The organism is Pseudomonas sp. P20 (assembly GCF_016463925.1).
GTDB classification, from domain to species: domain Bacteria; phylum Pseudomonadota; class Gammaproteobacteria; order Pseudomonadales; family Pseudomonadaceae; genus Pseudomonas; species Pseudomonas aeruginosa.
This window is the reverse complement of the sequence record NZ_JAEMVM010000016.1, coordinates 1-226245: the sequence shown is the minus strand read 5'-3', so window position 1 is coordinate 226245 and position 226245 is coordinate 1. Positions and strand designations below refer to the sequence as shown.

General features: G+C 65.7%; 213 protein-coding genes, 1 tRNA gene, 1 other RNA gene, 1 pseudogene and 1 riboswitch (1 of these 217 only partly in view). Of the genes and pseudogenes, 84 read left to right on the top strand and 132 right to left on the bottom strand.

Annotated features, from left to right (window positions below):
• The 16 genes from JHD77_RS21865 to JHD77_RS21790 form a co-directional block, all read right to left on the bottom strand.
• Positions 1–328, bottom strand: the beginning of a protein-coding gene (locus JHD77_RS21865; protein ID WP_073624752.1) for an Nramp family divalent metal transporter. It extends 980 nt beyond the left edge of the window; 328 of the gene's 1308 nt are visible here — the first part of the coding sequence; its start codon is at positions 326–328; its stop codon lies off the left edge, out of view.
• A gap of 83 nt (positions 329–411) precedes the next feature.
• Complete coding sequence (locus JHD77_RS21860) at positions 412–720, bottom strand: ribbon-helix-helix domain-containing protein (protein ID WP_003093942.1); 309 nt, start codon at positions 718–720, stop codon at positions 412–414.
• 20 nt (positions 721–740) lie between these two features.
• Positions 741–1325, bottom strand: coding sequence for a DJ-1/PfpI family protein (locus tag JHD77_RS21855; RefSeq protein WP_019485779.1), 585 nt, complete (start codon positions 1323–1325; stop codon positions 741–743).
• 103 nt (positions 1326–1428) lie between these two features.
• A complete protein-coding gene (locus JHD77_RS21850) occupies positions 1429–2040 on the bottom strand; it encodes a DUF2846 domain-containing protein (RefSeq protein WP_003101143.1) in 612 nt (203 codons plus the stop codon).
• 93 nt (positions 2041–2133) lie between these two features.
• Positions 2134–3414: an acyltransferase family protein gene (locus tag JHD77_RS21845; RefSeq protein ID WP_031755902.1), complete on the bottom strand. Its 1281-nt coding sequence runs from the start codon at positions 3412–3414 to the stop codon at positions 2134–2136.
• A gap of 99 nt (positions 3415–3513) precedes the next feature.
• Positions 3514–4593, bottom strand: coding sequence for a phospholipase D-like domain-containing protein (locus JHD77_RS21840; RefSeq protein WP_003120863.1), 1080 nt, complete (start codon positions 4591–4593; stop codon positions 3514–3516).
• 74 nt (positions 4594–4667) lie between these two features.
• Positions 4668–5240, bottom strand: coding sequence for a YceI family protein (locus JHD77_RS21835; RefSeq protein WP_003093949.1), 573 nt, complete (start codon positions 5238–5240; stop codon positions 4668–4670).
• A 64-nt stretch (positions 5241–5304) separates the two neighbouring features.
• The gene (locus JHD77_RS21830) at positions 5305–6075 is read right to left on the bottom strand and encodes an IclR family transcriptional regulator (protein ID WP_003093951.1); all 771 of its coding nucleotides are present in this window, start codon (positions 6073–6075) and stop codon (positions 5305–5307) included.
• Between the two features lie 99 nt (positions 6076–6174).
• Positions 6175–7659 (bottom strand): amidase, encoded by a 1485-nt coding sequence (locus tag JHD77_RS21825; protein ID WP_031755903.1) that lies wholly within the window; start codon positions 7657–7659, stop codon positions 6175–6177.
• Entirely contained in the window at positions 7660–8979 is a 1320-nt protein-coding gene (locus tag JHD77_RS21820) for a citrate-proton symporter (protein ID WP_003110047.1), read from the bottom strand.
• Between the two features lie 37 nt (positions 8980–9016).
• Positions 9017–10237, bottom strand: a complete 1221-nt coding sequence (locus JHD77_RS21815; protein WP_023084721.1) for a M20 aminoacylase family protein — start codon at positions 10235–10237, stop codon at positions 9017–9019.
• A 164-nt stretch (positions 10238–10401) separates the two neighbouring features.
• Positions 10402–10992, bottom strand: coding sequence for a YceI family protein (locus tag JHD77_RS21810; protein WP_003120867.1), 591 nt, complete (start codon positions 10990–10992; stop codon positions 10402–10404).
• Between the two features lie 60 nt (positions 10993–11052).
• Positions 11053–11388 carry a hypothetical protein gene (locus JHD77_RS21805; RefSeq protein WP_003093963.1) on the bottom strand — a complete coding sequence of 112 codons (336 nt, stop codon included), beginning with the start codon at positions 11386–11388 and terminating at the stop codon, positions 11053–11055.
• The gene (locus JHD77_RS21800) at positions 11385–12500 is read right to left on the bottom strand and encodes a serine hydrolase domain-containing protein (protein WP_003101127.1); all 1116 of its coding nucleotides are present in this window, start codon (positions 12498–12500) and stop codon (positions 11385–11387) included. Before JHD77_RS21800 ends, JHD77_RS21805 begins: the two co-directional genes overlap by 4 nt.
• Before the next feature lie 67 nt (positions 12501–12567).
• Positions 12568–13353, bottom strand: coding sequence for an MBL fold metallo-hydrolase (locus JHD77_RS21795; protein WP_003093967.1), 786 nt, complete (start codon positions 13351–13353; stop codon positions 12568–12570).
• An 84-nt stretch (positions 13354–13437) separates the two neighbouring features.
• On the bottom strand, positions 13438–14334 hold the full coding sequence (locus JHD77_RS21790; RefSeq protein WP_003093969.1) for an acyl-CoA dehydrogenase family protein: 897 nt from the start codon (positions 14332–14334) through the stop codon (positions 13438–13440).
• Positions 14335–14536: 202 nt separating this feature from the next.
• Between JHD77_RS21790 and olsB the strand changes: the two genes are divergently transcribed.
• Both olsB and olsA read left to right on the top strand, forming a co-directional pair.
• Positions 14537–15292 carry an L-ornithine N(alpha)-acyltransferase gene (olsB, locus tag JHD77_RS21785; protein ID WP_003093970.1) on the top strand — a complete coding sequence of 252 codons (756 nt, stop codon included), beginning with the start codon at positions 14537–14539 and terminating at the stop codon, positions 15290–15292.
• Positions 15292–16068 carry a lyso-ornithine lipid O-acyltransferase gene (gene olsA, locus JHD77_RS21780; RefSeq protein WP_003103796.1) on the top strand — a complete coding sequence of 259 codons (777 nt, stop codon included), beginning with the start codon at positions 15292–15294 and terminating at the stop codon, positions 16066–16068. Before olsB ends, olsA begins: the two co-directional genes overlap by 1 nt.
• On the opposite strand, the gene JHD77_RS21775 is transcribed toward olsA, so the two are convergent.
• Positions 16065–16925, bottom strand: coding sequence for a universal stress protein (locus JHD77_RS21775; RefSeq protein WP_003093974.1), 861 nt, complete (start codon positions 16923–16925; stop codon positions 16065–16067). The two genes, olsA and JHD77_RS21775, sit on opposite strands and share 4 nt — an antisense overlap.
• Before the next feature lie 149 nt (positions 16926–17074).
• Entirely contained in the window at positions 17075–17647 is a 573-nt protein-coding gene (locus JHD77_RS21770; protein WP_191519332.1) for an acyl carrier protein phosphodiesterase, read from the bottom strand.
• A 152-nt stretch (positions 17648–17799) separates the two neighbouring features.
• On the opposite strand from JHD77_RS21770, the gene pyeR reads away from it, so the two are divergent.
• The 3 genes from pyeR to JHD77_RS21755 are packed head-to-tail and all read left to right on the top strand — an operon-like array spanning position 17800 to position 20406.
• A complete protein-coding gene (pyeR, locus tag JHD77_RS21765; RefSeq protein ID WP_003093978.1) occupies positions 17800–18102 on the top strand; it encodes an ArsR family transcriptional repressor PyeR in 303 nt (100 codons plus the stop codon).
• A 48-nt stretch (positions 18103–18150) separates the two neighbouring features.
• Entirely contained in the window at positions 18151–19317 is a 1167-nt protein-coding gene (locus JHD77_RS21760) for an MFS transporter (protein WP_003103801.1), read from the top strand.
• 36 nt (positions 19318–19353) lie between these two features.
• On the top strand, positions 19354–20406 hold the full coding sequence (locus tag JHD77_RS21755; RefSeq protein WP_003103810.1) for an alkene reductase: 1053 nt from the start codon (positions 19354–19356) through the stop codon (positions 20404–20406).
• Between the two features lie 59 nt (positions 20407–20465).
• Here the strand turns inward: JHD77_RS21755 and JHD77_RS21750 are convergent, their stop codons facing one another.
• The 4 genes from JHD77_RS21750 to JHD77_RS21735 form a co-directional block, all read right to left on the bottom strand.
• A complete protein-coding gene (locus tag JHD77_RS21750; protein WP_003103812.1) occupies positions 20466–20708 on the bottom strand; it encodes a FeoC-like transcriptional regulator in 243 nt (80 codons plus the stop codon).
• Positions 20708–23008 (bottom strand): Fe(2+) transporter permease subunit FeoB, encoded by a 2301-nt coding sequence (feoB, locus tag JHD77_RS21745; protein ID WP_003103814.1) that lies wholly within the window; start codon positions 23006–23008, stop codon positions 20708–20710. Before feoB ends, JHD77_RS21750 begins: the two co-directional genes overlap by 1 nt.
• A 17-nt stretch (positions 23009–23025) precedes the next feature.
• Positions 23026–23253 carry a ferrous iron transporter A gene (gene feoA / locus JHD77_RS21740; protein ID WP_003103819.1) on the bottom strand — a complete coding sequence of 76 codons (228 nt, stop codon included), beginning with the start codon at positions 23251–23253 and terminating at the stop codon, positions 23026–23028.
• Positions 23254–23468: 215 nt separating this feature from the next.
• Positions 23469–24305, bottom strand: coding sequence for an ATPase (locus tag JHD77_RS21735; RefSeq protein ID WP_003093989.1), 837 nt, complete (start codon positions 24303–24305; stop codon positions 23469–23471).
• Between the two features lie 290 nt (positions 24306–24595).
• On the opposite strand from JHD77_RS21735, the gene JHD77_RS21730 reads away from it, so the two are divergent.
• Positions 24596–24859, top strand: coding sequence for a hypothetical protein (locus tag JHD77_RS21730; protein WP_003103821.1), 264 nt, complete (start codon positions 24596–24598; stop codon positions 24857–24859).
• Here the strand turns inward: JHD77_RS21730 and JHD77_RS21725 are convergent, their stop codons facing one another.
• Positions 24860–25849 (bottom strand): NAD-dependent epimerase/dehydratase family protein, encoded by a 990-nt coding sequence (locus JHD77_RS21725; protein ID WP_003103823.1) that lies wholly within the window; start codon positions 25847–25849, stop codon positions 24860–24862.
• 184 nt (positions 25850–26033) lie between these two features.
• Here JHD77_RS21725 and JHD77_RS21720 point away from each other — a divergent pair, with 184 nt between their 5' ends.
• The gene (locus JHD77_RS21720; protein ID WP_003093996.1) at positions 26034–27092 is read left to right on the top strand and encodes a saccharopine dehydrogenase family protein; all 1059 of its coding nucleotides are present in this window, start codon (positions 26034–26036) and stop codon (positions 27090–27092) included.
• On the opposite strand, the gene JHD77_RS21715 is transcribed toward JHD77_RS21720, so the two are convergent.
• Complete coding sequence (locus JHD77_RS21715) at positions 27093–27995, bottom strand: LysR family transcriptional regulator ArgP (protein WP_003120877.1); 903 nt, start codon at positions 27993–27995, stop codon at positions 27093–27095.
• A gap of 97 nt (positions 27996–28092) precedes the next feature.
• On the opposite strand from JHD77_RS21715, the gene JHD77_RS21710 reads away from it, so the two are divergent.
• The 4 genes from JHD77_RS21710 (at position 28093) to bifA (ending at position 32270) form a co-directional block, all read left to right on the top strand.
• Positions 28093–28494 (top strand): ACT domain-containing protein, encoded by a 402-nt coding sequence (locus tag JHD77_RS21710; protein WP_003094000.1) that lies wholly within the window; start codon positions 28093–28095, stop codon positions 28492–28494.
• A 1-nt stretch (position 28495) separates the two neighbouring features.
• Positions 28496–29098 carry a LysE/ArgO family amino acid transporter gene (locus JHD77_RS21705; protein WP_003094003.1) on the top strand — a complete coding sequence of 201 codons (603 nt, stop codon included), beginning with the start codon at positions 28496–28498 and terminating at the stop codon, positions 29096–29098.
• 346 nt (positions 29099–29444) lie between these two features.
• Positions 29445–30026, top strand: a complete 582-nt coding sequence (sodB, locus tag JHD77_RS21700; RefSeq protein WP_003094005.1) for a superoxide dismutase [Fe] — start codon at positions 29445–29447, stop codon at positions 30024–30026.
• Positions 30027–30206: 180 nt separating this feature from the next.
• Positions 30207–32270 (top strand): cyclic-di-GMP phosphodiesterase BifA, encoded by a 2064-nt coding sequence (gene bifA, locus JHD77_RS21695; RefSeq protein ID WP_003094007.1) that lies wholly within the window; start codon positions 30207–30209, stop codon positions 32268–32270.
• Here bifA and JHD77_RS21690 read toward each other — a convergent pair whose 3' ends face one another.
• Together JHD77_RS21690 and JHD77_RS21685 are read right to left on the bottom strand one after the other, a co-directional pair.
• A complete protein-coding gene (locus tag JHD77_RS21690) occupies positions 32271–33173 on the bottom strand; it encodes a GIDE domain-containing protein (RefSeq protein ID WP_003120884.1) in 903 nt (300 codons plus the stop codon).
• A 1-nt stretch (position 33174) separates the two neighbouring features.
• The gene (locus JHD77_RS21685) at positions 33175–33747 is read right to left on the bottom strand and encodes a LemA family protein (RefSeq protein WP_003094011.1); all 573 of its coding nucleotides are present in this window, start codon (positions 33745–33747) and stop codon (positions 33175–33177) included.
• 193 nt (positions 33748–33940) lie between these two features.
• Between JHD77_RS21685 and JHD77_RS21680 the strand changes: the two genes are divergently transcribed.
• The 7 genes from JHD77_RS21680 (at position 33941) to pncB (ending at position 44785) form a co-directional block, all read left to right on the top strand.
• A complete protein-coding gene (locus tag JHD77_RS21680; RefSeq protein WP_031755905.1) occupies positions 33941–35281 on the top strand; it encodes an imelysin family protein in 1341 nt (446 codons plus the stop codon).
• Between the two features lie 162 nt (positions 35282–35443).
• Positions 35444–36865, top strand: a complete 1422-nt coding sequence (locus JHD77_RS21675; protein WP_003102642.1) for a di-heme oxidoreductase family protein — start codon at positions 35444–35446, stop codon at positions 36863–36865.
• Between the two features lie 9 nt (positions 36866–36874).
• Positions 36875–37939 (top strand): imelysin family protein, encoded by a 1065-nt coding sequence (locus JHD77_RS21670; RefSeq protein ID WP_003102644.1) that lies wholly within the window; start codon positions 36875–36877, stop codon positions 37937–37939.
• Between the two features lie 10 nt (positions 37940–37949).
• Positions 37950–39044 carry a DUF1513 domain-containing protein gene (locus JHD77_RS21665; protein ID WP_016852101.1) on the top strand — a complete coding sequence of 365 codons (1095 nt, stop codon included), beginning with the start codon at positions 37950–37952 and terminating at the stop codon, positions 39042–39044.
• A gap of 169 nt (positions 39045–39213) precedes the next feature.
• Positions 39214–40344 (top strand): multidrug efflux RND transporter periplasmic adaptor subunit MexV, encoded by a 1131-nt coding sequence (gene mexV, locus JHD77_RS21660; RefSeq protein ID WP_003102651.1) that lies wholly within the window; start codon positions 39214–39216, stop codon positions 40342–40344.
• Between the two features lie 50 nt (positions 40345–40394).
• Entirely contained in the window at positions 40395–43451 is a 3057-nt protein-coding gene (gene mexW / locus JHD77_RS21655) for a multidrug efflux RND transporter permease subunit MexW (protein ID WP_003141256.1), read from the top strand.
• A gap of 137 nt (positions 43452–43588) precedes the next feature.
• Entirely contained in the window at positions 43589–44785 is a 1197-nt protein-coding gene (gene pncB / locus JHD77_RS21650; protein ID WP_003102657.1) for a nicotinate phosphoribosyltransferase, read from the top strand.
• Between the two features lie 124 nt (positions 44786–44909).
• Here pncB and JHD77_RS21645 read toward each other — a convergent pair whose 3' ends face one another.
• The 5 genes from JHD77_RS21645 to JHD77_RS21625 form a co-directional block, all read right to left on the bottom strand.
• Positions 44910–45152: a hypothetical protein gene (locus JHD77_RS21645; protein WP_003102660.1), complete on the bottom strand. Its 243-nt coding sequence runs from the start codon at positions 45150–45152 to the stop codon at positions 44910–44912.
• A complete protein-coding gene (locus JHD77_RS21640; RefSeq protein WP_003094029.1) occupies positions 45149–45853 on the bottom strand; it encodes a lipopolysaccharide kinase InaA family protein in 705 nt (234 codons plus the stop codon). The genes JHD77_RS21645 and JHD77_RS21640 overlap by 4 nt, the downstream gene beginning before the upstream one ends.
• Positions 45854–45855: 2 nt before the next feature.
• Positions 45856–46539, bottom strand: a complete 684-nt coding sequence (locus JHD77_RS21635; protein WP_003094031.1) for a class I SAM-dependent methyltransferase — start codon at positions 46537–46539, stop codon at positions 45856–45858.
• 79 nt (positions 46540–46618) lie between these two features.
• Positions 46619–47899, bottom strand: coding sequence for a sensor histidine kinase (locus JHD77_RS21630; protein WP_003094037.1), 1281 nt, complete (start codon positions 47897–47899; stop codon positions 46619–46621).
• Positions 47889–48572 (bottom strand): response regulator transcription factor, encoded by a 684-nt coding sequence (locus tag JHD77_RS21625; protein WP_003094039.1) that lies wholly within the window; start codon positions 48570–48572, stop codon positions 47889–47891. Before JHD77_RS21625 ends, JHD77_RS21630 begins: the two co-directional genes overlap by 11 nt.
• A gap of 216 nt (positions 48573–48788) precedes the next feature.
• Here JHD77_RS21625 and JHD77_RS21620 point away from each other — a divergent pair, with 216 nt between their 5' ends.
• Positions 48789–49583: a phosphatase PAP2 family protein gene (locus tag JHD77_RS21620; protein WP_031755907.1), complete on the top strand. Its 795-nt coding sequence runs from the start codon at positions 48789–48791 to the stop codon at positions 49581–49583.
• Here the strand turns inward: JHD77_RS21620 and JHD77_RS21615 are convergent.
• Complete coding sequence (locus tag JHD77_RS21615) at positions 49526–49855, bottom strand: DUF190 domain-containing protein (RefSeq protein ID WP_003094048.1); 330 nt, start codon at positions 49853–49855, stop codon at positions 49526–49528. The two genes, JHD77_RS21620 and JHD77_RS21615, sit on opposite strands and share 58 nt — an antisense overlap.
• 19 nt (positions 49856–49874) lie before the next feature.
• Positions 49875–50258: a fluoride efflux transporter CrcB gene (gene crcB / locus JHD77_RS21610; RefSeq protein WP_003094051.1), complete on the bottom strand. Its 384-nt coding sequence runs from the start codon at positions 50256–50258 to the stop codon at positions 49875–49877.
• Between the two features lie 64 nt (positions 50259–50322).
• A riboswitch (Fluoride riboswitch) is annotated at positions 50323–50385 on the bottom strand.
• A gap of 101 nt (positions 50386–50486) precedes the next feature.
• On the opposite strand from crcB, the gene JHD77_RS21605 reads away from it, so the two are divergent.
• Positions 50487–51173, top strand: coding sequence for a ParB-like protein (locus JHD77_RS21605; protein WP_003102671.1), 687 nt, complete (start codon positions 50487–50489; stop codon positions 51171–51173).
• Positions 51174–51228: 55 nt separating this feature from the next.
• Here the strand turns inward: JHD77_RS21605 and groL are convergent, their stop codons facing one another.
• The 4 genes from groL to JHD77_RS21585 all read right to left on the bottom strand — a co-directional run bounded on the left by groL (position 51229) and on the right by JHD77_RS21585 (position 54682).
• A complete protein-coding gene (groL, locus tag JHD77_RS21600) occupies positions 51229–52872 on the bottom strand; it encodes a chaperonin GroEL (protein WP_003094059.1) in 1644 nt (547 codons plus the stop codon).
• Positions 52873–52922: 50 nt separating this feature from the next.
• On the bottom strand, positions 52923–53216 hold the full coding sequence (locus JHD77_RS21595) for a co-chaperone GroES (protein WP_003094064.1): 294 nt from the start codon (positions 53214–53216) through the stop codon (positions 52923–52925).
• Between the two features lie 195 nt (positions 53217–53411).
• Positions 53412–53879 carry an FxsA family protein gene (locus tag JHD77_RS21590; protein WP_003094066.1) on the bottom strand — a complete coding sequence of 156 codons (468 nt, stop codon included), beginning with the start codon at positions 53877–53879 and terminating at the stop codon, positions 53412–53414.
• A 68-nt stretch (positions 53880–53947) separates the two neighbouring features.
• Positions 53948–54682, bottom strand: a complete 735-nt coding sequence (locus JHD77_RS21585; protein ID WP_003112758.1) for a HugZ family pyridoxamine 5'-phosphate oxidase — start codon at positions 54680–54682, stop codon at positions 53948–53950.
• A gap of 108 nt (positions 54683–54790) precedes the next feature.
• Between JHD77_RS21585 and JHD77_RS21580 the strand changes: the two genes are divergently transcribed.
• Entirely contained in the window at positions 54791–55549 is a 759-nt protein-coding gene (locus tag JHD77_RS21580) for an SDR family oxidoreductase (protein WP_003094072.1), read from the top strand.
• A 58-nt stretch (positions 55550–55607) separates the two neighbouring features.
• Here JHD77_RS21580 and JHD77_RS21575 read toward each other — a convergent pair whose 3' ends face one another.
• The gene (locus tag JHD77_RS21575; RefSeq protein WP_003120892.1) at positions 55608–56615 is read right to left on the bottom strand and encodes a DUF481 domain-containing protein; all 1008 of its coding nucleotides are present in this window, start codon (positions 56613–56615) and stop codon (positions 55608–55610) included.
• Positions 56616–56729: 114 nt separating this feature from the next.
• Entirely contained in the window at positions 56730–57731 is a 1002-nt protein-coding gene (locus JHD77_RS21570; protein ID WP_031684946.1) for a DUF481 domain-containing protein, read from the bottom strand.
• On the opposite strand from JHD77_RS21570, the gene JHD77_RS21565 reads away from it, so the two are divergent.
• Both JHD77_RS21565 and ampG read left to right on the top strand, forming a co-directional pair.
• Positions 57730–58113, top strand: coding sequence for an MGMT family protein (locus JHD77_RS21565; RefSeq protein WP_031755909.1), 384 nt, complete (start codon positions 57730–57732; stop codon positions 58111–58113). The genes JHD77_RS21570 and JHD77_RS21565 overlap by 2 nt on opposite strands.
• A 42-nt stretch (positions 58114–58155) precedes the next feature.
• The gene (ampG, locus tag JHD77_RS21560; protein ID WP_003094076.1) at positions 58156–59940 is read left to right on the top strand and encodes an MFS transporter AmpG; all 1785 of its coding nucleotides are present in this window, start codon (positions 58156–58158) and stop codon (positions 59938–59940) included.
• 55 nt (positions 59941–59995) lie between these two features.
• On the opposite strand, the gene JHD77_RS21555 is transcribed toward ampG, so the two are convergent.
• On the bottom strand, positions 59996–60832 hold the full coding sequence (locus JHD77_RS21555) for a mechanosensitive ion channel family protein (protein ID WP_003094078.1): 837 nt from the start codon (positions 60830–60832) through the stop codon (positions 59996–59998).
• 232 nt (positions 60833–61064) lie between these two features.
• A complete protein-coding gene (locus JHD77_RS21550; RefSeq protein WP_003106526.1) occupies positions 61065–61544 on the bottom strand; it encodes a YajQ family cyclic di-GMP-binding protein in 480 nt (159 codons plus the stop codon).
• 103 nt (positions 61545–61647) lie between these two features.
• Between JHD77_RS21550 and JHD77_RS21545 the strand changes: the two genes are divergently transcribed.
• Genes JHD77_RS21545 through JHD77_RS21530 form a run of 4 tightly spaced genes read left to right on the top strand, consistent with a single transcriptional unit; the run spans position 61648 to position 66426 of the window.
• The gene (locus JHD77_RS21545; protein WP_003106524.1) at positions 61648–62748 is read left to right on the top strand and encodes a GGDEF domain-containing response regulator; all 1101 of its coding nucleotides are present in this window, start codon (positions 61648–61650) and stop codon (positions 62746–62748) included.
• Positions 62749–62784: 36 nt separating this feature from the next.
• The gene (locus JHD77_RS21540; RefSeq protein ID WP_023092847.1) at positions 62785–63696 is read left to right on the top strand and encodes a putative 2-dehydropantoate 2-reductase; all 912 of its coding nucleotides are present in this window, start codon (positions 62785–62787) and stop codon (positions 63694–63696) included.
• 50 nt (positions 63697–63746) lie between these two features.
• Positions 63747–65843 (top strand): sensor histidine kinase, encoded by a 2097-nt coding sequence (locus JHD77_RS21535; protein WP_003106517.1) that lies wholly within the window; start codon positions 63747–63749, stop codon positions 65841–65843.
• A 4-nt stretch (positions 65844–65847) separates the two neighbouring features.
• Positions 65848–66426, top strand: coding sequence for a cob(I)yrinic acid a,c-diamide adenosyltransferase (locus JHD77_RS21530; protein ID WP_003094089.1), 579 nt, complete (start codon positions 65848–65850; stop codon positions 66424–66426).
• 70 nt (positions 66427–66496) lie between these two features.
• On the opposite strand, the gene JHD77_RS21525 is transcribed toward JHD77_RS21530, so the two are convergent.
• From JHD77_RS21525 to JHD77_RS21505, 5 genes are all read right to left on the bottom strand, one after another.
• Positions 66497–67444, bottom strand: coding sequence for a Nudix family hydrolase (locus JHD77_RS21525; RefSeq protein ID WP_003112754.1), 948 nt, complete (start codon positions 67442–67444; stop codon positions 66497–66499).
• Between the two features lie 50 nt (positions 67445–67494).
• On the bottom strand, positions 67495–68130 hold the full coding sequence (locus tag JHD77_RS21520) for a glutathione S-transferase family protein (protein WP_003116203.1): 636 nt from the start codon (positions 68128–68130) through the stop codon (positions 67495–67497).
• Positions 68131–68250: 120 nt separating this feature from the next.
• Positions 68251–69468, bottom strand: a complete 1218-nt coding sequence (gene argJ, locus JHD77_RS21515) for a bifunctional glutamate N-acetyltransferase/amino-acid acetyltransferase ArgJ (RefSeq protein WP_003110156.1) — start codon at positions 69466–69468, stop codon at positions 68251–68253.
• A 146-nt stretch (positions 69469–69614) separates the two neighbouring features.
• On the bottom strand, positions 69615–72365 hold the full coding sequence (gene secA, locus JHD77_RS21510; protein WP_003112752.1) for a preprotein translocase subunit SecA: 2751 nt from the start codon (positions 72363–72365) through the stop codon (positions 69615–69617).
• 133 nt (positions 72366–72498) lie between these two features.
• Positions 72499–73422 carry a M23 family metallopeptidase gene (locus JHD77_RS21505; RefSeq protein ID WP_031755911.1) on the bottom strand — a complete coding sequence of 308 codons (924 nt, stop codon included), beginning with the start codon at positions 73420–73422 and terminating at the stop codon, positions 72499–72501.
• Positions 73423–73502: 80 nt separating this feature from the next.
• Here JHD77_RS21505 and JHD77_RS21500 point away from each other — a divergent pair, with 80 nt between their 5' ends.
• Positions 73503–73964, top strand: coding sequence for a DciA family protein (locus tag JHD77_RS21500; protein WP_003148130.1), 462 nt, complete (start codon positions 73503–73505; stop codon positions 73962–73964).
• 60 nt (positions 73965–74024) lie between these two features.
• On the opposite strand, the gene lpxC is transcribed toward JHD77_RS21500, so the two are convergent.
• The 18 genes from lpxC to rsmI form a co-directional block, all read right to left on the bottom strand.
• Positions 74025–74936, bottom strand: coding sequence for a UDP-3-O-acyl-N-acetylglucosamine deacetylase (gene lpxC / locus JHD77_RS21495; protein WP_003094111.1), 912 nt, complete (start codon positions 74934–74936; stop codon positions 74025–74027).
• A 112-nt stretch (positions 74937–75048) separates the two neighbouring features.
• Positions 75049–76233, bottom strand: coding sequence for a cell division protein FtsZ (gene ftsZ, locus JHD77_RS21490; RefSeq protein WP_003103118.1), 1185 nt, complete (start codon positions 76231–76233; stop codon positions 75049–75051).
• Between the two features lie 50 nt (positions 76234–76283).
• Positions 76284–77537, bottom strand: a complete 1254-nt coding sequence (gene ftsA / locus JHD77_RS21485; protein WP_003094115.1) for a cell division protein FtsA — start codon at positions 77535–77537, stop codon at positions 76284–76286.
• A gap of 21 nt (positions 77538–77558) precedes the next feature.
• On the bottom strand, positions 77559–78422 hold the full coding sequence (locus tag JHD77_RS21480; protein ID WP_003094118.1) for a cell division protein FtsQ/DivIB: 864 nt from the start codon (positions 78420–78422) through the stop codon (positions 77559–77561).
• 3 nt (positions 78423–78425) lie between these two features.
• The gene (locus JHD77_RS21475; protein WP_003103113.1) at positions 78426–79385 is read right to left on the bottom strand and encodes a D-alanine--D-alanine ligase; all 960 of its coding nucleotides are present in this window, start codon (positions 79383–79385) and stop codon (positions 78426–78428) included.
• Positions 79382–80824, bottom strand: a complete 1443-nt coding sequence (murC, locus tag JHD77_RS21470; RefSeq protein ID WP_031755913.1) for a UDP-N-acetylmuramate--L-alanine ligase — start codon at positions 80822–80824, stop codon at positions 79382–79384. The genes JHD77_RS21475 and murC overlap by 4 nt, the downstream gene beginning before the upstream one ends.
• Positions 80817–81890 carry an undecaprenyldiphospho-muramoylpentapeptide beta-N-acetylglucosaminyltransferase gene (murG, locus tag JHD77_RS21465; protein WP_003103107.1) on the bottom strand — a complete coding sequence of 358 codons (1074 nt, stop codon included), beginning with the start codon at positions 81888–81890 and terminating at the stop codon, positions 80817–80819. The genes murC and murG overlap by 8 nt, the downstream gene beginning before the upstream one ends.
• Entirely contained in the window at positions 81880–83079 is a 1200-nt protein-coding gene (gene ftsW, locus JHD77_RS21460; protein WP_003094125.1) for a putative lipid II flippase FtsW, read from the bottom strand. Before ftsW ends, murG begins: the two co-directional genes overlap by 11 nt.
• Positions 83079–84425: a UDP-N-acetylmuramoyl-L-alanine--D-glutamate ligase gene (murD, locus tag JHD77_RS21455; protein ID WP_003161468.1), complete on the bottom strand. Its 1347-nt coding sequence runs from the start codon at positions 84423–84425 to the stop codon at positions 83079–83081. Before murD ends, ftsW begins: the two co-directional genes overlap by 1 nt.
• Positions 84426–84438: 13 nt before the next feature.
• The gene (gene mraY, locus JHD77_RS21450) at positions 84439–85521 is read right to left on the bottom strand and encodes a phospho-N-acetylmuramoyl-pentapeptide-transferase (RefSeq protein WP_003094129.1); all 1083 of its coding nucleotides are present in this window, start codon (positions 85519–85521) and stop codon (positions 84439–84441) included.
• A complete protein-coding gene (locus JHD77_RS21445) occupies positions 85521–86897 on the bottom strand; it encodes a UDP-N-acetylmuramoyl-tripeptide--D-alanyl-D-alanine ligase (RefSeq protein WP_031755915.1) in 1377 nt (458 codons plus the stop codon). Before JHD77_RS21445 ends, mraY begins: the two co-directional genes overlap by 1 nt.
• A complete protein-coding gene (locus JHD77_RS21440; protein ID WP_031755917.1) occupies positions 86890–88353 on the bottom strand; it encodes a UDP-N-acetylmuramoyl-L-alanyl-D-glutamate--2,6-diaminopimelate ligase in 1464 nt (487 codons plus the stop codon). The genes JHD77_RS21445 and JHD77_RS21440 overlap by 8 nt, the downstream gene beginning before the upstream one ends.
• The gene (gene ftsI, locus JHD77_RS21435; RefSeq protein ID WP_033963613.1) at positions 88353–90092 is read right to left on the bottom strand and encodes a peptidoglycan D,D-transpeptidase FtsI; all 1740 of its coding nucleotides are present in this window, start codon (positions 90090–90092) and stop codon (positions 88353–88355) included. Before ftsI ends, JHD77_RS21440 begins: the two co-directional genes overlap by 1 nt.
• The gene (gene ftsL, locus JHD77_RS21430) at positions 90089–90382 is read right to left on the bottom strand and encodes a cell division protein FtsL (protein ID WP_003094142.1); all 294 of its coding nucleotides are present in this window, start codon (positions 90380–90382) and stop codon (positions 90089–90091) included. Before ftsL ends, ftsI begins: the two co-directional genes overlap by 4 nt.
• Positions 90379–91320, bottom strand: a complete 942-nt coding sequence (gene rsmH / locus JHD77_RS21425) for a 16S rRNA (cytosine(1402)-N(4))-methyltransferase RsmH (RefSeq protein WP_003110151.1) — start codon at positions 91318–91320, stop codon at positions 90379–90381. Before rsmH ends, ftsL begins: the two co-directional genes overlap by 4 nt.
• 2 nt (positions 91321–91322) lie before the next feature.
• Positions 91323–91778 carry a division/cell wall cluster transcriptional repressor MraZ gene (gene mraZ / locus JHD77_RS21420; protein WP_003103101.1) on the bottom strand — a complete coding sequence of 152 codons (456 nt, stop codon included), beginning with the start codon at positions 91776–91778 and terminating at the stop codon, positions 91323–91325.
• 314 nt (positions 91779–92092) lie between these two features.
• Positions 92093–92442: RNase P RNA component class A (gene rnpB, locus JHD77_RS21415), an RNA gene on the bottom strand.
• 40 nt (positions 92443–92482) lie between these two features.
• Positions 92483–93331, bottom strand: coding sequence for a 16S rRNA (cytidine(1402)-2'-O)-methyltransferase (gene rsmI, locus JHD77_RS21410; RefSeq protein ID WP_003120901.1), 849 nt, complete (start codon positions 93329–93331; stop codon positions 92483–92485).
• A 126-nt stretch (positions 93332–93457) separates the two neighbouring features.
• On the opposite strand from rsmI, the gene JHD77_RS21405 reads away from it, so the two are divergent.
• From JHD77_RS21405 to JHD77_RS21390, 4 genes are read left to right on the top strand one after another with little or no spacing between them, the layout of a single operon-like run.
• Positions 93458–95272 (top strand): penicillin-binding protein activator, encoded by a 1815-nt coding sequence (locus JHD77_RS21405; protein ID WP_031755919.1) that lies wholly within the window; start codon positions 93458–93460, stop codon positions 95270–95272.
• Positions 95269–95646, top strand: a complete 378-nt coding sequence (locus JHD77_RS21400) for a YraN family protein (protein WP_031755920.1) — start codon at positions 95269–95271, stop codon at positions 95644–95646. Before JHD77_RS21405 ends, JHD77_RS21400 begins: the two co-directional genes overlap by 4 nt.
• Before the next feature lie 28 nt (positions 95647–95674).
• Positions 95675–96268 (top strand): phosphoheptose isomerase, encoded by a 594-nt coding sequence (locus tag JHD77_RS21395; RefSeq protein ID WP_003094149.1) that lies wholly within the window; start codon positions 95675–95677, stop codon positions 96266–96268.
• Positions 96265–96843, top strand: coding sequence for a BON domain-containing protein (locus tag JHD77_RS21390; protein ID WP_031755922.1), 579 nt, complete (start codon positions 96265–96267; stop codon positions 96841–96843). The genes JHD77_RS21395 and JHD77_RS21390 overlap by 4 nt, the downstream gene beginning before the upstream one ends.
• A 56-nt stretch (positions 96844–96899) precedes the next feature.
• Here the strand turns inward: JHD77_RS21390 and JHD77_RS21385 are convergent, their stop codons facing one another.
• From JHD77_RS21385 to rplM, 7 genes are all read right to left on the bottom strand, one after another.
• Positions 96900–97307 (bottom strand): ClpXP protease specificity-enhancing factor, encoded by a 408-nt coding sequence (locus JHD77_RS21385; protein WP_003094153.1) that lies wholly within the window; start codon positions 97305–97307, stop codon positions 96900–96902.
• A gap of 11 nt (positions 97308–97318) precedes the next feature.
• Positions 97319–97936: a glutathione S-transferase N-terminal domain-containing protein gene (locus JHD77_RS21380; RefSeq protein WP_003094155.1), complete on the bottom strand. Its 618-nt coding sequence runs from the start codon at positions 97934–97936 to the stop codon at positions 97319–97321.
• A gap of 85 nt (positions 97937–98021) precedes the next feature.
• Positions 98022–98804 carry a cytochrome c1 gene (locus tag JHD77_RS21375; protein ID WP_003455493.1) on the bottom strand — a complete coding sequence of 261 codons (783 nt, stop codon included), beginning with the start codon at positions 98802–98804 and terminating at the stop codon, positions 98022–98024.
• Positions 98804–100015: a cytochrome b gene (locus tag JHD77_RS21370; protein WP_003094159.1), complete on the bottom strand. Its 1212-nt coding sequence runs from the start codon at positions 100013–100015 to the stop codon at positions 98804–98806. The genes JHD77_RS21375 and JHD77_RS21370 overlap by 1 nt, the downstream gene beginning before the upstream one ends.
• Entirely contained in the window at positions 100015–100608 is a 594-nt protein-coding gene (gene petA / locus JHD77_RS21365) for a ubiquinol-cytochrome c reductase iron-sulfur subunit (protein WP_003100631.1), read from the bottom strand. The genes JHD77_RS21370 and petA overlap by 1 nt, the downstream gene beginning before the upstream one ends.
• 249 nt (positions 100609–100857) lie before the next feature.
• Complete coding sequence (gene rpsI, locus JHD77_RS21360) at positions 100858–101250, bottom strand: 30S ribosomal protein S9 (RefSeq protein WP_003098810.1); 393 nt, start codon at positions 101248–101250, stop codon at positions 100858–100860.
• A 14-nt stretch (positions 101251–101264) separates the two neighbouring features.
• Entirely contained in the window at positions 101265–101693 is a 429-nt protein-coding gene (rplM, locus tag JHD77_RS21355; RefSeq protein ID WP_003094164.1) for a 50S ribosomal protein L13, read from the bottom strand.
• A gap of 245 nt (positions 101694–101938) precedes the next feature.
• Here rplM and JHD77_RS21350 point away from each other — a divergent pair, with 245 nt between their 5' ends.
• Positions 101939–102976 carry an NADP(H)-dependent aldo-keto reductase gene (locus JHD77_RS21350; RefSeq protein WP_031755925.1) on the top strand — a complete coding sequence of 346 codons (1038 nt, stop codon included), beginning with the start codon at positions 101939–101941 and terminating at the stop codon, positions 102974–102976.
• 85 nt (positions 102977–103061) lie between these two features.
• Here the strand turns inward: JHD77_RS21350 and JHD77_RS21345 are convergent, their stop codons facing one another.
• Positions 103062–104207 carry an acyl-CoA dehydrogenase family protein gene (locus JHD77_RS21345; protein WP_003134747.1) on the bottom strand — a complete coding sequence of 382 codons (1146 nt, stop codon included), beginning with the start codon at positions 104205–104207 and terminating at the stop codon, positions 103062–103064.
• Between the two features lie 253 nt (positions 104208–104460).
• Between JHD77_RS21345 and JHD77_RS21340 the strand changes: the two genes are divergently transcribed.
• Together JHD77_RS21340 and JHD77_RS21335 are read left to right on the top strand one after the other, a co-directional pair.
• Complete coding sequence (locus tag JHD77_RS21340) at positions 104461–105360, top strand: GlxA family transcriptional regulator (RefSeq protein WP_003120906.1); 900 nt, start codon at positions 104461–104463, stop codon at positions 105358–105360.
• A 158-nt stretch (positions 105361–105518) separates the two neighbouring features.
• Positions 105519–106481 carry a hypothetical protein gene (locus JHD77_RS21335; RefSeq protein WP_003116213.1) on the top strand — a complete coding sequence of 321 codons (963 nt, stop codon included), beginning with the start codon at positions 105519–105521 and terminating at the stop codon, positions 106479–106481.
• 64 nt (positions 106482–106545) lie between these two features.
• Here the strand turns inward: JHD77_RS21335 and zapE (JHD77_RS21330) are convergent, their stop codons facing one another.
• From zapE (JHD77_RS21330) to JHD77_RS21320, 3 genes are all read right to left on the bottom strand, one after another.
• Positions 106546–107640 carry a cell division protein ZapE gene (gene zapE, locus JHD77_RS21330; RefSeq protein WP_003094297.1) on the bottom strand — a complete coding sequence of 365 codons (1095 nt, stop codon included), beginning with the start codon at positions 107638–107640 and terminating at the stop codon, positions 106546–106548.
• 94 nt (positions 107641–107734) lie between these two features.
• Positions 107735–109081 (bottom strand): tryptophan--tRNA ligase, encoded by a 1347-nt coding sequence (locus JHD77_RS21325; RefSeq protein WP_003098821.1) that lies wholly within the window; start codon positions 109079–109081, stop codon positions 107735–107737.
• A gap of 67 nt (positions 109082–109148) precedes the next feature.
• On the bottom strand, positions 109149–109778 hold the full coding sequence (locus JHD77_RS21320) for an alpha/beta hydrolase (RefSeq protein WP_003098823.1): 630 nt from the start codon (positions 109776–109778) through the stop codon (positions 109149–109151).
• Positions 109779–109922: 144 nt separating this feature from the next.
• On the opposite strand from JHD77_RS21320, the gene JHD77_RS21315 reads away from it, so the two are divergent.
• Positions 109923–110369: a YhcB family protein gene (locus JHD77_RS21315; RefSeq protein WP_003094304.1), complete on the top strand. Its 447-nt coding sequence runs from the start codon at positions 109923–109925 to the stop codon at positions 110367–110369.
• Between the two features lie 73 nt (positions 110370–110442).
• Here the strand turns inward: JHD77_RS21315 and cysN are convergent, their stop codons facing one another.
• Both cysN and cysD read right to left on the bottom strand, forming a co-directional pair.
• Positions 110443–112344, bottom strand: a complete 1902-nt coding sequence (gene cysN / locus JHD77_RS21310; protein ID WP_017148523.1) for a sulfate adenylyltransferase subunit CysN — start codon at positions 112342–112344, stop codon at positions 110443–110445.
• A gap of 11 nt (positions 112345–112355) precedes the next feature.
• A complete protein-coding gene (cysD, locus tag JHD77_RS21305; protein WP_003094311.1) occupies positions 112356–113273 on the bottom strand; it encodes a sulfate adenylyltransferase subunit CysD in 918 nt (305 codons plus the stop codon).
• Between the two features lie 343 nt (positions 113274–113616).
• Here cysD and mltB point away from each other — a divergent pair, with 343 nt between their 5' ends.
• Entirely contained in the window at positions 113617–114720 is a 1104-nt protein-coding gene (gene mltB, locus JHD77_RS21300; protein ID WP_003116214.1) for a lytic murein transglycosylase B, read from the top strand.
• On the opposite strand, the gene JHD77_RS21295 is transcribed toward mltB, so the two are convergent.
• On the bottom strand, positions 114707–115465 hold the full coding sequence (locus tag JHD77_RS21295; protein ID WP_003094318.1) for a Nif3-like dinuclear metal center hexameric protein: 759 nt from the start codon (positions 115463–115465) through the stop codon (positions 114707–114709). The two genes, mltB and JHD77_RS21295, sit on opposite strands and share 14 nt — an antisense overlap.
• 116 nt (positions 115466–115581) lie before the next feature.
• Here JHD77_RS21295 and algW point away from each other — a divergent pair, with 116 nt between their 5' ends.
• Entirely contained in the window at positions 115582–116751 is a 1170-nt protein-coding gene (gene algW, locus JHD77_RS21290; protein ID WP_003098831.1) for a Do family serine endopeptidase AlgW, read from the top strand.
• 42 nt (positions 116752–116793) lie between these two features.
• Here the strand turns inward: algW and hisC are convergent, their stop codons facing one another.
• The 10 genes from hisC to JHD77_RS21240 all read right to left on the bottom strand — a co-directional run bounded on the left by hisC (position 116794) and on the right by JHD77_RS21240 (position 124639).
• A complete protein-coding gene (gene hisC, locus JHD77_RS21285; RefSeq protein WP_003098833.1) occupies positions 116794–117849 on the bottom strand; it encodes a histidinol-phosphate transaminase in 1056 nt (351 codons plus the stop codon).
• A gap of 2 nt (positions 117850–117851) precedes the next feature.
• Positions 117852–119174, bottom strand: a complete 1323-nt coding sequence (gene hisD, locus JHD77_RS21280) for a histidinol dehydrogenase (protein ID WP_003094326.1) — start codon at positions 119172–119174, stop codon at positions 117852–117854.
• A gap of 125 nt (positions 119175–119299) precedes the next feature.
• Complete coding sequence (gene hisG, locus JHD77_RS21275) at positions 119300–119935, bottom strand: ATP phosphoribosyltransferase (protein ID WP_003098837.1); 636 nt, start codon at positions 119933–119935, stop codon at positions 119300–119302.
• Between the two features lie 17 nt (positions 119936–119952).
• Complete coding sequence (gene murA / locus JHD77_RS21270; RefSeq protein ID WP_003094332.1) at positions 119953–121218, bottom strand: UDP-N-acetylglucosamine 1-carboxyvinyltransferase; 1266 nt, start codon at positions 121216–121218, stop codon at positions 119953–119955.
• Between the two features lie 20 nt (positions 121219–121238).
• Complete coding sequence (locus tag JHD77_RS21265) at positions 121239–121478, bottom strand: BolA family protein (RefSeq protein WP_003094334.1); 240 nt, start codon at positions 121476–121478, stop codon at positions 121239–121241.
• Between the two features lie 116 nt (positions 121479–121594).
• Positions 121595–121903 carry an STAS domain-containing protein gene (locus tag JHD77_RS21260; RefSeq protein ID WP_003162785.1) on the bottom strand — a complete coding sequence of 103 codons (309 nt, stop codon included), beginning with the start codon at positions 121901–121903 and terminating at the stop codon, positions 121595–121597.
• Complete coding sequence (locus JHD77_RS21255) at positions 121900–122547, bottom strand: MlaC/ttg2D family ABC transporter substrate-binding protein (RefSeq protein ID WP_003094337.1); 648 nt, start codon at positions 122545–122547, stop codon at positions 121900–121902. Before JHD77_RS21255 ends, JHD77_RS21260 begins: the two co-directional genes overlap by 4 nt.
• An 11-nt stretch (positions 122548–122558) precedes the next feature.
• A complete protein-coding gene (gene mlaD / locus JHD77_RS21250; protein WP_003094339.1) occupies positions 122559–123032 on the bottom strand; it encodes an outer membrane lipid asymmetry maintenance protein MlaD in 474 nt (157 codons plus the stop codon).
• Complete coding sequence (gene mlaE, locus JHD77_RS21245) at positions 123033–123830, bottom strand: lipid asymmetry maintenance ABC transporter permease subunit MlaE (RefSeq protein WP_003094341.1); 798 nt, start codon at positions 123828–123830, stop codon at positions 123033–123035.
• Positions 123830–124639: an ATP-binding cassette domain-containing protein gene (locus JHD77_RS21240; protein ID WP_003094343.1), complete on the bottom strand. Its 810-nt coding sequence runs from the start codon at positions 124637–124639 to the stop codon at positions 123830–123832. Before JHD77_RS21240 ends, mlaE begins: the two co-directional genes overlap by 1 nt.
• A 413-nt stretch (positions 124640–125052) precedes the next feature.
• On the opposite strand from JHD77_RS21240, the gene kdsD reads away from it, so the two are divergent.
• The 10 genes from kdsD (at position 125053) to JHD77_RS21190 (ending at position 132139) form a co-directional block, all read left to right on the top strand.
• Positions 125053–126033, top strand: coding sequence for an arabinose-5-phosphate isomerase KdsD (gene kdsD, locus JHD77_RS21235; protein ID WP_003094347.1), 981 nt, complete (start codon positions 125053–125055; stop codon positions 126031–126033).
• Positions 126033–126572 carry a KdsC family phosphatase gene (locus tag JHD77_RS21230; RefSeq protein WP_003112742.1) on the top strand — a complete coding sequence of 180 codons (540 nt, stop codon included), beginning with the start codon at positions 126033–126035 and terminating at the stop codon, positions 126570–126572. Before kdsD ends, JHD77_RS21230 begins: the two co-directional genes overlap by 1 nt.
• Before the next feature lie 8 nt (positions 126573–126580).
• A complete protein-coding gene (gene lptC / locus JHD77_RS21225) occupies positions 126581–127153 on the top strand; it encodes an LPS export ABC transporter periplasmic protein LptC (protein WP_003094353.1) in 573 nt (190 codons plus the stop codon).
• Positions 127140–127667 carry a lipopolysaccharide transport periplasmic protein LptA gene (gene lptA, locus JHD77_RS21220; RefSeq protein WP_003120916.1) on the top strand — a complete coding sequence of 176 codons (528 nt, stop codon included), beginning with the start codon at positions 127140–127142 and terminating at the stop codon, positions 127665–127667. Before lptC ends, lptA begins: the two co-directional genes overlap by 14 nt.
• Positions 127667–128392 (top strand): LPS export ABC transporter ATP-binding protein, encoded by a 726-nt coding sequence (gene lptB, locus JHD77_RS21215; protein ID WP_003094355.1) that lies wholly within the window; start codon positions 127667–127669, stop codon positions 128390–128392. The genes lptA and lptB overlap by 1 nt, the downstream gene beginning before the upstream one ends.
• A gap of 225 nt (positions 128393–128617) precedes the next feature.
• Positions 128618–130111, top strand: coding sequence for an RNA polymerase factor sigma-54 (locus JHD77_RS21210; protein WP_003094357.1), 1494 nt, complete (start codon positions 128618–128620; stop codon positions 130109–130111).
• Positions 130112–130188: 77 nt separating this feature from the next.
• Positions 130189–130497 carry a ribosome hibernation-promoting factor, HPF/YfiA family gene (gene hpf, locus JHD77_RS21205; RefSeq protein WP_003094359.1) on the top strand — a complete coding sequence of 103 codons (309 nt, stop codon included), beginning with the start codon at positions 130189–130191 and terminating at the stop codon, positions 130495–130497.
• Between the two features lie 13 nt (positions 130498–130510).
• Positions 130511–130975, top strand: a complete 465-nt coding sequence (ptsN, locus tag JHD77_RS21200) for a PTS IIA-like nitrogen regulatory protein PtsN (RefSeq protein WP_003098853.1) — start codon at positions 130511–130513, stop codon at positions 130973–130975.
• Position 130976: 1 nt separating this feature from the next.
• A complete protein-coding gene (rapZ, locus tag JHD77_RS21195; protein ID WP_003094361.1) occupies positions 130977–131837 on the top strand; it encodes an RNase adapter RapZ in 861 nt (286 codons plus the stop codon).
• Positions 131838–131866: 29 nt separating this feature from the next.
• Positions 131867–132139, top strand: coding sequence for an HPr family phosphocarrier protein (locus JHD77_RS21190; RefSeq protein ID WP_003094362.1), 273 nt, complete (start codon positions 131867–131869; stop codon positions 132137–132139).
• A 96-nt stretch (positions 132140–132235) separates the two neighbouring features.
• Here the strand turns inward: JHD77_RS21190 and JHD77_RS21185 are convergent, their stop codons facing one another.
• From JHD77_RS21185 to pmbA, 6 genes are all read right to left on the bottom strand, one after another.
• Positions 132236–133168 (bottom strand): ZIP family metal transporter, encoded by a 933-nt coding sequence (locus JHD77_RS21185; protein ID WP_003120918.1) that lies wholly within the window; start codon positions 133166–133168, stop codon positions 132236–132238.
• A gap of 18 nt (positions 133169–133186) precedes the next feature.
• A complete protein-coding gene (locus tag JHD77_RS21180; RefSeq protein ID WP_003098862.1) occupies positions 133187–133798 on the bottom strand; it encodes a superoxide dismutase in 612 nt (203 codons plus the stop codon).
• Between the two features lie 12 nt (positions 133799–133810).
• Positions 133811–134260, bottom strand: a complete 450-nt coding sequence (locus tag JHD77_RS21175) for a hypothetical protein (RefSeq protein ID WP_003094369.1) — start codon at positions 134258–134260, stop codon at positions 133811–133813.
• Positions 134261–134287: 27 nt separating this feature from the next.
• On the bottom strand, positions 134288–135664 hold the full coding sequence (gene fumC / locus JHD77_RS21170; RefSeq protein ID WP_003112741.1) for a class II fumarate hydratase FumC: 1377 nt from the start codon (positions 135662–135664) through the stop codon (positions 134288–134290).
• Entirely contained in the window at positions 135657–136052 is a 396-nt protein-coding gene (locus tag JHD77_RS21165) for a hypothetical protein (RefSeq protein ID WP_003094374.1), read from the bottom strand. The genes fumC and JHD77_RS21165 overlap by 8 nt, the downstream gene beginning before the upstream one ends.
• Positions 136053–136199: 147 nt before the next feature.
• Entirely contained in the window at positions 136200–137549 is a 1350-nt protein-coding gene (gene pmbA / locus JHD77_RS21160; protein ID WP_003110024.1) for a metalloprotease PmbA, read from the bottom strand.
• 98 nt (positions 137550–137647) lie between these two features.
• Here pmbA and yjgA point away from each other — a divergent pair, with 98 nt between their 5' ends.
• Positions 137648–138172 carry a ribosome biogenesis factor YjgA gene (gene yjgA, locus JHD77_RS21155; RefSeq protein ID WP_003094378.1) on the top strand — a complete coding sequence of 175 codons (525 nt, stop codon included), beginning with the start codon at positions 137648–137650 and terminating at the stop codon, positions 138170–138172.
• Positions 138173–138202: 30 nt separating this feature from the next.
• Here yjgA and tldD read toward each other — a convergent pair whose 3' ends face one another.
• The 8 genes from tldD to mreB form a co-directional block, all read right to left on the bottom strand.
• On the bottom strand, positions 138203–139645 hold the full coding sequence (gene tldD, locus JHD77_RS21150) for a metalloprotease TldD (RefSeq protein ID WP_003098866.1): 1443 nt from the start codon (positions 139643–139645) through the stop codon (positions 138203–138205).
• Between the two features lie 2 nt (positions 139646–139647).
• Positions 139648–140496 (bottom strand): carbon-nitrogen hydrolase family protein, encoded by an 849-nt coding sequence (locus JHD77_RS21145; RefSeq protein ID WP_003112739.1) that lies wholly within the window; start codon positions 140494–140496, stop codon positions 139648–139650.
• Between the two features lie 49 nt (positions 140497–140545).
• The gene (locus tag JHD77_RS21140; RefSeq protein WP_023086634.1) at positions 140546–144376 is read right to left on the bottom strand and encodes a YhdP family protein; all 3831 of its coding nucleotides are present in this window, start codon (positions 144374–144376) and stop codon (positions 140546–140548) included.
• Between the two features lie 14 nt (positions 144377–144390).
• Complete coding sequence (gene rng / locus JHD77_RS21135) at positions 144391–145848, bottom strand: ribonuclease G (protein WP_003094386.1); 1458 nt, start codon at positions 145846–145848, stop codon at positions 144391–144393.
• A 33-nt stretch (positions 145849–145881) separates the two neighbouring features.
• Positions 145882–146487, bottom strand: a complete 606-nt coding sequence (locus tag JHD77_RS21130) for a Maf family protein (protein WP_003107169.1) — start codon at positions 146485–146487, stop codon at positions 145882–145884.
• A gap of 88 nt (positions 146488–146575) precedes the next feature.
• Positions 146576–147070: a rod shape-determining protein MreD gene (gene mreD, locus JHD77_RS21125; RefSeq protein ID WP_003094389.1), complete on the bottom strand. Its 495-nt coding sequence runs from the start codon at positions 147068–147070 to the stop codon at positions 146576–146578.
• Positions 147070–148110: a rod shape-determining protein MreC gene (gene mreC, locus JHD77_RS21120; RefSeq protein WP_071533941.1), complete on the bottom strand. Its 1041-nt coding sequence runs from the start codon at positions 148108–148110 to the stop codon at positions 147070–147072. The genes mreD and mreC overlap by 1 nt, the downstream gene beginning before the upstream one ends.
• 31 nt (positions 148111–148141) lie before the next feature.
• Positions 148142–149179, bottom strand: a complete 1038-nt coding sequence (mreB, locus tag JHD77_RS21115; RefSeq protein ID WP_003094393.1) for a rod shape-determining protein MreB — start codon at positions 149177–149179, stop codon at positions 148142–148144.
• 239 nt (positions 149180–149418) lie between these two features.
• On the opposite strand from mreB, the gene gatC reads away from it, so the two are divergent.
• From gatC to JHD77_RS21090, 5 genes are all read left to right on the top strand, one after another.
• Positions 149419–149709, top strand: a complete 291-nt coding sequence (gene gatC, locus JHD77_RS21110) for an Asp-tRNA(Asn)/Glu-tRNA(Gln) amidotransferase subunit GatC (RefSeq protein WP_003106543.1) — start codon at positions 149419–149421, stop codon at positions 149707–149709.
• Between the two features lie 12 nt (positions 149710–149721).
• On the top strand, positions 149722–151176 hold the full coding sequence (gatA, locus tag JHD77_RS21105) for an Asp-tRNA(Asn)/Glu-tRNA(Gln) amidotransferase subunit GatA (RefSeq protein WP_009315920.1): 1455 nt from the start codon (positions 149722–149724) through the stop codon (positions 151174–151176).
• Between the two features lie 91 nt (positions 151177–151267).
• Positions 151268–152728: an Asp-tRNA(Asn)/Glu-tRNA(Gln) amidotransferase subunit GatB gene (gatB, locus tag JHD77_RS21100; protein ID WP_223685172.1), complete on the top strand. Its 1461-nt coding sequence runs from the start codon at positions 151268–151270 to the stop codon at positions 152726–152728.
• Positions 152729–152787: 59 nt separating this feature from the next.
• The gene (locus JHD77_RS21095; RefSeq protein ID WP_003116225.1) at positions 152788–153165 is read left to right on the top strand and encodes a septal ring lytic transglycosylase RlpA family protein; all 378 of its coding nucleotides are present in this window, start codon (positions 152788–152790) and stop codon (positions 153163–153165) included.
• A gap of 31 nt (positions 153166–153196) precedes the next feature.
• Entirely contained in the window at positions 153197–153583 is a 387-nt protein-coding gene (locus tag JHD77_RS21090) for a carboxymuconolactone decarboxylase family protein (RefSeq protein ID WP_003094405.1), read from the top strand.
• A gap of 124 nt (positions 153584–153707) precedes the next feature.
• Here JHD77_RS21090 and JHD77_RS21085 read toward each other — a convergent pair whose 3' ends face one another.
• From JHD77_RS21085 to JHD77_RS21050, 8 genes are all read right to left on the bottom strand, one after another.
• Positions 153708–154499: a YfaP family protein gene (locus JHD77_RS21085; RefSeq protein ID WP_003112868.1), complete on the bottom strand. Its 792-nt coding sequence runs from the start codon at positions 154497–154499 to the stop codon at positions 153708–153710.
• 4 nt (positions 154500–154503) lie between these two features.
• Entirely contained in the window at positions 154504–156153 is a 1650-nt protein-coding gene (locus JHD77_RS21080) for a YfaQ family protein (protein WP_003106536.1), read from the bottom strand.
• Entirely contained in the window at positions 156150–160700 is a 4551-nt protein-coding gene (gene magD / locus JHD77_RS21075) for an alpha-2-macroglobulin MagD (RefSeq protein WP_003112866.1), read from the bottom strand. Before magD ends, JHD77_RS21080 begins: the two co-directional genes overlap by 4 nt.
• A gap of 26 nt (positions 160701–160726) precedes the next feature.
• Positions 160727–161365 (bottom strand): DUF1175 domain-containing protein, encoded by a 639-nt coding sequence (locus tag JHD77_RS21070; protein ID WP_003112865.1) that lies wholly within the window; start codon positions 161363–161365, stop codon positions 160727–160729.
• Positions 161362–163131, bottom strand: a complete 1770-nt coding sequence (locus tag JHD77_RS21065; RefSeq protein WP_031756502.1) for a DUF2138 domain-containing protein — start codon at positions 163129–163131, stop codon at positions 161362–161364. Before JHD77_RS21065 ends, JHD77_RS21070 begins: the two co-directional genes overlap by 4 nt.
• A gap of 38 nt (positions 163132–163169) precedes the next feature.
• Positions 163170–163979, bottom strand: coding sequence for a YfaP family protein (locus JHD77_RS21060; RefSeq protein ID WP_003094417.1), 810 nt, complete (start codon positions 163977–163979; stop codon positions 163170–163172).
• A 162-nt stretch (positions 163980–164141) separates the two neighbouring features.
• A complete protein-coding gene (locus tag JHD77_RS21055) occupies positions 164142–164702 on the bottom strand; it encodes a response regulator transcription factor (RefSeq protein ID WP_003106283.1) in 561 nt (186 codons plus the stop codon).
• Between the two features lie 25 nt (positions 164703–164727).
• Positions 164728–165996 carry an ATP-binding protein gene (locus JHD77_RS21050; protein WP_003094421.1) on the bottom strand — a complete coding sequence of 423 codons (1269 nt, stop codon included), beginning with the start codon at positions 165994–165996 and terminating at the stop codon, positions 164728–164730.
• A gap of 276 nt (positions 165997–166272) precedes the next feature.
• On the opposite strand from JHD77_RS21050, the gene JHD77_RS21045 reads away from it, so the two are divergent.
• From JHD77_RS21045 to JHD77_RS21035, 3 genes are all read left to right on the top strand, one after another.
• A complete protein-coding gene (locus tag JHD77_RS21045) occupies positions 166273–166983 on the top strand; it encodes an SIMPL domain-containing protein (RefSeq protein WP_003094423.1) in 711 nt (236 codons plus the stop codon).
• Between the two features lie 252 nt (positions 166984–167235).
• The gene (locus JHD77_RS21040) at positions 167236–168849 is read left to right on the top strand and encodes an ABC transporter substrate-binding protein (protein ID WP_003112863.1); all 1614 of its coding nucleotides are present in this window, start codon (positions 167236–167238) and stop codon (positions 168847–168849) included.
• Between the two features lie 93 nt (positions 168850–168942).
• Positions 168943–170541, top strand: a complete 1599-nt coding sequence (locus JHD77_RS21035; protein WP_003123313.1) for an ABC transporter substrate-binding protein — start codon at positions 168943–168945, stop codon at positions 170539–170541.
• A gap of 67 nt (positions 170542–170608) precedes the next feature.
• Here the strand turns inward: JHD77_RS21035 and mdpA are convergent, their stop codons facing one another.
• A complete protein-coding gene (mdpA, locus tag JHD77_RS21030; protein ID WP_003107426.1) occupies positions 170609–171826 on the bottom strand; it encodes a metallopeptidase MdpA in 1218 nt (405 codons plus the stop codon).
• A 167-nt stretch (positions 171827–171993) separates the two neighbouring features.
• Here mdpA and psdR point away from each other — a divergent pair, with 167 nt between their 5' ends.
• Positions 171994–172557 carry a transcriptional regulator PsdR gene (psdR, locus tag JHD77_RS21025; protein WP_003094433.1) on the top strand — a complete coding sequence of 188 codons (564 nt, stop codon included), beginning with the start codon at positions 171994–171996 and terminating at the stop codon, positions 172555–172557.
• Between the two features lie 67 nt (positions 172558–172624).
• Here the strand turns inward: psdR and JHD77_RS21020 are convergent, their stop codons facing one another.
• A complete protein-coding gene (locus JHD77_RS21020) occupies positions 172625–172765 on the bottom strand; it encodes a hypothetical protein (protein WP_153549509.1) in 141 nt (46 codons plus the stop codon).
• 57 nt (positions 172766–172822) lie between these two features.
• Here JHD77_RS21020 and JHD77_RS21015 point away from each other — a divergent pair, with 57 nt between their 5' ends.
• The 7 genes from JHD77_RS21015 to JHD77_RS20985 all read left to right on the top strand — a co-directional run bounded on the left by JHD77_RS21015 (position 172823) and on the right by JHD77_RS20985 (position 181747).
• Positions 172823–174424 carry an ABC transporter substrate-binding protein gene (locus JHD77_RS21015; RefSeq protein WP_003158413.1) on the top strand — a complete coding sequence of 534 codons (1602 nt, stop codon included), beginning with the start codon at positions 172823–172825 and terminating at the stop codon, positions 174422–174424.
• Positions 174425–174648: 224 nt separating this feature from the next.
• Positions 174649–176103: an OprD family outer membrane porin gene (locus tag JHD77_RS21010; RefSeq protein WP_003120938.1), complete on the top strand. Its 1455-nt coding sequence runs from the start codon at positions 174649–174651 to the stop codon at positions 176101–176103.
• A 49-nt stretch (positions 176104–176152) separates the two neighbouring features.
• Complete coding sequence (locus tag JHD77_RS21005; RefSeq protein ID WP_031756832.1) at positions 176153–177748, top strand: ABC transporter substrate-binding protein; 1596 nt, start codon at positions 176153–176155, stop codon at positions 177746–177748.
• Positions 177749–177815: 67 nt separating this feature from the next.
• On the top strand, positions 177816–178826 hold the full coding sequence (locus JHD77_RS21000) for an ABC transporter permease subunit (protein WP_003110329.1): 1011 nt from the start codon (positions 177816–177818) through the stop codon (positions 178824–178826).
• A gap of 11 nt (positions 178827–178837) precedes the next feature.
• The gene (locus tag JHD77_RS20995; protein WP_003112858.1) at positions 178838–179749 is read left to right on the top strand and encodes an ABC transporter permease subunit; all 912 of its coding nucleotides are present in this window, start codon (positions 178838–178840) and stop codon (positions 179747–179749) included.
• Between the two features lie 52 nt (positions 179750–179801).
• Complete coding sequence (locus JHD77_RS20990) at positions 179802–180776, top strand: ABC transporter ATP-binding protein (RefSeq protein WP_031756834.1); 975 nt, start codon at positions 179802–179804, stop codon at positions 180774–180776.
• A complete protein-coding gene (locus JHD77_RS20985; protein ID WP_031756837.1) occupies positions 180776–181747 on the top strand; it encodes a peptide ABC transporter ATP-binding protein in 972 nt (323 codons plus the stop codon). Before JHD77_RS20990 ends, JHD77_RS20985 begins: the two co-directional genes overlap by 1 nt.
• Positions 181748–181779: 32 nt before the next feature.
• Here JHD77_RS20985 and JHD77_RS20980 read toward each other — a convergent pair whose 3' ends face one another.
• Complete coding sequence (locus JHD77_RS20980; RefSeq protein ID WP_003105452.1) at positions 181780–182412, bottom strand: LysE family translocator; 633 nt, start codon at positions 182410–182412, stop codon at positions 181780–181782.
• Between the two features lie 141 nt (positions 182413–182553).
• Between JHD77_RS20980 and JHD77_RS20975 the strand changes: the two genes are divergently transcribed.
• Entirely contained in the window at positions 182554–183027 is a 474-nt protein-coding gene (locus tag JHD77_RS20975; protein WP_003094456.1) for an Lrp/AsnC family transcriptional regulator, read from the top strand.
• A 4-nt stretch (positions 183028–183031) separates the two neighbouring features.
• Here JHD77_RS20975 and JHD77_RS20970 read toward each other — a convergent pair whose 3' ends face one another.
• From JHD77_RS20970 to JHD77_RS20960, 3 genes are read right to left on the bottom strand one after another with little or no spacing between them, the layout of a single operon-like run.
• Positions 183032–183961: a biotin-dependent carboxyltransferase family protein gene (locus JHD77_RS20970; protein ID WP_031756839.1), complete on the bottom strand. Its 930-nt coding sequence runs from the start codon at positions 183959–183961 to the stop codon at positions 183032–183034.
• Positions 183958–184635, bottom strand: coding sequence for a 5-oxoprolinase subunit PxpB (gene pxpB, locus JHD77_RS20965; RefSeq protein ID WP_003116237.1), 678 nt, complete (start codon positions 184633–184635; stop codon positions 183958–183960). Before pxpB ends, JHD77_RS20970 begins: the two co-directional genes overlap by 4 nt.
• On the bottom strand, positions 184632–185387 hold the full coding sequence (locus JHD77_RS20960) for a 5-oxoprolinase subunit PxpA (protein WP_003112852.1): 756 nt from the start codon (positions 185385–185387) through the stop codon (positions 184632–184634). The genes pxpB and JHD77_RS20960 overlap by 4 nt, the downstream gene beginning before the upstream one ends.
• Positions 185388–185516: 129 nt before the next feature.
• On the opposite strand from JHD77_RS20960, the gene lpxO reads away from it, so the two are divergent.
• The gene (gene lpxO, locus JHD77_RS20955) at positions 185517–186416 is read left to right on the top strand and encodes a lipid A hydroxylase LpxO (RefSeq protein WP_031756841.1); all 900 of its coding nucleotides are present in this window, start codon (positions 185517–185519) and stop codon (positions 186414–186416) included.
• A 517-nt stretch (positions 186417–186933) separates the two neighbouring features.
• On the opposite strand, the gene JHD77_RS20950 is transcribed toward lpxO, so the two are convergent.
• Both JHD77_RS20950 and piuD read right to left on the bottom strand, forming a co-directional pair.
• Entirely contained in the window at positions 186934–189486 is a 2553-nt protein-coding gene (locus JHD77_RS20950; RefSeq protein ID WP_031756842.1) for a PepSY domain-containing protein, read from the bottom strand.
• A gap of 215 nt (positions 189487–189701) precedes the next feature.
• The gene (gene piuD / locus JHD77_RS20945) at positions 189702–192002 is read right to left on the bottom strand and encodes a TonB-dependent siderophore receptor PiuD (protein WP_003104896.1); all 2301 of its coding nucleotides are present in this window, start codon (positions 192000–192002) and stop codon (positions 189702–189704) included.
• A gap of 217 nt (positions 192003–192219) precedes the next feature.
• On the opposite strand from piuD, the gene JHD77_RS20940 reads away from it, so the two are divergent.
• The 3 genes from JHD77_RS20940 (at position 192220) to JHD77_RS20930 (ending at position 195643) form a co-directional block, all read left to right on the top strand.
• A complete protein-coding gene (locus JHD77_RS20940) occupies positions 192220–192900 on the top strand; it encodes a Fe2+-dependent dioxygenase (RefSeq protein ID WP_003145945.1) in 681 nt (226 codons plus the stop codon).
• Positions 192901–192902: 2 nt separating this feature from the next.
• Positions 192903–193718, top strand: a complete 816-nt coding sequence (locus JHD77_RS20935) for a tetratricopeptide repeat protein (RefSeq protein WP_019681336.1) — start codon at positions 192903–192905, stop codon at positions 193716–193718.
• A gap of 122 nt (positions 193719–193840) precedes the next feature.
• On the top strand, positions 193841–195643 hold the full coding sequence (locus JHD77_RS20930; RefSeq protein ID WP_003104902.1) for a phosphoethanolamine transferase CptA: 1803 nt from the start codon (positions 193841–193843) through the stop codon (positions 195641–195643).
• 54 nt (positions 195644–195697) lie between these two features.
• On the opposite strand, the gene JHD77_RS20925 is transcribed toward JHD77_RS20930, so the two are convergent.
• The 6 genes from JHD77_RS20925 to JHD77_RS20900 all read right to left on the bottom strand — a co-directional run bounded on the left by JHD77_RS20925 (position 195698) and on the right by JHD77_RS20900 (position 203870).
• On the bottom strand, positions 195698–196123 hold the full coding sequence (locus tag JHD77_RS20925) for a VOC family protein (RefSeq protein WP_003094613.1): 426 nt from the start codon (positions 196121–196123) through the stop codon (positions 195698–195700).
• A gap of 115 nt (positions 196124–196238) precedes the next feature.
• Positions 196239–197402, bottom strand: coding sequence for a type III PLP-dependent enzyme (locus JHD77_RS20920; protein ID WP_003094617.1), 1164 nt, complete (start codon positions 197400–197402; stop codon positions 196239–196241).
• A gap of 451 nt (positions 197403–197853) precedes the next feature.
• The gene (locus JHD77_RS20915) at positions 197854–199875 is read right to left on the bottom strand and encodes a methyl-accepting chemotaxis protein (protein WP_023108749.1); all 2022 of its coding nucleotides are present in this window, start codon (positions 199873–199875) and stop codon (positions 197854–197856) included.
• 189 nt (positions 199876–200064) lie between these two features.
• On the bottom strand, positions 200065–200901 hold the full coding sequence (gene ampE / locus JHD77_RS20910; protein WP_003110342.1) for a regulatory signaling modulator protein AmpE: 837 nt from the start codon (positions 200899–200901) through the stop codon (positions 200065–200067).
• Positions 200898–201464: a 1,6-anhydro-N-acetylmuramyl-L-alanine amidase AmpD gene (gene ampD, locus JHD77_RS20905; protein ID WP_003094640.1), complete on the bottom strand. Its 567-nt coding sequence runs from the start codon at positions 201462–201464 to the stop codon at positions 200898–200900. The genes ampE and ampD overlap by 4 nt, the downstream gene beginning before the upstream one ends.
• Positions 201465–201614: 150 nt before the next feature.
• On the bottom strand, positions 201615–203870 hold the full coding sequence (locus tag JHD77_RS20900; protein ID WP_031756845.1) for a DUF1631 domain-containing protein: 2256 nt from the start codon (positions 203868–203870) through the stop codon (positions 201615–201617).
• Between the two features lie 285 nt (positions 203871–204155).
• Here JHD77_RS20900 and nadC point away from each other — a divergent pair, with 285 nt between their 5' ends.
• Entirely contained in the window at positions 204156–205004 is an 849-nt protein-coding gene (gene nadC / locus JHD77_RS20895) for a carboxylating nicotinate-nucleotide diphosphorylase (RefSeq protein WP_003116246.1), read from the top strand.
• A gap of 52 nt (positions 205005–205056) precedes the next feature.
• Here nadC and JHD77_RS20890 read toward each other — a convergent pair.
• From JHD77_RS20890 to JHD77_RS20880, 3 genes are all read right to left on the bottom strand, one after another.
• Positions 205057–205132 (bottom strand) — tRNA-Thr (locus JHD77_RS20890).
• A gap of 52 nt (positions 205133–205184) precedes the next feature.
• Positions 205185–206498 (bottom strand): O-antigen ligase family protein, encoded by a 1314-nt coding sequence (locus JHD77_RS20885; RefSeq protein WP_223697243.1) that lies wholly within the window; start codon positions 206496–206498, stop codon positions 205185–205187.
• Positions 206499–206655: 157 nt separating this feature from the next.
• On the bottom strand, positions 206656–207120 hold the full coding sequence (locus JHD77_RS20880) for a pilin (RefSeq protein ID WP_023129290.1): 465 nt from the start codon (positions 207118–207120) through the stop codon (positions 206656–206658).
• A 230-nt stretch (positions 207121–207350) separates the two neighbouring features.
• Here JHD77_RS20880 and pilB point away from each other — a divergent pair, with 230 nt between their 5' ends.
• Genes pilB through yacG form a run of 5 tightly spaced genes read left to right on the top strand, consistent with a single transcriptional unit; the run spans position 207351 to position 211950 of the window.
• Entirely contained in the window at positions 207351–209051 is a 1701-nt protein-coding gene (gene pilB / locus JHD77_RS20875) for a type IV-A pilus assembly ATPase PilB (RefSeq protein WP_003107297.1), read from the top strand.
• Between the two features lie 3 nt (positions 209052–209054).
• The gene (locus tag JHD77_RS20870) at positions 209055–210272 is read left to right on the top strand and encodes a type II secretion system F family protein (protein ID WP_003161763.1); all 1218 of its coding nucleotides are present in this window, start codon (positions 209055–209057) and stop codon (positions 210270–210272) included.
• Complete coding sequence (gene pilD / locus JHD77_RS20865) at positions 210273–211145, top strand: type IV prepilin peptidase/methyltransferase PilD (RefSeq protein WP_023084740.1); 873 nt, start codon at positions 210273–210275, stop codon at positions 211143–211145.
• Positions 211142–211753, top strand: coding sequence for a dephospho-CoA kinase (coaE, locus tag JHD77_RS20860; RefSeq protein WP_003112838.1), 612 nt, complete (start codon positions 211142–211144; stop codon positions 211751–211753). Before pilD ends, coaE begins: the two co-directional genes overlap by 4 nt.
• A complete protein-coding gene (yacG, locus tag JHD77_RS20855; RefSeq protein ID WP_003094656.1) occupies positions 211750–211950 on the top strand; it encodes a DNA gyrase inhibitor YacG in 201 nt (66 codons plus the stop codon). The genes coaE and yacG overlap by 4 nt, the downstream gene beginning before the upstream one ends.
• A gap of 36 nt (positions 211951–211986) precedes the next feature.
• Here yacG and JHD77_RS20850 read toward each other — a convergent pair whose 3' ends face one another.
• From JHD77_RS20850 to JHD77_RS20835, 4 genes are all read right to left on the bottom strand, one after another.
• A complete protein-coding gene (locus JHD77_RS20850) occupies positions 211987–212196 on the bottom strand; it encodes a hypothetical protein (RefSeq protein WP_003094660.1) in 210 nt (69 codons plus the stop codon).
• A gap of 105 nt (positions 212197–212301) precedes the next feature.
• On the bottom strand, positions 212302–212991 hold the full coding sequence (locus JHD77_RS20845) for an energy-coupling factor ABC transporter permease (protein ID WP_003103868.1): 690 nt from the start codon (positions 212989–212991) through the stop codon (positions 212302–212304).
• Positions 212988–213458: a hypothetical protein gene (locus JHD77_RS20840; protein ID WP_003094664.1), complete on the bottom strand. Its 471-nt coding sequence runs from the start codon at positions 213456–213458 to the stop codon at positions 212988–212990. Before JHD77_RS20840 ends, JHD77_RS20845 begins: the two co-directional genes overlap by 4 nt.
• Positions 213455–213880, bottom strand: a complete 426-nt coding sequence (locus JHD77_RS20835; protein WP_009875877.1) for a GNAT family N-acetyltransferase — start codon at positions 213878–213880, stop codon at positions 213455–213457. The genes JHD77_RS20840 and JHD77_RS20835 overlap by 4 nt, the downstream gene beginning before the upstream one ends.
• A gap of 132 nt (positions 213881–214012) precedes the next feature.
• Here JHD77_RS20835 and JHD77_RS20830 point away from each other — a divergent pair, with 132 nt between their 5' ends.
• The 4 genes from JHD77_RS20830 to JHD77_RS20815 all read left to right on the top strand — a co-directional run bounded on the left by JHD77_RS20830 (position 214013) and on the right by JHD77_RS20815 (position 216655).
• A complete protein-coding gene (locus JHD77_RS20830) occupies positions 214013–214642 on the top strand; it encodes a DUF1780 domain-containing protein (RefSeq protein ID WP_003094668.1) in 630 nt (209 codons plus the stop codon).
• Positions 214639–215088 carry an MOSC domain-containing protein gene (locus JHD77_RS20825; RefSeq protein ID WP_003094670.1) on the top strand — a complete coding sequence of 150 codons (450 nt, stop codon included), beginning with the start codon at positions 214639–214641 and terminating at the stop codon, positions 215086–215088. Before JHD77_RS20830 ends, JHD77_RS20825 begins: the two co-directional genes overlap by 4 nt.
• A 25-nt stretch (positions 215089–215113) precedes the next feature.
• Positions 215114–215284 (top strand): DUF3094 family protein, encoded by a 171-nt coding sequence (locus JHD77_RS20820; protein ID WP_003094672.1) that lies wholly within the window; start codon positions 215114–215116, stop codon positions 215282–215284.
• 63 nt (positions 215285–215347) lie between these two features.
• Positions 215348–216655, top strand: coding sequence for an NAD(P)/FAD-dependent oxidoreductase (locus tag JHD77_RS20815; RefSeq protein WP_003112837.1), 1308 nt, complete (start codon positions 215348–215350; stop codon positions 216653–216655).
• A gap of 39 nt (positions 216656–216694) precedes the next feature.
• On the opposite strand, the gene zapE (JHD77_RS20810) is transcribed toward JHD77_RS20815, so the two are convergent.
• On the bottom strand, positions 216695–217786 hold the full coding sequence (zapE, locus tag JHD77_RS20810) for a cell division protein ZapE (protein WP_003120950.1): 1092 nt from the start codon (positions 217784–217786) through the stop codon (positions 216695–216697).
• A gap of 548 nt (positions 217787–218334) precedes the next feature.
• Here zapE (JHD77_RS20810) and JHD77_RS20805 point away from each other — a divergent pair.
• From JHD77_RS20805 to JHD77_RS20790, 4 genes and pseudogenes are all read left to right on the top strand, one after another.
• Complete coding sequence (locus tag JHD77_RS20805) at positions 218335–219972, top strand: ShlB/FhaC/HecB family hemolysin secretion/activation protein (RefSeq protein WP_003120951.1); 1638 nt, start codon at positions 218335–218337, stop codon at positions 219970–219972.
• A 48-nt stretch (positions 219973–220020) separates the two neighbouring features.
• Positions 220021–224273: pseudogene (gene tpsA4, locus JHD77_RS20800) on the top strand (two-partner secretion system exoprotein TpsA4).
• A 366-nt stretch (positions 224274–224639) separates the two neighbouring features.
• Positions 224640–225500 carry a ParA family protein gene (locus tag JHD77_RS20795; RefSeq protein ID WP_023082029.1) on the top strand — a complete coding sequence of 287 codons (861 nt, stop codon included), beginning with the start codon at positions 224640–224642 and terminating at the stop codon, positions 225498–225500.
• Between the two features lies 1 nt (position 225501).
• Positions 225502–226230 (top strand): hypothetical protein, encoded by a 729-nt coding sequence (locus JHD77_RS20790; protein WP_025298022.1) that lies wholly within the window; start codon positions 225502–225504, stop codon positions 226228–226230.
• Positions 226231–226245: the final 15 nt, after the last annotated feature.

Sequence of the window (226245 nt, the reverse complement as noted above, 5' to 3'; positions counted from 1 at the left end):
ATTGGCCACGCGCTACGCCAGGGCGGTAGCGCTCCCGGGAGAGCTGCGCGAGGTCGCGGCCGGTGGCGATCCCCAGGCGCGAACAGAGGCTTTGCAGGAGCATCCCGGAAAAGCTCGCCAGCACCACCACGAACAGCAGCGCGTAGCCGAAGCGCGAGCCCGCCTCGATGGCGGTGGCCCAGTTGCCGGGGTCCATGTAGCCGACCGAGACCAGCAGGCCGGGGCCGACGAACAGCGCCAGCTTGCGCAGCGGCGAGGCGTCGGCCGGCACCGCCACGCTGTGGCTGACCGCCGAGGGACAGAACGGCGCGGTGGCCGTGGTGGGCAGGGAGTATTTCACGAGGCGACGCCGGATCGGGGAGGAAGTGCGACCAGCCTAAACGTTTCACCCCGGTCGCGTCTTCCCTCCCCTCAGGCCTGGGCGCGCTGGCCGACCAGGCTCAGCTCGGCGACCTTCTCGCGCCGCTGCGCCAGGTAGCGGGTGCAACTGACACGCAGGAAGGAGGCGAAGTTGAGCACCTCGCCGCGATAGTCCATCACTTCCTCGTAGAGCTTGGTGATCAACTGGTTGGTGCTCAGGCCCTCGCCTTCGGCGATTTCCCGGAGGATGTCCCAGAACTGGTTCTCCAGGCGCAGGGTGGTCACCACCCCGCGGATGCGCAAGGAACGCGAGCGCGATTCATAGAGGATCGGGTCGGCTTTCACATAGAGTTCGCACATGCGCGGGGGTCTCCTGGGCCTCAGTGGCTGATACGGGTGCCGAGCACCTCAAGGAAGCGCGCCAGCCACGCCGGATGCGCCGGCCAGGCCGGCGCAGTGACCAGGTGGCCGTCGACGTGGGCCTGGTCCGACGGAATGTCGACGTACTCGCCGCCGGCCAGCCGCACCTCCGGGGCGCAGGCCGGATAGGCGCTGCACGCCCGCCCTTGCAGGACGCCGGCGGCGGCCAGCAGCTGGGCGCCATGGCAGACCGCGGCGATCGGCTTGCGCGCGGCGTCGAAGGCACGCACCAGAGCCAGCACCTGCTCGTTCAGGCGCAGGTATTCGGGCGCGCGGCCGCCGGGGATCAGCAGGGCATCGTAATCCTCGGCGCGGGCCTGGGCAAAGTCGGCATTGAGGGTGAAGTTGTGGCCCGGCTTCTCACTGTAGGTCTGGTCGCCTTCGAAATCGTGGATGGCGGTGCGCACGCTTTGCCCGGCCCGCTTGTCCGGACACACCGCATGCACCTGGTGGCCCACCATCTGCAGGGCCTGGAACGGGACCATGGTTTCGTAGTCTTCGGCATAGTCGCCGACCAGCATCAGGATCTTCTTCGCAGCCATCACGCGCACTCCTTCGGGCAGGGCCCGGTCATACCGGGGATGCACCTAAGGTAGCCAATCCGCAGGGGGACGCGGGTAATAGACGGTTACTACACGCGTGCCGGGTTCAGATGCCGATCTTGTCCAGGGCCCGCCCGACGCCTTCCCAGAACGAGCGCTGCACGCGTTTCCGGTAGCCGCTGGCGGCGAACTGCATGGGTTCCTGGACCTGGTGGGTAGCGCCGATTTCCGCAGCGCCGAGATCGGCCGCCACCAATTGCAGCGGGCCATCGCCCTCACCCGCCGGGTGCTCGCTCTTCGGTGGCGGGTTGAGTTCGTCGTAGCGCAGGTAGTAGACCGAGCCGGCCCTGGCCTCGAGCATGAAGCTGGCGATGCGGGTGAAATCCATCGGACCGTCGGCGAACAGGGTCCAGAAGCTGCCCGCCAGCGGCCGGCGCATTTCCAGCTTGTAGCTGCCGGTCTCGAACTCGAACGCCAGGTAGCCGTTGCTCGGCAGGCTGCCGATCAGTTCGTTGTTGAGGAAGATCCCCGGCGCCTCGAGTTCCTCGTCCGCCCACTGGCTCCGCGGACGGTAGAGGTAGACGGTGGCGTGGCTGGCATCGGCGCTCGGATGGGCGACGAAGGCCGGTCCGTCCACCGCACCGAAGAACGCGCCGGGCGTGCTGCAGCCGACCAGGCTCGCGACGATCGACAGGGCCAGCGACAGGCTGCGCAGCATGCTCCATCCCTCTTCTTATGGTTATCCGCGCAGCATAACCAGCCGGGTCGGGCCTGCCACCCGTCGAAAGTCCGGTTCGCCGGGAGAACGGCCTCAGGCCGGGCGCGGCACCTTGGCCAGCGCCGGCGCCGGCATCAGCCGGCGCACCAGCCACTTGCGCACCGGCACCACGCCGCGCTCCTGGAACAGCACGCAGAACGCCACCAGCAGGACCAGGAACAGCGGGTAGTAGAGCAGCGACGATGGCAGCGCGGCCGCCGCCTCGGTGCAGGCGCGCCAGTCGTCGAGACAACGCCCCGGCACGGCGATAAGGCGCTCGCTACGGGAGAACAGGGTGAACATCGGCACATGCAGGGCGAACAGCGACAGCGAGGCGGCCCCCAGGCGCGGCGACCAGTGGCGGACGAAAGCGCTCTTCGGGTCGGCGGGCAGCGCGCAAAGGCACACCAGCAGCAACTGGGCCGGCAGCAGCAGGCCGTTGTGCAGCAGGAAGTACCAATGCTTGGCGCCCTGGGTGAACAGGTAGTCGGCCACCAGGAAGGCCGCCACCACCAGCGCCACCAGCGCGGCCAGCAGGCCGCGTCCCGGCACCATGCCGCGGTCGCGGTAGCCGCGGAACAACCCGTAGGCCAGGATGCCGCCAAGGAATTCCGGCAGGCGCAGCAACGGATTGCGATGCAGCAGGCCGGTCCAGGGGATCCCGTAGCTCTCGCTGGCCACCACCAGCACCGGCGGGATCAGGTAGACCAGCCAGACCAGCGCCAGCACCTTCCACTTGTACCGGCTGCGCATCAGCCGCGGGGCGACGAAGGGAAACGCCAGGTAGAAGAACATCAGCGTCGACAGCGACCACAACGGCGCGTTGAAGGTCAGGTAATAGGGATTCCAGGCCTGCAGCAGGAGGATCTGCAGGATGCTGTTGACGAACAGTTCGGTGTTGCTCATCCAGTGCAGGAAGAGTTCCGGGTGGGTGCGGCCGAGCACTTCGTTGGTGTCGTAGATGACGAAGCGCGGGGTGGCCTTGTCCAGCTCGGGACCGATTCCCAGGTGGCTGAGGGCCAGCAACACCAGGATCGACAGCAGCAGGGAGAACAGGTGCAGCGGATAGAGATTGGACAGTCGCTTGGTCCAGAAGCTGCGGGCGCTTTCGCGCAACCGGCCGCTGCGCGCGTAGACATGGGCCAGGAGGAAGCCGGAGAGCACGAAGAAGGTGCTGGTGGCGAAGAACCCCAGGCTGGTGAGTTCATCGAGACCGGGAAACTTCTGCTCTTTCGGATAGGTATGCAGGGTGTGGTACACCACCACGTACAGGCCGAGCAGGAAGCGCAACCATTCCAGTCCGATGAAACGTTCCTTGGAGTCGGGCGTTGCCACGCATCTCTCCTTTGTCATTGTAATGGGCGGTCCGGGGTAGACCCGCAAGCTCCCCGGCAAGTTTCACCGGGCCGGCCAGCGGCTACGAACGGCCGCTCCCTAGCGCCGGCGGTCGAGGAAATTCACCACTACCCGGTCAAGCCAACCCCACAGGCGCTGGTGCAGGCGCATCCACAGGGGTCGCGCGCGCCACATCGCCAGGGTCACCTCGCGGCTGTCGGCGAAGTCCGCCAGCAGGCTCGCCGCCGCCTCATTGGTGAAGTCCGGGTCGAGGGCCTCGAGATTGGCGTCGAGGTTGAAGCGTAGATTCCAATGATCGAAGTTGCAGGAGCCGACGCTCACCCAATCGTCGACCATGACCATCTTCAGGTGCAGGAAGCGCGGCTGGTATTCGTGGATGCGCACGCCGGCGCGCAGCAGGCGCGGGTAGTAGCGCTGCCCGGCATAGCGCACCGGGGCGTGGTCGGTGAGCCGCCCGGCCAGCAGCAGGCGCACCTCCACGCCGCGCTGGGCGGCCTTGCGCAGGGCCCGGCGAACCTTCCAGGTCGGCAGGAAGTACGGCGTCGCCAGCCAGATCCGTCGGCGCGAGCCGTTCAGCGCGCGGACCAGCGATTGCAGGATGTCGCGGTGCTGGCGGGCGTCGGCGTAGGCCACCCGGCCCAACCCACGGGCCGCCCCCGGCTGCGGCGGAAGGCGGGTAAGGGTCATGCCCTCGCGGGGCTTCCAGGCTTTCTCTTCGAGACAGGCCAGCCATTGCCGCTCGAACAGCGCCGCCCAGTCCGCCACCACCGGGCCGTCCATCTCGACCATCACCTCGCGCCAGGCGCTGACGTCGCTGACCGGTTCCCAGAATTCGTCGGTGATCCCGGCGCCGCCGACATAACCGAGGCGCCCGTCCACCAGCAGCAGCTTGCGATGGTCGCGGTAGAGATTGCCGCCAGTCAGCTTCCAGCGCAGCGGGTTGTACAGCCGCAGTTCGCCGCCGGCCTCGCGCAGGCGCTGGATCCAGGCGCTGCCCAGGCCGAGGCAGCCGAAGCCGTCGAACAGGCAGCGCACGGCGACGCCCCGGCGGCGGGCATCCAGCAGGGCGACGAGAAACAGTTCGGCGCAATGCCCGTCTTCCACCAGGTACAGCTCCAGCTCGATGCTCCGCTGCGCCGCCTCGATGGCCAGCAGCATGCGCGGGAAGAACCGCACGCCGTCATTGAGCAGGGCGAAGCGGTTGTCGCTGCGCCAGGGAAAGACCGGGCCGCTCACCGCGAAGTGAAGATCAGCACGGCGCCGACCGGCACCGAGAGCCCGATGCTGCCGGCGCCGGCCAGCTTGCGCAGGGTCTCGATGCCGGGGGCGAGGTCGAAGTCGGCGGCGTCCAGCACCAGCGGCGACAGGGTCACCACCTGGAAGCGATGCTCGTCCAGGCGGGTCACCAACAGGTCGCTGGCGTAGCTCTTGCGCTTGCCGTGCAGGCTGACGGTCACCGGCTGGCGCATTTCCAGTTGCACGCCGTCGGCCAGCTCGACGATCGGCGCCAGGTCGAGCTGGGCGGTGATCTCCGCCTCGGCGAAGCGCTTGGTCTCGAACAGATGCTCGCGGATGCGTTCGTCGCGCAGCGGGATGTCGGTGCTCACCGAGTCCAGCTCGACGCGCAGGCGCGCCTGCCCCTTGTCGTCGACCTTGCCGTGCATGACCAGGAAGCGGCCGACTTCCGAAAGGGTAGCGTTCTTGGTGGAGATGAAACTGAGTCGCGACGACTCGTAGTCCAGGTACCAGGCGGCCTGGACCGGCAAGGCCAGGAGGGCCAGGCCGAGGCAGATCAACTTGTGCATGCGGGCTCCCTTTGCGTCCGGCGCCACCTTAAACCGGCCGCCTGGGAGCAGGCAAACTCCCGCGTCAGTCGAGCGCGTGCTGCAACTGACTGACGGTATCGGCCAGGGTTCCCAGGTGCCGGCGGCGCACCCGTTCGACGCAATCCTGGTCGCGCGGCCAGTGCAGCGCCACGCTGCCGAGCAGGCGACCCTGGGCGCGTACCGGCAAGGCCACCGCGCGGATCAGGAACGGCAGGCGCACCGGATACTCCCAGTGTCCCTCGGTACGCTCGCCGTAGCCCTGGCCGTGGGCCTGCTCGCGGGTGCGCAACCAGAGGTCCTCGTCTACCTGGTGCTGGCGCGCCAGGCGGCGCACCTCGCTGTCTGCCAGTTCGCCCAGGCAGGCCTTGCCCATGGCCGAATGGAACAGGCTGGCGTGCTGGCCGACCACCAGCCGGTTGGCCGGGTAGCGCTTGCGCAGGACGCCGGGCACCGAGCTTTCCGCCACCAGCAGGCGGTCGCCGTCGAGAATCGACAAATCGGCGACCAGCCCGGTTCGCTCGCTCAACTCCACCAGCAGCGGCGCGGAACGCTCCACCACCTGGCAACGGAAGCGCTCGGCGGCGTCACCGTAGAGGCGGGTGGAACGCAGCCGGTAGCGCCGGTCGGTCAAGCCGCGGTACAGCCAGCCCTGCTCCAGCAGGGTATGCAGCAGCCGCGACACCGTGGCCTTGGGCAGTTCGGTCAGGTAATGCAGTTCCTCGAGCCCCAGCGCCTGGTGCTGGCCCAGCAGATCGAGGATCGCCAGCGCCCGCTCCACCGAACGCACGGTTCCCGCCTCTTCTCTTTCCGGCATGACGACACCTCCACCGTCGACAGACCGTTATGGCAAAGCAAGATGCAGGCCCAGGTCATGTAGGAAGAATCTGCGAATACGCCAGCATTGCTCCGCGGCCTAGTCGATTCCCCCTGGAGCCTCGAGCATCGCCGGCGGACGGCGGCTGACCCAACGGGTCAGGCCCTCGTGGGCATGGGCCAGTTGCAGCACCGCCAGGTCGGCCTGCGCCGGGCCGATGATCTGCAATCCCATCGGCAGGCCCGCCGCGCCGAAGCCGATCGGTACGCTGATCGCCGGCAAACCGGCCAGGGTCGGGCCGATCACCACCTCCATCCAGCGGTGATAGGTGTCCATCGGCCGCCCGGCGACCTGCCGCGGCCACGCCGTTTCTGCATCGAAAGGAAACACCTGGGCGCTGGGCAGCAAGAGGAAATCGTAACGTTCGAACAGACGCGCCAGCGCCCGATACCAGTCGCTGCGATCCAGCGAGGCGCGATAGACCTCGGCGGCGCCGAGGCCGAGCCCGGACTCCACTTCCCACTGCGCCTCCGGCTTGAGCCGGAGGCGCCGTGCGGGATCGGCGTAAAGCTCGCCAAGCGAGCCCTGCACCAGCCACTGGCGATGGACCAGCCAGGTGCGCCACAGGCGCTCCAGGGGATAGTCCGGCAGGCACGCCTCGACGTCGCAGCCCAGCTCGGCGAAATCGCCCAGCGCGGCTTCGCAAAGCTCCAGCACGCCCTCCTCCATCGGCAGGTAGCCGGCGTAGTCGCCGAGCCAGCCGAGCCGGGCTCTGCGGAAATCGCGCCCGAGGTCGTCGGCGAACCTGCGCGGATCGTCGCGCAACGACAGCGGACAGCGCGGATCGTAGCCGGCCTGGGTGGCCAGCAGCCGGGCCAGGTCCGCCACGCTGCGCCCCATCGGGCCTTCGGTGGCCAGTTGCTGGACGAACAGTTCCGCTTGCGGGCCGTGCGGCACCCGTCCCTGGGACGGGCGGAAGCCGTAGACGTTGTTGTAGGCGGCGGGGTTGCGCAGCGAACCCATCATGTCGCTGCCGTCGGCCACCGGCAGCATGCGCAGCGCCAGCGCCACCGCCGCCCCACCGCTGCTGCCGCCGGCGATCCGCGCCGGATCGTAGGCATTGCGGGTGGTGCCGAACAGCGGGTTGTAGGTCTGCGAGCCGAGCCCGAACTCCGGTACGTTGGTCTTGCCGATGACGATCGCACCGCTGCTCTTCACCCGCTCGACGACGATGGCGTCGTGCTCCGGCACCTGCCCGGCGAACAGCGGCGAACCCAGGGTGGTAGGAATGCCGGAGGTGGCGGCGAGGTCCTTGATCGCCTGCGGCATGCCGTGCATCCAGCCCAGCCATTCGCCGCGCGCCAGTTGCCGGTCGCGCTCGTCGGCCTGGGCGAGCAGGCGGCTTTCCGCCTGCAGCGAGACGATGGCGTTGACCCGCGGGTTGAACCGTTCGATCTGCGCCAGGTAGGCCTGCATGACCTCGCGGCAGGACAGTTCGCGTCGGCGGATCGCCGCGGACAGCGGCAGCGCGTCAAGCGCGACGATTTCCTCGTGGCCGTCGCTTCGATGGCGGGTGGCGCTCATTCACAGACTCCTTGCCGGCTTGCCCAGGGCCGGTTCACGGGGGCGCGGGGCGGGCGTCGCGCCCTCCCGCAGATAGAGGGTGGCGAGCAGCCCGAGGAAGGCCGCGCCGAGCACGTAGAACGCCGGCGCCACTGGCGAGCCGCCGACCTCGGTGAGCCAGGTGACGATGAACGGAGCGAAACCGCCGAACAGCATCACCGCCAGGTTATACGCCACCGCCAGGCCGGTGGAACGCACCCGCACCGGAAACTGCTCGGCCACCGCGGTCGGCGCCGGGCCGAAGAAGCCGCCGATCGCCGTGCACAGCAACAGTTGCATCAGCAGCAGGCGCCCCAGGCTCGGCGCCGCGGCGACCCAGGCGAACAGCGGATAGACCATGAGCATGAAGGCCAGGGTCGCGACCAGCAGCACCGGGCGCCGCCCGACCCGGTCGGAGAGTCCCCCAGCCAACGGGATCACCAGGGTCATCAGCGCCACCGCAGCCATCTGCACCATGAACACCTCGTCCAGCGGCAGGCCCAACTGCTTGTGGGCGAAGGTCGGCATATTCACCAGCACCACGTAGAAGGACACCGTGCCGATCACCGTCAGGCCCATGCTCACCAGCACGCTGCGCCGGTATTCGCGCAGCACGCCGAGCAGCCCCTGGCGCTCGCCGGGCTCCCGGATGGCTTCGAGGAAGGCCTCGGTCTCGCCCATGTAGCGGCGGATCCACAATCCCACCGGACCGATCAGCAGACCGAACAGGAACGGCACCCGCCAGCCCCAGCTCTCCAGGGCCTCGGCGTCCAGGCAATGGGTGACCAGCGCGCCCATCCCCGCACCGGCGAACACCGCCAGGCACTGGCCGAACAATTGCCAGGAACCGTAGAGACCGCGCCGGTGCGGCGGCGCGCTTTCCACCAGGAAAGCCGTGGCGCTGGCGTACTCGCCGCCGGTGGCGAAACCCTGCAGCATTCGCGCGATCACGATCAGCAACGGTGCGCCGACGCCGATCGCCGCGTAGGTCGGGGCGAAGGCGATCATCGCGATGGACAGCGTCATCAGCAGGATGATCAGTTGCATCGCCGCCTTGCGTCCCCTGCGGTCGGCATACAGGCCGAGCAGGACCCCACCGACCGGACGCATGAAGAAACCGACACCGAAGGTGGCCAGGGCCATCAACAGCGAGGTGTACTCGTCGCCGGAAGGGAAGAACAGCCTGGCGATCAGGCTGGAAAGGAAGCCGTAGACGATGAAGTCGTACCACTCCAGGGCGTTGCCGATCACGGCAGCCGCCACCTGGCGGGTACGCGAGGTACCGCTCGGGCAAGCGTGCATGGGAATCTCCTGGTAACCGGGGGAATGCCGGCGCGGCTCAGGCCGCGCCGTTATTGGCGGCAGTCAGTCGAAGGCCGGACGCCGCGGGGGCGGCCAGCCAGGTCTCGGCGAGCGCGCCCCAATAGGCCGCGCCCCGGACCAGGATGTCGTCGTTGAAGTCATAGGCCGGGTTGTGCACCATCGGCCGTCCTCTGCCGTTGCCGATGAACAGGTAGCTGCCGGGGCAGCGCTGTAGCATCCAGGCGAAGTCCTCGCTGCCCATCAGCTTCGGCGTGTCGCCGTCGACCTGCTCCGCGCCGGCCAGCTCGACCCCGACCTGGCGGGCGAACTCGGTTTCCTCGACGCTGTTGACCAGCACTGGATAGGCCGGGTAGTGCTCGATGCTGGCCTGGCACCCATAGCTGGCGGCCTGCAACTCGATGATCTGGCGAACCCGCTGCAGCACCTGCTCGCGCACCTGGCCGTCGAGCGCCCGCAGGCTCAGGCGCAGCACGGCGCGCTGGGGTATGACGTTGGCCGCCTCGCCGGCCTGCAATGCGCCGACCGTGACCACCGCGGCCCTCTGCGGATCGACGTTGCGCGCCACCACGCTCTGCAGGGCCATCACCGCGCTCGACGCGGCGAGCAACGGATCGACGCTCAGGTGCGGCATCGAACCGTGTCCACCGACGCCCTCCAGGGTGACGCTCAGCAGGTCCTGGGAAGCCATCATCGGTCCCGCGCGGAAGCCCAGGTGCCCGGCCTCCAGTCCCGGCATGTTGTGCATGCCGAACAGCGCATCGCAGGGAAAGCGCTCCAGCAGCCCGTCGGCGAGCATCGCCTCGGCGCCGCCCTGGCCTTCCTCGGCGGGCTGGAAGATCAGTACCAGGGTGCCGTCGAAACGCCGCGTCGCCGCCAGGTAGCGTGCCGCGCCGAGCAGCATCGCGGTGTGTCCGTCGTGGCCGCAGGCGTGCATGCGCCCGCCGTGGCAGCTGCTGTAGCCGAGCCCCGTGGCCTCGACGATCGGCAGCGCATCCATGTCCGCCCGCAGGCCGAGCCGCCGCGTACCGTCGCCCTGGCGGAGGACGCCGACCACGCCGGTGCGGCCGATCCCTTCGTGCACTTCGTAGCCCCAGCCGCGCAGGCATTCGGCGACCAGCGCGGCGGTGCGTCGCTCCTCGAAGCCCAGTTCGGGATGGGCGTGGATGTCCTGGCGCAGGCTACGCAGGTCGTCGGCGACCTCCTCGAGCCAGGCCACGATGTGTCGATGTCGAGCCATGCCGTCTCTCCTCTGGCCGGATTGCGCTCCGGTCTTGTTGGCGGGAGGCCCGGACGCAAGGCCGGCCGGGCGTGGTCACAGCTAAGCGCGGCACGCGGCGAAGGACAACGGAAGGCGGTTCCACTGGGTGGAACCCAAGGCCCGCGCCGCCCTCCGCCGGTACGTCAGAACTGTTCCGGCGGCACTTCGCGGAAGTTCAGCACGGCGAACACCGGTACCTCGGGAGTGATCGAGGGAATATTGGCCATCTCCTTCAAGGGCTTGAGCTTCTCTTCCAGGTCGAAGTCGAGCAGCTTCAGCAGCACCGGCTCCAGGGTCGCCACCTGGACCAGCCCTTCGCCCTGGCGGGTGACCAGCACGTCGGCCTTCAGGCGGCGCTGCTGGCCGTGCAGGTCGAGGGTGAAGTCGAGCTTCTCGACCCGCGACTGGCCGACCCGCAGGTCGTCGAAGCCGGCCATGTCCAGGCGGCTCTCCACGGTGGCCTCGGGGAAGCGCGAGGTTTCGAAGAAGTTGTCCTTCATTCGCTCGTCGCGCAGGGCCAGGCCGCTGTCCAGGGTGCCCAGCGGCACCACGATGCGCGCGACGCCCTGCTTGTCGATCTGGCCGCTGAGACGGTCGAAGCGCTGCACCTCGGCCATCTTCGCGCGTTTCACGGAAACGAAGCTGATCCGCGAGTAATCCGGCTCCAGTTGCCATTCCGCCGCCGACAGCAGCGGGCTGAGGAGCAACAACAGGACACACAATACAACAGGCATTCCACCTCCGGCTTCGGGCCGGCGCCGTCCCTCGCCCCGCGCCCCGACATGCGCCGCCGGTCAGTCCGGCAGCCTGTCCGCCTCGGGCATGAGCCGGCATCCCTCGCGCGGGCCCAGCCAGGCGGCCGTCTGCGTACTGCCGAGGCCGCGGGCGGTCACCCGGCGGCGGGCTTCGTCGTCGAAGAAGCCGCTGATCGGCACGTACTGTTGGGTATAGGCCCGGCAATAGTCCGCGGAGTTCCCCATCACGTAGCGGCAGGAGCAGTACTCCTTGGCCGTATAGGCGCCGATGATGGCGGGAAAGGCCGCCAGGTGGATGCGGTTCTGCCAGGCCCACGCGAGGGCGGCGAGCAGCCCCAGGACGAACAGGAAGAGCAAGGGATGGCGACGGATCATGGCCGCGCCTCCCCGGCGAACGCCGCCTGTGCCAGGCGCAGGAATTCGTTGTGGCGGAAACGCCCGTCGCGGTCGTCGGCGTAGCGCACGATCACCAGCTTCTCCTCGGGCAGCACGTAGAGCGCCTGGCCCCAGTGGCCGAGCGCGGCGAAGGCGGTCTCGGCGACGTCCGGCCAGGGCGCCGGCGCGCCTTTCACCGCACGGTTCAACCACCACTGGCCGCCCGGCACCGCCTCGCCCTCCTCTTCCGCGCTCGGCCGGTAGCGGGCGAAGGGTGTCAGGTTGAACTCGACCCATGCCAGCGGCAGCAGTTGCCGCTCGCGCCAGCGCCCGTGGCGCTGCATCAGCAGGCCGACGCGCGCCAGGTCGCGGGCGCTCATGTAGACGTACGACGAGCCGACGAACGTGCCGGCGGCGTCTCGCTCCCATACCGCCGAACGGATGCCCAGCGGCTCGAACAGCGCGCGCCAGGGGTACTCGGCATAGTCCGCGCCGAGCATGCCGTGGAGGGCCGCCGCCAGCACGTTGCTGTCGCCGCTGGAGTAGCGGAAACGCCGGCCCGGCGGCCGGGCCTGCGGGGTTTCGGCGACGAAGCCGGCCATGTCGTCACGCCCACGGGTGTAGAGCATCGCCACCACGGAGGATTTCAATGGCGCGAACTCGTAGTCCTCCTGCCAGTCCAGCCCGGAAGACCAGTTCAGCAGGTGGCGCAACGTCACCTCGGGATGACGGGCGAACGGCGGGTAGTAGCGCGCCACCGGGTCGTCGAGCTGGAAGCGCCCTTCGCCCTCGGCGACGCCAAGCAGCGTGGCGAGCAGGCTCTTGCTCACCGACCAGGTAAGGTGCGGGGTCTCTGCACGGCTCGGGCCGGCGTAGCGCTCATAGACCAGACGACCGTCGCGGATCACCACTACCGCGTCGGTGCGGATGCCTTTACGACGAACATCGTCGCGACGACCGAAGGCATAGCGCTCGAATGCCTCCAGCGCCGGCCCCGCGGGCTGTTGGGCACGGGGCCAGTCGGTGTCGGGCCAGTCTTCGGCCAGGGCAGGGAGGGCGAATACCAGGGCCAGCGCGGCGAGGGCGCGGCGGGACAACGGCAAAGCGGGCATCGGCGGGCCCTCTCGACGGTCGAGGGGCAACCCTAGCATGGCCTCGATGACGCCAGGAAGCGCGGACTCAGCCTGGCATGCGGTAGTCGTCCGGGCCGAGCAGGTCGATGCCGCACTCGAGGTTCTCGATCCAGTAGAGGAAGGCGCTGATCATTTCCTTGCCGACGAAGGGCCGCCCGTGTTGCGGCACGATCATCTCCACATCCATGTCCCGGACCATCCGCGCCCACAGGCGGCAGATCTTGTTCGCCGCCATGTAGCGGCGATGGAATCCGTCCATGTACTGGATATGCGCGGCGAAATCGCTGACCGGCGCCGCGTCGTCCACCAGCGAGGCGCCCATATCGCCCGAGAAAAGGATCTTGCTCACCGGGTCGTAGAGCTGGAAGTTGCCCACCGAATGCAGGAAATGCGCGGGGATCGCCTTCAACGAGCAGTCGCCGAGAGCGATCGCCTGGCCGCGGTCGGGCAACGGCATGACCCGGTCGTAGGTGTTGATGCCATGGCTGACCGCCAGGTAGTTGGCCGTCAGGTGCGGCAGGAAGCGCGCCCACAGCTTGGAGCAGATCACCCGGGCGCGGGTGTGCAGCAGCCACTTGTCGAGGGCGGCGATGATGTCCGGGTCCTGGTGCGAAGCGAAGATGTAGTCCAGCTCCTGCAGCGGAAAGCGTTTCGACAATTCCAGCGAGAGCGGCGTGTAGGTCAGGTCGCCGCCGGGATCGAGCAGCAGGTACTGGCCGTTGTCGACGATCAGGAACTGGTTGGACTGGACCCCTTCGCCGCTGACGAGGTCATCGAAACACAGGCACTGGTGGCTGCCGTTGTCGAACAGCACGATCGGTTCGCGTCGCATGGTCGGTGAAATCTACTCTGTGCAGGCGCCGAGGAGCATTCCTCGCCGGATGCTGCGCAGGGTAAGCGCCTGCGGCGCGGCGCCTCACTGACCTGGGTCAAGCCCGAGGCGGGTCAAGGCCTTCTCCAGGCGAACTTTGCGGGCCCCGTTGGCAATCGCCAGCAAGCCGCGATCGCGTTGCCACAATGCCTCCCAGGTCGAGGCGTTGGCGGCGAAGGCGGCATCCAGTTGCCCCTCCAGCGCCGAGAACTGTTCGAACAGCCCAGCCAGTACCGCCTGGGTGCCGACGCAGGCGACCGGATGCCGCGCGACCTCGGCGCAGCCGCCGAGGATGCCGGCCAGGCGCAGCAGCAGCGGCGAGGGCCAGCCGCATTCATGGCCGACCCCATAGAGCCAGCCGACCAGCGCCGCCAGCACATGGACATCCTCCAGCAGGCGGAACGGCCTGACGTAGTCGTCCCAACCATCGCCGGGCAGGCGCTCGCAATGGGCACCGTCGAGCAACAGGCGGGAATGCGGCACATCCGGCATCAGCGGCAGCGCCGGCAACGCCTCCAGGCGCGCCCCCGGGGCGCCGGCCAGGACCACCGTCATCGACAGTCGCGGCGGCTGCCCCGGCGCCTCGTCGCGGGCGGCCACCAGCCACCAGGAGGCGCTGTCGCCAGCGGTGACGAAATCCTTTTGTCCATGCAGGACCAGCCCCTCCAGGCGGGTCTGCAGGTCCGCCGGGCGCACGCTGCGCTTCTCGGTCACGCACAGCGCGCCGAGACCTTCCGGCGCCGCCGGCCAGAGCGCGCGCAGGGCCGCCTGGTAGCCGGCGAGGAAGGCCAGGCCCGGACTCGCGGCCAATCGTCCGCCGAGCACCGCCCGCTCCAGGGTGCCAAGACCGTCGGCGCGCGCCAGGGCGGCGGCGTGCCAGTCTTCCAGGGAGCCTTCGGTGGGCAGGCGGTCGAGCGGGCCGAGCAAGCGTTGCCAGGACATGGCGGACTCCAGTGTGGAATGTGTCGGAACCGGCATCCTGCCGAGGGTGCCAGCGTTGAACAACGGCGCGTTACATCCGGCGACAATGTCATACAAGCATCACGCCCCTGTCACAGGGGTGACACCGCGCCTTCCTAGCCTGAGCTTGCACAACAAAGCCGAGCGGCCGCAACCCGCGGCGCCGGCCCAAGGAGGCCCAGGCATGACCCAGACCGCCATTACCCGCGAACCCGTCGCCGGACGCCGCCTGAAGGCCGAGCGCCTGAACGGCGCCCGCGCCCTGCGCGAGGCCCAGGCCCTGCGCTACCGCGTATTCAGCGCCGAGTTCGACGCCAAGCTCGAAGGCGCCGAAGACGGCCTCGACCGCGACGACTACGACCGTCACTGCGCGCACATCGGCGTCCGCGACCTCGACAGCGGCGCCCTGGTGGCCACCACCCGGCTGCTCGACCATCGCGCCGCCGAACGCCTCGGGCGCTTCTACAGCGAAGAGGAGTTCCACCTCTCCGGCCTCGACGCCCTGCACGGCCCGGTCCTGGAGATCGGCCGCACCTGCGTCGCTCCCGAATACCGCAACGGCGCCACCATCGCGGTACTCTGGGGCGAACTCGCCGAGGTCCTCAACGAGGGCGGCTACCGCTACCTGATGGGCTGCGCCAGCATTCCCATGCGCGACGGCGGTATGCAGGCCAAGGCGGTGATGCAGCGGCTGCGCGAACGCTACCTGTGCACCGACTACCTGCAGGCCGAGCCGAAGAACCCGCTGCCGCCGCTGGACGTCCCGGAAAACCTCACCGCCGAGCTGCCGCCGCTGCTCAAGGCCTACATGCGCCTGGGCGCCAAGATCTGCGGCGAGCCCTGCTGGGACCCGGATTTCCAGGTCGCCGACGTGTTCATCCTGCTCAAGCGAGACGAACTCTGCCCGCGCTACGCCCGCCACTTCAAGGCAGCGGTCTGATGGCGCGGCTGCGCCTGCTGCTGCGCAGCGCCCGCCTGCTCGGGCTGGTCGCGCTCGGACTGGGCCTGGCCGCTTGGGTCAGCCTGCGCGAGCGGCTGCCCGGCGCCGACGTCACGCCGTTGCGCCAGCGCCTGACCCGCTGGTGGCTGGCGCGCCTCTGCGCGGCCCTGCCCTTCGAGGTCAGGGTCAGCGGCGAAGCGCCCCGGCAACCCATGCTGTGGGTAGCCAACCATGTGTCCTGGACCGATATCCCGCTGCTCGGCGCCCTGGCGCCGCTGACCTTCCTGTCCAAGGCCGAGGTGCGTGCCTGGCCGCTGGCCGGCTGGCTGGCGGAAAAGGCCGGCACCCTGTTCATCCGCCGCGGCTCGGGCGACAGCCGGCTGATCAACCAGCGCTTGGCCGAACAGCTGCACCGCGGACGCAACCTGCTGATCTTCCCGGAAGGCACCACCACCAACGGCGAAAGCCTGCGCACCTTCCACGGTCGCCTGATGGCCAGCGCCCTGGAAGCCGGCGTGGCGGTGCAGCCGGTGGCGATCAGCTACCGCCGCGACGGCGTGCCCGATGCGCAGGCGCCGTTCATCGGCGACGACGACTTGCTCAGCCACCTCGGCCGCCTGCTGCGCGGCGAGCGCGGCAGCGTGCATATCCAACTGCTGGAACCGATCCCCAGCCAGGGCCTGGACCGCGCCGAACTGGCCCGCCAGGCCCAGCAGGCGGTGCGCCTGGCGCTGTTCGGCACTGCCGCCACTACGCAAACCCGGCGCGCCGCCTAGTCGCGCTTGGGCGGCACCGCCAGCACGTCGCACGGCAGGTCGCCGAGGGCCGCCTCGGCCACGCTGCCGATCAGCGCGCGGCGGAAGCCGGTCAGGCCCTGGGTGCCGAGCACCGTCAACTGCGGCGCCTGGCGGCGTACCTCGGTCATGATCACGTTGATCGGCAAGCCTTCGCCGACGCGCAACTGGATGTCCTCGCGGCCCAGCCCCAGGCCGGCGACGTAGTCGCGCAGCTCGACGTTGGCCTTGAGTTCCTCCTGGTCGACGTAATGCTCGACGCGGTCTTCCTTGATCCCCGAATAACGCATCATGCCTTTGGCGAACGGCTCGAAGGCATGCAGCGCGGTGAGGCTGGCGGCGTCGAGGAAGCCGAGCTGGCCGGCCATCTGCACCGCGCGCGTCGAGGTCGGCGAGAAGTCCAGCGCCAGCAGCACCCGGCGGTACTCCTCTTCCGGCGCACCGGCCGCGCGCAGCACCGGGATCTTCGCATTGCGTACCACCCGCTCCAGGGTGGTGCCGATGAACAGGTCGCGCAGCGGCGTGTGCCGGTGCGCGCCCATCACCAGCAGGTCGGCGCCGATCTCCTCGGCCACCGCGTTGATCACCACCACCGGATCGCCGACCCGCACGATCGCCTTGGACTCGACGCCGAGGCGCTCCTTCAGGGCCTGTCCGTTCACTTCCAGCAGGTTGGCGATGGCCAGCCGTTGCGGCGCGATCAGCACCGGCGGCTGGTCGTCGTCGAGCACGTTCAGCACGGTCAGTTCGGCATTCCTCGCCTTGGCCAGCGCCGCGGCGCGCATGACCGCCAGCTCGGAACGCGAGGACAGGTCGGTCGCCACCAGGATTCGTTTCATCTTCCACCTCCATTGGCAGAGCGTTGAACGTCGGCCCCATTGAACGATCGACGCGACCGCTGCCGGTTGATGTGCATCAAGCGGATGCTTCGGACTGAAACAATTGATAGGTGATTCCGCCGGCCGGGCCAATGGCCGCTGCGCCAGGCTCAGCGCTGGCTCAGGGCGAAAGCCTGGAGTTGCGGGTAGAAGGCGCGGAAATCCGCGCTCAGGTCATCGTAGCGCTGGGCCAGTTCTTCCCAGGAACCGTCCAGCAGGTGCGGTCGCGACAGCCTCCGCGACATGCCGCCCAGCACTTCGCGCAAGACCGCGAACTCGCGGTAGCTGCCCAGCCAGTCCTGGGCCGCCATCCGCGGCGCGATGCGCGCCAGGCGCTCCGGCAGCGGCGAGGCGGTGCGCAGAGTGCCGTAGACCCGCTCGACGAACTGCGGCAGCGGTTCGTCGGCGTAGTCGTTCCAGTCGCGCGCCAGGCAGTGGTCGAAGAACACGTCCAGCAGGACGCCGGCGAAACGCCGGCGCTCCAGCGGGAAGCGCCGCTTGGCCGCACGCACCAGTGGATGGCTGTCGGTGAAGGCGTCGATGCGCCGGTGCAACTGGATGGCCCGCTCGATCTCGCCCGGCCATTGTCCCTGCAGGCGGCCCTTGACGAAGTCGCCGTACAGGCTGCCGAGCAGTTGGGCCGGTTGCGGGCCGCCGAGGTGGAGATGCGCGAGGTAGTTCATGCGGGCTAGCTTACCCCAGGGACGGAACCGTCGTTTCGATCATCGTCATCAGCCCTGTCGATAGCGACTATCGTCGCAATCGATCCCCATATCGTCCCACACCGATATATAGTTCGTCCCAACCCGATATGGACGGCCAACGGACCACCGCCATGCCACTGGACATCGACGAAATCATCAAGGCTCTCTCCCACCCGGTGCGACGCGACATGCTGCGCTGGCTGAAGGAACCGGAGAAGTACTTCGTCGAGCAGGACCACCCGTTCGAGATCGGCGTCTGCGCCGGCAAGTTCGACCAGCGTACCGGTCTCTCCCAGTCCACCGTGTCGGTACACCTCGCCACCCTGCAACGCGCCGGTCTGGTGACCAGCCGCCGGGTCGGCCAGTGGAATTTCTTCAAGCGCAACGAGGAGACCATCCAGGCCTTCCTCGACCAACTCGGCGACGAGCTGTAAGCAGCACTCGCTTCCACCCCACCACCTCGCAGTCCAGGAGCTCGACCGATGCCGGCGTCTCTTCTCGTCCTCGCTTTATCCGCCTTTGCCATCGGTACCACCGAATTCGTCATCATGGGCCTGCTGCCGCAGGTCGCCGGCGACCTGCGGGTATCCATTCCCAGCGCCGGCTGGCTGATCAGCGGCTACGCCTTCGCCGTGGCCTTCGGCGCCCCGTTGATGGCCATGGCCACCGCCCGCCTGGAACGCAAGAAAGCCCTGCTCGCGCTGATGGGCATCTTCATCGTCGGCAACCTGCTCTGCGCGGTGGCCGCCAACTACGGCCTGCTGATGCTGGCGCGGATCGTCACCGCGCTCTGCCATGGCGCCTTCTTCGGCATCGGCTCGGTGGTCGCCGCCAGCCTGGTGGCGCCGAACCGCCGCGCTTCCGCCGTGGCCCTGATGTTCACCGGCCTGACCCTGGCCAACGTGCTCGGCGTGCCGCTGGGTACCGCGCTCGGCCAGGAAGCCGGCTGGCGCGCGACCTTCTGGGTGGTGACCCTGATCGGCGTGGTCGCCTTCGTCGGCCTGGCCAGGGTGCTGCCAAACGACCGCGAGGAAGAGAAGGTCGACCTGCGCCAGGAAATGTCCGCGCTGAAGAACCCGTCGCTGTGGCTGGCCCTGGGCACCACCGTGCTGTTCGCCGCCTCGATGTTCGCCCTGTTCACCTACGTCGCGCCGCTGCTCGGCGAAGTCACCGGGGTCAGCCCGCGCGGCGTGACCTGGACCCTGCTGCTGATCGGCGTCGGCCTGACCGTCGGCAACGTGATCGGCGGCCGCCTCGCCGACTGGCGCCTGGGCACCACCATGGCCGCGGTGTTCGCCGCCATGGCGCTGGTCTCGGCGCTGTTCAGCTGGACCAGCCAGGCCCTGCTGCCGGCGGAAATCACCCTGTTCTTCTGGGCCGCCGCCGCCTTCGCCGCGGTGCCCGCACTGCAGGTCAACGTGGTCCGCGTCGGGCATGCCGCGCCGAACCTGGTGGCGACCCTGAACATCGGCGCCTTCAACGTCGGCAACGCGCTCGGCGCCTGGGTCGGCGGCAGCGTCATCGACCACGGCCTGGGCCTGACCCGCGTGCCGCTGGCCGCCGCCGCGCTGGCCGCGCTGGCGCTGCTGGCCACCCTGATCGCCTTTTCCGGAAACGGCCGCGCCCAGGCGCAGCCGGTCCTCGATTGATCCCCTGTCCGTCTATTCCCTAGTGGAGGATGTTCCATGGCTACTCTGTTCGATCCCATCGTGCTCGGCGACCTCGAGCTGCCCAACCGCATCGTCATGGCGCCGCTGACCCGCTGCCGCGCCGATGAAGGCCGCGTGCCCAACGCCCTGATGGCCGAGTACTACGCCCAGCGCGCCGATGCCGGCCTGATCCTCAGCGAGGCCACCGCGGTCACGCCGATGGGCGTGGGCTACCCCGACACCCCCGGCATCTGGTCCGATGACCAGGTCCGTGGCTGGAGCAACGTGACCAAGGCGGTGCACGCCGCCGGCGGGCGCATCTTCCTGCAACTCTGGCACGTCGGGCGGATTTCCGATCCGCTCTACCTGAATGGCGAGCTGCCGGTGGCGCCGAGCGCCATCGCCGCCGAGGGGCACGTCAGCCTGGTGCGCCCGAAGCGTCCCTACGTCACCCCGCGCGCGCTGGACACCGAGGAGATCGCCGACATCGTCGAGGCCTACCGCCAGGGCGCCGAGCGGGCCAAGGCCGCCGGCTTCGACGGCGTGGAGATCCACGGCGCCAACGGCTACCTGCTCGACCAGTTCCTCCAGGACAGCACCAACAAGCGCACCGACCGCTACGGCGGCTCCATCGAGAACCGCGCGCGCCTGCTGCTGGAGGTCACCGACGCGGCGATCTCCGTATGGGGCGCCCAGCGCGTCGGCGTACACCTGGCGCCGCGTGCCGACTCCCACGACATGGGCGATTCCAACCGCCTGGAAACCTTCAGCCATGTCGCCCGTGAGCTGGGCAAGCGCGGCATCGCCTTCATCTGCGCCCGCGAAGCGCAGGCCGACGACAGCATCGGCGTAGCCCTGAAGAAAGCCTTCGGCGGACCCTACATCGCCAACGAGCAGTTCACCCTCGACAGCGCCAACGCCATCCTGGCCAAGGGCGACGCCGATGCGGTGGCCTTCGGCGTCCCCTTCATCGCCAACCCGGACCTGGTCGAACGCCTGCGCCAGGGCGCCGAACTGAACCCGCCGCGCCCGGAAACCTTCTATACCGGCGGTACCGAAGGCTACCTGGACTATCCGACCCTGGCCTGATCGCGCCAGCCAGGAAGAGCCCGCCACGCTTGTCGTGGCGGGCTCTGTGCTTTGCCCGTCTAGCGCAGGCGGAAATACGGCTCCGGCTCCGCGCACGGATCGCGCTGGGCGCAGCCCTTGCAACCGCCGCCGCAACCGCCCGAGCTTTGCGCAGCCACCCGCTCGACCTTGCCGAGCGCGATCAGCCGCTCCAGGATCGCCTCCACCAGCGCCGGCGGCGCGTCCACCTGGCGGCTGAGCTGTTTCAGCCCACGCGCCTGGCCGTCTTCCAGGGCGGCGCGGAGCTGCATGAGTGTCGCCATCAGTGACATCCTCCCTGCCCGCTCGGGGCATCGGCCATTCGGCCTGGCAGTTGCAGTACCTGCTCACGGCCGAACAGACGCAGGCAGGTCATCAGGATCAGGTTGAAGAGCAGCACCACGGCGATGGTCAGGACGCTACGCTCGGGGTGCGCGGCGAAGGTGGCGACCTGGTAGCAGAGGGTCGCCAGCGAGTAGGCGACGTTCAGCCCCCAGAGCACCGAGAAAGCCATCCAGCCCTTGCTGCTTTCCCGGGCGATCGCGCCCATGGCGGTCACGCAGGGCACGTAGAGCAGGACGAAGACCAGATAGCTGTAGGCCGCGATGGGGCTGCCGAACTTGCTCGCCATGGTGCCCATCGAGCCGGTCTCCATGTCGCCGTCGGCCATGCTCGCCTCCACCGGGTTGGCCAGCACGCTGAGGCTGAAGGTATCGACCAGGCCGTCCCAGGTCTCGACCAGGGCCTCGCGCAGTTGCCCGGGCAGGTCGTAGCCTTCGTAGTCGAAGGCCTCGCCCTGGATCTGCTCGGCGGTGTAGAGGGTGTTCAGGGTGCCGACCACCACTTCCTTGGCCATCGCCCCGGTGACCAGGCCGACGGTGGCCTGCCAGTTGTCCGGCTGCACCCCGAGCGGCGCCAGCAGCGGAGTGAGACGCTGGCTGACGCTGGCCAGCGCGGAATGGCCGATGTCGCCCTGCACCGGCTTGCCGTCGAGGGTGATGCTGTTCAGGCCGCCGATCACCAGGCTGACCAGGATGATCACCTTGCCGGCCCGCACCACGAAGCCGCGCAGGCGCGACCAGGTCTGCAGCAGCAGGCTCTTAAGGTGTGGCACATGGTACAGCGGCAGTTCCATGACGAACGGCGAGGCCTCGCCGCGCATCAAGGTGTGCTTGAGCAACAGCCCGGTGAGGATCGCCACGACGATGCCGAGCAGGTACAGGGAGAAGATCACCAGCGCGCCGCCCTGGCCGAAGAAGGCCCCGGCGAATACGGCGAAGATCGCCAGGCGCGCGCCGCAGGACATGAACGGCGCCATCATGATGGTAATCAGCCGCTCGCGCTGCGCGTCCAGGGTCCGCGCGCCCATGATCGACGGTACGTTGCAGCCGAAACCGACGATCAGCGGCACGAACGACTTGCCCGGCAGGCCCAGCGCCTGCATCAGGCGGTCCATGACGAAGGCCGCGCGGGCCATGTAGCCGGAATCCTCGAGCAGCGAGAGGAACAGGTACATCAAGCCGATCTGCGGCACCAGCGGCAACACCGTGTTGACCCCGCCACCGATGCCCTGGGCGAGGAACACCGTGAGCCAATCGGGCAGGCCGAAGCGGATACCCAGCCACTGGATGCCGTCGATGAAGATCGCCGACGAGCCCTTGTCGAAGATCGGCTGTAGCGCCCCGCCGATGTTGATGGCGAAGAAGAACATCAGGTACATCACCAGCAGGAAGATCGGCAGACCCAGCCAGCGATTCAGGACGACCCGGTCGAGCCATTGGGTCAGCCGGTGCGGCTGAGCCTGCTGGTGGTCGCAGACCGCCGCACAGATCTCGCCGATCAGTCGGTAGCGCGCATCGACGATCGCCAGCTCGGGCTCCTCGCCGCAGCCCTGGCGCGCCTGTTCCAGGGTGGCGGGCGGCAAGCCCAGCGCCGGGCCGTTGAAGATGTCGCCTTCCAGCGCCTGTAACGCCAGCCAGCGCGGCTCGATGGCCGAGGCCGCCGGAGCGCGCGTTTCCAGGAGGTAGCCGACCTGCGCCTGGATGGCCGGCGGGTAGTCCACCGCCAGCGCCGCCTGCGGGAGCTGTAGGGAGTCGATGGCCGCCTTCAGTTCGTCGATGCCATCGGCGCGGGTGGATACCAGCGGCACCACCGGGCAACCGAGACGCCGCGCCAGACCGTCGATATCGATGCGGATGCGCTGGCTACGGGCGATGTCGAGCATGTTCAGCGCGACGATGCAGGGGATGCCCATCTCCCGCAGCTGCACCGTGAGGTACAGGTTGCGCTCCAGGTTCGCCGCATCCACCACGTTGACCAGCACGTCGACTTCGCCGCTGGCGATGTAGCGGCAGGCGATCTGCTCGTCCAGCGAGGCCTGGGCGGAAACGCTGGTCAACGAATAGGTGCCGGGCAGGTCGACCAGGCGCACCGCGTGACGGACGGTATGGAACGCACCCTCCTTGCGCTCCACGGTGACGCCGGCCCAGTTGCCGACCCGCTGGCGCGAGCCGGTGAGCTGGTTGAACAGGGTGGTCTTGCCGGAGTTGGGATTGCCGATCAGGCCGAGGGTCAATGCGGTCATGGGGATTCCGGGCGGGGTCAGTCGAGCGGGACGAGGGTCAGCAGGGCGAGGTCCTTGCGCCGCAGCGCCAGGCTGGTCTGGCGGGTCTCGACCTGGATCGGGTCGCCCAGCGGGGCGATGCGCACCACGCGCAGCGCCGCGCCGGGCAGAAGCCCCATGGAGAACAGGCGTTGGCGATAGCCGTTGCTGATGGCGGGGGAATAACCGGTGATGCGGTAGGAACGGGACGGTTGCAGTGCGCTCATGGCGGATTCCAGGCAGAGGAAGGGACCAATGGCCTCCCTGGCCGGTGACCGAGAATCTAAACGACTCTCACTTAAGGCTCGCTTAAGGACGCAGTATCGGAGTGGAGGAGCAGCGGATTCGCTGATCCAGAGCAATGGAAGCGGGGATTTTCGCCGGGCGCGGCGAACTGTCGCCGCCAGCGCCCGGTGCGACGGGCGGCTGGCGGCGCAAGGGGTCAGCGGGTATTGAGCTGCTGCTGCAGGTTCTGCACCTGGGCCTGGAGGGTGTTGATGTTGCGCATCACCTGGGTGCGGAAGGCGTCGAACTCGGCGGTATTGCCGCCCTGGGCCGGGCGGTTGTCGAGCTGGCTGCGCAATACCAGCAGGTCATCCTGGATACCCTTGATCGTCTGGCTCGGGTTGCCCTGCTTCTTCAGCGCCGCGACATCGCCGCCGAGGGCCTTGAGTTGCTCGTTGGTCTTGCCCAGTTCGACCTGCAGGGCTTTCAGCTTCTCCTGTTCGGCGGCCAGTGTCTGCAGCTTGCCGTCCAGTTGCGCGACCAGTTGCGCCGCGCTTTCCTGCTGGGCCTTGAGATCGCTGGCCAGTTGGTCGAGGCGTTTGCCCTGGCCGCCGAACTGGTTGCTCACATCGGCCTGCTGGCGTTCCTGGCTGCCGAGTTTCTCCTGCAGTTGCTTGACCTGCAGGCGCAGCGCCTCGCGTTCGCTGGTGACGCTGGACTCGCTGGCGACCACCTTGCCGCGAATGTCGTCGAGGCGCCCGGCGGCTTCTTCGCTGATCCTTACGAAGCTTTCCTGGGTCGCCACCAACTGCTGTTCCATCAGGCTGATTTGCTGGTGGCTCCACCAACCCACCCCGGCGAGGGCGATCAGCATCGCCCCGAGCAGGGCCCAGAGCGGGCCGGTAGAGGCCGGACGGCGCTCCTTGGTGTCGACGACCCGGCGCTGCTCCGGTTCGTAGACGTGCCGCGGGTGGTGGCCGAATTCATCACGGTCGGCAGCATCGGTGGTCAGGCTGGGCACATCGTCGAGTTCGTCGAAAGCATCGTTACGCATGGTGAAAACCTGTGAAGGGGAACGGCATCCTGCCGGAGGCCTGGAGAAAGGGCCGAATGGCGCATTATATCGGTTCGGCCCCGCCCCTTCAGCGTCTGCTCGAAGCAAATTGCCGGACCGGGGCGCTCCACCGCGAAGCCGTGCGCCCCAAGACGGAGCGAACGTTGTCCGGCACAGACCGCCGCAGGCCGCCAGCGGTTCCCCGCCCCGCACGCCGGCGCTGGTCCGCGGCCCGCATGGCACGTCGCTTGCCTGGGCATTGCCGGGCAGATTCGAGAGCCGGAGGATGCATGGAGTTGAACAAATCCTTGCTGGATTGCATGCGCGCCGTGCGCCGACGCCTACGCGAGGAACAGGCGCTGGATATCCACTTCCAGCAACGCGATGCGATCGCCGCGATGCAGGCGGCCTGCGCCCGCTCCGGCGATGCGACGACGCGGGAGCTGGGACAGCGCCTCGGCAGGCTCAGCGGGGTCGCGCTGCCGCCGGCGGAACCTTCCCTGTTGCCCGCGCAGGCGCCGAGCCGACAATACGCCGGCCCGTTGCGCGGCTGATCAGAGTCCCTGGGCGCGCCACCAGGCGCAGAACTCGTCGAGCGCGGTCCACAGGCTGACCCGCGGGTCGTAGTCGAGGTATTCGCGGGCGCGGTTGATGTCCAGGGTGAAGTTCTTCGCCATCACCGCCATGCCCAGGCGGAACAGCACCGGCTCCGGGCGCCCCGGCAGGATCCGGCAGACGCCTTCGTTGAGCGCCGCCAGGCCATAGCCGACGGCATACGGCAGGTGACCGCCGACCGGCGGCAGGTCGAGCTGGCGCATCACGTAGTTGACCGCATCCCAGAACGGTACCGGCTGCCCGTTGCTGATGTTGTAGACCTTGCCCAGCGCCGGCTCGCCGGCCAGCAGGCAACTGAACAGCGCGTCGTTGAGATTGTGCACGCTGGTGAAGTCGACCCGGTTCAGGCCGTTGCCGAGGATCCGCAGGCGTCCCTTGCGGTGGGCCTGGATCATTCGCGGGAAGATGCTGGTGTCGCCGGCGCCGACCACGAAGCGCGGACGCAGCGCCAACACTTCCAGGCCCAGGTCGCGGGCGCTGAGCACCAGTTGCTCGGCCTGGTACTTGGTCGCCCCGTAATGGTCGGAAAAACGCCGGGGTACGTACTCTTCGTTCAGGTCCAGGTGGTCGCGCCCGTCGAAATAGATCGACGGCGACGACAGATGCACCAGGCGCCGCACCTTTTGCCGCATGCAGGCCTCGACGACGCTCTCGGCAAGCCCGACGTTGGCCGCCAGGAAGCGTTCGCGCGGTCCCCAGACTCCGACCGCGCCGGCACAATGCACCACCGCCTCGACATCCTCGCAGAGGCGCAGGACCAGCGCCGGGTCGGCGAGGTCGCCGGGAACGAACTCGGCGCCCCGCGCCACCAGATGTTCCACCGCGTCCGCACGACGACCGCTGACCCGTACCGACAGGCCCTGCTCCAGGGCGAAGCGAGCGAAACGCCCGCCGATGAAGCCCGTCGCCCCCGTTACCAGAATCCGCATTGCGTTTCTCCCGTTGTTCTTCTTGTGCCGCGACTCTAGCAACCCGGAGCCGCGCCACCACTGGCACAGCATGCCAGAACAACGACCTTGCGGGCCGCCGGCACGACTTGCGTTGGGCGACAGAAGCGGCGCTGCGCGCTACAAGGTCTAACCTGAAAGCCACCTGCACGCTGGGAGACGCACCATGGCCAGTCACTGGATGATCTACGGCGCCAACGGCTACACCGGCCGGCTGGTCGCTGAACAGGCGCAGCGCGAGGGCCTGACGCCGCTCCTCGGCGGACGCAACCCGGCCGCCCTGCACGCGCTCGGCAGCCAGCTCGGGCTGGAGTGCCGGGTCTTCGACCTGGGGGATCCGCAGGCCTGCCGCGAAGCCCTGGACCAGGTGAAGGTGGTGGCCCATTGCGCCGGTCCGTTCTCTGCCACCAGCACGCCGATGATCGCCGCCTGCCGCGCCGCCGGCACCCACTACGTGGATATCACTGGAGAGATCGCGGTGTTCGAGCAGGCCCACGCCGGCGACGCCGAGGCCCGCGAGGCCGGCATCGTGGTCTGCCCGGGCGTCGGCTTCGATGTGATCCCCACCGATTGCCTGGCCGCCTGCCTGAAGGAGGCGCTGCCGGACGCGCAACGGCTGGCGCTGGGCTTCGACACCGGCAGCGGGCTTTCGACGGGAACCGCGAAGACCAGCGTCGAAGGCCTCAAGTTCGGCGGCAAGATCCGCGAGAATGGCCGCCTGCGCGACGTGCCGTTGGGCTACAAGCGCCGCGACATCGATTTCGGCCGCGGCCTGCGGCACGCCGTGACGATTCCCTGGGGCGACGTGGCCACCGCCTACTACAGCACCGGCATCCCGGACATCGAGGTCTACCTGCCGGCGCCGCCGCTGCTGGCCCTGGGCATGCGCCTGATCGATCCGCTGCGTCCGCTGCTCGGTCGGCAACGGGTCCAGGACTGGCTCAAGGGGCAGGTCGACAAACGCATCGCCGGCCCCGACCAGGCGGCCCGCGAGCGCCTGCGCACCTGGGTCTGGGGCGAGGCGCGCAACGCCCGCGGCGAACGCCGCACGGCGCGCCTGGAGACGGCCAACGTGTACGACCTGACCCTGCACGGCGTGCTCCTGGCAGTGCGCCACCTGCTGGACTACCAGGGTCCCGGCGGCTACTTCACGCCATCGCGGTTGCTCGGCGCGCGCTGCGTCGAATCGTTGCCCGGCTCCGGACGAATCACCGTCATCGGCTGATCAGCCTGACACCCGCACCAAGCCGTCGCCGGCGCGGGCGAGCAGGTGCTCGGTGAGCGACGCGAGCAGTTCGCCGCCGTTGCGCCAGTAGTGCCAGTACAACGGTACGTCGATGACCTGGCCGGGCAGCAGCTCGACCAGTTCGCCGCGCGCCAGCTCGCCTTGCACCTGGCGCTCCGGCACCAGGCCCCAGCCGAGACCGCCGGCGGTGAGGCGGACGAAACCTTCCGAGGACGGGCAGAGGTGGTGGATGAAACCGCCCTCGACGCCGAGGTCCTTGAGAAAGCGGTGTTGCAGCAGGTCGTCCGGGCCGAACACGATCGCCGGCACGCCGGCCAGGGCGGCCGCCTCGACCCCGCGGGGAAAGTGCCGGGCAATGAAATCCGGGCTGGCCAGGCCGCGATAACGCATGGCTCCGAGCAGCAGCGAACGCGCGCCGGCCACCGGCCGCGCGCTACCGCAGACGCAGCCCGCCACTTCGCCCGCGCGCATGCGCTTGAGCCCGACCTCCTGGTCCTCCACCACAAGGTCCAGCAGCACCCGCCGCTCGGCGCAGAAATCGCCCACCGCGGCGGCCCACCAGGTCGCCAGGCTATCGGCGTTGAGAGCGATGCGCAGGCGTTCCGGGGCACCGCCTTCATCCAGGTTCGGCACCCAGCGCTGCAGGTCGCCCTCCAGCAGCCGCACCTGCTGCACATGGTTGAGCAGGCGGCGCCCGAGATCGGTGGGATGCGGCGGCGTCTCGCGCACCAGGACCGGCTGGCCGACCCGCGCCTCGAGCAGCTTGATCCGCTGCGATACCGCCGATTGCGACAGCCCCAGCGCCTGTGCGGCGCGCTCGAAACCGCCCTGCTCCACCACCGCGGCCAGCGCGGCGAGCAACTTGTAGTCGAACAAAATCAGTTTTCCTAATGAGAGATCAGCAGGATTCGTTTTCCTTATAAACCGCCCGCGGCCACACTCGCCAGCACTTTTCCGATCCACCCGACGCGGACCGACCATGGCTGGCGAAACCTCGCTGCGCACCCTGCTGCGCACGCTCACTCCCGAACTCAATCCCGGCGACTATGTGTTCTGTACCTGCGCCGATGGCGCGCTGCCGAACGGCGCCGAGCCGCTCGCCAGCTTCCGCGAGCGCGAGGGCCTGACCCTGGTGCTCGAACGCCGGCAGGCCGAACGCCTGGGCCTGCCCTACGAATACGTGGCGGCCTGGATCACCCTGACGGTGCACTCCTCGCTGGCGGCGGTGGGCCTGACCGCCGCCTTCGCCACGGCGCTGGCCGAAGCCGGGATCAGTTGCAACGTGATGGCCGGCTATTTCCACGACCACCTGTTCGTCGCCCGCGACGAGGGCCGGCGCGCCCTCGCCGTGCTCCAGCGGCTGGCGGCGGAGGCACACTGACATGTGGCAGAGCTATCTCAACGGCATCCTGGTGGCTGCCGGCCTGATCATCGCCATCGGCGCGCAGAATGCCTTCGTCCTCGCGCAGAGCCTGCGCCGCGAGCATCACCTCTCGGTGGCCGCGCTCTGCGTATTCTGCGACGCGGTGCTGGTCAGCCTCGGCGTGTTCGGCCTGGCCAAGCTGCTGCTGGAAAACCCGACGCTGCTGGCCATCGCCCGCTGGGGCGGGATCGCCTTCCTGACCTGGTACGGGCTCAAGGCGCTGCTTCGCGCGTTGCGCCCGGACGCTCTCGGCAACGCAGCGGAAACCGGGCCACGCTCGCGCAAGGCGGTGCTTCTGGCGGCACTGGCGGTCACCCTGCTCAACCCCCACGTCTATCTCGATACCGTACTTCTGATCGGTTCGCTCGGCGCCCAGCAGGCCGCGCCGGGCGCCTATGCCCTCGGCGCGGCCAGCGCCTCGCTGATGTGGTTCTTCGCCCTCGCCCTCGGCGCGGCGTGGCTGGCCCCCTGGCTGGCGCGCCCGGCCACCTGGCGCCTGCTCGACCTGATGGTGGCGGCCATGATGCTGGGCATGGCCGCGCAACTGCTGTTCCGGGGATAACGCGGTTTCCGTCTACCCGAGCGAACCCTCGCGCCGCCAGGCAGTCCAGAAAGAATGCGGCGGTGTTCGCCGGCGAGCTTGCAGAAGCCCGTCGCAGCGCGCCGCCGCCGGCCTTTTCCCCTACAGTTGCTGCGTGGATATGCCCCGACACGGGTGCTATGATCCGGAGTTCGCGGCACTGGGAGCCTAGGCTCCGAGTCGCACCCGGCGCCCTTTCCGGAGCGCTCCGCCGAACGTCCCCCCGGGGATCCAGGACGGGCTCCCGGACAGGCATCGGACCGGCCCCGTGAACCGGTCGCGCGCTAGCCGCGCCAGTCCTGACCTGAGGAAGAATAGGAGAGACACCATGGCTTTCGAATTGCCGCCGCTGCCTTACGAAAAGAACGCCCTTGAGCCGCACATTTCCGCAGAAACCCTGGAATACCACCACGACAAGCACCACAACACCTACGTGGTGAACCTGAACAACCTGATCCCGGGCACCGAGTTCGAAGGCAAGAGCCTCGAAGAGATCGTCAAGAGCTCCTCCGGCGGCATCTTCAACAACGCCGCCCAGGTGTGGAACCACACCTTCTACTGGAACTGCCTGAGCCCGAACGGCGGTGGCCAGCCCACCGGCGCCCTGGCCGACGCCATCAACGCCGCCTTCGGCTCCTTCGACAAGTTCAAGGAAGAGTTCACCAAGACTTCCGTCGGCACCTTCGGTTCCGGCTGGGGCTGGCTGGTGAAGAAGGCCGACGGCTCCCTGGCCCTGGCCAGCACCATCGGTGCCGGCAACCCGCTGACCAGCGGCGACACCCCGCTGCTGACCTGCGACGTCTGGGAACACGCCTACTACATCGACTACCGCAACCTGCGTCCGAAGTACGTCGAGGCGTTCTGGAACCTGGTCAACTGGGACTTCGTAGCGAAGAATTTCGCTGCCTGAGTCTGATCAGAACCACGAAAAAGCCCGGCATTCGCCGGGCTTTTTCGTTTTAATCTGCGGTCGAGGAGCCATCGTCTACCCTCAGGAACTGGTAGACCTTCGCTCGTGATAGCCTCTTGAGGTAAACAAGCTCTTCCTACCGGCTTGTCTTTCGCCCTGGCGACGAACAAGGAAGGCCCCTTGAAACTGGACTCCCGACACAGCCTCTCGCTCAAGCTGCTGCGTGTCGTGCTACTGGCGGCGCTAGCCGTTGGCGTAGTGCTCAGTTGCGCGCAGATCGTCTTCGACGCCTACAAGGCCAAGCAGGCGGTGAGCAGCGACGCCCAACGCATCCTCGCGATGGTCCGCGACCCTTCCACCCAGGCGGTCTACAGCCTCGACCGGGAAATGGCGATGCAGGTCCTCGAAGGCCTGTTCCAGCACGAGGCGGTGCGCCAGGCGAGCATCGGCCATCCCGGCGAGCCGATGCTGGCGGAGAAATCCAGGCCGCTGCTGGACCTGCCGACGCGCTGGCTGACCGACCCGATCCTCGGCCAGGAACGCACCTTCAGTATTCGACTGATCGGCCGCCCGCCCTATAGCGAATACTACGGCGACCTGAAGATCACCCTGGACACCGCGCCCTACGGCGAGAACTTCGTCACCACTTCGGAAATCATCTTCATCTCCGGCATTCTCCGCGCCCTGGCCATGGGCCTGGTGCTGTTCCTGGTCTACCACTGGATGCTGACCAAGCCGCTGTCGAAGATCATCGAGCACCTGGTCAGCATCAATCCCGACCGCCCCAGCCAGCACCAGTTGCCGCTGCTCAAGGGGCACGAACGCAACGAGCTGGGGCTCTGGGTGACCACCGCCAACCAGTTGCTCGCCTCGATCGAAAGCAACAGCCACCTGCGTCGCGAGGCCGAGGACAACCTGCTGCGCATTTCCCAGTACGACTTCCTCACCGGCCTGCCGAACCGCCAGTTGCTGCAACAGCAACTCGACCAGATCCTCGACGGCGCCGGCCGCCAGCAGCGCCGGGTGGCAGTGCTGTGCCTGGGCCTCGACGATTTCAAGGGGATCAACGAGCAGTACACCTACCAGCTCGGCGACCAGCTGCTGATCGCCCTCGCCGACCGCCTGCGCGGGCACAGCGCGCGGCTCGGTTCGCTGGCGCGCCTGGGCGGCGACCAGTTCGCCCTGGTCCAGGCCGACATCGAGCAACCCTACGAGGCGGCCGAACTGGCGCAGAGCATCCTCGACGGCCTGGAAGCGCCGTTCGAGATCGACCAGCACGAGGTGCGCCTGCGCGCCACCATCGGTATCACCCTGTTCCCCGAGGACGGCGAGACCACAGAGAAACTGCTGCAGAAGGCCGAGCAGACCATGACCCTGGCCAAGACCCGCTCGCGCAACCGCTACCAGTTCTACATCGCCAGCGTGGACAGCGAAATGCGTCGCCGCCGGGAACTGGAAAAGGACCTGCGCGACGCCCTGCAGCGCCACGAGCTGCACCTCGTCTACCAGCCGCAGGTGGACTACCGCGACCACCGCGTGGTCGGCGTCGAGGCGCTGCTGCGCTGGCAACATCCGTTGCACGGCTTCGTCCCGCCGGACCTGTTCATCCCGCTGGCGGAACAGAACGGCAGCATCTTCAGCATCGGCGAGTGGGTGCTCGACCAGGCCTGCCGGCAGTTGCGCGAATGGCACGACCAGGGCTTCGACGACCTGCGCATGGCGGTCAATCTTTCCACCGTGCAGCTCCACCACAACGCCCTGCCACGGGTGGTCAGCAACCTGCTGCAGGTCTACCGCCTGCCGGCGCGCAGCCTGGAGCTGGAAGTCACCGAGACCGGCCTGATGGAGGACATCTCCACTGCCGCCCAGCACCTCCTCAGCCTGCGCCGCGCCGGCGCGCTGATCGCCATCGACGATTTCGGCACCGGCTATTCCTCGCTGAGCTACCTGAAGAGCCTGCCGCTGGACAAGATCAAGATCGACAAGAGTTTCGTCCAGGACCTGCTGCAGGACGAGGACGACGCGACCATCGTTCGCGCCATCATCCAGCTCGGCAAGAGCCTGGGCATGCAGGTGATCGCCGAGGGCGTGGAAACCGCCGAGCAGGAGGCGTACATCATCGCCGAAGGTTGCAACGAAGGTCAGGGCTACCTGTACAGCAAGCCGCTGCCGGCCAGGGAACTGACCCAGTACCTCAAGCAGGCGCGACGCCTGAGCCAGGCCACCAGCAGCGAACGGCCCTGATCAGAACAGGCGGCTGAACAGCCAGCCCGCCAATAGCGCGCTGCCCAGGCAGAGCAACGCGGCCCCCGCCGCCTGGCGGCGCAGTTGCACGGCGAGATCGTCCTCGCCCTGGCTGGAGAGAATGAAGGGATGCGCCTCCCCCGGCTTGCCGAGCCGGTGGCGGGTCGGCGCGGCGCTGCTTGCCCGATGCCGATCCTCGGCCTCCAGCCGTGCCGCCAGGCGCACCCGGTTCCATTCGCGCTCGTCCAGCTCGCCGTTGCCGTCGCTGTCGAAGCGCGCCAGCAGCCCGTGGAAATCGCCCTTCCATTCACGGATCACCGCACCCTGCGCCCGTTCGGCATCGAGTCCCTGGCGACCGCCACCGCTGCTGCGGAATTCGCCCAGCGCATAGAGCGGCTCGCCGGCATGCAGGCGCTCCTCGGTGTAGCGGTAGAGCCGCTCTCCGCCGACCAGGGTGCCGAAGCTCTCCAGCAGTCGCAGGGTATCGATCGGTGCTTCGCGAAAAGCCTCCCAGCGCTGCTGGGTCAAGGGTCGCACCTCGGCGCCGCGTGGGTCGACCAGGCAGGCATCGGTGGCATCGCGCAAGCCGAATGGCGACTCGCTGGCACCTTTGTCGACGGTGCGCCAGGCCTTCTCGCGGCCACTGCGCTTTTCCTCGACTTCGATGCGGTAGCGCCACCACAGGCACGGCTTGCCGGTCAAGGGAGCCTGCAGCGGGCCTTCCGGGCCCTCCTCGAGCACCCCGTAGAGTTCGACGAAACCCTGCGCCGCCGAACGGATCCGCGAGGTCGGTACGTCGCCGAGCAGACGCGCCCGGGCAAGGCGGTGCACGAACTGCCAGCCGGCCCAGGCGCAGAGCCCCAGGCTGGCGGCGATGAACAGCCAGCGCAGGTCGAAGTCCATCTCAGCCGAACAGGGCCTTGAGATCGACGTCGGCCTTCTCCGCCTCGCTGAACTGCAACAGCTCGGCGGCCTTGAAGCCAGCGACACGAGCGATCAGCAGGTCGGGAAATTGCTCGATGCGCACGTTGTTCAGGTTCACCGCCTCGTTGTACAGCTCGCGGCGATCGGCGATCCCGTTCTCCAGGCCGCTGATGCGCTGGGAAAGGAACTGGAAACTTTCGTTGGCCTTGAGCTGCGGGTAGTTCTCGGCCAGTGCGAAGAGCTGCCCCAGGCCGGCGCGCAGGCCGCTCTCGGCCTTGCCCAGGGCATTCACGTCGGCGCGCTCGCGGGCGCTGGCGACGGCGTTGCGGGCGGCGATGACCCGCTCCAGGGTGGCGCGCTCGTGCTGCATGTATTGCTTGCAGGCCTCGACCAGCTTCGGCAGCTCGTCATGGCGCTGCTTGAGGAGCACGTCGATGTTGGCCCAGGCCTTGCCCACGGCGTGCTTCAGCCGTACCAGGCCGTTGTAGAGCACCACCGCGTAGCCGGCGAGCAGCAGCAGGACAACCCAGAAAGCGATAGCGGTCAGACTCATGGACGGAGCTCCGGACGAAGATACTGGCATTCTAGCTGCGCCCGACATGTCCAGGCACGACGGCGATCACGCTGCGCCCTTTTCAAAAATGCAAATCTTTCGCATTATGTGGCGGTTTTTTAACGCCCTCGCGGGTGTTTCCGACAAGCGCACGCCGCTTCGGCACGCCACCAATAAAGCAAAGGAATCCGCCATGACTCGTATGCCCCTGGCCACCGCCAGTCTGCTGGCCCTCGCCATCTCCCTCGCCGGCTGCGGCGACGACAAGAAAGCCGAAGCGCCCGCAACACCGGCGGCCAGCACGCAGCCCGCCGCGTCCGCCGCCGCCCCGGCCGCCAAGGTCGACGAGGCCGCCGCCAAGGCGGTGATCAAGAACTACGCGGACCTCGCCGAAGCCACCTTCGCCGATGCCCTGAGCACCGCCAAGGACCTGCAGAAAGCCATCGACGCGTTCCTCGCCAAGCCTGACGCGGAGACCCTGAAAGCCGCCAAGGAAGCCTGGTTCGCCGCTCGTACCCCTTACTCCCAGAGCGAAGCCTTCCGCTTCGGCAACGCGATCATCGACGACTGGGAAGGACAGGTTAACGCCTGGCCGCTGGACGAAGGCCTGATCGACTATGTCACCAAGGACTACCAGCACGCCCTGGGCAACCCCGGCGCCACCGCCAACATCGTCGCCAACACCGAGATCCAGGTCGGCGAAGACAAGATCGACGTCAAGGAAATCACCGGCGAGAAACTGGCCAGCCTGAACGAGCTGGGCGGTTCCGAAGCCAACGTCGCCACCGGCTACCACGCCATCGAGTTCCTCCTCTGGGGCCAGGACCTGAACGGCACCGGTCCCGGCGCCGGCAACCGTCCCGCCACCGACTATGCCCAGGGCAAGGACTGCACCGGCGGCCATTGCGACCGTCGTGCCGCCTACCTGAAGGCCGTCACCGACCTGCTGGTCAGCGACCTCGAATACATGGCCGGACAGTGGAAAGCCGGCGTCGCCGACAACTACCGCGCCAAGCTGGAAGCCGAACCGGTGGATACCGGCCTGCGCAAGATGTTCTTCGGCATGGGCAGCCTGTCCCTCGGCGAACTGGCCGGCGAGCGCATGAAGGTCGCGCTGGAGGCCAACTCCACCGAAGACGAGCACGACTGCTTCAGCGACGACACCCACCACACCCTGTTCTTCAACGGCAAGAGCATCCGCAACATCTACCTCGGCGAATACAAGCGCATCGACGGCAGCGTGGTCAAGGGCCCGAGCCTGGCCGACCTGGTCGCCAAGGCCGACGCCGCCGCCAACGACACCCTGAAGGCCGACCTGGCCGACACCGAGGCCAAGCTGCAGGCCATCGTCGACAGCGCCGAGAAGGATGGCGTGCACTTCGACCAGATGATCGCTCCGGACAACAAGGACGGCCAGCAGAAGATCCGCGACGCCATCGCCGCCCTGGTCAAGCAGACCGGCGCCATCGAGCAGGCCGCTGGCAAGCTGGGTATCCAGGACCTGAAGCCGGACAACGCCGACCACGAGTTCTGATTCCTTCCTGTGCCAACAGCGTGCGGCCCATGGCCGCACGCTGCGTTTCAGGGCCTCGAAAGCGGTCTTCGCGGGCCTTTACAAACGCAAATCCCTCTTATTTTGATTAGCCCCAACTGGTAAGCTTGCGGGCTGTTTCCACGCAGTCCGGGATGTTCGCCGATGTCGTTGCCGTCACCTTCCATGCCGCTCGCCTGTCTCCTGACGGCGCTCCTTCTGGGCGGATGCGGCGCCGACGACGAACCGCTGCGCGCCGAGCCCGGCGAACACCTGTCCGGGGGCGCGACCACGGTGCTGCAAAGCGACCGCAACGCCTTCTCCCTGCCCTCCGCCAACCTCGCCCCGAGCCGGCGCCTGGACTTCAGCGTGGGCAACAGTTTCTTCCGCAACCCCTGGGTCATCGCCCCTTCCTCCACCACCGCGCGCGACGGTCTGGGACCGCTGTTCAATACCAACGCCTGCCAGAACTGCCATGTGAAGGACGGCCGCGGCCACCCGCCGGGAGCGGACGCGGTCAGCGCGGTGTCGATGCTGGTACGCCTGTCGATCCCGGCCGGCCCTGCGGACGGCAAGACCCTGTTGCACCAGGGGGTGATTCCCGAGCCGACCTACGGCGGCCAGTTGCAGGACGTCGGCATTCCCGGCGTCGCCCCGGAAGGCAAGGTGCGGGTGGACTACGAGCCGCTGAAGGTGAGGTTCGAGGACGGCACCGAGGTCGAACTGCGCAAGCCGATCCTGCGTATCAGCCAGCTCGGCTATGGGCCGATGCATCCGCAGACGATGTTTTCCGCCCGCGTCGCCCCGCCGATGATCGGGCTCGGCCTGCTCGAGGCGATTCCCGAAGAGGCGATCCTGGCCAATGCCGATCCGGACGACCGAAACGGCGACGGTATCCGCGGGCGCGCCAACCAGGTCTGGGATGCCGCGCGGCAGCGCACCGCGCTCGGCCGCTTCGGCTGGAAGGCCGGCCAGCCGGATATCCCGCAGCAGAACGCGCACGCCTTCGCCAACGACATGGGCCTGACCAGCAGCCTGCTGCCCCACGACGACTGCAGCGCCGCCCAGGTCGAGTGCCGCCGGGCGCCCGACGGCGGCGAGCCGGAAGTCAGCGACAACATCTTCGCCCAGGTGCTGTTCTACAGCCGCAACCTGGCGGTCCCGGCGCGGCGCAAGGTGGACGACCCGCAGGTGCTGGCCGGCAAGCGCCTGTTCGCCCAGGCCAACTGCGTGGCCTGCCACGTTCCCGCCTTCACTACCGGTTCCGACGCCAGCGAGCCGGAGCTGGCCAACCAGCGGATTCGTCCCTATTCCGACCTGTTGCTGCATGACATGGGCGACGGCTTGGCGGACAATCGCCCGGAATTTCTCGCCAGCGGGCGGGACTGGCGAACCCCGCCGCTATGGGGCATCGGCCTGACCGAAACGGTCAACGGCCACACCCAGTTCCTCCACGACGGGCGCGCCCGCAATCTGCTGGAGGCGATCCTCTGGCACGGCGGCGAAGCCGAAGCGGCCAAGCGGCACGTGCTCGGCTTCGACGCCGACCAGCGCAGCGCCCTGCTGGCCTTCCTGAATTCACTCTGAGGAGCCCACATGTTCCGCCCACGACTGCTCTTGACCAGCCTCGCCATCGCCCTCGGCGCCTGCTCGCCGCAAGACCCGCAGGCCGTCACCAGTGCCGCCCTGGCGCAACAGGTGATCCTGCCGACCTACAGCCGCTGGGTGGAGGCCGACCAGGCCCTGGCCAGCAGCGCCCTGGCCTACTGCCAGGGCAAGGAAGACCTGGCCAAGGCCCGCGACGCGTTCCACGCCGCGCAGAAGGCCTGGGCCGAGCTGCAACCGCTGCTGATCGGCCCGCTGGCCGAGGGCAACCGCGCCTGGCAGGTGCAGTTCTGGCCGGACAAGAAGGACCTGGTCGGGCGCCAGGTCGAACAGTTGCTGAAGAACAACCCGCAGGTCGACGCCGCGGCCCTGGCCAAGGCCAGCGTGGTGGTGCAGGGGCTCTCCGCCTACGAATACATCCTCTTCGACAGCAAGATCGACCTCGCCGACGCCGCCACCAAGGCCCGCTATTGCCCGTTGCTGGAAGCCATCGGCACCCACCAGCAGCAACTGGCCCAGGACATCCTGGCGCGCTGGAAGAACGACGGCGGCATGCTCACCCAGATGAGCAAGTTCCCCAACGACCGCTACGCCGACGCCCACGAGGCGATCGCCGAGCTGCTGCGGGTCCAGGTCACCGCCCTGGACATGCTGAAGAAGAAACTCGGTACTCCGCTGGGCCGGCAGAGCAAGGGCATTCCCCAGCCCTACCAGGCCGAGGCCTGGCGCAGCAACGCCTCGCTGGCCAGCCTGGACGCCAGCCTGAGCGGCGCCCAGGCGCTCTGGGAAGGTATCGACGGCAAGGGCCTGAAGACCCTGCTGCCGGCCGAACAGAAGGACCTGGCCGGCAAGATCGACGCCGCCTACGCCGACAGCCACGCGAAGCTGGCGGCGCTGGAACAGAAACCGCTCTCCGAACTGCTCGCCAGCGAAGACGGGCGCAACCAGCTCAACGCCCTCTATGACAGCCTGAACGTGGTCCACCGCCTGCACGAAGGCGATCTGGCCCGCGCCCTCGGCGTGCAACTGGGCTTCAACGCCAACGATGGCGACTGAGGTCGGCACCATGCTGCGACGTCATGTGATCGGCCTGGGCAGCCTGCTGCTCGGCGCCTTGTCCTTCGGCGGCTGGAGCTTCAGCCGCCTGGGTAGCCAACCGCTGGTGCTATCGGCGCGCGACGACGCCGATGGCCAGCATTACGCGGTGGGCTACCGCCTGGACGGCAAGTGCCAGTTCGCCACCCGCGTGGCCCAGCGCTGCCACGACATCGTCCAGCACCCGAGCCTGCCGCTGGCGCTGTTCGTCGCCCGCCGGCCAGGCACCGAAAGCTACCTGATCGACCTGAACGACGGTCGCCTGCTGCAGACCCTGGTCTCGCAGAAAGACCGCCACTTCTACGGCCACGGCGTGTTCCACCAGAGCGGCGAGTGGCTCTACGCCACCGAGAACGACACTACCGATCCCGGTCGCGGCGTGCTCGGCGTCTACCGTTTCGACGGCGAGCGACTGCAGCACAGCGGCGAGATCTCCACCCACGGCCTCGGGCCGCACCAGGTTTCCTGGATGCCCGACGGCGAGACCCTGGTAGTGGCCAATGGCGGCATTCGCACCGAGGCGGAAAGCCGGGTCGAGATGAACCTCGACGCCATGGAGCCCAGCCTGGTGCTGATGCGCCGCGACGGCAACCTGCTGTCCAAGGAAACCCTGGCGCAGCAGATGAACAGCGTCCGCCACCTGGCGATCGGTCGCGACGGCACCATCGTCGCCGGCCAGCAGTTCATGGGCGATGCCCACGAACATGCCGACCTGCTGGCGATCAAGCGCCCCGGCCGTCCCTTCGAAGCCTTCCCGGTGGCCGAGGAGCAGCGCCTGGCGATGGCCCAGTACACCGCCAGCGTGGCGATCCACGACGACCTGCGCCTGGTGGCCCTGACCGCCCCGCGCGGCAACCGTTTCTTCATCTGGGACCTGGACAGCGGTGCCGTACGCCTCGACGCGCCGTTGCCGGACTGCGCCGGCGTGGGCGCGGTGAAGAACGGCTTCGTCGTCACGTCCGGACAGGGCCGTTGCCGCTTCTACGACTGCCAGGGCGAGCGCATCGCCGCGCAACCGCTGGAGCTGCCTGCCGGCCTCTGGGACAACCACCTGCACCTGGCCTGAGAGCACGGCATCAACCTCTCGCCATACCGGTCCGCGAAAGTCGGAAGCGACCTGCAACACGCTTGAAATCTTTCGCCAATCCTGTGCTTTGACAAGCCCTGAAAGCTGCACGTAATGTGTCGGATTCGCCCCGAAACGGGGCGCTCTCGGCATACCAGGGACCAGGATTATGTTGCTCCGCCGCATGTTGATCATGCTCGCCGCGGTGATCGCCGTGGTGGCGATTCTCGCCGGCTACAAGGTCTACTCCATCCGTCAGCAGATCGCCCTTTTCAGCGCACCGAAACCGCCGATCAGCGTGACCGCCAGCCTGGCCGAAAAGCGTCCCTGGCAGAGCCGCCTGCCAGCCATCGGCAGCCTCAAGGCATTCCAGGGCGTGACCCTCACCGCCGAAGTCTCCGGCACGGTACGCGACGTACTGTTCCTTTCCGGCGACCAGGTGAAGCTGGACCAACCGCTGATCCAGTTGGAAAGCGACGTCGAGGAAGCCACCCTGCGCACTGCCGAGGCCGATCTCGGCCTGGCCAGGGCCGAGTACCAGCGCGGCCGCGAACTGATCGGCAGCAAGGCCATCTCGAAAAGCGAATTCGATCGTCTCGCCGCGCAGTGGGCCAAGACCAGCGCCACCGTCGCCGAGCTGAAGGCGGCGCTGGCGAAGAAGCGCGTGCTCGCGCCCTTCGCCGGGACCATCGGCATCCGCCAGGTGGACGTCGGCGACTACGTCTCGCCCGGGACGCCGATCGCCACCTTGCAGGACCTTTCCACCCTGCTCCTGGATTTCCACCTGCCCGAGCAGGACTTCCCCCTGCTCAGCCGCGGCCAGCTGGTGAAGGTCCGGGTCGCCGCCTACCCCGGCCAGGTGTTCGACGCCGAGATCGCCGCCATCAACCCCAAGGTCGACAACGAGACCCGCAACCTGCAGGTCCGCGCTGCCCTGGAGAACCCGGACGGCAAGCTGCTGCCGGGCATGTTCGCCAACCTCGAGGTGATGTTGCCTGGCGAGGAACAACGCGTCGTGGTGCCGGAGACGGCGATCACCTTCACCCTCTACGGCGACTCGATCTACGTCGTCGGGCAGAAGAAGGACGAGCAGGGCCAGGTGTCGAAGGATGACAAGGGCCAGCCGCAACGGGTCGTCGAGCGCCGCTTCGTCAGGATCGGCGAACGCCGCGAAGGCCTGGCGGTGGTGCTCGAAGGCCTGGAGGGCGGCGAGCAGGTAGTGACTTCCGGGCAACTGAAGCTCGACAACGGCGCCGCGGTGGCCATCGTCGCCGAGCGGGACCTCCAGCAAGAGCACTGAGTCGCGCGCCTTCCCACTCCGTGGCGGAAGGCTTGCCAAGGGACTGAAACATGGCTTTTACCGATCCGTTCATCCGTCGTCCGGTCCTGGCGAGCGTGGTCAGCCTGCTGATCGTCCTGCTCGGCATGCAGGCCTTCAGCAAGCTGGTGATCCGCGAGTATCCGCAAATGGAGAACGCGCTGATCACGGTGACCACGCTCTACGCCGGCGCCAACGCGGAAACCATCCAGGGCTACATCACCCAGCCGCTGCAGCAGAGCCTGGCCAGCGCCGAAGGCATCGACTACATGACCTCGGTGAGCCGGCAGAACTATTCGACCATCTCCATCTACGCGCGGATCGGCGCCAATACCGATCGCCTGGTCACCGAGCTGCTGGCCAAGTCCAACGAAGTGAAGAGCCAGCTGCCGCCGGACGCCGAGGACCCGGTGCTGCAGAAGGAGGCCGCGGACGCCTCGGCGCTGATGTACATCAGCTTCTACAGCGAGCAGATGAACAACCCGCAGATCACCGACTACCTGTCGCGGGTGATCCAGCCCAAGCTGGCGACCCTGCCCGGTATCGCCGAGGCGGAGATCCTCGGCAACCAGGTGTTCGCCATGCGCCTGTGGCTGGACCCGGTGAAGATGGCCGCGTTCGGCGTCACCGCCGGCGAGATCAACCAGGCGGTGCAGCAGTACAACTTCCTCGCCGCCGCCGGCGAGGTGAAGGGCCAGTTGGTGGTCACCAGCGTCAATGCTTCCACCGACCTCAAGTCGCCCCAGGCCTTCGCCGCCATCCCGGTGAAGACCGACGGCGACCGCCGGGTGCTGATGGGTGATGTCGCACGGGTCGAACTGGGCGCCGCCAGCTACGACGCGATCAGTTCGTTCAATGGGATTCCCTCGGTCTACATCGGCATCAAGGGCACGCCCAGCGCCAACCCGCTGGACGTGATCAAGGAAGTGCGGGCGAAGATGCCCGAACTGGAAGAGCAATTGCCGCCCAACCTCAAGGTGTCCATCGCCTACGACGCCACGCGCTTCATTCAGGCCTCCATCGATGAAGTGGTGAAGACCCTCGGCGAGGCGGTGCTGATCGTCATCGTGGTGGTGTTCCTGTTCCTCGGCGCGTTCCGTTCGGTACTGATCCCGGTGGTGACCATTCCGCTGTCGATGATCGGCGTATTGTTCTTCATGCAGGCCATGGGCTACTCGATCAACCTGCTGACCCTGCTGGCGATGGTCCTGGCCATCGGCCTGGTGGTGGACGACGCGATCGTGGTGGTGGAAAACATCCACCGCCACATCGAGGAGGGCAAGCCGCCCTTCGAGGCTGCCCTGGAGGGCGCGCGGGAGATCGCCGTACCGGTGGTCAGCATGACCATCACCCTCGCCGCGGTCTACGCGCCGATCGGCTTCCTCACCGGCCTCACCGGCGCCCTGTTCAAGGAGTTCGCCTTCACCCTGGCCGGCGCGGTGATAATTTCCGGGATCGTCGCCCTGACCCTGTCGCCGATGATGTGCTCGCGCCTGTTGCGCCACGAGGAGAATCCCTCGGGCCTGGCGCATCGCCTCGACCTGATCTTCGAGGGCCTGAAGCGACGCTACCAGCGCGCCCTCCACGGCACCCTGGACACCCGTCCGGTGGTTCTGGTGTTCGCCGTGCTGGTACTGGCGCTGATCCCGGTACTGCTGATGTTCACCAAGAAGGAGCTGGCGCCGGAAGAGGACCAGGGCATCGTGTTCCTCATGACCAACTCGCCGCAAACCGCCAACCTCGACTACCTGAATCGCTACACCGCCGAGTTCGAAGGCATCTTCCGCAGCTTCCCGGAGTATTACTCGGCGTTCCAGATCAACGGCTACAACGGCGTCCAGGCCGGCATCGGCGGCATGCTGCTCAAGCCCTGGGACGAACGCGAAAAGAGCCAGATGGAATTGCTCCATGCGGTGCAGGCGAAGCTCAACGAGATTCCCGGCGTGCAGATCTTCGCCTTCAACCTGCCGTCGCTACCGGGCACCGGCGAGGGCCTGCCATTCCAGTTCGTGCTCAACACCGCCAACGACTACGAGTCGCTGCTGCAAGTGGCGCAACGGGTGAAGCAGCGCGCCAGCGAGTCCGGCAAGTTCGCCTTCCTCGATCTCGACCTGGCGTTCGACAAACCCGAGCTGGTGGTCGACATCGACCGCGAGAAGGCCGCGCAGATGGGCGTCTCCATGCAGGACCTGGGGGTGGCGCTGGCCAGCCTGCTCGGCGAGGGCGAGATCAACCGCTTCACCATCGACGGGCGCAGCTACAAGGTCATCGCCCAGGTCGAACGCCCCTATCGCGACAATCCCGGCTGGCTCGGCAGCTACTACGTGAAGAGCCGCAACGGCCAACTGGTCGCCCTCTCGACCCTGATCGAGACCCACGAACGGGCACGGCCACGGCAACTGAACCAGTTCCAGCAGCTCAACTCGGCGATCATCTCCGGCTTCCCCATCGTCAGCATGGGCGAGGCCATCGAGACGGTTCAGCAGATCGCCCGCGAGGAAGCCCCGCGTGGCTTCGCCGTCGACTACGCCGGCGCTTCCCGGCAATACGTGCAGGAAGGCAGCGCATTGCTGGTCACCTTCGGACTGGCCCTGGCGATCATCTTCCTGGTCCTCGCCGCACAGTTCGAAAGCTTCCGCGATCCGCTGGTGATCATGGTCACCGTGCCGCTGTCGATCTGCGGTGCGCTGATACCGCTGTTCCTCGGCGTGTCGAGCCTGAACATCTATACCCAGGTCGGCCTGGTGACACTGATCGGCCTGATCAGCAAACACGGCATCCTGATCGTCGAGTTCGCCAACCAGTTGCGCCACGAACAGGGGCTGGGGCGTCGCGAGGCCATCGAGCAGGCCGCCGCGATCCGCCTGCGGCCAGTACTGATGACCACCGCGGCGATGGTGCTCGGGGTGATCCCGCTGATCCTCGCCACCGGCGCCGGGGCGGTCAGTCGCTTCGACATCGGCATCGTGATCGCGACCGGCATGTCGGTGGGCACCCTCTTCACCCTGTTCGTCCTGCCGTGCATCTACACCCTGGTGGCCAGGCCGGATGCCCCGCCAGGCGTGACGCAAGCGGCAAACGCACACTGATCGGAAACGGCGGACAGCGACAACAGCGCTGTCCGCCGGCGCTGTCGCCCCATCCCACAGCCCTCCGGGCGCGATCCTATGTCCGCCGGCAGCCGCCTCCAGTAGACTGCCCGCTGAAACGCAGTGGTGAGACGAGCATGGCCGAGAGCGCTTTTTCCGAACGTATCGTGCAGAACCTGCTGGATACCGACTTCTACAAGCTGACCATGATGCAGGCGGTGCTGCACAACTATCCCAACGCCGAGGTGGAATGGGAGTTCCGCTGCCGCAACCAGGAAGACCTGCGCCTGTACCTGCCGGCCATCCGCGAACAACTGGAATACCTGGCGGGCCTGGCGATCAGCGACGAGCAACTGGCCTTCCTCGAACGGATTCCCTTCCTCGCGCCGGACTTCATCCGCTTCCTCGGGTTGTTCCGCTTCAACCCGCGCTACGTGCAGACCGGCATCGAGAACGACGAATTCTTCCTGCGCCTGAAAGGTCCCTGGCTGCACGTGATCCTCTTCGAAGTGCCGCTGCTGGCGATGATCAGCGAGGTGCGCAACCGCGCCCGCTACCCGGCCGCCACCGTCGAGCAGGCGCGCGAACGCCTGCAGGAAAAGTTCGATTGGCTGCGCCGGGAGGCCAGCGCCGAGGAACTGGCCGGCTTCAAGATGGCCGACTTCGGTACCCGCCGCCGCTTCTCCTATCGGGTCCACGAGGCGGTGGTGAGCGGTCTGAAGGAGGACTTTCCGGGCTGCTTCGTCGGCACCAGCAACGTCCACCTGGCACGCAAGCTCGACCTCAAGCCCCTCGGCACCATGGCCCACGAATGGCTGATGGCCCACCAGCAGCTCGGTCCGCGCCTGATCGACAGCCAGAGTGCCGCGTTGGACTGCTGGGTCCGCGAATACCGTGGGCTGCTCGGCATCGCGCTGACCGACTGCATCACCACCGATGCCTTCCTGCGCGACTTCGACCTCTATTTCGCCAAGCTCTTCGACGGCCTCCGCCACGACTCGGGCGACCCATTGCTGTGGGCGGAAAAGACCATCGCCCACTACCTCAAGCTGGGCATCGACCCGCTGACCAAGACCCTGGTGTTCTCCGACGGCCTCGACCTGCCGCGGGCCCTGAAGATCTATCGCGCGCTGCAGGGCCGGATCAACGTCAGCTTCGGCATAGGCACGCATTTCACCTGCGACCTGCCGGGCGTCGAGCCGATGAACATCGTGGTGAAGATGAGCGCCTGCAACGGCCATCCGGTGGCGAAGATCTCCGATACGCCCGGCAAGGCGCAATGCCGGGACCCTGACTTCATCCACTACCTCAAGCACGTGTTCCAGGTCGCCTAGGGCAAGCCTGGCGCGCTGCGGCAGGGTGGCGCATGAGGCCTGGTCCTTATTCAGCCCATGCCTCCGACGATCTCATCGCCCATGAAAAAGCCCCGCCAAGGCGGGGCTTTTTCGACAAGGAGACTCAGCGCGACAGGCTGGCTCCCCCCTGGGAAAGACCGAACATCAGCAGCAGGATGTCCTTGTTCGGCTGGACCTCCTGACGCGTCGGCCGCTCGGCCTTGAGCGCCGAAGGCGTCGGGCAGTACTCATGACCGCCGCTCATCTGCACCACGTTCGGCGCGGGTTCGTGCCAGGCGGCAGCCGCGGCTGTAGCCACGGCGAGAGCGCCGACCAGCAACAAACCTCGAGTGATTTCTAATTTCATGTCTGCAACCCTTTGATGGCGCTGCCAAACGCCGTCTGGTAACCATAGATGAAGGCTTGCCACTGCGCGCCAGTCCACGACGAACGGCGCTTCAACTGCTTCAGGTCGTGCTGGGACGCCTTGTTCACCGTAAGGCGGCGGCGGCTCTTCTCCAGGTCGATCAGCGCTACTTCGATGGCCTCACCCTCGACGCGGACGAAGATGTGCTTCGGATAGAGACAACCGTGCTGCCAGTGGGCGAGATTCATCCGGGCAATGGTAGCGCCGATTTGTTGCAGAATTCTTTGGTGCTTCGCTTCGCCCCAGCGGTCCTGGTCACCGCGCGCATAGCACTCGTCGAGGCTGGAGAAACCCTCCAGGGCTTCGGTCACCAGCAGCGCCTGCCATTGCCCGTCGACCTTGCGGCAGCCGGAATAGACCAGGCGCGGCACGCGTATACCGAGCGACTCGAAGGCCCGTAGCGCATCGCGCTCGCGCATGGCGGTGGGATAGCCGAAAGGGCGCTGCCAGTCGCGGTAGACGTGGCCGGTCTGCTGCTTGCGATAGAGCAGCCGTCCATCGCCGGTGTACACCCGCTGCACGCCGCTGGCCCCGCCACGGCGCTCGTTTGGCTCCTCGACCCAGCTGCCGGGTACCTGCAACCACTGGTCGATGGCGGAGTCGCCGGAGATACGTTGCAGGGATGCCAGATCGGGAGCCATCGTTATTCCTTTCGCAAGATATAGACCCGCCACATGTGATACAGCGGGATGAAATCGAGATGCTTCTGGACGACGAAGCCGGCGTCGCGGAACTCGCGCTCGACCGTTTCGGCTGGTAACACGAAGCGGTTCTGGTAGCCGGTCTGTTCCCCGTTCGCTACCCGCCGTGCCTCCATGCGCCTACGCTTCCAGGCCTTGAAATTGCCATCGACCCAGAGGGAAAGGATCACGCTGTCCCGCGTGACCCGGTGAAACTCGCGGAGCAGGACGCGTCGATCGTCCGCCTCGCCGATGTGGTGGAGCAGCCGCATGCAGAAGATATTGTCCACCGAGCTGTCCGGCAGGTCGATGGCGAAAGCGGAAGTCTGCAAGGGCCGTACCCGTTTCACCACACCGTCCGGCTGGCCGGCGCAGGCGACCGCCAGCATGTCCGCGGAATTGTCGGCGCCGATGATCACCCGGTTGTCCTTTTCCGCCAGCAGCGGCCAGAAGCGTCCGGCGCCGCAGGGCAGGTCGAGCACCAGGTTGGGCTGCCCCGCGAGCTTCAGCGCGTGCCGGGCGAGTTGGACGTCGCGCCGGTGGGAAAGTTTCCGGGCGAGGCCGTCCTGATGCTTCTTCAGGTAGGCCTCAGCATGCTCGCGATCATACTTGTGAGAAAAGTCGAGGTCGACAGGCGGATTGTTCATGACGGGAACTCCAGGATTCATGAGACGAACGGTATGAATCCAGCCGTCAAGCTCGGGTCAAGGGGTGGTGAATTTTTCGTCAAGCAACATCGAGTAAAACTTCGAACCGGCAGCCGTGCGGCTCCACCGCGCTGAGGGTTACGCTCCAGCCCTCGGCCGCGCAGATCCGCTTCACCAGCGAGAGCCCGAGGCCAAGGCCTTCGCCGCGCCCGGAGCTGGAACTGCCGCGAACGAAGGGCATGAAAATGCGTTCGCGTTGTTCTTCCGGGACGCCCGCCCCGGTGTCCTCGACGCTGAAACCATGCTCGTCGAGGGTCAGCGTGATGCTCCCGGCATCGGTGTAGTGGGTCGCGTTGCGCAACAGGTTGCCCATCACCGCGCGCAGCAGTGGCGCGTTGAACTGGCCGGCGCAGGCACCTTCGTTGCGGTAGTGCAGGGTCAGTCCTCGCGCTTCGACCTGTTCGCGCCAGACCTGGACCAGGTCGTCGGCGATGCTCTCCAGGCTACCGTGGGGCGCCAGGCTTTCCTCGCCCTTCTGCGCACGCGCCAGCAACAGGAAGGTTTGCACCAGGTCGCGCATCTCCTCGGTGGCCTTGGTCATCCGCTCCAGTTGGCCACGGGCGCGCGGGCCGAGGCTGGGTTCTTCGGCCAGCAGTTCGCATGAGGTGGCGATGACCATCAACGGCGTACGCAACTCATGACTGACGTCGCTGGTGAACAATTGCTCGCGCTTGAGCGCGTCGCGCAGGCGGCCAAGGGTCTCGTCGAAGGAAGCGGCCAGCTCGCCGACCTCGTCGTTGGCGTAGTCCGGCGCCAACGGCGGCGCCAGACCGAGCAACTGTTCGCGATGCCGCACCTGGCGCGCCAGGCGCACCACCGGCTCCATCACCTTGCGCGCGAGCATCCAGCCAAGCAGGCCGGCCAGGGCGATGCTCAGCACGTAGCCGGTCAGCACCGAGGCGTAGAGCACCTGCTCGCGCGCTTCGAAATCGCTCTGGTCCTGCAGCAGGACGAAGCGGCGACCATCGATGTCGCGCACCAGCGCATGGAACGACAAGTCGCCCTCGAACACTTCGTGGAAACCGACATCCAGTTGGTCCAGCGCCGGCGGCATGGCGTAGGAGCCCTGGCCGTCGCTGATGAAGAAGCGCATGCCGGGATCGAGCACCGGGTTGCGTCCCTGGGCCAGGTCGTCGCGCAGGATGCGCTCCAGCTCGCCGCCCAGGTCGCGGGAAATCAGGCGCTCCTCGATGATGTGGACCACGCCGACGATGCCGGCGGAGAACAGTCCCCCCACGGCGACCGTCATCAGCATGAAGGCGATGACGATCCGGCGGGCGAGGCTCTGCTTATACTCCATTCGGCTCCTCCGCCAGGCGGTAGCCGACGCCATGCACCGTATGCAGCAAGGCCACGGAGAATGGCTTGTCGATCACCTGACGGAGTTGATGGACGTGGCTGCGCAGGCTGTCACTGTCCGGGCAGTCGTCGCCCCAGACCGCTTCTTCCAGGGCATCCCGGCGCACCACATGGGGGCTCTTCTGCATCAGCACGGCGAGCAGCTTTAGGCCGATCGGATTGAGCTTGAGCGACTTGCCCGCGCGCTTGACCTCCAGGGTATCCAGGTCATAGCTGAGATCGGCCACGCTCAGCTCGCGGCGGCCGCCACCCTGGGCGCGACGCAGCACCGCCTCGATGCGTGCGGAAAGTTCGGAAAGGGCGAAGGGCTTGACCAGGTAATCGTCGGCTCCGGAACGAAACCCCTGCAGGCGATCGTCCAACTGGTCGCGGGCGGTGAGCATGATCACCGGGGTGTCGCGCCGTGCGTCTTCGCGCAGGCGCCGGCACAGGGCATAGCCGTCGATTCCCGGCAGCATCACGTCGAGCACGATCAGGTCGTAGTGCTCGGTGGCCGCCAGGTGCAGGCCGGACAGCCCGTCCTGCGCGCAATCCACGGTATAGCCCTTGAGCGACAGGTAATCGGCCAGGTTGGCCAGGATGTCGCGGTTGTCTTCGACCACCAGTATTCGCATGTCCCACTCCTTCGCAGGAAGACCGATTGAGCGCCTCTCGCGCATTTACGGATTCTTCACCGGCGATTCACACCGGCTCTACGCTCGCCACCAGAGACTGCATGGCGTCTTCCATGGCCGCCGATCATAGCGGCTTTGCGGATGCGCACGAACCCCGGCGGTGGATTTAACCAGCGTCGAAGTCAAGAGAACGTCAACGCCAGCGTTGGAGATCGCATGACCCAGGCCGCCGTCCATTCCCCTTCCCGTCCATTCAACCCCTGGCTGTTCCTCGCCCTGCCGCTGGGCCTGGCGGCACTGCTGCTGGCCTTCGAGCCGGTGACCCTCGACCTCGCCCTGGCCAACCTGATGTACGACCCGGGCGCCGGCTTCATCGGCCGGCACAGTTGGTTCCTGGAGAACATCCTGCACGACCGGGTCAAGCAACTGGTGATCGCCATCAGCGTCCTCGGCCTGCTGGTCTCCATCGCCGGACTGTTCCACCGGCCATGGCGCGCACTGAGCAGGCCGCTGGCCTATGTGTTCCTCGCCATGAGCCTTGCAGCCAGCATAGTCACTCCGCTCAAGGCGCTCACCGCCGTGCAGTGCCCCTGGAGCCTGGCGCAGTTCGGCGGCGAGGAAACCTATAGTTCGCTGCTCAGCCCACGGCCGCCGACCGAGCACCCCGGACGCTGCTGGCCGGGCGGGCACGCATCGTCCGGATTCGTCCTGTTCGCGCTGTTCTTCGCCCTGCGCGACCGCAAGCCCAGGCTGGCGCGCTACGCCCTGGCCTTCGCCTTCGCCATGGGCTGCCTGCTGTCGCTGTCGCGCATGCTGCAAGGTGCGCACTTCCTCTCGCACAACCTGTGGACGATGCTGTTCGACTGGCTGATCTGCCTCGGCCTGTACCGCCTGATGCTCTACCGACCGGAGAAGCGAGGACAGCGCAACGGCGGCGCCGGCGAAAACCGCGTTCAGGGAGACGGTTCGTCCGCTCCCAGCACGCCGAACTCGATGGGCACCTTCATGTAGAACAGCCGCACGCCGGCCTGGCGGATCGACTCGAACAGCCGTTCTGCCTGCTCGGGATCGACCGCCATGAGGATTTCCTGCGGCTGGTCGGCCAGCTCGAAGAAATGCATCGAATGCAGCCGGCCGCTCTGGCCGAAGCCTTCGCTGGCAGCCAACGCGGTGGCACCGCGCACGCCCAGGCGGCGCGCCTCTTGCAGCAGCCAGTCGCAGATCGGCTGGCCCTGGTGGCAGCGCCCCTGCTGGGTGATGAAGGTCAGTTGATAGCCTTGCATGGTCGGTCCTCCCGCTACGCTATTTGCCCAGCATCCAGTTCATCGAGAACAACCCCAGCAGAGTCATCAGCAACGAGCCGCTGACGTGCGTCGCGATGGCCCCGGCGGCCCAGCCCAGGCGGCCCTCCTGAAGCAGGCTGACGACCTCGGCGGAAAAGGTGGAGAAAGTGGTCAGGCCGCCGCAGAACCCGGTGATGATCAGTAGCCGCCATTCCGGAGCGATGCCCGGCGCCTGGGCGAAATAGGCAATCGCCGCGCCGATGACATAGCCGCCGACCAGGTTGGCCAGCAGCGTGCCGGGGGGAATGCTGGGCAGCAGGCTGTTCAGCTTGAGCCCGAGGAACCAGCGCAGCAACGCCCCCAGGGCGGCGCCGAGGGCGATGGCGAGAATGGATTTCCACATAGTCCTGTCCTTGTAGGAGCGATTCGGACAGGCGGCAGGCGAGCACCTACGCGCCTTTCCAGGTTCATGCGTAGGCATCATCAGCCCCAGGGGCGGTTGAAGGAGGAATGCCATCTCCTGTCGGCAAGATTGGCACAAAGCGAGGCACCTATCAAAGGCCGGAGTACGCCGGATCGCCCGAAGCGTGCCAGTCTAGGGAACCTTTCCCCTTCCTTCGCCGGAGCCCCCATGCGCCCAGTCCTGCTGCTTTGCTGCCTGTTCCTGTCCGCCACCGCCCAGGCCGAGGATTGCTCGCCGCAAACCTCTGTCGGTAGCTGGTGCGAGCTGCCGCTCGCGGCCCTCCACCCGACCCAGCAGAATGTCGGCCTGCTGCAGGTCGAGGATGACCAGGCCAAGCTCGCCGGGAAGAAGCCCAAGGCTCTCGAGCGCTACTTGCGCAAGAAGGAGATTCCGGTGGTGATCGGCCCCGGCGGCCGCTTCTACCTCACCGATCGCCATCACCTGAGTAGCGCGCTCTGGCGCCTGGACCCGAAACAGGGCGTGCCGGTGAAGGTGATCGGCCGGCTACCCCAGGCCAGCGACTTCTGGGAGAAGATGCAGGAAAACCACTGGGTCTGGCTGCACGATGCGCGTGGCGCGGAGATCCCGCCCGAGGCCCTGCCGGACGCTCTCGCCGGGCTTGGCGACGATCCCTACCGCGCCCTGGCCGGCTACGCCGAGGACGAGAACGCCTTCGACAAGGATCGGCAGAGCTATTTCATCGAATTCCACTGGGCGCGCTATTTCGGCGAACGCATGCACTGGCGGCCGATCAGCCGCGCCACTCTGCCCGACGACCTGAAGCAGGCACTGCGCCTGGCCTGCGAACCGGCGGCAAGGGAGCTGCCGGGCTACCGCCAGGACTGCCCGCACTGAGGAATAAAAAAGCCCCGCCGAAGCGGGGCTTTTCCAACCACAGGGGCCGGTCGGCTTACATCATGCCGCCCATGCCGCCCATGCCGCCCATGTCAGGCATGCCGCCCATGGCCGGCTTGTCTTCCACGATCTCGGCAACCATGGCTTCGGTGGTGATCATCAGACCGCCGATGGAGGCCGCAGCCTGCAGAGCGGAACGAGTGACCTTGGCCGGGTCCAGGATGCCCATCTCGATCATGTCGCCGTACACGCCGGTAGCAGCGTTGAAGCCGTAGTTGCCGGAACCCTGCTTGACCTTGTCGACCACTACGCTCGGCTCATCGCCGGCGTTGGCCACGATCTGGCGCAGCGGCGATTCGACGGCGCGACGCAGCAGGGCGATACCGACGTTCTGCTCCTCGTTGTCACCCTTCAGGCCTTCGATGGCTTGCAGGGCACGAACCAGGGCTACGCCGCCGCCGGGAACCACGCCCTCTTCCACCGCTGCACGGGTAGCGTGCAGGGCGTCTTCGACGCGGGCTTTCTTCTCTTTCATCTCGACTTCGGTGGCAGCGCCTACCTTGATCACGGCAACACCGCCGGCCAGCTTGGCCAGGCGCTCTTGCAGCTTCTCGCGGTCGTAGTCGGAAGTGGTTTCCTCGATCTGCTTGCGGATCTGCAGGACGCGGGCTTCGATATCAGCCTGCACACCGGCGCCATCGATGATGGTGGTGTTTTCCTTGTTGATCACGACGCGCTTGGCGTTGCCCAGGTGCTCCAGGGTAGCGCCTTCCAGGCTCAGGCCGACTTCTTCGCTGATCACGGTACCGCCGGTGAGGATGGCGATGTCCTGCAGCATGGCCTTGCGGCGATCGCCGAAGCCCGGAGCCTTGACAGCCGCGACCTTGACGATGCCACGCATGTTGTTCACCACCAGGGTGGCCAGGGCTTCGCCCTCGACGTCCTCGGCGACGATCAGCAGCGGACGGCCGGCCTTGGCGACGGCTTCCAGCACCGGCAGCATTTCGCGGATGTTGGAGATCTTCTTGTCGACCAGCAGCAGCAGCGGGCTATCCAGCTCGGCAGCCATGGTGTCCGGCTTGTTCACGAAGTAGGGGGACAGGTAGCCGCGATCGAACTGCATGCCTTCGACGACGGACAGTTCGTTTTCCAGGCCCGAGCCTTCCTCGACGGTGATCACGCCTTCTTTACCGACTTTTTCCATGGCTTCGGCAATGATCTGGCCGATGGACTCGTCGGAGTTGGCGGAGATGGTGCCTACCTGGGCGATGGCCTTGGTGTCGGCGCAGGGCTTGGCCAGCTCTTTCAGCTGGGCGACGATGGCCACGGTGGCCTTGTCGATGCCACGCTTCAGGTCCATCGGGTTCATGCCGGCGGCAACGGCCTTCAGGCCTTCGTTGACGATGGCCTGGGCCAGGACGGTCGCGGTGGTGGTGCCGTCACCGGCAGCGTCGTTGGCCTTGGAGGCAACGTCTTTCACCAGTTGCGCGCCCATGTTCTCGAACTTGTCTTTCAGCTCGATTTCCTTGGCGACGGAAACGCCGTCCTTGGTGATGGTCGGAGCGCCGAAGGACTTGTCCAGAACCACGTTGCGGCCTTTCGGGCCGAGGGTGGCCTTGACGGCATCGGCCAGCACGTTCACGCCGACCAGCATTTTCTTGCGAGCGGAATCGCCGAACTTAACTTCTTTGGCAGCCATGTTCTCTTTCCTCTAAATCGAATTCGGTGAAAACGGAGTGGTGAGACCGATCAGTCTTCCAGGACGGCGAGGATTTCGGACTCGCCCATCACCAGCAGTTCCTCGCCATCGACCTTGATGGCGTTGCTGCCGGAGTAAGGCCCGAAGACCACCTTGTCGCCCACCTTCACTGCCAGAGCGCGCACTTCGCCGTTGTCCAGTACACGACCGGTACCTACGGCTACCACTTCACCGCGGTTCGGCTTCTCGGCGGCGGAACCCGGCAGCACGATGCCGCCTGCGGTCTTGGTCTCTTCCTCGCTGCGACGGATAACGACGCGATCATGCAGAGGACGAAGCTTCATAGTCGTAACTCTCCCAAACAGTGGTTTCCAACGGCCGGATCGAAGTCCGGCGGGTTTTGTTGAAGCCGGCGTTGCCGGGTTGCGACTCGACGCGCGAGCCGCGTAAGACAGCCTGCCCTTGTGGCAGGGACCTTGCGGTGACCGATACATAAGGTCGCCACAAGCCATTTCAAGGGCATGCAGTGAAATTTTTTTTCAGTTGCGCGAATCGTCGCGGCGCTCGTACTCGCCCTCGATGACGTTCGGCCGCGACGGACCCTGTCCGTAGCGGGCGTTCAGGTCGTCGGCGAAGGCGCGCCGGCGCAGCGCCTGCTGTTCGACGCGGCGGCGCAGGCCGCCGAGCATCAGGCGACGGGTGAAAGGAATCAGGCAGAGGATGCCGAAGATGTCGCTGATGAAACCCGGCAGCATCAGCAGGCCGCCGCCGACGGCGATCAACAGGCCTTCGAGCATTTCCTGCTCCGGCAGTTCGCCACGGGCCAGTCGTTCGCGGGCGCGCCAGGCGGTGGCCACGCCGGCCACGCGCAACAATGCGGCACCGATGAAGGCGCTGGCGACGATCAGGAACAGGGTCCAGCCGACCCCGATGACACTGCCGACCTTGATCAGGACGGCCAGCTCGACCAGCGGGAAGAGCAACAGCAGAAAGAGGAAAGCGCGCATTTCAGAGTCCTTGGCGGGGCCCGTTTGCCCCCGGTACCACCAGTAGTTGGCGCCAGCCGGGGAAGAATTCAACCCTGCTCCGGCTCGACGGTAGGCCAGCGCTCGGCCCTGGCCAATTGCACCAGCGCCTGGCGCACGGCCCCGGGGTTGCCGCAGGCGGCGGGGAACGGCAGCCAGTGCAGGCCCTGGCCGATGCGCAGGTGGAAACCTTCTGTATCAATTCCCGCCAGCTGCGCCGCGGCATGCGCCGGCAGTCCGGCCAGTTCCACATAGTGGGCGATGGCGGCGGCGTGGTCGCTGTTCATGTGCTCGACCATGCCGCGCTCGGCTTCTCCGGCGAACGGATTGGCCAGCGGCACGCGCTCGGCGGCCAGCCAGTGGATCGCGCCGAAACCGCCGATGAAACGCCACTGGACCGGCTGCAGCACCCAGAAGTCGAAATCGTGGACCCGATGGTAGTCGGCGGACTCGGGGAAATAGCGGTAGTAACGCTCGGCCGCCGCGGCGACCTCCTCCTCCGCCAATTGCCGCGCCTCGGCCAGCAGGGTGAGGCGGCCGACAGCCTGGATATCCTCGGCGCCGCGCTCGCCTACCAGCATCGAGCAGCGCGGGTCCGCCTGCAGGTTGTGGGTGTGCTGGGCGATCCGGCTGATCAGGATCAGCGGCCGGCCTTCGGCATCCAGGCAATAGGGAACCACCGAGCCGAAAGGAAAGCCCGGCCATTTCTTCGAGTGGGTGGAAAGGACCGCACGGTATTCCTTGAGCAGCAATTCTCGGGCATTCTTTGCAGCTTCAACGCTCAATTTATGACTCCTTGCATAGAATCCGTCGTAAACGGACGGGCATATCAAAGTACGTTCGCAGGTGCCGGCAAGGTCCGCTTCCAGAAACTGCTCGTGGGGTTCCAAGCAATGCAATTGAAAGACAAGGTCATCATCATCACCGGCGGCTGCCAGGGGCTCGGCCGGGCAATGGGCGAATATCTCGCCGGCAAGGGCGCCAGGCTGGCTCTGGTCGATCTCAACCGCGAACGTCTCGACGAAGCCGTCGCTGCCTGCAAGGCCGCCGGCGGCGACGCTCGCGCCTACGTGTGCAACGTGGCGGACGAGGAACAGGTTACCCACATGGTGGCCCAGGTCGCCAGCGACTTCGGCGCGATCAACGGCCTGGTCAACAACGCCGGCATCCTCCGCGACGGCCTGACCATCAAGGTCAAGGACGGCCAGTTGAGCAAGATGAGCCTGGCCCAATGGCAATCGGTGATCGACGTCAACCTCACCGGTGTGTTCCTCTGCACCCGCGAAGTGGCGGCGAAGATGATCGAGCTGAAGAACGAAGGCGCGATCGTCAACATTTCCTCGATCTCCCGCGCCGGCAACATGGGCCAGGCCAACTACTCGGCAGCCAAGGCCGGGGTGGCCGCGGATACCGTGGTCTGGGCGAAGGAACTGGCGCGCTACGGCATCCGCGTGGCCGGCGTGGCGCCGGGCTTCATCGAGACCGAGATGACCGCCGGGATGAAACCCGAGGCGCTGGAGAAGATGACCGCCGGCATCCCCCTCAAGCGTATGGGCAAGCCGGTGGAGATCGCCCACTCGGTGGCCTACATCTTCGAGAACGACTACTACACCGGCCGCGTTCTCGAACTGGACGGCGGCCTGCGCCTGTAGGCCCCGGCCCCGCAAGGAAAAAGCCCCGCTATCGCGGGGCTTTTTCGTGCAGGCCGGCTTACCAGCCGACCCCGAGGCCGAAGGTATAGCGGCGCTGGTTGACGTTGCCGTCGTTGCCGCTGAACTTGTCCCATTCCGCCTTCATGCTCAGCGAAGCCCAGCTGGTCAGCTTGTAGCGGATCCCCGCCTCGGTCTGCAGCTCGTAGTCCAGGCCGGATTGCAGCGGCTTGCTGACCTCGCCGTTGGTGAACAGCTCGAACTGCTTGGCCAGCAGGTAGCGGTTGTAGTCCCACTTGAAGCTCGACGAATAGAAGTGCTCCTTCTCGCCATCGGCGAACTCGTAGTCGTTGCGGTTGACCAGGGTGGCGATGGAGAACGCGCCCAGCTCGTTGTCCCAGAACTGGTAGCCGGGGCCGGTACCGACGGTACGCTTCTTCGCCAGGTCCTCGATCATGTCGCGCTTGTAGGCGACCTGGCCCTGCCAGAACCAGTGGTCGTCGATGAAGCGGTCCAGCGCGTACTGGCCGGAATAATTGTCGGTGCTGACCTGGCCGTTCTTCTTCTCGCGGTTGTACTCGCCCTGCACGTTGTGGCGCCAGAGTCCGTGGCGGGCGTTGGTCTTGAAATCGATGTCGTAGTCGGACACATCGTTCTCGGCCTGCTTGCGGTCCAGCGAGAAATCGACGTTGCCGTTCCATACCCAGTCCTGGAGGATCGGCTTGGGCGGCATCATCTGCTGGATGCTGGCCAGCTCCACGGTCTTCGGCTCGCCGTTGACCAGGGTCACCTGGCCCGGCCCGGCGGCCTTGATGCCCTTGGAGTGCTCGCCAGTCTCGGCATCCTGCTTGACCAGCAGGTTCTGCTCGCTCTCGAAGGTGGAGATCTTGTCCCACTTGAGCGTGATGTCGCCGCCATAGTCGGTCTTCAGCAGCAGCTTGCCGCCGTCGAACAGGGTGATCTTGCCGGTAAGGCGGTCACCGTTCTTCATCCAGACCGTATCGGCAAGGGCAGAGGTGGAACTTGCAAGGGCAGCGAGGCACAGCAGGATTCTCGACAACATGAGCACAAATCAACTGAGTTGGGTTCGAAGAGGCCGGCATTATCCAAATGCCGGGCGGCAGAGCAAGGACCGGGGCACGGGCGGTAAAGTTCAGCCGGATCGACCGAAAGGTGAGCCGCGTCACCAGCCGACGCCGACCCCGATCAGGTAATGCCGGTCGGACTGGGTGCCCCCCTTGGTGCGCAACTGGTCCAGTTCATAGAGGAACGAAAGACGCGCCCAACTGTTCAGGCGATAGCGCAGGCCGTATTCGCTGTCGAGCAGGTAGTCGATCCGCTCGATGCCGGGAACCAGCACGGTTCCCTTGCTGTACAGCTCCAGCCGGGTGCCGGCGAGCAGCCGCTTGTAGTCCCACTCCAGCGAATAGGAGGTGAAATCCTCGCGCGGCTGATCGCGCCACTCCAGTTGCCAGCGACTGATCTCGGCGACCAGGTCGAAACGCCCGAGTTCGTCGTCCCAGAACTGGTAGCCGGGGCCGGTTCCCAGCGCGCTCTGGCGCTCGAGGTTGTCGATCGCATCGTGCTTCTGCGAATAGCTGCCGCGCCAGAACCAGTGTTCGTCGAAGAAGCGATCGAGGTCGTAGTCCAGCTCCCAGTTGTCCTCGACCTTGCGCCCGTCCTTCTTTTCCCGCTCCACTTCCCCCGCCAGCACGTGGCGCCAGGCACCGTGGCGAAGCCGGGTATCGCCCTTGAGCTTCCATTCGTCCTTGTCGCTGTCGTTGCGCTTGCTATCCAGCTTGACGTCGAGATTGCCCTCCCAGACCAGGTCCTCCACCAGCGGTCGCGGTGGCACCATCTGGCGAATACTGGCCAGCGGGACGGTATGGCTGCCGCCATCGACGATCCGCACCATGCCCTTGCCCGCCGCCTCCAGGGTTCGGCTACGCTGCCCGGATACGCCCTGCTGCTTGATCAGCAGGGGTTTGTCGGAACTGATGGTGTCGATATCCTTCCAATCGATCAGCACCTGGCCGGCATAACGGGTCTTCAGCGCCAGCTTGCCGCCGTCCATCAGCACGATCTCGCCGGACAGGCGGTCGCCGTTGTCCAGCCATACGGTGTCGGCCAGCGCGGGGCCGGCCAGGAGCATCACGACGATTGAACAGAGGGCTCTGAGCGACATGGGCGTTCACAAGGCGGACAGGAAAGGGAAAACCGATGAGCATGCACGGGCCGGCAGCGACCCGGCAAGTGCCCAGGCGCGCCGCGAGGCCCTGTACCTGGTGCTGGCGCAGGTGCCGCCGGGGCAGGTGGTCAGCTACGGGCAACTGGCCGAACTGGCCGGCCTAGGCCGCGCCGCCCGCTGGGTCGGCAGGACGCTCAGCCAATTGCCGGTGGATACCCGCCTGCCCTGGCATCGGGTTCTCGGCGCCGGCGGTCGTATCAGCCTGCCGGCGGACAGTCCCGGCGGTCGCGAACAACGCGCACGCTTGCGCGAGGAAGGCGTTCTCCTGCAAAACGACAGGGTGGACATACGTCGGCATGGCTGGCTTACAGCGAAGTAGAGCGGTTAGAGTGCGCGTTATTTTTTGCGGAACGGTTACCCCATGACTCAGCAATCCTGGCGAGAGGCCCTGGTCGCCTACAAGTCTCCCGCCAGCCTGGCCCTCCTGCTGCTCGGCTTCGCCGCCGGCCTGCCGACCATGCTGGTGTTCAACACCCTGTCGGTGTGGCTGCGCGAAGCCGGCGTGGCGCGGGATACCATCGGTTTCGCCAGTTGGCTGGGGCTGGTGTACGCCTTCAAGTGGGTCTGGTCACCGATGCTCGACCAGTGGCGCCTGCCCTTCGTCGGCCGTCTCGGCCGGCGCCGTTCCTGGCTGGTGTTCTCGCAGGTGCTGATCGCCCTGGGACTGCTCGGCATGGCCCTGTGCAATCCGCAGAGCCACCTGCCCTGGCTGATCGGCCTGGCCCTGCTGGTGGCGTTCGCCTCCGCCACCCAGGACATCGCGATCGACGCCTACCGCCTGGAAATCGCCGAGGATAGCCGCCAGGCCGCCCTCGCTGCCTGCTACATGACCGGCTACCGCGCGGCGATCCTGCTGGCCAGCGCCGGCGCGCTGATTCTCGCCGAATGGTTCGGCTCCACCAGCCTCAACTACAGCCAGTCGGCCTGGGGCCTGACCTATGCGTTGTTCGCCCTGCTGATCCTGCCTGGGCTGGTCACAAGCCTGCTGATCCGCGAGCCGGCGGTGGACGTGCCGATCCACGTCAACCCGTCGCGTTTCGACTTCAACCACCAACTGCTCTCGGTGCTCCTGCTGCTGATCCTGCTGATCTCGCTGCCGGCGATGATCACCGCCCTCCTCGACCGCGCCTGGCCGCGCGCCGGCCTCTACGCGCTGCTCATGGGGATCTGCCTGTCGCCGTGGGGACGCCAGCAGATCCGCCCGGTCCGCGAACTGCTCGCCACCGTGCGCAGGCCGCTGCTGGTGGCGGCGCGCGGCAAGGAAGTGCCGCTGTTCGATTTCGTCCACCAGGCGGTCTCGGTGATGGTGCTGATCATCCTCCTCGTCACCGTCACCGCCATGTGCCGCGCCTACTACTCCGGCGCCTGGCCGCGCGGCACGCTGTTCCTGCTGATCGCCGCGTCCTGCCTGTCGGCACCCGGACGCCTGCTGATGGCCCCGGTGCTGACGCCGATCACCGAGTTCGTCCAGCGCTATCGCTGGCAGGCCCTGCTGCTGCTCGGCCTGATCTCCACCTATCGCCTGTCGGACACGGTGATGGGGGTGATGGCCGGGGTCTTCTACATCGACATGGGCTTCTCCAAGGAAGTCATCGCCAGTGTCAGCAAGGTCTTCGGCGTACTCATGACCCTGATCGGCGCCGCCGCCGGCGGGGTGCTGATCGCCCGCTTCAGCATCCTCTCCATCCTGTTCATCGGCGGTGCCGCTTCGGCTGCCACCAACCTGCTGTTCGCCATGCTCGCCCAGCTCGGCCCGCTGCACGCCGAGGCCCTGCCCAGCCATGACGTGATCAGCCTGGTGATGGCGCTCGAGCCGCACGTGCTGATGCTGGTGATGACCATCACCCTCGACAACTTCAGCGGCGGCCTCGCCGCCTCGGCCTTCGTCGCCTACCTGTCGAGCCTGACCAACCTGAAGTTCTCCGCCACCCAGTACGCCATGCTCAGCTCGACCATGCTCCTGCTGCCGCGCTTCATCGGCGGCTACTCCGGAACCATGGTCGAGAGCCTCGGCTACGAGCACTTCTTCTACGTCACCGCGGTGATGGGCATTCCCACCCTGCTGCTGATCGGCTGGTTGTGGCTGCGCCGCGCGCCGTCCAGCGAGACGCCGGCGCCGGGACACCAGAACGCCGAGCAGCACTGAGGCGAGAATGAAAAAGGCCGGCATTCGCCGGCCTTTTTCGTGGATCGCACGGACCTCAGTCGGCCATCGCGCCCTGCACAACCTTGACCACCCGCTGCGGGAAGGGAATGCCGATACCTTCCTTGCCCAGCGCGTCGCGGGCCTTTTCGTTGAACATGAACATCACGTCCCAGTAGTCGGCGTTCTTCACCCAGACCCGCAGGGACAGGGTAATCGCGCTTTCGCCGAGATTGGAAACCACCGCCACCGGTGCCGGGTCCTTCAGAACCCGCGGATCGTCGGCCATGGCCAGGAGAATGTTCTGCGCATTCTTCAGATCGGCGTCGTAGTCGATGCCGACGTCGAAGATCACCTTGCGCAGCGGCTCGGCGGAGTAGTTGGTCACCGTTCCGTTGGACAGCGCCCCGTTGGGCACGATGATCCGCTTGTTGTCGCCGCTACGCAGCACGGTGTGGAAGATCAGGATCGAATCCACGGTGCCGGCCACGCCCTGTGCCTCGATCCAGTCGCCGACCTTGAACGGGCGGAACAGCAGGATCAGCACGCCGCCGGCGAAGTTAGCCAGGCTGCCCTGCAGGGCCAGGCCGATGGCCAGGCCGGCGGCGCCGATGGCGGCGACGAAGCTGGTGGTCTGGATGCCGATCATGGAAGCCACGCTGACCACCAGCAGGATCTTCAGGACGATGCTCACCAGGCTGCCGACGAAGCCTTGCAGGGTGCGGTCGACGCTGCGCCTGGCGAGCAGGCCGCCGACCCGGCCGGTCAGGGTGTTGATCAGCCACCAGCCGATCGCCAGGGTCAGCAGCGCCAGGGCGACCTTGCCGCTGTACTCCAGCACGATCGGCAGCCAGGACTCGGTCTGCTGCACCAGTCGGTCGTAGTTCAATTCCATGCATTACCTCCATTTCTCGAAAAAACACCCCTCCCTTCCGCAACGGAAACGGGACGGGCTTGCAGATTCCTGCCCGGACGCCGTGGGGCGACGTTTCCGGGCCTGGATACGAATCGGCGCAGCGCGGACGAACCGACGCTGCGCCGACAGGGGCGGACAACGCGGGAGAGGTCGCGGCGGCGCTACTCCCTATTGCGATGCCCGGGATGGCGAGAGGTTCCGAAAAACCTCGTCAATCGCGGAAGTTGGTGAACTGCAACGGCATGCCGAGGGATTCGCCGCGCAGCAGGGCGATGGCCTCCTGCAGATCGTCACGCTTCTTGCCGGTGACGCGCACCTGCTCGCCCTGGATGGCGGCCTGGACCTTGAGCTTGCGCTCCTTGATCAGACCAACGATCTTCTTCGCCAGGTCCTTGTCGATGCCCTCGCGGAAGTTGACGTCCTGCTTGACCACCTTGCCCGACGGGTAGGCATCCTTGATCTCCATGCACTGGCTGTCGACCTTGCGCTTGACCAGGTTGGAACGCAGGATGTCGAGCATCTGCTCGAGCATGAAATCGGCTTCGGCGGTGAGGGTCACCGACTTGTCCTTGGCTTCGAAACTGCATTTGCCTTTCAGGTCGAAACGGCGATCCAGTTCCTTGATGGCGTTGTCCACGGCGTTGGTCAACTCGTGTTTGTCCAGTTCGGACACCACGTCGAACGAAGGCATGTCATCTCTCCAGATGGACGGCGCGACAGGGTTCACAGACGGAACCGCGCCTGGCTTGACGGTAAAAAATGCCCGCCCATTATAACCGAGCCCTCGCGAGCGAATGCCCGCCGGTGTGGCGGAGACCGACGATTTCTTCCCGATGGCGCGCGCGACCGCGGCCGGGACCCGGCCTCCCGCGACGAACCGGGCCCTTGCCGGCAGCGTACCGGCGCCCATCCTCTTCTCGAGTCCGTTCATGCCCAACCCCGATCTCAGCATCCTGGTCGTCGACGACGCCAAGTTTTCCAGCGCCATGATCGGCCGCGCCCTCAGCCAGGCCGGCTACCAGGACATCCGCTTCGCCAGCAGCGCCAGCGAGGCCCTGCAGCAGCTCGAACAACGCCCGGTCAGCGTGCTCCTGGCCGACTGGCTGATGCCGGAGATGGACGGCCTGGAACTGACCGCCCGGGTCCGCCAACTGGACGAAAGCATCAACCACTACACCTACATCGTCCTGCTCACCGGCAAGGAAGGCGAGAACGTCCTCGGCGAGGCCTTCGACCGCGGCGTCGACGACTTCGTCAGCAAGGCCGCGATGAACGAGCAACTGGTGCCGCGCATCTACGCAGCCGACCGCCTGTGCAACACCCTGCAACGGTTGCTGGTGGAAAACCGCCTGCTCACCGAAAACATCGCGCGGATGGAAGAACGCAACCTGGTGGATACCCTCACCGGCCTCGGCAATCCCCGCTACCTGCGACAGAAGCTGGCCGACAGCCTGCGCCAGGTGGAAACCCGCGGTGGAGCGTTGTGCTACCTGCTGGTCGGCATGCCCGAGGCACCGGTCCTGCGCCAGCGGCACGGCGAGGCCTTCCATCGCGAGCTGCTGCTCGGCGTGGCCAGGCGCCTGCAACAGCTGGTCCGGCCGCTGGATGTGCTGGTGCGCCTGGACGAGCAGCATTTCGCCCTGATCACCCTGGTGGAGGACCTGCACGAATGCTCGTCGAGCAGCTTCAAGCGGCTGCACGACGGGCTCAACCTGAAGGCCTTCAAGACCAGCGAAGGCTTCATCAGCCTGAAAGCCGGCATCGCCATGCTCGGCCTCGACAGCGGGGCATTGCCGCTGGGCATCGACGAACTGCTGCAGCGCACCGAGGCCCTGTTGCCCGATGCCTATGCCAGCGGCAGGATCGCAACCTGCCGGCTACCGGCACTGCGCTAGACTTCGCCCTATCGTCAGCCATTCGCAGTAGCCACCATGACCTGGCATATCCTCGGCGCCGGTAGCCTCGGCAGCCTCTGGGCCGCGCGCCTCGGGCGCGCCGGCCTGCCCGTCCGCCTGATCCTGCGCGACCGCCAGCGCCTGCGCCGCTACCAACAGGCCGGCGGACTGAGCCTGGTGGAAGACGGCCAGGCCAGCCTCTACCCGATCGCCGCGGAAACCCCGGACGGCGGGCAACCCATCCAGCGCCTGCTGCTGGCCTGCAAGGCCTACGACGCGGAGGAAGCCGCCTCCAGCGTGGCCCATCGCCTGGCCGGCAACGCCGAACTGCTGTTGCTGCAGAACGGCCTGGGCAGCCAGCAGGCGGTCGCCGCCCGCCTGCCGCGCAGCCGCTGCCTGTTCGCCTCCAGCACCGAAGGCGCGTTCCGCGATGGCGATTTCCGCGTGGTCTTCGCCGGCCGGGGGCACACCTGGCTCGGCGATCCGCGCGACACAAGCGCCCCCGCCTGGCTGACGCAGCTGTCCCAGGCCGGGATCCCGCACAGCTGGAGCGACGACATCCTCGAACGGCTGTGGCGCAAGCTGGCCCTGAACTGCGCGATCAACCCGCTGACCGTCCTCCACGATTGCCGCAACGGCGGCCTGCGGCAGCACCCGGAAGAGATCGCCGCGCTTTGCGACGAACTCGGCCAGTTGCTCCACGCCAGCGGCTACGACGCCGCCGCCAGGAGCCTGCTGGAGGATGTCCGGGCGGTGATCGACGCCACCGCGGCCAACTATTCCTCGATGCATCAGGACGTCACCCGCGGCCGGCGCACGGAAATCGGCTACCTGCTCGGCTACGCCTGCCAGCACGGGCAGCGCCTGGGACTACCGCTGCCGCGCCTGGGAACCTTGCTCGCCCGCCTCCAGGCCCATCTGCGCCAGCGCGGTTTGCCCGACCGCTAAAGCGCGTTACCCTGCCCGCCATTCCTTTTCGCCGCGGACCGCCAGAGCCCATGAACCTGCGCCAGCGCCTCGACAACCTGCCCGTAGGGCAGAAACTGCTCGCCGCCCTGCTGATCCTGCTGGCTACCGTGCTGCTGGTGGCCAACCTGGCGTTCATCAGCGCCGCCTACTGGATTTCCCAGGAGAGCGTCGCCCCCCAGGCGATGCAGACCATCGGCCGGCTGATCGCCAACCCGGCGCTCAGCCAGCCGGCACTCAGTTCGCCGCAGACCGCCGAGGTCCTGCTGCGCCAGCTCAACGATTACCAGCCGTTGCGCGCCGCGGCCCTGTACGACAGCAATGGGCTGATGCTGGCCGACCTGCAACGCGGCGACACCCTCAAGCTGCCGGCCCGCCTGGACCGCCTGGAGCACTGGAGGCGCGGCGAGTACCGCCTCAACGCGCTGATCGAACTGCCCCAGGAAAACGCCCGTCCCGGCTACCTGCTGCTGGTGGCCAGCGGTGAACTGCCGAGCGCGTTCTACACCGGAACCCTCACCGCCAGCCTGGCGATCCTCGGCGTCAGCGTGCTGCTCTGGCTGCTGGTGGCGCAGCAGATACGCCGCCTGATCACCCGGCCGATCCGCGATCTCGAGGAACTGTCGCGGCAGGTCACCCGCGAGGAGAACTACGCCCTCCGCGCCCAGCGCGGCAACGGCGACGAGATCGGCCGCCTGGCCGACGCGTTCAACACCATGCTGACCCGCATCGAGGCCCGCGAGCAGCAGCTCAAGCGCGCCCGCGACGATGCCCAGGAAGCGGTCGAGCAGGCCCAGAGCCTGGCCGAGGAAACCCGCCGCTCGAACCGCAAGCTGGAACTGGAAGTGCAGGTGCGCAGCAAGATCGAGAAGAAGCTCACCGGTTTCCAGCACTACCTCAACAGCATCATCGACTCCATGCCTTCGGCGCTGATCGCGGTGGACGAGCAACTCTACGTCACGCAGTGGAACCAGGAGGCCAGCCAGCTTTCCGGCACCAGCCTGGACGATGCGGTCAACCAGCCGGTGTTCCTCGCCTTTCCCTCGCTCAAGCCGTTCCTTCCGCAGCTCACCCGGGCTGCCGAGAAGCACAGCGTGGAGCGTGTCGAACGGGTCACCTGGGCGCTGATCGACACGCCACGCCACTACGCCCTGACCTTCTACCCGCTGATGGGCGGCACCGGCCGCGGCGCGGTGATCCGCATCGACGACATCACCCAGCGGCTGAGCCTGGAAGAAGTGATGGTGCAATCGGAGAAGATGCTCTCGGTCGGCAGCCTCGCCGCCGGCATGGCCCACGAGATCAACAACCCGCTCGGCGCGATCCTGCACAACGTGCAGAACATCAAGCGGCGCCTGTCCCCGGAGCTGGCGAAGAACGTCGAGCTGGCGGCCGAGGTCGGAGTGCCGCTGGAAGACATCAATCACTACCTCGACGGCCGCGACATCCCGCGCCTGCTGGAAGGCATCCAGCACGCCGGCTCGCGGGCAGCGAAGATCGTCACCCACATGCTCGCCTTCAGCCGCCGCAGCCACCGGCAGATGACCGCTTGCGAACTGCCCGCACTGCTCGAACAGGCGGTGGAAATCGCCGGTAACGACTTCGACCTGGCCGAAGGCTTCGACTTCAAGTCGTTGCAGATCGTCCACGAGTTCGACCCCAACCTCGGCCCGGTGCCGGTGATCGCCAACGAGGTCGAGCAGGTCCTGCTCAACCTGCTGAAGAACGCCGCCCAGGCCATCCACCAGCGCGACGACGAAGAGGAAGGCGAACAGGGTCGGATCGTCCTGCGCACGCGCCTGACGCCGCCCTGGGCGGAAGTCCAGGTGGAAGACAACGGCAGCGGCATGCCCGAACTGGTGCGCAAGCGTATCTTCGAGCCGTTCTTCACCACCAAGGAAGTCGGCCAGGGCACCGGTCTCGGCCTGTCCGTCTCGTATTTCATCATCACCAACAATCACAAGGGCCAGATGGAAGTACGCTCGGAACTGGGCCGCGGCACCTGCTTCAGCATCCGCCTGCCGCTGGAAAGCTCCGAAGCGGTCGCCCCGGCACAAGCCAAGGCCCTGCCGCCCGCTCTGCCGCAACCCGGTAGCAGCCTGCGGCGGGGCGACGAAGAGGAAGGTTGAATCCATGGGCAATCGATTGTCGAAGATCTACACCCGTACCGGCGACCGCGGCGAGACCGGCCTGGCCGGCGGACGCCGGGTGCCCAAGAGCCATCCACGCATCGAGGCGATCGGCGCGGTGGACGAATTGAACAGCCAGTTGGGCCTGCTCCTTGCCGAGCTGCTGGAAGCGCGTGGCGCACATCCAGGCCTGGAGGAGATCGTCCAGGCGCTGGCGCCGGTGCAACACCGCCTGTTCGACCTCGGCGGGGAGCTGGCGATGCCGGAGTATCGGGCCCTGGACGAGACGGAAGTGGCACGCCTGGAAAGCTGCATCGACCGCTGGAACGACGAGCTGGGCCCGCTGAAGAATTTCATCCTCCCCGGCGGTTCCCGCCTGGTCGCCCAGGCCCATGTCTGCCGCAGCCTGGCGCGCAGCGCCGAACGGCGCTGCCAGGCGCTGGACCAGGAGGAAACGCTGGAGGGCGTCGGCCTGCGCTACCTGAACCGGCTCTCCGACCTGCTGTTCGTCGCCGCCCGCGCCATCGCCCGGCGCCAGGGCGTGGCGGAGATTCTCTGGGAAGCAGCGGCAAAACCGGACTGACGGCGAGCGAGGGCTCGGCATCGAGACGAAAAAAAGGAGGCCGAAGCCTCCTTTTTTCTTCATTCCACCGTCAAAGGCCGCCCGGCCAGAACGCACGGATACCCGCCACGCCCTGGGCTCCATGCTCCCAAGCCTGCTCGGCTTGCTGCGGACCGAGGCCACCCAGCAGGTAGACCGGCTGGTTGAAGCCGGCGATCAGTTCGGCGGCCTTGTCCCAACCCAGCGCCGGCTCGCCGGGATGGCTCTCGGTCGGCTGTACCGGCGAAAGGGTGACGAACTCCACTCCCATCGAGGCAGCCAGGGCCAGTTCCTCCGCGTCGTGGCAGGAGGCGGCCAGCAGGCGCCCTTCGGGGAACGGCCGACCGGCGCTGGCGTATTTGCGCAGTTGAGCGGAGGTCAGGTGCCAACCGGCAGCCGGGAAGTCGCCCAGCCACTCCAGCGGGCCTTTCAGCATCAGTTGCGCCTTGCCGGCGCAGAGTCCCTGGATATCGATGGCGAGATCGCGGTATTCGGGACTGAACATGTTCGGCGCGCGCAACTGGATCAGGCGGATGCCCGCCTCCACCGCCTTGCGTACGCCGCTGATCAGCTCGCCCGGCTCCAATCCGTCCGGGGTGATCAGGTAGTGCGCCGGCAGGCGCGCGGCCTGGACGATCGGCGCGTTGGCGGCGGGGAACTCGTAGTCGGCCAGCTCGCGCGGCTCCACCCAGGCCAGCGGTTGGCCCTCGGCGCCGTGGGCTTCGCCGGAAAACCCGTCGACCTCCCAGACATCGAGCAGGACGTGCTTGTCGGCATAGTCGTGCCGGACCTGGATCAGCGGCCGGGCCCGCTCGACACGGATGCCCAGTTCCTCTTCCAGCTCACGGGCCAACGCCGCGCGCACCGGCTCGCCGTCCTCCACCTTGCCCCCGGGAAACTCCCACAGGCCGCCCTGGTGCTTGTCTTCCGGCCGCCGGGCGATCAGCACCCGGCCATCGGAGCCACGAATCACGGCCGCGGCGACATGTACTCGTTTCACGGATCATCTCCTCGCTACTGCCGTCACGCACCGCAAGCGGCGGACGGCCATCAACTACCGGCCTGCTCGCGCAATGCCGCGTCGTACCAGGCGCGGAACGCAGGCCACTGATAAATCGTCTCGACATAGGTCCGGGCGATATCCGGCAACTCCACCGCATAACTGCGGAAACGCGCCGCCACCGGTGCGTAGAACGCATCCGCCAGGCTGGCGTGGCCGAACAGGAACGGACCGTCCTGGCCGAAGCGCCGCCGGCAATCCGCCCAGGCTTCGCAGATACGTTGAATATCCTGTCGTGTCGCCTCGGACAATTCCACCAATGGCTGCTGGCGCCGCAGGTCCATCGGCAGCTCGCCGCGCAACGCGGCGAAACCGCTGTGCATTTCCGCGCAAACCGAACGGGCCAGCGCCCGCGCCGCCTCGCCGCGCGGCCACAGGTGGGCCTCGGGGAAGCGCTCGGCGAGGTACTCGGCGATGGCCAGGGAATCCCAGATGTCGCCATCCTCGCTTTTCAGCAAGGGCACCTTGCCGGTCGGCGAATATTGCAGGATCCGCTCCCGGGTATCGGGCCGCCCCAGCGGGACGAGGATCTCGTCGAACGCCGCCCCGCTCATGCGCAGGGCCAGCCAGCCCCGCAGCGACCAGGACGAGTCATTGCGATTGCCAATCACGATGGTCAGGGCCATGCGCCTCTCCTCTTCGGCCGCCCGACGCGGACGGCCATGCACCAGAGAACTTAAGAGGCGCACGGACCGATGGCAAATTCCCGATTTTCATCCATCGATGAAGGATCGGAATGCCTGGCTTCAGGTGCGGTACTCTGCGTTGATCTTCACGTATTCGTGGGACAGGTCGGTGGTCCAGATGGTCTCGCTGCAGGTGCCGCGTCCCAGTTCGATGCGGATGCCGATCTCGGCCTGGGCCATCACCGCCGCGCCCTGTTCCTCGGTGTAACTGGCCGCCCGGCCGCCACGGCTGGCGATACAGACGTCGCCAAGGAACACGTCGATCTTGCTCACGTCCAGATTGGCCACGCCGGCACGTCCGACCGCGGCGAGAATGCGTCCCCAGTTCGGGTCGGAGGCGAACAGCGCGGTCTTGATCAGCGGCGAGTGGGCCACGGCATAGCCGACATCCAGGCACTCCTGGTGGGTGGCGCCGCCGTTGACCTGAACAGTGACGAACTTGGTCGCGCCCTCGCCGTCGCGAACGATGGCCTGGGCCAGCTCCATGGAAACCTCCAGTACCGCTTGCTTCAACGCGGCGAACAGCGCGCCGCTGGCCTGGGTGACTTCCGGCAGCGCCGCGCGACCGGTGGCGATCAGCATGCAGCAGTCGTTGGTGGAGGTATCGCCGTCGATGGTGATGCGGTTGAAGGACTTGTTGGCGGCGTCGCGCAACAGATCCTGCAACACGCCCTGGGCGACCTTGGCGTCGGTGGCGATATAACCGAGCATGGTCGCCATGTTCGGCTTGATCATCCCGGCGCCCTTGCTGATCCCGGTGACGGTCACGGTCACGCCATCGTGCACGAACTGGCGGCTGGCGCCCTTGGGCAGGGTATCGGTGGTCATGATCCCCGCGGCAGCTTCGGCCCAGCGGTCCTCGGCCAGGTCGGCGAGGGCCGCAGGCAACGCCGCCTCGATCTTGGCCACCGGCAGAGGCTCGCCGATCACCCCGGTGGAATATGGCAGCACCGAAGTCTCGGCGACCCCGGCCAGTTCGGCGAGCTTGGCGCAGGTTTGCGCGGCGGCGGCGAGGCCGGCCTCGCCGGTACCGGCGTTGGCGTTGCCGGTATTGGTCAACAGGTAGCGCACCTCACCGAGGAAACGCTGCTTGGCCAGGGTCACCGGCGCGGCACAGAACGCGTTCAGGGTGAACACCCCGGCCACGCTGGAGCCTTCGGCGCAGCGCATGACCACCACGTCTTTGCGCCCCGGTCGCTTGATGCCGGCGGAAGCGATGCCGAGTTCGAAACCGGGGACCGGGTGCAGGGTGGACAGGGGGCCAAGACCGACAGCCATGGGAACGCGCTCCTTTACCAAACAGTGGACTCGATGCCGTCTGCGACGGCGTGACGGAAAACGCATCGGCGCCGGTCTGGCGCCAATTCGAACAAACGCCGCGAGCGGCAGGACCGGTCGCGGCGTTGGTGAACCAGGCGGGAAGCTTAGTCCAGCTGCCCGTGGCAGTGCTTGTATTTCTTGCCGGAACCGCACGGGCAAGGCTCGTTGCGGCCGATCTTCTGCTCGTTGCGCACAGGCTCGAGCGGCACGACCGGAGCCGGGCCCTCGGGAAGCTCTTCTTCCTCGCCGGCCACGGCCTGCTCCATCGAGGGAGCCTCGGCGTGTTGGAACTGCATGCGCTTGGCCAGTTCCTCCGCCTCGCGACGCAGGCGGGCCTCCTCTTCGGCCGGGTCTTCGCGACGGACCTGGACGTGGGACAGCACGCGGATGGTGTCGCGCTTGATCGAGTCCAGCAGCTCCTGGAACAGGGTGAAGGACTCGCGCTTGTATTCCTGCTTCGGATTCTTCTGCGCGTAGCCACGCAGGTGGATGCCGTGCCGCAGGTGGTCCATGGTCGACAGGTGGTCCTTCCACAGGTCGTCCAGCACCCGCAGCAGCATCTGCTTCTCGAAGGCGCGCAGGGCTTCGGCGCCGGCCAGCTCTTCCTTCTCGTAGTAGGCGGCGACGATCTGCTCGAGGATCTTGCTACGCAGGGTTTCCTCGTACAGCTTGTCGTCTTCGTCCAGCCACTGCTGGATCGGCAGGCGCACGGCGAAGTCGCTGTACAGCGCGGCCTCCAGGCCTTCGATGTCCCACTGCTCGGGCAGCGACTGCGGCGGAATGTGTTGGTTGATGGTGGCGCTGAGGGTTTCCTCGCGGAACTCCTTGATGGTCTCGCCCACGTCCTCTGCCGACAGCAGGGTGTTGCGCATGTGGTAGATCACCTTGCGCTGCTCGTTGGCTACGTCATCGAATTCCAGCAGTTGCTTGCGGATGTCGAAGTTGCGCCCTTCGACCTTGCGCTGGGCCTTCTCGATGGCGTTGGTCACCATGCGGTGCTCGATCGCCTCGCCGGACTGCATGCCCAGCGCCTTCATGAAGTTCTTCACCCGGTCGGAGGCGAAGATCCGCATCAGGTTGTCTTCCAGCGACAGGTAGAAGCGGCTGGAACCCGGGTCGCCCTGACGACCGGCACGGCCGCGCAACTGGTTGTCGATCCGGCGGGACTCGTGGCGCTCGGAGGCGATCACGTGCAGGCCGCCCGCCTCGATCACCTGCTGGTGGCGCTTCTGCCATTCGGCCTTGATCTGGGCGATCTGCTCCTCGGTGGGGTTCTCCAGGGCCGCGACTTCGACTTCCCAGTTGCCGCCGAGGAGGATGTCGGTACCGCGGCCGGCCATGTTGGTGGCGATGGTCACCGAACCGGGCGCGCCAGCCTGGGCGATGATCTCGGCTTCCTTCTCGTGGTACTTGGCGTTGAGCACCTTGTGCTCGATGCCTGCCTCTTGCAACAGCTTGGAAACGTACTCGGAACTCTCGATCGACGCGGTGCCGACCAGGATCGGCCGGCCGAGGGCCTGGCACTGCTTGATGTCGGTGATGATCGCCGCGTACTTCTCTTCCTGGGTCAGGTAGACCAGGTCGTTGAAGTCCTTGCGCGCGATCGGCCGGTGGGTCGGGATCACCACCACGTCGAGACCGTAGATCTGGCGGAACTCGAAGGCCTCGGTATCGGCGGTGCCGGTCATGCCGGCCAGCTTGTTGTACAGGCGGAAATAGTTCTGGAAGGTGGTGGAGGCCAGGGTCTGGCTCTCGGCCTGGATCGGCAGGCCTTCCTTCGCCTCGATGGCCTGGTGCAAGCCCTCGGACAGGCGACGGCCAGGCATGGTGCGGCCGGTGTGCTCGTCGATCAGGAGGATCTGGTCGCCCTGGACGATGTACTCGACGTTGCGGTGGAACAGGGTGTGCGCGCGCAGCGCTGCGTAAACGTGGGTCAGCAGGCTCAGGTTGTGCGCCGAGTAGAGGCTCTCGCCTTCGCCGAGCAGGCCGTTCTGGCTCAGCAGGTCCTCGATGAACTGGTGGCCCTGCTCGTTGAGTTCGACCTGGCGGGTCTTCTCGTCGATGCTGTAGTGGCCTTCCTCGGTCGGCTTGCCCTCGACCTCTTCGACCTGGCGCTTGAGACGCGGGATCAGCTTGTTGATCTTGATGTACAGCTCGGAGCTGTCTTCGGCCTGGCCGGAGATGATCAGCGGGGTACGCGCCTCGTCGATGAGGATCGAGTCCACTTCGTCGACCACGGCGAAGTTCAGCTCGCGCTGGAACTTGTCGTCCAGGCTGAAGGCCATGTTGTCGCGCAGGTAATCGAAGCCGAATTCGTTGTTGGTGCCGTAGGTGATGTCGGCGGCGTAGGCGGCGCGCTTGTCTTCCGGCGGCTGGAAGGGAGTGACCACGCCGACGCTGAGGCCGAGGAACTCGTACAGCGGGCGCATCCAGTTGGCGTCGCGGCGCGCCAGGTAGTCGTTCACCGTGACCACGTGCACGCCCTTGCCGGACAGCGCGTTGAGGTAGACCGGCAGGGTGCCCACCAGGGTCTTGCCCTCGCCGGTACGCATTTCGGCGATCTTGCCGTCGTGCAGGGTCATGCCACCGATCAGCTGGACGTCGAAGTGGCGCATGCCCATCACCCGCTTGCCAGCCTCGCGAACCACGGCGAAGGCTTCGGGCAGCAATTGGTCGAGCGTTTCGCCCTTGGCGTAGCGCTGCTGGAATTCAGCCGTTTTCGCCTTCAACTGCTCGTCGGAGAGCGCCACCATCTGGGGCTCGAGCGCATTGATGGCCTGTACAGCCTTGGCCATGCGCTTTACATCACGCTCGTTCTTGCTTCCAAAGAGTTTCTTCAACAAAGGCGCAAACATATCGACTTGGTCATCCACACGTGGGGAATGGAAGGCTCACCCATCCGGCGGCCCGTGCCGATCAACGGCATGAAAGGGAACATTCTACCCGGAAACGGGTATGAGAAAAGTACAGCAGATCAATGCGCGTCGCTCACTCGGAAACAGACGCGCGTGCGATGAAGCTTTGCGGATTCATTACCCGGCCATCCTTCATCACTTCGAAATGTACGTGGTAGCCGGTGGAGCGTCCGGTGCTGCCGACCTTGGCCAGCACCTGGCCGCGCTTGACCAGGTCACCGACCTCGACCAGGTTCTTCTGGTTATGGGCATACAACGTGGTGTAGCCATCGGCGTGCCCGACCTCGACCACGTTGCCATAGCCGTTCTTGCGCCCGGACCAGGTCACCACCCCCGCCGCCACGGCCACCACGTCGCTGCCGGCCGGCGCGGCGAAGTCGATGCCCTTGTGCATGCTCAGGCGGCCGCTCACCGGATTGACCCGGCGCCCGAACGGCGAGGAGATGTAGCCCTGGCGCACCGGCTGGCCGGCCAGGTAGGTCGACTGGCTGATGTGCTTGTCGGCGAGCAGTTGCTCCAGCACCTCGAGCTGCTGCTCGCGGGTATCCAGGCGTGCCGCCAGTTCGTCCAGCGTCGCCATGAACGACGGCGGGGCATAGGCGCTGCCCTCCAGCGGTTCGTCGACGCCACCCTGGCCGACGCTCAGGGAGAAGTCGAACTCGTCGGGGTCGACGTCGGCCAGCTCGGTGAGACGTTCGCCGAGGGCATCCAGCCGAACCAGGCGCGCCTGCAGTTCGCCGAGATGCACGCTCAGTGCGTCCATCTGCCGCTGCGCGTCCTCGCGGGCGCTGCTGATCTCGGCGCTCTGCGCCTGCAGCGCGGCATCGAATTCGATGCCGGCCACCGGAGCCGGCGCGCGGAACAGCCAGGCGCCCATGAAGCCCCCGGCCAACAGGCTGGCACCGACCACGCAGGCCCCGGCCAGCATCAGCAACCGCGGCTGCAGATGGACGGAGCGAGCGGCCCCATGGTGCCGGCTCAGAAAAATGATGTGCATGACTTATCCTTCATACGGGCCGGCAGTAGCGAAACGCTTTCTGCTACCATTCCGACTCAGTAACCCCCAGGCTTCCCGCCATGTCTTTTCGTCCCTTGCCCGCCCAGGCATCGACCCAGTTGCTGCGCCAGGCCAGGCCGCTGCAGATGCTGTTCGCCGAAGCCCAGCGCATCTGCCGCCTGCAGCAACTGCTGGAAAGCCAGTTGCAACCGGCGGCGCGCCCGTACTGCCATGTGGCTTCGTGGCGCGGCGGTTGCCTGCTGCTGATCGTCACCGATGGCCACTGGGCCACACGCCTGCGCTATCAGCAGCGGCGCCTGCAGCGGCAGCTGCAGGCTTTCGAAGAATTCGCGAACTTAGCGAAAATCCTTTTCAAGGTGCAACCCACCACGTCCACACAACGTGCGGCACGTCGCAGCTTGACCCTGTCTGCCGTCGCGGCGGAAAACCTTCGCGAATCCGCCGAGATCGTCGGCAATCCACGCCTGCGGGAAGCGCTCGAGCGGTTGGCAAGCCGCGCCGAGAAAAGCCGGCAAGAATAAATCCCGAAATAAAAAGAGGCCACCCTGAGGTGGCCTCCAAATATGGAAAGGAGAGTTTTCCTACACTGCCGCCGCCGGGCGCATATAGGAAATAGGCGCGGTACGCGCGTCTTCGAAGGTCACCACTTCCCAAGCATCCTTGTCTGCGATCAACGTACGCAGCAGTTGGTTGTTCAGGGCATGGCCGGACTTGAAGCCACGGAACTCGCCGATAAGACTGTTGCCGAGCAGATACAGGTCGCCGATGGCATCCAGGATCTTGTGCTTGACGAACTCGTCCTCGTAACGCAGGCCGTCTTCGTTGAGCACGCGGTTCTCGTCGACCACGATCGCGTTCTCCACGCTACCGCCGAGTGCCAGGTTCTGCGAACGCAGGTACTCGATGTCGCGCATGAACCCGAAGGTACGGGCGCGGCTGACCTCCTTGACGAAGGAAGTACTGGAGAAATCGACCGAGGCCTGCTGGGTGCGACCACGGAAGACCGGATGATCGAAATCGATCTCGAAGCTGACCTTGAAGCCGTCGAACGGAACGAAGACGGCGCGCTTGTCGCCCTCTTCCACGCTGACTTCGCGCTTGATGCGGATGAACTTCTTGGCAGCTTCCTGCTCTTGCAATCCGGCGGACTGGATCAGGAATACGAACGGACCAGCGCTGCCATCCATGATCGGCACTTCCGAAGCGGACAGCTCGACGTAGGCGTTGTCGATACCCAGGCCGGCCATGGCCGAGAGCAGGTGCTCCACCGTATCCACTTTGACGTCACCCTTGACCAGGGTGGTCGACATGGTGGTTTCGCCGACGTTCTCGGCCCGGGCCGGGATTTCCACGACCGGATCCAGGTCGGTGCGGCAGAACACGATACCGGTGTCCACCGGCGCCGGTTTCAGGGTCAGGTAAACCTTTTCCCCCGAGTGCAGACCGACGCCAGTAGCCCGGATGATGTTCTTCAAGGTGCGTTGTTTGATCATGGCTTTGGCCGCTTAAGCGCTGACTGCGAACTGTTTTCAACAATGGCCGGCGATGATAGCAGAACCGGCCTTTGCTGAACACCAATCACATCTCTACTCCTGATTAATTACTTCAATCGGCCTGACGACGCAGGAACGCCGGGATATCCAGGTAATCCAGGTCATCCTGCGGGTTCAGCTTGGCCGCGGTCGCCGCGCTGCCGTGAGACTGGTTGCGCATCACGGTAGGACGGTCGAGGTCGCGGTAGTTCACCGACTGCTGCTCGCGCTGGGCCGGAGCGGCTGCCTGGGTTGCACTGCCCTGCACGGTGTTGTCGACGACCTTCACCGGCTTCTCCAGGCGCGCGCCCAGGCCGGTGGCGACTACGGTGACGTGCAGTTCATCGCGCATGTCCGCGTCGATCACGGTGCCCACCTTCACAGTGGCGTGCTCGGAAGCGAACTGTTCGATGATGTTGCCGACATCGGAGTACTCGCCCAGGGACAGGTCCGGACCCGCGGTGATGTTCACCAGGATGCCGCGCGCGCCCTGCAGGTTGACGTCTTCCAGCAGCGGGTTGCGGATTGCCGCCTCGGTGGCCTCGCGGGCACGGTTCGGACCGCTGGCGCAGCCGGTACCCATCATCGCCATGCCCATTTCGCTCATGACGGTCTTCACGTCGGCGAAGTCGACGTTGATCATGCCCGGACGCTTGATGATGTCGGAGATACCGCGCACGGCACCGGCCAGCACGTCATCGGCCTTGGCGAAGGCGGCCAGCAGGCTGGCGTCCTTGCCGAGGATGGTCAGCAGCTTCTCGTTCGGGATGGTGATCAGCGAATCGACGCTCTCGGCCAGCGCACGGATGCCCTCGTCGGCGATCTGCATGCGCTTGCGACCTTCGAACGGGAACGGGCGGGTCACCACCGCGACGGTGAGGATGCCCATTTCCTTCGCCACTTCGGCGATGATCGGCGCGGCGCCGGTACCGGTGCCGCCACCCATGCCGGTGGTGATGAAGACCATGTCGGCGCCTTCCAGCACTTCGGAAATGCGCTCGCGATCTTCCAGAGCCGCCTGACGACCGACTTCCGGATTGGCGCCGGCACCCAGCCCCTTGGTGACGCCCGGGCCGAGTTGCAGAACGGTGCGCGCCGCGATGTTCTTCAGCGCTTGTGCGTCGGTGTTGGCGCAGATGAACTCGACGCCCTCGACGTTGTTCTTGGCCATGTGATTGACGGCGTTGCCGCCACCACCACCTACACCGATCACTTTTATGACGGCGGTTTGTGCGATGTTATCGACCAGTTCAAACATTTCCCCTCTCCTTCCTTTCTAGTTTTGTCGCCTACTGTTACCGCGTTGAATCAGAAATTGCCCTGGACCCAGCGTTTGAGCCGCTCCAGGACAGGTGCCTTGGGTTCGTCGCTGCTGTAGCTGCTGCCTGACACAGACATCGACATGCCATCGGACTGCTTCTGCAGTCCGTACATCAGCAGGCCGACGCCCGTCGAATAGATCGGGTTGCGCACCACGTCGGTGAGGCCCTTCACGCTATACGGCACGCCGAGGCGTACCGGCATGTGGAAGATTTCCTCGGCCAGCTCGACCGCGCCTTCCATCTTCGAGGTGCCGCCGGTGAGGACGATCCCTGCCGGGATCAGGTCCTCGTAGCCGCTGCGGCGCAGCTCGGCCTGGACCAGGGTGAACAGCTCGTCGTAACGAGGCTCGACCACTTCGGCCAGGGCCTGGCGCGACAGTTCGCGCGGCGGCCGGTCGCCGACGCTGGGCACCTTGATGGTCTCGCCGGCACCGGCCAGCTTGGCCAGGGCGCAGGCGTAGCGGATCTTGATCTCTTCCGCGTACTGGGTCGGCGTACGCAGGGCCATGGCGATGTCATTGGTGACCTGGTCGCCGGCGATCGGGATCACCGCGGTATGGCGGATCGCGCCTTCGGTGAAGATCGCGATATCGGTGGTGCCGCCGCCGATATCCACCAGGCACACGCCCAGTTCCTTCTCGTCCTCGGTCAGCACCGAATAGGCCGAGGCCAACTGCTCGAGGATGATGTCGTCGACCTCGAGGCCGCAGCGGCGCACGCACTTCTCGATGTTCTGCGAAGCATTCACCGCGCAGGTCACCACGTGCACCTTGGCTTCCAGGCGCACCCCGGACATGCCCAGCGGCTCGCGCACGCCTTCCTGATTATCGATCACGTAATCCTGGGCCAGGGTATGCAGCACCCGCTGGTCCGCCGGGATCGCCACCGCCTGGGCGGCATCCAGTACCCGTTCGATATCCGCCGGGTTCACCTCGCGATCGCGGATCGCCACGATGCCGTGGGAATTGAGGCTGCGGATGTGGTTGCCGGCGATGCCGACGAACGCCGAGTGGATACGGCAACCGGCCATCTGCTGGGCCTCGTCGATGGCGCGCTGGATCGACTGCACGGTGGACTCGATGTTCACCACCACGCCCTTCTTCAGGCCGCGGGACGGATGAGTACCGATGCCAACGACCTCCAGCTGGCCATCGGCCGTCACCTCGCCCACCAGCGCCACCACCTTGGAGGTACCGATGTCGAGGCCGACGATCATCTTGCCGCTCTGCACGCTTGCCATGGTTATTACTGTCTCCTCAACTCACTGCACGGCGCTGGCCGTGGCCACCGTCGCGGGCGTGACCGGCTCGCGCCACGCAACGGCGAGGCCGTTGGGGTAACGCAGGTCGATCCGCGCAATGTTCGAAATCTGATCTTTGAGTGCCTTGTCGTAGATGCTTACGAAGCGGCGAATCTTGTCTACCACGTGGTCGCGCCCGATCTGGATCTCGACGCCCTGGGCCGTGGTCAGCGCCCAACCGCCGCGATCGCTCATTTCCAGGCGGGCGATGGAGAACCCGAGGGGACGCAGCAACTGGCTGAGCAACTGGTATTGCTGCATCACCTGCTGTTGCGCCCGCTGTGGACCATGCAAGCGGGGCAGATGTTCATAATTCGCCAGTTCCTTTGGCGTAAAAGCCTGTCCCTGGTTGTTCAGCAGCGCTTCGTCGCCCCACCGCGCGATCGGCAGTTGCTCGTCCAGGCGGATCACCACCTGGTCCGGCCACACCCGGCGCACCTCGGCGTGGGCGATCCAGGGCATCTGTTCCAGTTGCCCGCGCATGCCCGCCAGGTCGATGGTGAAGAAGCTCGCCGCCAGGTACGGGGAGATCCGCTGCTGCACCGCGCGCTGGCTGATGTAGCTGAGGTCGCCCTCGACACTGACCTTGGCGATCGGCCGGTCGGCGTACGGCAGGATGTACTCGGCGCCGCGATAGGCGCCATAGCCGAGAACGGCCAGCAACAGCGGCCAGGCCAGGTACTTGAGGAAACTGAAGTCGGCTTTCGGCAGGCGCACGCTCAGCGGTTCCTTGGCCACCAGACGGCTGGCGCCGCGCGGCATCGGCTTGCGCGGAGCGCGGCCGAGTCCACCGGGTTGCTGATGACGGAGCAGTACGCCATTCATGGCTTATCCCCTCGCCTCGCGGCTATCGGCCAGGATCGCCAGCACCAGTTGCTGGAAATCCAGGCCGGCGGCCCGCGCGGCCATAGGCACCAGGCTGTGGTCGGTCATGCCCGGTGCGGTGTTGACTTCAAGCAGCCAGAAACGCCCTTCGGCGTCCTGCATCACGTCCGCCCGCCCCCAGCCCTGGATGCCCAGGGCGTCGCAGGCGCGCGCGGTGAGTTCCTTCAGCTCGCGTTCCTTGGCCTCGTCGAGACCGCAGGGCACCTGGTAGCGGGTATCGCTGGCCAGGTACTTGGCGTCGTAGTCGTAGAAGGTGTGCGGCGTGCCCAGGCGGATCGCCGGCAGCACCTGCCCGCGCAAGGTCGCCACGGTGAATTCCGGGCCGCTGATCCACTGCTCGACCAGCACCTGCGAGTCGTAGCGGGCCGCTTCGCGCCACGCCGCGATCAATTCGTCGAGCCCGCCGACCTTGGCCATGCCGATGCTCGAGCCTTCGTGAGCCGGCTTGACGATCAGCGGGAAACCCAGTCGCTGCGCCGCTTCGCGGCAGTCATCCTCGCTGGCCAGCACCGCGTAGTCCGGGGTCGGCAGGCCGAGGCTGAGCCAGACCCGCTTGGTCCGCAGCTTGTCCATCGCCAGCGCCGAGGCCAGCACGCCGCTGCCGGTGTAGGGAATGCCCGCGCACTCGAGCAGGCCCTGCATGCTGCCATCCTCGCCGCCACGACCGTGGAGAATGATGAAGGCACGGTCGATCTTCTCCTCGACCAGGCGTTGCAGCAGGTCTTCGCCGACATCGATGCCGAAGGCATCGACCCCGGCGGCCAGCAGGGATTGCAGGACCATCGCGCCGGACTTCAGCGACACCTCGCGCTCGGCGCTCTTGCCGCCGAACAGCACGGCGACACGGCCGAACGCCTTGGGATCCTGGGTGCCGTTCAGCAGGCTATCGAGGCAAAGGTTCATGCGCCCTTCCCTCCCTTGCCGGCGAACAGCGGGTTCTTGATCAGTTGCGGGGCCAGGCCGCCGACATCGCCAGCGCCCTGGCAAAGCAGGATGTCGCCAGCGCGCAGCAGCGGCTTGACCAGCGGCGCCAGGTCGGCGTCGCGCTCGAAGTAGATCGGGTCAAGCTGGCCGCGCTGGCGGATGCTGTGGCACAGCTGGCGGCTGTCGGCTCCCGGGATCGGCTCTTCGCCGGCCGGATAGACCTCCATCAACAGCAGCACGTTGGCTTCGCCCAGCACCTGCACGAAGTCTTCGTACAGGTCGCGGGTACGGGTATAGCGATGCGGCTGGTAGACCATCACCAGGCGACGCTCCGGCCAACCGCCACGGATCGCCTTGATCACCGCGGCGACTTCGCGCGGATGGTGGCCGTAATCGTCCACCAGCATCACGCTGCCACCCTCGACCTGCAACTCGCCGTAGACCTGGAAGCGCCGGCCTACGCCCTGGAAGCCGGACAGCCCCTGGACGATGGCTTCGTCGGAGATGCCCTCGTCGGTAGCGATGACGATGGTCGCCAGGGAATTCAGCACGTTGTGCAGGCCGGGCATGTTCACCGAGACGTCCAGCGGCTCGCGCTCCGGGCGCAACACGGTGAACCAGGTGCGCATGCCTTCCTGGTGGATGTTGATCGCGCGCACGTCGGCGTCTTCGCTGAGGCCGTAGGTCACGGTCGGGCGGGCGATCTGCGGGAGGATCTCACGCACAACCGGATCATCCACGCACATCACCGCCAGTCCGTAGAACGGCAGGTTGTGGAGGAACTCGACGAAGGTCTTCTTCAGCTTGTTGAAGTCGCCGCCGTAGGTCGCCATGTGGTCGGCGTCGATATTGGTGACCACCGCGACCATCGGTTGCAGGTGCAGGAAGCTGGCGTCGCTCTCGTCGGCCTCGGCCACCAGGTAGCGGCTGGCGCCGAGCTGGGCGTTGGTCCCGGCGGCGTTCAGCCGGCCGCCGATGACGAAGGTCGGGTCCAGGCCGCCGGCGGCGAACACCGAGGCGATCAGGCTGGTAGTGGTGGTCTTGCCGTGGGTGCCGGCTACCGCGATGCCGTGCCGGTAGCGCATCAGCTCGGCGAGCATCTCCGCACGCGGCACCACCGGAATCCGCCGTTCCAGGGCCGATGCCACTTCCGGGTTGGCCCGGTTGATGGCACTGGACACCACCAGCACGTCGGCGCCGTCGGCGTTTTCCGCCTGGTGGCCGATGAAGATCTGCGCGCCGAACTTCTCCAGGCGCTCGGTCACCGCCGAGGCCTTGAGGTCCGAGCCGGATACCTCGTAGCCGAGGTTCAGCAGCACTTCGGCGATCCCGCACATACCGGCGCCGCCGATGCCGACGAAATGGATGCGGCGGATACGGCGCATGGTCCGGGTGACGCCATTCGGTTCTTTAACCACGGGCCACCTCCAGGCAGGCATCGACCACCGTCCGGGTAGCCTCGGGTTTCGCCAGGCTGCGTGCCTGGTCTGCCATGGAGCGCAGGGTTTCGGGATGCATCAGGACCTCGGACAGCTGCGCGGCCAGTTCGGCCGCGCCGGTAGACTTTTGCGGCAGCAGGCGGCCGGCGCCGCTGCGTACCAGGAATTCGGCATTGCGGGTCTGGTGATCGTCGATCGCGTGAGGCAACGGCACCAGGAAGGCGGGCAATCCCGCCGCCGTCAGCTCGCTGACGGTCAGCGCGCCGGCGCGACAGATCACCAGGTCGGCCCAGGCATAGGCCGCGGCCATGTCGCTGATGAAGGGCGCGACGTCCGCTTCGACCGCCACTGTGCGATAACGCTCGGCGGTAATCTCGGCATGCTGACGACCGGCCTGATGGCGGATTGCCGGACGGATTTCCAGCGGCACCTGCGCCAGGGCCTCTGGCAACAGCTTGTTCAGCGGTTCCGCGCCAAGGCTGCCGCCGAGCACCAGCAGATTGACCCGACGGCCGGTCAGCGGCGCGCGGGCGTGCGCGTCGAGGAATAGCTCGCCGCGCACCGGATTGCCGGTGGTCAGACGCTTGTCACTGGCCGGGAAGGTATCCGGGAATGCCTCGCAGACGCGCCTGGCGATCGGCGCCAGGCTGCGGTTGGCGGTGCCGGCCACGGCGTTCTGCTCGTGGATCACCAGCGGCACGCCGTTGAGGCGCGCAGCCAGGCCGCCCGGGCCGGTGACATAGCCACCCAGGCCGAGCACGCAGACCGGCCTCAGCTGGCGGATCACCCGCAGCGCCTGGAACAGCGACTTGAGCAGTTCCAGCGGCGCCTTGACCAGCGACTTCAGGCCCTTGCCGCGCAGCCCGCTGACCTGGATCAGGTGCAACGGCAGGCCGGCCTTGGGTACCAGGTCATTCTCGATGCCGCGCGGCGTCCCCAGCCAGTGCACGGCATAGCCGCGCGCCTGGAACTCCCGCGCACAGGCGAGTGCCGGGAACACGTGTCCGCCGGTGCCACCCGCCATGATCAGGACATTACCTTTCATCGGCAAAGTCCTCTTCGTTGAACTCATATTCCTCGCTACCCAGGTGGGTTCGCCGTTCCCATTCGATGCGCAGCAACATCCCCAGACAGGCACAGCAGATCACCAGCGAACTGCCGCCGTAGCTGAGGAACGGCAGGGTCAGGCCCTTGGTCGGCAGCAGGCCGACGTTCACCCCGATGTTGATCAGGAACTGGCCGATCCAGAGGAAGGCCAGGCCGTAGGCCACGTAGGCGGAGAAGAACTGCTTGGCCTGCTCGGCCCAGATGCCGATGTACAGCGCGCGCAGGCTGACGAACACGAACAGGGCGACGGTCGCCAGGGCGCCGACGATGCCCAGCTCCTCTGCAAGCACGGCGAAGACGAAATCGGTGTGCGCCTCCGGCAGGTAGAACTGCTTCTGGATGCTGTTGCCCAGTCCCATGCCCAACCAGCCGCCGCGGCCGAAGGCGATCAGCGCCTGGCTCAACTGATAGCCGGCGCCGAACTGGTCGGCCCAGGGGTCGGTGAAGTTGGTCAGGCGTGCCATCCGGTAGGGCTGGGTCTGGATCAGCAGGACCACCGCGCCGACCGCCAGCAGCACCATCAGGCCGAAGCGGAACAGCCCCACCCCGCCGAGGAACAGCATGGCCGCGGCAGCGCCCATCATTACCACGGTGGCGCCGAAGTCCGGCTCGCGCAGCAGCAGGCCGGCCATCGGCAGCAACACCACGAAGGGCTTGAAGAAGCCCATCCAGCTTTCCCGGACCTCCTGCTGGCGGCGGATCAGGTAGCCGGCCATGAAGATCACCACGCAGACCTTGGCGATCTCCGAAGGCTGGATGTTGAACAGGCCGAAGCCGATCCAGCGCATCGAGCCGTTCACCTCGCGGCCGATACCGGGGGTGATCACCAGCACCAGCAGGCCGAAGGCGACCAGCAACAGCTTCCAGCCCCAACGCTGCCAGGTGGCCATCGGGACCATCATGGTCAGGCCGCAGGAAATCAGGCCGATCACCAGGTAGATCAGGTGACGGACGGAGAAGTACAGCGGGTTGCCCGACTGCGCCGCCGCCACCTCGGAAGAGGCGGAAGTCACCATCACCAGGCCGAGGCCGAGCAGCGCCAGGCAACCCGCCAGCAGCGGGAAGTCCAGGTCGATGCCGTGCCGGCTCAACAGCGGCGACGGGAAGGGGCGCAACACCGACAGCATCACGCTAGCTCCTCTACGGCTTTGGCGAACAGGCGTCCGCGTTCTTCGAAGTTCTTGAACATGTCCAGGCTCGCGCAGGCCGGCGACAACAGCACCGCATCGCCTTCGCGGGCCAGCTCGGCGGCCTGCCGGACTGCTTCGTCCAGCGTTGCGACGCGCACCAGCGGTACCGCGTTGCCCAGTGCCTGGGCAATCAGCTCGGCGTCACGGCCAAGCAGTACCACCGCCCGGCAGAAGCGCGCGACCGGCTCGCGCAGGTCATGGAAATCGGCGCCCTTGCCGTCTCCGCCGGCGAGCAGCACCAGCTTGCCGTCGATGTCGGCACCCAGCCCCTCGATCGCCGCCAGGGCGGCGCCGACGTTGGTGGCCTTGGAATCGTCGTAGTAGCTCACGCCCTGCCGCTCGCGTACCCACTGGCAGCGATGAGCCAGGCCGGAAAACGCCTTCAGCGCGCCGAGCATGGCGTCGAACGGCAGGCCGACCGCATGGCCCAGCGCCAGCGCGGCGAGCGCGTTGGAATAGTTGTGGGCGCCACGGATCTTCAGTTCGCCAACCGGCAGCAGCTTGTCGAACTGGAACGCCAGCCACTTCTGGCCGTCTTCCTCGATCAGGCCGAAAGCCTTGAAGTCCGGCTTGTTCAGGCCGAACGACCAGCACGGCACGGTATCGGCGATCAGCGGTCGGGTCAGGGCATCGGCGCGATTCACCACGACCTGGCGGGCACCGCGGAAGATCCGGTGCTTGGCCAGGTGGTAGTCAGCCATGCCGTCGTAGCGATCCATATGGTCTTCGCTGACGTTCAGCACGGTCGCCACCTCGGCGTTGAGGCGATCGCAGGTTTCCAGCTGGAAGCTCGACAGCTCCAACACGTACAGCTCGATGTCGTCGGCCAGCAGGTCGAGCGCCGGGGTGCCGAGGTTGCCGCCGACGGCGACACGCTTGTCCGCGGCCACCGCCATTTCGCCCACCAGGGTGGTCACGGTGCTCTTCGCGTTGGAACCGGTGATGGCGACGATCGGGGCCTTCGCCTCGCGGGCGAAGAGATCGATGTCACCGGAGATGCGCACGCCTTTCGCGGCGGCCTGTACCAGCGCGGGGGTGCGCAGCGACAAGCCGGGGCTGACGTAGAGTTCGCGGGCGGAGCAGAGGAACTCGGCGTCGAGTTCGCCGCAACGCACTTCCACCTGCGGATACTGGGCACGCAGGGTGGCCAGCTCCGGCGGGTTCTCTCGGGTATCGACCACGGCGAAAGGCAAGCCGCGGCGCGCCAGGTAGCGCACCAGGGACATGCCGCTCTTGCCGAGGCCGACAACGATGCGGAAGTGGTCGGAGGCGATCAGGCTCATGCTCTCTTCGTCCTCAACGCAGCTTCAAGGTGGCGAGGCCGATCAGCACCAGGATCACGGTGATGATCCAGAAGCGCACGATCACGCGCGGCTCCGGCCAGCCTTTCAGTTCGAAATGGTGATGGATCGGCGCCATGCGGAAGACGCGGCGTCCGGTCAGCTTGAAGGAAGCGACCTGGATCATCACCGAGAGGGTTTCCATGACGAACACCCCACCCATGATGAACAGCACGATTTCCTGGCGCACGATCACCGCGATGGTGCCCAGCGCGGCGCCCAGCGCCAACGCGCCGACGTCGCCCATGAAGACCTGCGCCGGATAGGTGTTGAACCAGAGGAAGCCGAGGCCGGCGCCGACCAGCGCGGCGCAGAACACGATCAGCTCGCCGGCGCCCGGTACGTTGGGAATCAGCAGGTACTCGGCGAACTTCACGTTGCCCGACAGGTAGCAGAAGATGCCCAGCGCGCCGGCAACCATTACCGTCGGCATGATCGCCAGGCCGTCGAGACCGTCGGTGAGGTTCACCGCATTGCTCGAACCGACGATGACGAAGTAGGTCAGGACCACGAAGAAGATGCCCAACTGGATCTCGACGCTCTTCAGCATCGGCACGATCAGGGTGGTCTCGATCGGGGTTTCGGCAGTCATATAGAGGAACACGGCGGCGCCGATGCCGAACACCGACTGCCAGAAGTACTTCCAGCGGCTCGGCAGGCCGCGGGAGTTCTTCTCGATCACCTTGCGGTAGTCGTCCACCCAGCCGATGGCACCGAACAGCAGGGTAACGACCAGCACCACCCACACGTAGCGGTTGGAAAGATCCGCCCACAGCAGCGTGCTGATGGCGATGGCGGTAAGGATCAGGGCGCCGCCCATGGTCGGGGTGCCCTTCTTCGACAGGTGCGACTGCGGACCGTCGTTGCGCACGGCCTGGCCGATCTGGCGGATCTGCAAGGTACGGATCATCCAAGGCCCCAGCCACAGCGACAGCGACAGCGCGGTGAGCACGCTGAGAATGCCGCGCAGGGTCAGGTACTGGAAGACGCCGAAGCCCTTGTAGAACTGTTGCAGGTATTCGGCCAGCAGCAGGAGCATTAGTGACTCTCCTCGGAGGAACCGCACAGCGCCGCGACGACTTTGTCCATCGCCGCACTGCGGGAACCCTTGATCAAAATGGTGGTTGTCGGTTGTTCGGTGGCCAGCGCCCCGATCAGGCTGGCCTGGTCGGCGAAGTGCCGGCCCGTGGCGCCGAACGCCTGTACGGCGTGGGACATCAGCGGTCCGACCGCATAGAGCGCGGACACCTTGCCAGCGGCGTAGGCGCCCACCTCGCGGTGGGCCTGCTCGGCCCAGGAACCGAGTTCGCCCATGTCTCCGAGGACCAGGACGGTGCGCCCGGAAAAGCCGCTCAGTATATCAATCGCCGCCAGCATTGACGCGGGGTTGGCGTTGTAGCTGTCGTCTATCACACGCAGCCCGCTGGCGGTCAGTTGCGCTACCGCGCGGCCCTTGACCGGTTGCAGCGCCTGCAGCCCGGCGACGATCCCACCCAGCGGCACGCCCAGCGCATGGGCGGCAGCGGCGGCAGCCAGGGCATTGGCGACATTGTGCCGCCCCAGCAGGTTGAGCTGGACCTGCGCTTCACCCGCTACGCCCTGCAACCTGAACCCCATGCAGCCGCGCGCATCGCGCTGCAGATCGGCGGCGCGGAAATCGGCCTGGGGCCGGTCGAGGGAGAAAGTCAGCAACGGACGGCCGCTGGCGCGGGCCTTCCAGGTGTCGAAGGCCTTGTCGTCCAGGTTCAGCACGGCGGTGCCGTCGGCGGCCAGCCCTTCGAGTATCTCGCCCTTCGCCTCGACGATCTTCTCCGGTCCGCCGAACTCGCCGACATGGGCGGTGCCGGCATTGGTGATGATCGCCACGTGGGGGCGGGTCAGCTCGACCGTGTAGGCGATCTCGCCGATGCGCGAGGCGCCCAGCTCGATCACTGCGCTACGGTGCTGCGGCGCCAGTTGCAGCAGGGTCAGCGGTACGCCGAGGTCGTTGTTCAGATTGCCACGGGTAGCCAGCACCGACTCGGCATCGCCGGCCTGGGTACGCAGGATGCTGGCGAGCATCTCCTTGACCGTGGTCTTGCCGCTGGAGCCCGTCATGGCCGCCAGCGGGCCGGTGAACTTGCGCCGGTTCAGCGCGCCCAGTCGCCCCAGGGCCGCACGGGTATCGCGCACCAGCAATTGCGGCAGGGGCGCGTCGGCGACTTCGCGCTCCACCAGCGCAGCCACCGCGCCCTTGGCGGCAACCTCGGCGAGATAGTCGTGGCCGTCGAAACGCGGCCCACTCAGGGCAATGAACAGTTGGCCGGGCCCGATGGCGCGACTGTCGGTGGAAACCGCCGAAAAGACGGCGTCCTCGCCGATCAGGCGGGCGTCCAGCGCGACCGTCAACTGGCTGAGGCGAAGAGGCTCAAGCATGCGGCACCTCCCAGGCGGCCAGGGCGCGCTCGGCCTGCTCGATGTCGGAGAACGGATGGCGTACGCCGTCGATCTCCTGATAATCCTCGTGACCCTTGCCGGCCAGGAGCACCACGTCATCCACCGCAGCGGAAGCGATCAGATGGGCGATCGCCTCACCGCGCGACGGCAGGAAGGTAACCTTGTCAGCGGCAGCGAAGCCTTTGCGGATATCGGCGATGATCGCCGCACTGGCCTCGGTGCGCGGGTTGTCGTCGGTGACCAGCACCCCATCCGCCAGGCGTTCGGCAATCGCAGCCATCAGCGGACGCTTGCCGGCATCGCGATCGCCACCGCAGCCGAACAGGCACAGCAGGCGCGCGGCCGCGTGCGGACGCAGGGCCTCCAGGACTTTTTCCAGGGCGTCGGGAGTATGCGCGTAGTCCACCACCACCAGCGGCTTGTCGCCGCCTCCCAGGCGCTGCATGCGGCCGACCGGCCCCTGCAGTTGCGGCAAGGTGCGGAGGATATCGCCCAGGGGATAACCCAGGCCAAGCAACGCACCGACCGCCGCCAGCAGGTTGCTCAGGTTGAAGCGGCCGAGCAACGGGCTGCGCAGCAGGCCCTCGCCGTGCGGAGTAACCAGCGCCGCCTCGATGCCGGCGTCGCCGAAGCGCGCTTCGCGGCAATAGAGGAACGCCGAGCTGTCGGTGAGGCTGTAGGTGATCAGCTCCGAGTCCTGCTCCTCGCCGGCCAGTCGACGGCCGAAATCGTCGTCCAGGTTGATCACCCGGCAGCACAGGCCCGGCCAGGCGAACAGCTTGGCCTTGGCGGCGGCATAGGCTTCCATCGAACCGTGATAGTCGAGGTGGTCGCGGGACAGATTGGTGAACACCGCGATATCGAAACCGAGCGCCGCCACGCGGCCCTGGTCGAGGCCGTGGGAAGACACTTCCATCGCTACCGCGCGGGCGCCGGCCTGCTTCAGCGTGGCCAGCGTGGCCTGCACCGCGAGCGGGTCCGGCGTGGTGTGCCGGCCGCTCTCCAGGGCGCCGTAGAAACCGGTGCCGAGGGTGCCGACGATGCCGCAGCGCTCGCCGAGCAGATCCAGGGCCTGGGCCACCAGTTGGCTGACGCTGGTCTTGCCGTTGGTGCCGGTGACGCCGATCAGGTCCAGCCCGCGGCTCGGCTCGCCGTAGAAACGCCCGGCGACCGCCGACAGTTGCGCGACCAGCCCCTTCACCGCGATCAGCGGCGCATCGCTGGGCGGCAGCTCTCCGGCGCCTTCCGCCTCGTAAGCCACGGCAGCCGCGCCCTTGGCCAGGGCATCGACGATGTGCGCACGACCATCCTGGCGCCCGCCCGGCACCGCCAGGAACAGGTCGCCCGGACGAACGCCGCGGCTATCCAGGGTCAGCTCGCGGATCAGCAGATCGCGCTCGGCCTGGGGAAACAGTTGGTTCAGGCTCATAGGCATCAGCCACGCCCTCCTTTTGCGGGCGCAGCATTGACCTGCTGCTGTTCGGTGGCCGTCGGCAGGTTATCCGGCGGCACGTTCATCAGGCGCAGCGCGCCAGCCATGACCTTGCTGAACACCGGCGCCGACACCAGGCCGCCGAGGTAGCCCGCCTTGCTCGGCTCGTCGATCACCACGACCATCGCGATGCGCGGATCGGTGGCCGGGGCGAAACCGGCGAACAGCGAGCGATAGGCGTTTTCCCGGTAGCCCTTGGTGCCGACCGAGACCTTGCGCGCGGTCCCGCTCTTGCCGGCGGCGTGGTAACCCGGCACCTGGGCGCGGAACACCCCGCCCTGGGCCTCGACCACTTGTTGCAGCATGCCCTGCACGGTGGAAGCCACTTCAGGCGAGATCACCTGCACGCCATCCGGCACGCGGTCGACTCGGGTCATGCTCAGCGGCACGCTCTTGCCGTCGTTGGCCAGGGCCGCATAGGCATGCGCCAACTGGATCGCGGTTACCGAGAGACCGTAGCCGTAGGCTAGGGTCGCGGTTTCCGCCTTCGGCCACTTGCGGTGGTTGGGCAGGTTGCCGACGCGCTCGCCGGGGAAGCCCAACCCCGTGTCCTGCCCGAGGCCGACCTGTTGCATGACCGAGTAGATGGATTCGGCGCCGATGTCGAAGGCGATCTTGCTGATGCCGACGTTGCTCGACTTGATCAGGATGCCGGTGAGATCGAGTTGCCGCGAATTGCGCGATACGTCGCGAATGGTGTAGCGGCCGATCTGCAGGGTGCCCGGGTAGACGTCGACGATATCGCTGGGTTTCCAGCGCCCGCTGGCCAGCGCCGCGCTCATCGAGAACGGCTTGACCGTCGAGCCCGGCTCGAACACGTCGATCATCGCCCGGTTGCGCATGGCCGCCGGCTGCAGGTTACGACGATTGTTCGGGTTGTAGGTGGGCTGGTTGGTCATGGCCAGGATCTCCCCGGTCTTCACGTCCATGATCACCAGGCTGCCGGCCTTGGCGCCGTTCTCCAGCAGAGCGTTGCGCAGTTCGCGATGAGCCAGGTACTGCAGGCGCAGGTCGATGGACAGCGCAAGGGTCTTGCCCGGTTTGGCATTCTTGGTGACCTGCACATCCTTGATCACGCGGCCACGGCGATCCTTGAGCACCTGGCGCTTGCCCGGCACGCCGGCCAGCCATTCGTCGAAAGCCAGCTCGATACCTTCGCGACCGCGGTCGTCGACATCGGTGAAGCCGACCGCATGAGCTACCACTTCGCCAGCCGGGTAGAAACGCCGAAACTCCTCGATGGAGTACACGCCCGGCACCTTCAGGGCGATCACGCCTTCGCCCTGTTCCGGGGTCAGCCCACGGACCAGGTAGATGAACTCGCGCTCGGCGTTCTGCTCGATGCGGTCGGCGAACAGCTTGGTATCCTGCCCGAGCGCCGCCGCCAGTTGCGGCCAGCGTTCCTTGGCGGTCATCAGCTCCTTGGGGTTGGCCCACAGGGTGGTGACCGGGGTGCTCACCGCCAGCGGTTCGCCGTTGCGGTCAGTGATCAGGCCCCGGTGCGCAGGGATGGCGATATGCCGCACGCTACGCGCGTCGCCCTGGCCCTTGAGGAAGTCATGGTCGATCACGTGCAGGTCGACGATTCGCCAGACGATGGCGCCGACCATCGCCAGCAGCAGGCCGACGATCACGCAGAACCGCCATGGGTAGAGGGCGCCCTGGAAATAGTTCAGTTTCATGGCGCCACCATCCTGACCTCGGCCGGGTCGGGAACGCGCATGCGCAACTGTTCCACCGCCAGGCTTTCGATGCGGCTATGGGCGGTCCAGGTGCTCTGCTCGAGAATCAACCGGCCCCACTCGGCCTGCGCCTTGTCGCGCACGCTCAGCTCGGAATACAGCGAGTTGAGCAGTTGCCGGTTCCAGTAGGTGCTGTAGGCCACGGCAATCGCCGAGAGCAGCAGACCTATATAAAGCAGCAACATGAGGAAGCTGCCGGTAGGCAGGCGCTTGACGAAGAGACGGCTCATCTCAGCTTCTCCGCCACGCGCATGACCGCGCTGCGCGAGCGCGGGTTGGCCTTGAGTTCTTCTTCCGAAGCGTACTGCGGCTTGCCCAGCAGCTTCAGGCGCGGCTCGAAGACCTTGGAACGGATCGGCAGGTCGCGCGGCAGGTTGTCCGCCTCGCCCTTGGCGTGCTTGCGCATGAACAGCTTGACGATGCGGTCTTCCAGGGAATGGAAACTGATCACCACCAGCCGGCCGCCGACGGCCAGCGATTCGAGCGCGGCGTCAAGGCCACGCTCGAGATCGCCCAGCTCATTGTTCACATGGATGCGCAGGCCCTGGAATGCGCGGGTCGCCGGATTCTTGCCCTTCTCCCAGGCGGGGTTGGCAACCGTGATCACTTCGGCGAGATCGGCAGTCCGTTCGAACGGCCGCTCCTGACGGCGCTGCACGATGGCGCGGGCCATCCGCTTGGCGAAGCGCTCTTCGCCATATTCCTTGAAGACCCGGGCGATTTCCTCTTCGGTGGCGTTGGCGATGAACTCCGCTGCGCTGATGCCCTGGCCGGGATTCATGCGCATGTCCAGCGGACCATCGTTGAGGAAGCTGAAGCCGCGCTCGGGATCGTCGAGTTGCGGCGACGACACGCCAAGGTCGAGCAGGACGCCATCGACCCGCCCTTCGAGACCGCGTGCGCGCACCTCATCGCCCAGTTCGGCGAACGAGCGCTGCACAATGACGAAGCGGCCGTCTTCGGCCGCCAATGCTTTTCCTGTCTGGATGGCCTGGGGATCTTTGTCGAATCCGAGCAGGCGTCCCCCGGCGCCCAGTTTCTCGAGCAAGGCTCGACTATGGCCCCCTCTTCCGAAGGTACCGTCCAGATAGCAGCCGTCCTCCCGCGGGGCCAGTGCGGAAACGGCCTCCTCGAGCAGAACGGTGATATGGCGGTAGGTGGCATTCATAGTCAAAGGATCAGGTCGCGTAGTTCGTCCGGCAGCCCACCGGGTTGTTTGATTGCCGCCAGGTCGGCTTCAGCCATGGCGTTCCAGGCATCCTCATCCCACAACTGAAACTTGTTCAGTTGCCCCACCAGCATCGCCCGCTTGTCCAGCTTGGCGTACTCGCGCAGGCGCGGCGGAATCAGGAAACGCCCGTTTCCGTCCAGTTCCAGATCGACGGCATTACCGATCAGCAGCCGCTGCAGGCGCCGCGTTTCTTCTCGCAAAGAAGGCAGCTCGCGCAGCTTGGCTTCGATCAGTTCCCATTCGGGCAAGGGGTAAACGGTGAGGCAGGGGTCGACTGCGTCGATAGTGACGATGAGCTGGCCGGCACAACGCGAAACGAGCTCGTCACGATACCGACTCGGCATCGCGAGGCGCCCTTTGGCGTCAAGACTTATGGCATTAGCTCCGCGAAACACGTCAGCGCTTCCCCTGTGGTTGGCTTTCCATGCCAATTGATCCCACTTTTACCCACTTCATACCACTTCTGCACACTATAGAAATCCACACTCCCCACCGTCAAGGCGCGTCAGAAGTGAAAAATCCTTACAGGACGGAGATTTAGCGTGCTTTTGGAAGGTTGCGGAGCGCTTTTAGAAGTAAAAGAGATGACAAAACACAATAAGTCCAAAGTCTTAGCCTTCGAACTTAAAGTGATTTATCAAGAGTTGCGGCTTTTCGCTTTTGCGACGGACGGATAAAACCGGGAAAAAGCGAAGAGAGTGGGAAGAAGTGGGAGAGTCGATCTATAAGCCGGGTTCTGTCGAGGACAGCCATTCCTCTGGGACGCACATCACTGTACGCCTCAAGCGACCTACCCGAATCCAACGCGGGCCGCGCCAATGGATTCCTATTTGGTCTTGCTCCGAGTGGGGTTTACCTAGCCACGCACTGTTGCCAGCCGTGCGGTGCGCTCTTACCGCACCTTTTCACCCTTACCGGCGCTGTTGCGCTTAGGCGGTTATTTTCTGTGGCACTTTCCGTAGGCTCGCGCCTCCCAGGCGTTACCTGGCACTCTGCCCTATGGAGCCCGGACTTTCCTCCACCGCGCTATTGCGCGACAGCGACTGTCCAATCGACTCTCCGCCGACAAGGTTAGCGGGAGCAGACGCGAAGAACAAGCTCAACTCTTCCCTTGGCGTTGCAAAGCCTGTTGATACAAAAGGTTTTTTCGCACCCCGGTAATTTCCGCCGCCAGCGCCGCGGCTTTCTTCAACGGCAGCTCGGCAAGCAGCAGGTCGAGCACCCTGAGCGCCTCCGCACCGATCGACTCCTCGCCTTCCGGCGCCTGCCACCCCGCCACCAGCACAACGCACTCGCCGCGCTGCTGGTTGCTGTCCGACGCGACCCAATCGTGCAGTTCGGCCAACGGCAGGCTGCGAATGGTCTCGAAGGTCTTGCTCAGCTCCCGCGCCAGCACCGCACGGCGCTCCCCGCCGAACACGTCGCGCATGTCCGCCAGGCTTTCCAGCAGACGATGGGGCGCCTCGTAGAAAATCAGCGTGCGCGGCTCTTCCTGTACCGCCTGGAGGCGGCTGCGTCGTCCCGCAGCCTTGGCGGGCAGGAAACCTTCGAAGATGAACCGGTCCGACGGCAATCCCGCCGCCGACAGCGCCGCGATCAGCGCGCAGGAGCCCGGCACCGGGACCACCCGGATACCCAGCGCCTGTGCCTGGCGCACCAGGTGGAAGCCGGGATCGGAAATCAGCGGGGTACCGGCGTCCGAGATCAGCGCGACGTCCTCCCCACCCTGCAGCCGGGAGATGAAGCGCCCGCCCTCCTCGCGCTCGTTGTGCTCGTGGCAGGCCGCCAATGGCGTCTCGATGCCGAAGTGCTGGAACAGCCGGATCGAATGGCGGGTATCCTCCGCAGCCACCAGGGCCACCTCCCGCAGCACCCGCAGGGCGCGCGGGCTGATGTCGTCGAGATTGCCGATCGGGGTCGCCACTACGAACAGAGTGCCTGCTGACACGAAAATACCTCGAGAGCTATCTGAAAAGGCGGCATTGTATCGCGATTCAGGGTGCCGCCATCGCACCCGAGGCGGGCCTCCGGTACAATCGGCGACTCTTCGTGAATGCGCCATGAGAAGCCCTATATGATCGCTTGCCTGCGTCCGCTTTCTGCTCTGATCCTGGCCGGTCTGCTGACCGCCTGCGCGACCTCGTCCAATTCCGGACTGGGCGAACTTCCCCGTACGCCGAATGCCAGCATCGAGCAGTTGTTGCAACAGGCCAGCCAGAGCAAGCCCGAGGAAGCGGCGCTGCTGCGCCTCTCGGCAGCGGACCTTGCCTACCAGCAGAAGGACCTCGCCAGGTCCACCGCCATCCTGGGACAGATTCCGCTGGAAAGCCTGAAGCCGGCCCAGCAGGTCTTCGCCAGCACCCTGAACGCCGAACTGGCCCTCGCCCGCAGCAAGCCCAAGGCCGCCCTGCAGGCATTGCAACATCCGAGCATGCAGCATCTCAGCGAACTGCCGGTGACCCAGCAGGTTCGTACCCAGCGCGCCAAGGCCCAGGCCCTCGCCGCCGACGGCCAGGTCCTTGCCGCAGCCAAGGAGCGCATCTACTTCGCACCGCTGCTCGAGGGCCCGGCGGTGATCGAGAACCAGGAAAAGATCTGGACCCTGGTCAGCAGCCTGCCGGTCGACCAGTTGCAACCGAGCGCCAACGAAGGCGACCTCAGCGGCTGGCTGACCCTGGCACGCATCACCAAGACCTCGCCGACCCTGCAGCAACAGCAGGCCAGCATCGAGAGCTGGCAACAGCAGAACCCCGAGCACCCGGCGGCCAAGCACTTGCCGGCGGCGCTGGAGAAACTCAAGACGCTGTCCCAGCAGCCGCTGACCCGCATCGCCCTCCTGCTACCCCAGCAGGGGCAGTTGGCCAACGTCGCCCGGGCCCTGCAGGACGGCTTCCTCGCCGCCCACTTCCAGGCCCAGCAGGCCGGCCAGAATCCTCCTTCGATTAAGCTCTACGACAGTACCCAGGTGCGCTCGCTAGATGACTTCTACCGCCAGGCCCAGGCCGATGGCGTCGAACTGGTCGTCGGTCCACTGGAGAAGCCGCTGGTCAAGCAACTCGCCAGCCGCGAGCAACTGCCGATCACCACCCTCGCACTCAACTACAGCGACAATAGCCAGGAAGGCCCGGCGCAGCTGTTCCAGTTCGGCCTCGCCGCCGAGGACGAAGCGCGCGCGGTGGCCAGCCGGGCCTGGGGCGACGGCATGCGCCGGGCCGTGGCGCTGGTGCCGCGCGGCGAATGGGGCGACCGCGTGCTGGCCGCCTTCAGCCAGAGCTGGCAGTCCGCGGGCGGCAGCCTGATCGCCGCCGAGCATGTCGACCAGCCGGTACAACTGGCGCAACAGATCGCCGACCTGCTGCAACTGCGCCAGAGCGAAGGCCGCGCCCAGCGCCTGCAGGGCGCCCTCGGCAGCCAGATCGCCACCCAGCCGTCGCGCCGCCAGGACATCGACTTCGTGTTCCTCGCCGCCACCCCGCAGCAGGCCCGCCAGATCAAGCCGACCCTGGCCTTCCAGTACGCCGGCGACCTTCCGGTCTACGCCACTTCGCACCTCTACACCGGGACCAACAACCCGACCCAGGACCAGGATCTCAACGGCATCCGCTTCTGCGAGACCCCGTGGCTGCTCAACCCCAGCGACCCGACCCGCCAGCAGGTCGCCGCCCAATGGCCCCAGGCCAACGGCAGCATGGGCCGCCTCTACGCCATGGGCGTCGACGCCTACCGCCTCGCTCCGCGTCTGCCTGAACTGAAGGCCGTGCCGAGCCTGCAGATCGACGGCCTGACCGGTACCCTGAGCCTGAATCCGACCCAACGTATCGAACGCCAGTTGCAATGGGCCGAGTTCCGCAATGGCCAGGTCCAGCCGCTGAGGACCAGCAGCTTTTGACCGATAGGGAAAGCTCCCGGGACAAGGGGCGCCAGGCCGAGGAACTGGCCTGCGCCCATCTACGGCGACAGGGCCTTGCCACACTTGACAAGAATTGGACCTGTCGCCGCGGAGAGCTCGATCTGGTCATGCTCGACGGCGATACAGTAGTATTCGTCGAAGTCCGCTCCCGCCGGCATCGCGCCTGGGGCGGAGCCCTGGAGAGCATCGACGCGCGCAAGCGGCAGCGCCTGATTCTCTCCGCCGAACTTTTTCTGCAACAGGAGGCGCGCTGGGCCAAACGCCCCTGTCGCTTCGATGTGGTCACCGTCGATACCAGCGACGGACAATCACCACCGCGACTGGACTGGATTCAGAACGCATTCGACGCCTGATCAGCCGCCCCACCGAAGGTCATTACCGATGGACATGCAACACCGTATCCGCCAGCTCTTCCAGGCCAGCATCGAGACCAAGCAGCAGGCGCTGGAAGTACTGCCTCCCTATATCGAGCAAGCCAGCCTGGTGATGGTCAATGCGCTGCTCAACGAGGGCAAGATCCTCTCCTGCGGCAATGGCGGCTCGGCCGGCGATGCCCAGCACTTCTCCTCCGAACTGCTCAACCGCTTCGAGCGCGAACGTCCGAGCCTGCCGGCCGTGGCCCTGACCACCGACAGCTCGACCATCACCTCGATCGCCAACGACTACAGCTACAACGAAGTCTTCTCCAAGCAGATCCGCGCCCTGGGCCAGCCGGGCGACGTCCTGCTGGCGATTTCCACCAGCGGCAATTCGGCCAACGTGATCCAGGCCATCCAGGCGGCCCACGACCGCGAGATGCTGGTGGTCGCCCTGACCGGCCGCGACGGTGGCGGCATGGCTTCGCTGCTGCTGCCGGAAGACGTGGAGATCCGCGTTCCTTCCAAGATCACCGCACGCATCCAGGAAGTCCACCTGCTGGCCATCCACTGCCTCTGCGACCTGATCGACCGCCAACTGTTCGGGAGTGAAGAATGAGCCGTACCGCCTTCGTCGCCGCCACCCTGGCCCTGTGCCTGGCCCTGGGAGGCTGCAGCAGTTTCCTCAGCGCCACCCGGGACAAACCGATCGACGACGATCGCGGGACCCGAACCATCGGCAGCAAGATCGACGACTCGCTGATCGAGACCAAGGCCGCGGTGAACATCGCCAAGGCCGATCCGGCCCTGGACAAGGACTCTCACATCGTCGTGGTCAGCTACAACGGCATCGTTCTGATCGCCGGCCAGACCCCGCGCGCCGACCTCAAGAGCAAGGCCGAACAGGCCGCGCGCACGGTGCAGAAGGTCAAGAACGTGCATAACGAACTGCAGGTGACCTCGCCCTCCTCCCTGCTCGCCCGCAACAACGACGCCTGGATCACCACCAAGCTGAAGACCCAGATGCTCAGCGATCCCAACGTGCCCTCGTCGCGGATCAAGGTGGTCACCGAGAACGGCATCGTCTACATGATGGGCCTGGTCAACCAGCAGGAAGCCGCCCAGGCTGTCCGCGTCGCCCAGGGCGTCGACGGGGTGCAGAAGATCGTCAAGCTGTTCGAATACATAAACTGAAGAACAGCGAACGAAAAAAAGGCGATCCTTCGATCGCCTTTTTCATTGCTCGCCGTTTACTTGACCACCTTCAGGGATGGCCTGCCACTGGGACGCGGCGGCTCATCGGACGGTCCGCCATCGTCATCGCCCGGCTCGTCGTCCACCGGACCCGGCTGCTCCAGATCGAAGACCATGCCCTGTCCGTTTTCCCGGGCGTAGATGGCCATTACCGCCAGCGCTGGAATGTACAGGCTCTGCGCCACGCCGCCGAAACGCCCCTCGAAGCTGACCGCCTCGTTGTCCATGTGCAGATGCCGCACGGCAGAGGGCGAGACATTGAGCACGATCTGCCCATCGCTGGCATAACCCGGAGGCACCTTTACCCCGGCGAACTCTGCGTTCACCAGGATATGTGGCGTGCAATCGTTGTCGACGATCCATTCATAGAGCGCGCGGACCAGATAGGGACGGCTGGAATTCATCTTCATGTTCCTTAACGCATATCTCGTTCAACGGAAGACAGGCTGGCCCGGAAGCTTTCCCGGGCGAATCCGCGCTCCATGTAGTCGAGCAACGGCTTGGCCTGCCGCGGCAACTCGATGCCCAGCAACGGCAGACGCCAGAGGATCGGCAACAGGCAGCAATCCACCAGGCTGAAATCCTCGCTGAGGAAATATGCCTTGTCGGCGAACAGCGGGGAAACCCCGGTCAGGCTCTCGCGCAACTCCTTGCGCGCCTGGACCCGCTCGGCCTCCTTGCTGCGCGCATCCAGGATCCGGTCCACCAGGGAACACCAGTCCCGCTGGATACGATGGATCAACAGGCGGCTGTTGGCACGCTTCACCGGATAATCGGGCAGCAGCGGCGGATGCGGATAGCGTTCATCGAGGTATTCCATGACCACCGTCGGCTCGTACAGCGCCAGGTCGCGATCGACCAGGGTCGGTACGCTGCCGTAGGGGTTGACCTCCGCCAGCATCGGCGGACAGCGGCCCGCCTCGATATCGATCACCTCTACCGCCACGTTCTTCTCGGCCAGGACCAGGCGGATGCGATGGCAGTAATGATCGGCAGGGTCGGAATAGCAGGTCAGCTTGTTGATTGAAGCCATGGAGCCCTCCTCGCAGGTCGACTTGTGGGAGGTGAAAAGACGCGCGCGCCCCGTAGGGCGCGCGCTTCGAAGACCAACGTGCGGGTTAGTGCACGTCCTTCCAGTACTCGCGCTTGAGGAGATAGGCGAATACGAAGAAGAAGGCCAGGTAGAGCAGGACGTAGGTACCGATACGCTCGGAGGCCAGCTTGTTCGGGTTGGCCGAATAGGCCAGGAAGGTCACCAGGTTCTTGACCTTCTCGTCGAACTGGGCTTCGTTCAGCTCGCCGGTCTTCGGCACCACGGTCAACTGGTCACAAGCTTCGTGGGTCAGCGGGGTACCGGTCAACGGATCGAACTGCTTCTTGCCATCCTCGACCACCTGTACCTGCTTGCAGCCGATCACCTGGCGTCCCTGCAGGGGCGCCAGGACGTTCGGCATGCCGACGTTGGGGAAGATCACGTTGTTCACGCCCCACGGACGCTTGGGATCCTCGTAGAACGAGCGCAGGTAGCTGTACAGCCAGTCGGTGCCGCGTACGCGGGCAACCAGGGTCAGGTCCGGCGGAGCGGCGCCGAACCAGGTCTTGGCGTCGGCCGGCTTCATGCCGATGTCCATGTGGTCGCCGATCTTGGCGCCGGTGAACACCAGCTTCTCCATCATCAGATCGGTAGGAATGCCCAGGTCGGTGGCGACACGCTCGTAACGCTGGAACTTGGCGCTATGGCAGCCCATGCAGTAGTTGGCGAAGGTACGCGCGCCATCCTGCATGGCCGCCTTGTCGGTCAGGTCGATGTCGACATGATCCAGTTGCGGCCCATGGCCGCCAGCGGCGAAACCCAGGACTGGCAGTACCGCCAGAATCAGTGCAGCGAATTGCTTTTTCATCAGCCAGTCACCCTTTCCGGAACCGGTTTGGTCTTCTCCATCCGGGTGTAGAACGGCATCAGGATGAAGAAGGCGAAATACAGGACGGTGCAAACGCGCGACAGGGTAGTACCCAACGGGCTCGGAGCCTGGGCGCCGTAGTAGCCGAGGATCACGAAGGACACCGCGAAGATCACCAGCCACAGCTTGCTCAGCCAGCCCTTGTAGCGGATCGAGCGAACCGGGCTGCGATCCAGCCACGGCAGGACGAACAGCACGGCGATCGCCGCACCCATCGCCACCACACCCATCAGCTTGTCCGGAACCGCGCGGAGGATCGCGTAGAACGGGGTGAAGTACCAGACCGGAGCGATGTGCTCGGGGGTCTTGAACTGGTTGGCCATCTCGAAGTTGGGCTTCTCGAGGAAGTAGCCGCCCATTTCCGGGAAGAAGAAGATCACGGTGCAGAAGATGAACAGGAACACCACCACACCGACGATATCCTTCACGGTGTAGTACGGATGGAACGCGATGCCGTCCAGCGGTACGCCGTTCTCGTCCTTCTTCTTCTTGATGTCAACGCCGTCCGGGTTGTTCGAACCGACTTCGTGCAGCGCCAGGATGTGCAGCACGACCAGGCCGAGCAGGACGATCGGCAGGGCGATCACATGCAGGGCGAAGAAGCGGTTCAGGGTGATGCCGGAGATCAGGAAGTCACCGCGGATCCACTGGGCCAGGTCTTCGCCGACCACCGGAATCGCGCCGAACAGGGAAATGATCACCTGGGCGCCCCAGTAGGACATCTGACCCCAAGGCAGCAGGTAGCCCATGAAAGCCTCGGCCATCAGCGCCAGGTAGATCAGCATGCCGAAGATCCACACCAGCTCGCGCGGCTTCTGATAGGAGCCGTAGAGCAGGCCGCGGAACATGTGCAGGTAGACCACGATGAAGAACGCCGATGCACCGGTGGAGTGCATGTAGCGAATGATCCAGCCGTAGTCGACATCGCGCATGATGTATTCGACGGAAGCGAACGCCTCTTCGGCCGACGGCGTGAAGCTCATGGTCAGCCAGATGCCGGTGAGGATCTGGTTGACCAGCACCAGCAGCGCCAGGGAACCGAAGAAATACCAGAAGTTGAAGTTCTTCGGTGCGTAGTACTTGCTCAGATGGTCTTCCCACATCTTGGTCGCGGGAAAACGCGCATCGACCCAAGCCATGAACTTGTTCATCAGGCTTTCTCCTGGTCCACGCCGATGGTGATGACGTCGTCAGCATCGAACGTATAAGGCGGAATCGGCAGGTTCAGCGGCGCTGGCTGGCCTTTGTAGACACGACCGGCGAGGTCGTAGTGGGAGCCGTGGCAAGGGCAGAAGTAGCCGCCCTTCCAGTCCGGACCGAGGTCGGCGGGGGCGACTTCGGGACGGAAGGTCGGCGAGCAGCCCAGGTGGGTGCAGATGCCGACGATCACCGCCAGTTCCGGCTTGATCGAGCGAAGCTTGGGATCGACGTACTCCGGCTGCTCCGAGGCCTTGGAGTCCGGGTCGGCCAGTTGTCCTTCGAGGCTCGGCAGGGCGTCCAGCATCTCCTTCGTGCGGTGCACGATGAATACAGGCTTGCCGCGCCATTCAGCGATGATCTGCTGACCTGGATCGATCTTGCCCACGTTCACCTGCACCGGCGCGCCAGCAGCCTTGGCTTTGGCACTGGGGAACCATGACCCTACGAACGGGACCGCAGCACCCACCGCTCCCGCCGCGCCAACCACAGAGGTGGCCGCGACGAGGAAGCGACGCCGGCCTGCATTCACGCCGTCATTACTCATTCAGTCGTCTCCCATCAGCTTCAGACCTGTTCTAATCAGGCCTTTAAGTAAAAATTCGAGCCGCGCAAAAAATTCGCCAAATGGTAAAGAAAACCCCCTTTGATGACAAGGTAATAGCCTGACACAAAACGCCCGAAACCCTTGTAGGGCGCGCCCTTCGGCCATGCGACACCTTGCCGCAGAGTTAAAGCGTAGACATAAAAAAACGCCCAGCTCCGAAGAGGTGGGCGTTTTTCAGCAAGCGTCGAATTAACGCTTGGAGTACTGCGGACGCTTACGCGCTTTACGCAGACCGACTTTCTTACGCTCGACTTCACGGGCATCGCGAGTCACGTAGCCGGCCTTGCGCAGCGAGCTACGCAGGGTTTCGTCGTACTCGATCAGGGCACGGGTGATGCCGTGACGGATCGCACCGGCCTGACCGCTTACGCCACCGCCAACGACGGTAACGAAGATGTCGAACTTCTCGACGGTCTCGGTCAGCTCGAGCGGCTGACGCACGACCATGCGAGCGGTTTCACGACCGAAGAACTGATCGAGACCACGGTTGTTGATGGAAATCTTGCCAGTACCCGGACGCAGGAAGACGCGAGCGGTAGCGGTCTTACGACGGCCAGTGCCGTAATTTTGAGTCGCCGACATAATGAGCTATCCCGTTAAATCTTCAGTTCTTGGGGCTGCTGAGCGGTGTGCGGGTGGCTGGCACCCTTGTACACCTTCAGCTTGCGATACATATCGCGACCCAGAGGGTTCTTCGGCAGCATGCCTTTTACAGCGGTCTCGATGACGCGCTCAGGGGCCTTGGCGATCAGCTTCTCGAAGTTGATCGACTTGATGCCGCCCGGGAAGCCGGAGTGGTGGTAGTACATCTTGTCGGTGGTCTTGGCACCGGTCACACGCACCTGCTCGGCGTTGATGACGACGATGTAGTCGCCGGTGTCAACGTGCGGAGTGTACTCAGGCTTGTGCTTGCCACGCAGGCGGCGGGCAATTTCGGTCGCCAGACGACCCAGGGTCTGGCCGGCAGCGTCGACGACGAACCAGTCGCGCTGTACAGTTTCCGGTTTCGCGGTATAGGTTTTCATTCGTTATAGCCTCAGGGGCCGCCTGAAAATAAGACGGCGAATCTTACTGGACAGTGGTTGCCTTGACAAGTCAAGGACAGCCGAAAACAGACACGAATTGGGGCTCGGGTCGGTGTGCGTCCGTAACGACTAGATACATCGATCGGCAGGCTTAGCATCCCCCACCGATGAAAGGCTGCGGAATTATGCAGATTTCGCCAGAATTTACAACCGCATTAACCACTTAATTTCACGAGGACACCCGCATGGAGTATCGCCCGCTCGGCCGCACCGATCTGAAAGTCAGCGCCCTCTGCCTCGGCACCATGACCTGGGGCGAGCAGAACAGCGAGCAGGACGCCTTCGCCCAGATCGCCAGGGCCAAGGCCGCCGGGATCAATTTCATGGATACCGCCGAAATGTATCCGGTGCCGCCCCGCGCCGAGACCTACGCCAGCACCGAGCGCATCATCGGCAACTGGTTCCGCCGCAGCGGCGACCGCGCCGACTGGATCCTCGCCAGCAAGATCGCCGGCCCCGGCAACGGCATCAGCCATGTGCGCGACGGCAACCTCAAGTTCAACCGCCAGCACATCGTCGCCGCCCTCGATGCCAGCCTGGAGCGCCTGCAGACAGACTGGCTGGACCTCTACCAGTTGCACTGGCCGGAGCGGCGGACCAACTTCTTCGGCCAGCTCGGCTACCAGCACCAGGAAGAGAGCTTCACACCGCTGGAGGAAACCCTGGAAGTGCTCGACGAGCAGGTGCGCGCCGGCAAGATCCGCCACATCGGCCTGTCCAACGAGACACCCTGGGGCACCATGACCTTCCTCAGGCTCGCCGAGGAGCGCGGCTGGCCGCGCGCGGTATCGATCCAGAACCCCTACAACCTGCTCAACCGCAGCTTCGAGGTGGGCCTGGCGGAAATCGCCATCCGCGAGCAGTGCGGCCTGCTGGCCTACTCGCCGATGGCCTTCGGCATGCTTTCCGGCAAGTACGCGGACGGCGCCCGCCCGGCCAACGCGCGCATCAGTCTCTACAGCCGCTTCACCCGCTACACCAACCCGCAGGCGGAAGCGGCCTGCGCGCGCTACGTGGCGCTGGCCCGCGAACATGGACTGGAACCGGCGCAGATGGCACTGGCCTACGTCACTTCGCGGCCGTTCGTGACCAGCAACATCATCGGCGCGACCTCGCTGGAACAGCTGGAAGCCAATCTCAGTAGCGTCGACCTCAGGCTGGACGAGGAGGTGCTCGCCGGTATCGATGCGATCCACCGGGAGCAACCGAACCCGGCTCCCTGAGGCTCCAGGGGCCTGGCGGTGCCGGCGGGTTCGGCGGACAACCGCGCGATGCGGTCGTTCGCCCCTCCCGGTGGCCAGGAGCGCCTCACAGGGCCCGCGCGATGATCTCCTTCATGATCTCGTTGGTACCGGCGTAGATCCGCTGTACCCGGGCATCGGCCCAGGCCCGCGCCACCGGATATTCCCACATGAAGCCGTAGCCGCCGTGCAACTGCACGCATTCGTCGAGCACCTTGCATTGCAGGTCCGTCGTCCAGTACTTGCACATGGCGGCGGTGGGTACGTCCAGCTTGCCCTGGAGATGCAGCTCCATGCAGCGATCGACGAAGACCCGGCCGACCTGGATCTCGGTAGCCATCTCGGCAAGCTTGAAGCGGGTATTCTGGAAGTCCGCCACCGACTTGCCGAACGCCTTGCGCTCGCGAGTGTAGTCGAGCGTCCATTGCAGGGCCGCCTCGGCCGACGCCAGCGCGCCGATACCGACGGTCAGGCGCTCCTGCGGCAGCTCCTGCATCAGGTAGATGAATCCCTGGCCGTCCTTGCCGAGCAGGTTCTCTCGGGGAATCCGCACATCCTGGAAGAACAGCTCGGAGGTGTCCTGGGCCTTCATCCCGACCTTCTCCAGGCGCTTGCCCTTGCTGAAGCCCGGCGTACCCGCCTCGACCACGAACAGGCTTATGCCCTTGGCGCCAGCCTTCGGATCGGTCTTCGCCACCACGATCACCAGGTCGGCGAGGAAGCCGTTGGTGATGAAGGTCTTCGAGCCATTGATGACGTACTCGTCGCCATCCAGTACCGCAGTGGTCTTCACCCCTTGCAGGTCGGAACCGGCCCCCGGCTCGGTCATGGCGATGGCCGCGACCATCTCGCCGGATACCAGCTTCGGCAGGTACTTGCGCTTCAGCGCCTCACTGCCGTAGTGGAGGATGTAGGGTGCAGCGATGTCCGAATGCAGGGAGAAACCGATCCCGGTCAGGCCGGCCCGACCGATCTCTTCGATGACCACGGCGCTGTAGAGGAAGTCCGCGCCCATCCCGCCATACTCTTCCGGCAGGTGCGAACAGAGCATTCCGGCCTCGCCGGCCTTGTTCCAGAGCGCGCGGTCGACATGCCCATCCTTTTCCCATTGGTGATGGAAAGGCACGGCTTCCTGTTCGAGGAACTTGCGCACGCTGTCGCGAAACAGTTCGTGGTCGGAGCTGAACAGGGTTCTCGGTATCATCGTGGTCACCTGGAAACGGTCTGGGATCGGGTTGGCTGCACGCGGCAGGTCTTCGACTGTAGGGAAATGCCCTGACCGACGCACTGGACAGTTGCGCCAAAAAATAAGACGATCCAGCCGCCTTTTGACCGCTTTCCCTTACTCACAACAACGATAAAAATCCATGCGCGCTCAATCCGCTCCGGTGCTGAAACATGTCGGCATCGTCGCCATCGACGGCGTCTTCGCCTCGACCCTGATGCAGGCCAAGGACTTCTTCCACATGGCCAGCCTGCGCCACGGCAAGCAGCAGGGCCTCGGTCTCCAGCCGGCCTTCCGCACCCGCATCCTCAGCCCCGACGGCCAGCCGGTACGCAGCTTCAGCGGCGACAGCATCGCCGTCGACGGTCCCCTCGCCGCCTGCGATATCGTGGTCCTGCCCGCCTTCTGGGGCGATTTCGACGCGCTCGAACGGCGCTATCCGCAAATCGTTCCCTGGTTGCGCCGCAGCCATGCCGAGGGAACCGCCCTCTGCGGTGAGGCGACCGGGGTCTTCTGGCTGGCCCAGGCAGGTCTGCTGGATGGCAAGGAAGCGACCACCTACTGGCGCTTCTATCGAGAATTCGCCGAACGCTTCCCGAACGTGCTGCTCAATCAGGAGAAGCACCTGACCGATGCCGACGACCTGTTCTGCGCCAGCGGCGTCACCTCCGCCTGCGACCTCTACATCTATCTGATCGAGCGTTTCTGCGGCGGATCGGTGGCCCAGGCGGTGGCCCGGGATACCCTCTACGAAGTACAGCGCAGCTACACCCCAGGGCGCATCGGCTTCGGCGGACAGAAGCTGCACCATGACCCGACGATCCTGCAGATCCAGCAATGGCTGGAAGACCACTTCGCCGACAAGTTCCGTTTCGAGGACGTCGCCCGCGACCACGGCATGAGCATCCGCAACTTCATGCGGCGCTTCCAGGCCGCTACCGGCGACAAGCCGCTGCACTATCTGCAGCGACTGCGGATCGAGACCGCCAAGGGCATGCTCTCGAGCACGCGCAAGAGCATCAAGACGATCAGCTACGAGGTCGGCTACGACGACGCCAGCTTCTTCGCCCGCCTGTTCCGCCAGCACACCGAACTCTCTCCCCACCATTACCGTCGCCAGTTCATGCAGAAGGAAAGCTGAGCCGGACATCGCCGAGCCTGCCCGAACGGCATCGGCGCCGGCGCTTTTCCTACAGAACCTAGGATAGGTAGCCAGGTCGGCCTTCGCGGGTTCTCATGAATCCGCAGGCCCGCCGCAGACGCGGGCGTTCCGAACAACGACAAGAACGGACCTTTGCCATGCGCCTTTATCTGCTCGCCTTCCTGGCCCTCTTCGGTATGAATGCTATGGCCGCCGACAACTGGAAAGCCTTCCCCTACGACCAGAGCGCCTATGACTATCCAGGCGACAAGTTGAAGGAAGCCTGGCCGCGCCTGACCCGCGGCTTCGGCGACTATCCCTATCCGGACGCCGACTGGGTGGTGAACATGGCGACCGCCCATCCGGATGCCCTGGAAAAGACCGTGAAGGCCGGCACCGGCTTTACCGGCAAGCCGGAAGAGGCCGCGCAATATGCGGCGCGCCTGCAGGATGTCTGGCGCCTGCTGTTCCGCGGCGACTACGCCAAGGCCAAGGAGCAGGGACTGGCCCTGGGAGTCGGCGGCCAGGTACCGGCGATGTTCGCCCAGGTGCTCTACGCCATGTTCCTGGCTCCCGACCAGGCGGAGAAACAGCGCCTGCTCGAAGAAGTCATCGACTACACCGAACAGGCCGGCCCGCTGGTCAAGGCCGATATCGTCGCCCAGTTCGGCAGCGTCTACGCCAAGGCGCGCCTGGCCGAGGAGCTATCGGTACCGGTAGTGCTCAAGCGCGGCTATACCAGCGAAATACCCAAGGAACTGGACGCTCTCCTGGCCAGGCAACCCAACCAGCCGTTCGCCCTGGCGCTCTACGGCGGCTACGAGGCGGGAGTGATCCGCAAGGTCGGCAAGCTGGTCGGCAAGATGACCTACGGGGTCAGCGCCGACAAGATGGAGCAGTACTTCGCCCGCTCCTTCCGCCAGGCCAACGACCTGCCGATCGGCCACTACGAGTACGCCAACGCGCTGACCTACGTATACGGCGACAACGAGCGGGAGAAGGCCATCGCCCAACTGAAGCAGGCCGTGGCGATCAAGCCGATCAACGCCATGGAAGCCCTCGAAGTGGCCCATGCGAAGAAGCTCCTCGCCGGCTTCGAGCAGAACACCGCGCAGCGCTGAAACGCCGCGCGCCCATGAAAAAAGGGGTGGCCATCGGCAACCCCTTTCTCGTTTCCGCCCCGGATCAGGGCCGGTGCGGACGCGTCAGGTATTCGTGGGACTGCATTTCCAGCAGACGACTGAGGGTGCGCTGGAATTCGAACTCCAGCCGGCCGCCGCTGTAGAGATCCTTTAGCTCGACCTCGGCGGAGATGATCAGCTTGACGCTGCGGTCGTAGAACTCATCCACCAGGTTGATGAAACGCCGCGCCATGTCGTCCTTGGTGACGCCCATCTGCTCGACGTTGGAGATCAGCACGGCGTGGAAAATCTTCGCCAGTTCGATGTAGTCGTTCTGGCTGCGCGGGCCGTCGCACAGCTCACGGAATTCGAACCAGGCCACGTCGTCGCAGGTCAGGCGCGCGCGGATCTCGCGGTTCTCGATCATCAGCGCCTCGTCGCGCTGGGCCTTGGCACAGTCCGGGGTCAGGGCCTTGAAGCTGCGCGCCATCTCCTCCTCGACCTGTTCGCTGAGCGGCCAGTGGAACAGCTCGGCCTGCTCCAGCGCGCGCAGGCGATAGTCGACGCCGCTATCGACGTTGACGATCTCGGTATGCTCCTTGAGCAGGGCGATCGCCGGCAGGAAACGGGCGCGTTGCAGGCCATCCTTGTACAGGCCGTCCGGCACGATGTTGGAGGTCGCCACCAAGCTCACGCCGTTCTTGAACAGCTCTTCCAGCAGGGTGGCGAGGATCATCGCATCGGTGATGTCGGAGACGAAGAACTCGTCGAAGCAGATCACCCGCGCCTCGTCGGCGAAGCGCTTGCCGATGATGGTCAGCGGGTTCTTCTCGCCCTTGAGGGTCTTCAGTTCTTCGTGCACCCGCTTCATGAAGCGGTGGAAGTGCGTGCGCACCTTCTGCTCGAACGGCAGCGACTCGAAGAAAGTGTCCACCAGGTAGGTCTTGCCACGGCCGACGCCGCCCCAGAAATACAGGCCCTTCACCGGCCCGCCGGACTTCCTGCCGAGCAGCTTGCCGAACAGGCCGGGCTTGGCGTGGTCGGCGGCGACCAGGTCATCGTAGAGGCGTTGCAGATGCTTCACGGCATTCGCCTGTGCGGCATCGTGGAAGAAATCGGGGCGTTGGAGATCGGCCTGGTAGCGCTCGAGGGGCGTCATGATCGGTAGCAATGCAACGAAAACGGGGCCGTCACTTTAGCGACGACCCCGTCTCTTGGCAATCGGCCATCCGTCGAGGATGTACCGGGGCTGCCTACTCCTGCGGTGCCAGCGCTTCGCGGGTGCGCTCGATGGCGGCGTCACGGGCGGCGGCGTCGGCGAAGGCCGGGCTCTGCGCCACCGCCTCGCCATCCAGCCACAGGCCAAAGGCATTGCCCTCGGCCCGCAGGTCGGCAGTCTCGCCAGCCAGCAGGCGCTTGCTCACCGCACCGGCGGCCTTGCCGTCGGCGAAGGCGCGGGACAGCAGTAGCTGTTCGCCGGCGGCGTCCAGCAGGCGGAAGCGGAAGCTGCCGTCGTCGTCGCGGAAGCTGACCAGGCGCGCAGCCTTGGCGGCCTTCTTCTTGCCGCTCTCGGCACTTTTCAGCGGCTCGCGCAGGGAGCGCAGGCCGACTGCCTCGCGCAACTCGGCGATGAATGGGGTGGCGATGCGGCGCGCCTTGGCGGCACCTGCGAGGAGAATGTCCTCGATATCGTCCGGCTTGGCGATCAGCGCCTGGTAACGCTCGCGAGCCTCGCCCAGTTCGTTGTCGAGCAACTGGAACAGGCGCTGCTTGGCTTCGCCCCAGGCCAGGCCGTCGAGCAGTTCCTGGCGGAACGCGGCGACCTGTTCGGCGCTGGCGAAGGCCGAGTAAAGAAGGAACAGGTGCGAACTGTCCGGGTCTTTCGGCTCGCCCGGCGCGCGCGAGTCGGTGACGATGCGTGCGATGGCGTCCTTGAGCTGCCTGGACGGGCTGAACAGCGGGATGGTGTTGTCGTAGCTCTTGGACATCTTGCGCCCGTCCAGGCCCGGCAGGGTGGCGACGTTTTCCTCGATCACCGCTTCGGGCAGGACGAAGAACTCGCGGCCGTTGCCGAACAGGTGGTTGAAACGCTGGCCGATGTCGCGGGCCATCTCCACGTGCTGCACCTGGTCGCGGCCGACCGGGATCTTGTGCGCGTTGAACATCAGGATGTCCGCGGCCATCAGCACCGGATAGCTGTAGAGGCCCATGGTCACGCCGGCGTCCGGGTCTTCGCCAGCCTCGACATTGCGGTCCACCGCGGCCTTGTAGGCATGCGCGCGGTTGAGCAGCCCCTTGGCACTGACGCAGGTGAGCAACCAGGTCAGCTCGGGAATCTCGGGGATGTCCGACTGCCGGTAGAAGGTCGCACGCTCGACGTCCAGGCCGCCGGCCAGCCAGGTCGCGGCGATTTCCAGGCGCGAGCGCTGGATACGAGCGGGATCGTCGCACTTGATCAAGGCGTGGTAGTCCGCCAGGAAGTAGAACGAATCCACGTCGCTCCGACGGCTGGCGAGGATCGCCGGGCGGATGGCGCCGGCGTAGTTGCCCAGGTGCGGAGTGCCGGTAGGAGTGATGCCGGTCAGGATACGAGTAGTCATGCGATACCAGATGTCAGGCAAAGAAAAGAATGGCGCGCCGGATGGTAGCAGGGCCGGCGCGACGACGTCAGTCCTGCAGGCGTGGCAGCAACAGGTCCTTCAGATCGATCAGCTTGCCATGGAAGAAATGTCCGCTTTCTGCCACCCGCAACAGCTCGTGCGGTCGTGCCAGGGACTCGCTCCAGGCATATACCGCGGCCGGCGTGACCACGTCGTCGTCCTCCGGCTGCACCACGGTCAGCGGGCAACGCGCAGGCAGGCTGACCGCGAAGCGTTCCACCGGCGGCGCGATCATGAACAGCCGCGCCAGCCCGACGCCCTGCGCTTCCAGGCGCCCCGCCAGATTGCCGGCGACGCAGGAGCCGAAGGAAAAGCCCATCAGTGTCAGCGGCAGCCCCGGATGGCGTGCCAGCAACCAGCGCGCGGCGGCCTCGGCGTCGTCGATCTCGCCGATCCCCTCGCCATAGCTGCCAGCGCTCTGGCCAACGCCACGGAAGTTGAAACGCAGGGTCGCCAGGCCGGCATCGCGGGCGCTGCGTTGCAGAGTGGCGACCACCTTGTTCTGCATGGTGCCGGCGAACAGCGGGTGCGGATGGCAGACCAGGGCGATGCCGCGGGCATCGGGCAGATCGAGGTGCAGGGCTTCCAGCGGCCCGCAGGGGCCATCGATGGATACAGGGATTTCGCGGGTAGACAAACAGGAACTCCGTGACCCCGGCTCGGGTCGACTCGTCTAGCAGATTACTCCAAGCGACACAGGCACTTACTCGCGTGCCGTGGTATACAGCTCGGACTCAAGCCGTTAACGTAAAGCAAAGCCGTCTATAGAGGAAGGATTCGCGTGGAACAGTCGCTCACCGCCTGGCTGCTGCCGGCCCTCGCCCTGGTCGCCGGGGTCGCCATCGGTTTTCTGATCGCCCGCCTGCTGCCCAACGCCGCGCCGAACAAGGTGCAACGCCAGATGGACGACCTGCAGGACCGCTTCGACAGCTATCAGCGCGAAGTCGTGACCCATTTCAACACCACCGCCAGCCTCGTGAAGAAGCTGACCCAGAGCTACCAGGACGTGCAGGAGCACCTCTCCGACGGCGCCCAGCGCCTGGCCCTGGACGAACAGACCCGCCAGCGCCTGCTGGCTGCGCTGCATGCCGACGAGGCCTATCCGGCCGAGCGCCGCGAGCGCCTGACTCCGCCGGCCTCCGGCGAAGTGCCGAAGGACTATGCGCCGAAAAGCCCGGACAGCCCCGGCACCCTCGACGCCACCTACGGCCTGAAAGGCAAGTACTGACGCGCTGCGCGAACCTGCCGACGCCCATGAAAAAGCCCCGCATCTGCGGGGCTTTTTCATGGCTGCGAGACGATCAGATCGCCTGGCGCTCGCGCAACAGGTCGAGCACCTGCTTCACGCCGTCCTCGACGCTCAGCGCCTGGGTATCGATCACCAGGTCGGCATCCAGCGGCACGTCGTAGGGGAAGGACTCGCCGGGGATATTGTCCTCGCCCGCCGCATACAGCCCCTGTGGATCGCGTTCGCGGCAAACCTGCGGCGACGCCTGCACATAGACGGTGATCAGGCGCTCGGCGCCGATCAGCGCCCTGGCCTGCTCGCGCCCTTCCGCGCTCGGCGCGACGAAGGCGCAGAGGCTGATCAACCCGGCCTCGTTGAACTGCTTGGCAACATGGGCGGTGCGCAGCCAGTTCTCGGTGCGTCCGGCGCGGTCCTGCGGCAACCCCTTGTTCAGGTCGTGGCGCAGGTTCTGCCCGTCCAGCACGTAGACCGCGCGGCCCATATCGAACAGCTTGCGCTCCACGGCGTAGGCCAGGGTGCTCTTGCCGGCGCCGGAGAGGCCGCTGAACAGTACGGTCGCCGGCTGCTGGCCGAAGCGGCCGGCACGCTCCTCGCGCGTCACATGGGCATTCGAACCGTGATGAGCGCTGCTGCCATGGGCCGCCGGCGGAGCGGAGATGATCATGCCGGCGCCAACGGTGCCGTTGGTCAGGCGATCGATGACGATGAAGGCGCCGGTGGTGCGGTTCTGCTCATAGCCATCGAGCGCGATGGGCGCGTCCAGGCTGACCTTGACCCTGGCGATCTCGTTCAGCTTCAGCTCGCTGCCCGGGGTCCGCTCCAGGGTGTTCACGTCCACCTTGTGGACGATGCTCGGAATCGAACCCGGCACATAGCTGGTAGCGCGCTTGATATCGTACTTCTTGCCCGGAAGCATCGGCTCCTCGGCCATCCACACCAGCATGGCATCGAAGCCGTCGGTGACCAGCGGGCGATTGTCGGCATGCACCAGCATGTCGCCGCGGGAAACGTCGATCTCGTCTTCCAGGGTCAGGGTGACGGCCTGGCCGGGACCGGCCTGCTCCAGTTCGCCCTCGAAGGTGACGATGGATTTCACCTTGCTGCCCTTGCCCGACGGCAATGCCACCACTTCGTCGCCCTTGCGCACCACGCCGCTGGCCAGGGTGCCGGCGAAACCGCGGAAGTTCAGGTTCGGCCGGTTCACGTACTGCACCGGGAAGCGCATGTCATCGAGGTTGCGGTCGGCGGCGATCTCGACGGTTTCGAGGATTTCCATCAGCGACTGGCCGGCGTACCAGGGCGAACGCTCGGACTTGTTGACCACGTTGTCGCCCTTGAGCGCCGACATCGGCACGAAGTACAGCGAACTGGTCTTCAGACCGATCTTCTCGGCAAAGGCCAGGTAGTCGGCCTTGATCTGTTCGAAGACACCCTGGTCGAAGCCCTTCAGGTCCATCTTGTTGATGGCGACCACGATATGCCGGATACCCAGCAGGGACGCGATGAAACTGTGCCGGCGGGTCTGGGTCTGCACACCGTAGCGGGCATCGATCAGGATGATCGCCAGGTCGCAGGTCGAGGCACCGGTAGCCATGTTGCGGGTGTACTGCTCATGGCCGGGCGTGTCGGCGATGATGAACTTGCGCTTGGCGGTGCTGAAGTAGCGGTACGCCACATCGATAGTGATGCCCTGCTCGCGCTCGGCCTGCAGGCCATCGACCAGCAGCGCCAGGTCGACGTCGTCGCCCGTGGTGCCGACTTTCTTCGAGTCGCGGGTGATGGCCTCGAGGTGATCCTCGTAGATCATCTTGGAGTCGTGCAGCAGGCGCCCGATCAGGGTGCTCTTGCCGTCATCGACGTTGCCGCAGGTAAGGAAGCGCAGCAGTTCCTTGCGTTCGTGCTGCCCCAGGTAGGCGAGGATGTCCTCGCTGATCAGATCGGATTGATGAGACATGCTGCGTATCCTCAGAAATAGCCCTGACGTTTCTTTTCTTCCATCGAACCGGCCTGGTCATGGTCGATGACCCGACCCTGGCGTTCGGAAGTACGCGTCAGGAGCATTTCCTGGATGATTTCCGGCAGCGTGGTGGCGCTGGACTCGACCGCGCCGGTGAGCGGGTAGCAGCCGAGGGTACGGAAGCGCACCATGCGCTTCTCGATGCGGGCTTTCTCTTCGTCAGAGAGATGCTCGAGGATGCGCTCGTCGTCGATCATGATCAGCGTGCCGTTCTTCTCGATAACCTCGCGCTCGGCGGCGAAGTACAGCGGGACGATCGGAATGCCTTCCAGGTAGATGTATTGCCAGATGTCCAGCTCGGTCCAGTTGGACAGCGGGAAGACGCGGATCGACTCGCCCTTCTTCACCTTGCCGTTGTAGATGTTCCACAACTCGGGACGCTGGTTCTTCGGGTCCCAGCGGTGCTTGCTGTCGCGGAACGAATAGACCCGTTCCTTGGCCCGCGACTTCTCCTCGTCGCGGCGCGCGCCGCCGAAGGCAGCGTCGAAACCGTACTTGTCCAGGGCCTGCTTGAGTCCCTCGGTCTTCATCACGTCGGTGTGCTTGGCGCTGCCGTGGGTGAACGGGTTGATGCCCTGGGCGACGCCGTCCGGGTTGACGTGGGTGATCAGGTCCAAGCCCATTTCCTCGACCATCCGATCGCGGAACCTGTACATCTCCTGGAATTTCCAGCGGGTGTCCACGTGCATCACCGGGAAGGGCAGCTTGCCGGGGAAGAAGGCCTTGCGGGCCAAGTGCAGCATGACCGCGGAATCCTTGCCGATCGAGTACAGCATCACCGGGTTATCGAACTCGGCGGCCACCTCGCGGATGATGTGGATGCTTTCCGCCTCCAGCTGTTTCAGGTGCGTCAGTTTGTCGACCATGGCTACTCACGGAATTGCTTATGGACGGCCGTCGGGCCGTAGACGAACGCGCACTCTATCACAGCGCAAGGCTCTAAAAGATTCGCCATTTATACCGAAAAAATATACCCATATAGCCATCAGCGCTCAGCCTCGCAGCCGGCGAAAACACTGGCGTCGAGAGGTTTTCCAGGGGCGTTTCGCAGACCGGGCGGACAAAGCTGAGACGGCATCGTCCCGGACCGGACAAAGCCGTCGCCGCGACAGCGAGCAGACGGTCCGCCCCCTTTCGGCGGCTCGACTTGTACGCCGGCGGCACTGCGCTAGCATAGCGGGCATCGTCATTCCGCCAAGAAGCCCCCAGATGCGCCGTACCGCCCTCGCCCTGCCCCTGTTCCTTCTGGTCTCAGCATGCAGCAGCGAACCGACGCCACCACCGAAACCCGCCGCCAAACCCCAGGCTCGCACCGTCATTTCACCCCGCCCCGTACGCCAGTCGGTGCAACCGATACTGCCGCTGCGCGGCGATTACGCGAACAATCCGGCGGCACAGCGCTTCATCGACAGGATGGTCAGCCAGCACGGCTTCAACCGCCAGCAACTGCACGACCTGTTCGCCCAGACCCAGCGCCTGGACTGGGTGATCCGCCTGATGGACCGGCAAGCCCCGACCTATACCCCACCCAGCGGACCGAACGGCGCCTGGCTGCGCTACCGGAAGAAGTTCGTCACGCCAGGCAACGTACAGAACGGCGTGCTGTTCTGGGACCAATACGAAACCGACCTGCAACGGGCATCGCGCGTCTACGGCGTGCCGCCGGAGATCATCGTCGGCATCATCGGCGTGGAAACCCGCTGGGGGCGTGTGATGGGCAAGACGCGGATCATCGATGCGCTGTCCACCCTGTCCTTCTCCTACCCTCGCCGCGCGGAATTCTTCAGCGGCGAACTGGAGCAATTCCTCCTCCAGGCGCGCAAGGAAGGCACCGACCCGCTGGCCCTGCGCGGTTCCTATGCCGGCGCCATGGGCTACGGCCAGTTCATGCCGTCTTCATTCACCAAGTACGCGGTGGACTTCGATGGCGATGGGCATATCGACCTGTGGAATCCGCGTGACGCCATCGGCAGCGTCGCCAACTATTTCAAGCAGCACGGCTGGGTCAGCGGCGATCGCGTGGCGGTTCCCGCCAGTGGCCGGGCTCCCTCGCTGGAAGATGGCTTCAAGACGCTGTACCCGCTGGACGTGCTCGCTTCCGCCGGATTACGCCCGCAGGGTCCGCTCGGCGGCCACCGGCAAGCCAGCCTGCTGCGCCTAGACATGGGCAGGAACTACCAGTACTGGTACGGCCTGCCGAACTTCTACGTGATCACCCGCTACAACCACAGCACCCACTACGCGATGGCCGTCTGGGAACTGGGCAAGGAAGTCGACCGGGTGCGTCACCGCTCCGTCGTCAGGCAGGATTAGGACAGTCGATGAACAAGTGCTCGATGGCGAAGCGCTTGCCCAGGTAGTCGCCCAGCGCCTGTACCCCGTAGCGCTCGGTGGCATGGTGTCCGGCGGCGATGAAGCTGATGCCGTTCTCCCGCGCGCTGTGCACGGTCTGCTCGGAAACCTCGCCGGTCAGGTAGGCATCGACGCCAGCGGCGATCGCCTGGTCGATATAGCCCTGGGCGCCGCCGGTGCACCAGGCGATGCGCCGGATCGGCTGACCGGCATCGACCAGCAGCGGCTCACGCCCCAGCGCATCGCGCACATGCCGAGCGAAATCGGCAGGCTGCATCGGCTCGGCAAGCGAACCGAGGAGGACGATGGAACGCGGGTTGCCCGGCTCCAACGGCCCTTCCACTTCGAAGCCGAGCTGCCGGGCGAGCTGCACGTTGTTGCCCACCTCCGGATGCAGATCCAGCGGCAGGTGGTAAGCGAGCAGACTGATATCGTTGTTCAGCAGGGTCTTCAGGCGCCGTTGCTTCATGCCGACCACGCAGGGGTTCTCACCCTTCCAGAAGTAACCGTGATGCACCAGCACCACGTCGGCGTCGGCCTCCACGGCGGCATCCAGCAGCGCCTGGCTGGCAGTGACCCCGCTGACGATCCGCCGCACCTGCGGCCGGCCTTCGACCTGCAGGCCGTTCGGGCAGTAGTCCTGGATGCGCGCGGCATCCAGATAACGGTCGGCCTCTTCGACCAGGGTGCTCAGGGCGATAGCCATGCAAATTCCTCTTCATTCAGGCAGGGCGCGCCGCTCCTCTAATGGACGGCTTCCCCCTATAATGGGCGCCACCTTATCGGCCGCTTTTCGGCCTCGCAACCCCAAGGATTTTCCCGATGCCCAAGGCCCTGCGTTTCCTCGGCTGGCCCGTGCTGGTCGGCGTGCTGCTGGCCCTGCTGATCATCCAGCACAACCCCGAGCTGGTCGGCCTGCCACGCCAGGAGGTGCACGTCGAGCAGGCGCCTCTGCTCAGCCGCCTGCAGGAAGGCCCGGTGTCCTATGCCAACGCGGTGAGTCGAGCGGCTCCGGCAGTGGCCAACCTGTACACCACCAAGATGGTCAGCAAGCCCTCCCACCCCCTGTTCGACGACCCGATGTTCCGCCGCTTCTTCGGCGACAACCTGCCGCAACAGAAGCGCATGGAGTCGAGCCTCGGCTCGGCGGTGATCATGAGCGCGGAAGGCTACCTGCTGACCAACAACCACGTGACCGCTGGCGCCGACCAGATCATCGTGGCCTTGCGCGACGGCCGCGAAACCATCGCCCAGTTGGTCGGCAGCGACCCGGAAACCGACCTGGCCGTGCTGAAGATCGACCTTAAGAACCTGCCGGCGATGACCCTCGGCCGCTCCGACGGCATTCGCACCGGCGACGTCTGCCTCGCCATCGGCAACCCGTTCGGCGTCGGCCAGACCGTGACCATGGGCATCATCAGCGCCACCGGACGCAACCAGCTCGGCCTGAACACCTACGAAGACTTCATCCAGACCGACGCGGCGATCAACCCCGGCAACTCCGGCGGCGCGCTGGTGGACGCTGCCGGCAACCTGATCGGCATCAACACGGCGATCTTCTCCAAGTCCGGCGGCTCCCAGGGTATCGGCTTCGCCATCCCGACCAAGCTGGCCCTGGAGGTCATGCAGTCGATCATCGAGCACGGCCAGGTGATCCGCGGCTGGCTCGGCGTCGAGGTCAAGGCGCTGACCCCGGAACTGGCGGAGTCGCTGGGCCTCGGCGAAACCGCCGGGATCGTCGTCGCCGGCGTCTATCGCGACGGTCCGGCGGCACGCGGCGGCCTGCTGCCGGGCGATGTGATCCTGACCATCGACAAGCAGGAAGCCAGCGACGGCCGCCGCTCGATGAACCAGGTGGCGCGCACCCGTCCGGGACAGAAGATCAGCATCGTGGTGCTGCGCAACGGACAGAAGGTCAACCTGACCGCCGAGGTCGGCCTGCGTCCGCCGCCGGCACCGGCTCCACAGCAGAAACAGGACGGCGGCGAGTGATCCCCGCCATTGAAAACGGCGCCCTCGGGCGCCGTTTTCGTATCACTTGAGGAAGTGCAGGGCGTCCAGTAGCGCCTGGTTCTGCTCCGGACTGCCGATGGTGATACGCAGGAACTGGTCGATCCGCGCCTGCTTGAAATGGCGGACGATCACTCCCTGCTCGCGCAGGGTCGAGGCAATCTGCCCGGCATCGTGCCGCGGATGACGGGCGAAGACGAAGTTGGCGGCCGACGGTAGTACCTCGAAGCCCAGCGCCTGCAAAGAGGCGCTCAACGCCTCGCGGCTATCGATCACTGCCTGGCAGGTCCGACGGAAATAGGCGTCGTCCTCGAAAGCCGCCGCCGCGCCGGCGATCGCCAGGCGATCCAGCGGGTAGGAATTGAAGCTGTTCTTGATCCGCTCCAGCGCCTCGACCAGATCGGCATGGCCGACCGCCAGGCCGACCCGCAGGCCGGCCAGGGAGCGCGACTTGGACAGCGTCTGGGTGACCAGCAGGTTCGGGTAGCGATCGACCAGGGCGATGGCGCTCTCGCCGCCGAAGTCGACATAGGCCTCGTCGACTACCACCACCGAATCCGGCGACGCCTTCAGCATCGCTTCGATGGCGTCCAGCGGCAGCAGGCAGCCGGTCGGCGCGTTCGGATTGGGGAAGATGATTCCGCCGTTGGGCCGCGCGTAGTCTTCGACGCGGATGCGGAACCTTTCATCCAGCGCGATCTTCTCGTGCGCGATCCCGTACAGGCCGCAATAGACCGGATAGAAGCTGTAGGTCACGTCCGGAAACAGCAGCGGCAGGTCGTGTTGGAAGAGGCCATGGAAAATGTGCGCGAGCACCTCGTCGGAGCCGTTGCCGACGAACACCTGGTTGGCCTGTACGCCGTAGTGCGCGGCGACCGCCTGCTTCAACCGCTCGCCGTTGGGATCGGGATACAGGCGCAGGTCGTCGTTGAGTTCCGCCTGCATCGCGGCGAGCGCCTGTGGCGACGGACCGTAGGGATTCTCGTTGGTGTTCAGCTTGACCAGCCGCGACAGCTTCGGCTGCTCGCCCGGCACATAAGGCACCAGGTCCTTGACGAAGGGACTCCAGAATTTGCTCATGCTCAGGCCTCCTTCTCGTCGAGGATGCGGTATTCGGCACTACGCGCGTGGGCGGTCAACGACTCGCCGCGAGCCAGCACCGAGGCGGTACGACCGAGGACCGAAGCGCCCTCGGCCGAGCAGTTGATGATCGACGAACGCTTCTGGAAGTCATATACCCCCAGCGGCGAAGAGAAACGCGCGGTACCGGAGGTCGGCAGCACGTGGTTCGGGCCGGCGCAATAGTCGCCCAGGGCCTCGGCAGTGTAGCGGCCCATGAAGATCGCGCCGGCATGGCGGATCTCCGGCAGCCAGCTTTCCGGATCGGCCACCGACAGCTCCAGGTGTTCCGGGGCGATGCGGTTGGCGACCGCACAGGCCTGGGCCTGGTCGGCGACCTGGATCAGCGCGCCGCGCCCCTCCAGGGAGGTGCGGATGATCTCGGCGCGCTCCATGGTCGGCAGCAGGCGAGCGATGCTGTCCGCGACGCGGTCCAGGAACGCCGCGTCCGGACTGACCAGGATCGACTGGGCGTCTTCGTCGTGTTCGGCCTGGGAGAACAGGTCCATGGCGATCCAGTCGGGATCGGTCTGGCCGTCGCAGACCACGAGGATTTCCGAGGGACCGGCGATCATGTCGATGCCGACCTGGCCGAACACGTGACGCTTGGCGGTGGCCACGTAGATGTTGCCGGGGCCGACGATCTTGTCCACCCGCGGCACGCTTTCGGTGCCGTAGGCCAACGCGGCCACGGCCTGTGCCCCGCCGATGGTGAAGACACGGTCGACGCCGGCGATGCAGGCGGCGGCGAGGACGATCTCGTTGATCTCGCCGCGCGGGGTCGGTACGACCATGACCACTTCGGACACCCCGGCGACCTTGGCCGGGATCGCATTCATCAGCACCGAGGACGGGTAGGACGCCTTGCCGCCCGGCACATAGAGCCCGGCGCGGTCCAGCGGGGTGACCTGCTGGCCGAGCACCGTGCCGTCGGCCTCGGTGTAGCGCCAGGAACCCTGCTTCTGCTTCTCGTGGTAGCTGCGCACGCGCTCGGCGGCGACTTCCAGGGCTTCGCGCTGGGCTACGGTGATACGGGTGAGAGCCAGCTCCAGGCGCTCGCGCGGCAGGATCAGGTCGGCCATCGAGGCGGCCTGGAGACCGTCGAAGCGCTGGGTGAACTCGACCACGGCGGCGTCGCCACGGCTGCGTACGGCGGCGATTATGTCGAGGACGCGCTGGTTGACCGAATCGTCGGAGACACTTTCCCAGCTCAGCAGATGATCCAGATGACGCCCGAAGTCCGGATCAGCGGCATTGAGTCGACGGATAGCGAAGGGAGCGGTCATAGCGAGCCTCTTTTATGGATGGCGTTGTCTCGGGCGCCGCTAGACTACCAAGCCCACCGTGCGGGCACCCGAGAAAATTTGGCTATGACACGGATAGGCAGGTGCGGCGCGGAGCCGCACGGGTATCAGTGACGGTGTCGCGCCTCGACGGCGTCGCGCAGGGTATCGATCAGCGACTGGATGCGACCGTGCTGCATCTTCATCGAGGCCTTGTTCACCACCAGGCGCGAGCTGATCGTGGCGATCAGTTCCTGGGGCTCCAGGCCGTTGGCGCGCAGGGTATTGCCGGTATCCACGACGTCGATGATCTTGTCGGCGAGACCGACCAGCGGCGCCAGCTCCATCGAGCCGTACAGCTTGATCACGTCGACCTGGCGGCCCTGCTCGGCGTAGTAGCGCTTGGCGACATTGACGAACTTGGTGGCCACCCGCAGGCGTCCCTTGGGTTCAGGCGCGCCAATGGCGCCGGCGGTCATCAGCTTGCAGTTGGCGATACGCAGGTCCAGCGGTTCGTAGAGTCCCTGGCCGCCGTACTCCATCAGCACGTCCTTGCCGGCCACGCCGAGATCGGCGGCGCCATGCTCGACATAGGTCGGCACGTCGGTGGCGCGCACGATGAGCAGGCGCACATCGGACAGGGACGTCGGGATGATCAGCTTGCGGCTCTTGTCCGGGTTCTCCGACGGCACGATGCCCGCCGCTGCGAGCAGCGGCAGGGTATCGTCGAGAATCCGGCCCTTGGACAAGGCGATGGTCAGCATTTGCGCGACAGCCTCCGCTAGCCCGGTACGCGGCGGATCTTGGCGCCGAGCAGCTGGAGTTTCTCTTCGATGCACTCGTAGCCACGGTCGATGTGGTAGATGCGATCGATCAGGGTGTCGCCTTCGGCCACCAGGCCGGCGATCACTAGGCTCGCGGATGCGCGCAGGTCGGTCGCCATGACCGGAGCGCCCTTGAGCTTGGGTACGCCGGTGACGATGGCGGTGTTGCCTTCGACGAGGATTTGCGCGCCCATGCGGTTCATTTCGTAAACATGCATGAAGCGGTTCTCGAAGACCGTCTCGATGACCGCGCCGGTGCCTTCGGCAACCGCGTTCATGGAGATGAACTGGGCCTGCATGTCGGTGGGGAACGCCGGGTACGGCGCGGTACGCACGTTGACCGCCTTCGGCCGGTTGCCCTTCATGTCCAGCTCGATCCAGTTGCTGCCGGTGCTGATGTGGGCACCGGCCTCTTCCAGCTTCTGCAGGACCGCCTCGAGGATGGTCGGGTCGGTATCCTTCAGCTTCACCCGGCCACCGGTCGCGGCCGCGGCCACCAGGTAGGTGCCGGTCTCGATACGGTCGGGCAGTACGTCGTAGCGAGCACCGCCGAGGCGCTTCACGCCTTCGATGACGATGGTATCGGAGCCAGCGCCCTGGACGTTGGCGCCCATGGCGTTCAGGCAGTTGGCCAGGTCGACCACCTCCGGCTCGCGAGCGGCGTTCTGCAGCACGGTACGGCCGTTGGCCAGCGCGGCAGCCATCATCAGGTTCTCGGTGCCGGTCACGCTGACGGTATCGAAGAAGAAGTGACCGCCACGCAGGCCGCCGGCCGGCGCCTTGGCCTTGATGTAGCCGCCTTCGACCTCGATCTGCGCGCCCATGGCCTCGAGACCGCGGATATGCAGGTCGACCGGACGCGAACCGATCGCGCAACCGCCCGGCAGGGCCACTTCGGCCTCGCCGAAGCGCGCCAGCATCGGGCCCAGCACCAGGATCGAGGCACGCATGGTCTTCACCAGTTCGTACGGCGCGACCAGGGTCTTGATGCTGCTGGCATCGACTTCGACGTTGAGCTTCTCGTCGATGATCGGCTGCACGCCCATGCGGCCGAACAGTTCGATCATGGTGGTAATGTCGTGCAGGTGCGGCAGGTTGCAGACGGTGACCGGAGTATCGGCCAGCAGGGTCGCGGCCAGGATCGGCAGCGCCGAGTTCTTCGCGCCGGAAATGCGGATTTCGCCATCGAGGCGGTTACCGCCGGTAATAATCAGTTTATCCATTGCAATGATCCCCCGTGGGCTCAGGAACGCTCGGCCCAGGCGGCGCGGCTGAAGAATTTCATGGTGACGGCATGGATGCTGCCATCGGCGATCCAGGCGTTCAAATGGGCGTAGACCTGCTGCTGACGCTTGACCGGGCTCTGGCCGGCCAGTTCGTCGCTGATCAGATTCAGTTGGAAATTGCACCCTTCGCCCTCGACTTCCACCTGGGTGCCGGGGAGTTTTTCCTGGAGAAGGCTCTTAACGTCTTCGGCCTGCATGCTCAACCTCAATCGGGCGCCCTACGCGCACGGTCGGCCATCATACAAAAAAGCCCTCCGCCTGCGAACCCCAGGAAGGGACGCGCAGACGGAGGGCCGCTCGTTCCGCCGGCCGGTCATTCCTGCAAAGGCAGGATCTCCAGAAGGCTGCTGACCTTGGCAATCTCCCGCATGTCTTCCGGCAACGCCCTGACGCTCAGGACCTTGCCGGCCTTGCGTGCGTCGCGCATGAAGGCCAGCAACAGGGAAATGCCCACGCTGCTGGAGCGCTCCACCGCCGAGCAGTCGACGACCAGTTCCGCCGCCTGGCTGGCGCGGATCAGCCGACCGCCCTGCTCGCGCAACGCCGGCCCGCTGCTGTAGTCGAGCACGCCGGCGAGCTGCAGTTCGCCGGCCGCTCCTTCGCGCAGGCTGGCCTGGCTCATTTCGCCCCGGCCTCTTCCGCTTTCGCGGTTTCCTTGGCCTTGGCGACCACCTCGCCCCAGCCGGCGATGGTCTTCTCGAGGTCGTTGCGGTTCTTCTGCATGGTGTCGGCGAACTGGTCGCGGAACAGCTTGCCGATGTTGATGCCGTTGATGATCACGTTGCGGACCTTCCAGCCACCGGCCAGGTTGGTCATGGTGTAGGAGACCGGATAGACCGTGCCCTTGCTGTCACGGATCTCCATGTTGACGCTGGCGCGATCGTCGCTCGGCTTGGCCGAACTAGGCAGCACGCGGATGTCCTGGTTGTCGTATTCGAGCAGCGCGTTGCCGTAGAACTGCATCAGGCTGTTCTTGAACACTTCCTCGAAGCGCTTGATCTGCTCGGGTGAGGCCTGGCGCGAGTACTTGACGGTCATCACACTCTTGGCGATGCCTTCGGCATCGACCACCGGCCCAAGGATACGGTCGAGAGTGGCGTAGAGCTTTTGCGGATCGGCCTTGTAGGCGGCCTTGTTGGCCTTGATGTCGGAAAGCAGTTCGTCGACCGTGCCCTGCACCACCTGTTGCGGGGTCGGCGCCGCCATGGAAAGCAGCGGGAAAGCCGCCAGGAACACCAGCAGGCCGCGACGCAGAAGAGTCAGCATGGAAGAAAACCTCACTTTTTGGCTTCGTCTTTGTTAACCGAGTTCAGCAGGAACTTGCCGATCAGGTCTTCCAGCACCAGCGCCGACTGGGTGTCGTGGATGGTGCTGCCGTCCTTCAGAACGTCCTCGTCGCCGCCGACGCTGATGCCGATGTATTTCTCGCCCAGCAGGCCGGCGGTCAGGATCGACGCCGTGGAATCGACCGGCAGGTTGTTCACGTTCTGGTTGATCTCCATGGTCACGCGACCAGTGTAGCTGTCGCGATCCAGGTCGACCGCCGTCACCTTGCCGATCGTCACGCCGGCCAGGGTGACCTTGCCGCGCACGGTAACACCGGCGATGTTGTCGAAGTAGGCGTAGACCTTGTAGGTATCGCCGGCGTTGCCCACGCTCAGGCCGCTGACCCGCAGGGCCAGCAGCAACAGGGCCAGCAGGCCGGCCAGGAGGAACAGGCCGACACCGATTTCCAGGGTGCGGGTTTGCATTCAGAAATCTCCAAACATCAAAGCAGTCAGAATGAAGTCGAGCCCCAGCACCGCCAGGGAGGCATAGACCACGGTCCGGGTCGTCGCCCGGCTGATTCCTTCCGAGGTCGGCTCGCAGTCGTAGCCTTGGTAGACCGCGATCCAGGTCACCACGAAGGCGAATACGATACTTTTGATCACGCCGTTGAGCACATCCTCGGTGAACTGCACGCTGTTCTGCATGTTCGCCCAGAACGACCCCTCGTATACGCCCAGCCAGTCGACCGCGACCATCGCCCCACCCCAGATGCCGACCACGCTGAAGATCGCGGCGAGCAGCGGCATGGAGATGAAACCGGCCCACAGGCGCGGCGCGACGATGTACTTGAGCGGGTCGACACCGATCATTTCCAGGCTGGAAAGCTGTTCGGTGGCCTTCATGTTGCCGATTTCCGCGGTAAGCGCAGAGCCGGCACGGCCGGCGAACAGCAGGCCGGTCACCACCGGCCCCAGTTCGCGCAGCAGGGTCAGGGCCACCATCTGCCCGACCGCCTGCTCGGAACCATAGGAAATCAGGATGTTGTAGCCCTGCAGGGCCAGCACCATGCCAATGAACAGGCCCGAGACGACGATGATCGCCAGCGACAGCACGCCTACCGAGTAGAGTTGCTTCACCAGCAGGTGCAAACCGGTGCCTGGCGTGCGCCGGCCGAGCAGGGCGTGGCCGAGGAACAGGGTCGAGCGGCCGAGCGCGGCGACCACGTCCAGGCCGGCGCGGCCGAACAGGCGGATACGTTCGAGGGGAGAGACTCTACGCATCAGCGCTCTCCCAGCAGGTCGGCCCGGTAGTCGCGGGCCGGATAATGGAACGGAACGGGACCATCCGGGATTCCCTTGACGAACTGGCGGATACGAGGATCGTCGGTTTCCTTGAGGACGTCCGGCGTCCCGTGGCCAAGTACCCGGCCGTCGCCGACGATATAGATGTAGTCGGCGATGCTGGCGGTCTCGGCCAGGTCATGGGAAACCACGATGCTGGTGATGCCGAGGGCATCGTTGAGCAGGCGGATCAGGCGCACCAAGACGCCCATGGCGATCGGATCCTGCCCCACGAACGGCTCGTCGTAGAGCAGGATCTGCGGGTCCAGGGCGATCGCCCGGGCCAGGGCGACGCGGCGCTTCATGCCGCCGGAAAGCTCGTCCGGCATCAGTTCCACGGCGCCGCGCAGGCCGACGGCCTGAAGCTTCATCAGGACGATGTCGCGGATCATCTCTTCCGGCAGCTGGGTATGCACGCGCAGCGGAAACGCGACGTTCTCGAAGACGTCGAGATCGGTGAACAGCGCCCCGCTCTGGAACAGCACACCGAACTGCTTGCGCATGTCGAACAGGTCGCCGCGCGAAAGCTGCGGCAGGTTCTGCCCGTTGACCCAGACCTCCCCCTTCGAAGGACGCAACTGGGAGGCGATCAGCCGCAGCAACGTGGTCTTGCCGCAACCGGACGGGCCCATGATGCCGGTCACCTTTCCGCGCGGGATACGCACATCGATGTTGTCGAAAATCGCCCGCGATCCGCGCTTGAAGGTCAGGCCCTTCAACTCGACCGCGTAGGCACTATCGGTGCTCATCAGGACTCCTTGCGATGCGACCCGTCCATGCTGGACGCCTTGCCCCGTTGCAAAGGCACGCATCCCGGAGGGGTCGAATGGGCGCGGACTATAGCACTGCGGCGGGTTCTGGCCCAAGGCCTGGCACCGTGCCGTTCAGCTTGGATTCAGCTTGTTCGGAGCGTTCTCTCAGCCCTTTAGGACATATCGCACACTTCAGGTTCACTACGGACAGAAAAAAATCGCGTCGACGTCGAATATATCGACATTTATGCAGTCATAGCGCGGAGTGCAGATAACGGCGGCGTAACAGAGCATTGCAGTCCATACAACATTGCGCCGCGGGGGATGCGGACCGACTTCACAGCATGGCTGGTGTAAGCGGGGCACGCTTTCCCGTTATAATCCCGCCTTTAATCCAGGCGCCACATTCGTTGAACATGAGCCAGAACCTCGATTTCATCCATTCCGCCCAGCGCACCATCGGCCTCGAGCGCGACGCGGTAGACAGCCTGCTGGCGCGGATTGGCGACGATTTCGTCAAGGCCTGCGAACTGCTGCTGGCCGGCAAGGGCCGGGTCGTCGTCGTCGGCATGGGCAAGTCCGGTCACATCGGCAAGAAGATCGCCGCTACCCTGGCCAGCACCGGCACCCCCTCCTTCTTCGTGCATCCGGCCGAGGCCAGCCATGGCGACATGGGCATGATCACCAAGGACGACGTGGTCCTCGCCCTGTCCAACTCCGGCTCGACTGCCGAAATCGTCACCCTGTTGCCTCTGATCAAGCGCCTGGGCATCACCCTGATCAGCATGACCGGTAACCCCGAGTCGCCCCTGGCCAAGGCTGCGGAAGTGAACCTGGACGCCAGTGTCGGCCAGGAAGCCTGCCCACTGAACCTGGCCCCGACCTCCTCCACCACCGTAACCCTGGTCCTCGGCGACGCCCTGGCGATCGCCCTGCTCGAAGCCCGCGGCTTTACCGCGGAAGACTTCGCCTTCTCGCACCCGGGCGGTGCGCTGGGCCGCCGACTGCTGCTGAAGGTGGAAGACGTCATGCACGTTGGCGAAGGGCTGCCGCAGGTGCTGCTCGGCACCTCGCTGACCGGCGCGCTGATGGAAATGACCCGCAAGGGCCTGGGCATGACCGTAGTGCTCGACGAACATGGCAAGCTTGCCGGCATTTTCACCGATGGCGACCTGCGTCGCGCCCTGGATCGGGGCATCGACGTCCGCCAGGTCACCATCGACCAGGTGATGACCGTCCACGGCAAGACCGTCCGCGCCGAGATCCTCGCCGCGGAAGCCCTGAAGATCATGGAAGACAACAAGATCGGCGCACTGGTGGTGGTCGACGCGGACGACCGTCCGGTCGGCGCCCTGAACATGCACGACCTGTTGCGCGCAGGAGTGATGTAATGAGCGATACCCATTCGGCCGCGGAACTCCCGGTCCGGGCCAGCCGGATACGCCTGGCGATTTTCGACGTCGACGGCGTGCTGACCGACGGCAAGCTGTATTTCCTCGTCGACGGCAGCGAGTTCAAGACCTTCAACACCCTGGACGGACATGGCATCAAGATGCTCATCGCCTCCGGCGTGCGCACCGCCATCATCACCGGCCGCGACACTCCGGTGGTCGAACGGCGCGCGCGCAACCTGGGCATCCAGCATCTCTATCAGGGCCGGGAAGACAAGCTCGCCGTCCTCGACGAACTTCTCGGCGAACTCGGACTAGGCTATGAGCAAGTCGCCTACCTTGGCGACGACCTGCCCGATCTGCCGGTGATCCGCCGCGTCGGCCTGGGCATGGCGGTAGCCAGTGCCGACCCGTTCGTGCGCCAGCATGCCCATGGCGTCACCGCGGCCCGCGGCGGCGAAGGCGCCGCCCGCGAGTTCTGCGAACTGATCATGCGCGCCCAGGGTACGCTCGAAGCCGCCCAGAGCGCCTATCTGTAGAGCCGACCATGCCGAAGACACTACGCCAGAAACTGCTGCTCGCCCTGATCGCCCTGTTGCTGATCGTCGCGGGCTACTACTGGAACGTCGGGCTCGAGCTGTTCAACGAACAGCCGACCCGTCCCGGCCAGGACAATACCATCGACTACTATGCCGAGAATGCCCATAGCCTCCAGTACCAGGAGGACGGCAGCCTCGACTACGAGATGACCGCGGTGAAGCTGGAGCACCAGAAAGCCACGGACATCACTTTCGTCACCACCCCCGACCTGCTGCTCTTCCGTGGCAACGTGCAACCCTGGCACATCCAGAGCGCCCGCGCCGAAGTCGGACCGAAAGGCAAGGAGGTCGAACTCATCGACGACGTGCGCGTCGCACGTACCGATGCCAAGGGCCAACCAAGCATCCTGACCACCACTCGGCTGACCGTATTCCCCGACAAGAATTATGCACAGACCGAGCAAGCCGTTAAAATCGACGCGGCCAATGGAGTGACGACGGCTGTTGGAATGAAAGCGTATCTGAAAGACAGCCGGATGCACCTGCTGTCCAACGTAAGAGGTCAGCATGAGGTTCGTTAATACCCTCCCCCTTATTTTCGGTCTGACTGCCGCCCTCGGCAGCTCCATGGCCTTGGCCCTGCCTTCGGACCGCGAACAACCGATCCGCGTCCAGGCCGACAGCGCCGAACTGGACGACAAGCAGGGCGTCGCGGTCTACCGCGGCGACGTCGTGGTGACCCAGGGCAGCACCAAGCTGACCGGCAACACCGTGACCCTGAAGCAGGACAAGAACGGCGACATCGAGGTCGTGACCTCAGTCGGCAAGCCTGCCTACTACGAGCAGAAACCCGCTCCGGACAAGGACGTGACCAAGGCCTATGGCCTGACCATCCAGTACTTCGTCACGCAGAACCGGGTCGTGCTGATCGACCAGGCCAAGGTGATCCAGGAAGGCAACACCTTCGAAGGCGAGAAGATCGTCTACGACACCCAGCGCCAGATCGTCAACGCGGGTCGTGCCACCGGCTCCCAGGTGACCAGCCCGCGCCCGCGCATCGACATGGTCATCCAGCCGAAGAAAAAGGCCCAGTAATGGCAACGCTCAAAGCCCAGCACCTGGCCAAAAGCTATAAAGGCCGGCAAGTCGTCCGCGACGTCAGCATGTCCATCGATAGCGGGCAGATCGTCGGCCTGCTCGGTCCGAACGGTGCCGGCAAGACCACCTGCTTCTACATGATCGTCGGCCTGGTCCAGGCCGACCAGGGCGTGGTCCGCATCGACGAGCAGAACGTCACCCACCTGCCGATGCACGGGCGCGCCCGGGCCGGCATCGGCTACCTGCCGCAGGAAGCCTCGATCTTCCGCAAGCTGTCGGTATCCGACAACATCATGGCGATCCTCGAGACCCGCAGCGACCTCGATCGCAACGGTCGCAAGGAAGCCCTGGAAGGCCTGCTGCAGGAATTCCACATCCACCACATCCGCGACAACCTCGGCATGAGCCTGTCCGGCGGCGAACGACGCCGGGTGGAAATCGCCCGCGCCCTGGCCAGCGCGCCGAAATTCATCCTCCTCGACGAGCCCTTCGCCGGCGTGGACCCGATCTCGGTCGGCGACATCAAGCAGATCATCCATCACCTCAAGGCGAAGGGTATCGGCATCCTCATCACCGACCACAACGTCCGCGAGACCCTGGACATCTGTGAAACGGCGTATATCGTCAATGATGGGCAGTTGATCGCGGAAGGGGATGCCGAGAGCATCCTCGCCAACGACCTGGTCAAGGAAGTCTACCTGGGGCACGAGTTCCGCCTCTGAAGAAATCTCCTAGCGCGCCCTCCGGCCTCGCCGGAGCGGTTCCGCTCGCCCGCGGTTTCGCAACCACGAGTGCCGCCTGGAGCGGATGATTTATTCAGAGCAACCCTAGGCAAAGTACGAAAATTCAGGCATATAATTTGCTTCCTGGCGGTGCCGCCACCTCGGCACCCGTAGTAGTGGATGGTGCCATCCGGTACCAGCGAATAAGGTACTAAGCCCTCAGCCATGAAACCATCGCTAGTCCTCAAGATGGGCCAGCAGCTGACGATGACGCCGCAGCTGCAACAGGCCATACGCCTCCTCCAGCTATCCACCCTGGACCTCCAGCAGGAAATCCAGGAAGCGCTGGAATCCAATCCCATGCTCGAACGCCAGGAAGACGGCGACGATTTCGACAACAGCGACCCTCTCGCCGATGGCGCCGAACAGGCGGCCAGCGCGCCCCAGGAGAGCCCTCTCCAGGAAAGCGCCACGCCCAGCGTCGAAAGCCTCGACGACGACCAGTGGAGCGAACGCATACCCAGCGAGTTGCCGGTGGATACCGCCTGGGAAGACATCTACCAGACCAGCGCCAGCAGCCTGCCCAGCAACGACGATGACGAGTGGGACTTCACCGCGCGCACCAGCAGCGGCGAGAGCCTGCACAGCCACCTGCTCTGGCAGGTCAACCTGGCACCGATGTCGGACACCGATCGGATGATCGCGGTGACCATCATCGATAGCATCAACAACGATGGCTACCTCGAAGAGTCCCTCGAAGAAATCCTCGCCGCCATCGATCCGGAACTGGACGTCGAGCTCGACGAAGTGGAAGTCGTGCTGCGCCGCATCCAGCAACTGGAACCCGCCGGCATCGGCGCCCGCAACCTGCGCGAGTGCCTGCTGCTGCAACTGCGCCAGTTGCCGTCCACCACGCCCTGGCTGAACGAAGCGCTGCGCCTGGTATCCGACTACCTCGACCTGCTCGGCGGCCGCGACTACAGCCAATTGATGCGGCGCATGAAGCTCAAGGAAGACGAACTGCGCCAGGTCATCGAGCTGATCCAGTGCCTGCATCCCCGGCCCGGTTCGCAGATCGAATCGAGCGAAGCCGAATACATCGTCCCCGACGTCATCGTGCGCAAGGACAACGAGCGCTGGCTGGTCGAGCTGAACCAGGAGGCGATGCCACGCCTGCGCGTCAACGCCACCTACGCCGGCATGGTCCGCCGCGCCGACAGCAGCGCCGACAATACCTTCATGCGCAACCAGTTGCAGGAAGCCCGCTGGTTCATCAAGAGCCTGCAGAGCCGCAACGAAACGCTGATGAAGGTCGCCACCCAGATCGTCGAGCACCAGCGCGGTTTCCTCGACTACGGCGAAGAAGCCATGAAGCCGCTGGTCCTGCACGACATCGCCGAAGCGGTGGGCATGCACGAATCGACCATTTCGCGGGTCACCACGCAGAAATACATGCATACGCCGCGCGGCATTTTCGAGCTGAAATATTTCTTTTCAAGTCACGTCAGTACCGCCGAAGGCGGGGAATGCTCGTCCACCGCGATCCGCGCGATCATCAAGAAACTGGTGGCCGCGGAAAATGCGAAAAAGCCATTGAGCGACAGCAAGATCGCTGGTTTACTGGAGGCACAGGGCATTCAAGTGGCTCGCCGCACCGTCGCCAAATACCGCGAATCCCTGGGCATAGCCCCTTCGAGCGAGCGCAAGCGACTGGTGTGACGTTGATCCACGCCAAGGTGTTCCGGAGGCAGGTTGCTAACCTGCCACTTACACACGGGCAACAAGGAGAACGCGGTATGCAAGTCAACATCAGTGGCCATCAACTGGATGTGACCGACGCCCTGCGCGACTATGTCGGCGAGAAACTGAGCCGTCTGGAGCGCCATTTCGACAAGATCACCAATGTTCAGGTGATCATGGAGGTCGAGAAACTGAAGCAGAAGATCGAAGCCACCCTGCGCATCGCCGGTGGCGAGATCGTAGCCAATGCGGAACATGAGGACATGTACGCGGCCATCGACCTGCTGATCGACAAACTCGACCGTCAACTGATCAAACACAAAGAGAAGTATCTCGAACGGCAGCAAGGCGTAGGCGCCCGCTGATCTCCCCTCCCCTATGATCCGACTTGAGCAAATCCTGACCCCCGGCCGTTCCCTCGTGAACGTGCCGGGCGGCAGCAAGAAACGCGTACTCGAACAAATCGCCAACCTGGTAGCCAGGGAGCTGCCGGAGTTCGACGCCCAGACCATCTTCGAAAACCTGGTGGCCCGGGAAAAACTCGGTTCCACCGGCTTCGGCAATGGCATCGCCATTCCGCACTGCCGCCTGTCTGGCTGCCAGAGCCCCATCAGCGCCGTGCTGCACCTGGATGCTCCCGTGGACTTCGACGCGCTGGACGGCGCGCCGGTCGACCTGCTCTTCGTCCTGCTGGTACCGGAGGCCGCGACCGAAGAACATCTCGAACTGCTCCGGCAGATCGCCGCCATGCTCGACCGTGCCGACGTACGCGACCGCCTGCGCAGCGCTCCCACCGCCGAAGCGCTTTATCAGATCGTGGTAGACGTACAGAACGGGCAATGACATGCGCCTGATCATCGTCAGTGGCCGCTCGGGCTCGGGCAAGAGCACCGCCCTGAACGTCCTCGAAGACAACGGCTTCTATTGCATCGACAACCTTCCCGCCAGCCTGCTTCCCGACCTGGCGCAGCGCGCCCTGTTGCACACGGAGCTACTGCAGCCACAGGTGGCGGTGTCGATCGACGCCCGCAACCTGCCCAGCCAGTTGCAGCGCTTCCCCGAACTGTTGCAGGAAGTGCGGGACAACCACATCAACTGCGATGTGCTGTATCTCGACGCCGACGACGAGACGCTGCTCAAACGATTCTCGGAAACCCGCCGGCGCCACCCGCTGACCACCGACACCCGTTCGCTGGCGGAGGCGATTGGCGACGAGAGCCAATTGCTCGGACCGATCGCCGACCTCGCCGACCTGAAGCTGGACACCACCAGCCTCAACCTCTATCAGCTGCGCGACACCATCAAACTGCGCCTGTTGAACAAGCCGGAGCCCGGCACCGCGTTCCTCGTCGAATCCTTTGGCTTCAAGCGCGGCATGCCAGTCGACGCCGACCTGGTGTTCGATGTGCGCTGCCTGCCGAACCCCTACTGGAAGCCCGAGTTGCGCGATCATTCGGGGCTGGAGCCGGAAGTCCGCGAGTATCTGGCCGCCCAGCCGGACGTCGAGGAAATGTACCAGGACATCGTCGGCTACCTGAACAAATGGCTGCCGCGCTTCGCCGCCAGTAACCGCTCATATGTAACAGTTGCGATAGGCTGTACCGGCGGGCACCATCGTTCGGTCTACCTCGCCGAGCGGATTGGCGCTGCACTCAGGGATTCCCTGAAGAACGTGCAGATTCGCCACCGCGATCTCAGCAGCTAGCCCATAACAAGAAGGACAGACTCCCCAAGATGCCCGCCCTCGAGATCACCATCATCAACAAGCTCGGTCTGCACGCCCGCGCGGCCGCCAAGTTCGTCGGCGTCGCGGGGCGCTACCCTTGCCAGGTCCGGGTCGGCCGCAATCCTGAAAGCTGCGTCGACGGCAAGAGCATCATGGCCGTGATGATGCTGGCTGCCGGCAAGGGCACCAACCTGCACCTGCATACCGAAGGCGAACAGGAAGACGAGGCGTTGAACGCGCTGGTCGAACTGATCAACAACAGGTTCGACGAGGGCGAGTAGGCTCTTCCCAGCGACAGCGAAAAAGCCGCCAACTGGCGGCTTTTCCTTTCCGGCGATTGCGGCCGGCGTCAATTCAGCGCGCGTCGGATGAATCCCCTAGCCCAGCGCGGTATCCAGCACCATCATCAGGCAGAAACCGAACACCAGGCCCAGCGTAGCCTCGGCGGCATGTCCCTGGCGGTGGGACTCGGGAATGATCTCGTGGGTGACCACGAAGAGCATCGCTCCCGCCGCGGCGGCCAGCCCCCAGGGCAGGAGCAGCGCGGAGAGGCCGACCAGCCAGGCGCAGAGCACCGCGAACAGCGGCTCGACCAGGCCCGACGCGGCACCGACCAGCATCGCCTTGAAACGCGACATACCGACTCCGGCCAGCACCAGCGCCACCACCAGACCTTCCGGCACATCCTGCAGAGCGATGCCCAGGGCGAGGCCGTTGGCCTCGTCCAGGCCGGCACCGGCCGACACGCCAACCGCCATGCCTTCGGGGATGTTGTGCAGGACGATGGCCGTGACGAACAGCAGGATGCGCGGGGGAATGCCACCGGACAGTGGCGCGCCCTCGCAACCGGGATGGACGTCCGGCATCAGCCGGCCGAGGATGAACAGCCCCATCACGCCGACCGCCAGGCCGAAGCTGACCAGGAACCCCGCGCCGAACTTCGAGTAGCCGAGGTCGCCGGCCGCGGATAGCGCCGGCATGATCAGCGAGAAGGCCGTCGCCGAGAGCATCACGCCGGCACCGAAGCCCAGCAGCGCATCCGACAGGCGCGCCGGCATGGTCTTCACCACCAGCACCGGCATCGCCCCGAGAGCGGTACCGAAGGCACAGAGCAGGCCGCCTTTCAATGCCAGCACGATGGGCGCCGGCAGGTTGAGTTCGGCCAGCAACAGCGCGTGGCGGCCGAGCAGGTAGCCGCCGCCGATGAAGATCAGCAGGCCCAGCAGGTTGCGCAGCGTCCGCCCGTTACCTTCGGCGATGCCATGGAGCAACGCCTTCATCGCCGCACCGCCAGGCTGCCGGCCAGCCATCTCGCATCACGGGTAACACTAGGCCAGGGCTTGCGCATAGCGACGCGCGACCTCCCGCCAGTCGATCACGTTGTAGAAAGCGCCGATGTATTCCGGGCGGCGGTTCTGGTACTTCAGGTAATAGGCATGCTCCCATACGTCCAGGCCGAGGATCGGCGTATTGCCGTTCATCAGCGGGCTGTCCTGGTTGCCGCTGCTCTCCACCAGCAAGCTGCCCTGGGGAGTCACGCTGAGCCAGGCCCAGCCGCTGCCGAAGCGGGTCAGCGCAGCCTTGGTGAACGCATCCTTGAACGCCTCGAAGCCCCCGAGCTGCTCATCGATGGCCCGCCCCAGGTCGCCATCGGGACGGCCACCGCCCTGGGGCGACATCACGGTCCAGAACAGCGAGTGGTTGGCATGCCCACCGCCATTGTTGACAACCGGGGTGCGCAGCTTCTCCGGCAGACCAGCCAGTTGCCGCAGCAGACTTTCCACCGGCTGCTCGGCATAGGGCGTGCCTTCCAGCGCGGCGTTCAGGTTGTTCACATAGGTCTGGTGGTGCTTGCTGTGGTGGATCTCCATGGTCAGCGCATCGATGTGCGGTTCCAGGGCATCGTAGGCGTAAGGCAAGGGCGGCAAGGCGTGGGGCATGGAAACTCTCCGTCAGTGATAGCGAAGTGAGGGGGGCGGAGCGAGGAACTCGGGTCGGACCTCCGCGTTCGGCGGTCCCTTGAGCAGGCGCTCGGTGCGCGGATAGGCACCGTGTTCGCCGATGAACGACAGCAGTTCGACATAGGTGCGCCGGCTGTGATGCTGGGCCGCCTGGCGCAGGGCCAGCGGCAGCTTCTGGTCGGCGCTGACCCGCAACAGGCGCTCGTGGCAGGCGCACAGGTATTCTGCGGTCTCCTCCGGTTGCTCCAGTTGCAGGTGCAAGTCGGCCAGGTTGTGATGGGAAATGACGAACGCCATCACCGCCTCGTCGGCGTCGCCCCAGCGTTCCAGCAGCACCTGGGCCAGGGCCAGGGCATGGAGGTAGTGCTCACGCGCATCGATCAATGCGCCGGTGACGAAACAGCGGTTGCCCTGTTCGATCGTTCGTTGCCAATGACGCATGGCGGTACCTCCAGTGGTGGGGCGGCCTCAGAGGCCGCCAGCCGTGAGTTTTTCCGGATCCAGCAACACCTCCAGGCGCGCACGGTCCAGATCGGTGTTTTCCAGCGCCACATCGATGATCGGCCGTCCCTCGCGATAGGCCTGCTTGGCGATTTCCGCAGCCTTCTGGTAGCCGATGATCGGGTTCAGCGCAGTGACCAGGATCGGGTTGCGCGCCAACGCCTCGCTGAGCTTGCCCTGGTTGACCTTGAAGCTGGCGATGGCCTTGTCCGCCAGCAGCCGGCTGACGTTGGCCAGCAACTGGATGCTGTGCAACAGGTTGTCGGCCACCAGCGGCAGCATCACGTTCAGTTCGAAGTTGCCCGATTGGCCGGCGACGGCAATGGCGGCGTCATTGCCGATCACCTGGGCGGCGACCATCGCGGTGGCCTCCGGGATCACCGGGTTGACCTTGCCGGGCATGATCGAGGAGCCTGGTTGCAGCGCTTCCAGCTCGATCTCGCCGAGCCCGGCAAGCGGCCCGGAGTTCATCCAGCGCAGGTCGTTGGCCAGCTTCATCAGGGTCACGGCCAGGGTCTTCAACTGGCCGGACGCAGCGACCGCCGTGTCCTGCGAACCGATCAGGGCGAAGAAGTCGTCGCCGGGGCGGAACGCCAGCCCGGTCAGGTCGTTCAGCTCCTGGCTGAAACGTTCGGCGAACCGCGGATGGGCGTTGATCCCGGTGCCCACCGCGGTGCCGCCCTGTGCCAACTGCTGCAAGGCAGGAAGTACGCTCTCGATGTGCACGCCGGCCTGTCGCACCTGCTGCGCCCAGCCACCGAGCACCTGGCTCATGCGTACCGGCATCGCATCCATCAGGTGGGTGCGGCCGGTCTTCACATAGGCATGCACTTCGCCGGCCTTGCTCTGGATAGTCTGCTCCAGGTGGCGCAGCGCCGGCAGCAGGCGTTCGCTGATCTCGAGGGCGGCACTGATGTGGATGGTCGAGGGAATGATGTCGTTGCTGCTCTGCCCGCAGTTCACATGGTCGTTCGGATTGACCTTGCCGCCCAGGCGACGACTGGCCAGGGTCGCCACCACTTCGTTGGCGTTCATGTTGGAACTGGTGCCGGAGCCGGTCTGGAACACATCCACCGGGAAATGCTGCATGAAGTCCTCCTGCAGCAGTTGCAGGCAGGTGTCGGCGATCGCCTCGCCCATCGGTGCATCCAATTGCTGCAGGGAGACGTTCGCCCGCGCCGCCGCGGCCTTGGCCAGCAGCAGGGCGCGGACGAAGGCCTGGGGCATGCGCTGGCCGCTGACCGGGAAGTTGTTCACCGCGCGCTGGGTCTGGGCGCCATAGAGGGCGGTCGCCGGGACCGCCAGTTCGCCCATGCTGTCGCGTTCGATGCGGGTGTCAGTCATCTTGGTTTCCTTGTTGCGGGTGATCGAAGCTCATCGACGGCGCCAGGTCCTGCCTGGCCATTCGTACGGAGAGCTGGCGCAGCCGGCGTCGCTGGCTGCCGTTGGTGGTCAGTCGCTGAAGTTCGCAGAGGGGCCGGTAGGCGTAGTCGAGGCAGAGGCTGCGCCAGTGCCAGGGCAATATCGGATCGCGACCGGTATCGAGCAGGAGGTTGTAGGCTTTCTCGAACAGCGGCCAGGCGGCCACACCTTCCCAACCGGCGAGATAGCGCGCCTCGCCGAGGTACTGGTCGAGCAGGCGCGGTTCGTCGGGATCGAGCGCGCAGCGGATCTGCGTGCCCAGCCAGTACCAGTGATCCAATGCTTGCGGGTCGTGCGCCTCGAAGGACATGGCAACCTCACCAGACGATAATGAGATTGATTATTGTTTTCTTCTTGGTAAAAGACAAGCATGGTCCCCATAGAGGCGGACAATCGAACAGGCGGAAACGAAAACGCCAGCGACGAGCGCTGGCGTTCTACAGAGGGAAACCCGGCCTCAGCGCCCGGCTACCATCATCGACTCGACCAGTACAGAACCGGTATGCAGGTTGCCGCGCCGTTCGATGTCCTTGCCGACCGCGACGATACGGCGGAACAGGTCGCGCAGGTTGGCGGCGATGGTGACTTCCTGGACCGGGAACTGGATCTCGCCGTTCTCGACCCAGTAGCCGGCGGCGCCGCGGGAATAATCGCCGGTCACCAGGTTGACGCCCTGCCCCATCAACTCGGTGACCAGCAGGCCACGCCCCATCCGGCGTATGAGAGCGGCCTGGTCCTCGTCGCCATGGCTGACGAACAGGTTATGCACGCCGCCGGCGTTGGCCGTGCTCGGCAGGCCGAGCTTGCGCCCGGAATAGGTGCCCAGGACATAGGACACCAGCTCGCCGTTCTCGACGAATGGCTTGGCGTAGGTGGCCAGGCCGTCGCTATCGAAGCTGGCGCTGCCGAGCGCGCCGACCAGGTGCGGCCGCTCGTCGATGCTCAGCCACTCGGGAAACAGGCGCTGGCCCAGCGCGCCTTCGAGGAAGGATGACTTGCGATACAGGCTGCCGCCTGAGATCGCCCCGAGGAAATGGCCGAACAGGCCAACAGCGATTTCCGGAGCGAACAGCACCGGCACTTCGGCGGTCTGCACCGGCCGCGCGCCCAGTCGGCTGGCGGCGCGCTCGGCGGCGCGCCGGCCGATCGACTCGGCGCTGGCCAAGGCCTCGCCACGGCGGTTGACGTCATACCAATAGTCACGCTGCATCTGTCCTTCGCCCTCGGCGATCATCACGCAGCTGAGGCTGTGCCGGGTGCTGGCGTAACCACCGATGAAACCGTGGCTGTTACCGTATACCCGGCAGCCCTGGTGGGTATTCAGGGTGGTGCCGTCGGCCTTGGTCACCCGCTTGTCGGCGGCGAACGCCGCTGCCTCGCAAGCCAGGGCACGTTCCACGGCCTGCTCGGGACTCAGGCTCCATGGATGATAGAGGTCCAGCTCGGGCAACTCGCGGGCCATCAACGCGGCATCGGCGAGACCGGCGCATTCGTCCTCGGAGGTATGGCGGGCGATCGCCAGCGCCGCCGCCACCGTCTCGCGGATGGCCGCCTCGCCGGTCGCCGAGGTGCTCGCCGAACCCTTGCGCTGGCCTGCGTAGAGGGTGATGCCGAAACCTTGGTCACGGTTGAACTCGACGGTTTCCACCTCGCCCTGGCGCACGCTGGTGGACAGGCCCTGCTCCAGCGACACCGCCACTTCGCAGGCACTGGCGCCCTGGCGGCGGGCCTCGGCGATGATCTGCTCGACCTGCTCGCGAAGGTCCGGAAGCACGGAGGGACCGACTGCCGCGGCATGTAGACTCATCTGTTGACTCTCCTGTTGACGTGGCCGCCCACGCGGCCGGGCCGGACAAGCGGCCCCTGACTCGTTATCATGGCGGCGTTTTCCACTGGACCACCACCATGGCTGAATTTCACGACGACGACTCGCAATTCGAAGAGAAGAGCAAGTCGCAGATCAAACGCGAGCTGCATGCCCTGCAGGACCTCGGCGAGCGCCTGACCACCCTGCAACCGCAGTTGCTGGAGCGCCTGCCGCTCACCGACCCGCTACGCAAGGCGCTGCTCGAGGCGCCGAAGCACAAGGCGCACATCGCCCGCAAACGGCATATCCAGTACATCGGCAAACTGATGCGCGACCAGGACGTGGACGCCATCGTCGCCCTCATCGACCAGGTGGACTCCTCCACCCGCCAGTACAACGAACGTTTCCATGCCCTCGAACGTTGGCGCGACCAGTTGATCGCCGGCGGCGACGCAGCGCTGGACGCCTTCGTCGGGGAGTTCCCCGAGTGCGATCGCCAGCACCTGCGCGGCCTGGTCCGCCACGCCCAGCACGAGGCCGCGCACAACAAACCGCCGGCCGCCGCACGCAAAGTGTTCAAGTACATCCGCGAACTGGACGAAACCAAGCGCGGCCTGCGCTAGGTTTCGCCGCGCCGGCGCCCGGGCCATGCCTCAGGCGCCGGTGCCGCCGACGGTGATCGCATCGATCTTCAGGGTCGGCTGGCCGACGCCGACCGGCACCGACTGACCGTCCTTCCCGCAGGTTCCCACGCCACTGTCCAGGGCCAGGTCGTTGCCGACCATGGACACCCGGCTCATCGCTTCCGGACCGTTGCCGATCAGGGTGGCGCCTTTCACCGGGGTGGTGATCCTGCCGTTCTCGATCAGGTAGGCCTCGCTGGTGGAGAACACGAACTTGCCGCTGGTGATATCGACCTGGCCACCGCCGAGGTTGGCGCAGTAGATACCCTTCTCCACCGAGGCGATGATTTCCTGCGGATCGCTCTCGCCGGCCAGCATGTAGGTGTTGGTCATGCGTGGCATCGGCAGGTGCGCGTAGGACTCGCGGCGGCCGTTACCGGTGCGCGCCACGCCCATCAGTCGGGCGTTGAGCTTGTCCTGCATGTAGCCCTTGAGCACGCCGTTCTCGATCAGCACGTTGCAGTTGCTCGGCGTGCCTTCGTCATCCACGCTCAGCGAGCCGCGACGCCCGGCCAGGGTGCCGTCGTCGACGATGGTGCACAGGCTCGAGGCGACCTTTTCGCCGACCCGGCCGCTGTAGGCGGAGCTGCCCTTGCGGTTGAAGTCGCCCTCCAGGCCGTGGCCGACCGCTTCGTGGAGCAGGACCCCGGACCAACCCGCGCCCATCACCACCGGCAGGGTGCCGGCCGGCGCGGGAATCGCCTCGAGGTTGACCAGCGCCTGGCGCAGGGCCTCGCGGGCGTAGCCCATGGCACGATCCTCCTGGAGGAAATAGCGATAGTCGGTGCGACCGCCGCCGCCGTGGCCGCCGCGTTCGCGTCGGCCGTTCTGTTCGACGATCACGCTGACGTTGAAACGCACCAGCGGACGAATGTCGGCGGCCAGAGAACCGTCGCTGGCCGCTACCAGGATCTGCTCCCAGACGCCGGCCATGCTCACCGTGACCTGCTGGATGCGGGGATCGAGCGCACGGGTAGCGGCGTCGATCTGCTTCAGCAACTCGACCTTCTCGGCACGGCTGAGCACGTCCAGCGGGTTCTCGCCGGCGTACAGGCGAGCCGGCACCACGGCCTTGAACGCCTGCACGCTGCCGTTCTGTCCCGCACGGGAAATCGAACGGGCCGCCACCGCGGCCTGTTTCAACGCCTCGGCGGTGATCGCATTGCTATAGGCGAAGCCGGTCTTCTCGCCCGACTGCGCGCGTACCCCGACACCCTGGTCGAGATTGAAGCTGCCTTCCTTGACGATGCCGTCCTCGAGCATCCACGACTCGGAGACCTGACTCTGGAAATACAGGTCGGCGGCATCGATGCCCGGGCCGTTCAGTTCATGAAGAATGCCGGGCAGGCTGTCCAGTTCCAGACCACCGGGGGCCAGCAATTGCTGGCTGACGGATGACAACAACTCGCTCATATTCACTCCGTACGCGCCGGCCGCGGTTCGGCCGGCGGGAAAAATCGTCTGTGCGCCACCACCGGCATGCGCCGGCGGATATCCGCCTGTTCTGCGGCGTCGCGCACCGCCAGCAGCACCGCTTCGCCCTGCGGCCGCTCGGCCAGGACCCGGCCCCAGGGATCGACGATGGCCGAATGGCCGAACGTCTCCCGGCCCCGTGGGTGAACGCCACCCTGTCCGGCCGCCAGCAGGTAGCACTGGGTCTCGATGGCACGGGCGCGGACCAGTACCTGCCAGTGCGCCGCGCCGGTCACCGCGGTGAACGCCGACGGCGCCGTGATCAGTTCCGCGCCGGCCTCGCGCAGGGCGGTATAGAGCTCCGGAAAACGCAGGTCGTAGCAGACCGTCAGGCCGAGGCGGCCGACCGGCGTATCCGCCACCACGATCTTCTGACCGAAAGCATAGTCGTCGGATTCACGATAGCGGCCCCGCGCATCGGCTACATCCACATCGAACAGGTGCAGCTTGTCGTAGCGGGCGACCCGCTCTCCGTGCTCGTCGATCAGCAGCGAACAGGCATTCGCCTTCGCCTCGGGTTGCCCATCCGGCGGCAGCGGCAACGTTCCGGCGACTATCCACAACCTGAGGTCGCGAGCGGCGGAATTCAACCACGGCAGGATAGGCCCGTTCCCCCGCGCCTCGGCGCGCCCCAGTTCGGCCAGGTCGCGCCGGCCCATGGCGGCGAAGTTTTCCGGTAGCACGGCGAGCCGCGCCCCGCCCTCGGCGGCCTGTTCCAGCAGGCGACGGGCGGCAGCCAGGTTGGCCGTCACGTCGTCCTGGCTGACCATCTGGATCACGGCAATGGACATGGTTTCCTCCTTGCGGACGAAAGCGCCGCGTCGCGGCACCGGGCGCCGCTCAGCGGGGCTTCTCGAATGGCTTGTCGAAGCTGATCTTCGGATCCTGCCAGGGGCCCTTGACGCTGTATTGCACGCTGGCGAAGCGCGAGACCCGGTCGCCGAGCAGCTTGTCGACGACGAAGACCGCGCCGCCGACCGCCGGACCGCCAACTATCAGTGCCGCCAGGGTCAGGTTGTTGGTCAATGGCAAGGTCACCAGCAGCTTGGCGTCGATCCGATCGTGAGCCAGGTCCAGGGTACCGTTCAACTCCAGGTTGCTCGACGGTCCTTCCAGCTTCAGCGGCTCGCGGGTGACGTAGACGCCGTCGGTGGCGGAGAGAACCCCCTTCACCCGGTCATAGCTCAGTCCCTTGCCGAGGATGTCCGAGAAATCCAGGCGCAGCCGGCGGTTGATCGCGTTGAAATTGAGCAGGCCAAACACTCGCAGCGCCTGGGCGCTGCCTTCGACCTCGACGAACTGCCCCTTGCGCAGCGATGCATCCATGCTGCCGCTGAAGCGCTTCAGGGCCATGTAGGCCGGCGATCCCGGCCACTGGCCGTTGATATCCATGCGGAAACGTTCGCTGGTGGCACTCGGCGCGAAATTCCAGGCCTTGAGCACATCCGCCAGGTTCTTGCCCTCGATCCGGCCCTGATAGGTGCTGCGGGTATTGCCCGGACTGCCGTCCCAACGCAGGCTGCCGTTGACGTGCAGGCCACGCAGGTCGAGGTCCAGGTCGTTGAACGCCACGCCGTTGCTGCCCGGCCGTACCTTCAGGCTCCAGGCGCCCAGCGGCTGGCCGCCGAGGGCGACCTGGCCGATCTTCACGTCTACCGCCGGCAGGCTGCGCGGATCGACGGCGGCCAGCGGGTCCGAGTCCTCCACCTTGTTCTCGTCGGGAAGGGTCGACTTCGGCAGGTTCAGGCGGTCCAGATCGACCACGATCGGCGCGCCCCTGGCATCCGGCAGGACCAGGCGCCCCGATGCGAGGTCGCTGACCAGCACCAGTTGCCAGGCCCGCTCCTGGCGGGCCAGGTCGACGGTCAGGTTCTTCAGCTCCTGGCCGAAGCCCTTGAAGCTGTCGATGCGCAGGTCGGCGCCGCGCAGCAGGCCCGCAGCGCTACTGGCGGCCTGGTCGCCGTTGCCGTAGCGCTTCAGGGTGGCCTGCCAGGCGTCCCAGTCCAGTTCCGCCAGACGCCCGCGCACCCGCAGCCCCTGTGCCGAGGGCAGCAACGCCGGGTCACCGCCCAGGCGCAGGGCGCCGCGTCCGTTCAGCGGCTTGTCCGCCGGGGCCGCATAGGCCAGGCTGGCGAGGCCGTCGTAACGCGCCCAGTAACGTCGTTCGGCGCCATCCAGGGTCATCCGCCATTGGGTCGGCCGCGCCTGGGCGGCCGTCTTGCCGAACGGCGCCGGCAGGTCGACGACGGCGCCCTTGAGATCCGAATCGATCTGCAATTGGCTGTCCTTGCCATCCAGCAGCAGGTTGAGCTGGAACGGCAGGCGTCCCGAGACCGGCAACGGACGCTGGCCAGCGCCGAGCCAGTCGCTCAGCGACTTGACCGCCACCTGGCCGTTGAGCAGCAAGCGCGTGCGCGCATCGCCGCGCCCCTCGGCGACGATCCGCCCGCGTACCTCGCTGCCCAGCACCCGGGCCTGCACCGCCGGGGCGCTCAGGCCCTTGGCCAGGTCGAAACGGAAGTCGCCCTTCACTTCGCTCATATCCAGCTTCGGACTGGGCATCTTCAGGGTCGCGCCCACGGTGGAGAAATCCACGACCACCCCGGTCTTGCCGGCCTCGTCGTGGTCCAGCGGAATATCCAGCTTCAGGTGGCCCTGCAAGGGCCCATCGCCCTCCCAGCCGGCGAAGATCTTGCGGGTCGGGATCGGCGCTTCCTGGAGCAGCTTGATGCCGTCCTTCAGGTTACTGTCGACGGCCCCATCCACATACAGGTGCGGCGTCTGTCCCGGACGGCCGAGGGGAATGTCGACCTTGACGTCGCTGACCCGGGAATTCAACAGATTCCCGCTGGAGGCCAGCACGCGGACTCCGGAATCCTCGACGAACACCTCGCCGACCGTTTTGCTCAGGACGGGCCAGCCGGGCTGGTAGGCCAGCTCGCCGTCGCGGACCTTGAAGTAGAGGTTCATGACGTGGGCTTCGGCCGCCGCGCCGCGGTTCAGCGAGCCCTGCCACTGGAAGTAGCCCTGCTCGACATGGCCACTGCGGATCGCCGTCTTCAGCCAGTTCGCCAGGCTTTTGTTCATTCCCGGCAACTGGGTCGGCAGGTACTTGGCGGTGAAGCGCGCGTCGCCGTCGCTGAGGCCGACCTGCAGGTCCATGTAGTCTTCAGCGCCGGGATCGCGCATCAGGCGGATCAGCATGTCGCCGGCCAGGCGGCCCTCCTCGCCCTCGACCCGCATCAGGTGGCTGCCGAGGGTGAAGGCGCGGTCGTCCAGGCTCCAGAACATCCGCGTGCGAGCCTCGCGGTAGCGCCACGGCTCGGGAAACACCTTGGCCAGGTGCAGCATGAAATCCTGCGCCGATGCGTCGAGCTGGCCTCCAGCCAGGGTGCCGGTCAAGGTGCCGCTGACATTTTCCACTGCCGGAACCTCATGGAACGCCGAGATACCGACCTTTTCCAGGTTGGTCGCGTAGCTGACCCGCTCGGGCACCTCCCGCTGCGGCCAGAAATCGGCGTTCAGGTTGTGCAGGATGCCCTTCGGCTTCAGGCCCGCCACCCACTCCGCCGCCGCGTCCGGCAGCGGCGCCAGCGCTTCTATCGCCGGCACCAGGGGCGTCAGGTCGACGCGGTCGGCCTGCAGCTTCCAGTGTGGCTCGTTGTTCTGCTGGTCGCGACGCAACAGCAACTCCACCTCGCCCCAGCGCTGCTCGCCGAAATTCGCCGCCAGGTCGCCGACCCGAACCTTCCAGCCCTGCGCTTCGCGATCGAAGAACAGGTTCATGCCCAGGTCGTTGATTTCCACCGGCTTGCGCGCGGCATACGACGCCTTCAACTGCGGCGCCAGCAGCCGTGCCACCAGCCGTTGCGCCTTGCCGTCGCGCCAGTCGAACCAGAAGTCGCCGCCGGCCTTGGCCCGGACGATCGTCCATTCCTGGGTCAGACCGGCCGGCAACCATTGCGCCCAGTCGCTCTGCGGCAGGCTGAGATAGAACCTGGCGCTGCTGCGCGGCCAGTCCTCACTGTCGATCCGCCCTTCGGCGTGCAGCGCCAGGGGTTGGCCATCCGGCAGTTGCAGGCGGGCATCGAGACTCTGCCCACCAACCGATGAACTGCGCAGGGTCGCGCCGACCGCGCTGAGCGACAACGCTGCGCTTCCCCGCGGCGCCACCTCCAGTTGACTGTCCAGCAGCGAGATGCGTTGGGTCTGCAGCAGGAATTGCAGGAGTTTCCGGGGATCGCTGGGCTTGTCACTGTGCGGCAGGCCATCCAGGCTCCACTGGCCATCCTCGCCTTCGCGCAGGGTCAGCTTGAGTCCCTCCAGCTCCAGGCTGCCGATCCGCACCTGGCGCGCCAGCAGGCTGCCGAGCAGGTCCGGCGCCAGCCGCACCCGCGCCAGGCGCAGACTCTGTTCGCCGTCGCCGACCTGAATGTCGCGCGCTACCACCAGAGGCTCGAAGCCGCGCCAGGAGCCCGTCAGTTCGGCAATCCGCACCGGTATGCCGAGTTGCTTGCCAGCTTCGTCCTCCAGCTGCTGGCGGTATTCGGCCACCAGCGGCACCAGTTGCCGGCCAAGGCTGACGTACAGCGCCAGCAGCACCAGTACCAGGGCGCACAGACCCAGGACGATCCGTAGCAGTCGCGTTCCGAGGCTTCCCACATCCGCCATTTCAGCCATACGCCTCAGAGCAGGACCACGTCATATTGCTCCTGCGAGTACATCGCCTCGACCTGGAACTTGATGGTGCGGCCGATGAACGCCTCGAGATCGGCGACGTTACCCGACTCCTCGTCGAGCAGCCGGTCCACCACCTTCTGGTTGGCCAGCACCAGGTAGGAGTCGGCCTGGTAGGCACGTGCCTCGCGGAGAATCTCGCGGAAAATCTCGTAGCAGGTGGTTTCCGCAGTCTTCAGCATGCCGCGTCCCTGGCAGCAGGGGCACGGCTCGCAGAGGATCTGCACCAGGCTTTCGCGGGTGCGCTTGCGGGTCATCTGCACCAGGCCCAACTCGGTGATGCCGATGATGTTGGTCTTCGCGTGGTCGCGCTCCAGTTGCTTCTCCAGGGTGCGCAGGACCTGCCGGCGATGCTCCTCGTCCTCCATGTCGATGAAGTCGATGATGATGATCCCGCCCAGGTTGCGCAGGCGCAGTTGGCGGGCGATCGCGGTGGCCGCCTCGAGGTTGGTCTTGAAGATGGTTTCCTCGAGGTTGCGATGGCCGACGAAGGCGCCGGTGTTCACGTCGATGGTGGTCATCGCCTCGGTCGGATCGACGATCAGGTAGCCGCCGGACTTCAGCAGTACCTTGCGCTCCAGGGCTTTCTGGATTTCGTCCTCGACGCCGTAGAGATCGAAGATCGGTCGCTCGCCCGGGTAGTGTTCGAGGCGATCGGAAATCTCCGGCATCAATTCTTCGACGAAGGAAGTGATCTTCTGGAAGTTCTCTCGCGAGTCGATGCGGATCTTCTCGATCCGCGGGTTCACCAGGTCGCGCAGTGTACGGATCGCCAGGGACAGGTCTTCGTAGATCACCGAAGGCGCGCCGACGGTCTGGATCTGCGCGGCGATCTGGTCCCATAGCCGGCGAAGGTAGCGGATGTCGGCGAGAATCTCGTCCTCGCCCGCGCCTTCCGCGGCGGTGCGCAGGATGAAGCCGCCCTGCCCCTCGATGCCTTCCGCCGCCACGCAGTCGGCCACCACCTTCTTCAGGCGCTCGCGCTCGACTTCGTCCTCGATCCGCAGGGATATCCCGACATGGCTGGTGCGCGGCATGTACACCAGATAGCGCGAAGGAATCGACAGGTGGGTGGTCAGCCGTGCGCCCTTGGTGCCGATCGGATCCTTGGTCACCTGCACCACCAGCGCCTGCCCCTCATGGACCAGGGCACTGATGCTTTCCACGGCACTGCCTTCGCGATTGGATATCTCGGCGGCATGGATGAACGCCGCACGTTCCAGGCCGATGTCGACGAACGCCGCCTGCATCCCCGGCAGTACCCGTACCACCCGCCCCTTGTAGATATTGCCGACGATGCCGCGCCGCTGGGTGCGTTCGACATGCACTTCCTGCAGGACGCCGTTTTCCACCACCGCCACGCGCGACTCCATCGGCGTGATATTGATCAGGATCTCTTCGCTCATGCGTCCACTGTCCTTATTTCGGCGCGTTAGGCGTTACGGCGGGTTGCCACCCACGGGCTGCCAGCAAGGGATGCCGAATTCCCTCAACAGTTCCGCAGTTTCACACAAAGGCAGCCCGACCACCGCACTGTAACTGCCTTCGATGCGGCTGACGAATATCGCTCCGAGGCCCTGGATCGCATATCCGCCCGCCTTGTCCGCCGGCTCGCCGCTCTGCCAGTAGCGCAGCGCTTCTTCCGGGGCGACCTGGCGGAAGCGCACCCGGCACTCCACTACCCGCGCCTCGACGCCGCCAGCGGCGGCCAGGGCCACGGCGGTGAGAACCTGGTGTTCGCGCCCGGACAGCGCAGCCAGCATGGCCAGCCCCTCGGCCTGGTCCACGGGCTTGCCGAGAATTCGCCCGTCGATCACCACCGAGGTATCCGCGCCCAGGACATAACCGTCCTCGCCGCGCCCTTCCAGCATAGCCAGCCCGGCGGCCGCCTTGCCGCGCGCCAGGCGCTCGACGTAGGCGGCGGGCGCTTCGTTCGGCAAGGGGGACTCGTCGATAGCGGTGACGAGCACGGACAGCGGAACGCCGATCTGGGTCAGCAGTTCACGGCGACGGGGCGAGGCGGAGGCGAGATACAGCGACGGCATGGAGGCTCCCGGGAAACGCGTCGGGCGATGCGCCGATCACCCGTTTCGAAGAATGACGTATCCGCCGCAGCATAGCTGCGAAGCGGACCTACCTCACGTTGAGACGCAGACGGACGAACTGCAGCAGGGCGTACACCCAGGGCCAGAGCAGCGCGCTGACCAGGGCCGGAAGCAGGAAGGTCAGGGTCGGCGGGCGATTGCCGGTCAGGGCGTTGAGCCAGAGCTGGAGCAGCTGCGCCAGGCCGTAGACCACCACCAGCACCAGGCACTGCTGCCAGGCCGGGAACATGCGCAGGCGCTGGTGCAGGGACAGCACGAGGAAGGTGATCAGGCCGAGGATCAGCGCGTTCTGCCCGAGCAGGTTGCCGTAGAGCACATCCTGGGCCAGGCCGAGCAGCCAGGCGGTGACCATCCCGACGCGCTCGGGCAGCAGCAACACCCAGTAGGTCAGCAGCATCGCCAGCCACAGCGGGCGGCCGATCTCGGTGAAGGTAGGCATCGGCGCTACGGCCAGCACCAGCCCGACCAGCAGGCTCAGCCAGATCACCCAGACATTGTTCGAACCCTGGGTCGCGCGAGCCATCAGCGGCGCCCCCCGTTGGCCGCCGGAGCGGCAGGCTGCGTGGGAGCTGGCGCGGGCGCGGCGGCGGGCTGCTGCGCAGCGCCCTGGGCTGCCGGGGTGGCCGGCGACGGCGCGGCGGCCGGTTGCGCGGCAGGCTGGGGCGCCTGGGCGCCGGCGGCGGCTTTCTTGTCCGCCTCTTCCTGGGCCTCGGCGGCGTCGTTGGCGCGCTGTTCCGGGGTGCGGCTGTCGCTGAACACCAGCAGCACGTAGCGGCTACGGTTCATCTTCGCGGTCGGCACCGCGCGCACCACGGCGAACGGCTGGCCGGAATCGTGGATCACTTCCTTGACCGTGGCCACCGGATAGCCGGCGGGGAAGCGTTGCCCCAGGCCGGAGCTGACCAGTAGGTCGCCTTCCTTGATGTCGGCGGTGTCGGCGACGTAGCGCAATTCCAGGCGCTCGGGATTGCCGGTGCCGACGGCGATGGCGCGCAGGCCGTTGCGATTGACCTGCACCGGGATACTGTGGGTGGTGTCGGTGAGCAGCAGGACCCGCGCGGTATAGGGCATCACCTCGACCACCTGGCCCATCAGGCCGCTGGCATCGAGCACCGGCTGGCCGACGAAGACGCCGTCGTTCTCGCCCTTGTCGATCATGATGCGTTGGGTGAAGGGGTTCGGATCGACGCCGATCAGCTCGCTGACCAGTACCTTGTCGTCGACCAGCGCGGCGGAATTGAGCAGCTCGCGCAGGCGCACGTTCTGCTCGGTGAGCGCGGCGAGTTTCTGCACCCGGCGCTGCATCAGCAGGGACTCGGCCTTGAGGCGTTCGTTCTCGGCGATCAGCTCGCTACGGCTGCTGAACTGGTCGCGCACGCCTTCCCAGGCGCGCACCGGCATTTCCGCCAGGCCGTAGAAAGGCGTGAGCACCATCCCCAGCTTGCTACGGACGGGCTCCAGATAGTCGAACCGGGCGTCCACCACCATCAGGCTGACCGACAGCACGGCCAGCACCAACAGGCGAACGCCCAGCGACGGGCCTTTGGAGAATAGCGGTTTGATGATCCGCTCCTAGGCGACGATGCTCGCCACCTTACTCGGTGGAGAGCAGGTCCATGGAGTGGCGGTCCATCATCTCCAGCGCACGGCCACCGCCGCGAGCCACGCAGGTCAGCGGCTCCTCGGCGACGATCACCGGCAGGCCGGTTTCCTGTGCCAGCAGCTTGTCCAGGTCGCGCAGCAGCGCGCCACCGCCGGTCAACACCAGGCCGCGCTCGGCGATATCCGAGGCCAGCTCCGGCGGCGATTGCTCGAGGGCGCTCTTGACCGCCTGGACGATGGTCGCCAGGGACTCCTGCAGGGCCTCGAGGACCTCGTTGGAGTTCAGGGTGAAGCTGCGCGGTACGCCTTCGGCCAGGTTGCGGCCGCGGACGTCGACTTCGCGAACGTCGCCGCCCGGGAAGGCGGTGCCGATCTCCTGCTTGATGCGCTCGGCGGTGGATTCGCCGATCAGGCTGCCGTAGTTGCGGCGCACGTAGGTGACGATGGCTTCGTCGAAGCGGTCGCCGCCGACGCGGACGGATTCGGCGTAGACAACACCGTTGAGGGAAATCAGGGCGATCTCGGTAGTGCCGCCGCCGATGTCTACGACCATCGAGCCGCGGGCCTCCTCGACCGGCAGGCCGGCGCCGATGGCGGCAGCCATCGGCTCTTCGATCAGGAACACCTCGCGGGCGCCGGCGCCCAGGGCGGATTCGCGGATGGCCCGGCGCTCAACCTGGGTGGACTTGCACGGCACGCAGATCAGCACGCGTGGGCTGGGCTGCAGGAAGCTGTTCTCGTGGACCTTGTTGATGAAGTACTGCAGCATCTTCTCGCAGACGCTGAAATCCGCGATCACGCCGTCTTTCATCGGACGGATGGCGGCGATGTTGCCCGGGGTACGGCCGAGCATGCGCTTGGCCTCGGTGCCCACGGCGACGACGCTCTTCTGGCTGCCATGGCTGCGAATGGCGACCACGGACGGTTCGTTCAGGACGATGCCGCGCTCGCGCACATAAATAAGGGTATTGGCAGTACCCAGGTCGATCGACAGATCGCTGGAAAACATGCCACGCAATTTTTTGAACATGGGAAAGAAACCCTAGGCGAAGCGTGGGTGAAAAATACGCGGGTAAAAAAGTGCGGCAAACTCTAACAACGACGGGGATTTTGGGCAAGGCGGGCAATATGCTAAATTGCAGGCTTTTCCCGGCCCCACAAGGCCCGTCCAGGCGGAATTAGACCGCCGACCGCGGCATCCGTTCCCTGCCTTATATAACGCATGGCGCCCCGCCGCCCTTCCAAGGCCGCTTTTGCTGGAGACTCCCGATGGCGCTTGAACGCTCCGACGTGGAAAAAATCGCCCATCTCGCCCGCCTGGGCCTGAGCGAGGCCGATCTTCCGCGCACCACCGAGACCCTGAACAACATCCTCGGCCTGATCGACCAGATGCAGGCGGTCGACACCAGCGGCGTCGAACCGCTCGCCCATCCGCTGGAAGCCACCCAGCGCCTGCGCCCGGACGCGGTCACCGAGACCGATCACCGCGACGCCTACCAGACCATCGCCCCCGCCGTGGAAGAAGGTCTGTACCTGGTTCCGAAAGTCATCGAGTCATAAGGACGCGGACACATGCTGCATCAATTGACCCTCGCCGAGATCGCCCGCGCCCTCGCCGACAAGCAATTTTCCGCCGAAGAGCTGACCCGCACCCTGCTCGGTCGCATCCGGCAGCTGGATCCCCAGCTCAACAGTTTCATCAGCATCACCGACGACCTGGCCATCGCCCAGGCCAAGGCAGCCGACGAACGGCGCGCCAACGGCGAGAACGGCGCCCTGCTCGGCGCGCCGATCGCCCACAAGGACCTGTTCTGCACCCAGGGCGTACGCACCAGCTGCGGTTCGAAGATGCTCGACAACTTCGTCTCGCCCTACGACGCCACCGTGGTCGAGAAGCTCACCGCCGCCGGCGCCGTTACCCTCGGCAAGCTGAACATGGATGAATTCGCCATGGGCTCGTCGAACCAGTCCAGCCACTACGGCGCGGTGAACAACCCCTGGAGCCTCGACCGCGTGCCGGGCGGCTCCTCCGGCGGTTCCGCCGCGGCAGTCGCCGCGCGCCTGCTGCCGGCCGCCACCGGCACCGATACCGGCGGCTCGATCCGCCAACCGGCGGCGCTGACCAACCTCACCGGGATCAAGCCAACCTACGGCCGGGTTTCCCGCTGGGGCATGATCGCCTACGCCTCCAGCCTCGACCAGGGCGGCCCGCTGGCGCGCACCGCCGAGGACTGCGCGCTGATGCTGGGGGTGATGGCCGGATTCGATCCGAAGGACTCGACCAGCGTCGAACAGCCGGTGGACGACTACCTGGCCGCCCTGCAGAAGCCGCTGAGCGGCCTGCGCATCGGCCTGCCGCGGGAATACTTCGGCGCCGGCCTCGACAGCCGCATCGCCGACGCGGTGCTGGCCGTGGTCGAGGAGCTGAAGACGCTCGGCGCCACGGTGAAGGACATTTCCCTGCCGAACATGCAGCACGCCATCCCGGCCTACTACGTAATCGCGCCGGCCGAGGCGTCCTCCAACCTGTCGCGCTTCGACGGCGTGCGCTATGGCTATCGTTGCGACGCCCCGCAGAACCTGGAAGACCTGTACAAGCGCTCGCGCGCGGAAGGCTTCGGCAGCGAAGTGAAGAACCGCATCATGGTCGGCACCTACGCACTCTCGGCCGGCTACTACGATGCCTATTACCTGCAGGCTCAGAAGATTCGCCGGCTGATCAAGAACGACTTCGTCAGCGCCTTTGCCGAAGTGGACGTGATCCTCGGCCCGACCACGCCGAACCCGGCCTGGAAGATCGGCGAGAAAAACGACGACCCGGTTTCCCAGTACCTGGAAGACATCTACACCATCACCGCCAACCTCGCCGGCCTGCCGGGGCTGTCCATGCCCGCCGGCTTCGTCGACGGCCTGCCGGTGGGTGTCCAGTTGCTCGCGCCCTACTTCCAGGAAGGCCGCCTGCTCAACGTCGCGCACCAGTACCAGCAGGTCAGCGACTGGCACACCCGCACCCCGGCCGGCTTCTAAGCCATGGCAACGCCACGCAGTCCCCTCCCCTCTCCCGGCGCGGAGAGGGCGACCCGCAGGGTCGGCAGCGGGACTGCGCAGGCACAGAAGGATTGAGGAACACCACATGCAATGGGAAACCGTGATCGGGCTGGAAATCCACGCACAGCTCGCCACCCAATCGAAGATCTTCTCCGGCAGCTCGACCGCCTTCGGCGCCGCGCCGAATACCCAAGCCAGCCTGGTCGACCTGGCCATGCCGGGCACCCTGCCGGTGCTCAACGAGGAGGCCGTACGCATGGCCTGCCTGTTCGGCCTGGCGATCGACGCACGGATCGACCGGCAGAACGTGTTCGCCCGCAAGAACTACTTCTACCCCGACCTGCCGAAGGGCTACCAGACCAGCCAGATGGACCATCCCATCGTCGGCAAGGGCCATCTCGACATCACCCTGGAAGACGGCACCAGCAAGCGCATCGGCATCACCCGCGCGCACCTGGAGGAGGACGCCGGCAAGAGCCTGCACGAAGACTTCCAGGGCATGAGCGGCATCGACCTGAACCGCGCCGGCACGCCGTTGCTGGAGATCGTTTCCGAGCCGGACATCCGCAGCGCCAAGGAAGCCGTGGCCTACGTCAAGGCGATCCACGCCCTGGTGCGCTACCTGGGCATCTGCGACGGCAACATGGCCGAGGGCTCGCTGCGCTGCGACTGCAACGTCTCGGTACGACCGAAGGGCCAGGCCGAATTCGGCACCCGCGCCGAGATCAAGAACGTCAACTCCTTCCGCTTCATCGAGAAGGCGATCAACCATGAGATCCAGCGCCAGATCGAGCTGATCGAGGACGGCGGCAAGGTAGTCCAGGAAACCCGCCTGTACGACCCGAACAAGGACGAGACCCGCTCCATGCGCGGCAAGGAAGAAGCCAACGACTACCGTTACTTCCCCTGTCCCGACCTGCTGCCGGTGGTCATCGAGCCCGAGTACCTGGCGAAGCTGCGCGAGCAACTGCCGGAACTGCCGGTGCAGAAGCGCGAACGCTTCGAGAGCCAGTACGGCCTGTCCGCCTACGATGCCAGCGTGCTGTCCGCCAGCCGCGAGATGGCCGACTACTTCGAGAAGGTCCAGGGCATCTGCGGCGACGCCAAGCTGGCGGCCAACTGGGTGATGGTCGAGCTGGGCAGCCTGCTCAACAAGGACGGCCTGGAGATCGAGCAGTCTCCGGTGTCCGCCGAGCAACTGGGCGGCATGATCCTGCGCATCAAGGACAACACCATCTCCGGCAAGATCGCCAAGATGGTCTTCGAAGCCATGGCCAACGGCGAGGGTTCCGCCGACCAGATCATCGAGGCCAAGGGCCTGAAGCAGGTCACCGACAGTGGCGCCATCGAGAAGATGCTCGACGAGGTGCTGGCGGCCAACGCCGAGCAGGTCGAGCAGTACCGCGCTGCCGACGAGGCCAAGCGCGGCAAGATGTTCGGCTTCTTCGTCGGCCAGGCGATGAAGGCCTCGAAAGGCAAGGCCAACCCGCAGCAGGTGAACGAGTTGCTGAAGAAAAAGCTCGAAGCGTGAGTCAAAGCCAGACGCCGGGTTCGCCCGGCGTCTTCTTGTCCGCCAGGAGCCTGTTGTCCATGCCCACCCCATCCGCCGCCGCGCGCCTCGCCCTCGCCGTCCTGCCCCTGTTCCTCGCCGGCTGCTCCAGCCTCGCCGGCAGCGGTTCCGCGGATACCGGCGAAGCCTCCTACTATGGCAGCCGCCACGCAGGCCTGCGTACCGCCAGCGGCGAGCGCTACAACCCCAACGCAATGACCGCTGCCCACCGCACGTTGCCGTTCGGTACCCGCGTGCGGGTAACCAACCTCGACAACCGCCGCAGCGTGGTGGTGCGGATCAACGATCGCGGGCCGTTCCGCCGCGGACGGATCATCGATGTATCGCGCAAGGCCGCCGAAGGCCTGGGTATGATCCGCAGCGGCGTGGCGCCGGTTCGGATAGAGTCGCTGGATTGAGCCACCTTCTACCCACGACAGGAACCTTCCGATGAGCGAACAAGGCAAGACCGGCCTGGAGATCCGACGTGAAGTCATGGGCGACGCCTTCGTCGAGCGCGCCATGGGCAACGCCACCGCCTTCACCCAGCCATTGCAGGACTTCGTCAACGAGCATGCCTGGGGCTCGGTCTGGGCCCGCGAGGCGCTGCCGCGCAAGACCCGCAGCCTGATCACCCTGGCCGCCCTGACCGCCCTGAAGTGCCCGCAGGAACTCAAGGGGCACGTGCGCGGTGCGCTGAACAACGGCTGCACGGTGGAGGAAATCCGCGAGGCACTGCTGCACTGCGCGGTCTATGCCGGGGTGCCGGCGGCGATCGATGCGTTCCGTGCGGCGCAGGAAGCGATCGATACCTGGCAGGGCGAACAGCCCGCCTGAGCCCAGGAGCCATTCGCAGCGGCATGAGCGCCGCCGTCAGGCCACGGGTTGATAACACCGATGCCTGAGCGACGGCGAATAACGCCAGGGGCGTTATTCGCCCTATGGGACCGAGCGCAGGCGCCTACGGATAACTGAAGCGCTTCACCAGCGTCAGCTCGCCAGGCTTGCGCATCGGCACCAGGAAGGTTTCCTGTTTCTCGTTCGGCGTGCCCTCTTCGGTGACCAGGGTGATGCGCGCCGTGGTCAGGTCCTGGGCGGCCTGTTCGGCGCCATCCTCGCTGCTGCCGTAGCCACCGCCGAAGTAGTTGACGTAGACCAGGTAGGGCCCCTTCTGCGGCGTCGGCGTGGCGATGATTTCCGGGCCGTAGCCGGTGGTGACGTCGACATCCAGGGTCGCGCCGTTGGCCAGCGAACGATTGCCATACCAGACATGGTCGCCGTCCGGGGTCACCAGGTGCAGGTCGAGGTCGGTGTTGTCGCTGTCCCAGGACAGCAGCACGCGCAGCTTGGCCGGCACTTCCCCGCCGCCGCCACCGTGATAGAACTGGACCCGTCGCGACTGCCCGGCGGCGTTGCGCACCTCGACGCTGTTGCTGCCGGACGGGAAGGCGAACGGGCGGTCGAAGCTGCCATCGGCGTCCACCTTCAGTGGCATGCTCACACCGTTCACCACCAGCGTCGCCGGGCGGTCCTTGGGCTGGCTCTCGATCGCGCCGCGAATGCGCGCGGTGGTCGCCTGGTCGGCGGCGACGTTGACCGAGGACGCCGGGTAGTTCACCACCTGCCGGTAATTGGCGGCGGAACCGTCGCCGGCACGCCAGCCGGAGACCGGCGTATCCAGTTTCACGGGGTTGTCCGCCCAGGCGACGAGGGGAAGGCAACTGAGCAGGGCGGCAAGGGACATTCGGTTCATGGAGTCATTCCAGTAGCAGGCGCCGGGCCAGGCTTTCGACATAGTTTTCGTCCTGGCCGCTGGGATGGGCGCGGAAGGCCAGGTGCAGGTATTCGTGGGTGAGGTCCAAGCGTTCCTGTAGGGAATACAGGCCGCGGACGAAGATGCGTTCGCGCTCGCGATCGACATAGGGCCGCCCGGAAGCCAGGCGGCACACGGAAAAACTCGGAATCTCCTCGTAGCCGGGCTCTCGGTCGAGGCGCTCGCGCCACTGCCGGCGCTGCTTGCGCAGCCAGTCTTCGGCAGCCGGCAACGGCTGGCAGGCGGCCACCGGGTTGTCCCAGCGGCTCAGGCTGCTGCGCGGGAAAGCCTGGGCGAGGATGCTGTCGTAGCCCAGTCCCTGCCCGGCTTGCTCCACCGCGTGCTTCCAGGACAGGCGCGCCGGACCAGGCTGGTCGGAGTGATAGTTGACGGTCGCCCCGGCCAGCACCAGGTCGGCGCTCCAGGCAGCGATCCGCCGCGTCGGCGCGCTGGCCGGGCGCGGCGCTACGCGCTGGCGCTGGCTGCTGTCATCGATGGCCAGGCATTCGCCGCGCGGCGCGGCGTTTTGCAATAGATAGGTGCGAATGGTCACCGCCAGCGCGCGAGCGGCTTCCTTCGGCTGCGCCGAGGCTTCGCGCTCCAGCACCCGCGCCACGTACTCTTCGCGCGAAACCCGCGCGACCAGGCGCGGCACGCCATCCACCCGTTGCAGGAAGAGGTCGCCGGCGCTGGCGATGTCCAGTCGATTGCCGTTGGCGAAGAGCACTTGCTGCGGACCATGCAGCAGGCCTTCGGCGGCCGGGTGGCCGGAGGGATCGCTGACCGAGCGCAGCGGATAGCGGCTGAACAGGTTCACTTCCACGCAACGGCCCGGATCGGCCGGCCACGGACTCGGCAGGAAGCGCCCGAGCACCTCGGCGTAGCGGTCCAGGATCATCTTGCTGGTTCCCGGGCCGCCGAGCCAGAGCGGCGTTCCATCGACCAGCCAGCCAGCGAAACCGCCCTGGCGCGCCTGCGGGTCATGGTCGTCGAGCCAGCTCCAGGTCTTCACCCGCAGGCGGCCGCCAAGGCTGGCCACGGCATGGCCGTCGCCGGCCTGCAACGCCACATCGAGCAGTACCCGCCGCGCCTCGCCCTGGGCCGGCAGTTGCTGCAACTGCTCCAGAAGCTCCTTAACCGGCACCCGCGTCTGCGGTTGCAGCCGTTCCAGATCGAGCAACCAGGCCGGTGCCTGGCGCGCCTGCCAGTAGCCGCGCCAGGCCTCCGGCCGCAAGGCGAGGCGCTGCGGCTCGAAATACAGCCCGCAGGAGCGCACCAGGGCGCGGTCACGACCGATCGTCTGGCCATTCTCGCAGCAGTAGACCTCCTCGCGGCTGCGCCCCTGGCAGGTATAGGGCGGCTCGGCCTGGCCGGTGTCGCTCAGCCAGGCGAAGACGAACAGTTTCCACAGGCTGCCCAGCGGAGCCTGCAAATCGGCCGGCAACGGCCGGCGCTCGAGTACCCGCTGGCGATCCAGGCTCACCAGTTCGTAGCCCTGGGTCGTGCGCCAGGCCAGCTGGACCGGCGCCTCCGCTGCGCGAAGCAGCAACGGCACGGCGCACAGCAGGACCAGCCAGGCGCGCAACGCAATCACTCGACCTTGACCTTGGCCAGCGCCGGCTTGGCTTCCAGGGCCTGCTGTTCCGGCGCGTAGAGACGCAGGTAGCGGGCCGGTGGCAGGTTGAAGCTGCCTTTCTGGGAGAAACGCACCAGGTGACGGAAACGCTGCTCGCCACTCAGGCTGTCCACCGGCACCCCGTAGAACAACTCGCCCGGTTCGTTGCGCGCGCGCTCCAGGGTGGTCGCTTCGTCGCCGGCCAGGCCGCTGATCTTGATGCCCCAGGTGGTGCGCTCGACATCCGCGCCGGGCGGCAGCGGCAGTTCCAGCATGCCGTAGCGTAGAGCGGTGTCTTCCGGAACGTTCAGGGTCACTTCGTCGAGATACAGTTCGTCGCTGGAAAGCGGCTTGTCGCCAACCTCCTCGACCTTGAACTCGAACGCCCCCTCACCGGGCACCAGGCGCAGCAGACGACGGCTGATCTGCACCGGCAGTTGCCCGCTCGGCGCCTGGGCGCTGCGGTAGCTGAGCGCAACCGGCAACGGCCGGGCCGGCGCCTCGTCCAGGTCGACCCAGCTCGGAATGCCGCGGCCGCGCCATTGCCAGTAGGTTTCGCCGCTGGCGCCGCGCTGCGCCTGCCAGTCCTTCGGCGGCTGCGGCAGCTTGCCCTGCGGCGCCTGGGCCAGGGCGCCCTGCAGCCAGGTCAGGGCCAGGGCGCGTTCCAGGGTCGATTGCGCCGGCGCCAGGCGTTGCAGCAGAGCGCTGGCCTGCTGGCCATCCACGGCCGAGCGAGAGGCCAGCAAGGCATCGGTGAACGGCAAGCCGGCCTCACGCAGGCGCTGCGTCGCCGTCTCGGCCTGGGCGGCCAGCGGCGCGGGCACCGCGACCCGCAGTTGCCGTGCAAGGTCCACCGCCAGCACTCGCGCCGCGGCCAGGCCGACGGCCGAGTCCGGGTCGCCCAGCACCAGGCCGTCGTCGGCCTCCAGCGGCTCCGCGCGCGCCTGCCCTTCGCCGGCGTTGGCCAGATCGTTGAGCAGGCCGCCGAGCAGGGTGTTCACCGGCAACTGCATGTCGCGGGCGAAAGCCAGGATCAGCGCACGCTGCAGCAGCGGGGTCTGCGTCGCCTGCTTGGCGTAGGGCTCGAGGATGCGCTGCCAGTGTTCGGCCGGCAGTTGGATCTCCAGTGCGCGGCTGGCGTACCAGTCGGCGTAGTAGGCGTAGGCGGTGAGGAAAGCGTCGCCATCGACGTCGCCACCCCACCAGGCGAACCAGGCGTCCGGGCCGGCCATCTGCACCAGGCGCAGGCGACTGTTCTGCATGATCAGGCGCAGGCGGTCGCGAATCCGCGGCTCGCCGCCGGCCAGCGCCGGATAGGCGATGCTCAGCGGCAGCAGTTGGCTGGCGGTCTGCTCGACGCCGCCGTAGGGATACTCCAGCAGATCATCGAGATTGCCCAGGTAGGCAGCGGCCGGGCCATCGGCCAGGCGCAGGCGTACGTCGCGCGCGTCCGCCGGCAGTTGCAGCGGGTTGCTCGCCGCCGCCAGGCTGAGGTTCTGCATCTGCTCCACCTGCCAGCCGTCGGCCAGCAGGTTGAAGCGCACCGCCAGGCGGTCGCGGACCTGCCCGTCCTGGCGCAACTCGGCGCTCCAGTCGCCATCGCTGAGCGGCTGTTGCGCCAGCGGAATGTAGTTGACTCCCTTGGCCAGCTCCAGGGTCTGGCTGCGCTGGCTGCCAGGCGGCCCGCTGAGCAGCTCGGCCTTGACCGGCTGTTCGCCCTGGTTGAAGACGAACAGGCCGAGGTCGGGCTGGTCACCCTGGCGGAAGCGAGTCGGCCCGCTCCACTTCAGGTACAGCGGCTTCTCCGAGCGAAGGAACTGCTTCTTCTGGCCGACCTGGCCGTTGTCGTCGATGGCCCGCGCGGTGATCCGCCAGCGGGTCAGCGAGTCGGGCATGCGGAAGCTGAAGCTGGCCTTGCCCTGGGCGTCGGTGACCAGCTCCGGCTGCCAGGCGGCGGTGTCGACGTCCTCGCGGCGCGGCCGCTCCAGTACCTTGACGCCGCGCTCGCTGCGGTTCGCCCGTCCGGGTGCGCTGGTGCTGCCGGGCAACGCCACGTCGTAGCTGATGAAGGCCAGGCTGGCGCTGGTGCGCACGTTGTTGCGCCGCGGATGGTAGAAGAACTGGTCGATGCCGGGGGCGATCTCCGCCTGCAGGGCATAGACCATCTCATCCACCACGCTGACGGTCAGGTGGCTGGAAACCGGTTTGCCGGCGAAGCGCGTGGCCAGGGTCACGGTCACCGTCTCGCCCGGTTCGTAGCGCTCCTTGTCGGTGGCGATGTCGATCTCTACCTGGGGCATGCCGACCTTGATCCCGGCGTTCTGGAAGCTGTAGTCGCCGCCCTTGGTGTAGAGCACCGAGAAGGTCAGGTTCGGCGAGAACTCCTCGCGCACCGGGATCCACACGCGGTACTGGGTCGGATTGAGCTTTTCCAGGCGCAGCCAGTCGGCGCCCTTGGACAGCAGGGCGGTGGCCTCGACCTTGTCGCGCTCCAGGGACAACAGCGCATCCTCCACCGGCTCGGGGAAGGTGATCAGTGCGGAGGCTTCCTCGCCGGTGCGGTACTCGGGCTTGTCGAACACCACCTCGACGGTGCCCGGCACCGACTTCACGCCCTCGCCGCTCACCGAGTGGCCGGTGGCGCCAAGGAGCTGGCCCTTGTCGTCGCGCAGCTCCACGGAATAGGTACCGGGGCGCTCGAAGGTCAGCGCGAAGCGGCCGTCGGCGACCGGACCGCTATCGGTGGCGCGGTCCTCCAGGCGGATCCACTGGTAGCTGCTCGGCTTGAGCGGGGTCGGCTGTTCGCTGGCATAGCTGAACTCGACCTTCTCGCCGGCGGCGCTGAAGCGCTGCGGCGCGCTCAGGCGGTAGCGCGCGGCGCCGCGCTCGATGAGGATCTCCTTGCTGGTCTTGACCCGGTAGGCGGCGCCGTCGCTGGCGAAGATGGTCAGCATGTAGCGACTGGGTTTCTCGGCCGGCGGCAATTCGATGGCGGCGCGGCCCTTGCCGTCGGTGGTCAGTTCGGTGCTGCTCAGTTCCACCGGGAACTGGCCGAGATACTGCAGTTCGTTGTCCACCATCGACAACTGCTGGGCGCGCAGGCTCAGTTGCAGGCGCGCGTTGGCCACCGGCTTGCCGTCCGGATAGAGCAGGACGATCTCGCCCTTCACCGGCTCGGCGGTCTTGAAGTCCGGCTTGGCCAGGTCGAGGGCGACTTCGAAGTGCGGCTTGATGTATTCGGCGACGCGGAAGGCGCTGCTGTAGGTCTGCCCGCGGTAGTCGAAGCGCAACTCGTAGCCGCCGGCGACGGCGTTCTCCGGCAGTTGGAAGCGGCCATTGGCGCCGCTCTTCGCGTCGAAGCGGAGGTCCAGGCTTTGCAATACCGTGCCGCTGGCGTCGATCACGCTCAGGCGCACCGGCGCGCTGGCGGCGGCCTGGGATTGCCGGGCGTCCTTGAACTCGCGGCCGACCATCTTCAACGAGACCCAGTCGCCTGGCCGGTACAGCGGGCGGTCGGTGAAGGCGTAGATCTTGGTGTCGTAGATCTCGCTGTCGTAATAGAAGTTCTCGGAGACGAAGACCCCGCCCTCGCGGTCCTCGCCGATCACGTAGGAGCGCTCCGGACTGGCGTGCTTGAGCCGCAGCAGGCCGTCGGCGTCGGTATTGCCGCTGCTCATCACGCCCAGGCCGTCGGTCCACAGCACCTTGGTGTCGGGCACCGGGGTGCCTTCGTGCTTGCGTGCGGTCCAGACCAGCAGCTCGTCGCCGGCGACCTTGCTCACCGCCACGCTGTTGGAGACGAACACCACGGTGGTGGCGCGGTACTTGCCGACCAGCGCCTCGACCAGGTACAGGCCCGGCTTCAGCTTGCCCAGCGGGATGTAGACATTGCCCGGCACGACGTTGATGAACTCGCTGGAGGAACCGGCCAGCTTGACGTCCTGCGGCGGCTCGATGGGCTTGGCGTCCCACAGCGGATAGCGGAACTGGCTGACCAGCGGCAGGCCGGGAATCGGCGCGTATTGCGGCTGCGCGTCGTAGGGCGTCGGCGCGGTCATGGCGTTGCCCATCTTCAGCTCGGGCACCGCCTCGGTGACCTGTTGCCGCGACTCGTAGGAGAAGGCGCGCTGCATCACCCGGCGCGACTTGCGATACCAGTTGTCCCAGAGATAGGCCAGGGTGTTCGACAGGCCTTCGCCCTTGAACTGTCCCTCGGCCAGGACCCGGTGCAGGTTCTTCTGCCGCTTGAGGAACTCCAGCGGCTGTTCGATCCGGTACAGGCGCACGTCGACCCCGCCATAGGGCTCCATGCGGTAGCGCCGGTAGTCGCGGCCGGGCGCTTCGAGACGGACCCGCGCTTCCTCGTCGGTGGCGAAGCTGCTGTCGGCGAGCAGGAAGAAGGATTCGCCGGCCATCGGCGTGTAGCCGCTCGGCTCCACCGTGTCTTCCGCCTGGACGGCGGCGAACGGCAGCAGGACCAGGGCGGCGACCGCCAGGCTACGGCTGAAACGGCGCAGGTTGCTCATTGCGGTGGTCTTCACTGGGACGCGATTCATTGAGAGAGGAAAGCCAGCCGATAGATGCCGATAAAGTTGGGATTGGATTCGTCGGGGATCCATCGGGTGTCCTTCCATGTCATGAGTTGTTGCAGGCTGACCGAGCGCATGCCGTTATCGGTCGGGGTGCTGCTGCCGGTGTGATAGGCGATGGAGCGGCCCATCCAGATCATCAGGTGCTGGTCGTCGCCCTGGTCGTAGAACATCAGGTCGCCGGGGCGCGCCTGGTTGAGGTCGCGGCCGACCAGCCGACTGTTGAACTGCACCAGCTTGATCGCATTCACGTAGGGCCCGACCTGGCCGCCACCCTGCTGCCAGTTCTGCGCCAGGCGCCGTTGCTCGGGACTGAGCGCCAGCTCCGGGGGCAGGTAGCGGTTGGACAGGCCGTTGGCGCGCAGCCACTTGCCATCGTGGACTTTCAGCGCCTCGTTGGCGGCGAAGCGCACCAGGCCGGCGCAGTCCTGCTGGTGCCAGCGCGGACTCGGCCCTTGGCGCAACTGTTCCTGGGCGATGCGCACGAACCAGGCGCGGAATACCTGCGATTGCTGCGGGTCGAGCGTTACCGCGGGCTCGCCGCGGGCAACGCCGCTGGCCAGCAGGAGCAGCGCCAGGCCGAAGGCAGTCAGGCGTCTCACAGCGACCGCCATTCCAGCGGCAGCCATTGCCACGGTGCGTTGGCCTGGCTTCCGGCAGGCAGCCCGAGGGCGTAGCTGCCCTTGCCGGCGAGGGTTTTCAGGCGCGGCATCAGGTAGGTGTCGGCGGCATTGCGGAATACCGGCTCCATGTCCTGCGGCAGGCTGTCGAGGGTTTCCCGTTGCAGCAGTTCGGAGAGCGGCTGCGGCGCCAGGTAGGCCGGTACCAGCGCATCCTTCGGCAACACCTCGGCGAGCGGCGGATAGCGTTTGTCGAGGGTGTCCAGGGCCTTGCCGAGCAACTGGTCGTCGAGGGAGAACAGCAGGGTCTGGCCATGGCGCGCCATGCCGATGCGGAAGAACGCGCGGCCGCTGATGCTGTCCGGGTTGTCCGCCTGGCTGGCCGGATAGGCGCCGAAGTTCGAGCTGACCTGGCGGGTCCAGCGGCGGGTCTGGCCATCCACCCGGTCTTCCACCGGGAAGCTGCCACCCTCGACCTTGGCTTCCTTCGCGCCGATCACGCGACCGAACAGCTTGCCCAGCTCGTCGTCGAGTTCGGCACTGGCCGGCGCGCTCAACTGGCCCACCAGCAGCGGCGAATGCAGCCGCGAACTGGCGTACCAGCAGAGACCGGCAGCGCCGCTGAGATGCTCGGAGAAGGCCTGGGCCATCTTCTGCTCGGCCCCCAGGCGCTCCAGCATCACCCCGTACAGGCCAGGGGTGACCGGCAGCGCCACGCAGGCGCTGGCGCCCATCGGCATGGCCTGCCAGACCGGGGCGAAGTCCAGCGGCGGCTGGCGTTCCACCTCGTTCAGCGCCAGGTAGCTGCTCCAGCCCTGCTCGCCCTTCTCGAAGCGCACCCCGGCGAAGCTCGGGATGAAGCGCTGGTAGCCCATGGCCAGGACGCTGGCATTGAGGGTGATGCGCTGGCGCAGCTCGCCGCGGCCCGGCAGGCCGAAGCGCTCGGGGAACAGTTCGTCGCCGTCGAGCAGTGCCTCCAGGTCTTCGCTGGCCGGAGCGTTCAGCGGGCTGTCGTCGCTTTCGCCACCATCGTCGAAGAGCATCCGTGGGTTCGACAGCAACAACAGCCGGTCGCCCTTGGACAGGAACAGCATCGCCTTGTCGTTGCCGTAGCGCAGGCGATAGACCGAGGTTCCCGCCAGCTCGCCGACCTTGCGCAACTGCTGGTCGTCGGCGGCGATATGGGCCAGCGGCTCGAGCACCCGCGCCAGGCCGCCGCGCTTGAGCACCACCACGAAGTCGCGCAGGCGGCCGTCGGCGCCGCGCCAGAGGGCGACCTGGGCCGGTTGGTCGAGCAGTTCCTCGACCAGGCTGTCCTTCAGGGTCAGGTCGTGCTCGTAGATGATCCGCCGCAACGTACCGGTCAGGCCGAGGCGGTCGCCATTGTTCTCGTAATAGAAGACGAAGTCCTCGGTCAGGGTATCGCGCAGCAACGGCACCCCGAGGATTTCCTTCGGCAGGCGGCTCAGCGACACGCTCTCGATCAGCGCGTCGGGCTTGCGCAGGTCACGGTAGGCACGTGGCGCGTCGGCGTCCGCGGGTGCCTGGGCGCCGATCGGCTGGCCGAGGTCCTCTTCGGCCGGGCGCCCTCCGCCGAGCCGCTCCAGCCAGCCCATCTGCCAGGCCAGCACACCGCCGGCGGCCAGCGCGGCGACGATCCCCAGCACCGGCCACAGGGCGCTTCGGGTGCGCGCAGCGGCGGGCGCAGGGGTTCCGTTGGCAGGGCTGGGGGTGTTGTTCTCGCTCATGGTTCGCTAATCCCGTGTCATCCGTACGAGGGGATGCTTCAGTAGGTAAAGGTCTTGACCAGCACCAGGTCACCGATGGTGCGCAGGGGCACGACGAAGGTCTCGTGCTTCTCGTCGACGCTGTTTTCGTTGAACACCAGGTTGACCTGCGCGGTGATCACGTCCTGTACGTTGCTGCCGGCCTGGAAGTTGTAGCCCTGGTTGTTGAGGTTGCCCCAGTAGTTCACGTAGATCAGGTAGGTGCCGTGCAGCGGCGCGCCCATGGTGAACATCTCCGGGCCGGGCCCGTCGACGCCGTCCGGATCGAGGCCGCCGCTGTTGCTCAGGCGCGGATGCGCCCAGTAGGCGTGCTGGCCATCGGGGGTGACGATATGCAGGTCGAGCTCGGCCTTCGGATCGTCCCAACCCAGCACCACGCGCACGCGCGGCGGCAGTTGGGAGCGATTGGCCTCGTAGAACTGTACGCGCTTGAGGATCTTGCCGTCGGCGCTGCCGACCTGGACGCCGTTGGAGCCGTGGCCGAACGCATAGGGGCGGACGAAGCGCCCGGCGCCGTCGGTATAGAGAGGGAGAGGATTGCCGTTGACCACCAGGCGCTGGGCGCGCTCGGTGCCGACCAGTTCGCGCAGGTGTCCTTCGATCAGGCTGCGGCCGCGCTGGCCGCCGCGATCGATGGGCGGAGTCGGATAGGCAACACGCGGGGCATCGGGCTGCTCGAGCAGGCCGGAATAGCGCCAGCCTGCCGTCGGACCATCCAGGTCCACCGAAGGCTCGGCTAGTGCAGGCAGCCCGAAGGCCAGTCCGAACAGCACCGACAGGCAGCCGGCACTCGAACCGAAGATACGCATGATCAATCCCTGGTCGTGCGATTCATGAAAGTTGCATCTTAACGATTGCGCTGTCCGCTGGATATCCCCGGCGACCGGCGGAATGTGCGAAATCCACCGCGATTCGACGGAAAGCGGAAAGTATAGGGGGCGCCATGCGGCGCCCCCGTTGTCATTTACGCTTCAGCGCCGTACCGGCCGCTTCTGCAGCTTGCGCTGCAAGGTCCGTCGATGCATGCCCAGGGCGCGGGCGGTGGCGGAGATGTTGCCCTCGTGCTCGGCGAGCACGCGCTGGATGTGCTCCCATTGCAGGCGATCCACCGACATCGGGTTTTCCGGCACCAGGGTGTCCAGGTCGGCGTGCTCGGAGAGCAGCGCGGCCAACACGTCATCGGCATCCGCCGGCTTGCACAGGTAGTTGCAGGCGCCGCGCTTGATCGCCTCCACCGCGGTGGCGATGCTGGAATAGCCGGTGAGGATCACCACCCGCATGTCCGCGTGCAGCTCCAGCAGCTTCGGCAGCAGCACCAGGCCGGAGTCGCCTTCCATCTTCAGGTCGAGCACGGCATAGTCCGGCGTGTCCTGCTGGGCCAGCGCCAGGCCTTCCTCGGCGGAGCCGGCGGTGCTGACCCGCAGGCCGCGACGGCTCATGGCCCGCGCCAGGACCCGGGTAAAGGTGGGATCGTCGTCCACCAGCAGGAGATGGGGTTGTTCTTCCCCTTCGAAGAGCAGCTCTTCAGACATAGGCAGGGCCTCTCAGACGGATCACTCAAGCCATTCCGTAGCTGCGCGGCAAGCGCAGTTCGGTCAGAGTGCCGCCATCTTCGTGGTTATACAACTTCACCGTTCCACCAGCGCGGGTCACGCTGGCCTGACTGAGAAACAGGCCGAGGCCGAAGCCCTTGCCCTTGGTGGTGAAGAACGGTTTGCCGATCTGTTCGGCGATCGCCAGGGGCACCCCGACGCCGTGGTCGCGGATACTCAGGCAGATACTGCTGCTGTCCCAGTCCAGGCGGATGTCGAGGTCGTCGGGACAGGCGTCCGCCGCATTGTTCAGCAGGTTCAGCAGAGCCTGGCTGAGGTCGGTCGGCGGGGTCAGGCGCGGCGCGGAGCCGAGGCCCAGGCACTGGTAGCGGTAGGAAGCCTCCGGACGCATCAGGTGCCAGCGGCGCAGCACCGATTCCAGCCATTCCGCGGCGCTTTGCTCCTCGATCGCCTGACGACGGTCGGCCTCGGCCGCCCGTACCAGTTGCTGGAGGGTGTGCTTGCACTGCTTGACCTGTTCCTGGAGCAATGCCAGGTCTTCCTGCAGGGTCGGGTCCTGCGGGCGCTCCTGGCGCAGCTCGTTGAGCAGCACGCTCATGGTCGCCAGCGGCGTACCCAGTTCGTGCGCGGCACCGGCCGCCTGGGTGGCCACCGCGAGCAACTGCTGGTCGCGCATGCTTTCCTCGCGCCGCTCGGCCTGCATGTGCGCCTGCCAGCGCAGCGCCTCGGACATCTTCACCACGAAGAAGGTGATGAAGGCCGCCGACAGGGCGAAGTTCAGCCACATGCCGAACAGGTGCAGGTTGATCAGCATCGCCTCGTGCTGAACAGCCTGCAGGTGCAGCGGGTGGTACCAGATCAGCAGCAGGGTGTAGCCGGTCAGGGCCAGGCCGGAGAGCACCATGGAGTAGATCCAGGGCAGGGTCGCAGCGGCGATGGTCAGCGGTACCAGGTAATAGGAGACGAAGGGGTTGGTCGAGCCGCCCGAGTAATACAGCAAGGTGCTGTGGATGATCAGGTCGCAGGCCAGTTGTACCGCGTACTCCTGGTCGGTCACCGGCCACGGCGCGCGCAGGCGCAGCGCGGTGAACAGAATCAGGCAGGCGGACAGGCCAAGGGTCAGGCCGAGCGCCAGCCACGGCAGCGGCAACAGGTCGGAGAGCCAGGCGAAACCCACCGAGCCGGCCTGCGCGGCCAGCACGAGAATACGGATGAGGAGCAGACGGCCAAGGTTCTGGCGACTGGCGGAGAGCAGGAAAACCGGTGCGCGCATGTTTTCTTCCGGAATAAGCGCGAGTATAGCCAAGACGCTGTCGGCAACTCTGCGGCAAAGTGACTCAGAAACCTCGCAGGTCGCCATCCTGCCCTGTTTCGCCGAGCGCTGTCAGGGCTCAGATCAGTAAATTTCACGTTTTTTCCGAAATCGCCTAACCCGTTCCGGGAAAAGCCTTCGTCTCATGGTCCAAGACTGGCGTATAGGCGTGTTTGCCACGCCTGCCGGAACGATGCTCTACAGTGTGAATTCAGCCTTAGTACAAGGAGTTGCCCAATGTCTGCGATTTCCCGCCTGGCCGCCGCCGTCACCCTCTGCGCCGCCAGCCTCTCGGCCGTCGCCGAGGAAGCGCCGCGCTACAACCAGGTCTCGCTGCACGCCGAAGTCAGCCAGCAGGTGGCCCACGACCTGATGCAGGTCACCCTCTACAGCGAAAACCAGGGCAGCGATCCGGCCAAGCTCGCCGCCGAGACCACCAGCGTCCTCAACGCCGCCGTCGCCGACGCGCGCAAGGTCAAGGGCGTGACCATCAGCCTGGGCAGTCGCAACAGCTATCCGGTCTACGACGACAAGGGCCAGAAGATCACCGGCTGGCGCGAGCGCGCCGAGCTGCGCCTGGAAAGCTCCGACTTCGCCGCCCTCGGCCAGCTTTCCGCCGACCTGCTGGGCAAGCTGAAGATGGGCGGCATGGACTTCAGCATCGCCGATGCGACCCGCAAGAAGAACGAGGACCAATTGATGAAAGGCGCCGTGGACGCGTTCAAGGAGCGCGCCCAGTTGCTCACCGAGGCGCTCGGCGGCAAGGGCTACAAGCTGGTCAGCCTGAGCGTGAACAGCGCCGGCGCACCGCGCCCGTACCCGGTGATGCGGATGGCGGCGATGAAGGCCGACGCCAGCTTCGGTGGCGCCCAGGCACCGGAGATCGAGGCCGGGACCAGCCAGGTCACGGTCAACGCCGACGGTGTGATCGAGGTGCAGATGCCCTGATCCGGTCGGCGCGCACCACAAGAGGCAGCCTCCGGGCTGCCTCTTGCGTTTCCACTGTCTCTCGCGCAGCAAACGCGGCCTGCGTCGCGTTTGCGCAAATTCGAAAATGCGACATTCCCTTTCAAACGGATAACAACATCTACACTGAACCGACCTCGACGCTTGCGGCCGGCACATGCCCTGCATAGCTTCGCGCAAGACAGCTCACGAGGCTGTCCCTCGCAGACAATCAAAATAACCAGAGGTCACTCCATGCGTAGAAACGCCGTCATCCGCTCCGCGATCATTCCCTCGCTGCTCGGCGCAGCGCTGGTCGCCGCCGTTCCCCAGGCCTTCGCCAGCAACCTGATCTTCTGCTCGGAAGGCAGCCCGGCCGGCTTCGATCCCGCCCAGTACACCACCGGTACCGATTTCGACGCCGCGGCGGAAACCGTCTTCAACCGCCTGACCCAGTTCGAGCGCGGCGGCACCAAGGTCCTTCCCGGCCTCGCGGAAAGCTGGGACGTCAGCGACGACGGCAAGACCTATACCTTCCACCTGCGCAAGGGCGTGAAGTTCCACAGTACCGACTACTTCAAGCCGACCCGCGAATTCAATGCCGACGACGTGCTGTTCACCTTCGAACGCATGCTCGACAAGGATCATCCGTTCCGCAAGGCCTACCCCACCGAGTTTCCCTACTTCACCGACATGGGCCTGGACAAGAACATCGCCAGGGTCGAGAAGCTCGACGAGCATACGGTGAAGTTCACCCTCAACGAGGTCGACGCGGCCTTCATCCAGAACCTGGCGATGCCCTTCCCATCGATCCAGTCCGCCGAATACGCCGCGCAACTGCTCAAGCAGGGCAAGGCCAGCGACATCAACCAGAAGCCGATCGGCACCGGCCCGTTCGTGTTCAGCCGCTACCAGAAGGATGCGCAGATCCGCTTCAAGGGCAACAAGGACTACTGGAAGCCGGACGAGGTGAAGGTCGACAACCTGATCTTCGCCATCAACACCGACGCCTCGGTGCGCGCGCAGAAGCTCAAGGCCGGCGAGTGCCAGATCACCCTCAACCCGCGCCCCGCCGACCTCGACGCGCTGAAGAAGGACCCGAACCTGAACCTGCCGTCGCAGGCCGGCTTCAACCTCGGCTACATCGCCTACAACGTCACCCACAAGCCGTTCGACAAGCTGGAAGTACGCCAGGCGCTGGACATGGCGGTGAACAAGAAGGCCATCATCGACGCCGTCTACCAGGGCGCCGGCCAGTTGGCGAGCAACGGCATGCCACCGACCCAGTGGTCCTACGACGAGACCATCAAGGACGCGCCCTACGATCCGGCCAAGGCCAGGGAGCTGCTGAAGAAGGCCGGCGTCGCCGAAGGCACCGAGATCACCCTGTGGGCCATGCCGGTACAACGCCCCTACAACCCCAACGCCAAGCTGATGGCGGAAATGCTGCAGAACGATTGGGCGAAGATCGGTATCAAGGCGAAGATCGTCACCTACGAATGGGGCGAATACATCAAGCGCGCCAAGGGCGGCGAGCATGACGCCATGCTGATCGGCTGGAGCGGCGACAACGGCGACCCGGACAACTGGCTCGGCACCCTCTACGGCTGCGACGCGGTGGACGGCAACAACTTCTCCAAATGGTGCGACGCCGGCTACGACAAGCTGGTCAAGGATGCCAAGCGCACCACCGACCAGGGCAAGCGCACCGAGCTGTACAAGCAGGCCCAGCACATCCTCAAGGAACAGGTGCCGATCACCCCGATCGCCCACTCCACCGTGTACCAGCCGATGCGCAAGACGGTACACGACTTCAGGATCAGCCCCTTCGGCCTGAACTCGTTCTACGAGGTCAGCGTCGGCAAGTAGCTTCGCCTGCCAGCCGCGCCGCCCCGCCACGAGCGAGGCGGCGCCTCTCCCCGGGGCGGCCGACCCGGCCGTCCCGCTCCAGAGGAGTCATCCATGCGACCACGCTCTGCCCTGCGCTACAGCCTGCTGCTGCTCGCCTTCGCCGCCAGCGCCGCCATCCAGGCCCAGCCGAAGACCCTGGCGGTGTGCACCGAAGCGGCGCCGGAAGGGTTCGATCCGGCCCGCTATACCTCCGGCTACACCTTCGACGCCTCAGCCCATCCGCTGTACAACGCGCTGGCCGCGTTCGCTCCGGGCAGCGCCACGGTGATCCCGGCCCTGGCGGAAAGCTGGGACGTCTCCGCTGACGGCCTCGTCTACACCTTCCGCCTGCGCCAGGGCGTGAAATTCCACAGCACCGACTACTTCAAGCCAACCCGCGAATTCGACGCCGACGACGTGCTGTTCAGCTTCCAGCGCATGCTCGATCCGCAGCACCCCGCCCACGACCTTTCGCCCAGCGGCTACCCCTACGCCGACGCCATGCAACTGCGCGACATCATCGAGCGCATCGAGAAGATCGACGAACATCAGGTGCGCTTCGTCCTCAAGCACCCGGAGGCGCCGTTCCTCGCCGACCTGGCCATGCCGTTCGGCTCGATCCTCTCCGCCGAATATGCCGGCCAGTTGATCGCCAGGGGCAAGGGCGACGAACTCAACAGCAAGCCGATCGGCACCGGCCCGTTCGTCTTCACCCGCTACCGCAAGGATGCCCAGGTGCGCTACGCAGCCAACCCCGACTACTGGAAGGGCAAGCCGGCCATCGACCACCTGGTGCTGGCGATCACCCTCGACCCCAACGTGCGCGTGCAGCGCCTGCGCCGCAACGAATGCCAGATCGCCCTGACGCCCAAGCCCGAAGACGTCGCCGCGTTACGCCAGGACCCGCAACTGACGGTGCTGGAAGAAGCGGCGATGATCACCTCCCACGCCGCGATCAACACCCGGCACGAACCGTTCGACGACCCGCGCGTGCGCCGGGCGATCGCCATGGGCTTCAATAAGCCGTCCTACCTGAAGATCGTCTTCGGCGATCAGGCCCGTCCGGCCATCGGCCCCTACCCGCCGATGCTGCTCGGCTACGACGACAGCATCCGCGACTGGCCCTACGACCCCGAACGGGCCAAGGCCCTGCTGAAGGAAGCCGGCGTCACCCCGGACACACCCCTGAACCTCTACATCAGCACCGGCAGCGGCCCCGGCGGCAACCCGGCGCGAGTGGCGCAACTGATCCAGTCCGACCTGGCCGCCATCGGCATCCGGGTGAACATCCGCCAGTTCGAGTGGGGCGAGATGGTCAAGCGCACCAAGGCCGGCGAACACGACATGATGCTCTACAGCTGGATCGGCGATAACGGCGACCCGGACAACTTCCTCACCCACAACCTCGGCTGCGCCTCGGTGGAGTCCGGGGAAAATCGCGCGCGCTGGTGCGACAAGGGCTTCGACGAAGCCATCCGCAAGGCGCGCATGAGCAACGACGAGAGCCAACGGGTAGCGCTGTACAAGGAAGCGCAGCGGATCTTCCACGAGCAGATGCCCTGGTTGCCGCTGGCGCATCCTTTGATGTTCGACGCGCAACGCAAGAACGTCAGCGGCTACCGCATGAGCCCGATGTCGGCGCGGGACTTTTCGCGGGTGAAGCTGGACTGATCGCTGCGCCGCACGCGGGAAGCCCTGGTCCTTGCCTTCCCGCGTGCGGCGTTATCGTTCGGCCGGATCAGCCGCCGAGGCCGAAGGGATCGTCGATGGACGGGCTCGGTTGGGTGAACCAGCGCGGTCCTTCCTTCGTCATGTAGAAGTGATCCTCCAGGCGAATGCCGAACTCGCCGGGCACGCAGATCATCGGTTCGTTGCTGAAGCACATGCCGACATCCAGCGGCGTGCGATCGCCACGCACCAGGTATGGGCCTTCGTGGACGTCCATGCCGATGCCATGCCCGGTGCGGTGCGGCAGGCCAGGCAGGCGGTAGTCCGGCCCCAGGCCGTTGGCCTCCAGCGAACGCCGCGCGGCGGCGTCCACCGCCTCGCAGGGCTGGCCCAGACGCGCGGCCTCGAAGGCCGCCAGTTGGGCGTCGCGCTCCATCCCCCAGAATTCGCGCTGGCGTGCGCTAGGCGTGCCGAACACATAGCTGCGGGTGATATCCGACTGGTAGCCGTGCACCTGGCAGCCGGTATCGATCAGCACCATGTCGCCATCCTTCAGCACCTGCGCATGCTTCACCCCATGCGGGAAGGCACTGGCGGCACCGAACAGGACGATGCAGAAGGTCGAACCGGGCGCGCCCACCTTGCGGTGCGCCTGGTGGATGAACTCGGCGACTTCGGTGGTGCTGATGCCTTCGCGGAGAATGCTCGCCGCGGCCTTCTGCACTTCCAGGGTCATGTCCTTGGCCCGCTGCATCAGCGCCAGCTCCTCGGCCGACTTGCGCATCCGTCCCTGGTCGATCAGCGGCGCGGCGCTGACGAAGTTCCTGCCCGGCGCCTGTTGGCGCAAGCGCTCGAACATGCCGAACGGCAGGCTCGGACACAGTGCGACCGTGCTGCGCTCGCCCACGCCGAGCGCCTCCAGGCGATCGAGCAGCAGGCGATAGGGATCCTGGTGTTCCTCCCAGGTGTGGATGGCGCCATCGACCACCTGGAAGTCGCGCACCGTACCTTCCTCGAAGGCCGGCGCAAGGTATTCGAGGGCGCCCTCGGCGGGCAGTAGAGCACCCACCAGGCGTTCACTGGGGTGCCATTGCACGCCGCTGAAGTAACGCAGGTTGCTGCCTGCATGCAGGTACGCCGCGGCGATGCCATGCTCGCCCATCCACGCCTGGGCCGCGGCGATTCGCGCACGGTAAGACGCCAGGCCGATCGGCTGCGCGCCGTCCATCATGTTCCGCAGACGCTCCAGCGCCTGCGCAGGGGTACTCCCGCCAACACCCACGGTCATTTGTTGTTCTCCTCGTCTGGACCGGGCTGAAATTTAAGTCGAGCTTAAATTCAGGTCAAAACAAATTTTCAGTCACACTTAAAAATAGGGGTTCGGGTAGTTCATCTGTCAGACTTTATTGACGCCCCGCGCTGGGTATACTGCGCCTTTCAACAAGAGTCTCCCCAATGACCGTAGACCGCATCGGCGAACGCCTTCGTCGCTATCGCCGCGCCGCCAAGAAGACCCTGCACCAAGTCGCCAGCGAATCCGGTCTCACCGCGAGCTTCCTCTCCCAGGCGGAGCGCAACCTCACCGGTGTATCGATCTCTTCCCTGGCCAACATCGCCAAGTCGCTGAATATCCCGCTCAATGCCCTGTTCGACCAACCGGCACAACCCCAGCCCGACTCCCACGAAGGCGAGCGGGTACGCTACACCATCGAGGGCCAGCCGCTGGCCTACGAACGCCTGTCCAGCTCCTTCCCCGGCAACCTGATCAATGCGGTCAAGATGAACATGCCGGTGGGCTACCAGTCGGAGCTGATCTCCCATGAGGGCGCCGAGTTCTCCTACGTCCTGTCCGGGCAGATCGTCTACACCATCGAGGGGCGCCAGTACCCCCTCGGCGCCGGCGACTCGGTGCACTTCGACGCGACCAAGACCCATTGCCTGGCCAACGTCGGCAGCGATGTGGCGGAAGTCCTGACCATCACCACCATGGGCCTGTTCGACGACCATCCGACGCCCTGAGCCAGTCCGTAGCGCACCTTCCCATCCTGTCAGGCAAACGTTTTCGCAAGAGAAATGTTAGTCGTGCTTAATTTTCGTTGACCACAATTTCAGCATGACTTAATTTCGGCATCAGCGAATCGTCGACCAACAACAAACGGACGATCGCTGTCGCCGCACAGGGTCCATGGCTGTCACCCGCCATCCATGGAAAGGCGAGAGTTGCCATGGCCCATAAGGCCGATCCTCAGACGATGCCCTTAGAAAAAGAAAAAATGAGGTTTGCATGCGTAAGATCCTTCCCCTTCGGGCCTGGCTGGCAGCCGGTCTGATCCTCGGCTCCCCGTTCTCCCACGCCGCCAGCAACCTGGTGTTCTGCTCGGAGGGCAGCCCGGCCGGCTTCGATCCCGCCCAGTACACCACCGGCACCGACTACGACGCGACCTCGGTCACCCTGTTCAACCGCCTCGTCCAGTTCGAGCGCGGCGGCACCCGGGCGATCCCGGCCCTGGCGGAAAGCTGGGACATCGGCGACGACGGCAAGACCTACACCTTCCACCTGCGCAAGGGTGTGAAGTTCCACAGCACCGACTACTTCAAGCCGACCCGCGAATTCAACGCCGACGATGTGCTGTTCACCTTCCAGCGCATGCTCGACAAGAATCATCCGTTCCGCAAGGCCTACCCCACCGAGTTTCCCTACTTCACCGACATGGGCCTGGACAAGAACATCGCCAGGGTCGAGAAGCTCGACGAGCACAGGGTGAAGTTCACCCTCAACGAGGTCGACGCCGCCTTCATCCAGAACCTGGCGATGGACGTCGCCTCGATCCAGTCCGCCGAGTACGCCGGGCAGTTGCTCGAGGCCGGCAAGCCACAGCAGATCAACCAGAAGCCGATCGGCACCGGGCCTTTCATCCTGAGCCGCTACCAGAAGGATGCGCAGATCCGCTTCAAGGGCAACAAGGACTACTGGAAACCCGAAGACGTGAAGATCGACAACCTGATCTTCTCGATCAACACCGACGCCGCGGTGCGCGCGCAGAAGCTCAAGGCCGGCGAGTGCCAGATCACCCTCAACCCACGCCCCGCCGATCTCAAGGCCCTGCAGGAAGCGGCGAACCTGAAGGTGCCCTCGCAGCCAGGCTTCAACCTCGGCTACATCGCCTACAACGTCACCCACAAGCCGTTCGACCAGCTCGAAGTACGCCAGGCGCTGGACATGGCGGTGAACAAGCAGGCCATCATCGACGCCGTCTACCAGGGTGCCGGGCAACTGGCGGTGAACGGCATGCCGCCGACCCAGTGGTCCTATGATGAAACCATCAAGGACGCCCCGTTCGATCCGGCCAAGGCCCGGGAACTGCTGAAGAAGGCCGGCGTCACCGAGGGCACCGAGATCACCCTGTGGGCGATGCCGGTGCAGCGTCCCTACAACCCCAACGCCAAGCTGATGGCGGAGATGATCCAGGCCGACTGGGCGAAGATCGGCATCAAGGCCAGGATCGTCAGCTACGAATGGGGCGAGTACATCAAGCGCGCCCATGCCGGCGAGCATGACGCCATGCTGTTCGGCTGGACCGGCGACAACGGCGATCCGGACAACTGGCTGGCGACCCTCTACGGCTGCGACTCGATCAACGGCAACAACGTATCGAAATGGTGCGACGCGGCCTACGACAAGCTGGTCAAGGCTGCCAAGCGGGTCTCCGACCAGGACAAGCGCAGCGAGCTGTACAAGCAGGCCCAGCACATCCTCAAGGAGCAGGTGCCGATCACCCCGATCGCCCACTCCACCGTGTACCAGCCGATGAACAAGTCGGTGCATGACTTCAAGATCAGCCCCTTCTCGCGGAACGCCTTCTATGGCGTAGCCAACCAGCCCTGATGCCGACGCCACCCCGGTCGTGAAACGACCGGGGTGCAGAAGAACGGCACGACCCGTACTTCATTTCTTTGCTTTTCCTGCCCGTGTTCCAGAACGGCGCTGCGCGCGTTCCGCCAGGAGCGCTCGCCTCGCCGTATTCGACCGCCGCGCCCAGGCGCGGGCGAAACCGGCGCAAACCTGGTGGGTAAAACAGGTGCCATGACAACAATAAAGGGAGCAATCAGGTGATGAGATACCAACGAGTGACCGGCGCGACGCTGGGATTGGCCTTGATGGCATCGGCCGCGCCAGGCTGGGCAGCGGACGAGCAGGCAACCCCGCCGACCCCGGACAATCCCAGCTACGCCGCCCAGGTGCAGAGCATCCCCAGCGTGGAGAAACCGATCAAGGGCCAGGCCGGCGCCAGCGGGCTGTTCGAGGGGCAGAGCCTGACCCTGACCACCCGCAACTTCTACTCGCGGGAAAACATGAAGGACAGCTTCACCTTCCGCATTCCCAAGGCCGGCGGCGGCTCCCAGCGCATCCACCAGCGCAACGCCTGGGTCCAGGGCACGGTGCTCAAGTACAGCTCGGGCTACACCCAGGGCAGCATCGGCTTCGGCTTCGACGTCGCAGCCTTCAACGAGATCGCCCTGGAGCGCGGCAAGGGCCGCATCGGCGGCGGCGGCAACCGGACCCTGGCGAACAGCGATGGCGAGGCGATCGGCGAGTGGTCCAAGCTGGGCGTCGCCAACATCCGCCTGCGCGCCTCGAATACCGAATTCAAGGCCGGTCGCTTCCTGGTCAACACTCCAGTGTTCAGCTATATCGACAACCGTGCCCTGCCCTCCAGCTTCACCGGCTTCGCCGTGACCAGCGAGGAGCTGGACAACCTCAGCCTGCAGGCCGGCAGCTTCCGCAAGGTCAGCCCGCGGACCGGTTCCGGCGACGAGGACATGACCACCGAGTACGGCACCCGCCAGGTCAAGGGCGACCGCCTGAACTACCTGGGCGGCAACTACAAGCCGCTCGACGGGCTGGAAATCTCCCTCTATGGCTCGCATTTCCAGGACGTCTGGAACCAGTACTACCTGGGCGTGACCCACGACATCGGCGACCTCGAGAACGGCATCGCCCTGCGCACCGCCTTCAACGGCTACCACACCGGCGACACCGGCGCGCGCGAGGCCGGCTACATCGACAACGACACCTGGAGCCTGGCCTTCACCCTCGGCCATCGCGCCCACGCCCTGACCCTGGCCTACCAGCAGGTCGACGGCAACGAATACTTCGACTACGTGCACGAGACCTCGGCGATCTTCCTGGCCAACTCGATGCTGGCCGACTACAACAGCCCCAACGAGAAGTCCGCGCAGATCCGCTACGAGACCGACTGGAGCTACTACGGGGTCCCCGGCCTGAGCACCGGCGTGTGGTACGTGAAGGGCTGGGACATCGACGGCACCCACTACGACGGCGATCGCAACGGTGCCTACGGCAACTACGCCGAGGTGCGCGCCCAGGACGGCGAGAAGCACCACGAGCTGGGCCTGATGGCGGCCTACAAGGTGCAGAACGGGCCGATCAAGGACAGCACCTTCAAGCTCACCTACATGATGCACAAGGCCAGCCAGAACCAGGTCGACGGCAGCGTCAACGAACTGCGCCTGGTCAGCACCTTCCCCTTCAACCTGCTGTAAACCTGCGACAACCGGCGGCCCCGGCGACGGGGCCCACGAGGAGGACCCCATGCTCCATCCGTTGCTCCGACACCTGCCCCTGGCCCTGGCGCTATGCGCCGCCGGCGCGGCCCAGGCGAAGAACCTGGTGGTCTGCACCGAGGCCAGCCCGGAAGGCTTCGACATCGTCCAGTACACCGGCGCGGTGACCGCCGACGCCTCCGCGGAAACCGTGTTCAACCGCCTGCTCGCCTTCCGCCCCGGCACCACCGAGGTGATCCCGGGGCTGGCCGAGCGCTGGGACGTCAGCGCCGACGGACTGAGCTATACCTTCCACCTGCGCCCCGGCGTGAAATTCCATACCACCGACTACTTCAAGCCGACCCGGAGCCTGAATGCCGATGATGTGCTGTGGACCTTCCAGCGCGCCCTCGATCCGAAGCATCCCTGGCATGCCTCGGCGCTGCGCGGCTACGCCTACTTCGACGCGATGGGCATGGGCGAGCTGATCAAGTCGGTGGAAAAGGTCGACGAGCTCACCGTGCGCTTCGTCCTCAACCGTCCCGAAGCGCCGTTCCTGCGCGATATGGCGATGCCCTTCGCGTCCATCTATTCCGCCGAGTACGGCGACCAGTTGCTCGCCGCCGGCAAGCAGGGCCAGCTGAACAACCAGCCGATCGGCACCGGGCCGTTCGTCTTCAAGCGCTACGCCAAGGACGCCCAGGTCCGCTATACGGCGAACCCGGACTACTACGCCGGCAAGCCGCCGATCGACAACCTGGTGTTCGCCATTACCCTCGATCCCAACGTGCGCATGCAGAAGGTCCGTGCCGGCGAGTGCCAGGTCTCGCTGTACCCGAAACCGGAGGACGTGCCGCGCCTGAAGCAGGACCCGAACCTGGCGGTGGACGAGATCGATGCCCTGCTGACCACCTACATTGCCATCAACACCCAGCACAAGCCGCTCGACGACCCGCGCGTGCGCCAGGCGATCAACCTCGCGGTGGACAAGAAGGCCATGCTCGACGCGGTGTTCGGCCCCGGCGCGGCCACCCCTGCGGTCGGTCCCTACCCGCCGACCCTGCTCGGCTACAACCACTCGATCCAGGACTGGCCGCACGACCCCGAACGTGCAAAGGCGCTGCTCAAGGAGGCCGGCGCGGAAAACCTGAAGATCACCCTGTTCATTCGCAACGGCACCTCGCCTACCATCCCCAATCCGGCTCTGGCGGCACAGATGCTGCAAGCGGACCTGGCCAAGGCCGGCATCCAGATGACCATCCGTTCGCTGGAGTGGGGCGAGCTGCTCAAGCGTTCGAAGGCTGGCGAGCACGACCTGTCGCTGCTCGGCTGGGCCGGCGACAACGGCGACCCGGACAATTTCCTCAGCCCGAACCTGAGCTGCGCCGCCGCCGAGTCGGGGGAAAACCAGGCGCGCTGGTGCGACAAGGACTTCGAGGCGCTGATGCGCAAGGCCCGCGAGCTGAGCGATCCGGCCGAGCGGGCGAAACTGTACGAGCAGGCCCAGGTGGTATTCCACGAACAGGCACCGTGGATTCCGCTGGCCTACCCGAAACTGTTCAACGTCCGGCGGAACACCGTCCAGGGCTATGTGATCAATCCGCTGAGCAACAACAACTTCGCCACCACCTCGGTGAAGCCGTAGAAGAACAAGGGCCACAGCCCCGTCGATGGCGGGGCGCATGGCTCGCGATGAGGAGTTACCCGCCACCATGCTTAGTTTCATTGCTCGACGACTGGGGCTGCTGATCCCCACCTTCTTCGGCGTGACCCTGCTCACCTTCGCGCTGATCCGCCTGATTCCCGGCGACCCGGTGGAAGTGATGATGGGCGAGCGCCGCGTCGACCCGCAGATGCACGCCGAGGCCCTGCACCGCCTGGGCCTGGACAAGCCGCTGTACCAGCAGTACCTGGACTATGTCGGCAACCTCGCCCAGGGCAACCTTGGAAAATCCATACGCACACATGAGCCTGTCTGGAATGAGTTTCTCACGCTATTTTCAGCCACCCTGGAACTTTCATTCGCAGCAATGCTTTTTGCCGGCACACTCGGCCTCCTAGCAGGAGTGGTAGCCGCACTCAAGCGAGGTTCGATTTTTGACCACGGAGTAATGACAATATCTCTAGCGGGCTACTCAATGCCGATTTTTTGGTGGGGCCTGCTCTTGATCATGCTCTTTTCCGTTTCATTAGGCTGGACTCCTGTTTCTGACCGTATCGGCGTGCTGTATGAGGTGGAGCCGAAGACCGGCTTCATGCTCATCGACACCCTGCTCTCCGACGAGGAAGGCGCGTTCCTCGACGCCGTGCGCCACCTGATCCTGCCGGCCATCGTGCTGGGCACCATCCCGCTGGCGGTGATCGCCCGCATGACACGCTCGGCGATGCTCGAGGTCCTGCGCGAGGACTACGTGCGCACCGCCCGCGCCAAGGGCTTGTCGCCGGCCCGGGTGGTCTTCGTGCACGCCCTGCGCAACGCGCTGATCCCGGTGCTGACGGTGTTAGGCCTGCAGGTCGGCACCCTGCTCGCCGGCGCGGTGCTGACCGAGACCATCTTCTCCTGGCCGGGCATCGGCAAGTGGCTGATCGACGCCATCAGCGCTCGCGACTACCCGGTGGTGCAGAACGGCATCCTGCTGGTCGCCACCCTGGTCATCCTGGTCAATTTCGTCGTGGACATCCTCTACGGCCTGGCCAACCCACGCATTCGCCACCAACGCTGAGGAGCGAGCCGATGAACGCCATGCACAACGCTCCCGCCAGCGACCCGAGCCTGGTCTACCCGTCCCCGCTGAAGGAATTCTGGCAAGCCTTTACCCGGAACAAAGGTGCCGTCGGCGGCCTGCTGTTCATGCTGCTGATCGTGTTCTGCGCGCTGTTCGCCCCCTGGGTCGCGCCCTACGATCCGAGCGAACAATTCCGCGACTTCCTGCTGACCCCGCCGTCCTGGCTGGAGGGCGGCCAGGCGCGTTTCCTGCTCGGCACCGACGAACTGGGCCGCGACCTGCTCTCGCGGCTGATCCACGGCGCCCGCCTGTCGCTGCTGATCGGCCTGTCCTCGGTGGTGATCTCGCTGGTCCCCGGCATCCTCCTCGGCCTGCTCGCCGGCTTCTCGCCGAACCGTGCCGGGCCGCTGATCATGCGCCTGATGGACATCATGCTGGCGCTGCCGTCGCTGCTGCTGGCGGTGGCCATCGTGGCGATCCTCGGCCCGGGCCTGATCAACACCGTGATCGCCATCGCCATCGTCTCGCTGCCGGCCTACGTACGCCTGACCCGCGCCGCGGTGATGACCGAGCTAAACCGCGACTACGTCACCGCCTCGCGCCTGGCCGGCGCCGGCACCCTGCGACTGATGTTCGTCTGCGTGCTGCCGAACTGCATGGCGCCGCTGATCGTCCAGGCCACCCTGAGCTTCTCTTCGGCGATCCTCGACGCCGCCGCCCTCGGCTTCCTCGGCCTCGGCGTGCAACCGCCGACCCCCGAGTGGGGCACCATGCTCGCCTCCGCCCGCGACTACATCGAGCGCGCCTGGTGGGTGGTCAGCCTGCCCGGCCTGACCATCCTGCTCAGCGTACTGGCGATCAACCTGATGGGCGATGGCCTGCGCGACGCCCTCGATCCGAAACTGAAGAACGCGGCATGAGGAGCACAACCATGAACAGCGCATCCGTATCCGCGCCACAGGAGACCGCCGCATGAGCCTCCTCGATATCAAGAACCTCAGCGTACGCTTCGGCGACACCACCGCCGTGCCCGTGGTCGACGGCCTCGACCTGAGCGTCGACAAGGGCGAGGTGCTGGCCATCGTCGGCGAGTCCGGCTCCGGCAAGTCGGTGACCATGATGGCCCTGATGGGCCTGATCGACGCCCCCGGCTGGGTATCCGCCGATCACCTGCGCTTCGACGGCCACGACATGCTCACCCTCAAGGGCCGCCAGCGCCGGCGCATCGTCGGCAAGGACATGGCGATGGTCTTCCAGGACCCGATGACCGCCCTCAACCCCAGCTACACCGTCGGCTACCAGATCGAGGAGGTTCTCCGCCTGCATCTCGGCCTGCGCGGCAAGGCCCTGCGCCAGCGCGCCCTGGAACTGCTCGAAAGGGTCGAGATCCCGGCCGCCGCCAGCCGTCTCGACGTCTACCCGCACCAGCTCTCCGGCGGCATGAGCCAGCGCGTGGCGATCGCCATGGCCATCGCTGCCGAGCCCAAGCTGTTGATCGCCGACGAGCCGACCACCGCCCTCGACGTGACCATCCAGGCGCAGATCATGGAGCTGCTGCTGAACCTGCAGCGCGACCAGGACATGGCGCTGATCCTGATCACCCACGATCTCGCCGTGGTCGCCGAGACCGCCCAGCGCGTCTGCGTGATGTACGCCGGCGAAGCGGTGGAGATCGGCGGCGTGCCGGCGCTGTTCGACCGCCCGACCCATCCCTACACCGAGGCGCTGATCAAGGCGATCCCCGAGCACTGTGCCGGCGAAGCCCGCCTGGCCACCCTACCCGGCATCGTTCCGGGGCGCTACGACCGCCCGCGCGGTTGCCTGCTGTCGCCACGCTGCCCCTATGCCCAGGAGCATTGCCGCCAGGAGCGGCCGGCCCTGGAGGCGCACGAGCGCGGCGCGGTGCGCTGCTTCTATCCGTTGAACCTGCTGAACGAGGTGGCCTGATGGAAACCGTTCTGACCGCCCGTGATCTGACCCGTCACTACGAAGTCTCCCGCGGCCTGTTCAAGGGCCATGCCCAGGTGCGCGCGCTGAACGGCGTATCGTTCGAACTGGAAGCCGGCAAGACCCTCGCCGTGGTCGGCGAGTCCGGCTGCGGCAAGTCGACCCTGGCGCGCGCCCTGACCCTGATCGAGGAACCCACCTCCGGCTCGCTGAAAATCGCCGGGCAGGAGGTCAAGGGCGCCAGCAAGGACCAGCGCCGGCAGTTGCGCCGCGACGTGCAGATGGTCTTCCAGAACCCCTACGCCTCGCTCAATCCGCGACAGAAGATCGGCGACCAGTTGGCCGAGCCGCTGCTGATCAACACCGCGCTGTCGCGCGAGGAACGCCGCGAAAAGGTCCAGCAGATGATTCGCCAGGTCGGCCTGCGGCCGGAGCACTACCAGCGCTACCCGCACATGTTCTCCGGCGGCCAGCGCCAGCGCATCGCCCTGGCCCGGGCGATGATGCTGCAACCCAAGGTGCTGGTGGCGGACGAGCCGACCTCGGCCCTCGACGTGTCGATCCAGGCCCAGGTACTGAACCTGTTCATGGACCTGCAGCAGCAGTTCCGCACCGCCTACGTGTTCATCTCGCACAACCTGGCGGTGGTCCGCCACGTCGCCGACGACGTCCTGGTGATGTACCTCGGCCGACCGGCGGAGATGGGGCCGGCGGACAAGCTCTACGAGAACCCGCTGCATCCCTATACCCGCGCGCTGCTCTCGGCGACCCCGGCGATCCACCCGGACCCGACGAAGCCGAAGATCCGCATCCAGGGCGAACTGCCGAACCCGCTGAACCCGCCGGAGGGTTGCGCCTTCCATAAGCGCTGCCCCTACGCCACCGAGCGCTGCCGCAGCGAGGTGCCTGAGCTGCGCCTGCTCGACCAGCGCCAGGTGGCCTGCCACCACGCCGAGCAATTCCTCGGCTGAGCGCCACGGGGCGCTCGCCGCCCCGCAGCCCTTCAGAGCTGGCGCAGCAGCGCCAGCCTTACCCCGAACCCTATCAACAACCCACCGAAGCCCCACTGCTGCAGGCGCTGTGCCCGCGGCCGGGACGCCAGCCAGCGGCCCAGGCGGCCACCGGCCAGCGCATAGGCGCAGTCGAAGGCCAGGCCAACCAGAACCAGGACCGTACCGAGCGCGGCGAACTGGACGGCCAGCGAACCGGCTTCGGGGCTGACGAACTGCGGCAGCAGCACCGAACAGAACAGCAGGGCCTTGGGGTTCAGCAGGTTGGTCAGGAGTCCGCGCAGCAAGGCCCGGCGGTCGGCGTGAGGGACCACCGGCGCGGAACCCGCGTCGCTGGTCGGCAAGGCCAGTCCGCCACCGCGCAGCATCTGCAGGCCAAGCCAGGCGAGGTAGGCGGCGCCAAGCAAGCGCACCAGGTCGAAGGTCCAGGGAGCGGTACGGAACAGCAGCGCCAGTCCAGTCGCGGCCATCAGCACATGGCAGGCCCGAGCCAGCGCCAGGCCGAGGGCGGTGACCAGCGCCGCGCGACGGCCCTGGCGGGCGCCGGTCTGGAACAGCAGGAGCATGTCTGGTCCGGGCACCAGGTAAACCACCGCCAGGGCAATCAGGAAAGCGCTCGTGTCCATCGTATCGGCTCCAGGAAGGTGACCCGGATAACGATTCTATGCCCGCAAGGCAGGGCAGGTGCTTGCGTTTTCCACCAGCCTATCCATTCTATTTGGCAGTAAATTCCACTCTCTGGAGACTATCCATCCGGATATGCCAAGATGAAACTCGACGCCTATGACCACCGCATCCTCGCCGCCCTCCAGCGCGACGGCCGCCTGAGCAACGTCCAGTTGGCCGAGGAGATCGGCCTCTCCCCGTCCCCCTGCCTGCGCCGCGTGCGCCTGCTGGAAGAGGCCGGGGTGATTCGCGGCTACCAGGCCAGCATCGACCGCGACGAGGTCGGCCTCGGCCTCACGGTGTTCGTCGGGATCAAGGTGGAACGCCACCGCCAGGAGCAGGCCGAGGCCTTCCACCGTGCGGTGGTCGACCTGCCGGAGGTGATCTCGGTGCACCTCGTCTCCGGCGAGTCGGACTTCCTCCTGCAAGTGGTGGTCCCCGACCTGCGCGCCTACGAACGCCTGCTCAGCGAGACTCTGCTGCGCCTGCCCGGGGTCAGCGACATTCGCAGCAACTTCGCGATCAAGACGGTCAAGGCGCCCTCGCCGCTGCCGCTCGGCCACCTGGCCGGCTGAGCGCTCAGCCGCGGAAGAAGCGGTAGAAGCGCAGCAGATCGGCCTGCTGCGTCGCCAGGTCGCTCTCGACGAAGGTTACCTCGCTATGCGCGGGGCTTTGCGCCAGGCGCGAGAGGTCCAGTGGATGGACGAAGCCCAGCAGCGGATAGCCGCCCATGCTCTGGCGGTCGGCCATCAGCACGATGGGTTGGCCATCGGGCGGAACCTGGATAGCGCCCTCCACCACGCCCTGCGACCAGGCGCGCGGCGCCCCGCGCAGTGGCTCGCCGGCCAGGCGGACACCCATGCGATCGGACCGCGGGCTGATTCGCCAGGCGCTGGCGAAGAAGGCTTGCCGGCTGGCTGCGTCGAAGGCCGCCGCATCGCCGCCGAGCAGCACGCGCAAGGGCCGCTGCTGCCGGTAGTCCGGCTGGAAACGCCAGGGCACGCTGGCATCCCACGGACACGCCGCTCCCGCTTCGGCACACGGCAGGCAATCGCCCTCCGCCAGGATCCGGCCATCGCCCTGTAAACCGCCGAGCCCGTCGCGAACCTGGCAGGCGACGCTGCCCAGTACCGGCCTCGCCCGGAAACCGCCGGCGCAGGCCAGGTAGGCACGCTGCCCGGCCTCGGCGAAGTCCAGTTCGATGCGTTGCCCGCGGCGGACCCGGAAGCGACTCCAGGGCAGGCATTCGCGACCGTCCACCGTCAGCGCCAGGCGCGCTCCGGTCAACGCCAGCCAGGTCGCCTCCACCCTGCACTCCAGCACCAAGCCGCCGAAAGCGATTTCCAGCAATGGCGTCCCCCAGGGATTACCGAGCAGACGATTGGCCCAGGCTGCCGCCTGGCGGTCCAGAGGGCCGCCCGGGGATACGCCGAGGTGCTGCCAGCCGCGCCGGCCGTCGTCCTGCAGCAGGCTCTGCGGACCCGCCTTGACGACCCGCAAACCATTCATTCGCGCCCGCCCAGGTCGAGGAAAGCCTCGCGCCCGATGGCGACGAAGCGCACCCGGTCGCCCAGCGCCAGTGGGCACGGAGGAGTGGCGGCCGGATCGAAGGGACGCCACGGACTGCGTCCCAGCAGGTGCCAGCCGCCGGGCGAGGCCTGCGGATAGATCGCCGTCTGCGCCTCGGCAATGGCCAGGCTGCCGGCCGGTACGCGCGCCCGCGGGGTGGCCCGCCGCGGCAGGACCAGGCGCGGATCGAGGCCGCCGAGGTAGGCGAATCCCGGAGCGAAACCGATCGCGCCGACCCGGTATTCGGCCGCGCTGTGCAGTTCGATCACCCCTTCGCCAGTCAATCCGCAGGCAACCGCTACCGTCGCGAGGTCCTCGCCGGCGTACCAGACGGGAATCTCGTGCAGGCGCCCGGCATCCTCGGCGGGGCGCCAGGCATGCCACTCCGCCAGCAGCGGACCCAGGCGTTCTTCCAGTACCTGCGGAGCGATGCGGTAGGGGTCGTAATGCAGCATCAGGGTGGTCCAGCCCGGCACCAGATCCCTGACGCCTTCGCCGAGCCCCTCGCGCAGACGTCTGGCCAGCTCGGCCAGGCGCACAGACAGGTCCACTTCGGGCTCTTCGGCGAGCGTCAGCAGCAGGGCTTCGGCACCAGCGGGTTCGATGCGGATCACAGGCTGTCCAGGGCCGCGCGCAGGCGCCGGAGGACCGCCAGCGACTGCGGGTTGTCGCCATGCACGCAAAGACTGTCGGCGGTCAGGCGCAGCGGGTTGCCGTCGTAGTCGGGGAAGGCTTCGCCGCGGGCGATGGCCAGGGCCTGTTCGATGATCCGCTGCGGATCGTGATGCACCGCGCCGCCAAGCCGCCGCGGCGCCAGCCGACCGTCCGGCAGGTAGGCGCGATCGGCGAAGGCCTCGAACAGCAGCGGCACGTCGGCCTCGTCGGCCAGTTCCAGCTCGCGGCCGTTGTCGGCCAGGGCCAGCACCATCAGCGGCAGGCCCTTGCGATAGGCGGCGCAGGCGTCGAGCACGGCGCGCAGCAGCTCATCGTCGCCGACCAGGTCGTTGTACAGCGCGCCATGCGGCTTGACGTAGGCCACCTGGGTACCGAGGGAACGGCAGAAAGCGTCCAGCGCGCCGATCTGGTACAGCACCATGGCATGCACCTCTTCGGCAGAGCAGGCCAGCGAGCGCCGGCCGAAGCCGCTCAGGTCGGGATAGGCAGGGTGCGCGCCGATGCTCACGCCATGGCGTACCGCCAGCTCCACCGCGCGCCGCATGGTGAGCGGGTCGCCAGCGTGGAAGCCGCAAGCCAGGTTGGCCTGGTCAACCAGCGGCATGCTGTGGACATCGTCGCCCATGCGCCAGGCGCCAAAGCTTTCGCCCATGTCGCAGTTGAGCAGGATACGCCGGCCGGTGTCGTTCATTGTGCGCTCCTTTCGAGGCCAGGATTACGGAAAAATGAGCGCAGTGCTGGCGAATTAGCGTCAGGTAGCATACTCAGGCACTGAGAACAGGAGTAAATTCTCCTCTTTTGCACCGACGACCTTGCATTCATGAAAGTTCTCATCCTGGCGGCCTATGCGCTGAGCATCCTCTATGTCCATTTCCGCGGCCGGGTACGCCACAAGCTGTCGCGCCAATTGAGCGACCACTCCAGCTTCCTCGCTCCGATCAACTGCCTGATGTACCTGTTCTCGAAGGTACCGAACCGCCCTTACCTGGCACCGCAGACCTTCCCCGAACTGCAGGTTCTGGTCGACAACTGGCAAGCCATCCGCAGCGAGGCGCTGCACCTGCACGACGCCGGCAACATCAAGCGTTCCGAACAGTACGACGATATCGGTTTCAACTCGTTCTTCAAGAGCGGCTGGAAGCGCTTCTACCTGAAATGGTACGACGAGGCCCATCCCTCCGCCGGACAACTCTGCCCGCAGACCACCGCCCTGTTGCGGCAGATTCCCTCGGTCAAGGCGGCGATGTTCGCCGAACTGCCGCCGGGCTCGAAGCTGGTGCGACACCGCGATCCCTACGCCGGCTCGCTGCGCTTCCACCTGGGACTGTTCACCCCCAACGATCCGGCCTGCTTCATCGAGGTGGACGGCGAGCGCTACCACTGGCGCGACGGCGAGGCGGTGGTGTTCGATGAAACCTTCATCCACTACGCGGAAAACGCCACCGAACACAACCGCATCATTCTCTTCTGCGACATCGAGCGGCCGCTGACCCAGGGCTGGGCCACCGCCTTCAACCGCTGGTTCAGCCGCAACGTGATGGCTGCCGCGGCCGCCCCGAACAACGCAGGCGACCGGACCGGCGGACTCAATCGGATCTTCGACAGCCTCTACAAGATCCGCCTGCAGGGCAAACGTTTGAAGAAGCGCAACCGCAAGCTCTACTACCTGCAGAAATGGAGCTTCTTCGCCCTGGTACTGGCTTTCATCCTGTGGATCTGAGGCCCGGCGACGCAAGGCCCCGATAGCTCCGTGGGGCGCATGACGGCGTCATCCGCCGACACCCAGCCGAAATGGCGGATAACCGCTCTGCGGTTATTCGCCCTACGCCACGGACAACGCGAAGTCCCGATAGCTCCGTAGGGCGCATGACGCCAACGGCGTCATCCGCCGATACCCCGCCGAAATGGCGGATAACCGCTCTGCGGTTATTCGCCCTACGCCACGGACAGCGCGAAGTCCCGATAGCTCCGTAGGGCGCATGACGCCAACGGCGTCATCCGCCGACACCCCGCCGAAATGGCGGATAACCGCTCTGCGGTTATTCGCCCTACGCCACGGGCGGCGCGACGTCCCGATAGCCCGTAGGGCGCATGACGCCAACGGCGTCATCCGCCGATATCTCGCCGAAATGGCGGATAACCGCTCTGCGGTTATTCGCCCTACACCCCGCAAAGCCCGGCAGTCCCAGTAGCTGGCAACGAAAAGGCTCCCTTGGGAGCCTTTTTCATTCATCCGTTCAGTACACGTCGCGTCGGTAACGTCCTTCGTCGGCCAGGCGTTGCAAGGCCTCCTCACCGAGCACTTCGCGCAGTACCCGGTCGACACCGCCGGCCATGCCCTGCAGGCTGCCGCAGACGTACAAGGCCGCGCCCTCGTCGATCCAGCGCCGCAGTTCATCCGCCGCTTCATGCAGGCGGTCCTGGACATAGATCTTCCCCGCCTGGTCGCGGGAGAAGGCCAGGTCCAGGCGTTGCAGCTCGCCCCTGGCCAGGGCCTGCTCCAGCTCCGCACGACAGTAGTAGTCGTGGGCGAAATTGCGTTCGCCGAACAGCAGCCAGTTGCGCTTGCGCCCGGCGGCAATGCTGGCGCGCAACAGGCTGCGCAGGCCGGCGAGCCCGGTACCGTTGCCGATGAGGATCAGCGGCACGTCATCCTCCGGCAGGTGGAAGCCCGCGTTGCGGCGCAGGCGCAGGGTCAGCGCGGCGCCGAGCGGCAGGTACTCGGTGAGCCAGCCGGAGCAGATGCCCAGGCTGCCGTCGGCATGCTGCTCCTGGCGTACGATCAGTTGCAGGTCGCCATCGCTCTGCAGCGACGCGATGGAGTACTGGCGCACGGAAAGCGGAATCAGCGCATCCAGCAGCGCCTGCGGGTGCAAGCCGACCAGGTGTTCGAAAGAGTCCGGCAGCAAGCGCCCAGCCAGGGCCTGCTCCAGGCTCTGCTCGATGCCCTCGACCGCCACCCGCGCCTGGCCGTCCAGGTTATGCCGCTGCAGCCATTCGCGGATGCGCGCGGGCGCCTGGTGCGGGACGATCTCCAGCAGATCGCCGGCGCGCCATTGGATGGCGCTGTCGGTCGGCGCACGCAGGTCCAGCAGCCAGGTCGACTCGCCCTGGCTGCCAGGATTCAGGCACTCCCGCCGCGCCAGCGACCAGACCTCGAAGGCCGGCGCTTCCCAGGCCGCCGGGGCGGCACCGCCGGTCACCTCGGCCAGGCTTTCCTGCCATTGGCGCAGGGCCGCGGCGTCGCCATCATCGACCTCCACCGGGGCGAACAGGCTCCGCGCGCCCTGCCCCTGCAACCAGCCCTGCATGCGCCGGGCGAAGCCGCAGAACTGCTCGTACTGGCGATCTCCCAAGGCCAGCAGGGCGTAGCTCAGGCCATCGAGGCTGGCGGCCTGGCCAAGCACCTTGCGTTCGAAGCCGCGGGCGCTGTCCGGCGCCTCACCGTCGCCGAAGGTGCTGACCACGAACAGCGCCTTGCGCGCCTCGGCGAGTTGCCCGGCATCCAGGCGCGCCAGCGATTCGACCCGCACCGGCAACCCGGCCGCCTGCAACTGGCCGGCGCTCTGCCAGGCCAGTTGCTCGGCAAAACCGCTCTGGCTGGCGTAGCCGATCAACCAGGGCTCGCCGCTGGCGCCGGCGCTGCCGCCCAGGTCGGCGCGGCTCGCCCGTACCGCGCGTTTCTTGCGCCGGCGGTCGAGGTAGAGCAGCCAGCCGGTGATGAAGAACAGCGGCATCGCCAGGCTGGCGAGCATCATCAGGATGCGTCCGGCCATGCCGAAATAGCTGCCTACGTGCAATGCATAGACGCTGGCCAGCAACTGGCTGCCGAAAGAACGGTCGCTATAGCGCTGGTCGCTTTTCACCTGGCCGTTGGCCGGGTCCAGGATCAAGGTGTTGAAGGCACGCTCGTGCGGCGCGTCGGTCAGGCGATAGAACACTGTCGCCGGCTGGCCGCCCGCCGGCGGCAGGCGCAGGTTGTAGGCCTGCAAGCGGTCGCCGCCGGCCTGGCGGATGCTGTTCCATACCGCCGCGTAGTCGACCACCAGCGGAGCCGCATCGGCCGGGCGCTCGCCACGTCCGCCCGGCTTGCCGCGCTGCGCCTGCTGGCCGGCGGGCGCGTCGTCGAGCAGTTTGAACAGGCCGTTGCGGTACCACTCGTAGGACCAGTACAGGCCGGTCAGCGCAGCCAGCAGGTAGAGCGCCAGGCACCAGGTGCCGGCCACGGCATGCAGGTCCCAGTTGAAACTGCGCCCCTTGCGCGACCAGTCGAGGGTCAGCCAGGCGCGCCAGTCGAAAACCTTGCGCGGCCAGCGCAGGTAGAGACCGGACAGGCAGAAGAAGATCAGGATCAGGGTGCAGGCGGCGGTGACCTGCTTGCCGTACTCGCCCATGGCGAGGAACCGGTGCAGTTGCATCATCAGGTTGAAGAAACCCTCGCCGCGTGGCTCGCCGACGAAAGCCCCGGTGTAGGGATCGATCCAGCGCGACTCGCCGCGGCGCTGTCCCGGCGGCGGGGTATAGAAGATCCGCCCGGCCTTGTCGCTGTCCATCTCGACCCAGACGAAGGCCACTTTCCGCCCCGGCTCGGCACCTTCGATACGGCGCACCAGTTCGTCCAGCGGCAGCACACCCTCGGGGCGCTTCTGCACCACCAGCACGTCAGGGTTGAGCGCGCGCATCAGCTCGTCCTGGAACGACAGGGTCGCTCCGGTGACGCCCATCAGCGCCAGCACCAGGCCGGCGCTGATACCGAAGAACCAATGCAACTGGAACCAGACTTTCTTCACAGGATCACCTTCACGGCCGCCGCGCGGCAACAACGGGACTACGCCGACGCCAAGCGCCGGCCAGACGACACGAGGACGTCGGCGGGCAATTCTATTTGATAATCAGTTGCGATAAAGCCGAATTAACGTTCTTTACGCTCTATTTACCCACCTGGATGCGGGAAAGCCCCATCCCGCAGGGGGAATGGGGCTTTCGTGGGGAGCGAGAGCGGCTGTCAGAAGTGGAAGTTGGTGCTGAACAGTATCGTCCTTCCAGCGGCCTGGGACGCATAGTGCGCCGCATAGGCTTTGTCGAAGTACTTCTTGTCGAACACATTCTGCACGTTCAACTGGAAATCGACGTTCTTGCTCAGTTTGTAGCTGGCCATTGCGTCATAGCGCCAGTAATCGGGGACATAGACGGTATTGCCAACGTCGCCATAGACCTTGTCGACATAGAAAGCCCCGCCGCCGATGGTGGTCTTCGGGAAGATGTCATAGGTGGTCCAGAGACTGAAGCTGTTCTTCGGCGTATTTGGCATCTCGTTGCCGTTGTTGGAAGCCGCCGATGCGTTCACATTGCCGTTACGCCCAGCCTTACCGGCATCGACCAACTCGCTGTCCAGGTAGCTGTAGCCCGCGAACACCTTCCACTTCTCGGTCAGCTTGCCGCTGGCGCTCAACTCCACGCCGTCGACGCGGGATTGTCCGGCGTTGTCGTAGGTCTGGTTGGCGACCAGGATGCGGGTATTGTCCTTGTCGGTGCGGAAGATCGCGGCACTCAGCTCCAGCCGCTCGTTGAAGAAAGCCCACTTGGTACCAAGCTCGTAGTTCGTGGTTTCTTCCGGCTCAAGGTTGTTGCTGATGGCGAACCCGTCGACAGCATTCGAGGTATCCCCATTATCGAGCATGCTACCCGGCGGCGTAGCCGAAGTGGCGTAGGACGCATAGATGCTGCCGTTGGGTACAGGCTTCCACACCAAGCCTGCCTGCCAGTTCCAGAAGCTCGACTTGTCGCTGAGTTTGGTAGCGGGTCTTACACCGTGGTTCTTCGCCGTAGTTTCGAAACTATCGAAGCGCGCGCCAATATTGACCTGCCACTGCTCGTTCAGGTCGATGGTGTCGAACGCATATATTGCCTTGGTGGTGCCGACCGTATTCAGCGGCGCATATTTCCGGGTAATACTGCCATTCCATGGATCGTGCGGATTGGGATTTTCCAGACTAGTGCAGTTATAGCCGCTAGGCGCCCCGATCAGCGATGGATTGCACTTGTTGCTGCCCAGGCCGGTATTGGTATCGACGGTATACCCATCGCGCTTGCTGTCTTCTCGGCTGAACTCCAGGCCGGTGCTGAAGCTGTTCTTGAAGCCACCCAGGTAGAACTCTCCAAACAGGTCAGTCTGGTTGACTGCTGTGGTGGTGGTACTTACCCGATTGTTCTGGCGGCGCCAGACCGAGCCATTGTTGATGTTGCCCTGGCTGTCATCCGGTTGTGTCCACAGATAGTCCTGATGACTGTTGCCGTAACGCGAGGTATTGCGAATAGTGAGGCTGTCAGTCAGATCATGCTCAACGGTGATGGTACTGGTATCGATGCGGCTCTTCTGGAAATCGCGCCCCGTCAGCCCATAGAAATTGCCTCGATCGACATTCACCGGTTTGTCCGGATTGTGCTTGCTGCGATCGCTACTCTTGGCATAGGGAATGCCCGAATCCGGGGTATCGTCACTTTCCAGGTGATAATGGCTGACGGTCACTCGGGTCGGCGAGCCAAGACCGAAGGTGAGCGACGGCGCTACGCCCCAGCGACTGACATCGACTTCATCGCGGCCCGCGACATTGGCATCGTGCTTGAGAAGATTCAGCCGGAATGCCGCATTGCCATCGAGGAATTCCTGGTTGAGGTCCAGGGTGTAGCGGCGAGTCTGGTCAGAACCATAGGTGAAGCCTCCATCGATGAAGTTCCCAGCCTTGGCCTGCTTGCTGACGAGATTGAGGCTGCCGCCGGCCGAGCCCCGTCCTCCGAATGCCGAGTTAGGGCCCTTGCTGACCTCGATCTGCTCAAGGTTGAAGATCTCGCGGGTCTGTGCACCAGTATCGCGTACACCATCGACGTAAGTATCGCTTTGCGCATCGAAGCCGCGAATGAATGGCCGGTCACCGGTGGGATTGCCGCCCTCGCCCGCGCCAAAGGTAATACCTGGAACGGTACGCAGTGCATCCTGGAGAGACACGGCGGCGGTATCCTTGATCACCTGCTTTGGTACTACCGTGACGGAGCGCGGCGTATCCAAGAGCGGCGCGGTGTACTTCTTCGACGCCGAGCGGTCGACGTTGTAGGTGGTTTCGTCCTGCTGCTCGCCGACGATGGTGGCCGCATCCAGCGACAGTACGCGGTCCTTATCGGTCTTTTTCTGCCCGGCCTCGTCGGCGTGGGCTGCCTGCGGTGCGGCGATGGCGGTGATGGCGACACCGATGGCCGAAGCCAGCAGACGTTGCGAAGAAACGGCGGTATCCGTGGACTGACGCGACATTCGAAACCCCTCCCCGGGAGCTGTGAAGGTCGCGGAATTTATTGCAGATCAGAATTGTTATCAATTATTACGGATTCGCATTCGACAGGAATTTACATTCTTTACAATTTTCTCATTACATTTTTTCCCATCTCGCTCGTCTACAACCTCTGGCGGTTTTACACGTCCAATGCAAATCAATATCATTGGCAATCATTTCGCCTTCATGGACAGCGCCATGTTGCTGCATATTCCCGCCATCTTCACCGCCGAGGAAGTCTCCCGGATCCGCGCAGCCCTGGAGCAGGCGGAATGGGCCGACGGCAAGGCGACCGCCGGCTACCAATCGGCCAAGGCCAAGCACAACCTGCAACTGCCGCAGGACCACCCGCTGGCCCGGGAGATCGGCGAAGCCATGCTGCAGCGCCTGTGGAACCATCCCCTGTTCATGTCCGCCGCCCTGCCGCTCAAGGTCTTCCCGCCGCTGTTCAACTGCTATACCGGCGGGGGCTCGTTCGACTTCCACATCGACAACGCCGTGCGCGACATCCATGGCGGCCGCGAGCGGGTCCGTACCGACCTGTCCTCGACCCTCTTCTTCAGCGACCCGGAGGACTATGACGGCGGCGAACTGGTGATCCAGGACACCTACGGCCTGCAACAGGTGAAGCTGCCCGCCGGCGATCTGGTGCTCTACCCCGGCACCAGCCTGCACAAGGTCAATCCGGTCACCCGCGGCGCGCGCTACGCCTCGTTCTTCTGGACCCAGAGCCTGGTCCGCGAAGACAGCCAGCGCACCCTGCTATTCGAAATGGACCAGTCGATCCAGCGACTCACCCGCGACGTGCCCGACCATCCCTCGCTGATCCGCCTCACCGGTACCTACCACAATCTCCTGCGGCGCTGGTCGGAACTCTGAACATGCGCCACCTGCTGCTTCGTCACGACGCGCTGGACGCCGAAGGTTTCGCCGCACAACTGGCCGGTACCCCGGGCGAGGTTGCCCAGGCCATCCTCGGCGCTGCGCGCGAGGGCCTGACGGAAGCCCAGGCCCTGCTCGGACAGATCCTTCTGGACGGCCAAGGCATCCAGCGCGACCCGACCCTGGCGCGGACCTGGTTCACGATCGCCGCCGAACGCGGCCACGCAATGGCGCGCAATATGCTCGCTCGCTGTCTTGAACATGGCTGGGGCGGCCCGGCGGATCCAGCCGCGGCAGCCGTCCACTATCGGATCGCCGCCCAGGCCGGCCTTGACTGGGCCCGCTACAACCTGGCCAATCTCCACGCCACCGGCCGCGGCGTGCCTCAGGACCAGCCGCGCGCCTATGCGCTGTATCGGCAAGCGGCCGAGCAGGGCCACGCGAAATCGATGAACCTGGTGGGGCGCTACCACGAAGAAGGCCTGGTGGTCGCTCGCGACCTGGCGCAAGCTGCGCACTGGTATCGACGTTCCGCCGAGGGCGGCGATTTTCGCGGCCAGTTCAGCCACGCCGCGATGCTCAGCGCCTCGGGCCGCCATGCCGAAGCCGAAACCTGGCTCCGGCGTGCCCTCGAAGGCGGCAACCTGAACTTCCTGCGCAGTGCCCGCCATGGCCTGGAGCAGTCGGCCCACCCGCCATTCCGCAGCCTGGCGCTGGCCTACTACCGACGCGCGGCGCAGTTGGGCGACGACACCGATCGAGAGGCTCTGGAACAGGCGCTCGAACGTCATGGGCACGCGCAACTGCCCGTCTGACGAACAACGCCCAACCCTTTGTTCACACCCACATAACACTTTTTTGACAAGCCTTTCCCTACCCTCGCCGCTTCATCGAGGCGAGCGACGATCGCGCCTCCGGTCCATCGTACGAGGCTATCGTGTCCCCCACTCCACCAAGCGTTACGCGCAATCGCATCGACTGGGCCGGCCTGGGCTGGCTGTTCCTGTTCTTCTGGTTCTTCTCCGGTATCACCCAACTGCTCCTGCTGACCTCCGGCAACAGCGGTTTCTCCGGTTTCCGCAACGCCATGGTGCTGAGCACCATCTGGCTTGCGCCGGTGTTGCTGTTCCCGCGCTGGACCAAGCCGCTGGCCGCCGTCATCGGGCTGGTGCTGTGGGCCGCCTCGCTGGTCGGCCTGAGCTATTTCGGCATCTATCACCAGGAATTCTCGCAAAGCGTGATCTTCGTGATGTTCGAGTCGAACACCGCCGAGGCCAGCGAATATTTCAGCCAGTACTTCAACCCCTGGATGACCCTCGGCCTGGTGCTCTACAGCCTGGTCGCCATCCTCCTCTGGCGCCGCCTGCGCCCAGTCTACCTGCCGCGCTTCAGCGCCCTGCCGGTGGCGGTGCTGCTGATCGTCGCGACCATCGGTTATCCGTTCTACAAGCAACTGGTCAGCCAGGGCCGGCCCTTCGACGAAGCCCTGGACAAGGTCCAGGCGCGCATGGAACCGGCGGTGCCCTGGCAATTGCTGATCGGCTACCAGCAATACCGCCAGCAACTGGGCAGCATGCAGGCGCTGTTGCAAAAGAACGCGGCCCTACCGCCGCTGAAGAACCTCGTCGATGCCAATGGCGATACGCCGCGCACGCTGGTCCTGGTGATCGGCGAATCCACGTCGCGCAAGCACATGAGCCTCTACGGCTATCCACGCGAAACGACCCCGCAGTTGGACGCACTGAAGGCCGCGAACCGGAACCTCACGGTATTCAACAACGTGGTGGCGTCGCGGCCATACACCATCGAGGTGCTGCAGCAGGTGCTGACGTTCGCTGACCAGGAGCATCCCGACCGCTTCCTCACCGATCCGTCGCTGATGAACCTGATGAAGCAGGCCGGCTACAAGACCTTCTGGATCACCAACCAGCAGACCATGACCAAGCGCAACACCATGCTGACGACCTTCGCCCAGCAGACCGATGCGCAGTTCTACCTGAACAACCAGCGCAGCCAGAACGCCAGCCAGCTGGACGGCGCGGTGCTGGCGCCCTTCGCCAAGGTGCTGGACGACCCGGCGCCGAAGAAATTCATCGTGGTCCATCTGCTCGGCACCCACATGAACTACAAGTACCGCTATCCCGCCGATTACGCTCGCTTCGTCGACCGCCAGGGCGCCCCGGCGGCCCTCAGCGACGACCAGGTGGAGGTCTACAACAGCTACGACAACGCCGTGCTGTACAACGACTACGTGGTCTCCAGCCTGATCAAGGGCTTCGCCAACAGCGATCCGAACGGCTTCCTGGTCTACCTCTCGGACCATGGCGAGGAAGTCTTCGACGAAGCCCCGCACGACCGTCTCGGCCGCAACGAAGGCGACCCGACCCGCGGCATGTACACCGTGCCCTTCCTGGTCTGGACTTCGCCCAGCTGGCAGCAGACCCATCCGCGCGACCTGCAGGCCCTGGTCGACCGACGCTACAGCAGCGAAGACCTGATCCATACCTGGTCCGACCTCGCCGGCCTCAACTATGACCTCTTCGATCCGACCAAGAGCCTGGTGAGCAACGACTTCCAGCATGAAGTCCGCTGGATCGGCAACCCCTATGCCCACAATGGCTTGCGCGACTTCGACAAGCTACCGCTGGACAAGGCCGACGCCGGGCAGCAGGTAGCCCAGGCCGGACGACCCGCGCCAACGACACCGCGCGCACCGTCCCGCCAGCCGAACGAAGGCTGACCGCCGCCAAAGAAAACGCCCCGCCGAGCGGGGCGTTTTTCCATCCGTAGCGCCTCAGGGCAAGACCAGGTTGCCCTGCTCGTCGAACGGCCAGAACGGGTTGTAGGCAATTTCCCAAAGGTGTCCATCCGGGTCGGCGACATATCCGGAGTAGCCACCCCAGAACACTTCCTGCGGCATCTTGGTCGCCTGCCCGCCGGCCGCCGTAGCTGCGGAGAACAGACGGTCCACCTCGTCCCGCGAGGCGCAGTTGCAGGCCAGGGTGATAGCCGCGAAGCCGGTCGGACGATCTTCCACCTGCGCATCCTCGGCGAGGGCGCTGCGTCCGTAGAGGCCGAGGACCAGGTTGCGGCCCTTGAGAAATACCACCTGCTCGTTGCCGTCCGAAGAGGGCTGCCAGCCCAGCGCCTGGTAGTAGAGAGAGGAGCGGGCCAGATCGGCGACCCCGAGGGTCACCAGGGAAACACCATTGCCTGTCATGTCGGCGTCCTTGTCATGGGTTGTCGAACAAGGCTGACACGAGCGCCGCGAGGCTTCCAGAGCGACATGAAAAAGCCCCGCCGAGGCGGGGCTCTTCGTAGCAGAGGCGACTGCGCTAGAGGTAGAACGCCTTCAGCGGCGGGAAGCCGTTGAACTCCACCGCACTGTAGCTGGTGGTGTAGGCGCCGGTAGACAGCCAGTAAAGGCGGTCGCCGCTCGCCAGGTTCAGCGGCAGGCCATACTTGTAGTGCTCGTACATGATGTCGGCGCTGTCGCAGGTCGGGCCGGCGATCACCACCTCTTCCATCTCGCCCTGCTTCTCGGTCCAGATCGGGAACTTGATCGACTCGTCCATGGTTTCGATCAGTCCGGAGAACTTGCCGACGTCGGCATAGACCCAGCGCTCCACGGCGGTCCGCGACTTGCGGGCGACCAGCACCACTTCGCTGACCAGGATGCCGGCATTGGCGATCAGCGAACGGCCCGGCTCGAGGATGATTTCCGGCAGGTCGTCGCCGAAGTCCTCCTTGAGGAAGCGGATGATCTCCTCCGCATAGGTTTCCAGGTCGTTGGTCTTGGTGATGTAGTTGGCCGGGAAGCCGCCGCCCATGTTGATCATCTTCAGGACGATGCCGTCTTCTTCCTTCAGGCGCTCGAAGATCACCTTGACCTTGGCGATCGCCGCGTCCCACACCGAGATGTCGCGCTGCTGCGAACCGACGTGGAAGGAAATGCCGTAGGGCTCCAGGCCCAGCTGGCGGGCCAGGATCAGCAGGTCCATGGCCATGTCGGTCTGGCAGCCGAACTTGCGCGACAACGGCCAGTCTGCGGTAGTCGAGCCCTCGGTGAGAATACGCACGTAGACCTTGGCGCCGGGAGCGGCCTTGGCGATGTTGCGCAGGTCGGCTTCGGAGTCGGTGGCGAACAGGCGCACGCCCTTCTCGTAGAAGTAGCGGATGTCCTTGGATTTCTTGATGGTGTTGCCGTAGCTGATGCGCTCCGGACCGACGCCGGTCTTCATCACCTTGTCCAGTTCGTAGATCGAGGCGATATCGAAGTTCGAACCCTTGTCGCGCAGCAGCTCGGTGATTTCGGTAGCGGGATTGGCCTTCACCGCGTAGTAGATCCTGGCGAAGGGGAAGCAGTCGGTCAGTTGGTCGTAGGCATCGGCGATGGTCTGCTTGTCGATGACCACGAAGGGGGTTTCCTGCTTGTCGGCGAAGGCCTTCATGCGCTGGAAGGTTTCAGGGGCGAAATAATCCTCGACCTTGATGGACATGGTTGGGACTCCCAATGGCAAAACACATGGATTCGTAGGGGTGAAGCTGAACGTCTAATCCGTTTCCCCACTTTGGTTCGCCTACTTCCCAAGGCATGTCGCCGAGTATCACCTGCCTGCCGGCAGCCACCGCCTGTTCATCCTGGTAGGTCGCGCGCGTGTCCCGCGCGACGACCTGGCCGCTTGAGCAGCGGACGTCGCCTTGCCACAAGGCGATCTCTCGTCGTCAGTACTTGAGCCGGATGGATCGTTTCCAGCATGGACGTTCGGGCGCGAACTTTAGGACCAAGGGGACGCGAGATCAATAAAAAAATGCCGCGATTTCGCCTCCGCCTGTCGCACCGCCGGATTGACCTGCTCAGCCTTTACCCCATGTGCATGACAGTGGGATGTCCCCGTCCGCCCAGCGTTCAATCGGATGGACGAAAAACGTCCCGCGCAGGCCTTGCGCCTACACCCGGAACGCGCCGATCAGGCGTTTCAGCTGGGTCACCTGGGCGCCCAGTTCGCGGCTGGCCCGTTCGGTCTGGCTGGCGCCTTCCGCGGTGCGCTCGCCGGCCTGGTTGATCTCGACGATGTTCTGGTCGATATCGTGGGCCACGGCGGTCTGTTGCTCGGCGGCGGCGGCGATCTGCTGGTTCTGGTCGACGATCATGCCCACCGCGCCGAGGATATTCTCCAGTGCCTGCTGCACCTGCGCCGACTCGTTGACCGTGCCATCGGCGGTATGGTGGCTGCTGCCCATCGCCTTCACCGCCGCATCGACGCCGCCCTGCAGGCGCAGGATCATCTGTTCGATCTCGGCGGTGGATTGCTGGGTGCGCTTGGCCAGCGTGCGCACCTCGTCGGCCACCACCGCGAAACCGCGCCCCTGCTCCCCGGCACGAGCGGCCTCGATCGCCGCATTGAGCGCCAGCAGGTTGGTCTGTTCGGCGATGCCCTTGATCACATCCAGCACCTGGCTGATCGAGGCGCTGTCACTGGCCAGGCGATTGATCGCCGCCACCGACTGGTCGATCTCGCCGGCCAGGCGCTGGATGCTACCCACCTGCGACTCGACCAGGCTGCGCCCGCTGAGGGTTTCCTGGTTCACGCTGTTCGCGCTGCTCACCGCCATCGCCGCGCTGCGTGCCACTTCCTGGGCGGTAGCGGCCATCTGGTTCATCGCCGTGGCCACCTGCTCGATCTGGCTGCGTTGCCCGGCTACCGCCTGGTTGCTTTCGGCCGACACCGACTCGACGCGCAGGGTCTGCCGCTCGACCTCGCCGACGGTCTGGCTGACCCGCTCGATCAGGTCGTGGATCTTCGCCACCGATTCGTTGAACGATTGTCCCAGCTCGCCCAGCTCGTCACGGCTGCGGGCCTGGAAGCTGACCGTCATGTCGCCGCCGGCGACGCGCTCCATCATTCGCCCGAGATCCTTCAGGGTGGCGCGGGTGGAAACGTAGAAACCGCCGTAGAGGTATAGGATCGCGGCGAAAACCACGGCCAGCGCGGCGACTAGCAACAGCATCTGCGTGCGCACCTGTTGCAGGCGCTTTTGCAACTGGGTATCGAGATAGCCGAGAACGGCGTCGTCGAGCTGGTAGGTCTTGTCCATCGCCGCGCTGACCTGATCGTAGAACTGCGTCCACGGGGTATCCAGCGTCTCGGCCACGATCACCCGGTCCTCGAACAACTGCCCCAGTCTCTTCAGGGTCTCGCGACTGGCCTGGGCGGCCTCCGCGAGCGCCGGTGGGCTGCCGGCCAGGGACTCCTGCAGCTTCAGGCCGTACTCGCCATGCAGTTTCTCGAACTCCAGCAGCAGTTCGTCGAGCCGCGCGCTGGAGGACGAATTGAGGAAACCCTGGCCCAGGGAGTAGGCGCCGATGGCGCGCCCCTTGCTGATGGCCGCCGTCACCTCCGGCGTTATCGAACCGACCAGCTCGCTGAGCTGGCGCACCTGGCGCTGGCTGTCCTGGCTGAGCCCGGCCTGGGCGATGAGCAACTTGATGAATACCTGTGCGCTACCGAGCAGCTTCTCCGCCCGTGCGCCCTTGCCCTGCAGGGACCCTTCGGCCTCCACGGCCTGCAAGCCGTTGAGCAACCGGTCGCGCTGGGCCTCGAATTCGGCTACCGCCGCACCATCCTCGCTGAGCGGCGCCAGCGCCTCGAGCCGCCCGCGCAGCCCCTTCTGGACGTCCGCGATGCGCGCTTCCAGATCGCCGGCCTTGCCGGACTGGCCGATGACCGCATTGATCTGCAACAGATCGTTGAGGGACTCCAGGCCACGCCGGATCTGAAGTCCGCTACCCAGCAGCGTCAAGCTCTGCAGTTCGATCCGGGTGTCGCTGAACTGGCGATAGGCATCGCGCACCAGATAGAAGCTGGTGATCAGCAGCGGCAGGAAGAACAGCACGCTGATCAGGCCGAACTTCATGCCGAAGCTGAGCCGGTTCATCAGCGCGATGGCGGGATAGAGTACGGTCTTCACCCAGACGTCTCCTGATTGTTCTTATCGTTCTGAGAGATGCCGCCGCGTGGCGACATTGACGCACGGAGTCCGCTCGGTAATGGCCTTTCGAAATCATGCGGACACGTTCACCTGTGTACCCGATATCGGCCTGGTGTTCTGTAACTTAAGGTTAACGGGGAATCGCAGGCGGATTCCCCGTCGCTGCGCTCAGAGGAACAGCGCGCAGAAGGCGAACACGGCGTACCAGAGCACGGCCGCACGCACCAGCAATTGCCAGAGCGCATCCAGGCTGGCGACGCCGGCGGCACCCAGTTCGACCGCTTCGACATCGCTGGCGACCCGTCCGGCCTTGCCCAGCAGCGCGGCCGCCGAGATGTCCCAGGCCAGCAGCCAGTGCAGCAGCACGCGGATAACCGCGAGGAAGTTGCCGACCAGGGCGAAGCTCAGCACCAGCGCACGCACCGGCAACCAGTCGAAGATATGCCGGACGCGCGCCGCCTGTTCGCGCAACGCCGGCTGGCGGGCGTGCTCCAGCGCCAGTGCCAGCAGGCGATAGGCCAGGGCCGCCACCGGGCCGAGCAAGGCATACCAGAAGATCACCGCGAAGAAGCTCTGGTAGCCCTGCCAGAGCAGATGGCCGTGCACCCGGCCGATCAGGTCGCTCTCGCTGCCGCCCAGGATCCCCAGATCGCGTTCGGCGACATGGAAGGCAGCCTGGGCCTCCTCGCGCCGCCAGGCGTCGCGGAACGGCCCGAGGTCGGCCATGACGTCGCCGCGGCCGAGACTGTAGACCACCACCAGAAGATGCAGCGGAAGGCTCAACCAGCCATAGGCCAGCGGCTGCAGCAATGTCAGCAGCAGGGCCAGCGGCAGCAACGGCAGGACCACCGCGAGCAGCAACCCCAGCCAGGAGCGGCGGGACACCGAGGGCAGATCCTCGACCAGGCCCAGCCAGGCGAGCCAGGCGCCATCGCGCTGGATACGCCGGCGCCAGCCGGAGAACTTCTCCAGCGCAAGGGCCAGCAGCAACACCAGGAACGTCATGTTTCCTCCTTGGAATCGGTCAATCCGGCGCGGTAGCGCGACCAGTCGAAAGCCTCGCCGGGATCGGTCTTGCGCTCCGGGGCGATATCGCAGTGGCCCTGGATGCGTTCCGGGGTGATCGCCGGGAAGGCCGCGCGCAACAGCCGCGTCAGCCCGGCCAGGGCAGTGTACTGCGCGTCCGTGTACGGTTCCGTGTCGGTCCCCTCCAGTTCGATGCCAAGGGAGAAGTCGTTGCACGCCTCGCGACCGTCGAAGCAGGAAACCCCGGCATGCCAGGCGCGGTCGTGGCAGGAGACGAACTGGGTGATGGCGCCGTCGCGTTCGATGAGGAAATGCGCGGAAACCGTCAGGTGGCGGATCTCCTCGAAATAGGGATGTTCGTTCGGGTCCAGGCGATTCTGGAAGAACGCCTGGACCTTGCCGGTGCCGAACTGTCCCGGCGGCAGGCTGATATTGTGGATGACCAGCAGCGACACCGCGTCCCCTTGCGGACGCAGGTTGAAATTCGGTGAAGGGCAGTGGCGGACGCCACGGACCCAGCCGGTAACGGAATCGAAATGCATACGGGCTCCTGAACGAGCCCCCACTCTAATCCAGCGGTGCCGGAATGACGATCAGGCGGGCTCTGGATCGGCCGCTTCGACATGCGTCGAGGAAAGGTATTACCCGCAAGAACGAAAAGACCCGGCATCCGCCGGGTCCTCGAGAAGCGGCTAGGCGCCCTTGAGGCGCCGCAGGTTGCCGATCACCGACTCCAGGGCCCGGTCGAACAGCAAGGCATCGTCCAGCAGGCGTACCGCCTGCCGGCGAAACTCCACCGCCAGGCCCATGCGGGTCTTTTCCAGGACCTTCATCCCGGTGCGATTGACGAAGATGTAGCGACCGGTGGGCCGGATCACTGCCGCCAGCTTGCAGCGCAGCTTGTGCTCGGCGTCCTCCTGGATCTCCACCCAACTGCCGACACGCAGCGCATCGACCCGCAGCAGTGCCTCGTCGTTGTCCGGCAGGCGCACTTCGCTCTCGACAGGCGCCGGGGCGGCGTCCGGCGAGGTCAGGACGATTTCCTCGACCACCCGCAGCATGACCGGCACCCGGGGCTTTTCCGCGGCCGTGCCCGGGGTCGCTTCGTCGAGCAGGGGGCTGTCCGCGACCGCCGCCTCGCCGCGCTTGTCGCGCTGCAGGCCCTGGACATGCAGGGTTTCCAGCTGGCTGAAGAATTCACCGGTGGAAAACGGATCGAAGGCTGCGCTGGCCAATCCCTCGCGCAGCGCCTTGAGCAGGCCTGGCACGCGCTCCAGCAACTGTTGGCGGGACAGCGGATCATCATGCGGGCCGACGCTCCAGATCAGCTCGTCCATGGTATCCAGGGCCTCCCGCCACTCGGCCGAAGCCTTGCCATGCTTAAGGCAGATCAGCAGCATCACCTTGCTCCAGGCATCCCGCAGCAGGCGCACCACCACCTCCGGCAGGACCTTGCCGAGCAGTCGCTGGTTCAGCACCTGCTCCACGTCCTGCCGAGCCAGTTCGGCCTTGGCGCGGCCTTCCTCGGCGTCGCGGGTGCGCTGCTCGAGGAGCTCGCTGCGGCGGCGCTCGTCGCCGGTGAAGGCAATGAAGTCCTCCAGCAACTCGGCGAAGATCGCCGGGTCGTCGACGAAGTCGTTCAACAGCCGCATCACGACCTGTTCGATCTTCTGGTACAGGCTGTCGCGCCGGGCATCATTGTGTTCGGCCCAGCCCAGCGACGCGGATGCGATCTCGTTGAGCAGGCGACGCGCCGGATGGCTACCGCGGCTGAAGAAGGTCTTGTCGAGCAGGGCCACCTTGAGCATCGGGATCTGCATCCGACCGATCAGGGCCTTCAGCGAATCAGGCAGGGTGCGGTCGTCGAGAATGAATTCGAACAGCATCGACACCAGGTTGATGACGTCATCGTCCACCTGGCCGACCACCCGAGAACGGCCGCTCTTGTGGCTGACCCGCTGGAGCAGTTGATCGACCCCGTCGCGGACGTCGAACTCCGCGGCGCCAGGGCCCGGCAAGTGCTGTTGCAGGTGGGAAAGCAGGCGCATCAGGTCGTTGCTGGAAATCGGCGCGGCATTCTCAGGCGTTTCGCGACGGTAGAAGGAAGGATTGTCGCGGACCTGCGCCAGCAGTTCCTGCAGCGCGCCGAAGACTTCCTGCTGGCCGCCGTCGAGCAGCGCAGCCTGTGCCTGCAGGGTCCCGGCATCGCGTACCGCTTCGGGACGGACAGCGGGCTGACGCCGCGGCAGCGCGGATTTGAGTTCCGGCAGCACGCCCGCAGCGACCAGGATCTGGTTGGCCTCGGCGTACAACTGGTCGCAATGGGCCAGGACGTACTTCTCGAACAGCTTGAGAATGATCAGCTTGACCTTGATCTCGACGCCGAGCCCCTGGCAGGCATCGAGGAAAGCCGCGGTCAGCGGACGCGGAGCGAGGGGATTGCTCTTCTCGTCGACCTTCCGCCCGACCAGGGTGTTCAGGCGGGTGCTCAGGTGGGCCAGCGCGGTGGCATCGCGGCTCATCACCCGCGCCACCATCGCGTCCACCGCGACGGACTCCTCCAGTTCCTCGTTCTGTACCAGGCTGAGGCTGTCGAAGGACACGGTATCCAGGGTCGGCACGGATTTGCCGGACTGTACCTGGTTGAGCGCCGAGAACTCCTCGAAGACCTTCTGCAGGTAGACCCGCTCGATACTCTTGCGCTTGAGGCGCAGGTCGCGCATGGCTTCGAAGAAAGCGTTCTGTTCGAGGTTGCTGGTGGCTCGGTCGGCCATTTCGAAGAGGGTGTCGTCGGCGTTGTCGAACAACGCCTGCAACGCCTGTTTCAGCTGCAACGCCGCCTTGTCGCGCACCTGCACGAGGATGACCGGCAGGCGCCCCGCTCCGGCGTTCGGCGACGGCTCGGAAGCGACCCTGGTCAGGTGCACCACATTGGCATCGTTCTGCATCGGGACTCTCCTGCCACCCTCGCGGCCGCGCATGGAATGGCAAAAATCGGGCACAGAGGATCGATTGGCGTCGTCCGTAACGTCAATTTCCAGGCGTCAAAAACAAGTATCTACATTCATTATAGAGATACTTTCAAATCTAGATAGAGGGTTTTCCTATAGACATGACTCTCTTCACACAAGCGAAGGCCGATGAATGGCGGCCGTCCCGACCGGCGCCCAGGCAGGCACAGACGCCGTCCGCTGCGCTCCGTATAATCGCCCGATCTCGTACAGGAGCCCGCCATGCCTAACCTCACCCTTGCCGACCTCCAAGGCGAAATCCAGGCCAACGTCCGCACCGCCCTGGCGGAAGACGTCGGCGGCGGCGACCTTACCGCTCAGTTGATCGATCCACAGCGCGAGGCCGAGGCCCGGGTGATTACCCGCGAGCACGCCACGATCGCGGGCCGCGCCTGGGTCGACGAGGTCTTCCGCCAGGTCGATCCCCGAGTGCTGGTGACCTGGCAGGTGGAGGACGGCCAGCGAGTCGAGCCGAACCAGATGCTGTTCCAGCTAAAAGGTCCGGCCCGCGCCCTGCTCACCGGCGAGCGCAGCGCGCTGAACTTCCTCCAGCTGCTTTCCGGTACCGCCACCCGCAGCCAGCACTACGCCGACCTGGTCGCCGGCACCGCGGTGAAGCTCCTCGACACGCGCAAGACCCTGCCCGGCCTGCGCCTGGCGCAGAAGTACGCGGTCACCTGCGGCGGTTGCCACAACCATCGCATCGGCCTCTACGATGCCTTCCTGATCAAGGAAAACCACATCGCCGCCTGCGGCGGTATCGATCGGGCAATCGCCGAAGCCCGGCGCATAGCACCCGGCAAGCCGGTGGAAGTGGAAGTGGAGAACCTCGATGAACTGCGCCAGGCGCTGGAGGCCGGCGCCGATATCGTCATGCTCGACGAACTCAGCCTGGACGACATGCGCACCGCCGTCGCCCTCACCGCCGGCCGTGCCAAGCTGGAAGCTTCCGGCGGAATCAACGAGAGCACCCTGCGCAACATCGCCGAGACCGGCGTCGACTACATCTCCATCGGCACCTTGACCAAGGATGTCAGGGCCGTCGACCTGTCCATGCGCCTCACCCTCTGAACGAATCGCAGGCAATAAAAAGCCCCGCCGAAGCGGGGCTTTTTTATGCGACTGGTGCCGGATAGAGGAATCGAACCCCCGACCTTCTCATTACGAATGAGCTGCTCTACCGACTGAGCTAATCCGGCGGCGCGGGGAAGGTATCACTCGGCACAGCCGGATTTCAACCGATATTCCCCCTCACATGGGAATCCAACCCTGAATCCAGAAACGTGGCGCCTCACCGCCGCCGTGGATTTCCAGGTAGCGCTCCTCGGCCGCGGTCAGCCCCGGCACCTCGAGCAGCAGCACGCGCCCCAGCACGACAATGACAACGACAGCCAGGCCCCGACAGAGCCAGCGCTGTGCGGGGGACGGCGCGACCGGCTTCGACCAGCGTGCCATGGCGATGCCTACCAGCAAGGCCAATACGGTCTGGGTGAAGGGCATGACGAACACGCCGTCCACCTGGGCCAGGACCAGGACCGAAACGAGGGCCAGCCACAGTCCGGCATCCATCGGATCGCCCTGTTCACGCAGGTAACGCGCGCCGCGAAGCAGACCAAGGATCATCAGCCCAACCACCAGAAGGCCAGCGACCCCACCCCATTCGGCGAACCATTGCAGCAGCATCTGGTGCGGGTGGGCACCGACGCTATTCGGCACCGCCGAAAAATGCATGGGCCCGACCCCAAGCAAAGGATGGGCTACGAACATGCCCCAGGCATCTCGCCACAACACGTCGCGCAGAGACAGACCACTGCGCATACCGGACATGAGGGTCATGTCGATACCGAGCCAGGTCGGCAAGGCAACCATTAGCAGGAAATAGAGCGCCAGTCCGACGAATACCGCGGACAACTGGACGATCAAGAATCGGCGCCCCACGGGGCCGATCCAGCAAAGCGCGAGATGCGCGACGGCGAAACCCAACCAGAGCCCGCGCCCAGCCAAGGCGAAGGAGATGCACCACTGGATGGCCAGCAGCAGCATGACAAGCCAGGACAGCCTGAACCGCCCGGTCTCTCGCAGGTACAACCCCAGCGCAGCCATCAGCGGCAGCAGCATGGCCTGGAACTGCCCCATGGTCCGGACGTTGGAAAAGCCGCTGAGCAAAACCCTGGGATTCAACTCACGGAGTCCGCTGACGAAGGCCGCGAGATAGGAAAGCAGGAACTGGTAGCAGAAGAACCCTCCCAACACGACCAGCCCCCAGATAGCGGCACGGCGAACCCACTCGGGACTGACGGAAATATTGAAGGAGAACAGCATCAGGCCGGAGAATACCGACCACTCCTTGAGCGCCCAGGAAGAATTATCAGAAAGAAAGGAGGAAAAAACACCCAGCCCGAGAGTCAACAATAGAGCGGCAAAAACCTTTCGCCTAATAAGCGAAGAAGGAAAATACAAGAAAAAAAACAGTGACGAGCCACTCAGCAACAGCAACTGGAATATGCGTTGCTGGTCGTGCCAGTTCGGAGAAACCCCATAATGAATTACAGTCGATAGCAGCATAGCCGCTATCAGGGATAGCAGTGCAAGCCCTACGAAAGAAGGCAAAGCAGTCCCGTCTTGCCAGATCACTCTTGTTCGATTCATCGCGAGTCCATAATGAAAAAACCCCGCAATGCGGGGTTTTTTCTTTTACCACTAGACCAGACCGAAAAGCCTATTAGGATTTCGGGCAATTGGCCGGAGCGTAGTTGGCTTTCCAGTTGGTCGGCGAACCAGTGATGCCGCAGGTCCATACTCCTTTATCATCACGCTTGACAGTGATGACAGCGCCAGCAATACCTTTACCAGAAGAGCGGCCCAAGGTACCAGAAATCTCCGGAGTTGCGGTATCAGCTTTGTCAATCTTGATCTGCCCCTTACCGTCACCGGTAAGCAGAGTAGAACTGGTAAAGCCAAGATCATACTCATCGTTTTTGGGAGAATCGTTGGAAACGAGCTTCTTGCCTTCCAGAATCGCCGACTCCGCAGCGGTCTTCAGCGCGCTGATTTCACTCACGGCACGGGTCACCTGGGTACGGGCGGTGTAGTCCTGGTATTGCGGGATGGCAATGGCGGCCAGGATGCCGATGATCGCGACCACGATCATCAGTTCGATCAGAGTAAAACCCTTCTGAGCTTTCATGAATATCTCCATGTGGTATGTATAGGCCAAACGCCTTCCCCCTCCAAAGCAGGTTGCATGCCAACCTTTCAAACTCCCTCCTTTCGCAACTCTTGCGGGGACTTCGAAAGTGTTCCGCTCTCCCCTGCCGGCAATATGTGACACTTTTTGGCATCTCGGAATCGTCGGTTTGGCAGCCTTTGGCATCTGCGTTATAAGTCTCGCTCCAAGCCTTCTTCAGATGTTCCCCAATGAACGATTCCACGCCTCTCAGCGGCCTTGCCAAGCAACTGGTCCTGAACGAACTCCTCGACGAAAAGACCGCCCGCCAGGCCCAGGTGCAGGCCGCGCGCAACAAGCAGTCGCTGGTCAGCCACCTGGTCCAGGCCAAGCTGGTGCAGAGCCGGGCGCTGGTCGAGGTGGCCGCCGAGCAGTTCGGCATCGCCTATTGCGACCTGAACAGCCTGGATCGGGAAAGCATTCCGAAGGATGTCATCAGCGAGCGCCTGGTCCGCCAGCACCGCGTGTTGCCGCTGTGGAAACGCGGCAACAAACTGTTCATCGGTCTCTCCGACCCGACCAACCATCAGGCGGTCACCGATATCCAGTTCAGCACCGGCCTCACCACCGAAGCCCTGCTGGTAGAGGACGACAAGCTCGGCGTAGCCATCGAGAAGCTTTACGAGGGCGCCATGGACGCCCTCGGCGACCTCGGCGATATCGATCTCGACGGGGTCGATGTCGGCAAGGCGGAAAGCGCCAGCCAGGACGACGGCGGCGACGATGCCGAAGACGCCCCCGTGGTGCGCTTCGTCAACAAGATGCTGCTCGACGCCATCCGCGGCGGCTCTTCCGACCTGCACTTCGAGCCCTACGAAAAGACCTATCGGGTGCGCTTCCGTACCGACGGCATGCTCCACGAAGTGGCCAAGCCGCCGATCCAGTTGGCCAGTCGTATCTCTGCTCGTCTCAAGGTAATGGCCGGCCTGGATATCTCCGAACGACGCAAACCGCAGGACGGACGGATCAAGATGCGCGTATCGAAGAACAAGTCCATCGACTTCCGCGTCAACACCCTGCCGACCCTGTGGGGCGAGAAGATCGTGATGCGGATCCTCGACTCCTCCAGCGCGCAGATGGGCATCGACGCACTGGGCTACGAAGAGGACCAGAAGGAACTCTACCTGGCCGCGCTCAAGCAGCCACAGGGCATGATCCTGGTCACCGGCCCCACCGGCTCGGGCAAGACGGTTTCGCTGTACACCGGTCTGAACATCCTCAATACCACCGACATCAACATCTCCACTGCCGAAGACCCGGTGGAGATCAACCTGGAAGGCATCAACCAGGTCAACGTCAACCCGCGCCAGGGCATGGACTTCTCCCAGGCGCTGCGCGCCTTCCTGCGCCAGGACCCGGACGTGATCATGGTCGGCGAGATCCGCGATCTGGAGACTGCCGAGATCGCCATCAAGGCGGCGCAGACCGGGCATATGGTGATGTCCACCCTGCACACCAACAGCGCCGCCGAGACCCTCACCCGCCTGCTGAACATGGGTGTGCCGGCGTTCAACCTGGCGACCTCGGTGAACCTGATCATCGCCCAGCGCCTTGCGCGAAAACTCTGTTCGCACTGCAAGAAAGAACACGACGTGCCGAAGGAAACCCTGCTTCACGAAGGTTTCCCGGAAGAGCTGATCGGCACCTTCAAGCTGTATTCGCCTGTAGGCTGCGAAAACTGCAAAGGCGGTTACAAAGGTCGCGTCGGTATTTATGAAGTGGTTAAAAACACCCCCGCCCTGCAGCGGATTATCATGGAAGAAGGCAACTCCATCGAGATCGCCGAGCAAGCCCGCAAAGAAGGCTTCAACGATCTGCGCACCTCAGGCCTGCTGAAAGCCATGCAGGGAATCACCAGCCTGGAGGAAGTCAACCGCGTGACCAAGGATTAATCCATGGCGGACAAAGCGTTAAAGACCAGTGTCTTCGTATGGGAAGGCACTGACAAGAAAGGCACCAAGGTCAAGGGCGAGCTGTCCAGCCAGAACCCGACCCTGGTCAAGGCGCAACTGCGCAAGCAGGGCATCACGCCGGTCAAGGTCCGCAAGAAAGGCATCTCCCTGCTGGGGGCGGGGAAGAAGATCAAGCCTATGGACATCGCCCTGTTCACCCGCCAGATGTCCACCATGATGGCCGCCGGCGTGCCGCTGCTGCAGTCGTTCGACATCATCAGCGAAGGCTTCGACAATCCGAACATGCGCAAGCTGGTGGAGGAGATCAAGCAGGAAGTCGCCGGCGGCAACAGCCTGGCCAACTCGCTGCGCAAGAAGCCGCAGTACTTCGACTCGCTCTACTGCAACCTGGTGGACGCCGGCGAACAATCCGGCGCCCTGGAAACCCTGCTCGACCGGGTCGCCACCTACAAGGAAAAGACCGAGGCGCTGAAGGCCAAGATCAAGAAGGCCATGACCTACCCGATCGCGGTGATCGTCGTCGCCATCATCGTTTCGGCGATCCTACTGATCAAGGTGGTGCCGCAGTTCCAGTCGGTGTTCGAGGGCTTCGGCGCCGAACTGCCGGCCTTCACCCAAATGGTCATCAATATCTCCAACGTGCTCCAGGAATGGTGGCTCCTGGTACTGCTGATGATGGGCGGCGCCGGCTTCCTGCTGAACCACGCCTACAAGCGTTCGGAGAAGTTCCGCGACGCCACCGACCGCACGGTACTGAAGCTGCCTATCGTCGGCGCCATCCTCTACAAATCCGCCGTGGCACGCTACGCGCGGACGCTGTCGACCACCTTCGCCGCCGGCGTGCCATTGGTGGAAGCCCTCGACTCGGTTTCCGGCGCCACCGGCAACGTGGTGTTCAGGGACGCGGTGGGCAAGATCAAGCAGGACGTGTCCACCGGCATGCAGCTGAACTTCTCCATGCGCACCACCAACATCTTCCCCAGCATGGCCATCCAGATGACCGCCATCGGCGAGGAGTCGGGCGCGCTGGACGACATGCTGGCCAAGGTCGCTGGCTTCTACGAGCAGGAAGTGGATAATGCCGTGGACAACCTGACCGCCCTGATGGAACCGATGATCATGGCGGTCCTCGGGGTCCTGGTCGGTGGCCTGATCATCGCCATGTACCTGCCGATCTTCCAGCTGGGCAACGTCGTCTAAATGACCCTCCTCGACTACCTGGCCAGCCATCCGCTGGCCTTTGTCTTGTGCGCCATCCTCCTTGGCCTGCTGGTCGGCAGCTTCCTCAACGTCGTCGTGCATCGCCTGCCGAAGATGATGGAGCGCAACTGGAAGGCCGAGGCCCGCGAAGCGCTCGGGCTGGAGCCGGAACCCAAGCAGGCGACCTACAACCTGGTGCTGCCGAATTCGGCGTGCCCGCGCTGCGGCCACGAGATCCGCCCCTGGGAAAACATCCCGCTGGTCAGCTACCTGGCGCTGGGCGGCAAGTGCTCGTCCTGCAAGGCCGCCATCGGCAAACGCTACCCCCTGGTGGAACTGGCCACCGCCCTGCTTTCCGGCTACGTCGCCTGGCATTTCGGCTTCACCTGGCAGGCGGGCGCGATGCTCCTGCTGACCTGGGGCCTGCTGGCGATGAGCCTGATCGATGCCGATCACCAACTGCTGCCGGACGTGCTGGTGCTGCCGCTGCTCTGGCTGGGCCTGATCGCCAACCATTTCGGCCTCTTCGCCAGCCTCGACGATGCGCTGTTCGGCGCGGTGTTCGGCTACCTGAGCCTGTGGTCGGTGTTCTGGCTGTTCAAGCTGGTGACCGGCAAGGAGGGCATGGGCTACGGCGACTTCAAGCTGCTGGCCATGCTCGGTGCCTGGGGCGGCTGGCAGATCCTGCCGCTGACCATCCTGCTGTCGTCGCTGGTCGGGGCGATCCTCGGGGTGATCATGCTGCGCCTGCGCAACGCCGAAAGCGGCACGCCGATCCCTTTCGGTCCCTATCTGGCGATTGCCGGGTGGATTGCTTTGCTCTGGGGTGATCAAATAACCCGGACCTATCTGCAATTCGCCGGATTCAAATGACCCAACCCTGGATACTAGGCCTCACGGGCGGTATCGGCAGCGGCAAGAGCGCAGCCGCCGAGCATTTCATTTCCCTCGGCGTCCACCTGGTGGACGCCGACCATGCCGCCCGCTGGGTGGTGGAGCCGGGGCGTCCGGCCCTGGCGAAGATCGTCGAACGCTTCGGCGACGGCATCCTCCTGCCCGATGGCCAGCTCGACCGCGCCGCCTTGCGCGAGCGGATCTTCCAGGCGCCGGAGGAACGGCGCTGGCTGGAGCAATTGCTGCACCCGCTGATCGGCGCGGAGATCGTCCAGTACCTGGCCAGGGCCGAATCGCCCTATGCCATCCTGGTCTCGCCGCTGCTGGTGGAGTCCGGCCAGCGCCAGATGACCCACCGCGTGCTGGTGGTGGATACCCCGGAACATCTGCAACTACAGCGCACCATGCTTCGCGACAAGGTCTCCGAGGAGCAGGTGCGCTCGATCCTCCAGGCCCAGGCCCGGCGCGACGAGCGCTTGAAGCACGCCGACGACGTGCTGGTCAACGACGGCGACCTGTCCCACCTGCAGCGTGAAGTCGAACGACTGCACGCCTTCTACCTGACCTTGCGAGGAGGCCGAGCATGAGCCAGCCCCTGACCGTGGAGTGCCCGACCTGCGGCGCGCCCGTCGAATGGAAAAGCGACAACAAGTACCGCCCCTTCTGCTCCGACCGCTGCAAGCTGATCGATCTCGGCGCCTGGGCCGCCGAGGAACATGCGATCCCCGGCGACACCCTGGAAGACGACATCTTCTCCGCCGACCTGCCGCCTCGCGAGCATTGAACGCAACGGGCCAGCCAATCCGGCTGGCCCGTTCCTTCAGGGGCGCATGAAAGCGTAGTCGCGCTGGTCGTCGAGATTCTCCGCAAGAAACTGCAGTTCGCTGGCCAGGTCGCCAGCATCGCGCTCCGCCCGGTTCAGTTCGACGATTGCGCTGAGCAACGCGCGCAGGCGCATTGCCCGGTCCGCCTCGTCGCTCTTCGACAGCAACTCTCGCAGGCCCTCTCGGGCCCATTCATGGACACCCATGTTCCGCTCCTCACCTGGGAAAACGGCAGGATCGCGGCCGGCTTCGTCCGAAACACTGACGCAAGTCAGCCGCTGCCCGCCATGAACCTGGCGAATGACTGGTCATCAGGGCTTGCGCTCTTCGTCCTTCCAGGGCGCCTGCAGGTAGCGCGTGCGATTGAAGGTTTCCAGCCACTCCGGGTAGTAGACCACCAGGCCGGTGATCACCGTGCCGTTGATGAAGGCCTCGGGGAACATGATCAGCCACAGGTAACCGGCGAAGTCCTCCAGCCAGGGCGGCATCGGGAAAAGGCCGTCGATCCAGACCACGCCAAGGCCGAGCAGCAGGACCACCACCGCGGTGAGGGCCGCCGGGAAGAAACCGCAGCAGAAGATGTAGACGAACAGGTTGCGCGGCTGGCGCTTTTCCACGAACAACGCCGCCAGCTCCGCGATCAGCGCGGGGATCGCCACCAGCAGCACGCCGTTGACGCCGATCGCCAGCCAATCCTGGCGGCCGAGCAGGCACAAGCCCAGTTGCGCCACCAACCCCACCACGATCGCCAGCGGCCAGTCGAGCAGCAAGGTGACGGCGGTCATGCCGATGAAATGGAAGGACAGCCCCGATTCGAAGTCCCGGCGCACCAGCCAGAGCAGGAACAGCCCGAGCATGGTACCGAACACCAGGTGCTGGCGGCGGGTATCGCTGACCAGCTCGACCCAGGGCGCGCGCCAGGCAGCGAGCAGCAGCACCGGCGCATAGATGGCCCAGCCCAGTTCCAGGCTTTCCGCCGACAGCAACTCGGCAGCGATCACGGCTGCAGTTGTTCCAGGGCGATGCGCAGGGCCACCGGCGAATCCAACTGGCGGGTTTCCAACACGCGGCGCTGCTCCAGCCTGACCCAGAGGACCTTGCCCTCGTCCGAGGCATAGCGAGAAGCGATGGCCGCGTCGCGATCGAGCAGCACCGGATAACTGTAGTCACGCATGGCCGGCACCGCGAAAAGCCGGGAAATCAGCGCCGGCATGCGGCTGATGTCCGCCAGGAACAGCGCGTGGCGCGCCTCCAGGTAGCCCTTTGGGCGTTCCGCCAGCGCCGCCTTGACCAGCTTCGAGCCGTCCATGTCCCGCGCCACCAGCAGGACCCGGGTGGAGTCGTCCAGCGAGTGCGCCTTTTCGAACTGGTCCTGCAACGTCCAGGGCTCCAGGGTGGAGCCCTTCTCCACGGCCAGCGCCAGGCCGGGCAGCAGCATGCCCAGCAGAACCCAATGCAATCGTTTCACGCGTGTCCCTCCCGAGTGGAAAATACCTGGATGTCCTTGCGCCGCTCCCAGCCCGACTGGGCTCGCCAGAATGCCTGTGCCTCCTCGGCGGCATCCAGGACGAAGACATGGGATTTGCCGATCCCCTCCCTCGCCAGGCGTGCCAACACCTCGTCGAGCATCCGCCGCGCCAGCCCCAGCCCTCGATAACCGGGATCGACCACCAGGTGCTGGAGGTAACCACGGCGACCGTCATGCCCGGCCATCAGGCAGGCGATCACCTCCCCTTCGGTTTCGACCAGCAGGCTCAGCCCGGGGTTGCGTTGAAGGTAGGCGAGGAAGAAGGGATAGGCGTCCTCCGCACGGAGGCGGATACCTGGCGTTCGCGACCATAGCGCGAAGAGTGCCGGGTGATCGGCGGCGATGACGCTGCGAAGTTGCATCGGAACGGCTCCGGCCCAAGGGAAACGGCAGTGTACACCGAGCCTCGCCGCTGGCGCGCTCCGGGACGGATTGTCGCGGCCGGAGCGCCTGTGGGCTGGAAAGCGGGCCCGCCGGCAGACTAAGCTGAGCCCATGAACGAAGCGGATTATCTGCGCCTGCTCACCCGTCAGGCCGAACAAGCCAACGACTTCCTCTCCAACGCACGTAAATGGGACCGCGAGCGCTGGGTCTGCCAGCGCTTCCTCGAGGCCCTCAACGTGCCCTATCGCCAGGAGGATTTCGCCGCCCCCGGGGAACAGCCGCCGGACGTCCTGTTCAAGGGTGCCGGCTTCGAGGTGTTCTTCGTCCTCGATGAAGGTCGCCGGCTGAACGAGGAGTGGCGCGAGGAACTGACCCGTCGCCGCCAGGCCGTCAGCCTGCGCCAACTGATCCGCCGCGAAGAGCGGCCACAACGGATCGCCGCCGCCGAGCTGCAGGCACGGCTGGCGCCAACCCTGCGCAAGAAGGCGCACAACTATAGCGAGCGCGGCATCGACCACGGCGAACTGGACCTGCTGGCCTTCGTCAACCTGAAGCGCGCGGTGCCCGATTTCAATACGCCCTTCCCGCCGCCCACCGAATACCTGCGCCAAGGCTGGCGCTCGCTGTCGATGGTCGGTCCGACCTTTGCCCGGGTGCTCTTCGCTCACTCCGGCGCCCCCGAATTCCTGCGCGCCAACCTCGGCCGCAGCATCCTGTTCGACGCCGGGGTAGGCCTGTGAGCGAAGGGCGGGTGAAGTGGATCGGCGTGCGCTCCGGCAGCCGCGCGCCGATCCAGGAACTGGAGGCGGTGGAGGCACGGCGCGGCCTGGGACTGACGGGCGACCACCCGCACCCGCCGCGCCAGGTCACCCTGGTGCAATGGGAACATATCGAGGCCCTCGGTACCCTGCTGGGCAGGCCGCTGTTGCCCAACGAGATGCGCCGCAACATCGCCGTCGCCGGCATCAACCTGCTCAGCCTGAAGGACCGTCGCTTCCGCCTCGGCGGCGCGCTGCTGGAAACCACTGGCTGGTACCAACCCTGCGGACGCCTGGAAAAGCACATCGACCACCGCACGCTGAAAAGCGTGCGCGAACAGGGCGGCATCACCGCGCGGGTGATCGGCAGCGGAGTGATCCGCCTCGACGATCCGCTGGTGATCGAGCCCCCTGTCTGTCTAGAATGACCGACATCGAAAACGGAGGCCTGCCATGTCCAGCCGACTGAGCCCCGAAGACCAGCAGAAGGTCGAGCAGTACCTCGCCTCGCCGCTGCACCAGGTCGAGCGTGCGCCGTTCCGCCCGTGGTTCCTGATGTTCGTCCTGCTCGCCGTGGTCATCGGCCTGGGCCTGCTCAGCCGCCTCCTCAGCTACCTGGCCTGAGTCGTCCGGTCGAGCCACGCTCCCGACGACCGCCTCACGGAATTCCCACTATGAGATATCCACATGTCCCATCGCATCGTGATCGTCGGCGGCGGCGCCGGCGGGCTGGAGCTCGCCACCCGTCTCGGCCGCACCCTGGGTAAACGCGGCAAGGCCCAGGTCACCCTGGTCGACGCCAACCTCACCCACATCTGGAAACCCCTGCTGCACGAAGTCGCCGCCGGCTCGCTCAACTCCTCCGAGGACGAGCTGAACTACGTCGCCCAGGCGAAGTGGAACCACTTCGAATTCCAGCTCGGCCGCATGCAGGGCCTGGATCGCGCCGGCAAGCGGGTCCGCCTGGCCGCACTGGTGGACGAGAATGGCGTTGAACTGGTTCCCGAGCGCGACATCGCCTACGACACCCTGGTGATCGCCGTCGGCAGCACCACCAACGACTTCGGCACCGAGGGCGCTGCGGAACACTGCATTTTCCTCGATACCCGCGCCCAGGCCGAACGCTTCCATCGCCAGCTGCTCGGCCAGTACCTGCGTGCGCATACCGGGCACGACGCGAACAACAACGCAGTGAGTATCGCCATCATCGGCGCCGGCGCCACCGGCGTCGAACTGGCTGCGGAACTGCACCACGCTGCGCAGATGCTGGCCGCCTACGGGCTCGACCGGATCCGCCCGGAAGACCTGCACATCAGCCTGGTCGAAGCCGGCCCACGGGTGCTGCCGGCGCTGCCCGAGCGTATCAGCCAGCCAGTGCACCAGACCCTGAGCAAGCTCGGCGTACGGGTGATGACCGGCTCCGCGGTGAGCAAGGTAGATGCGGACGGCCTCTGGACCGGCGACGGCGAGTTCGTCCCGGCGACGCTCAAGGTCTGGGCGGCAGGCATCCGGGCTCCGGCCTTCCTCAAGGAACTCGACGGCCTGGAAAGCAACCGTATCAACCAACTGGTGGTCCGCCCGACCCTGCAGACCACCCGCGACGACGACATCTTCGCCTTCGGCGACTGCGCCGCCTGTCCCCAGCCGGCGCAACCGGGAGAGCAACCGCGCAACGTGCCGCCGCGCGCCCAGGCCGCGCACCAGCAGGCCTCGCTGCTGGTGAAATCGCTACGTGCCCGTCTCGAAGGCAAGCCGCTGGGCGAATATCACTACCGCGACTACGGTTCGCTGATCTCGCTGTCGCGCTTCAGCGCGGTCGGCAACCTGATGGGCAATCTGATGGGTAGCGTCATGCTCGAAGGCTGGCTGGCGCGGATGTTCTACGTATCGCTATACCGCATGCACCAGATGGCGTTGTACGGTCCGCTGCGCACCGCGATGCTGATGCTTAGCGGCCGCCTGCGCAGCACCGAGCCACGCCTCAAGCTGCACTGAGCCATTACGCCCCGTTTGCCGTCGGCGCGGGGCGTTCCTTCAACAGCGAAGCTGGCGCAACTGCGCCAGCCGACTGGCGGTACGCTGCATGTCCGCAGGCAGGTCGCTGCCCTCGACCAGGTCCGGCAGCGCCTTTTCGGCACTCAGGAAAAAACGCCGGTCATTGTCGTAAAGGACGTCGACGAGATTGATGAAGCGCTGCTGGGCGGCGACCGAACAGCGCGCCATCGGCGGTACGCCCTCCAGCACCCAGGTAGAGAAGCGTTCGCCGAGGGCAAGGTAGTCCATCACCGCGGTTGGCGCCTCGCAAAGGTCGGCGAAGGCGAACCACACCAGGTCGCCGCACACCGCGCGCGCCTGCAACGTTCTCGCGCCGCTTTGCAGGGTCACGCGTTGCGAGGGCTCGGGCGCGGACAAGCCCAGCTCGTCCAGGCAAGCGCATGAGGCTGGCCAGCAATACCCGCCGCTGGCATAACCGGAAGCGATCTCCTGCCGCGGCGAAATCGTCCGGTAGTCCCGGGCGCCGGCTACTTCCAGCACTTCCATGCGCGTCTCGATCAACCGGATCGCCGGCAGGAAGCGTTCGTGGTAGAGCGGATTGGGCAGCAGTTGCCGCGGCGCGTAGTTGGAGGTGCAGACCAGGGTGATCTTCCTGCGGAACAGCTCCCTGAACAGGCGTGTTATCAGCATCGCGTCGCCAATGTCGTGGACATGGAATTCGTCGAAGCAAAGCAGCCGGCAGTCTCCTAGCAGTTCGTCGAGCGCACCGCCCAGGGCATCGGGCCGCCCCTGGCGGCGGAACATGCCGTCATGAAGCCGGCGAAAGAACGCATGGAAATGCGTCCGGCGCAGGCCCTGCAAATCGGCGCTGCGAAAGAAGCCATCCATCAGCCAGCTCTTGCCGCGCCCGACCGGCCCCCACAGGTAGAGGCTGCGCGGCGCTTGCCGGAATAGCGACGGACCTCGACGCAAGCGCTCCGCCAATCGATCGAGATGAAGAATGGCATTGCCCTGGGCTGCGTCCAGCACATAGCCGCGCCGTTGCGCCTCTTGGTGGAAATAGCGGGCTACGGGCGTTTTGGGCTTGGTGCCGGTCATGGGTGAACGCCGCGAAAAAGAACCGAAAGACACACGCCGTTGATGCTCAGCCTGAGAGGGACCGTAAACCGAGACGGAATTCTAGCGCTGCGTCCTGCCCATGCTCCAGCCGCCAGATCGAACGGCGGGCGATAGTCGGACAGGCCCTTTGATCATGACCGCCACGGTCGCGATACGGAATCGCGCTCAGCCGCTACTTCCGCCCCACTGTTTCCGCCGCTTCCGCAGCCGAGCCCGTTATCACCGGAGTTTTTTCCTACAGCAGTCCTCCCAGTCCCCTACGAAAACCAAGAAGTTCTACCGGCCAACGCCAGAAAACTACGATTGTCGCCGTTTCAGCCTCGCCCCAGGCTATCGCCCACTCGATTCTCCGCCTTGAAACCGATCGTTCTGCGACATGCCTGCGGATATCGGTTTCTTTTCCCTGCAAGAACCGCGCTCCGGGCCGATTGACCATGCATCCAGCTTTTCCGCGTAACCAGGCTAGCCTTTCTTTCCCGCCGCCCTCCCCAAAGCCTTCCGGCAGTTCCACTTCGATCGTTCCATCCCTCAGGGCCGGACCGCTGCTCCGTACGGGCCTCATGGGAATGGCCATGCTGTCGTCCGGCCTTGCCAGTGCCGCCCCGGATGCGGGGCAGGCGCTGCGTGACGTGGAAAGCCGACGCCTGAACCTGCCCGCGCCGGTGGAACTGGACGCCGAGCGCCCCAGCCCCGAGGACGGCGTATCACGGGCTGCCGAAGAGGGCGGCCCGACGGTGCTGGTCAAGCGCTTCCAACTCAGCGGCAACAGGCAGTTCGACGATCGACGCCTGCTGGCGCTCCTGCACGACCTGCCGGGCCAGGAACTCAATCTGAGCCAATTGCACGCCGCCGCCGCCCGCATCGGCGATTTCTATCGGGAAAAGGGATATGTGCTGGCGCGCGCCTTCCTCCCGGCACAGGAAATCCAGGATGGAACGGTACGCATCGAAGTGCTCGAGGGGCGCTACGGCAGGATCGAACTGCACAACACGTCCCGAACGCTGGACCGCGTTCTACTCCGCCCCTTGAGCGCACTCGAACGAGATACCGCGGTCCAGGGCTCCGAGCTGGAGCGTGCGCTTCTGCTCCTGAGCGACATTCCCGGCCTCCAGGCCAAAGGCACCCTGCTGCCGGGCCAGGCGCAGGGAACCACGGACTTGCGCGTCGAGGCCCGCCCCGGCCCGCTGGTCGGCGGCAGGCTGGAGGCAGACAACTATGGCGGCCGCTACATGGGGGAATATCGCCTGGGAACCACCCTCGACTTCAACAGCCCGCTGCGACTGGGCGACCAGGCGAGACTGAGCCTGCTGGGCAGCGATCGGCACCAACGCTACTACCGTGCAGCCTATCAACTGCCCCTTGGTTCCCGAGGCACGCGCATCGGACTGGCCCACGCCGAGACGACCTATCGACTGGTACGCGACTTCTCGCGCCTGGACGCCCATGGCCGGGCCATTACCGACAGTCTGTTCGTCAGCCAGCCCCTGCTGCGTAGCCGCAGCTTAAGCCTGTCCACCCAGTTGCAATATGAAAACAAGCGACTTCGCGATGACCAGGAGCGTACCGGGAGGCATAGCCGCAAGGAGATCCGCCTGTGGACCGCCAGCATCAGCGGAAACGCCCAGGACCGCTTGTTCGGCGGTGGACAGAGCGGCTTCTCGCTGGCCTATGCCCACGGCCAGCTCGCCATCGACTCCGGCGAAGAGCGGCTGCTGGACCGCTACACCATCGGTACCGCCGGCAGCTTCGACAAGATCATGCTCAACGCCGTACGCCTGCAGCACCTGGGCGACCGCCTGCAGTTGTTCGCCCAACTCAACGCCCAGTGGAGCGGCGGCAACCTCGACAGCGCGGAACAGTTCGACATGGGCGGCCCCTACGGCGTTCGGGCGTTCCCCCTGGGCAGCTACAAGGGCTACGGCGACGAAGGCTGGCAAGCCAGTGCGGAGCTGCGCTACAGCCTGGCTCCGGGCTGGCAGCTGAGTTCGTTCGTCGACCAGGGCGCGGTGAAATTCCTCAAGCACCCCAACACCACGGAAGGCAATCGCAACCGCATGGCCGCCGTCGGCAGCGGCGCAACCTGGTACGGAACGGATCACCAGGTCAGCCTGACCGCCGCCTGGCCCCTGAGCCAGGAAAACAACATCGAGCCCGAGCGCACTCCCCGGCTGTGGTTGCAAGCGACCCGCTACTTCTGAGCAAGCTCCCGCCCGCCATGCCGGCGGGCCCCACTGAAAGGAAAAGCCATGAACAAGAGCTATACGCTGGTCTGGAACCAGGCCACAGGCTGTTGGAACGTCGCAAGCGAAGGTACCCGTCGGCGCAGCAAGAGCGGACGCGGCAAGGCGCTCGTAGTCGCCGGAGCGTCACTGCTCGGCCTGTTCTGCCAGGCCCCCGCCTTCGCCCTGCCCAGCGGCGCCACGGTCGTTTCAGGCGATGCCGGATTCCAGACATCCACCGATGGCCGGCATATGGTCATCGACCAGCAGAGCCACAAGCTGATCACCAATTGGAACGAGTTCAGCGTCCGTGCCGATGAGCGGGTCAGCTTCCACCAGCCGGGCCAGGACGCCGTCGCCCTGAACCGGGTGATCGGCCGCAACGGCAGCGATATCCAGGGGCGGATAGATGCCAACGGCAAGGTCTTCCTGGTCAATCCCAACGGCGTGGTCTTCGGCAAGTCCGCCCAGGTCAATGTAGGCGGCCTGGTGGCTTCCACCCTGGACCTGGCCGACAGGGACTTCCTCGCCGGCAACTACCAGTTCTCCGGCGACTCCGGCGCAACCGTAAGCAATGCCGGCAGCCTGCAAGCCAGCGAAGGCGGCAGCATCGCCCTGCTGGGCGCCCGGGTCAGCAACGACGGCGTGATCCAGGCGCAACTCGGCGACGTGGCCCTGGGCGCAGGCCAGGGCATCAACCTCAATTTCGACGGCGACGGCCTGCTCAACCTGCAGGTGGACAAGGGCTCGGTCGACGCTCTCGCACACAACGGCGGCCTCATCCGCGCCGATGGCGGCCAGGTGCTGATGAGCGCCCGCAGCGCCGACAGCCTGCTCAAGACCGTCGTCAACAACCAGGGCACTCTCGAGGCCAGGACGCTACGCAGCGCGGAAGGACGCATCGTCCTCGACGGCGGCGAACAGGGGACCGTGCGGGTGGCCGGCAAGCAGGACGCCAGCGCCATCGGCGGAGGCAATGGCGGCCTGGTGCTGAACCAGGGCGCGAACGTCGAGATACAGCGAACCGCGCAGGTGGACACCCATGCCGACCAGGGCGCAACCGGCACCTGGAGGATTCTCTCGCACGAGGTCAGCGTAGCCGCTGTCGGCCAGGCAAACGCTGCCGGTGATGGTTCCGGCCAGGTCCATGTAGCGCAGGGCCCAGCCGGGGCCAATGCGTCCGATAGCAACGGCGTGACCATCGTTCAGCAGCAGCCGGCCGTCGACCTCGCCGCCGGCGCCAACGGTACCTCCGCAGTGCAGAGCCAGAGCGGCGCCAACATCGGCTCGGGCGCCAGTGGCATCAGCGTCGTGCAAAGCCAGAACAGCCCCAATATCGGCTCGGGCGCCAATGGCATCAGCGTCGTGCAAAGCCAGAATGGCGCCAATATCGGCGCCGGCGCGAGTGGCATCAGCGTCGTGCAGAGCCAGAACAGCCCCAATATCGGCTCGGGCGTCAATGGCGTGACTGTCGTGCAGAGCCAGAACGGTGCCAATATCGGTTCTGGCGCAAGTGGCATCACCGTTGTGCAAAGCCAGAATGGCGCAAATATCGGTTCAGGCGCGAGTGGCATCAGCGTCGTGCAGAGCCAGAGCGGCCCCAGCATCGGCTCGAGCGTCAATGGCGTCACAATCGTGCAGAGCCAGAGCGGTGCCAACATCGGCCCCGGCGTCAGCGGAATCGATGTCGTCCAGACCCAGACTCTCCCCAACCTGAGCCCAGGCGCCAATGGCTCCAGCATCGTCCAGGTCCAGACGCTACCCGATATCGCCGCCGACGCCGGCAATGTGCATGTCGTGCAGGTCCAGACCGGCGGTAACAAGGTCTTCGGCAACTACGCCACCAACGTCAGGTCACGTACCGTTCAGGCCCGGAGTAGCGAGAATGTCGGTTCCGGCCTGGCGAATCCAAGCAGCGCGGGAAAAGGCCCGACGTTGCATGCCGATACCCTGGCCCGCAACCTTTCCACAAGCAACGTCGAAGTGGTCGCCACCCGGGGCAACGCGCATGTCGGCGCGCCGCTGTCCTGGGACAGCGGCAACGGCCTGACGCTAACCGCCGAGCGCGGGGACCTCAGGATCAATGGCGCGCTGACGGCCCAGGGAGAAAACGCCAGCCTTACTCTCAATGCCGGGCAGCGCCCTCTCCGTATCGACGACAGCCTCTCTCTCACTGGCCAGGGAGCCCGGGTCGAATTCAATTCGGACAAGGGTTATGCCCTGGCCGAAGGCACCCGGATCACCCTGTCCGGCAAGAACGCAGGATTCCGCGCCAATGGGCGGGACTACAGCGTGATCCAGGACCTGCAGCAGTTGCGCGGCATCGATAGGAACCTGGGCGGCAGCTATGCCCTCGGCAATCGAATCGCAGGCGGCCATTCCAGCTTCCTGTCGATAGGCAACGCCAGCGCCTTCGGCGGTACCTTCGACGGCCTGGGCAACACCATCGATAATCTCGCCGTCTACGGCACCGGCGCCTACTCCGGCCTGTTCAGCGTCAACCGGGGCACCCTTCGCAACCTGAACCTGGAACGCATTTCCGCCGATGGAGCACAGGCCACCCACTACAACGTCCAGGTCGGTAGCCTGGCCGCCGTCAACCTCGGTCGCATCGACAATGTGAACGCCAGCGACATCCGTATCGCCGCGGCCTCGCAGCTGAACAGCCTCGGCGGGCTGGTCGCGCTGAACCTGGGCAGCATCGACAACGCCAGCGCCAGCGGCACGCTGGTCGGCAACCGCCACACCTATGCTCTGGGCGGACTCGCAGCCGAAAACATCAGCACAGCCAGGGGCGTGGCCAGCATCTCCAACAGCCGGGCCGATTTTGCCATCTCCGGCCAGTTGAAGGACCATGCCAGCCACTACGGCGCGGGGGCCTGGTAGGCAGGAACCGCGGCGGCCTCATCCGCAGCAGCGGCAGTCAGGGAACGCTGTCGCTGAGCGGTCACGGGATGAACCTGGGAGGACTGGTCGGATACAGCTCCGCCGGCGGACTGGCGGACGTTTCCGCCTCCGTCGACGTCTCAGGCAACGGACAGCGCGGCCTGTACGGTGGGCTCATCGGCCTCAACGTAAACAGTGGTATTGCCCACGCCACGGCCAGCGGCAAGGTCCGGGGCACAGACGCGGAAGCACTGGGCGGGCTGATCGGCCGGAACCTGAACGCGGCCATCAACAACGCCAGCGCCCATGGCGATGTCAGCCTGCAAGCCGGTCGCTACCTGGGAGGCCTGATCGGCCACAACCAGGCAGGCAACCTGGCCAACGTCAGTGCCAGCGGCAACCTGAGTGGTGGGTCGCTGCTCCAGGCCGGCGGCCTGATCGGTCTCAACGCCAATGCCTCGCTGGTCAATGCCTCCGCCAAGGGCAGTGTCGCTACCCGCGGAGCAGAAGCGGTTGGCGGTCTGCTCGGAGAAAACCTGTACGGCTCCGTCATCAACGGTTCCGCCAGTGGCGAAGTCACCGACGGCAGCGGCAAAACCCTGGGTGGCCTGATAGGGTCCAACCTCGGCGGCAATCATTCCAACCTGAAGGCCTCCGGGTGGGTAAACGCAGGGGCGAACAGTGACGTGGGAGGGCTGATCGGCCACAACCGGGGCGGCAACCACAGCACCCTGGCGGCATCCGGCAATGTCACCGGGGGCAAGGGCAGTCGCGTCGGCGGACTCGTCGGCTATAACGATGCCGCCTCGCTGACGAACGTCTCGGCTTCGGGCAACGTCAGCGCCAGTGGTTCCAGGGCCATCGGCGGGTTGATCGGCAGTGACCTGCGAGGTTCGCTGATGCTCGCCAGCAGTCATGGAATCGTGAACGACAAGACCGGCCACAACCTGGGAGGGTTGGTCGGCCGCGGTGAAAACACCTCGATCCGCTCCGCCAAGGCCAGCGGTGCGGTGAGCGGAGGCGCCGGGATCAGGGCCGGCGGACTGGTCGGCTCCCTGGAGGGCTGGCAGGCTCTCATCCTGGGGGCCTCGGCCGGCGGCGATGTGACGGCGGGCTACGATAGCTATATTGGCGGGCTGGTGGGCTTCAGCACCGCCACCATCAGCGGCGCTTCCGCTTCCGGCAAGGTCGGAGGCTCGGGTCTGCTGGGCGGCCTGGTCGCCTGGAACCAGGGGAATGTCATGGGTTCTTCGGCCAGCGGCAGGCTGGAGCCACAAATCCCCAACCAGATCCATGGCGGACTGATCGGCATCAATTTTGGCTGGCAGTCCTGGAACTCGGTATACGGGGCTGCGGCGACCGTTCCAATGATAGGTCGCCACTACAACCTGTGAATCGATTCTCCCGGTACCCGTACCGGGAGGCTTCCTGTTCGATGGAGCGGCCGGGCCTCAGGGCCCGCCGCCTCCAGACGCTCGATGAATGCCATGCGGGAAGGCCAGGCGTCGGAGAAACAGGGCTGGAAGAGCGGCCCCTCCTCCTTCCCACAGGCCAGCATTCGGAAAATAAGGGTACAGAAACGAAAAAGCCCACCTTCGCAGGTGGGCTTTTTCGTCTTGAATATGGTGGGTCGTGTAGGATTCGAACCTACGACCAATTGGTTAAAAGATAATTGGTTGCAGGCCTAGAACCCTCATCAGGAAGAAGCCAGAACTACTACCGCCGCAGCCTCTAATGACCCCACATTAGAGGCTGAGAACATGATAGCGACTTCGGTCATTTCCACGAAGGGTGGTGCAGGCAAGACTACCACCACCGCCAACCTCGGTGCATTTTGCGCCGATGCAGGCATACGAACCCTCCTCATCGATCTGGACCCCGTCCAGCCCTCCTTATCCTCGTACTACGAGCTTCCGGAAGTTGCCCAGGGCGGCATCTACGACCTGCTCGCCGCCAACATAACGGACCCGGCGAGGATCATCTCCAGGACGATTATCCCCAATCTGGACGTCGTGATTTCCAACGACCAGAACAATCAGCTCAACAATCTACTGCTCCAGGCGCCCGATGGGCGGCTACGCCTGGCGAACCTGATGCCCGCTCTGAAAGAAGGCTACGACCTGGTGCTGATCGACACCCAGGGTGCGCGTTCAGCTTTGCTCGAAATGGTTGTGCTTGCATCGGACCTGGTTGTTTCCCCCCTCCAACCCAACATGCTTACCGCCCGTGAGTTCAACCGCGGCACCATGCAAATGCTCGACGGCCTACGCCCCTATGAGCGTCTCGGCATGCGGATCCCCAATGTTCAGATCGTCATCAACTGCCTGGACCAGACCAATGACTCCCGGGCAATTCACGAGAATGTGCGTGCCATCTTCGATGAGCATCAGGACATTTCTGTGCTCGAAACGACTGTCCCGGATGCCGTCGTGTTTCGCAACGCAGCATCGCGCGGGCTACCAGCGCACCGCCTCGAAACGCGGCAACCCTCCAATCGCACATCGGCGCCCGCGCTGGAAATCATCCGCAACCTGGCCATCGAGGTCTTTCCCGAGTGGACTGATCGCTTCCTGGCGCTGACGCCGGAGGCGGTTGCAGCACTGGTCAAGGGAGGGCGCTGACATGGCGAAGACTCCTATCACCCAAGCCCGCGACGTCGACGCGGAACTTGTGCTGCAACTGAACAAGTTCGGCAGCGCCGCCGACCTTCGGAGCCAGCAGGCCAAATTGACCGGCGCTGCGCGAGAAATACGCAAGCTGACTGGTGGCGGTACCGACTTGTTCGGGAAGCTGGGTTGCTACTTGAGCTTCGAACAAAAGCAGCTCCTACAAGACGCTGCGCGCTTGCTCGACTCGGTGAACAAGCAGGTCGAGCATGCGAAGGAAAAGCGTGATCGCGACGAGAAACAAGCCAAGAAACGGCGTGAGCTGCGTGGGCGCCTGGCCAAGCAACTGGTCGCCTCGAACTACCCGCTTCCGGGAAATACGCTCGAAGAGCGGCTGGAGATCCTGCAGATCGCGTTGATCTACAACCGTGCCAAGGTGTTCGATCTCCAGTACTCCACGCACCAACTCCACTCAAAACTCAAACGCTGGTTGGAGCGTCCCAAGCAGCTCATCGGGTGGCGCAGTGAAGCCGAGTATTTCGCTAGTAAGGTGGGGAGCCTGCGATGTGACTTCATTAGCCATCTGACTAACGAAATCGCGTACGACGATGGCAGTGAAGTCGAGGAGCGCCTGCGCGTAATCAAGCAGAAGGTCGCTGACTGCACCGCTCTGACCAGCGAGGAGCAGGAAACCCTTCGGCTCTGGAAAGACGCTCTGCAATCGGCTCCGGAGGGCCTCATATGAACCTCCAGAACCGCA

What these genes read in the sequence shown, in the direction of transcription:
- groL (WP_003094059.1), bottom strand. Translation starts at nt 52,872, where the DNA reads ATGGCTGCCAAAGAAGTTAAGTTCGGCGATTCCGCTCGCAAGAAAATG.
- hisC (WP_003098833.1), bottom strand. Translation starts at nt 117,849, where the DNA reads ATGAGCAAATTCTGGAGTCCCTTCGTCAAGGACCTGGTGCCTTATGTG.
- mdpA (WP_003107426.1), bottom strand. Translation starts at nt 171,826, where the DNA reads ATGACCGTGGGTGTTGGCGGGAGTACCCCTGCGCAGGCGCTGGAGCGT.
- JHD77_RS21775 (WP_003093974.1), bottom strand. Translation starts at nt 16,925, where the DNA reads ATGAAACGAATCCTGGTGGCGACCGACCTGTCCTCGCGTTCCGAGCTG.
- pyeR (WP_003093978.1), top strand. Translation starts at nt 17,800, where the DNA reads ATGCCACTGGACATCGACGAAATCATCAAGGCTCTCTCCCACCCGGTG.
- JHD77_RS21405 (WP_031755919.1), top strand. Translation starts at nt 93,458, where the DNA reads ATGATCGCTTGCCTGCGTCCGCTTTCTGCTCTGATCCTGGCCGGTCTG.
- JHD77_RS21295 (WP_003094318.1), bottom strand. Translation starts at nt 115,465, where the DNA reads ATGGCTATCGCCCTGAGCACCCTGGTCGAAGAGGCCGACCGTTATCTG.
- rplM (WP_003094164.1), bottom strand. Translation starts at nt 101,693, where the DNA reads ATGAAAACCTATACCGCGAAACCGGAAACTGTACAGCGCGACTGGTTC.
- JHD77_RS20940 (WP_003145945.1), top strand. Translation starts at nt 192,220, where the DNA reads ATGTTGCTGCATATTCCCGCCATCTTCACCGCCGAGGAAGTCTCCCGG.
- mlaE (WP_003094341.1), bottom strand. Translation starts at nt 123,830, where the DNA reads ATGCGTAGAGTCTCTCCCCTCGAACGTATCCGCCTGTTCGGCCGCGCC.
- JHD77_RS21670 (WP_003102644.1), top strand. Translation starts at nt 36,875, where the DNA reads ATGTTCCGCCCACGACTGCTCTTGACCAGCCTCGCCATCGCCCTCGGC.
- JHD77_RS21040 (WP_003112863.1), top strand. Translation starts at nt 167,236, where the DNA reads ATGCGTAGAAACGCCGTCATCCGCTCCGCGATCATTCCCTCGCTGCTC.
- JHD77_RS21095 (WP_003116225.1), top strand. Translation starts at nt 152,788, where the DNA reads ATGCCCACCCCATCCGCCGCCGCGCGCCTCGCCCTCGCCGTCCTGCCC.
- JHD77_RS21000 (WP_003110329.1), top strand. Translation starts at nt 177,816, where the DNA reads ATGCTTAGTTTCATTGCTCGACGACTGGGGCTGCTGATCCCCACCTTC.
- JHD77_RS20870 (WP_003161763.1), top strand. Translation starts at nt 209,055, where the DNA reads ATGGCGGACAAAGCGTTAAAGACCAGTGTCTTCGTATGGGAAGGCACT.
- JHD77_RS21445 (WP_031755915.1), bottom strand. Translation starts at nt 86,897, where the DNA reads ATGCTTGAGCCTCTTCGCCTCAGCCAGTTGACGGTCGCGCTGGACGCC.
- sodB (WP_003094005.1), top strand. Translation starts at nt 29,445, where the DNA reads ATGGCTTTCGAATTGCCGCCGCTGCCTTACGAAAAGAACGCCCTTGAG.
- JHD77_RS21665 (WP_016852101.1), top strand. Translation starts at nt 37,950, where the DNA reads ATGCTGCGACGTCATGTGATCGGCCTGGGCAGCCTGCTGCTCGGCGCC.
- JHD77_RS21145 (WP_003112739.1), bottom strand. Translation starts at nt 140,496, where the DNA reads ATGTCCATTGCCGTGATCCAGATGGTCAGCCAGGACGACGTGACGGCC.
- JHD77_RS21175 (WP_003094369.1), bottom strand. Translation starts at nt 134,260, where the DNA reads ATGCGTCATTGGCAACGAACGATCGAACAGGGCAACCGCTGTTTCGTC.
- ftsZ (WP_003103118.1), bottom strand. Translation starts at nt 76,233, where the DNA reads ATGTTTGAACTGGTCGATAACATCGCACAAACCGCCGTCATAAAAGTG.
- ampE (WP_003110342.1), bottom strand. Translation starts at nt 200,901, where the DNA reads ATGACGTTCCTGGTGTTGCTGCTGGCCCTTGCGCTGGAGAAGTTCTCC.
- hisG (WP_003098837.1), bottom strand. Translation starts at nt 119,935, where the DNA reads ATGCTGACCATCGCCTTGTCCAAGGGCCGGATTCTCGACGATACCCTG.
- JHD77_RS20850 (WP_003094660.1), bottom strand. Translation starts at nt 212,196, where the DNA reads ATGGGTGTCCATGAATGGGCCCGAGAGGGCCTGCGAGAGTTGCTGTCG.
- mexV (WP_003102651.1), top strand. Translation starts at nt 39,214, where the DNA reads ATGTTGCTCCGCCGCATGTTGATCATGCTCGCCGCGGTGATCGCCGTG.
- JHD77_RS21760 (WP_003103801.1), top strand. Translation starts at nt 18,151, where the DNA reads ATGCCGGCGTCTCTTCTCGTCCTCGCTTTATCCGCCTTTGCCATCGGT.
- JHD77_RS21565 (WP_031755909.1), top strand. Translation starts at nt 57,730, where the DNA reads ATGGGCGTTCACAAGGCGGACAGGAAAGGGAAAACCGATGAGCATGCA.
- JHD77_RS21015 (WP_003158413.1), top strand. Translation starts at nt 172,823, where the DNA reads ATGCGTAAGATCCTTCCCCTTCGGGCCTGGCTGGCAGCCGGTCTGATC.
- JHD77_RS21720 (WP_003093996.1), top strand. Translation starts at nt 26,034, where the DNA reads ATGGCCAGTCACTGGATGATCTACGGCGCCAACGGCTACACCGGCCGG.
- JHD77_RS21725 (WP_003103823.1), bottom strand. Translation starts at nt 25,849, where the DNA reads ATGCGGATTCTGGTAACGGGGGCGACGGGCTTCATCGGCGGGCGTTTC.
- JHD77_RS20880 (WP_023129290.1), bottom strand. Translation starts at nt 207,120, where the DNA reads ATGAAAGCTCAGAAGGGTTTTACTCTGATCGAACTGATGATCGTGGTC.
- argJ (WP_003110156.1), bottom strand. Translation starts at nt 69,468, where the DNA reads ATGGCTGTCGGTCTTGGCCCCCTGTCCACCCTGCACCCGGTCCCCGGT.
- JHD77_RS21550 (WP_003106526.1), bottom strand. Translation starts at nt 61,544, where the DNA reads ATGCCTTCGTTCGACGTGGTGTCCGAACTGGACAAACACGAGTTGACC.
- hpf (WP_003094359.1), top strand. Translation starts at nt 130,189, where the DNA reads ATGCAAGTCAACATCAGTGGCCATCAACTGGATGTGACCGACGCCCTG.
- JHD77_RS21165 (WP_003094374.1), bottom strand. Translation starts at nt 136,052, where the DNA reads ATGTCCTTCGAGGCGCACGACCCGCAAGCATTGGATCACTGGTACTGG.
- mreD (WP_003094389.1), bottom strand. Translation starts at nt 147,070, where the DNA reads ATGGCTCGCGCGACCCAGGGTTCGAACAATGTCTGGGTGATCTGGCTG.
- JHD77_RS21790 (WP_003093969.1), bottom strand. Translation starts at nt 14,334, where the DNA reads ATGTCCTGGCAACGCTTGCTCGGCCCGCTCGACCGCCTGCCCACCGAA.
- crcB (WP_003094051.1), bottom strand. Translation starts at nt 50,258, where the DNA reads ATGTGGAAATCCATTCTCGCCATCGCCCTCGGCGCCGCCCTGGGGGCG.
- JHD77_RS21805 (WP_003093963.1), bottom strand. Translation starts at nt 11,388, where the DNA reads ATGATCCGTCGCCATCCCTTGCTCTTCCTGTTCGTCCTGGGGCTGCTC.
- JHD77_RS20820 (WP_003094672.1), top strand. Translation starts at nt 215,114, where the DNA reads ATGTCCAGCCGACTGAGCCCCGAAGACCAGCAGAAGGTCGAGCAGTAC.
- rpsI (WP_003098810.1), bottom strand. Translation starts at nt 101,250, where the DNA reads ATGTCGGCGACTCAAAATTACGGCACTGGCCGTCGTAAGACCGCTACC.
- JHD77_RS21710 (WP_003094000.1), top strand. Translation starts at nt 28,093, where the DNA reads ATGGCTGGCGAAACCTCGCTGCGCACCCTGCTGCGCACGCTCACTCCC.
- JHD77_RS21850 (WP_003101143.1), bottom strand. Translation starts at nt 2,040, where the DNA reads ATGCTGCGCAGCCTGTCGCTGGCCCTGTCGATCGTCGCGAGCCTGGTC.
- JHD77_RS20795 (WP_023082029.1), top strand. Translation starts at nt 224,640, where the DNA reads ATGATAGCGACTTCGGTCATTTCCACGAAGGGTGGTGCAGGCAAGACT.
- ftsW (WP_003094125.1), bottom strand. Translation starts at nt 83,079, where the DNA reads ATGCTGTCGGTGTTGCGCCCCTTCCCGTCGCCGCTGTTGAGCCGGCAC.
- JHD77_RS21190 (WP_003094362.1), top strand. Translation starts at nt 131,867, where the DNA reads ATGCCCGCCCTCGAGATCACCATCATCAACAAGCTCGGTCTGCACGCC.
- JHD77_RS20975 (WP_003094456.1), top strand. Translation starts at nt 182,554, where the DNA reads ATGAAACTCGACGCCTATGACCACCGCATCCTCGCCGCCCTCCAGCGC.
- nadC (WP_003116246.1), top strand. Translation starts at nt 204,156, where the DNA reads ATGCCTAACCTCACCCTTGCCGACCTCCAAGGCGAAATCCAGGCCAAC.
- JHD77_RS21815 (WP_023084721.1), bottom strand. Translation starts at nt 10,237, where the DNA reads ATGGCTCGACATCGACACATCGTGGCCTGGCTCGAGGAGGTCGCCGAC.
- JHD77_RS21640 (WP_003094029.1), bottom strand. Translation starts at nt 45,853, where the DNA reads ATGGCTCCCGATCTGGCATCCCTGCAACGTATCTCCGGCGACTCCGCC.
- lptA (WP_003120916.1), top strand. Translation starts at nt 127,140, where the DNA reads ATGAGGTTCGTTAATACCCTCCCCCTTATTTTCGGTCTGACTGCCGCC.
- JHD77_RS21520 (WP_003116203.1), bottom strand. Translation starts at nt 68,130, where the DNA reads ATGGCCCTGACCATCGTGATTGGCAATCGCAATGACTCGTCCTGGTCG.
- pilD (WP_023084740.1), top strand. Translation starts at nt 210,273, where the DNA reads ATGACCCTCCTCGACTACCTGGCCAGCCATCCGCTGGCCTTTGTCTTG.
- feoA (WP_003103819.1), bottom strand. Translation starts at nt 23,253, where the DNA reads ATGAGCGCACTGCAACCGTCCCGTTCCTACCGCATCACCGGTTATTCC.
- JHD77_RS21005 (WP_031756832.1), top strand. Translation starts at nt 176,153, where the DNA reads ATGCTCCATCCGTTGCTCCGACACCTGCCCCTGGCCCTGGCGCTATGC.
- gatA (WP_009315920.1), top strand. Translation starts at nt 149,722, where the DNA reads ATGCTGCATCAATTGACCCTCGCCGAGATCGCCCGCGCCCTCGCCGAC.
- JHD77_RS21050 (WP_003094421.1), bottom strand. Translation starts at nt 165,996, where the DNA reads ATGCGCGCACCGGTTTTCCTGCTCTCCGCCAGTCGCCAGAACCTTGGC.
- JHD77_RS21185 (WP_003120918.1), bottom strand. Translation starts at nt 133,168, where the DNA reads ATGGCTGGCCGGCAGCCTGGCGGTGCGGCGATGAAGGCGTTGCTCCAT.
- ptsN (WP_003098853.1), top strand. Translation starts at nt 130,511, where the DNA reads ATGATCCGACTTGAGCAAATCCTGACCCCCGGCCGTTCCCTCGTGAAC.
- JHD77_RS21630 (WP_003094037.1), bottom strand. Translation starts at nt 47,899, where the DNA reads ATGGAGTATAAGCAGAGCCTCGCCCGCCGGATCGTCATCGCCTTCATG.
- JHD77_RS21335 (WP_003116213.1), top strand. Translation starts at nt 105,519, where the DNA reads ATGCGCCTTTATCTGCTCGCCTTCCTGGCCCTCTTCGGTATGAATGCT.
- piuD (WP_003104896.1), bottom strand. Translation starts at nt 192,002, where the DNA reads ATGTCGCGTCAGTCCACGGATACCGCCGTTTCTTCGCAACGTCTGCTG.
- JHD77_RS21635 (WP_003094031.1), bottom strand. Translation starts at nt 46,539, where the DNA reads ATGAACAATCCGCCTGTCGACCTCGACTTTTCTCACAAGTATGATCGC.
- lptC (WP_003094353.1), top strand. Translation starts at nt 126,581, where the DNA reads ATGCCGAAGACACTACGCCAGAAACTGCTGCTCGCCCTGATCGCCCTG.
- JHD77_RS20830 (WP_003094668.1), top strand. Translation starts at nt 214,013, where the DNA reads ATGAACGAAGCGGATTATCTGCGCCTGCTCACCCGTCAGGCCGAACAA.
- JHD77_RS21020 (WP_153549509.1), bottom strand. Translation starts at nt 172,765, where the DNA reads ATGGCAACTCTCGCCTTTCCATGGATGGCGGGTGACAGCCATGGACCC.
- JHD77_RS21395 (WP_003094149.1), top strand. Translation starts at nt 95,675, where the DNA reads ATGGACATGCAACACCGTATCCGCCAGCTCTTCCAGGCCAGCATCGAG.
- JHD77_RS21325 (WP_003098821.1), bottom strand. Translation starts at nt 109,081, where the DNA reads ATGACTACTCGTATCCTGACCGGCATCACTCCTACCGGCACTCCGCAC.
- mraY (WP_003094129.1), bottom strand. Translation starts at nt 85,521, where the DNA reads ATGCTCCTGCTGCTGGCCGAATACCTGCAACAGTTCTACAAGGGCTTC.
- JHD77_RS21735 (WP_003093989.1), bottom strand. Translation starts at nt 24,305, where the DNA reads ATGCGTAACGATGCTTTCGACGAACTCGACGATGTGCCCAGCCTGACC.
- lptB (WP_003094355.1), top strand. Translation starts at nt 127,667, where the DNA reads ATGGCAACGCTCAAAGCCCAGCACCTGGCCAAAAGCTATAAAGGCCGG.
- olsA (WP_003103796.1), top strand. Translation starts at nt 15,292, where the DNA reads ATGGCGCGGCTGCGCCTGCTGCTGCGCAGCGCCCGCCTGCTCGGGCTG.
- JHD77_RS21800 (WP_003101127.1), bottom strand. Translation starts at nt 12,500, where the DNA reads ATGCCCGCTTTGCCGTTGTCCCGCCGCGCCCTCGCCGCGCTGGCCCTG.
- JHD77_RS21680 (WP_031755905.1), top strand. Translation starts at nt 33,941, where the DNA reads ATGACTCGTATGCCCCTGGCCACCGCCAGTCTGCTGGCCCTCGCCATC.
- JHD77_RS21065 (WP_031756502.1), bottom strand. Translation starts at nt 163,131, where the DNA reads ATGAGCGAGAACAACACCCCCAGCCCTGCCAACGGAACCCCTGCGCCC.
- mltB (WP_003116214.1), top strand. Translation starts at nt 113,617, where the DNA reads ATGCGCCGTACCGCCCTCGCCCTGCCCCTGTTCCTTCTGGTCTCAGCA.
- psdR (WP_003094433.1), top strand. Translation starts at nt 171,994, where the DNA reads ATGACCGTAGACCGCATCGGCGAACGCCTTCGTCGCTATCGCCGCGCC.
- rsmH (WP_003110151.1), bottom strand. Translation starts at nt 91,320, where the DNA reads ATGAATGCCACCTACCGCCATATCACCGTTCTGCTCGAGGAGGCCGTT.
- JHD77_RS21570 (WP_031684946.1), bottom strand. Translation starts at nt 57,731, where the DNA reads ATGTCGCTCAGAGCCCTCTGTTCAATCGTCGTGATGCTCCTGGCCGGC.
- murD (WP_003161468.1), bottom strand. Translation starts at nt 84,425, where the DNA reads ATGAGCCTGATCGCCTCCGACCACTTCCGCATCGTTGTCGGCCTCGGC.
- JHD77_RS21615 (WP_003094048.1), bottom strand. Translation starts at nt 49,855, where the DNA reads ATGCAAGGCTATCAACTGACCTTCATCACCCAGCAGGGGCGCTGCCAC.
- JHD77_RS21705 (WP_003094003.1), top strand. Translation starts at nt 28,496, where the DNA reads ATGTGGCAGAGCTATCTCAACGGCATCCTGGTGGCTGCCGGCCTGATC.
- JHD77_RS21530 (WP_003094089.1), top strand. Translation starts at nt 65,848, where the DNA reads ATGGGCAATCGATTGTCGAAGATCTACACCCGTACCGGCGACCGCGGC.
- cysD (WP_003094311.1), bottom strand. Translation starts at nt 113,273, where the DNA reads ATGGTCGACAAACTGACGCACCTGAAACAGCTGGAGGCGGAAAGCATC.
- JHD77_RS20835 (WP_009875877.1), bottom strand. Translation starts at nt 213,880, where the DNA reads ATGCAACTTCGCAGCGTCATCGCCGCCGATCACCCGGCACTCTTCGCG.
- JHD77_RS21265 (WP_003094334.1), bottom strand. Translation starts at nt 121,478, where the DNA reads ATGCAGGCCGAAGACGTTAAGAGCCTTCTCCAGGAAAAACTCCCCGGC.
- yacG (WP_003094656.1), top strand. Translation starts at nt 211,750, where the DNA reads ATGAGCCAGCCCCTGACCGTGGAGTGCCCGACCTGCGGCGCGCCCGTC.
- rng (WP_003094386.1), bottom strand. Translation starts at nt 145,848, where the DNA reads ATGAGCGAAGAGATCCTGATCAATATCACGCCGATGGAGTCGCGCGTG.
- JHD77_RS21820 (WP_003110047.1), bottom strand. Translation starts at nt 8,979, where the DNA reads ATGCACGCTTGCCCGAGCGGTACCTCGCGTACCCGCCAGGTGGCGGCT.
- JHD77_RS21240 (WP_003094343.1), bottom strand. Translation starts at nt 124,639, where the DNA reads ATGAGCACCGATAGTGCCTACGCGGTCGAGTTGAAGGGCCTGACCTTC.
- JHD77_RS21140 (WP_023086634.1), bottom strand. Translation starts at nt 144,376, where the DNA reads ATGGCGGATGTGGGAAGCCTCGGAACGCGACTGCTACGGATCGTCCTG.
- pncB (WP_003102657.1), top strand. Translation starts at nt 43,589, where the DNA reads ATGGCCGAGAGCGCTTTTTCCGAACGTATCGTGCAGAACCTGCTGGAT.
- pmbA (WP_003110024.1), bottom strand. Translation starts at nt 137,549, where the DNA reads ATGAGTCTACATGCCGCGGCAGTCGGTCCCTCCGTGCTTCCGGACCTT.
- JHD77_RS21505 (WP_031755911.1), bottom strand. Translation starts at nt 73,422, where the DNA reads ATGCACATCATTTTTCTGAGCCGGCACCATGGGGCCGCTCGCTCCGTC.
- JHD77_RS21500 (WP_003148130.1), top strand. Translation starts at nt 73,503, where the DNA reads ATGTCTTTTCGTCCCTTGCCCGCCCAGGCATCGACCCAGTTGCTGCGC.
- ampD (WP_003094640.1), bottom strand. Translation starts at nt 201,464, where the DNA reads ATGCATTTCGATTCCGTTACCGGCTGGGTCCGTGGCGTCCGCCACTGC.
- JHD77_RS20815 (WP_003112837.1), top strand. Translation starts at nt 215,348, where the DNA reads ATGTCCCATCGCATCGTGATCGTCGGCGGCGGCGCCGGCGGGCTGGAG.
- JHD77_RS21675 (WP_003102642.1), top strand. Translation starts at nt 35,444, where the DNA reads ATGTCGTTGCCGTCACCTTCCATGCCGCTCGCCTGTCTCCTGACGGCG.
- JHD77_RS21440 (WP_031755917.1), bottom strand. Translation starts at nt 88,353, where the DNA reads ATGCCTATGAGCCTGAACCAACTGTTTCCCCAGGCCGAGCGCGATCTG.
- JHD77_RS20885 (WP_223697243.1), bottom strand. Translation starts at nt 206,498, where the DNA reads ATGCTGCTATCGACTGTAATTCATTATGGGGTTTCTCCGAACTGGCAC.
- JHD77_RS21085 (WP_003112868.1), bottom strand. Translation starts at nt 154,499, where the DNA reads ATGAACCGAATGTCCCTTGCCGCCCTGCTCAGTTGCCTTCCCCTCGTC.
- pilB (WP_003107297.1), top strand. Translation starts at nt 207,351, where the DNA reads ATGAACGATTCCACGCCTCTCAGCGGCCTTGCCAAGCAACTGGTCCTG.
- petA (WP_003100631.1), bottom strand. Translation starts at nt 100,608, where the DNA reads ATGAGTAATGACGGCGTGAATGCAGGCCGGCGTCGCTTCCTCGTCGCG.
- yjgA (WP_003094378.1), top strand. Translation starts at nt 137,648, where the DNA reads ATGGCTGAATTTCACGACGACGACTCGCAATTCGAAGAGAAGAGCAAG.
- ftsA (WP_003094115.1), bottom strand. Translation starts at nt 77,537, where the DNA reads ATGGCAAGCGTGCAGAGCGGCAAGATGATCGTCGGCCTCGACATCGGT.
- JHD77_RS21045 (WP_003094423.1), top strand. Translation starts at nt 166,273, where the DNA reads ATGTCTGCGATTTCCCGCCTGGCCGCCGCCGTCACCCTCTGCGCCGCC.
- JHD77_RS21375 (WP_003455493.1), bottom strand. Translation starts at nt 98,804, where the DNA reads ATGAAAAAGCAATTCGCTGCACTGATTCTGGCGGTACTGCCAGTCCTG.
- JHD77_RS21480 (WP_003094118.1), bottom strand. Translation starts at nt 78,422, where the DNA reads ATGAATGGCGTACTGCTCCGTCATCAGCAACCCGGTGGACTCGGCCGC.
- rapZ (WP_003094361.1), top strand. Translation starts at nt 130,977, where the DNA reads ATGCGCCTGATCATCGTCAGTGGCCGCTCGGGCTCGGGCAAGAGCACC.
- JHD77_RS21055 (WP_003106283.1), bottom strand. Translation starts at nt 164,702, where the DNA reads ATGTCTGAAGAGCTGCTCTTCGAAGGGGAAGAACAACCCCATCTCCTG.
- JHD77_RS21350 (WP_031755925.1), top strand. Translation starts at nt 101,939, where the DNA reads ATGGAGTATCGCCCGCTCGGCCGCACCGATCTGAAAGTCAGCGCCCTC.
- JHD77_RS21835 (WP_003093949.1), bottom strand. Translation starts at nt 5,240, where the DNA reads ATGCACAAGTTGATCTGCCTCGGCCTGGCCCTCCTGGCCTTGCCGGTC.
- JHD77_RS21810 (WP_003120867.1), bottom strand. Translation starts at nt 10,992, where the DNA reads ATGCCTGTTGTATTGTGTGTCCTGTTGTTGCTCCTCAGCCCGCTGCTG.
- JHD77_RS20985 (WP_031756837.1), top strand. Translation starts at nt 180,776, where the DNA reads ATGGAAACCGTTCTGACCGCCCGTGATCTGACCCGTCACTACGAAGTC.
- JHD77_RS21580 (WP_003094072.1), top strand. Translation starts at nt 54,791, where the DNA reads ATGCAATTGAAAGACAAGGTCATCATCATCACCGGCGGCTGCCAGGGG.
- ftsI (WP_033963613.1), bottom strand. Translation starts at nt 90,092, where the DNA reads ATGAAACTGAACTATTTCCAGGGCGCCCTCTACCCATGGCGGTTCTGC.
- JHD77_RS21090 (WP_003094405.1), top strand. Translation starts at nt 153,197, where the DNA reads ATGAGCGAACAAGGCAAGACCGGCCTGGAGATCCGACGTGAAGTCATG.
- fumC (WP_003112741.1), bottom strand. Translation starts at nt 135,664, where the DNA reads ATGACTGACACCCGCATCGAACGCGACAGCATGGGCGAACTGGCGGTC.
- JHD77_RS20935 (WP_019681336.1), top strand. Translation starts at nt 192,903, where the DNA reads ATGCGCCACCTGCTGCTTCGTCACGACGCGCTGGACGCCGAAGGTTTC.
- JHD77_RS21840 (WP_003120863.1), bottom strand. Translation starts at nt 4,593, where the DNA reads ATGCTGCTGGCCATCGAGGCGGCGCAGCGGAGCATCGAGCTGGAGCTG.
- murA (WP_003094332.1), bottom strand. Translation starts at nt 121,218, where the DNA reads ATGGATAAACTGATTATTACCGGCGGTAACCGCCTCGATGGCGAAATC.
- JHD77_RS21620 (WP_031755907.1), top strand. Translation starts at nt 48,789, where the DNA reads ATGACCCAGGCCGCCGTCCATTCCCCTTCCCGTCCATTCAACCCCTGG.
- JHD77_RS21390 (WP_031755922.1), top strand. Translation starts at nt 96,265, where the DNA reads ATGAGCCGTACCGCCTTCGTCGCCGCCACCCTGGCCCTGTGCCTGGCC.
- JHD77_RS21555 (WP_003094078.1), bottom strand. Translation starts at nt 60,832, where the DNA reads ATGGAATTGAACTACGACCGACTGGTGCAGCAGACCGAGTCCTGGCTG.
- JHD77_RS21230 (WP_003112742.1), top strand. Translation starts at nt 126,033, where the DNA reads ATGAGCGATACCCATTCGGCCGCGGAACTCCCGGTCCGGGCCAGCCGG.
- JHD77_RS21595 (WP_003094064.1), bottom strand. Translation starts at nt 53,216, where the DNA reads ATGAAGCTTCGTCCTCTGCATGATCGCGTCGTTATCCGTCGCAGCGAG.
- JHD77_RS21180 (WP_003098862.1), bottom strand. Translation starts at nt 133,798, where the DNA reads ATGCCCCACGCCTTGCCGCCCTTGCCTTACGCCTACGATGCCCTGGAA.
- JHD77_RS21755 (WP_003103810.1), top strand. Translation starts at nt 19,354, where the DNA reads ATGGCTACTCTGTTCGATCCCATCGTGCTCGGCGACCTCGAGCTGCCC.
- mreB (WP_003094393.1), bottom strand. Translation starts at nt 149,179, where the DNA reads ATGTTCAAAAAATTGCGTGGCATGTTTTCCAGCGATCTGTCGATCGAC.
- JHD77_RS21830 (WP_003093951.1), bottom strand. Translation starts at nt 6,075, where the DNA reads ATGCCGGAAAGAGAAGAGGCGGGAACCGTGCGTTCGGTGGAGCGGGCG.
- murG (WP_003103107.1), bottom strand. Translation starts at nt 81,890, where the DNA reads ATGAAAGGTAATGTCCTGATCATGGCGGGTGGCACCGGCGGACACGTG.
- JHD77_RS21475 (WP_003103113.1), bottom strand. Translation starts at nt 79,385, where the DNA reads ATGAACCTTTGCCTCGATAGCCTGCTGAACGGCACCCAGGATCCCAAG.
- JHD77_RS21255 (WP_003094337.1), bottom strand. Translation starts at nt 122,547, where the DNA reads ATGCTGACTCTTCTGCGTCGCGGCCTGCTGGTGTTCCTGGCGGCTTTC.
- magD (WP_003112866.1), bottom strand. Translation starts at nt 160,700, where the DNA reads ATGAGCAACCTGCGCCGTTTCAGCCGTAGCCTGGCGGTCGCCGCCCTG.
- JHD77_RS21825 (WP_031755903.1), bottom strand. Translation starts at nt 7,659, where the DNA reads ATGAGCGCCACCCGCCATCGAAGCGACGGCCACGAGGAAATCGTCGCG.
- JHD77_RS20920 (WP_003094617.1), bottom strand. Translation starts at nt 197,402, where the DNA reads ATGTCCATCAAGGTCGAGGATTATTTCGCCCCTGAAACCTTCCAGCGC.
- JHD77_RS20970 (WP_031756839.1), bottom strand. Translation starts at nt 183,961, where the DNA reads ATGAATGGTTTGCGGGTCGTCAAGGCGGGTCCGCAGAGCCTGCTGCAG.
- JHD77_RS21545 (WP_003106524.1), top strand. Translation starts at nt 61,648, where the DNA reads ATGCCCGCCGGTGTGGCGGAGACCGACGATTTCTTCCCGATGGCGCGC.
- JHD77_RS21535 (WP_003106517.1), top strand. Translation starts at nt 63,747, where the DNA reads ATGAACCTGCGCCAGCGCCTCGACAACCTGCCCGTAGGGCAGAAACTG.
- algW (WP_003098831.1), top strand. Translation starts at nt 115,582, where the DNA reads ATGCCCAAGGCCCTGCGTTTCCTCGGCTGGCCCGTGCTGGTCGGCGTG.
- JHD77_RS20995 (WP_003112858.1), top strand. Translation starts at nt 178,838, where the DNA reads ATGAACGCCATGCACAACGCTCCCGCCAGCGACCCGAGCCTGGTCTAC.
- ftsL (WP_003094142.1), bottom strand. Translation starts at nt 90,382, where the DNA reads ATGAGCCGTCTCTTCGTCAAGCGCCTGCCTACCGGCAGCTTCCTCATG.
- JHD77_RS21370 (WP_003094159.1), bottom strand. Translation starts at nt 100,015, where the DNA reads ATGAACAAGTTCATGGCTTGGGTCGATGCGCGTTTTCCCGCGACCAAG.
- olsB (WP_003093970.1), top strand. Translation starts at nt 14,537, where the DNA reads ATGACCCAGACCGCCATTACCCGCGAACCCGTCGCCGGACGCCGCCTG.
- JHD77_RS20790 (WP_025298022.1), top strand. Translation starts at nt 225,502, where the DNA reads ATGGCGAAGACTCCTATCACCCAAGCCCGCGACGTCGACGCGGAACTT.
- JHD77_RS21260 (WP_003162785.1), bottom strand. Translation starts at nt 121,903, where the DNA reads ATGAGCCAGGCCAGCCTGCGCGAAGGAGCGGCCGGCGAACTGCAGCTC.
- lpxO (WP_031756841.1), top strand. Translation starts at nt 185,517, where the DNA reads ATGAAAGTTCTCATCCTGGCGGCCTATGCGCTGAGCATCCTCTATGTC.
- JHD77_RS21750 (WP_003103812.1), bottom strand. Translation starts at nt 20,708, where the DNA reads ATGGCGACACTCATGCAGCTCCGCGCCGCCCTGGAAGACGGCCAGGCG.
- JHD77_RS21605 (WP_003102671.1), top strand. Translation starts at nt 50,487, where the DNA reads ATGCGCCCAGTCCTGCTGCTTTGCTGCCTGTTCCTGTCCGCCACCGCC.
- JHD77_RS20980 (WP_003105452.1), bottom strand. Translation starts at nt 182,412, where the DNA reads ATGGACACGAGCGCTTTCCTGATTGCCCTGGCGGTGGTTTACCTGGTG.
- JHD77_RS21385 (WP_003094153.1), bottom strand. Translation starts at nt 97,307, where the DNA reads ATGAATTCCAGCCGTCCCTATCTGGTCCGCGCGCTCTATGAATGGATC.
- JHD77_RS21380 (WP_003094155.1), bottom strand. Translation starts at nt 97,936, where the DNA reads ATGGCTTCAATCAACAAGCTGACCTGCTATTCCGACCCTGCCGATCAT.
- JHD77_RS21685 (WP_003094011.1), bottom strand. Translation starts at nt 33,747, where the DNA reads ATGAGTCTGACCGCTATCGCTTTCTGGGTTGTCCTGCTGCTGCTCGCC.
- cysN (WP_017148523.1), bottom strand. Translation starts at nt 112,344, where the DNA reads ATGTCTCATCAATCCGATCTGATCAGCGAGGACATCCTCGCCTACCTG.
- coaE (WP_003112838.1), top strand. Translation starts at nt 211,142, where the DNA reads ATGACCCAACCCTGGATACTAGGCCTCACGGGCGGTATCGGCAGCGGC.
- secA (WP_003112752.1), bottom strand. Translation starts at nt 72,365, where the DNA reads ATGTTTGCGCCTTTGTTGAAGAAACTCTTTGGAAGCAAGAACGAGCGT.
- mlaD (WP_003094339.1), bottom strand. Translation starts at nt 123,032, where the DNA reads ATGCAAACCCGCACCCTGGAAATCGGTGTCGGCCTGTTCCTCCTGGCC.
- gatC (WP_003106543.1), top strand. Translation starts at nt 149,419, where the DNA reads ATGGCGCTTGAACGCTCCGACGTGGAAAAAATCGCCCATCTCGCCCGC.
- mexW (WP_003141256.1), top strand. Translation starts at nt 40,395, where the DNA reads ATGGCTTTTACCGATCCGTTCATCCGTCGTCCGGTCCTGGCGAGCGTG.
- feoB (WP_003103814.1), bottom strand. Translation starts at nt 23,008, where the DNA reads ATGACCGCATTGACCCTCGGCCTGATCGGCAATCCCAACTCCGGCAAG.
- tldD (WP_003098866.1), bottom strand. Translation starts at nt 139,645, where the DNA reads ATGAGCGAGTTGTTGTCATCCGTCAGCCAGCAATTGCTGGCCCCCGGT.
- JHD77_RS20805 (WP_003120951.1), top strand. Translation starts at nt 218,335, where the DNA reads ATGGGAATGGCCATGCTGTCGTCCGGCCTTGCCAGTGCCGCCCCGGAT.
- JHD77_RS21645 (WP_003102660.1), bottom strand. Translation starts at nt 45,152, where the DNA reads ATGAAATTAGAAATCACTCGAGGTTTGTTGCTGGTCGGCGCTCTCGCC.
- JHD77_RS21795 (WP_003093967.1), bottom strand. Translation starts at nt 13,353, where the DNA reads ATGCGACGCGAACCGATCGTGCTGTTCGACAACGGCAGCCACCAGTGC.
- ampG (WP_003094076.1), top strand. Translation starts at nt 58,156, where the DNA reads ATGACTCAGCAATCCTGGCGAGAGGCCCTGGTCGCCTACAAGTCTCCC.
- JHD77_RS20900 (WP_031756845.1), bottom strand. Translation starts at nt 203,870, where the DNA reads ATGCAGAACGATGCCAATGTGGTGCACCTGACCAGGGTCGCTTCCGAG.
- JHD77_RS21340 (WP_003120906.1), top strand. Translation starts at nt 104,461, where the DNA reads ATGGCCAGCCTGCGCCACGGCAAGCAGCAGGGCCTCGGTCTCCAGCCG.
- JHD77_RS21730 (WP_003103821.1), top strand. Translation starts at nt 24,596, where the DNA reads ATGGAGTTGAACAAATCCTTGCTGGATTGCATGCGCGCCGTGCGCCGA.
- JHD77_RS21060 (WP_003094417.1), bottom strand. Translation starts at nt 163,979, where the DNA reads ATGCGTATCTTCGGTTCGAGTGCCGGCTGCCTGTCGGTGCTGTTCGGA.
- JHD77_RS21690 (WP_003120884.1), bottom strand. Translation starts at nt 33,173, where the DNA reads ATGGACTTCGACCTGCGCTGGCTGTTCATCGCCGCCAGCCTGGGGCTC.
- JHD77_RS21860 (WP_003093942.1), bottom strand. Translation starts at nt 720, where the DNA reads ATGTGCGAACTCTATGTGAAAGCCGACCCGATCCTCTATGAATCGCGC.
- JHD77_RS20960 (WP_003112852.1), bottom strand. Translation starts at nt 185,387, where the DNA reads ATGAACGACACCGGCCGGCGTATCCTGCTCAACTGCGACATGGGCGAA.
- JHD77_RS20990 (WP_031756834.1), top strand. Translation starts at nt 179,802, where the DNA reads ATGAGCCTCCTCGATATCAAGAACCTCAGCGTACGCTTCGGCGACACC.
- JHD77_RS21130 (WP_003107169.1), bottom strand. Translation starts at nt 146,487, where the DNA reads ATGCCGTCGCTGTATCTCGCCTCCGCCTCGCCCCGTCGCCGTGAACTG.
- hisD (WP_003094326.1), bottom strand. Translation starts at nt 119,174, where the DNA reads ATGACCGCTCCCTTCGCTATCCGTCGACTCAATGCCGCTGATCCGGAC.
- lpxC (WP_003094111.1), bottom strand. Translation starts at nt 74,936, where the DNA reads ATGATCAAACAACGCACCTTGAAGAACATCATCCGGGCTACTGGCGTC.
- JHD77_RS20925 (WP_003094613.1), bottom strand. Translation starts at nt 196,123, where the DNA reads ATGACAGGCAATGGTGTTTCCCTGGTGACCCTCGGGGTCGCCGATCTG.
- JHD77_RS21625 (WP_003094039.1), bottom strand. Translation starts at nt 48,572, where the DNA reads ATGCGAATACTGGTGGTCGAAGACAACCGCGACATCCTGGCCAACCTG.
- JHD77_RS21540 (WP_023092847.1), top strand. Translation starts at nt 62,785, where the DNA reads ATGACCTGGCATATCCTCGGCGCCGGTAGCCTCGGCAGCCTCTGGGCC.
- JHD77_RS21590 (WP_003094066.1), bottom strand. Translation starts at nt 53,879, where the DNA reads ATGCGCGCTTTCCTCTTTCTGCTGTTGCTCTTCCCGCTGGTCGAGCTG.
- zapE (WP_003094297.1), bottom strand. Translation starts at nt 107,640, where the DNA reads ATGACGCCCCTCGAGCGCTACCAGGCCGATCTCCAACGCCCCGATTTC.
- JHD77_RS21210 (WP_003094357.1), top strand. Translation starts at nt 128,618, where the DNA reads ATGAAACCATCGCTAGTCCTCAAGATGGGCCAGCAGCTGACGATGACG.
- JHD77_RS21770 (WP_191519332.1), bottom strand. Translation starts at nt 17,647, where the DNA reads ATGAACTACCTCGCGCATCTCCACCTCGGCGGCCCGCAACCGGCCCAA.
- JHD77_RS21035 (WP_003123313.1), top strand. Translation starts at nt 168,943, where the DNA reads ATGCGACCACGCTCTGCCCTGCGCTACAGCCTGCTGCTGCTCGCCTTC.